Here is a 230,686-nt window from a genome sequence, read left to right as displayed (position 1 = left end):
CATTTCGAAGGGAGCCTGGACCGATTCAAGTGCAGTTGCTCCACCGTTGTTTCTTACCGTTTTATCGGCGCCTTCTTGAAGCAGTAATTCTACGGTTTCTGTGTTACAAAGAAATGCTGCTGTATGTAAAGCTGTGGAACCATCGTTATTTGTAAAATTAATATCAGCTCCTGCTTTCAATAAGGTAGCCGCTATTTCGGTGTGGCCAAACATGGCAGCAGTTAACAGAGGGCTCGAACCGCTGGCCGGTTCTTTTTCGTTAATATCGACACCCGAAGCGATAATTTCTTTTACTGAAGCAAGATCGTTACTTATTACTGCAGCGTGTAAGCTTTTTTGGCATTGAGGCTGTTGTTTTGTTGTTTCTGTTTTCGTTTCATTTCCTGAAGTACCGGGATACCCGCGAAAGGCAGCTCCGAGAATAAAAATTACCATCAAAGTCGTTGCAATTGTTTTCATGTTAAATTGTTTTTGTGTAGCCATTCGCCACGAGTAAATCATCATGTTCGAAAGGACAAAAGTTAATATGGATAAAATAGCAAATTTCAAAAAGGCAGGTGCCGGGAAATCAAGCAGTGTAACGGCGATTACGCCCATTACTATCACATGTATAATATAAACTGCGTAGGAGTTTTTGCTGAGTTCGTTTAACAGTGCATTGGTTTTGTTCAGACTTTTTCTGAATGCATAGGTTAGCACATGAAGTAGTGCAAGCATCGATATCAGACCTGAAGTATAGTAAACGACCCGGTCGGCGAATTCAGAAATAAAATAATACTGCCGCTGCGGATCGATAATATTAAAAAAGGTGTTTAATGCTGCGGCGGTAAATATTCCGAGCGAAAAAGTAACCACAATATTGGATACAATGTACATTTTACGATTCATTTTTTCGCCTGTAAAAACTTTGAGTTTGTAACACAATGTTCCGAGTAAGAACGAGAGGAAATAAACCAGTAAACGTTCGCGCTGAAAATGTAGCAAAGCTGAGTGGTACCATCCATTTAGTCCTACCGATGAAATGAAGACACCATAAGCCGAACCTAGAATTAAAGTGGCAATCACGGCAGTTTTTAGCGAAATATTGAAATTCAGCAATTTCGCTTTGTACAAGCCAAGATAAATCGCCTGGAAAATAAACAGCACAGGCAGGAACCACAACCAGTTTTGTATTGGATTATTGGCATAAAACGACAGGTCGGTACCTGCTCTTTCGAACCAATGGAAATACGTGAACCATTCTTCCTGAGGCAACCCGCGCGAGTATAAAAAGATGAATTTGTATGCCGGGATCAGAGTAAGTACGGCAATAACCCAGGGGATCATGATTCTTTTAAATTTCGATTTCAGGTAACTAAAGCTATTTTGCTTTTTTGCCGAAGACGGCACAAAATAACCCGAGATAAAAAAGATACTGAACATGACAAACAGGTCGAGGTACATGCGAATGAGTCCAATATTATTGTTTTTAACCGGATCGACTACAATCCATGAATTTTGCAGAACGGCTTCGTAAACCAGTCCGGAGTGAAGAACCACAACCAGTAAAATAAGGAAGGTTCTTAGATTGTCGAGAAAATAGATTCTTGTTTTCATGATGTTACTATTTTGATGTTTTGCTTTTTCCAGCATTTGCATTCGTTTTGGCTAAAAAATTTGCTTCGATTTTGATAATGTAAAGTTCCGATAAAGCTCGATGCAGCTACAATCAACTATGCTGCTGTTTGCATAAGCTTTGCACCGGGTGATAAAACAAATGATGCACGGATATAAATTATGACGCAAACGTGAATTTAGCCCTTGAAACAAGGGTTTTAATCCGGGTTCGCATATGTCTGAAAAAAAACTTAATTTCGATCACAATTAAAGTTGTTATGCCAGCATCCAATTTCCGCGATACCGAATTTTTAGCCCGGCTTCGGCAAATTGTCGAGGAGCAGCTTTCGAATGAACAGTTTGGAGTCAGCGAATTGGCTGATAAAATTGGGATGAGTCGCTCAAACCTTTTGCGGAAAGTTTCAAAAGCAAGTGGGCTTTCGGTTAGTCAGTTTATCAGGAACATTCGTTTGGAGCATGCCGCTGAGATGCTAAAAACCGAAACTTATACGGTTTCTGAGATTTCGTATAAAGTTGGCTTTGGAAGCGTATCCTATTTTATTAAATGTTTTCGCGAGCACTTTGGCTATCCCCCCGGTAGTATGCCGGAAAGTTCAACTCCGGAAGAAATTGAAGAAGAAAGTGATCCGAAACCGGTTAAAAGGAAAAAGCTCCCGGTGCTTCCTGTTACTCTGTTTTTCCTTGCACTCATTATTGTGGCTGTGATTTTTGTCTTTCAACGAAACACTAAAAACAAGTTGCCACCCAAATCAATAGCTGTCCTTCCGTTTATAAACGATAGTAACGATTCAACCAACATCTATATCATTAACGGAATAATGGAGTCGACGCTCAATAAATTGCAGGCTGTTGAAGATTTGCGTGTGATTAGCCGTACTTCGGTTGAAAAATACCGGATGCAACCTAAAACGATTCCGGAGATTGCTAAAGAATTAAATGTTGGTTATTTAGTAGAAGGCAGTGGACAAAAGATAGGCGACCGGATTTTGCTGAATATTCAGTTGATAGAAGCTACAAGCGACAGTCATATCTGGAGCCGGCAATACGAACGCGAGATCAGCGATATTTTTGCGCTGCAGAGCGAAATTGCAAAGAATATTACCGATGAGATTGAAGTGATCCTTACTCCTGAAGAACAGGAAAGAATGGAGAAAGCTCCTACCGGGAATGTAGCCGCCTACGACGAATTTCTAAAAGGACTCGATTTACTTCGCATTCTTCAGCCGGAAAATCTATGGGCGGCAATTGGGCATTTTCACAAAGCGTTCGAACTCGACGAGAATTTTGCCCGTGCTTATGCCGGAACAGCTATGGCCTTTTATTTTCTGGAAGCCAATAAGACGATGCGTGAATATACCGACTCGATAAATTATTATGCCGATCAGGCTTTATTTCACGATTCGAAATTGCCGCAGAGTTTAATTGCAAAGGCACTGTTTTACATGGCACATAACGAATACGAACTGGCAGTTCCGTATTTTGAAAAGGCGCTTGATTACAATCCGAACTACGATCTGGTGTTGTATTTTATGGTTGATTTGTATGCCAAGTATATTCCCGATACCGAGAAATACCTGGAATATGCCTTGCGTGGACTACAGGTCGATCCGGCGGCTTTCGATTCGATAACAAATGGTGTAAATTACCTACACATCAGTAATGCTTTAGTTCAGGCGGGATTTAAAGAGCAGGCCTTAAAATACGTCAATAAATCGATGGTGTATTGGTCGGGTAACTTATACTCGGAATACCTGAAGGCCTATATTATTTTTGCGGAAAACGGGGACCTGAATCAACTCAGAAAATCGCTAACTGCAGCACTTGAAAAGGACACAAACCGTTTGGACATTGCCCAGGAGCTGGCTAAAATCTGTTATTTTCAGCGCGACTACCAGGCGGCTTACGATTATTATCAGCATTATCTGTCCATAAAAAAGGCTGCTGGTTTGGACATTTACCCGCAGGAGGATATCAAAATCGCTTACACCTGTTTGCAACTCGGGAAAAAAGAAGAGGCAGAAAAGTTTCTGGAAGCCTTTAAAAACTACACTGTTAACGATGATTCGATCTATAAAAATCTTAATCTGTGTATGTATTATGCAGCTACCGGCGATCCGAAAAAAGCCTATTCTTATCTGGAGTTGTTCTCACACGAAGAGCAGTTTTACTACTGGACCATTCCTTTTATCCAGCTGGACCCGGCATTAGATGATGTGCGTAAAGAACGCGGTTACCGCCGAACATTCTCACGGCTGGAAACCAATTTCAACAACTTTCACAATCGATTGAAAGCTACTTTAAAAGAAATGTATTTGATCTAGAAACTTCTAATTTCCGTCTTTAATATCAATAAACCAGGTTATTGAAGTCAATCCTGACGGAACAATAGCACCAGTGTGATCCAATCCCGGAAGTTCGATAAGAGTGACTAAATCAGTACTGACGCCGTTTGTTACGGTGAAATCAGTGTAAAGGTTTTCACTCAAAAACGAAGGAACATAGGTATCGCTCATTCCATGAATTAACAAAGTGGGCGTAGTAGTTGAATAGCCTGAATTGGTATTGTCTTCGAGCATGGTATAAAGCGATTCGTAAATTCCTCCTTTATTCCAGTTTTCAATAAATCCTGGGTGTAATAATTCGCTGATGGTTGTTGTAAGCTGCGCGTTAATTGCACCGCCATCTTTACTTCCGTCAAACAAATTTGGAATTCTGCCGGCATATGGTTCCTGAAAAATCGAATCCATTGGTGTTGTCATGCCCAGGTTTGCGTAGCTGTTAATTAAATAGGCAAGGAAATAAGGCATAGGATATGTTTCCTGGCTAACCAGAAAATCTGTAAATGCAACAAGATCGTGCGGCCCGCCACCACAGGCACTGGCCTTCAGGTTGAATTTAGAACCATATTGTGTTTCAATAGTACGCTGAAGCGCCATGGTTGCCCAGCCACCTTGCGAATAACCGTTGAGGTACAAATCGTTATTTAAGTCGACGGATTCAATTTTGGCAACCAGTTCCTCAACTGCATGTAACATGTCAACAATACTTTGTACGGTAGAGGTTTTATCCAGGTAAGGATGAAACATGTCATCGGCAGCTCCAAAACCCAAATAATCGGGTATAACAACTACAAAACCTGTTGAAGCCATTACTTCAAGCATTTGAAAAAGTTCATTTCCCGGATCCACTGAGGGGGCCGCACTGTGAAGCGTGTTGGTCCCATTTTGGTAGCTCATAATCGGGTAGGTTCCACTTTCAGTTGGTAAACAAACCAATCCGGAGGCCGAACGTTCACCATCATCAAAAGTTGTTTTGTAGGTAATTTTATAAACATCAACTCCAGAGGTAAACTTGTCTTTTATCGCAGCCAGTTCGGGATATTGCAGCGATGCCAGAGTGATAAAGAATTGAATTTGATCCAGCGATCTTGAGCTGCTGGCTATTTTTGAATAGTTGCTTAAATATTCATCGTTATTTTGCGGTGGTACATCCTCAAAATCGTCGCAAGATGCAAATACAATTATAAAGGCGAAAAAATAAATTAAGCGTCGTAAAAAATTTTCCATGGCAATGTATTTTCAATAAGTTAAAACCAAATTTATGGTATTTTATTGTGAGTTTTTCTATGCGTCAACAATATGTTTCAAAAATATGAACAGGTGATGTTGAAAGGACCATAACGTTTTTGATAAACATATTGTTTTAAAAACATAACTTTAGCAACGTACTTTAAAGAAACTAAAATAGCCTTATGCAAAAACTTCTACTTCTTATAGCGCTCTGTGTTTTCAGTCTATCTGTAAAAGCAGAAACAATTAAAGTGATGTTGGTAACAGGAGGTCACTCGTTCGATACGCTGCAGTTTTTTCAACTATTCGATGAGTTTGATGGAATAGAATACGAGCATTTTGCACAGCCGGAGGCTAACCGACAGATTGCCCTCGGTAAAGCCGACGAATTTGATGTTTTGGTTTTTTACGACATGTGGCAAAACATTAGTCTCGAAGAGCGCACGGCATATCTTCGTTTGGCGCAGGAAGGAAAACCATTTTTGTTTTTACATCATGCCTTGGTATCGTATCAGGCCTGGCCCGAATTTGAATCAATTATTGGTGGAAAATATGTGCAGGAAGGCAAAAATGTGGAAGAAGATCTGCTTTCGACCTATGAACACGATGTTTGGGTGTATTGCCGGATAGAAAACTATACGCCTGTTACAAATGGATTCAGGGAACTTCGCTTTTTTGATGAAGTTTACGGGAATGTTCAGATTTCCGACAAGGTAAAACCATTGCTAAGCACAACTCACCCGAATAGCATGCCTTACGTAGCCTGGGAAAATCATTTCCGAAATTCAACTGTTTTATACATTCAACCCGGGCATGATAAGCGCACCTACGTTGAGAAAGACTACAGGAAGTTGTTATTCCAGGCCATTCATTATTTGGCAAAAAAGTAACCCCGGTGAGCAGTTCTGTTTCAAATTGTTAAATGCCCTCTTTATCAACATAATTTGTTACTGAGGTTTAATCCCAAAGCGATTTGTAACCAAATTGCACGGCGACACGATTATTCTGTTAGCAAAATGCCATGATTTTCAGTAATTCGCTGCTATAAAACATCAATTATAACATAATTTAACATTTAGAAATATTGATATATGTGTTGTTTTAACTTTTTTGTTTAATTTAGTAGGCATTACAAACCAATATAACTTGTTCAATATGAATGTTATTGCCAAGTTAATCCACCAATCAAGTATGACGTACATCCCAACGGGACTTCCGGTTCGTTTCTACGGTATGCCTGATGGGAAGGTGTATATGGTTTACGCCCGTTTTTTTAAGCAGAAGTCTGATAAAACGGATCTGGAATTTGTACTGGCTGAACACGAAGAGTTTTCCTTTGATTATCCGAACGGGAAATTGATTCCAAAAATTATGACGCGTTATCCCGTTTATTGTGAAATGGTGGATAAACCCAATCCTGTGTTTCACATCTTGAAAATCAACAGAGAGGTAAAATCTTACGACGAAGCGGTTGATCATTTGCTTCACGGAGCCAATGAACGGATTCTTGAACCGGCACTTTGCTAAAAAATGGAAGGAGCCAACGTACACTTGAGATGATCTGACCATCAATTTGAAGGTAGCAGCTTTTTATAACATCAAAGGACAGTTTTTAGGAGCTGTCCTTTCTGTTTTGTGTCGAAACTATAAGGCTCGGCTTAAATTCAATATAAATTAGCAATTCTTTGATATTCAATAGGAATTAAAAGTGAAAAAAATTTGTGTCGATTAATTTTTTATTTAGATTTGTGTCATAGGTCGTTCAGACCTATTGTGTGTTTGGGGGTTAACATTTAAGGGGGCAGTTGTTGAACTGCCCTTCTTCTTTTCTGACACCTGATCTTCTTCAACCTCCATAAATAACTTTACAATCGGTTTGACATTGATGTAGACGCCAGTTTTGCGAACAACTTTTCAACTTATCTTTGTACCTTTCCAGCTTAAGTGAAACTGTAAAAATTACAATTAACAAAGAACGACACAATAACCTCTTATTAAGCCAAAAAATAATCATGAATAGCAACATCGATTTTGAGTATTTGCAAGAAGAATTACTGGACGAATTGAATAATATTCTTGAGTTTTGGAGCAGTCAGGCTGTTGATGGACAATTTGGTGGATTTGTTGGACGAATCGATCATTTTGGCGAAGTGAAACCTCGGGAATCGAAGGGGGCTGTTTTAAATACGCGTTTGCTGTGGACTTTTTCGGCTGCCTATAATCTGATTGGTTCAGAGAAACTTTCGAGACTGGCCGACAGAGCATTCGATTATTTAATAACTTACTTTTGGGATAAGGAGAATGGTGGACTCATTTGGGAAGTCAATCATCTCGGACAAGGGTTAAATACCCGGAAGCAGGCCTATGCACAGGGCTTTGGGATTTATGCGTTTTCTGAATATTATCGTGCTACAGGAAATGCGGAAAGCCTGGAATACGCAAAAAAACTATATCAACTTCTCGAAAATAATTATTTGGATAAAAAGGACGGAGGATATATCGAAGCTCTGGATGTAAACTGGAATCCGCTGAAGGATATGCGCCTCAGTGAGAAAGATGCCAATTATCCAAAGTCGATGAATACGCACCTACACATTTTAGAGCCCTATACCAATCTTTATCGTGTTTGGCCCAATGAGCGATTAAAGTCTTCAATACTTCATCTGATCGATGTCTTTCAGCAGCATATTATTGATCAGGAAACAGGTCATTTCAACCTGTTCTTCGAAATGGACTGGACCTGTAAAAGTACACTTGTTTCGTACGGACACGATATTGAAGGAGCGTGGTTAATTCACGAAGCGGCCATTGAAACAGGAGATGAGCAGGTGATCGCCGGTGCTCAAAAATCGGCTCTTTTGCTGGTAGATTCAACGTTAAAAGACGGTAGAGATGCTGATGGTTCTCTTTTTTATGAAACTGAAGAAAACCTTACGGATACTGACAAACATTGGTGGCCACAGGCCGAAGCAATGGTTGGTGCGATGGACGCCTGGCAAATAAGTGGAGCTGAAAAGTATTTAGCAGAAGTTAAACAGGTTTGGACATTCATTAAGGAAAATATGATCGATTACGAAAACGGTGAATGGTTTGGACGTGTAAATAAAAACGGAGAACCCTACGAAACCGAAGATAAGGCCGGATTTTGGAAATGTCCGTATCACAACACACGGGCAATGATCGAGATGATGAACCGAATAAATGCTGTTGTAAATTAGTTGAAGTTTATTCCGGCAAAAGATCCTCTTTTTTATCCTGATTTTTGGATATAATATCGATGGCAACTATCATGGCTGTAAATCCCCAAAATGGCACAGACAGCTTATCGGTGTCAAGGAAATTATTTAAGAACCCATGGATATAGTAGGTGATTAAACCTAAGAGGGCAGCCAATACAAGTTGCTTCAGCCGTTGGTCACGAATGCGGGTGTAAGCATTAACTCCAGTGTAAATTACCACAGTTATTATTAATAAGAATGTAAGCAATCCCAACACTCCCGACTCCGACAAGGGGCCCAGGTATTCGCTGTGCGCATTTCCTCCGTCACCGGCGTTGGTGCTGATAATGGTTCTGTCCTTTGTAAGTTGGTAAGGAGCATACTGAAACATGTAGGTACCCGGACCATAGCCAAAAACAGGTTTATCGGCAAACATCCTGATGGCGCAACTCCACCGGTTAATTCGTTCGAGGTTCGATGCATCAGTTGTAATGTTCGACATTGACGAAATATGTGTCATCATATTAGCCGACGACTGTTTTGAATTGTTCTCCAACTTCATGAAAATTTGCGTTTGAAAGGTGAAGAACAAGGCAAGAAGTGCAAGGAAAGTAATAAAAAGTGGTTTAAAGCGAATCTTCAACAAAAGAATTACCCAAACTACCAGAGTAACTACAATGCTTAACCAGGCAGCACGGCTATATGATAGTATAAATCCGAGCAGTACTATGGAGAATCCAAACGCCGAGATGATTTTGAAACGCTTTGAAAAATTCGGATGAAACATAAACACTACCATAAAAGGCAGGAATAAAGCAGAAGCTGCCCCATATGAAGTATGGTCGGTATAAAACGGCGACACTACAAAATGCGCTGCCTGTTTGTCCCAGAGCCCGTATCCAAGGTGTCGGAAGGTGGCATAAAAAACCACGATCATGAATGCAGCCACATAAAGCCACACATATTTTTCCATATTTTTACCTTCGGAAAATAACTTGGCAGTTAAAAAGTATAGTGCCACCACAAACCAAATGCGTGCCACCACAAACTTAAATGAAACCAAAGGCATCGAACTTGTGAAGCTGGTAATAAGTAGCCAGAACAAGTTGATGTAAATGGCTATGGAAACAGGATGGAGTAGTATTTTTTTATCAAATCTGCGCTCGTGAATTACTTTCAAAATAAATAATATAAGCACCCCAAACAGAAGTGGTTCTGTAGGGAGATACATATCGAATCCCAAACCCGGCAATACTTCGTGCAGCTGTATTGACAGTGGTGCGAAAAAAGCTACCAGGTAAATAATCTTGTCAAACGAGTAAATAGCGACCAGAAGAATGGCCAATAATACGGGAAGTGCATTTAACACCATCATATCCTTTTGCACAACGAACCAAAGATTCAGAGCAATAAATCCTACCGACAAAAGGTAGAATAACGAAAGGCGTATGTAAATGTTTTGAAGCACCGGGTGTTCTACGCTTTTTTGTAGTCGAGAACAAGAAATACAAGTAATCCAACAAATACTGCTGAAACAGTTGAAAGCATTACGATCAGCCAACGTACCGGGTAAGATTTCTTATCGGTCGCGAAAGGATATTCCACAATGTGACTGTAAGTAATGTCTTTCTCGTATTCCACGAGGTAGCGTTCGTAAACGTCAGTTAACGAGTCGATTGTGCTAGCTGTGCGATTGAATTTATTTTCCAGGATCATTGCCTGGCTTCCGGTTTCACTAAAGTTGTCATAGAGTTTTTCGATCTTTTTCGTATCTGCCGAATTTCCTCTTCCGTTGGCCAGTGCTGTAACGTATCCACGAGTTAGCTCGGGTACTTGCCGGCTAAAACTGATTATCCCGGTTGCTTCTCTTAAGCTATCCAGACTCGATTCAAGTCCTTTCAATTCTTCCTTTTTCTTGGTAAGCGATTTCATCGATAGGTCAACCATTTCCTTGTCCTTTGCCTTATGGATTTCTCGAACTTTCTGGTTGTAAAAATGGATGATGGAATCGCACATGTTAGCAGCCCGGTTCGGTTCGTAATCCATTACTTTTATCTCTGCTGTTTCGTATTCCGTTTTGTTAACGCTTACATTGGTATTGTAGGCATCGAGCATGTAGGTAATGTAGTTCGGGTCTTCCTTGTTAATTTTATAAACCTGGTCAAGGTCGAACGCTTCAAACATTCGAAATTTAATATCATTGGAATTCAGTACTTCCAGCATTTGCTCAGTTTCCGATTCATTACTCATTGTCCAGATATTTGACGGATAGATGCGCGCCGTTGACTTATATTTCGGTGTAATAAAAGCGGGACCCGAAAAAATAGCCGATAAAACTATTGCAATAAGCCCGATAATTACAAAGTGAAATTTGCGTTTCCAGATCATTTCCAGAATACGCCTGTTGTCAAAAAAGTTTTCCATAGAATGTGGTTTCAATTCGATCGTGTTACTTCAACGAAAACGATTGATTTTTAGTATTGCTATTATTGATAAAAAGCCTATTCTGCAATGATAAGAAAGTAGTTTTTCTTTCCTTTCTGAGCCAGGATGTATTTGTCGCCAATCAGGTGATCTTTTCCGATTGTAAGATCCGGATCGGATATCTTTTCCTTGTTGATGCTTAATCCATTTCCCTGAATTGTTCTGCGGAGTTCACCTTTCGAAGGAAAAACACCGGTTTTATCGGCCAGAAAATCGATCACATTAATGCCTTCTTCCAACTCAGCTTTGCTAATCTGAAACTGGGGAACACCTTCAAAAACAGCCAGAAAGGTGCTTTCATTCAGTTTCCGGAGTTGCTCGGCAGTTCCTCTTCCGAAAAGAATTTGAGAAGCTTCAACAGCCATTTCATATTCTTCACGCGAATGAACCATAGTTGTAACTTCTTCGGCAAGTTTTTTCTGAAGCACGCGAGCATGCGGTGCTTCCTTGTGTTCTGCAATCAGATTTTCAGTTTCTTCCTTGCTCAGGAAAGTAAAAATTTTGACGTAGTTTTCAGCATCTTCGTCGGTGGTATTCAGCCAGAACTGGTAGAATTTGTATGGCGAAGTCAGGTTTGGATCGAGCCAAACATTACCCGATTCGGTTTTGCCGAATTTTGTTCCGTCAGCTTTTTTAATCAGTGGAATGGTCAATGCAAAAGCTTCACCATTCGATTTGCGTCGGATCAGTTCGGTTCCGGTTGTGATATTTCCCCACTGGTCGGAGCCACCCATTTGCAGTTTGCAATCGAGGTTCTGATTTAACCAGTAGAAATCGTATCCCTGAACCAGCTGGTAGGTAAACTCGGTGAACGACATACCGGCTTTTGCATCCGGATTCAATCGTTTCTTAACCGATTCTTTTGCCATCATGTAATTTACGGTGATGTGTTTGCCAATATCACGAATGAATTCCAGGAAAGTAAGGTCCTTCATCCAGTCGTAATTGTTTACCATCAGGGCCTTGTTCTCACTGTCACTTTCAAAATCAATAAATTTCGAAAGCTGCTTTTTTATGCCATTCAGGTTACGTTCCAGTGTTTCTTCGTTCAATAAATTACGTTCCTGCGATTTGCCTGAAGGATCTCCAATCATACCGGTTGCTCCGCCAACAAGCGCTACCGGTTTGTGGCCGGCAAGCTGGAAGCGCTTTAGCAAAATAATCGGAGCTAAACTTCCAATATGCAACGACTCGGCAGTTGGATCGAAACCAACATAGGCTGTTGTCATTTCTTTTTGCAATTGTTCTTCAGTTCCGGGCATGATATCGTGTAACATCCCCCTCCATTTCAGCTCTTCTACAAAATTCATCGGAAAAAATCGTTTGTTAAAATTTGCGCAAATATATAAAATGCAGCCGTAAACTGAGTTAAAACCGGAGAAAACAAGTGGACGCCACCAATTAAATTGGTTTACAAACCAATTGTTTAGGGAGGAATAAAATAAGAACTGCTATCTTTTCTTTTTTTGAAGGCTAATTATTTGCCCGGGAACCGGTTGCTGCCCTGGATCCATGTTATTTTTTCGATAAAGCGAACTCAGTTTAATCCCGTACATCTGCGATATAAAATGCATCGATTCGCCCTCCTGAACCCGGTGAGTTGCCCGCGCTTTCGATTTATTCTTTTTTGGTTGAATGTAAATTACCTCGTTTGCCACGGGTTTGTACCCCGGACCACGGTCGTTGTAGTTATAAAGTTCCCAGTCATTAAGTCCCAGTTCCTGCGCAATCATTTCGAAGGTGTCGCCTTTTTTCGCCACAACGGCTTTTATGCGGTTCATTTTAACTACCTCGTGCGATTTGTACGGATTAATAGTTAACGAGGAAGAAACATTTCGCCCCATGCTTTTTTGCTCGAACGAACTCATTTCATTAACGGTCATTCGCAGGTCGAGGCGGTGAAGTTTGTTCTCTTCAATTATTTTTATCAATCGTTTATCGTAGTCGTGAGCTGTGGCATATCCCGCCTTTTTTAAGCCTTTTGCCCAGCCTTTGTAATCCGTATGCTCGAGTTTGAACAACTCGGCATAACGCGGATTGTCCATCAGGAAGTTGGTGTGGTCGATGTACGATTCTTCAACCGAAGTATAACTCCGGAAACATTCATTTTTGTGATCGTCGTCGTAATATACTTTTTTGCCTTTCCAGCCTTTTTTACATTTTATTCCAAAGTGATTATTCGATTTTCGCGACAATTCACTGTTCCCGTTTCCCGATTCCAGACACCCCTGCGCCATGGTAATACTTGCCGGAATCCCGCTGCGGTTCATTTCATCGATAGCCAGCAACTGGTAGCGTTTGATGTACTCCTGCCTGGAAATTTGTGCCTTGCTAATTGTGCTTAGAAATAAAAGGAAAGTCGTTATAATTAGTAGTCTCATGTTTAACTGCTTCAATACGATCTCAAAAATAGATGCTTCACCTGTTTTTGAATACGTCCAGATTCTTTTTTTATAAACAAAACAACGTGAGTAAGCCCATATTATTTGAATATATGTGCTGTGAAACGCATTTTCCCTTTAAAATTGTACATTTGAACAAAACGGAACAAATGCGTACCCGCGAAATAATAATAGCCTTTCAGGAATTCGATAAGCTTGAAGAGCTATCAGCAACAGATAAAAAGCTGGTAGAAGCAGCACGCGTTGCTTCAAATAATGCATATGCACCTTATTCACACTTTCATGTTGGAGCGGCCCTGCTTTTGGAGAATGGCGAAATAGTTGAAGGAAATAATCAGGAAAATGCCGATTTTACCGATGGTCTTTGTGCTGAACGTGTGGCACTGTTTTATGCACATGCCAAATTCCCAAAAGTTTCGGTTGTCGCCATTGCGGTTAGTGCAAAAAATCATAACGGTCTGTTAAAAGAACCGGCTCAGCCTTGTGGATCATGCCGCCAGGTGATGGTGGAAACCGAAGTTCGTTTTCAAAAACCAATTCGAATAATCCTTGACGGAAGTGACAGTATTCACATTCTTGATGGAGCAGAAAGTTTGCTGCCACTGGCATTTAAACCCAAAGCACTGCGGTAGTTCAGCGTTCAAAATTCAGGGTTCAAAGTTCAAAGTTGATTTTGAAAGGTGCTGTGGAAGATGTTTCCTAAAGCTCAAAGCTCATAATTAAACCTCCACCGGGCTGAATTTACCGGTATGGAACAGTTTCATGAATTCATCCCAAACAGGATCTTTGGGTGGATCGGCAACAATGGTAAGCAGTTCTTTTTTCACTGGATGCATCAGTTCAATTTTTCTCGCGTGAAGATGAATGCCTTTATCCTTATTTGAACGCGGGAACCCATATTTCAGATCACCTTTAATATGCAATTTTATTTGGCGCAGTTGCACCCTTATCTGGTGATGACGGCCGGTATGCAATTCAATCTCAAGCAGGTGATAGCGATCGATGCTGGCCACATGACGATAGGTAAGACTGGCAAATTTTCCATCTTCTACAGGCTCGGTATAAGCGTAGCTGCGGTTGCGTTCTTCGTTTTTCTTCAGGTAGTGATTCAGGGTGTCGGAGTATTTCGGTGGACGGTGATCAACCACTGCCCAGTAAGTTTTATGCACTTCACCCTTGGTTTGAAACAGCTTGTTAAGCCGCGGCAATACCTTGCTGGTTTTGGCCAGGATAAGAATCCCACTTGTGGGGCGGTCGAGCCGGTGGGGAAGACCAAGGTAAACATTACCCGGTTTGTTGTATTTCTCCTTCAGGTAATGTTTAACCATGTCCATAACAGTTTCATCGCCGGTTTTATCGCTTTGAACGACTTCACCGCACGCCTTGTTTATGGCAATAATATGGTTGTCTTCGTATATAACTTTCATCTCAAATAGCTGCAAGTTGTTAGCCGCAAGCCGCAAGTAAGAACATTTAATTCAAACATTAATCTTCGTACTTTTGCCTTTCAACCTTTACCTTTTGCCTTGAATTTTAATACTGCTCTTTTTCGTTCGGAAAATCCTGTGCTTTTACATCGTTTATGTAATTGCCTACCGAACCTTTTATCTCAGCTGCCAGGTTGTGGTAGCGACGTAAAAATCGTGGTGAAAACTGTTGGGTGATTCCGAGCATGTCGTGAATTACAAGTACCTGTCCGTCGACACCACCACCGGCCCCAATACCAATTACCGGAATTTTTACTTCGTCGGCAACGCGTTTGCCAAGCTCGGCAGGAATTTTCTCCAGAACGAGAGCGAAACATCCGGCTTCTTCCAGCAACCTGGCATCACTGATCAGTTTTTCTGCTTCGGCGTCTTCTTTTGCTCTTACCGAGTACGTACCAAATTTATGTATCGATTGCGGCATCAGGCCAAGGTGACCCATAATTGGGATCCCTGCTGAAAGGATGCGTTTTACCGATTCCAGGACTTCTTCACCTCCTTCCAGCTTCACCGCGTCGGCAGCCGTTTCTTTCATTATCCGGATAGCTGAACTTAATGCTTCTCTTGAGTTCCCCTGGTAAGTTCCGAAAGGAAGATCGACCACTACCAGGGCACGGTTTACTGCCCGAACCACCGAGGCTCCGTGGTAGATCATTTCATTCAGCGTAATTGGCAGTGTCGTGGTGTGGCCGGCCATAACATTCGATGCCGAATCGCCAACCAATATCACATCAATTCCTGCTTCATCTACTAACTGCGCCATGCTGTAATCGTATGCGGTGAGCATGGCAATTTTTTCGCCGCGCAGTTTCATTTCCGATAAACGGTGCGTGGTTACTTTACGTACTTCGTTATGAACTGACATATTTTTTCGTTCTAAATGATACAGCAAAATTAGATAAAGCTTTTGTGATGCCCAAAAACATAAGTCTTTTAGCTGAGCCGGATACATCCGTTAACGAATATTAACCGCTGCAACGCAATATATTTCATCAGGTTTACTTTCTTTGCGGTTTATTAAGTCGCACAGAAAATGAGAAATCGGAGCCATAGAATCAGGATAATATTTCTAAGTCAAATCCTGTTTTTTTTAACTATTGTCAGTTTTGCCCAGGCACCTAAAATTAATAACGAAGTTGTATCGTTCAGAAAAAATGAAATAACAAAAGGTTTGTTGTTCGATCTTGGTAGAGAACGCGAAGAATTGCGTACCGATGCCAGTCGTTATTTCGAAGAAAAAACATCGTTAACCGGAGCTTTTAACTGGAGCAACAAACTTTGGAATCTCCAGGATTACATGCAGGAGGAATTACTGTTCTCTTTTGATGTTGGTCCTTTTGGTGGCTTTGGTAACTGGATCGATAGTACGGGAATTGCCAATAACAATGCCGATGAAAACTTTTATGGAATACGCACTGCATTAAGCGCTTCATATTTGAACCGTTACTATTACGATCCCAAAAGCTATACGCTTGTTAAAATCGATGGCTGGGGCCGTTACGATCTGTATCAGCGGAACCTTGATGGCACTTCAGTCGATTCGCTGGGTGTTGAAACGCCAATTGATGAAGGAGATTTGAAAAGTAAATTTCGTTTTGGTTTTAATGCAAAGGCAGGCTGGGGATACGGTCGTTTAAGTCCGATGAACCACCTGATGACTGCCCATTATTTATTGGAAAAATATTATCCGGGTCGGATTTTTTCGGATTCCGAGATTGCACAGTTCGCGCAGGTAATAGCCACCTTAAAACACGATCGCGAACTTGACATCATTCATTTGCCCGAAAAAGAAATGGAGTCGATTGCAGGTTTTGTGAGTAAAACCTTCCTGCTCGAATCGCCTGAGTTAATGGCTGAAGACTGGCAATATGGCGAGTTCGATCCACGTTACGAAGGCAAGCGTTTTGAACTTGGGCCATTCTTTAATTATTACAACCAGGAACCTGATTTTGTGTACGGTGGTTTTATGCAATTCGACTGGCACAAATACCAAAGCGTAAAATGGAACCGGAACATAAGCGCAAGTATTACCTACAGCCGCTATAAAAAGCCGGATGATTCGACTTCAGATTCAGAAACTGAAGACGATGATTTATCGCTTGGCATGAGTCTTTCGCACCGCGACTGGGTGTTGGGAGAATTCGATCTCGGCTGGAGTTATTATTCCGATTTACGAAGCAGGTTCGACTTTGGGTTAAAGTACCTTCCGGGATTGGAGCTTAACAGCTTTGAAGAAATTGGTTCATTGAGCCATAATTTCATTCCTTATTTTGGCTATTTCACGCAATTAAACTCAAAGGCCAGGGTGCGACTGGATTTTGCCTGGCGCTTTGCCGATAACGAACAATTTGTTGTACCAGGCCCGAAATTTTCGGTGGCGGTTTACCGAAGCAGGTATTAAACCCGCAGGAAAATCTTTTTCTTGTACATATAGTAAAGCAACAGCCATATTAGTGCCAGACTGCAGATGATCAAAAACAAACTGCCTGCATCGCCAAGGGGTTTGGCGAGCCAGCCAAAAAAGAATTCTGTAACACTTTGCATATCAACAATCCGTACAAACAGATACACAAAGATCGAGTTCATTCCGATCACCCTGAAATAAAAGGCCCAGCCCTGTATTTTCCAGTGGTCGATGATGAGGTAGAAAAGTGCCATTAAAAGAAAACCGATTCCTCCGGCAAACAAGTTGAAAGTAGAAGTCCAGCATTTTTTTATGATCGGGTAAAAGGTAGCTAACAGCAGTGCCAATAGTATAAATCCAACTCCTGTGGCCGCCATGTAACCGATTTTTTGCCAGTCGGTAGTTTGGCGTTTACGCAGAATGCTGCCTGCAAAAGTTCCCATAAGTGTTATTCCTGTTGCCGACAAACTGCACATAATTCCTTCGGGATCGAAGGTGCCGCCATGCAATCTGCCCGGAAGAAACAGTCGGTCGATATATCCGTTTATACAGCCTTCGGGTGTTAAAACTCCGGCACCAAAACCGGGCACCGGAACAAGCAGTTGCAGAATTCCGAAACCAGTGAGTATCCCGGCCAGCCAGAAAATCCGGCTTTTTAAGCCTGGAAAATAAATAGTGATAAGCGAAGCAAGAAAGTAGCCAATGCCGATTTGACCTAGCACACTGGCAATTCGTCCGTCGGCAAAACCGTTTTTGAATGTACCGTTGTACAGAATTCCGAGAACGATCAGAATCAGCATGCGTTTAAAGGCTTTGCCCACTAATTTTTTAGCCGGAACATTTTTCTCTAATTTGCTGCCTATGGCAAAAGGGATGGCCACACCGGCAATAAACATAAACAGTGGAAAGATAAGGTCTTCGAAATGAAATCCTGCCCATTCAGCGTGTTCCATTTGCCCGGCCAACCACTCGGCCCCGGTAAGTTTTGAAAGTACCACGGTCAGGTAACCTCCGCCGGTTATCCAGAACATGTCGAATCCGCGCAATACGTCTAATGATTGAAGTCTTTTTTGTGGTTCAGTTCGTAAAGATTTAGTCGTCATAAGTTGATTAAGTTTCGTCTTCTAAAAGTAGCAAACATTCTGATTGATAAAACAGCTGGGAGGTTTATTTGAGTGGTTCAAATGATAGGATATTTTCTATTTTGTTAAATGGTACGGTTGTTGTAAAAGTCGGCTTATTACTAATAAAAACCAAAAGCCATGAAACGAATTTACCCTTTTATCGCATTTCTGTTTATCAGTTATTTTTCTTTTGCACAGTACGAAAACTTCGACCTTTCGAAGTATAAGTTACCGGAAATTAAGCGGCACCAGTTAGATTTTAACTTTAGTTACAATAGCAACAATCGGAAGAATTATTATGATGAAACACCGGATCGTTCAAATTTTGAACTGGATAATGATTTGGGATTTGATTACACTTATTACCGGAATACCTCAAGAATTCAATCGAATGGTTGGGGAAGCATATCTTCGACGATGACTTTGGATCGCGAAAAATATGAAGAGAGGGATAGAGTTAAAAATGACTATTACAATTTTGGAATTGACGCTGGTTTTCTGAAGCGTAGCTATACCAAAAATGACGACAGGTGGTTCTTGTTATGGTCAACAAAACTTAACGTCAGCAACTCTTTGAATCGAAATCAGGATTTTTGGGATTACGACAATAGTTTAATTGAAAAGAATAAGACTCGTTATCTTAATGTTCGACCAGGGTTAAGTGTGGGAGGTGGATTTGGACGAATCGAGCAGACCAGTGATGCAATGAGAGCCATTTACATCGTTGAAGATTTGTATAAAAAGGATAAGTTGAACCGACTGCCGCATGAAGACGAACTAATCGTTATCGCCAACAGGGTGGCAGAACTTCGTAATCAACGATTTTTCGATGCACGATTACGGCATATTTATGAAATGGAAAGTTTGGATTCGTTGTTGAATGCAATGGATCTGGTTTCGGATAATGATATTGGCTATTTTACCTCATTAAACGATATGTGGTCGTATGGTCACGAATCAAGGTATTCCGGAACGCGATTACAAGCGGAAATTGGAGGTCAGTTGGATTACCGTTTTGTTAAAGAAAAGACCGAAACCGAAGATTACGACCACTCGACAATTACCGTCGAAGATGATAATAATGATTATAACGAAAATCTTCAGTTCACTTTGGCACTTGATTCATACAAACCGATCGGACTGAAATGGCAACGTTATTTGTTTGTTCAGGCTAACGGCAGTAAATATTTTAATGATGCCAATGTTTATGAATGGGCCGCGGATTTAAACACCTTTTCTGGAAGTATTAGTTATGGTTACGACTGGTTCTTAAATACTCGTACATATGCCTCGTTTGGGGTGAATGGGCATTATGCGAGGTTTGACTATGATGAAGAAGAAACGAATCACTATGATGCCAATAGTTTTAATACAGGTATTTCGGGAAGTTTGAATTATTATTTTTCACCCAGACTAAGGGCTGGTATACGGGTACGTTCCGATTACACCTGGAATCAGAATGAGGATTCATCGTATAACAAGCTGTTTCGATTTATTAGTAGCGCCAGTCTTAACTACGCCATCTTCTAAAAACATAAACCGTCATTCAATCATCAAAATTGGTTCATATTCTGTCGTTTTGTCACCGGATTTGACAGAATCTCTAACGGCTTCCGGTAATTATGTGTCAGTTTTTCGCTCATTTTTCCGCATTTCTCAATGGCACAGTCATTGATTAGTTGTCAGCGTAAATTTTTAGAAACAATAAAAAATTAAAACATATAACAATGGGAAAAATTATCGGAATTGACTTAGGAACCACAAACTCGTGCGTTTCTGTAATGGAAGGTAACGAACCTGTAGTTATCCCTAACAGCGAGGGAAAACGTACAACACCTTCTATCGTAGCATTTGTTGAAAACGGCGAACGCAAAATTGGTGATCCTGCAAAACGTCAGGCCATTACCAACCCAACAAAAACGATCTTCTCGATCAAGCGTTTTATGGGTGAAACATTCGATCAGGTTAACAAAGAAGTAAACCGCGTACCTTATAAAGTAGTAAAAGGCGACAACAATACTCCACGTGTTGAAATCGACGACCGTAAATATTCGCCACAGGAAATTTCGGCTATGGTACTTCAAAAAATGAAGAAAACAGCTGAAGATTACCTGGGACAGGAAGTAACAGAAGCGGTAATTACCGTTCCTGCATACTTCAGCGATTCACAACGTCAGGCTACCAAAGAAGCCGGCGAAATTGCAGGTTTAAGTGTTCGTCGTATCATTAACGAACCAACAGCTGCTTCGTTGGCTTACGGTTTGGACAAAATGGACAAAGACATGAAAATCGCAGTATTCGACCTTGGTGGCGGTACTTTCGATATTTCAATTCTTGAACTGGGTGACGGTGTTTTCGAAGTAAAATCGACCGACGGTGACACTCACCTTGGTGGCGACGACTTCGATCAAGTGATCATCGACTGGTTGGCTGATGAGTTCAAAAGTGAAGAAGGCATCAACCTGCGTAAAGATCCAATGGCGCTGCAACGTTTGAAAGAAGCTGCTGAAAAAGCTAAAATCGAATTGTCGAGCTCAAGCCAGACCGAGATCAACCTGCCATACATTATGCCGGTTAACGGAATTCCAAAACACCTTGTAAAAACACTGACACGCGCGAAATTCGAGCAGTTGGCTGATAAATTAATTTCTGCTGTTGTCGATCCGTGTAACAAGGCGTTAAAAAATGCCGGAATGTCAGCAAGCGATGTTGATGAGGTGATCCTGGTTGGTGGTTCAACCCGTATTCCTGCAATCCAGGCAAAAGTGAAAGAACTGTTCGGAAAAGAGCCTTCAAAAGGAGTTAACCCGGATGAGGTTGTAGCAGTTGGTGCTGCTATTCAGGGTGGTGTTTTAACCGGTGAGGTTAAAGACGTATTGCTGCTCGATGTTACTCCGCTTTCACTGGGTATTGAAACCATGGGTGGTGTAATGACCAAGTTGATTGAGTCGAACACAACTATTCCGACCAAAAAATCGGAAACATTTACAACTGCTGCTGATAACCAGCCTTCGGTTGAAATTCACGTACTACAGGGCGAACGTCCGATCGCATCAGGAAACAAAACCATTGGTCGTTTCCACCTCGACGGTATTCCGCCGTCACCACGTGGTATTCCACAAATCGAAGTAACTTTCGATATCGATGCCAACGGTATTCTGCATGTACATGCAAAAGATAAAGCAACAGGAAAATCGCAGTCGATCCGTATTGAAGCTTCTTCAGGTTTGAGTGATGATGAAATCCAAAAAATGAAAGCTGAAGCCGAAGCTAATGCTGAAGCTGACAAAAAAGCCAAAGAAACTGCCGATAAGATCAACCAGGCTGACAGTTTGATTTTCCAGACTGAAAAGCAGTTGAAAGAATACGGCGACAAGATTCCGGCCGACAAAAAGCAACCAATTGAGGATGCATTGAAAAAACTGAAAGAAGCACACGCCAGCAAAGATTTGGCAGCAATCGATGCCGCAATGAACGAACTGAACACAGTGTTCCAGGCAGCTTCGCAGGAAATGTACAATGCTTCGCAGGCACAGGGTGGCCAGCCGGGACCGGATGGAAACCAGCAGCCGGGACCTGATGCAGGTGCTCAAGGGCAGGCAAAAGACGACGGCGAAGTAACCGACGTAGACTTTGAAGAAGTCAAATAATCTCTGACAGAGATACAATATATACGAGCCTCTCCATTAAGGAGGGGCTTTTTTTGTTTTAGCTTAAACTTTATCTGCCAAACTGTGTTTGTGAAAAGTGGAATAAAACGCATTGCAATGAATGAATACGAAGAATCAAGAAGAAGCTTTTTGACCAAACTGGGGATGACAATTGGAGCAGGTGTGGTAGCCGGAGAAAAACTTTCGGCTAAGGTGCTGAACAGCAAAGCTGAATTTCCGTTGACCAGCGATCAGCAAAAACTAATGGACCGATACGAAAACTGGATGGACGAATTTATTCCGGTTATTAAAGACTTCCGGGCCAATCCAAACGATTCGGTAGCACAAAAACGCATCGCCGAACTGTCGGAAGAAGCTGAAAGCTGGCAGAAAGAACTGACAGGTTTTATGGAAGACGAAAACTTTGCGCGTTATTACATGACAGCCACCGAACGAATGACCAAGGAAATTTATTAGCAGCAGCAATACTTTAAAAATATTTAAGTGAGCCTCTCTGTTCTGAAATAATGGATGGAGGGGCTTTTTTATAATTGTGTATCAACGATCCAGGCATCCGGTTTTTCAAGCATTCGTTTTGGGATGCTTGCTGAGATTGCAGACTTTAATGCCTCAATCTGGCGCTCTTTTGTATGTTTCTTCAGGGTAATAATGCTGATCTCACGCACCGGCTGAACGCATTTAAAATCCTTGATCATATCCTCCTGTTCTGCCGGAATGTTAATGGTAGCCAGTTCGGGTATAAAAGTGATACCTCTTTCGTTTTCTACGATCCTTCTTAGCGAATCAATCGAACTGCAGCGGTAAAGCAGGCTTCTTTCGTTTTGTTTTTTAGGTACGATGTTACAAATTGAATTCACCTGGTTCTGAAAACAGTTTCCTTCTTCGAGGTACCAAATGTCGTTTTCATCGAGCTCATTAATGTCGATCGAAGTGTCTTTATACCATTCGTGTTTTTCCGAAACATAGGCAAAAAACAATTCATAAAACAGCGGCTCAATTTTCAGATTTGTTTCTGAGACGGGTGTGGAGATAATGCCTGCATCAAGCTGTCCCATTTTTAATTCGCTAATAATATCCTCGGTTTTTAATTCAAAAACCTCATTCTGCAATTTCGGGAATTCCTTTTTCAGCAGGCCGGCATAAAGCGGAACCAGGTAAGGCGCCAGCGTTGGAATGATGCCGATTCTCAACGTTCCTTTCACTTCCTCCACCAAATCGAGCGCCACATCTTTCAGTTGTTCGATCTGCTGCAATATCTCCACCGATTTTTGGTAAAAAGCTTCACCTTCCTGTGTAAGTTTCAAAGGCCGGAAGTTACGGTCGAGCAATTTGAAATCGAGTTCATCTTCCAGTTTCTGAATCTGAAGACTTAAGGCCGGTTGTGTAATTCCAAGTTTTTTGGCAGCAGCCGAGAAGCTGCCGGTGATGTAAATTTCCCTGAAATATTCGAGTTGCGAGAAGTTCATAGTATAATCAATAGTAATGTCGATATAAAAGTAATAAATATTGGTTATGGTACCTTTGAACTATCAAAATAAGCTATAAGAACAACAAAAGTAAAAACATAAAAAATTGAATAGTATGAAGACTACAAATCAAAACACCATTGAGAAATTAAACAAGTTACTGGCAGATTACCAGATCTTTTATCAGAACCTGAGAGGCCTGCACTGGAATATTAAAGGCACCATGTTTTTTGCCTTGCACGAAAAATTCGAAGAATTCTACAACGGGGCAGCCGAAGTAGTTGACGAAATAGCCGAGCGCATTTTAATGCTGGGCGGACAACCCTTGCACTCGTTTGGCGAATACCTTGATGTAGCAACGCTCGAAGAAGTAAAAAATGTTTCGGAAGGCAGAAAAGCAGTAGAAGCAGTATTAAAAGCAGACCTCTTTTTCCTGGAGAGCTTTAAAGAATTGCTTGAAATTGCCGGCGAAAATAACGATGAGGTCACTGCTGCCATGATGAGCGACTGGATCGGTCATACCGAAAAACGCATCTGGATGCTGGAATCCTATCTGGCATAAGCATTATATTCTAAAAATCAATTCACCTGAAGCCCTGCCATTTGGCGGGGTTTTCTTTTATAAACAGTTCAAATAATGATTTTATTATTACCGTCACTTTCACCTCGCGGCTACGTATTATTTTCTTCTTTTCTGAAACTTTCCGACAGCGAAAGCTGTACAATTTAATCCGGAAGAGAACTAAAACGTTTAATCAATTAAAACAACATCACCATGCCAGCCAAAAAATTAAAAGCTGTACTCGACGAGTATAAAGTCAGGTACATCACCATCAGGCATTCCAGTGCTTATACCGCACAGGAAATCGCATCGAAAGCACACATTTCGGGCAAAGAACTGGCTAAAACCATCATTATTAAAATTGAAGGTAAATTAGCTATGGCCGTACTGCCGGCTTCGTATCAGATTGATTTTAAACAATTGGAACAGGCTTTTGGCACACGTAAAATTTCACTGGCCACAGAGGAAGAATTCAAGTACTTTTTCCCCGATTGCGAAGTAGGAGCGATGCCGCCATTTGGAAATCTTTATGATATGGAAGTTTATGTTGCGCAGACACTTGCCGAAGACGAAACAATCGCTTTTAACGCAGGTACGCACACCGAACTCATTCAGATGCAATACGCCGATTTCCACCGAATGGTACAGCCGCAGGTATTAAAATTTGCGTGGAAAACGGTGAGCATGCCCAACGACCCCAGCGAACGGTGGGGAATGGATTATTAATACTTTATATGACTTTTGATCTGATATCTACAGATGAACATTAATTAAAATTCTTGATTCTTTGCACCGTACTTTAGTGCGGTGAATGGAGAGTATATGATTTGAAGAGATTTTTGAAAATTTTTGTACAATCGATGATACAAAAATTTTCAAAAATCATTGTGTGTACACCTGGTTTCAAACACCGCACTGAAGTAAGGTGCAAAACTCAGTAAACGTTTGAAATTGTAATATGCTGATCTATAGCACCAGCACTTTTGCCCCTTTAATATTCCGGTTTTTTATGTCCAGAATAGCGCGGTTGGCTTCGCTAAAAGGATAGGTCTGTACTTCCGGTTTGAACTGCATTTCAGCAGCCAGACGTATAAATTCCTGCACATCGTGGCGGGTAACGTTGGCAACACTCTTTATTTCTTTTTCCATCCACAGGTGAGTGGGATAGTCCAGTTTTGCGAGGTAATCCGTATCGTGCGCTTCTTTCCGTATGGCGTTGATCACCAGCCGGCCACCCGGTTTCAGGCATTCGAGGGCGTAAATAACAGGTTTCCAAACCGGTGTGGTATCGATAATGGAATGCAGCAAAACCGGAGGACGATCAGTGGTATCGCCCGACCAGGCGGCACCAAGTTCAAGGGCAAACCGGCGTTCATGCTCACTGCGCGCAAAAACATATACTTTACTTTCGGGGTAGAGGAAGCGGATCAGTTTTAACACCAAATGAGCTGAAGCTCCAAATCCGGTCAAACCGATGTTTTGCCCGTTTTCAGGCTGGCACAACTCCAGCGAACGGTAACCAATAGCACCTGCACAAAGCAGTGGTGCTGCTTCGGCATCGCTGAAATAATCGGGGATGGGATAAACAAATTTTTCGGGAACTGCAACATATTCGACATAACCACCATTGCGATCGCGGCCGGTGGCAAGAAACTCAGGACATAAATTCTCCTGTCCTGAGAGACAGAATTCGCACTTACCGCACGCTGAAAATATCCACGCAACACCCACGCGGTTGCCAACTTTAATTGCTCCGGTGGCTTTGGTTGCTTCTACAATTCCAACTACCTGGTGTCCGGGGACCATCGGAAATGTAGGTGGGGGAGTGCGGCCTTCAATTTCATCGATCTCGGTATGGCACACGCCACACGCCTTTACTTTCAGCAGTACTTCACCGGCTTTGGCTTCGGGCCTTGGAAGATCGACAAGTGATAATGGTTCGCTAACCTTATTTAATTCGCTTATTTTTTCTATTACCCACGCTTTCATAAGCTATGAATTGATGCTGAGTATTAAAGTTAGGGCTTCGAAAGAAGGATTGCAAGGAGACACTTACCGGCCTTATGTATTTATTTTATTTTCAAATTCTTTTATAAACATCGAAAGTTCCATGCCATAAACCAGTTGGGCATTTTCATAAGTCTGATTCGCAAAGAATTCCAGAAACTTTTCCTTTCCAAACTGCGCTATAAGCTCTTGCACAAATAGTCCGGATAAAGGATATACTATTTCTTCAGCATATTCTCCTCCATTAATCCAAATGTCTTTAATCTCAATTTGAGTGTCATTTTTTCTGATCCAGTCTTTTACCTTGTTTAATTTATAATGATTGGATTGCTCAAGGTCGAAACAAACAGCCGCACCTTCATTTATAAACCTGGTTTTTTCAGAAATAGCCGAGGTGTAATGTGATAATACATGGGTTAGCTCGTGGCCTTTAGTTTGTTGAAAATAAGAGTGTATAATACAATACGAAGGTCTTGAAAAACCCAGATCAGCATGAAGAATTCGTTTTGCATCGTCTCTTGAATCCCATACAAAAAAGTCGATCTTTTTGGGTAATGAACTTTCAAAAAAGGTATTGATTTCTTCGAAAGCACTTTCTCTTGATTCAACATAAAGCTTCATTTGCTGCTCATTCATGTTTTGAAAATGAAAACGAATATTTTCCGATTCTATAATTGTCCAGTTGCTGTAGAAGCTGTCGTATCCAAAAATCCCAATTCTGGCAGCAGCGAAGTTCGTCGCATTTTTTGTGGCATTTAAATTAATGCACGACTGTAATGCCGACTCCGATTTTTCAAAGTCGGAAAGCATATAATTGCAAATACCCAAATAGGAAAGTCCCCACGCTTTTCTCCAGGAGTTGTCTCTGTCAACAGCAAATTGGAGGTGTGGCATTGCTTCTTTGTACTTACCGATATCTGTCAGTGCCCGCCCCAGAATCAACTTATAATCCAGGTTTTCAGGGTCACTTTTTAAATATTCATTTGCCTTTTTAATGGCCTGGTCATATTCTCCCGACATGTAAAGTTTACCCAGCTCCTGTACCTGTGGGCTCTGTGCATTTACAATGAAGCAAAGTAGTAAGAAGAAGAATGTTAGTTTGGTTTTCATTTTATTGGTTTTTACAGTAACAAAGAAAAAATAATACGATGTTAAGTCGACTTAATATGTCATAACTTTTGTTAAGCTTTTCGTGATAAACTGTTTTTTGTTTTCCACGATTTAATCGCCACTATTAAAATCTTTTAAAAGTTCTTTTTGTGTTTAAATCAACCAACTGGCGGGCATTGTCAGCTGAAAACACAAACAGCTCAGGCCGGTTTTTATCCTCAATATCAGTCTCGAATACATAATTCTCGAATTTCAGTGAATCGTTGATGATTTTATATGCTCCAACAAAGTCGTGAATTAGTTTACCTCCTTCTGCAAATTCCTTGTATTTGAAGATTCCGTTAATCAGCCGCAATTCGATATAACCATTTTCTTTGGCCGAATAATATTTCTTCCCGACAGAATTGTCATAGCTCGAAGAAAGTTGCGCAACTTTATTCTTTTCCGGATTCTTAATCGAATAAATAAGTTTTAAATCGTTCCCTATTTCCTGCCTGTCGTCTTCTGTTCCGAGCTTTGCAAAGTCAACATAATAGTTGTTACCTACCGAGTAAACATATTTAATTCGTCGGCTGTAATTTTGTACCTTTTTATTTGGGAATACCTCTATTACTTTTCCCGAAACCGCGCCGGTTTTTCCCATTAAAAACGTTTGTGTTCCAAATCCGGTCCAACCAGTATAGGCCAGTATCGAACCAAATAGAACTCCCAAAGTCCAAAGATTAATTTTTTGTTTTCGCACTATTTTAAAATTGTTGTAAGGTAAGTGTATGTTGTTGCAACTTATAGCTTATTCGCACTGCTGACGGATCGGGAGGCGCGAGCGGGGGCTTAAGAAGCCATAAGTTGAGTTAAGTTATTCATGCTAAAAACAATAGATTCTTATAAAAGGTTACTTTCGTCGCTAACCTTAAGTACAGAGACTTGCCTGTCAACAAGTTGTTTGTACTTACTATCATTGTTTTGCGGATCGATAATTCTGTATCCATCAACAACAAACTCATAAGTATAATTTCCAGGTTTTAAACCTAAACTTCCAATCCATTCTCCATTTAACCGATACATCATTACATTCCAATTATCATCCGGTTTGTCCTCAGAATAAACCGTAACAGTAATAAAATCAGCATCTTCATATTCTTTAAGTGTAAATGTTGTATTACCGTTTAACACAAATTGTTTTAGGTAGTCGGTGGGATAAAGAAATTGCCTTAGCTTATGGATTAGTGGCTCGCCTCTTAAATTTTTGTCTATAATTTTACCATCGGGGTCAATCAGAAATGTTGTTGGATAACTCGTTACATGATACAAATTGAGAATCGAGTCATCTTCTGTTTGATGTTGTGGAATCTGAATCCATGGAAGTGGATTAGTTGCAAGATACTGAGAAAGCGTTTGCTTTGAATCTTTGGCGATTCCAACAATAACCAGATTATAATCCTTAAACAAATCGGAAGCTTCTTTTAGTGTTGTTAGTTCTTTCCTGCACGGAGCACACCATGTTCCCCAGAAATCCAGCAATACATATTTTCCTCTATGATCACTTAATTTAAAATGTTCACCTTCTAAGGTTTGAGAATTAAAATCAATTGCCTTCATACCGAGTTGTGTACCTCCTGTTTTCTCGGCATTTTTATCTCTTCGCAAATAAATTGAATCGCCGGAGTAAGTAATTTTTTCAATTTTAAAATAGGTTTTGTCTAATATGAGGTAGTCACCGATCTTTAAAAGGTTTTTACTTTTTAAAGATTGTTTGACGAATTCTCCCATTTTGGTTATTCCAAGAGTTGTGCTTTTAGAGCTGTAATCTCTGTTCGTTACATTACATTTTAATTCAATCTCGTAATCAATATTATTAAAAGTAAAATTCGCCACCCGATATTCAAAATTGGTATAATCGGTTCCGTATGAAAAATAATCGAATAAATACACCCAGGAAGAATCCCTCAGTACCTTCTTCCCATCAAAATATTCATATTCAAAACTTACTGGTTGTCTTGGTATTGTGCGGCTATTCAATTTTAAATCGCCAGTTTCTTTTTTTAGTCTGTATAATTTATCATCGCTAAAATCAAGGTTGTTGTTTTTATCAATAACATAAACCCATTCATTATGTGAATTTTGTCCTATGGCGACCGAAAAAAAAGATTTTAATTCCTGATCATAAAAAGAGCATGTATCCAATCCCCAGGAATTAAAAGTGTTTACAAGGAATGAACGATCAACTTTCCCCGCTTTATATGATTGAAATACATACTGCCCGATATCTACAGGATTCAACGAAACTTTTAAATTCTTCAAACTATCAGGAATTCCTTTATATGTTGGCATCATTTTATTCCAGGGGGAATTTTGATCCGATTTAGACTCACTTAGGAATGTTGATTTATTTCCAAATGATCCATAACCTTTGTGCTTTTTGGTAGTAAGTATTAAAGTGTCAGATGGAGATAAATTGTCATGTTGATTATTAGCTTCATGTTTGCATCCCAGAATAATCAGCAATAAGAATAGTAATAAAGGAAATTTCATAATGTTTGATTTATTTCAACTTGACATAACCGATTTGTAAGAGCGTTGTACAGTTCTATCTTGTTGGTATTGGTTCTTTTAATTGTTTCCGATAGTCTCAGGCAAGCAAGCAGATGGTACGTGCCGGCCGGTTCTTTTTATTGAATTTATTGCGAAACAAGATGTTTTGCAGAAGGTTAGCATAAGTTCATGTTTTTGTGGTTTATAAGTAAAACTACAAACAATATAAATTATTGTGTTAAATGAAAATAGGTGTTCGGTAACATGCACTGGCAGAGTGGGGAAGCCCTGGATTCAGCCTTTGAAAACTGAAGGATTCTACAGAACTGTGCTTATGGGATTTAAATTTGATTCTGCTTCTACCATCTAAATATGAATGCTAAATGGCCCGTTTGCCCTTGTAGTGATAATAAGTAACAATGGTTTCGAGTGCAATTTTAATGGCATCGCCGATGGGGTAAAACTTTTGGGCTTCGCTAAAGTCGATAAACTGTAAGCGCGAATAATAGTTACTCGCCTTGGGGCCTATCACTTTTTTCTGAAGTATCTGGTTTGTTTTTTCGAGTTCATGCGGCTGTGCCAGGCGAATGGGTTTGCACGCACTAATGCGGCACCGGCCATATTTATCGGTGGTATGGTTGTACGAAAACAAGCGGCAAATCAATCCGCGGTGCTGGTATTGTGTGCAACCGCGCCGGCTTCCTTCAACAGAAAGCGCATTTAGCAGCGGGCAAATGCTTGGATTGTCGATTTGTCCGATGACATTCAAAATAGTTTCGGCCTGGCCTGTTTTAAACAAATGGTAAGCCAGTGGAAAAAACTCGAGCGATGTAGCCTGAATGCGGGGAGTGGTACAACAGTTAATACAGTTTTCGATGCAATGAATGCCGGTTGCATCCTGTAGTTTCTGAACATCTTTATCGAGCATCTTATAGAGTTTCTCTACCGCCCGAACTTTTTGCTGTATATTCATTCTCGTCACTAAAATAGCACCCAAATTTATTGCAAAGAATGATTGCTGATTCTGCTTCCGAAAAAAATATTTTTAACCTGTTTTTTTAGTTTGAAACAGAAATGAAGAATGTTGTAAAGGGCAGTATGTGAGTGTGTTGAGATGATATTGTCCAACTAGCCCTGGCTGGCAAATACCGATGTCATGGTAAGCGAACCGGCTACCGCCTGGTCGTTGAAAAGCGAAACAGCGTCGTTGCCTTCAATCAAAGCCAGAATATAAAGCAGTGGCAGAAAATGATCGGGTGTAGGTACGGCCAGTTCGAAGGCACGGCCTTGTTTTTTGTAGTCGATAAGCGCCTTGTAATTCCCATCCATAATCCACTGGTTCATTTTGGTCCGGGCTTCCTGTGCCCAGTCGAAGGCATAACCGGCTGTATCGATTTTGTTCCAGGCCACCAGACGCAGGTTGTGCACCAGGTTTCCGCTGCCAACAATCAGCACGCCTTTACGGCGAAGTGCTGCCAGTTCCTGCCCCAATTCGAAATGGTATTGCGGACTTTCGAGGTAGTTCAAACTCATCTGGAAAACCGGGATATCGGCATCGGGGTACATATGCCGGATCACACTCCAGGCGCCGTGGTCGAGGCCCCATTTATCGGTGAGCCCCACCTCTGTTTTTGTAATCAGTTGTTGTGTCGCCTCAGCAACGTCGGGTGCTCCGGGTGCCGGGTACTGCACATCGTAAAGTGCCTGCGGAAAACCGCCAAAATCGTGAATGGTGGGCGGGTGTTCGTTGGCCGTTAAAAAGGTGCCGCGTGTTTCCCAGTGCGCCGAAACACACAGGATAGCACGTGGCTTTTCGAAGCGGGAACTGATGTCCTTAAATCCGCGCGTGAACTCGTTGTCTACGATGGCGTTCATCGGGCTGCCATGCCCCAGAAAAAGCACGGGCAGCGCATCGGTGGCGGGCAAATCGGAGCTAAACTTATTCAAGGCATTTAATTTCATGGCAGTTCCTGTAAAGGGTAATAAAGATACGGTTTTCAAAAACTGATTCCGTTTCATTATACCTGCTTTATGCTGTTTGCTTTACAAACTGTACTTCGGCCTGAATTTTTACGTCTTCGCTAACCAGTACACCTCCCGATTCGAGGGCCGCGTTCCAGTTTAATCCCCATTCTTTGCGGTTAATTTTTCCATCGAGCGAAAAACCGGCTTTTTCATTTCCCCACGGATCTTTGTTGGTTCCGCCAAATTCAACATCGAAAGTCACTTCTTTGCTCACACCTTTTATGGTCAGAATTCCTGTGAGTTTGTATTCGTCGTCATCTACCTTTTTGAACGAAGTGCTTTCAAAAGCCAGTTCTTTGTGATTTTCAGCATCAAAAAAATCGGCGCTTTTCAGGTGGTTGTCGCGGTCTTCGTTATTCGTAAAAACTGAAGAAGAATCGATCGAAGCTTTAATTTTGGCTTTTTCAAGATCTTCGCCTTCAACGGTGGCGCTAAAGTTTTTGAATTCGCCTTTTACGTTCGAAATCATCAGGTGTTTTACTTTGAAAGTAATTTCGCTGTGTGTCGGATCAAGTGTCCAAACTGTTTTTGTTGTTGCTTCCATGTTCTTAACTTTTTGTTGTTTAATGTTATTTTCAATTCAAGGGCACAACTTCTTTTTTTATGCCTTTTGTTTCCCCAAAAGGGAAAATAAGATGAAAAGATCTTATAGGACAAAAATATAGAATACGATAGCGGCAAAAAATAAACTAGTTTAAGAAACGCATAGTTTTCAGGAGATTGCATCGCAGAGTAGGGGGTTTAGGGGTGAATATAATATGGAACCGATCTAAAATTTTATGAAACAAAAAGGCCGATCCCATAAGAACCGGCCATATCTAATTATTATTTTCTGGCTTTACAAAACAGTACATTCTCGCCGTTCCACCGGTCGCCTCTGGGAAGTACATCTTTTTCGATCCGCACGTTTGAGAATCCATAAGGCGATAACATATCTTTAACATCGGTTTCGGAAAAGAAATGCGTCCAGAAACGATAGATTTTTAGCTCGTCGGCATCGTTGCTTACCAGGTGTTGGTACAGAATCACCTTTTGTTCTTGATATAAATGCGATTCGCTGAGTGCCAGGTAAGGTCTGCTTTCCCAAAATCCACCATTTGCTGCCTCCCAGTTTTTGGGTGCCGTTTTTTCCGCCAAATCATTGTCATTCAAAACATCGAAAATGAATAATCCTCCGGGTTTAAGGGCCCTGTGAATTTTACCTAACAATTGCTCCCTTTCTGCGGGAAGTAAGACTCCAAGGTCGGTAAAAATCAAAACAATCAGATCGAACTGTTCTTTTGGAAGTTCAATATCAAGATAACTTTCATTAATGTATTCAATTTTCAGTCCTTTTTCTTTTGCTGAATTCACGGCGTATTCAATTGATGTCTTCGAAATATCGATGCCGGTAACTATGTGCCCTTTTTCGGCGAACAGCTCGGTATAAAGCCCGGGACCGCAACCCAGGTCCAGAATATGGAGCGGATGCTCAGAGGGAGCAGAATCCAGGAGCCAGTTGGCTGTCTTTTTGATCGTTGAAAACTTTCTGCTCCCAAGATCGATATCAGGATTTAAATGAATTTTTAACAGTTGTTTCGAAATGTATTCGTCGGTCCACATAAACGAAGTTCCTTTTTCGTAAAGACCGGGTTTTGCAGCAGTTGTAATTATATTTGTGATATTCATTGTAAAGTATGTTTTGTTTGCTGAACTCCAGCATTTCTAAATTATAAAAGTGTGTGATAATAAAATGTAATAGCACGATACAACAGTAGATTACGGTTGTCGCGTTTTACTTATTCCCGGAATCGGGTGTTTAATATGTACTATACTTTTTTGAAAGTTCGGTAAAGGTAAATAATGAGCACATTAGTTGCAAAATAAAACCCTAAATTCGCGTTTTAATAAAAAAAACATCATGCGAATTCTGATACTGCTATTAATACTACTCCCCGGCATTGCTTTTTCACAGATCAACCAAACCGATGCAAACGGGCTGCGGCAGGGACACTGGGAAAAGCGCCAGGATAACGGACGTTTGATTTACGAAGGCGAATTTAAAGATGACAAACCGGTCGGCGAGTGGAAACGCTATCATCCGGGCGGGCAATTAAAGGCTTTGATCGTTTACCGTGGCGACACGGCGCACACCGAACTTTATGACGTGTGGCGAAAGAAACTCACCGAGGGCGACTACGTGAATCAGAAGAAACAGGGAGTTTGGAAGATCTTTAAAGAGAATTTTGTTACTGCCGACGAGGAATATGTCGACGGTGTGAAAAACGGTGTGGCCCACCAGTATTTCGATACCGGCGAAGTGATGGAAAAAAGTCACTGGCTTAACGGTAAAAAGGATGGTGATTACGAGATGTTTTACAAAAACGGGAAACCTTACCTGCAATGTAAAATGAAGGACGATCAGCGTCACGGGCTTTTCCTGGTTTATTACGAAAACGGACAACTGGAGCGCGAAGCAGCCTATAAAAACGGTTTGCGCGATGGCGAGTGGAAATTCTACGATTCGGAGGGGAACCACCAGTATTCACTTTTCTACAACGAGGGGAAAATACTGAATCCACTGGTGCGCGACAGCATTGATAACTTGAAGATGCAGGAGCTCGAAAAAAATAAGGATTTGCTTACCGATCCCGAAAAATTCATGGATGATCCATCGGAATACATGAGAAAAAGCAAAATGTTCCGGTGAACATTCCCCCGATTTAGTTAAATTGGCGGGTATAAACGAACACAGAATTATGAAGGGTTTTGTTCTCTTGATTTTTGCTTTGGTTTTAATGTTTTCGTCGAAGGCACAAAATTATTACTGGATTGGATTTGCCGATAAAAACCACAGCGCCTACTCGCTCGATGCTCCCGACGACTACCTTTCCGAAAGAGCCATTCAACGGCGCGAAAAACAAAATATTCCCATCGATTCACTAGATCTTCCGGTTAACAGCATTTACATCGATTCTATTCTGAAAGTGGCGGATGTTGAACTCGTTCACGCATCCAAATGGCTGAACGGAATTACGGTAAAAAGTCGCGTCGATTCGGTGGAGATCCAGTTTCCTGAACTGGCTTTTGTAAGAGAAGTGCAGCGTACAAAACCGAACCGCACACTAAAAAGTGTCTCGAACAAATTTGGCGGGGAAAGCGAATTTGAACTCACTAATATTGATACTTCCTATTACGGAGAATCGGTTCACCAGGTGGGAATGATGGAAGGTGAATTCTTACACAATAGTGGCTACAAAGGCGAAGGGTTGCACATTGCGGTGCTTGATGCCGGTTTTTACAAAGCCGACGAATTGCCGGCTTTTGACAGTTTATGGGCCAACGGGCAAATTCTGGGTACCCGCGATTTTGTAAACCCGAATTCCGACATTTTTGCTGAAAATTACCACGGCATGAGTGTTCTGTCGACAATGGGCGGAAATATGCCCGGACAGTTGATTGGTACCGCTCCACATGCAAAATACTGGTTGTTGCGTTCGGAAGATGCACCAACCGAATACATTATTGAAGAAGACAATTGGGTGGTAGCTGCCGAATTTGCCGACAGTGTCGGGGCCGACATCATCAATTCGTCGCTTGGCTATTACGAGTTTGACGATCCATCTGCAAACCATACTTATGCCGATATGGACGGCCACACCACCCGGGTAACAAGGGGAGCTAACATTGCTGCTTCAAAAGGAATGCTGGTGTTTACCAGCGCCGGAAACGAGCGCCGTGATCCCTGGTTCCGGATTATTGCACCTTCCGACGGTGACAAGGTCATTGGGGTGGGAGCGGTAGATAAGGACCTTCAACCTGCTTCTTTTACTTCAGCAGGCCCTGCTTCCGATGGTGATGTGAAGCCGAATCTGGCAGCAATGGGAGTACGGTCGATTGCCCAACTTTCTTCCGGATCAATCGGACAAATAAACGGTACTTCCTTTTCATCACCGATACTGGCCGGAATGGCAGCCTGTTTGTGGCAACGCTATCCCAACAAAACGGCTGTTGAAATTAAAGTCGCTCTTCAAAAATCGGGTGACCGGTATTTTTCTCCGGATTCGCTTCTTGGGTATGGTATTCCGAACATGCGCACGGCTTCTGTCATACTCGATCCACTGTCGGTAACCACCGTTGACAGCAATTCGAACTGGCAGGTTTATCCAAATCCGTTCAGCGACCGTATAAACGTAATTACAAGAGAGCCGGTAATTGGTGATATTGTTTTGGAATGGTTAACCATGGACGGTGCTCTGGTTAAAAGGTGGAACAAAAGTTATTCACCTAAAATAGAGCTCAACGATATTCCTGATTTGAGTCGGGGAATGTATTTTTTGAGAATCAGCAGTGGTGAACTCAGTGAAACTATAAAGCTTAGTAAACAGTAACGAATGGTTCAGCAACTCACACTTTCCGAACTGAATGAGCAGATAAAAGGCGCCTTACTCGACGCCTTTCCGGGAGCAGTGTGGGTAGTGGCCGAGGTGAGCGAACTCAAGGAAAACCGAAGCGGGCATTGCTACCTCGAACTGGTCGAAAAGCAAGGCAGTGATATTGTGGCACGGTCACGGGCAACGATCTGGTCGTACAGCTACCGCATGCTAAAACCTTATTTCGAAACCACCACCGGACAGCTTTTTACGCAGGGAATAAAAGTGTTGGTGCAGGCCACCGTGGAATTTCATCCTGCTTACGGAATGAGCCTGAATATAAAGGATATCGATCCAACCTACACCGTGGGCGATATGGCTTTGCAGCGCAAGGAAATTATCGAACGGCTTCAAAAGGAAGGCGTTTTCGAAATGAACAAGGAATTGGACCTGCCTCTGGTGCCGCAAAAAATTGCCGTTATATCGTCGGCAACAGCAGCGGGTTACCAGGATTTTATGAATCAGCTGGAAAGCAACGAATACGGTTTTGTGTTCTACACCAAACTTTTCGAAGCCTACATGCAGGGTGCAGAAGCGGTGCCTTCCATCATTCACGCGCTGGAGCGTATTTTTCAATACGAAGATTTCTTCGATGCGGTGGTGATCATTCGCGGCGGGGGAGCTACAGCCGATCTCAGCAGTTTCGATTCTTACGATCTGGCTATAAATATTACACAGTTTCCCTTGCCTGTAATTACCGGTATTGGCCACGAAAAAGATGATACCATTATTGACCTGGTGGCACATACCCGGCTGAAAACGCCAACAGCCGTAGCCGAATTTCTGCTCAACGGAATGGAACGTTTTTATTCGCATTTGCTTGAGATTGAAAATGGAGTGGTGAATTATACCCGCGATGTTCTGGATACTCAAAAAAGCCGGCTCGAACGTATGGTTGAAAACCTGTCGTATTCGGTTTCCGCTTTTATTCAGCAAAAACAACGTGGAATTACAAAAGCCGGAAACCAGCTGCAACGTAACGTTAGTACTTATTCTTATAAAAAGCAGGATGAACTCGGCAAGGTAAAACACCGGATCGATTCAGAGCTTTCGGTGTGGTTTGTGGAAACAAAAAACCACATTAACCGGCAGCGACGTGTTTTGAAGCGTGTGGCGGGCGAAGCCATTCTGAAAAAGAAAGGCGAGCTGCAACATGTTCAGGATTTGTTGATTTCGGAAACACAAAAACAACTGTTTAAGGAGCGCGAACGCATCAAACTGAACGAGAACACAGTCAGATTATTGAATCCGGAGAATGTGCTGAAACGCGGATTTACATTAACTTTGAAAGAAGGAAAAATTATAAAATCGGTGAATGACCTGCAGGCAGGCGAGGAACTCACAACCCGATTTGCCGATGGACAGGTAGAAAGTAAAATCACTAAAAAGTCAAAAAATGGCAACTAAAAAAATATCGTACAGCGAGGCCATGGCCGAAATAGAAGAAATACTTGAAAAAATTGAAAGCGACGAACTGGATGTGGATGAGCTGGCCGAGAAGGTAAAACGGGTTTCGGTATTGCTAAAAACCTGTAAGGATAAACTCACCAAAACCAACGAGCAGGTGGAGGAGATCTTAAAAGAAATGGAAGATTAATCGAAATATTATGTCGGACAATATTCTAAATATTTATACCGGTGGCGAAGTGATCATCAACCGGATAAAACAGGAACTGGAGCAGGAAGGAATCTACTGCCTTGTTAAAGATGGATTTAAGCAGGGATTGATCGCCGGTTTTGGCGAAAGTGTTCCGTCGGCCATCGATTTGTTTGTAAAAGAAAGTGATTTGGAAAGGGCGCTGGAAATTGTTCAGGCCATAACACAGGAATAAAATGTATATAAAGGAGCAAGTTGCAAAAACCATCGATCATGCGGTACTAAAGCCCGATCAAACTTTGGACGATTTGAAGGCCAATGCTGAAATGTGCATCAAATACGGGGTATTTAGTATGTGTGTAAAACCCTGCGATATACAGCTTGCAAAAGAACTGCTGGCCGGCAGCGATGTAAAAGTATCTTGTGTGCTGAGCTTTCCGCATGGCGCCGATGCCACTCCGGCAAAAGCTTTCCAGGCGAAACAGGCTATTGAAGATGGTACCGATGAAATCGACATGGTAATGAACATTGGCCGTTTTCTGTCGGGTGATTACGAATATGTGCTAAACGATATTAAAGCAGTTGTGGAAGTTGCACATCAGCATGGGAAATTGGTAAAAGTGATTCAGGAAAGTGGTTTCCTGACACCGGAGCAAATTGCAAAAGCGTGCGAACTTTCTTTGGAAGCCGGAGCCGATTTTGTAAAAACATCTACCGGATTCGGGCCCGGAGGAGCTAAACCTGAATACATCAATATCATGCTGAAAACCGTTGCTGGCAAAGCACAGGTAAAACCTTCCGGTGGTATTCGCGACTGGGAAACTGCAGTGGCTTTCCTCGAGCAGGGAGCACATCGTTTGGGAATTGGTTCAACGGAAGCGGTATTAAACGGTGCAAAAGCCGCTGGCGACTATTAAATCCATGTGATTAGGCGATTGGTTGTCCGGTGATCGGCCTTTTGAAAAGTGGCTTTCATTTCGAAGATTAACCTTAGTAAGACCAGGAAGCTGAGAACTTGTTCGAAGATCGCCTGGCCGCACTTAGGTTAAGCAAGAAAAGGTAGTTAGTTTTCAAGCAGCCTTGATTTTTTGTTTCGTTTTGCATTAAGGCAAAATGAAAAGCCCAGCGGCTTGAGCGGCAATAAAGTCAAAATTTCTTATTCGGTTTGAATGTTCCGGAATAGGACTATTTGTATCGAAGGAAAATTGAATTTCTTCCAATACATCAGAATTTACTAATGTCATTTTTTTTCACCCTAAAAAACAAGCATATTTGTGCTTCTGATTTTATGAATTAGCGAAGGAATGTATTTTTTAAACGGAGACCGGATATATATAAAACCTGAGCATGGTTGTGGTACCCTCGAAGAACAGATCGAAAGTTGTTTGCTAAAATTGCTGGAGATCAATTCGGGGAAGCAGATTTTCAAGCTGAATTATTTTGTAGATACAACTTCGCAAAGCGATTATCTGGAACTTCAGGAAAAGGTGACGAAGCGGGTGTCTGAACTGTTCCCTGACAAAATCATCCAGACTTTCATCGCACAACCTCCCTTAACCTGCAAAATAGTAGTTGAAGCTTTTTATTACGATCCTTCCGTTTGGGAGAAAAAGCCTGTTGGAAATGGTGATTGTGCTGCCGTCTTCAAAAATGGCGAAGAGCAGATCTTAATCGGAAACGTACAATCAAAATCAGGAGCTTCGTGTAAAACAGATTCTGAACTGGCCTTTGCCGATTTGAATTCCATTTTTTCTGAAAGCGGATTTGAAATCAGGCACATCATCCGGCAATGGAATTACCTCGAAAATATACTGGGATTTGATGGTGAAGAGCAGCGCTACCAGGAATTTAATAATGTGCGTTCCGAAGTGTATAGCACCTCTTTTAACGGAACGGGATACCCGGCAGCAACGGGTATCGGCATGAATCGCGGCGGTGTTATTATTGAATTTGTGGCCGTTAAAGGCCGTGGTTTTGTAAGCGAAGCAGTAGATAATCCGGAACAGATATCGGCCCACAATTACAGCGAAAAAGTATTGATTGGCGATGAGTGTATTTTGAAAACTACACCGAAGTTTGAACGGGCACGTTATTTTGCTTACAAGGATATGAAGCAGATATTTATTTCAGGCACGGCATCCATTAGAGGTGAAAATACAATTGGTGTAGACGATCCCGCTTTGCAAACCGAAGTGACCATCGAGAACATTAAGAACCTTTATTCTGAAGAGGTGCTAAAAAAATTATCCGACGAAAACCTGAAACCCAAATACGGTCATGCACGTGTTTATGTGAAAAACCGAAAAGATTTCAGTGTGATCCGCAAAACATTTAAGGCACATTTTGCCAACCTTCCGGTAGTTTATATCATTGCCGACATTTGCCGCAAAGATCTGCTGGTGGAGATAGAAGGGAAAGTGGTGTTGGAATAGAATCGAAATAAATTCACCGGGTGACTATGAGTTGTAACAAAAAGTCACCCGGTGAATATTTTGGTAAACCACAAAAAAAACGGTTGTACTTTCAAGTACAACCGTTTTTTGCTCAAAGCTCAAAGCTCGTGGCTCACAGCTAGAACTTAAAATCTATCCCGAACATAAAATGTGTTCCGGCTTGTGGGAAGTAACCATCCATTTCATAGCGTTCGCCACCCAGTAGGTAAGAATACACCCAGGCGTTCGATTCGTATTCCTCGTTAAACAGGTTATTTACCATTAAATGCAGCGTAATCTCTTCGAATAATCCGGTTTTGAAACTATAATCGGCTTTCAGATTATTTACAAAGTACGCATCGAGTTTACGTGCGTCGCTGCTGGTATTGTCGATGTATTGTTTACTCACATAATTCGAAATAAACGACAGGCTAAGGTTTTTAACCGGAGAATATACAAACTGACTGTTACCTACAACATTTGGAGAGAAAGCAAGGTCGACAGTTCCCAGGTTAAACTCATCCTGTCCCCAGGTATCCCAGTTGTCAACGTATTCCGTAAAATCTTTAATTTTATTTGTGCTGAATGTCGCATTACCATTCCAGTTAAAACCTTTCGCGATTTGAACTCCGGCCTGCAACTCAATTCCTGCACGGTAACTATTATCCACATTCACCATAATGGCCGCACCCACATCGTTGATCTGGCCGGTTAGCACCAACTGATCTTTGTAATTCATATAATACAGGTTGGCACCAAACGAGAAAGGCGATGAAGCGAAATTATAACCCATTTCCCAGTCGTGCAGTGTTTCGTGCGTGGGCGAATCGTAACCGGCCGGGTAGTCCACAAAAGCCGAACGGTTAGGTTCGCGGTTGGCCACGGCATACGAAAGGTACAACTCATGGTTGTCTGCTATCTGGTAAAATAATCCCAGTTTCGGATTGAAAAAGTTAAACTGATGATCCTGTGTAATGTTCCTCAAATCATCATCAATGCCATCGATTTCGTAATTGATGTGACGAAACTGCAGGTCGGCATAAAGATTGAGTTTATCAGCAACTTGAAGGTTGTATTTTGCATACACATTGAAATCCTTTTTCAGCCCTGTACTTCGGTACCATTCATGGTTTGGTTCGGCATTTCCTAAATATTGTGCCCAGATCACATTTCCAAAGTGATTACCATCGTACACACTGTAAGCTCCGCCAAAGGTAAAATCGTGCATGTTTTGCGCATGATTTAAGGAAAAAGTCAATCCGTAAAAATCATTATCCAGCCATTTGCGGTTCACCAGGTCAGTGGTCTCAATGGTTTCGCCACCCAGCGTTATCGGATCAAGCAAGTAATCTGCCAGATCTTCATCCGCCTTATAATTCTCGTAATAACCGCGTCCGTAAGTGTAATGTGCCGACGCATTCAGGTTGAGGTAACGACTGAATTTGTGCGAGAAATGCAACTGATAATGATCCTGTTGGTAGTTATCAACCTGGTTATCGTAGGTGTAATAATTATATGTGCGACTGTCGGAATTGATCATGTGCTGTGTTTCTTCAGGCGTGTACAACCAGTGGTCTTCGTAGCGCTGCATTCCTGCCTGATCGTTTTCGAGGCGGACTTTTGGAACGCCCCACCAGGCCTGGTAAGTTTCTTCAAAGCCTGAGAATACATTGAGTTTTAGCACCATATTTTCAGAATAGTAACCGCCCGAAATAAAAAACGATTTCAGGTCGGAAAAAGCGCGATCGACAAAGCCGTCGGAAGTAACTTTCGACAGGCGAACATCTACCGAAAAATGATCGTTGATCAATCCCGTTCCGGCTTCCAAGGTGTTTTTAAAGGTGTTAAAAGAACCCGCAGCGGTTTTAAATTCGCCATAAGCATCTTTTTTCAGGGTGTTGGTTTGCAGGTTGATGCTGGCACCAAAAGCTGCGGCTCCGTTGGTTGATGTTCCCACACCACGCTGAATCTGCACATTGGCGAGCGATGAGGCCAGGTCAGGCTGATCTACAAACCAGGTTCCATGCGATTCAGGGTCATTCAGCGGAATGCCGTTAATGCTGACATTGATGCGGTTGAGGTCGGTTCCCCGAATCCGGAAATTGGTGTAGCCCACGCCGGCACCGGCATCGGAGGTAGTCACAAAACTTGGAGTCAGCTGCAGCAGGTATGGGATATCCTGTCCCATGTTTCTGCCGGCAATCTCTTCGGCCGAAATGTTGGAGTAGGCCATTGGAGTCTTGTTTTTTGCGCGGGTGGCCGAAATAAGAATTTCGTCGGTCATAATTACATCAGCCTGCAAGTCCACTTCAATGTTTTTATCCGAAGTCAGCTTGAGTTGAATTTCTTTGGATTCGTAACCGATGTACGACACTTTCAGGGTATAATCGCCTTCGCCGAGGTTGTTCATGTGAAAAATACCTTCGGGTGAAGTTGAAACACCATAATAGCTGTTTTCAATAACTACACTCGCTCCGGGCAGTGGTTCACCGTCTCCTGTTACGATTCCACTTAACTTGATTTGCCCAAACGACACTACTGCCAACAATTGAAGCAGCATCCAAAAACTAAATTTTTTCATTTTTTGATTGAATTGGTTAAAAATAACCAATGAGGCAGGAAATGTTCCTTTCGCTCTCCCTACGCCGGTACTAACCGGATCAGGTTCTTTGAGTATAATCTCAGTCCCGAGTACTCGGGACACCCCATTGCGTAAATATCGGCGCTAAGTTAGGACGGTTTTTGTGAACAACAAAATTACTGCTGAAGAAAAGGTGAATTTAGTATTTTGTTAATCCGGTAACCAGCATGGTAGATTCGACGGATAAATTGAAAAATCAGATTCGATCGAGTGGAAACGATTTTGATGATTTCGCTCAGTACTTCAGCCGAAATAATTAAATTTAGCTGATTAAATATTTTCTTGTAAACCTAAGCTATAAACCTGATCGATTATGAAAATTCCATTATTACGATTACGGCGAACTTCTCTGTTAGCATTCACTTTTTATGTGTTGCTCATTCAATCTTGTACGAGTACAAAAGATCAATCTGCTCAACCACTTAATAACGACGGAAAACCAAAGATCGTTAACATTATCAATTTTATTCGATTGCTTGAGCCAAGGGATGAGAAGATAACAGAGGACGTACTTTTTGAAACCACTGCCAAACAAGTTCAGATTATGACGCAGTACAAACTTGGCGGTACGTTTCTGTTACAATACGATGCGTTGATGGATTCCCGCTACCAGGAATTGTTAAAAGGATTGCCTGCCGATTCCTTTGAAATTGGTGCCTGGTGGGAAATACCGCAACCGCTGGTTGAAAACGCAGGGATGAAATGGAGAGGCCGTTTCCCATGGGACTGGCATGCCGATGTAGGTTTTTCAACCGGTTACACACCGGAAGAGCGCGAAAAGCTTGTTGATGTTTATATGAAGGATTTCAGGGAAATTTATGGCTACTATCCAAAATCAGTTGGTTCGTGGTTTATCGATGCCCACACCCTTAATTACATGTATCAGAATTACGGAATTGTAGCTTCCTGTAACTGCAAGGATCAGATCGGGACCGACGGATACAACCTTTGGGGCGGCTACTGGAATCAGGCCTATTATCCAAGCACCGAAAATGCTTACATGCCAGCTCAAAATGAGGAAAAGCAGATTCCTGTTCCGATTTTCAGGATGCTGGGAAGCGATCCGGTACGTCAGTACGATACCGGGATCGGGCATACGCACCAGGGAGTTATTTCGCTTGAGCCTGTTTATCCTGAATCCGGCGGCGATTCAACCTGGGTAAACTGGTATTTTCAGGAATTTGTTACTGGCGAATGCATGGAGTACGCTTACGTGCAGGCCGGTCAGGAAAATTCATTTATCTGGAAATCCGTGGAAATGGGGTTTACAATACAAATGCCACTAATTGCCAAACTGCGCGATGAAAACAAAGTGAAAGTTGAAACGCTTGCCGAATCGGGGCTTTGGTTCAAAGAACATTATAAAGTAACGCCGGCAACATCTCTTACCATCAATACTGATTTGGTGCGGGAGGATGTGAAAACGGTTTGGTTTAACAGTCGGTTTTACCGCGCCAACCTGTTTTGGGAGAATGGATCACTGCGGTTTCGCGATATTCATTTGTTTAATGAAAACCTTCCGTCGAAATACCTGAACGAGCGGGTTTATTCCAACGAGTGTTTCTTTAATACCTTGCCGCTGGTTGATGGCCATGTGTGGAGTTCGCCCGATGAAAGAGCCGGTTTGAGCTTAAAAGCTACAATAGATGGTAAAGAGATCGCAATAAAAGGAGGCATCCCTGAAATAACAAATCCACAACCCGGAGTTTTGCACGTTTCGTGGCCCCTGGAAACGATGAAAGGAACTTTAATTGCTGAGCTGGACGAACGGCAAATTAAATTGAAAATAGAAGGGAGCGATTCAGTAGACTGGTATTGGGAACTTACTGCAAAAAGCGATGTTGAGTTGCCATTTTTATCAATCAGTTCTTCACGGTTGGAATGTGAGTTTGAAGGCATGAACTACTCTGTAAAAGCTGAACAGGGATCATTTCTTAAACCTTCGGATCAGGTTGTTTTTCGAATTCAACCGGAGGATAATACAATTATTTTAAACCTTGACAATCAACAAAACAATGAGAAATAAATTTGCATTCATACTGATACTACTCATAATAAGTTACGCTGTACAAGCTCAATCCGGAAGTACGTCGGTTACCAATCTCCGCTGCGAATATTTGGAGAATCCGCTTGGTGTGGATGTTTCTAATCCGCGTTTTTCATGGATGCTCATTGACAATACCTTAGGAGCAAAACAGGAAGCTTATCAACTACTTGTTTCTACCGATTCATTGAAAGTTGCAAAGGGAATTGGCGATTCATGGAACTCCGGAAAAGTGAATTCTGACCGGATTTTGACATCGTATTCCGGAGAAAAACTACAGCCGTTCACCAAATATTTCTGGTCGGTTTCGGTTTGGAATAACAGCAACGAAAAAGCAGTGTCGTCGGTAGCTTCTTTTGAAACCGGCATGATGGGAATGGAGAACTGGACAGGCTCGTGGATAAGCGACGATAAGGATATTCATGAAAAAGCAGCGCCATACTTCAGAAAGGAATTCACGACGGATAAAACAATCAAATCGGCCCGGGTTTATGTCGCAGCCGCCGGTTTGCACGAGTTGTATTTGAATGGAGAAAGGGTCGGCGACCATGTGCTTGATCCGGTTTATACACGCTTCGATCGACGAAATTTATACGTCACTTTTGACGTAACGCACCAATTGGAAAATGGTAATAATGCGATAGGAATTTTACTTGGTAATGGCTGGTACAATCATCAGTCGACTGCTGTTTGGTATTTTCACAAAGCTCCATGGCGCAACCGCCCGGCGTTTTGTCTGGATTTGCGTATTAACTACGAGGACGGTACAACTGAGGTTATCAACTCTGGCAAGGATTGGAAGACTTCGCTTAGCCCCGTAATTTTTAACAGCATTTACACGGCCGAGCATTACGATGCCCGCCTGGAACAACCCGGATGGTGTGAACCTGATTTCGACGATTCAAAATGGAATAATGTGATTTACCGCTCGGCGCCTTCACAAAATATTGTTTCGCAAATGCTGCATCCGATTCGGCATGTACAGAAAATTGAAGCAAAAAGCATTACAAAGTTGAATGATACAACCTACGTTTTTGATATCGGAAGAAACATAGCCGGAGTTTCTCAAATTACAGTAGCCGGTGGAGAAGGAACAATTTTGCGATTGAAACACGGCGAACGTTTGTACGATGATGGTCACGTTGATATTTCCAACATCGATGTGCATTACCGACCTACCGGTGATTCTGATCCGTTTCAGACTGATATTTACATTTTGAACGGCTCAGGCACTGAAACCTTTATGCCACGGTTCAATTACAAGGGATTTCAATATGTTGAAGTCACTTCGAATAAAGCACTTCAACTTAGCAAAGAAAGTTTGACAGCTTATTTTATGCACAGCGATGTTCCTGTGGCAGGTAAACTGGAGACAACAAACCCAACAATCAATAGAATATGGGCGGCAACAAACAATTCCTATTTGTCGAATCTGTTTGGTTATCCTACCGACTGTCCTCAGCGCGAGAAAAACGGCTGGACGGGTGATGCGCACATCGCAATAGAAACGGGTTTGTATAGCTTCGACGGGATTACGATTTACGAAAAATGGCTGGCTGACCACCGCGACGAACAGCAGCCTAACGGAGTTTTGCCATCGATCATTCCAACTGATGGTTGGGGCTATGAATGGGGAAATGGCCCGGACTGGACGAGTACAATCGCTTTGATCCCCTGGAATATCTATCTGTTTTACGGTGATGCTTCGTTGTTGGAAGTCTGTTACGAAAACATCAAACGATATGTTGACCATATTACCGAAATTAGTCCTTCGGGAACAACAACCTGGGGGCTGGGCGACTGGGTGCCCGTCAAATCGAAGTCACCGGTTGAGTTGACTTCAACCTGTTATTATTATGCCGATGCCCTTATTCTGGCCAAAGCCGCAAAGTTATTTAACAAAGCTGCAGACGCCGAAAAATATGTCACTTTAGCCCAAACAATAAAAAAGGCGTTTAACGACAAGTTCTTTCATGCTGAAACCGGAATTTATGCCAGCGGCACTCAAACGGAATTGAGTGCTCCCTTGTATTGGGGACTTGTTCCGGAGCAGGATAAGGGACGAGTTGCTGCCAAGCTGGCCGAAAGAGTTGAAGCTGACAACTTCCACCTGGATGTGGGATTGTTGGGGCAGAAAGCGATACTAAACGCCCTGAGCGAAAATGGCTATGCCGAGGTGGCGTACAAAGTTGCTGCACAGGAAACGTATCCATCCTGGGGCTGGTGGATGGTAAACGGAGCAACTACTTTATTTGAGAACTGGGACATTGACGCACAAAACGATATTTCGATGAACCACATTATGTTTGGCGAAATTGGTGCCTGGCTGTACAAAGGTTTGGGCGGAATTTATCCCGATCAAAACCAACCGGGATTTAAAAATGTACTGCTCAAACCTTCTTTTATTTCAACACTTGATGGGGTAGAAGTTTCACATCAATCGCCATACGGTGAAATAAAGTCAGCATGGAAACATGATCGTAAATCAGTGCTCTACTCGATAACAATTCCTGCCAATTCAACCGCAGACTTTTACATACCGGCGGGTTATAAAATTAAAAAGGCAAACGACACAATTTCAGGCAACAAAATTGAACTTGTTGCTGATGAAAATGGAAAGTGTAAGCTTCAGGCAGGAAGTTATGTACTTGAATTATTGTAGCTTATTCGGTAATCAGAAATTTCTCAAAATCATTGCGGTATTTCGCAATTTTCCGCGATGGTTTTTGTGTGGCGTTGTCAATAAACAATACTTTTTGCTGAGCGGTGGAACAGACATCGCCTTTGCCGTTTAAAAAGCGGAATTTAAAATTGGCTGAAACGTTAAACATTTCGGAAACCCAAACCTCAACCTGAACCGTGTCGTTCAGAAAAAATGGTTTTTTATACTGAATGATCGTTTCGGTAATTATTGGCAAAATCTGATCTTCCTGTGCAAGGTTCTGGATATTCAGATCCATGGCTTCAATCAGTTTTACACGGGCATTTTCGAGCCATTGCACGTAAATAATGTTGTTTACATGACCCACAAAATCAATATGGTAAGTATAAATAGGTTCGTTAAAAATAAGTTTCTGCATACTAATTCACTTTAAAATCGAGATCTGAGAATTTGGTTTTTTTCTGAACAAAAAATTTCCACATAATACTTTTTGAGTACACTTCGGCATGTTCGCTTTTTACAACCAGTGGTTTTAAGGTTTTTCGTTTTTTTCGTAAACCTGAAAGATTTCGGTAAAAGTAAGAATGCGCTTTAGCTACAGCAACAAAAGCCTTCCATTCAAAACCTACCAGGAATTTTGCCGCTGCCACACCATCCAGAATCATACGAATAAACATCGTACGTTTGAATTTGTCTTTCGGCAGGTTCTTGTACAACATGTACAGGTTATTCCTGAAATTTAGAAATACTTTGCGCGGATTACCGTATTCCAAGCTTCCGCCACCGAGGTGGTAGATTACGCTTTGTGGTTCGTAAACGATTTTGAATCCCTGGTTTTTTAGCCGCCAGCACAAATCAATTTCCTCCATGTGTGCCCAAAAATCGGCATCCAGTCCACCACTGTTTTTAAAGCTTTCGGCGCGCACAAACATACAGGCCCCTGTTGCCCAGAAAATTTCTCCAGCGTCGTCGTATTGATGTTCATCCCTCTCTACACGGTCGAGAATTCTTCCGCGACAGAAAGGGTAACCATAGGTATCGATAAAACCACCTGCGGCACCTGCATATTCAAACAACTCAGGTTCGTTGTAGCTTAGTACTTTAGGCTGAACAGCAGCCACTTTCCGATCGTTCTCCATTTGCTGAATACAGGGTTCAATCCAGCCTTCGGTCACTTTTACGTCCGAATTCACAAACACAAAATAGTCGGCTTCAATTTGTTCGAGAGCCACATTGTAGCCTTTGGCAAAACCGTAGTTGGTTTTCAGATCGAGCAGCGTAACTTCAGGGTAATCTTTTTTCAGGACCTCCAGTGAATTATCGGTAGAGCCGTTATCCGCAACGATAACTTCGGTATTTTCAGTTTGAGAGTGCTTGATGATGGAGGGTAAAAAATCGGGGAACAACTTTTCCCCGTTCCAGTTTAATAGTACAATGGCAATCTTTGGCGATGTCGTCATTCGATTTAGTTCAGTAAAAGTTTCGCGATTATGGAAGCCAGGTTTTCGCTGCCAAGGCTTTCCAGCTTCTCGCTAATTTTTTGTTCTTTCTCCTTGTCGTCCGATTTCAGAATAGCATCAATTTCTTTTACCTGTTTGCCGGTAAGCTCGTCCTGCAAGAGTTCCCATATTTTCTGTGAATCGGGGGCATTAGAAGGCAGCCCAAGATGTTCCAGTTCGGTAATGGTAGCCTCCAGTATTTCGCGCGCCTGCATTTTAACCGGGTCTTTGTCCTTTGTTTTGCCGGCAGCGGCGGTGTCGCGCAGGTTCCAGCTCGAATAGTCGTAACGCAGTTCCCTGATCAGTTTAAGCTTGGAATTGTCTTTCCCGAAAATGCGTTCCAAAAAAATCAGGGTGTGATTTTTCCAGGCTTCCAAATCGAATTTTGATTCATCGAGGCGTGCAAGTTGTTCTTTGAGCAGTGCAATTTCTTTCTCGGCCATGGCAGTAGTTTTAATACAGCAAAATACAATTTTTTTACTGCTTTTCTCCCAAATAGCCGTTAATTATGCTGTAGAACTCATTGAAGTAACTGCCGCTTGCCGAGATCAGTTGGCCCCCAAAAAGCCAGTTATCGCCACCATTGAAATCGGTAATTTTTCCACCTGCCTGTTGAAGTATGAAAACTCCGGCCGCCACGTCCCAGGCGTGCAGGGCATGCTCGTAAAAGGCATCGAAACGTCCACAGGCAACATAGCAAAGATCAACGGCAGCCGAGCCGAATCTGCGCAGACCGAGCGTGTTTTTCATCAGGTAGCGCATGGCTTCGATATAATCATCAACACGGTCGAAATCGTAATATGGGAAACCGGTGCCGATCAGTGTTTCTTCCGATTTTGAGCGGGTGGCTGTTTTTATTTCTTTCCCGTTGCAATAGGCCGCACTGCCTTTCCACGCATAAAAGAGTTCGTCGGCGCCAATTTCATAAACCACCCCAAGAACCATTCTGTTGTCTTCGGCCAGGGCAATACTTACCGAGTGTGGCGAAACACCGAAAAGGTAATTTGTGGTTCCGTCGAGTGGATCTACAAACCAGGTGTATTTCTCATTTTTTGAATCGGCGGTACCTTCTTCTGCCACAAATCCTGAATCCGGAATAAGTTCACGTAGCGCTGTAATAATGCGTTGTTCGGCAGTTTTGTCAACGTAAGTTACCAGGCTGGCAACACTTTTTACCTCGATATTTTCGGCCGACAATTTTTTTTGTTCATCGCGGATAAATCCACCCACTTCGCGGGCAATATCCTGAACCTGGAAACAAAGTTTTTTGTAATCCATTTGTATTTCATTTAATCTTTTATTCTCTAAGAAATCGATGATTTAATGGCTCCCACTTTGGATTAAAATTCTCAATCAATGCATTCTTCTTTTCTCTCCTCCACGATTTTATTTCTTTTTCTCTCAGAATAGCATTGTTGATGTATTCAAACTCTTCGTAATAGACTAAAATGTTACAATTATATTTTTTTGTAAAACCTGAAAATTTGCCTGTTAAATGTTCAGTTAATCTTCGTGAAAGATTGTTTGTAACACCAACATAAAGTACATTTTTATTCCAATTGGTCAGAAAATATATGAAATAGGTGTTTTGATTCATGATTATATCTGACTTGAGAGAGTAAATGTACAATAATGGTAAAAAGATTGTATAGATTACTTCGGGTAAGGAAATGTAATTAACTAAAAAATTATAAGATTCCTCAGTCGCTGGACTCCTTCGGAATGACAAGCATAGTGAGAGAGAAGCAAAGAGGCTGGCGGCATTACCGCCAGCCTCTTTGCCCATTAATTAGCATATGCTTGTCATTCCGACCCCAAAGTCTCGGGGGAGGAATCTTTCCCATTAAATAGTAGAAAAGGAATATCAAGCAATTTCTACGGCAACATGTCCGTTGGGCAGAATTGACTTTAATTTTACCGAACCCAGTTGATTAACCAGCCCTTCCTCGTAAGGAACTTCAACTTTGATGTAGTTTTCGGTAAAACCTAACATCTTATCTTTTTTCTGCTGCTCTTCAAAAAGAACGGTCTGTTCGCTCCCGAGATGTTGTTCGTAAAAGGCGCGAAGCTTTTTCTCCGATAAGTTGATGTACATCTGGGTCCGGCGTTTGCGGTCTTCCACATCTACTTTCCACGGTATTTTCAAGGCCTGAGTTCCGCTTCTTTCAGAATAAGTGAAAGCATGCAGTTGCGAAATCTCCAAATCGTTGAGGAAATCATACGATTCCTGGAAATATTGCTCGGTTTCGCCATTTGTTCCGGCAATCACATCAACACCGATAAAAGCATGTGGCACAATCTCACGAATGCGTTCAACACGCTTACGATACAGATCGGTTGAATATTTTCGCTTCATCAACGACAGAATTTCATCGGAGCCTGACTGCAGCGGCATATGAAAATGCGGCATAATCACTTTCGATCCGGCTACCAGTTCGATGACCTCGTCTTTTAACAGGTTTGGTTCGATGGACCCCAGTCGAAGCCTTTCCAGTCCGTCTACTTTTTCGAGTCCTTTTAGCAGATCGAGGAAATTCTCACCGGTCGATTTTCCAAAGTCGCCAATGTTGACACCAGTCATAATGATTTCTTTAAAACCTTTATCCACGGCTTTTTGCGCCTCGGCAACGGTGTTGGCAATGCTGTCGTTCCGGCTTTTCCCCCTTGCATACGGAATGGTGCAAAACGAACAGTAATAGTCGCATCCGTCCTGAATTTTCAGGAAACTGCGGGTACGGTCGCCCCACGAAAATGCTTTGTGGTAGCTTTTTATATTGGCTAAGCGGGTAGTCTGGATCTGGGTAGTGCTGTTTTTGTGCAAGTCGCCAAGGTATGCCGGGATGTGGAATTTCTCCTGGGTTCCAAGCACCAGGTCAACGCCTTCGATGTGCCCCACTTCCTCGGGTTTTAGCTGTGAGTAGCATCCAACAACAATAACCATTGCATTCGGATTCTGGCGCACTGCCTTACGGATAATGTTGCGGCTGGCTTTGTCGCCCTGGTTGGTCACCGAGCAGGTGTTGATCACATACACATCGGCATTTTCTTCAAAATCAACACGATCGAATCCTACCTCTTTAAAAGAGGCAGCAATGGTTGATGTTTCCGAAAAATTGAGTTTGCAACCCAACGTATAAAAAGCAGCTTTCTTCCCTTTGTAATCCATCTCTAATCTGTAATCTTTCTAAATAGGCTGCAAAGGTAGAAAAAAGCTGCTTAATGCAAATAGTTCTTTTTGAACTGATTATTCTTTTTATTTGTCTTTCTTTCCCGATTGCTATCAGGATTTTTATCGGTAATTTTCGCTTATAACAAGTTGCTGGCCAGTTCTGCCAGGTAACTACGTTCACCTTTTACAAGGTTGATATGTGCAAACAGATCCTGGTTCCGCATGCGGTCGGTCATGTACGCCAGACCGTTAGATTTCATATCTAAATAAGGTGAATCGATTTGTTGCAGGTCGCCGGTAAATACCATTTTTGTTCCTTCGCCTGCACGTGTAATAATCGTTTTTATTTCGTGCGGTGTCAGGTTTTGTGCTTCGTCGATGATGAAAAACGCATTCGACAAACTCCGTCCGCGAATGTAGGCGAGGGGAGTAATGTTCAGCCGTTCTTCTTTCACCATTTCCTCGATAAGTTGGTATTCGTTACTTCTCGGGTTGAAAGTATGTTTGATCACCGACAGGTTGTCAAACAAAGGCTGCATGTAAGGACTGATCTTTTCAGAAGCGTCGCCCGGCAGGTAACCAAGGTCGCGGTTACTGAGTGCAACGATTGGGCGCGCCAGTAAGATCTGTTCATACAAACGGTGCTGTTCAATGGCAGCTGCCAGTGCCAGCAGGGTTTTTCCGGTTCCGGCTTTACCTGTGAGCGCAATCAGTCGAACCTCCGGATCCATCAGCATATTCAAACTAAATGTTTGTTCGGCATTTCGTGGTTTTATTCCGTAGGCCGATTTCTTTTCAACCCGGTAAATACGTTCCGATTTGGAATCGTAGCGTGCCAGTGCACTGGAAGTGGTGCCTTTAAAAATGTAACATTCGTTGGCTTCCGGGGCGAACGTAGAACCAACATCTTTGATGGTGATCGATCCCTGGTTATAGAGACTGTCGATCAGGCCATCGTTAAAATTGTCAAAAGTAGTAACGGTTTTATCCAGAATGTTTTCATCGGTTACCTGGTCGGTTTTGTAGTCTTCCGATTGAATGCCCAGCGACTTGGCTTTCATCCGGAGGTTGATGTCTTTACTGATAAGAACCGTTTTGCGTTTGGGGTACGATTTTGCAATGTAATCCGCTATAGAAAGTATACGGTGGTCGGGAATATCTTCCTTAAAAGAAGCTTTCAGTTCGTCAGAAAAAGGTTTGCCCGTTTCAATGCGCAAGTTGCCTTTTCCTTGACCCAAAGATTTGCCACCGTTAAAAAGCTCGTCACCAACAATTTCATCGAGCAGGCGGGTAAATTCGCGTGCCTGAAAGTTGATCAGATCGTTTCCTCGTTTAAATTTGTCCAGCTCCTCGAGTACTGTAATCGGAAGGATAACATCGTTATCCTGGAACTGGTAAATACACGTGTAATCGTGTAAAATTACGTTGGTGTCAAGAACGAAAATTTTACTCTTTTTAGTCTTACTTAGCATATAAAAATTGATTTTTTTAAATATAGATTAATCGGTGAGATAATGGGATTGATCGCTCAAAAATTAATAAACTTGTAGCCGTTAATAAATATTTATTTTACGTGGACTATAGGGATACTTTGGATTATTTGTTTACGCGTTTGCCCATGTTTCAGCGCAGTGGACCGGCAGCGTATAAAAACAACCTCGATAATACTTTGAGGCTGGATGAGTTATACGATCATCCGCATCGGAGGTATAAAACAATTCACGTAGCCGGCACCAATGGTAAGGGATCGGTTTCGCACATGCTGGCAGCCATTCTTCAGAGCGCCGGTTATAAAACGGGATTGTACACCTCGCCGCATTTAAAAGATTTCAGAGAGCGTATCAAAATCGATGGCGAAATGATCGCAGAACAAGATGTGGTTGAGTGGGTTGAACACTATCGTACTAACAATGAAGTGTGGAAAATTGAACCTTCTTTTTTCGAACTAACCGTGGCTTTGACATTTGATTATTTTGCCCGGCAGAACGTGGATGTTGCCATTATGGAAGTTGGTTTGGGCGGACGGCTCGATTCAACCAATATTATTACTCCCGAACTGAGCGTAATTACAAACATCGGGCTCGATCATGTTAATTTACTGGGTGATACTTTGGAGAAGATCGCTGCGGAAAAAGCCGGCATTATTAAACCTGAGGTTCCGGCAGTAATCGGTACCAGTCAGAAAGAAACTGCCCCGGTTTTTATACGGAAAGCTGAAGAGGAAAAGGCACCCCTTTATTTCGCCGATAAAGCATACAAGGTGACGTATGCAACATTAGCACTTGATGGCAAACAAAATGTGCATGTAGAAAAAGATGGAGAGGTTGTTTTGCCCGAATTAAAACTGGATTTATTGGGAGTGTATCAGCACCGGAATCTTCCGGCCGTTTTAAAAGCAGTAGATCTGCTTCGCGAAAAGGGATTTGAAATACCGGAAACGGCACTTCGAAACGGTTTGGCGAATGTGGTCGGCTCAACCGGTTTACTGGGACGATGGCAAATAATAGGAAATAATCCGTTGATTGTTTGCGACACCGGGCATAATGAAGACGGAATTCGTGCCGTGGTTGCACAGATTGAAAATACTGCTCATCAGAAATTGCATTTCGTTTTCGGTGCCGTTGGCGATAAAAGCGCCGACAAAGTTTTGGCTTTGCTACCTAAAAATGCCGAATATTATTTTGTTCGGGCAAATATTGAAAGGGCCATGGATGAGACCGAACTTCAGTGTCAGGCTCACGCTTTCGGGTTGAAAGGGGAGTGCTACAATTCTGTGAATGAGGGCTTCCGGAAAGCCAGGGAAAACGCGGGAAAACACGACCTGGTATTTGTTGGAGGAAGCACTTTTGTGGTAGCTGAAATTTTATGATGATTTTTTTGAAATATTTTTTGCAGAACTAAAAATAGCTTATATATTTGCAGCGCCTTTCTGAAAAAGGGGGCACGTTCAGAGAAAAAAGGAAACATTTCGGGCGATTAGCTCAGTTGGTTCAGAGCATCTGGTTTACACCCAGAGGGTCGGCGGTTCGAATCCGTCATCGCCCACTTAAAAGGTCGATTCGTCGTATGACGAACGGCCTTTTTTGTTTTCGGTACAATCCCAAAATATATATTTTCTTTTGGTAGTATTTCAGTCGAAGTAAGTCAGTGTCCTGATAATTTTATAATTGATTGATATAAAAACATATAAATACCCGTAAATATTTAAATATTTTGACGTAACTTGAATAAGAGAAAAACATTAAGTTATGGAAGCACTGTACTTCACAGAATACCTTGAATGGTTAAGTGATCACTTGATATTTGCAGATTTGTATTTTATCGGTTTGATCTTAGCTGCATTTCTAATCACAGCCTTATTGAATTTTCTTGGATACGCATCGAGAGAAATTCTGTAGACTTTTTTTCGAAATGAGATCATTTTAGTTACTTTTTAATAATCAGTTGTTTTCCGAATAAGTCATTCGGACGCGGTTTTCTATTCACTGATTTTCCAATTTAAGAATTGACCGTTTCATATACTCACTCCTGAAAATTTTAAAACGTATCAGAATCTGAATAATAAGTATTCATTTTTGCTGATTGACCTTTTAAGAATTCATGAAATATTTTTGTGGAGTGAAGCTGCTTGGGTTAAAGGCAAAGAAAAAAGGGTAGAACCAATGGACGCTTTTTGAAGATGATTGATAATTTACAAACCCCTAAACACAAAACCAATCAAGATACAGAGTTCTACCCCTTAAGATTTATCATTTTTGTTATAGTCACTCAATTTACAACAAAGAAATTAAAAAAAGAACTAATTGTCCGATTATTTTTCGTAATCCTGTTTCATGATCTGTTCAATTTCGTCCGTCTCGTATTTTGGAGTGGCGCCTGCTTTCGATGCAACAAAAGCTCCGGTGGCACAGGCCAGTTCCAACGCGTTTGACGGTTCAAGCTCCTTCAGGAGGGCAGCAATCAAGCCGGAAAGAAATGCATCGCCGGCACCAACCGTATCAACGGTTTTGATTTTATAACCCGAATGATTGTAAAAAGTATTGTTGGAATACAACAAAGCACCATTAGCTCCCCGCGTTACACACAGCAATTTTAAATCATAGTGCTTCGTCAGCCATTCAACCAGTTCTGCTTCGCTTCCTTTTACTTTATTCCATGAAGCTATTCTTTTAAGTTCATCGTCATTCAGTTTTACAATGTCCGATTTACGGAGTAAGAGCTCAACAACTTCTGGCATGTCATAAGGAGGTCGGAGATTTACATCCATTAATTTTACTATGTCGGTATCCAAAAGGTTTAACAATGTTTTACGTGTGCTGGAATTTCGCGATGCCAACGAACCATAAACCAGTAATCCCGAATGCTCAACTTTGTTGCGAAGAGCTTTACTTAGTATTATATTATCCCAGGCAACCGGTTCGCAAATTTCGTAGGTAGCATTATTTTTAGCATCTAAATGCACCAACACTTCGCTTGTTGGCAGGTTTTTATCAATTTGAATCAGATCTGTTTGCAATCCTGATTTTTGTAAAAAGGAAAGTAGTTGATTGCCTGCTTCATCATTGCCAACACAACTTGCTATTGAGGCATTCATACCTGCTGCATGTAAGTGTAATGCCACGTTCATTGGTGCTCCTCCGGGTTTAGCTCCCGATGGCAAGCGATCCCAAAGCACTTCGCCAAAACAAAGGATGTGGTTGTTTTTGATTTTCATAGCATCAAATATACAATGGTTCGACCTCAGTTAAAAATACTTTTTTTGAAGGTGTAGAGAATCATTTTGAGTGTATGGAATGAATTCAAAATAGAAAGAATTTCATTTCTAATTGTACATTTTACAAAGTAAGTTTTATTTTTGGGGAGTAATTCCGGATGAGGGGCAGCTTTTGTGTTGTAATTGAATGCTTTAATGTAGCCTTGAAAGGAAATTGATTGAACAAATAAAAATAAAATATCGACTATGAATTACAGGATCTTAAGTGCATTCGCACTTTTTATTTTAATTTTTGGGTGCACTACCAGAAGCCCTGAAGAAACTCCCTTTAAATCCTCATTGTTTCAGTACGATGCTGAAATTGATGGCATTATAGAGCAAATGACTTTGGAGGAAAAGGTAGATATGTTACACGGTAAAACTATGTTTACATCAGCAGGTGTCGAACGACTGGGTATTGCCGACCTGAAGTACGCTGATGGTCCGTTTGGCATTCGCGAAGAACTTCAGCCTCATGGTTGGATGCCCCTTGGATGGGAATTGGATAAAGCAACTTTTTTTCCAACAGGGTCGGCTCTGGCAGCTACGTGGAGCAAGGAAATTGCTTACAAATACGGAACAGGTATGGCACGTGAAGCCAGGCTTCGTGGAAAAGACATGATCCTGGGGCCGGCGATTAATATTCAGCGTATTCCAACGGGAGGCCGTACATACGAATACCTGAGTGAAGATCCGTTCTTGAGTTCACAGCTCTCGGTTGGTTATACCAAAGGCGTTCAGGACAACGGAGCTGCTGTTTGTTTAAAACATTATGCCCTGAATAACCAGGAAAATAATAGAGGGACCGTGGATGTAATTGTTGATGAACGTACCATGCGCGAGATTTACCTGCCTCCTTTTAAAGCTGCGGTTCAGGAAGCAGATGCGTATGGAGTAATGTCGGCCTACAATAAAGTAAACGGCTGGTGGTGTGCCGAGAACGATGTGCTGCTCAACCAGATTTTACGCGATGAATGGGGCTTTGGCGGTATGGTAATTTCCGACTGGGGCGGAACACACTCTACCGTAGAATCGGTAACCCACGGGCTTAACGTGGAAATGCCCGATGATAAATTTATGGGGCCGGCTTTGCTGGATTCTGTAAATTCAGGAGCAGTTTCCGAAGAAGTCATCAATAAAAGAGTTAGAGAAATATTACGGGTGCGCAAAGCAATCGCCCCGGTTCCTGAAGAAGAGGCCAACCAGGTTATGACATCTCAACCCGAACAACAGCAAATTGCTTATGAAGTGGCATGTAAATCAATCGTGTTGCTAAAAAATGAAGGTGTACTTCCACTCGATCTTTCCGGGAAACCTACAATCGCAGTTATTGGTGACAATGCAACTCGTATTATGGGATCGGGAGGAATTGGTGCCGGTGTGAAAACCCTCTACGAAATTACTCCCCTTGAAGGGCTTAAAAGTAAAATTGGCGACAAAGCTGAGCTTGTTTATTCTCAAGGATATGTACCGGTTGAATTGGATTATGCCCGGATTTTTGGAAACAAGCCCAAAGAACAGATCGAAAAGGAAGATCGCGAAAAGGCCATTCTGAACAAGAAGCTGAACGCGGAAGCTGTAGAACTGGCTAAAAAGGCCAATGTTGTGTTGTTTTTTGGTGGCAATAACCGAGCGGTGGAAACCGAGGCCAACGACCGCGAAAATATATTTCTTCCTTCCGGTCAGGATGAACTGATAAGGGAAATCGCTGCCGTGAATCCGAATGTTATTACCGTTCTTGTAAGTGGTGCTCCAAACGATCTTAATACAGTGAAGCCCGCTTCAAAAGCATTATTATTATCGTGGTTTAATGGAACCGAAGGAGGAAATGCACTGGCCGATGTACTGCTTGGAAATATCTCGCCCAGCGGAAGATTGCCTTTCACTTTACCTATTAAACTGGAAGATTCGCCTGCTTATGCACTTGGAAATTATCCGCAGGGACAGAAAAAGGGTGATGTATTCGTAGGATTGGTGGAAGAAACCGATAAAGACATAACGGGAGAGAATACCGGAGATAATAAAAACGATCCGAATAAAGCTTATTACAGCGAAGGTTCTTTGGTAGGTTATCGCTGGTTCGATACAAAAGAATTACCCGTGATGTATCCTTTCGGCTACGGATTGACTTATACCAAATTTGAATACGATGGACTCGCAAGCGATAAGGAAGAATACGGTGCAGATGATGTGATCACGCTTTCGTTTACGCTGAAAAACAGTGGATCGGTTGTTGCCGATGAGGTGCCGCAGGTATACGTTCACCGCATCAATCCATCGGTGGAATGGCCTTATAAAGAACTAAAAGGTTTTTCTAGAACGACACTTGAAGCCGGCGAACAAAAAACGGTTTCGCTCGAAATTCCGGTGAAAAACCTGCGTTACTGGAATGAAGAAACGCACAGCTGGGAAAACGACCTTTGTGACATAGAATTGCTGGTTGGAGCTTCAGCCGGCGATATCAAACTGAACAAGAAAGTTTCACTCAAATAGTAAGTGTAAAGTTTATTTAGTTGAACCGGTATCATCTTTTGGGTGGTACCGGTTTGTTGTTATATTGAGCAGTAACCGAAAATAACCTGATACTTGCATCGGAAGAATTTGCGACACCAACTTTCATTTGCATTGTCGCCGAAACTTTGCAATAATTTCTGTGGTCAACAAAGAAAAAATGAGAACCTGGTTTTCCTTAGCGGTGGGAAAATCAGGTTTTTATTTTTAATTTAGTGAGACTGTAATTTCAGAATCCGTCAACTAACGGAGAATTGAAATTGCTTAATCGAACTAATCCCGATGCAACGCAATCGGGATCTGTTGGTGGCTATATCTCCAAATTCGATGCGTGAACTAATTTAATACTGAAAAAAACTAATCATGCAAAAAACAGTCGCATTTACTTTAAACGGAAAGAAGGTTTCGGTTGAAATGGAGCAATCGAAAACCTTGCTTTGGGTACTCCGGACACACTTCGAACTTACCGGTACAAAATACGGATGTGGTGAAGGTTACTGCGGAGCCTGCACCGTGCTGATTGATAATTCGGCAGTGCGTTCGTGTGCCACTACAATTGGTGAGGTAGCCGGCAAAAGTGTGGTAACCATCGAAGGATTAGCCGATGGCGATAAACTGCATCCGGTGCAACAGGCTTTTGTCGATCACGATGCGTTGCAATGTGGTTATTGTACGCCCGGTATGATCATGAATGCGGTTGGTTTGCTGAATGACATTTCCGATCCTTCGCGTGAAGATATTATTTCGGGTATGGAAGATAACCTCTGCAGGTGCGGAGCCCATAACCGCATACTCGATGCCATTGAAGATGCCGCTTCAGCGATGAAAAATTCCGGCAATTAAATGCTTACTGCAACTGTAAAAACGTAAATCATGGATGAATTAAAAGAATATCAGGAATTTATTAACGGCAGCGATTTTCGATCGGGACTTAAGCGACGTGATTTTATGCGCCTTATGGGTGGTGGATTATTTGTTTTCTTCCACGCGGGGGCCGTTATTGAAGCACTGGCATCGGAAGGCGATCAACGCCGACAGTTACCCGACGATTTTAATGCATTTCTGAGGATACACGAAGATGGAAAAGTGTCGTGCTACACCGGAAAGATTGAAATGGGGCAGGGAGTGGTCACCGGTCTGGCGATGATGCTGGCCGATGAACTGGATGTTGCTTTTGAAAGTGTTCTGATGGTAATGGGCGACACCGATCTGTGTCCCTGGGATATGGGAACTTTTGGTTCGCTTTCCACCCGCATGTTCGGGCCATCGATGCTGGCTGCCGCAGCCAAAGCACGAACGGTTCTTCTTGAAATGGCTTCGGAGGAACTCGATGTTGAACTCGATTACCTTGAAGTGAATGAAGGAGTGGTGTTCAACCGCAGGAACAAGTCGGAAAATATTTCTTATCAGCAGTTAACTGAAGGCAAAAAGATTGTCAGGGTGCTGGATAAGGAAGCCAAGGTGAAAGACTATTCGAAGTACAAAATAATGGGTACGCCCAAAATGCGTGTCGACAGTGTTGAGAAAGTTACCGGAAAAGCAAAATATTCAGGCGATCTGCGTATGCCTGGGATGTTGTATGCCCGAATATTGAGGCCACCGTCTCATGCTGCCAAATTGGTTTCGGTAGATACTTCGGAAGCTGAAAAAGTGGAAGGTGTACAAATTGTAAAAGATAATGACCTGGTAGCGGCACTGCACAAAGATCCGGAAATGGCTGAGAAAGCACGCCAACTTTTTAAAGCGAATTTCGAAGTGGAAGAAGAAAAGGACGTTAATAATTCAAACGTATTCTCATACCTGCTCGATCGTGCTCCCAATGGGAATGTAAATATCGATGAAGGCAATCTGGATTCCGGAAGAAATGAGTCGGCAATCATTTTTGAAAACGAATTTCACGATGGTTATGTGGCGCATTCGCCTATGGAACCACACACCGCCATGGCACATTTCGACGGTGATAAAATGACGGTTTATGCGGGTACACAAACGCCTTTCCCTGCACAAAGCAATATCGCCAGAACTCTTGGGATGGATGAGGAGAAGGTGCGTGTTATACCACCTTATCTTGGTGGTGGCTTTGGTGGTAAATCGGCACATCAGCAGGCGGTGGAAGCAGCCCGCCTGGCCAAACTTACAGGCAAACCTGTAATGGTTGACTGGAACCGCGAGGAAGAATTCTTTTACGATACCTTCCGACCGGCTGCGGTAGTTAAGATCAATTCCGGAATTGATGACGATGGCAAAATAAAATTCTGGGATTATCATGTGTATTATGCCGGCGATCGCGGAGGGGAAACCATGTACAATGTACCTCACCAGAAACGTACGGTTTACGGGCGTGGCTGGACAGCTCCTGGTGTTCATCCTTTCCCGACTGGAGCATGGCGTGGCCCGGGAAACAGTACCAACACTTTTGCTCGCGAGGTCCAGGTGGATATCATGGCGGCTAAAGCCGGAATGGATCCGGTGGAGTTTCGCTTGAAAAACCTCACGGATCAACGTGCAATCGATGTGTTGGAAGCCGTTGCTGAAATGGCTGACTGGAAACCTGCAAAATCGCACAGCGGAAGAGGATACGGAGTTGCCATTGGTGCTGATGCCGGGACATACGTGGCGCACATTGCCAAGGTGGATGTGGATAGCAAAACCGGTGAAGTAAAAGTGTTAAAAGTATGGGTGGCCCAGGAAATGGGTTTTTGTGTGAATCCGCAGGGTGCAACTATACAAATGGAAGGCTGCATTAATATGGGAATGGGGTATGCCTTAAAGGAAGTGGTTGATTTTGAAGGAGGACAGGTGAACACCAAAAATTTCGATACTTACCAGATTCCCCGCTTCTCCTGGATCCCGGAAATGGAAACTAAAATTCTGGATCGGCACACACCGCCACAGGGTGGAGGCGAACCTGCTATTGTTTGCATGGGAGCGGTTATCGCCAATGCCATATACGACCAAACAGGAGCACGGCTTTTGGAAATGGCTATGACTCCCAAACGGGTGCTTGAAGCCCTCAAAAAAGTCTAGTCTAATTGAAACTTAACTAATTAAGTTTAGAATTTATGTGAATTATCCTGACACTTATATCATACATTTATTCAGATGATTGACTTCTTTTATTAATAGACAGTCAACTCATCTTTTCCGGGCAGTTCAGGAAATGCTGAATGTGGCTCTGCCTGGTACCAGAACACAACCGACGAAAGGTCTTCTCCCTGCAATGGTAAATATCTGCCATCTTCGCGCCATCCCAGAGCCTGAATGGTCACTCTCAGGTTCTTTTCAAAACGAATCGGATCAGTAACATGCCAGCGGTAGAGCCCGAAACGCATTTGCGAATTCCAAAGCTTGTCGGGCGTTAGTGCATAAAACCCGGTGTAGGGTGTCGAGAAATCCTTGTACTCGTTGTCTTCCACAAAGCAGTAAGCGCCACAAAAATAGTCTTCGGTGCCGGTGCCACAGATGGTCGGGAATTGCGCATCGTCGTCGATAAAGAATTTAATTTCACCTTCGCCCCACCAGCCGCTGTTGTTGGTGCCCCAACTCATGTAAGCTCCAACATACTGACCACGACCGTTAATGTTATCGATCATTAAAAAATCTTCCTTGTAAGGATGCGGATTACTCCGGCGGAACTGAGCATGAAAATACGCAGCATCGTCTTCCACTTCTGTCAGGCAGTAATCAATTTGGAAAAACAATGTCACATCTTTGAGGCTGAGGTTTTCAACGGTCACTTTATAGCCTTTTCTGAAGGGCATTGTCCAATACGAATTAAAGCCGTTGTGCGGATTCACACACACCGCCAGCGAAGAGATCTGTTTCGATTTTCCCCAGCCTGAACAGAAGAAATCGCCCAGTGGCACTTCCACTGAAGGCTCGTCTTCACCGTCCCAGTACATACGTACAATCAGGTTGCGCCAGTTTCCGGTTGGTGTCATCCAAATGTGCTGAATGGCTCCCTGTCCCTCAACGTCAGCCAAAACAAAGGTAGATTCAGCTTGAATGCTTATTGCCGGACTCACTTTCCAGCCCTGTCCCAGGTCGCGTGCTGCCGACTGGTGCGTTCCATTGATGGCCATGCCGCCTTTCCCTTTTTCCCCGGTAAAATTTTCTGCACTGATCGATCGTGTTTTTGCCTTCGACATGCGGTAAAGGTTGTTCATATTGTTTCCGATGCCGTCGTGTGTTTGAGCCTGGATTAAGCCGGAAAAGCAAGACAGAAAAATGACTGCAAAAACAGTGGTAAGATTCTTTTTCATTGTTAGTTATTTAAAGTAGTTATACTCATTTCTTATAGTTTAGCCAGGTGCGTTTTTATCAATTTATGAAATAAATCTCCATCCATATTTTTGCATAAATTCTTCTACTTCTTCATTGAATGATCTCTTCCTGTGGTGTCCTTCTTGATTTTCAATGTATTTTTTAACTGCTTCAACATGACTTTCACTAACACCAACTGCCCAAAAATCATCCTGCCACATAAATTTTTGAGTGGTTAGTCTTTGTTTGTTCATCCAAAAGGAAGATTCTCCTTTTATCAGTTGTGTTATTTTACTTATCGATTGTTCTTTACCGAGAGAAATTAAACAATGGATATGGTCCTGGTACCCGTTAACAGCATCAAGCCATATTCCTTTTTCTTTTGCATTTTCAGAGATATGTGTAAATACCTTCTGTCTGACTGCTAATGAAGTTAAATATGGAACACTGTTTTTCGTTGAAAAAACTAAATGTACCCAAATTCTTACCCAGCTCATAATTGCTTCAATTTTAATATTTGGCATGTGGCTGAAGCCATATTGAATCTTGATCTTTTTATCCGTCGGTTAAAACCGACGGCAATTTTTATTCCCGTTCACTTCAGTGAACGGAATCGATATTTGCTTTGAAGATAAGGCTTTAGCCACATTTATCTTGTTAATTCTTTTACATCTCTTACACAGCGGAAACCAACAGTGGCATTGCGTTCAAAACCCTGTGAAACTCGCAATAACTTTTGTCGGTAAGTCAAAGGTTGCGGACCTCCCTGCACATACCACCAACTGTCTTTGGCTTTAAAATAACTTCCGCCTTTTATCATGATGAAATTGTAACTGCCGTTATCATAAACATCGTTGGTAAGTTGCCAAACTGAACCCACAAGATCTTCCAATCCCCATGGATTGGTTCCTTTGGGGTACTGGCCAACAGCTTCGTATTTTCCGTCTCCCGGATTACAAAGTGTGCTGTCAACTCCCTGCAGGTTTTCCACGGTGAGCGTGTTGGTTACAAATACCGATTCTTTCTGAATGTTGTTATCCTTCCCCCAGGGCCACTCACGATCCGGCTCACCGGCCTGTGCAGCATACTGCCATTCTGTTTCTGTTGGGAGCCGTTTCCCTGCCCAACGGGCATAGGCCTGTGCATCTTCGTAACTTACATTTATCACCGGCTTGTTTTCGTCACCTGATTTTATTTTTCCATCCTTCCAGTGTTTCAGGAACTGTTCAGAGTCGGCAGGTTTGTACCTAGTTTCATCTAAAAAGGTTTTGAATTGAGCGTTAGTCACCGGATGAATGTCCATCAGAAACGCATTTACCTGAATCGAATCGGAATATAATTTTTCTGGATATGGAATAAACGAATCACCCAGTTTCTCTTTTAACAGTAATGTACCGGCCGGTATTTTTACCATGCCTTCAGGAACCGATTTCGACTTTTCGGTTGCATGAACAGTACTGATCAGCCGCGCAGAAGCCGCCGGAAAGTTGATTACATTTTCATCAATTAATTGGTTTTCATTATCGAAAAGCTGAACAACAAATTTTCCTTCCGAGCGACCAAATTCACTTAATAAGTGAAGGATTTGCTGGTGTGTTGAATAATCTTTGAAAGTTCCCTGATAAGACGGTATCCCCGCCCAAACACGAATGTATTTACCGGAGTTGGCACTAAAACGGAGTTCATCGGCGGGCAGATTAAATGAAGTATTCAATTGCTTTTTAAACCGTGCAACCACACCTACTGAGCCCTCGTTGTTACTTCCCAGCCATTTTTTAGAAAAGGCATCCACATCAGCTTTGACAAAGTGTTTGCCATCTATCTTCGCCAAATCGGCTTCTTCATGACTCCAAAGATCTACAAAATGAAAATCATCGTCCGGACTGACTTCAAAAAGTGGATCGAATACTCCTTCAGGTCGAAGGTTGTAAATCGTATAAATGGTTTTATCCTTGTACGGCCACTTATTTACATAAACATTGTCGAGCAAGGTTGGTATTAGCGGAGTGAAATCAAAATCTGTAAAATTGAAGGCATTTTCGCGTTGGATCATCAGGATTTGCGCAAGATTCTCCCATTGTTCATCGAGCCAGTAAGGACGGCCGGGAGAATAGAGGTTATTTTCGGTTCCGTAACCGTTAAACAGCGAAAGGTTGTATTCCCTTTTTATGCGTTCTTTGCCAACTTCAACTACTCGAAAAATCGCAAAATCGGGTTTGATCAGTTTATTCAGGTTGAGCATGGGGCAATAGTAAAGTGCATTGTGCACACGTCCGCTTACAATTCCCTGCATATCTTTCGGAACGGCCATTCCTTCGCTGTACATAACCACTCCTTTTTTGCCTTTGTCGGCAGCATTTCGCAGTTGCTCACTTGACGCTCCCGAACAATCCAAAACAACACCATCAGCATCAATTTCCTTCACCATTTTGCTCATTCCGTCATAAGGATCTTCGCTACGTGTAGAGGTATCCCAGGGATTAAATGCGATAAATAAATGCGAGTTATTTTGGTGAGTTAGCGTGGCCAGGCTGTTGAGTTTATTTATTCCACCGGGCATGGTACGAAACAGGTCCCACTGATTGCGTTGATCAAGTCCTAAAGTTGGCCAGGTGGGCCATAAGCCATAAATTTCTGCTCCGCCCAATACTTTGTTGTTCATCTCAATAAAATTAGGGAGCGTGTATTTCCCGGCTTCGGCATCGTAAAAATTATGATCCCAGGCCATCATCGCCTGATTTAGGTAGGAATGCCTGATCCAGGCCAGGTCATCGCGTTCAAAAAGTGTGTTGTTAAAAGTTCCCGGTTCAACATCGTACAGCATCCTGTTCTGAAACGTCAGCCGCAGACCTTCCTGCCAGTCTCCTTCAAACAAATCAGCATAAAAAGTATAAGCGACACTGCCCCCCGGGTACAGAACTGTTTCAAACCGTCGCCTGCTGCCGTTTGTAATGCTTTCCCGGTCCCTGCGCGTCAGAGCACAAATCTTTCTGCCATCTTTCAGTTCTCGTTCGTTGTAACCAAGTTCCCAGGCATTGTCGGGTACGATCACATTCACCGCTTCATAACCGGGACGGAATAAATAGGTCCGGGAAAGACCGTGATCGCCTTTTCCTGTGATGTATACCGATTTTTCATCCGGGCCAAAAGGCAACACATTGGTCAGCCACAAGGTGTCGGAACTCTTGTTCTTAAAATTGATCGTTCCTTTGGCCCCGAATTCGTATTCCTGAAACTTTATTTGCGTAGAAAAAGGAGAGTTGCCATTATCAGTGCCTGCACGAAACATCTGTTTCTGGCCGGGTTGGCCCGGTGAACAGACTTCGTACGAAAATAGTGGAGTAACTTCGTTTAAATCGATTGTGTTCCCATTTGAATCTGTTAGCTGAACAAACCGTTCATTTTTATCCGAATCAAAATTCAGTTTTTGCAGGTGCTGAGCATGGGTGAAAAGGGGACTAAAACAAATGAAAAATGCAAGATATGCAGAAATGAATTTGCCCACGTTGTTTAGTTTAAGTCAGTTTATTACAAAATCCGGATTGGATCGCTTTAGCGATTTTTTAAGCGGTTTCCGGATATAAGTTCTTAAAGCTAATTTTTCCTCCTTGCATTTAAAAGTAATTCCCGGAAATTATTTCAGGCAGTTTCAAATAGAGAAAAGGCTCTTTTTTATGGTTTTTGATATTCTGATTATAAATGTTTTGGTTTAAGAATAACTTCCTCTAATTTTATTGAATTCTAATAGTTTAAACAAAACACCAGCCTGACAACCTATGAAACCAAAAATCTGTTTTCTGCTCGTATTTATTTTTTGTGGCTTTGCTTTGCAGGCCAAAGATTATAAAGCTTCATTTTTCGGAATCGAATCCAATGGCACAACATTGAACACGCGTTCCATTCAAAAAGCAATTGATTACATTCATGAGAATGGTGGTGGCCGGCTTGTTTTTTATGTGGGCAGGTACCTCACCGGAACGGTTTATCTGAAGTCGGATGTGACAATCCAGTTGGAAGAAGGTGCAATTCTTGTTGGATCAACCAATCCTTTTGATTATGATCGGCACGGCTACTGGACTTCGTTGATCTTCGCTTTTGATCAGCAAAACATCGGGATTACCGGCAAAGGGGTTATCGACGGGCAGGGTTATAAAGTGGCCAACAATGTTTTGTCGATGATTCACCGTGGAGTAATTAAAGATCCCAACGATTTGTTGTATGATCGTCCGAGGGAAGGAATACGCCCGCAGAATATCTATTTTAAAGGTTGCCGGAACGTAACGATCAGTGGGATTTTTTTAAAGGATCCGGCTAGTTGGAATCAGCAATACGATCAGTGTACAAATGTGTTGATCGAAAATATTACAGTCGACAGTAAATCGTATTGGAACAACGACGGTGTTGATATTGTGGATTGCGACAGTGTTATTGTCCGGGATTCATATTTTGATGCAGCCGACGACGGAATATGCCTGAAATCGCACAGTGCCGATCATATTTGCCAAAATGTTTTTATTCACAATAATACCGTCAGAACAAGTGCCAACGGTATTAAATTCGGAACCGCGTCAAACGGAGGATTCAAAAATATCCGCATCATCAACAACACGGTTTTCGACACCTACCGTTCGGCAATCACTTTTGCGGCTGTCGATGGTGGTTTTGTAGAAAATATTGAAGTTGATAGTTTGAAATCGCTGCATACCGGAAATGTGATCTTTCTGCGCATTGGCGAACGCAAACCGGGGAAAAAGGGGAGGATGGAAAACATCAGCATTAAGAATGTTTATGCTGAAGTTCCGGCCACCAAACCCGATGCAGGTTACAATTACGAAGGGCCGGTTGAAGATCTGCCCAGAAATATCTCGCCGGCTGCGATTGTTGGCATGCCAGATGTCGCGATTAAAAATGTTCGGCTCGAAAATGTAGAAATTCATTATCCGGGAGGTGGTAATCCGCTGTATGCCAAAGTTGGGCTCGATGAGTTGGATAAGGTTCCCGAACTGGCTGAAAAATACCCCGAGTTTTCGATGTTTAAGGAACTACCGGCCTGGGGCTTTTACATTCGGCATGCTCAGAATATTGAATTCGACAATGTTCAACTGATCTGCGAAAAAGAAGATTACAGAACTGCAATTGTACTGGATGATGTAAAGGGCGCTTCTTTTAAATCGCTCGAAGTTGAAGAGCCGGGAATCGCTAAAGAGCCGGTTTTCTCACATCGGTCATCCGACGTAAAAACCGAATAAAGCGGAAATTCCATGAAGTTCCGTGGGGAAAGAATATTTTGGAGCCCCAAAAAATGAAACGGAGGCCACGTTGAAGAAGATCCGACGGTCATTCTGCTCGAAATGCTGGCACCGAACCTTAACCGACACTACTGCTTTCAGTCCGATCATCGCTGAGATATCGATTTGAATATTGATTCATTGTGCTGCACGCTCCGGAAGAAATACCACTTCGTAACGAATAAGAGTCTTAAGGAGAGGCCGCATTCTCTGACCGGTCACCGAATTTTTATCCGTCTCATTTTTGAATACCACTGAATCTATTTAAAAAGTCTGAAACAGGAAGTTCTGTTTCGTTACTAAGGATTAGTCATATTCTCTGTGATTGCTGTAGGCAGGCTATTGCGAAGCCGTGTTCTCAGTGTAAACGGATTAAAACAACCATTCGAAAATTATCGTCAAAAAATTAATCGATCTATGCAAAATCCGGGTTATTGATTATTAAAATGATAGTTTTAGTAAAGATTCAGGGGTTATTACTCCTGAATCTTTATTTTTATACGCATTAGTTAGCTAAAAACCTTTAACTATGAAAACGAACTACCTTATTCTATGCTGCCTTATTGTTACAATGGCCTGGAATAGAGGCTTTGCACAAAAAGTAAATGATGTAACAACTCCGCTGCATCTCATGCAGCCCGATTATCCGCATGCTTACGGAGCACCTCAAACCAAGGACATTGAACAGGTAATATCCAGGATTTACGCTTATCTCGACGAAGTTACTCCGGCGCAACTGGTTGATCGAACATCAGGCGAAGTGATTTCGGATTTCTCGAAAGCTGATCAGAATAGTATTATGAAGCAGGGCGATTTTCGCCTGAACAGTTATGAGTGGGGTGTAACTTATGCGGGAATGCTTTTAGCTGCCCAACAAACCGGTGATGAAAAGTATTCGGAATATGTAAGCGAGCGACTGGAGTTTTTATCGAAAGCACTGGCAGCCTTTTCCAAATTCGAAAAGGAAAATCCGGATGTCAAATTCCAGCTTGAACGTTCGCTTCACCCGCATGCTTTGGACGATTGCGGGGCCATTTGTGCAGCTATAATAAAGGCAACGCGAGCCGGAAAAGTTGAAGGAACAGACTGGCTGATCAACAATTACATCGATTACATCAGCAATAAGGAATTTCGTTTGAAAGATGGAACGTTGGCACGTAACCGGCCACAGCCCAATTCAATTTGGCTCGATGACCTCTTTATGAGTGTTCCGGCCCTGGCTCAAATGGGAAGCTACAGCGATGATCCCAAGTATTTCGACGATGCGGTGAAACAGGTGCTGCAATTCGGGAAACGCATGTTTAACTACGATAAAGGCCTGTTTATGCATGGTTGGATTCAGGAAATGGAGGAGCACCCGCAGTTTCACTGGGCACGGGCTAACGGCTGGGCAGTAATGACGATGGTGGAATTACTGGAAGTATTGCCGGCTGATCATCCGGGACGCGATCAAGTATTGGATTTGTTGAAGAGGCACATTCGAGGACTTGCCAATTACCAGGATGGAACCGGTTTCTGGCACCAGCTGATCGACAGAAACGACAGCTACCTCGAAACTTCGGCAACTGCCATTTATACCTATTCCATAGCCCGGGCGATTAATCGTGGCTATGTTGATGCTAAGGTTTACGGACCAATGGTGTGCCTTGCCTGGAATGCCGTGGCCAGTAAAGTGAACGAAAAAGGACAGGTGGAAGGAACCTGCGTAGGTACCGGAATGGGTTTCGATCCGGCGTTCTATTACTACCGTCCGGTAAACGTGTTTGCTGCTCATGGTTACGGTCCCGTTCTACTGGCCGGAGCCGAAATGATGGAACTGGTAAATTCGAACGACATTCGTATAAACGACAGCGCTACCATGCTGTATAAGGAAACCAAGTCTCAATCCTGGAACTTCGATTTTGGAAAAGGAAAAGTTAAACAAGGATTCACACAGGTTACTACTGAGACGATCTACTCGGATAAAACAGGTTTTGGAATCGTTTCTTTTGGAGAAATCAATTCCTTCGAACAAAAAAACATTGACGATGAACTTTTGAGTGACGGATTAAGTTCGGAAGCACCCTTTTATTTTCAGCTCGACCTTCCCGAGGGGCGATACAAAATTACCCTTGCACTTGGTAGCTCCGACGATGAATCGGCAATCACCGTAAAAGCTGAATCACGTCGTTTGATGCTTGAAAATATTGAAATTGATAAAGGTGAAACGCTTACAAAAACAATGGTTGTGGATGTGCGTTCGCCCCAAATAAATGCAACTGAAAGTATTCGGCTAAAATCGCGGGAGTTGCCTTATAAGAATTGGGATAAAAGTTTGAGTTTGGAATTTAATGGCAAAAATCCTTCCGTTCGATCTATTCAAATTGAAAAAGCCGATGACTTGCCGGTAATTTTTCTGGCGGGTAACTCAACGGTAACCGATCAGGAAAACGAGCCCTGGGCTTCGTGGGGACAAATGTTTCCGCGTTTTCTGAAACCTGAAATTGTTGTTGCTAATTATGCTGAATCAGGTGAAACACTAAAAGCATTCAGAAGAGAAAATCGCCTGAAGAAAATTCTGAGCGTGATGAAGCCGGGCGATTACCTGTTTATGGAATTTGCGCATAACGATCAGAAACCGGGGGGAAATCATGTTGATCCTTTTTCGACTTACCAGGAAGAATTAATGTACTTTATTAACGAAGCGAGAAAGAGGGGTGGTAAACCTGTTTTGGTGACCTCAACAAACCGGCGAAAATTTGATGCTGAAGGAAAAATAGAGAATACACTTGAAGCGTATCCTGATGCCATGCGACAACTGGCAAAAGAAGAAAATGTTCCGTTAATCGACTTAAATGCAATGAGTAAGGATTTTTACGAAGCGTTAGGTGTTGAGGGCTCGAAAAAGGCTTTTGTGCATTATCCTGCCAACACATTTCCAAACCAAACAGAACCTTTGGCCGACAATACGCACTTCAATCCATACGGAGCTTATGAACTTGCGAAATGTGTGGTGCAGGGAATTTTAAGCCAGAATCCGGATATGGAAAAATATGTTTTAGATGATTTTGGTAAATTTGATCCCTCAGAACCCGATCCGTTTGAAAGTTTCTTGTGGCCCGATAGTCCGTCACTTGAGTTGCTAAAACCGGACGGTAACTAATTTTGTAAAAACTTAACTTATGAAACAAGCATGTAAAATAGTTATGCCCCAAAGGATAATAAAATACATGCGAGTTCCATACTATACCTTTGAGAACAAACAATTTTAATAGTATGAATAAACACAAACTATTTCTTTCAATTATGCTGGTCGGCTTGTTGTTTTCATGTTCTACCGAAAAGAAAAGTGAACTGGTACAACGACTTGAAGCAATATTTTACAGCGATTCTTTTGCGAAAACTCCTGATGCCGTTTTCAATGTGGCAGATTTTGGTGCGGTTGCCGACGGGAAAACATTGACAACCGAAGCCATTCAAAAGACAATTGATGCCGCTGCAGACGCAGGCGGAGGTAAAGTTATTTTTCCGGCAGGAACTTATTTGTCGGGGGCCCTTTTCGTCAAATCGAATGTAGAATTGAACATCGGTGAAGGTGTGGTAATTCAGGCTGTCCAGGATAACAACGAATATCCGAGATTATGGACCCGCATTGCAGGAATTGAAATGAAATGGCCGGCAGCGCTTATCAATGTTTACGACGAAAGCAATGTACGTATTACCGGTAAAGGCGTGATCGATGGCAATGGAAAATACTGGTGGGATAAATTTTGGGGCGATCCGAAATATACCGGCGGAATGTGGGGCGAATACAAAGACAAAGGCATTCGCTGGGCCGTGGATTACGATTGCGAACGCGTGCGCCCGGTGGTTATTTGGGAATCGGAAGATGTGTTGCTAAAAGATTTTACAGTTAAACGCGCTGGGTTCTGGACCGTTTCACTGACATATAGTACAAGGGTTCATGTTGACGGCGTGATTGTACGCAACAATATTGGAGGCCACGGACCAAGTTCCGACGGGATCGATACCGACTCGTCGAAAGATATTTTGGTGGAAAACTGCGACATTGATTGCAACGATGATAACCTGTGTATAAAAGCAGGGAAAGATGCCGATGGACTACGCGTTAACCGCCCGGCAGAAAACATAGTTTACCGCAACTGTATTACACGCTCAGGCCACGGCTTAATCACGCTTGGTAGCGAAACATCAGGAGGAATGCGAAACATCGAGGTTTATGGATTGAAAGCCATTGGAACCAATATTGGCATCCGTTTTAAATCGGCAAAAGTACGCGGCGGATTGATCGAGAACATCTATTTCCACGACATTGAAATGAAAGATGTGGCGAATCCTTTTCATTTCGAACTGAATTGGTACCCTGAATACAGTTATTGCACCATTCCCGATAATATTCCTGAAGAAGAAATTAAAGACCGGTGGCGGGTACTGAGCCAGCGCGTAGAACCTGAAGAGAAAGGCATTCCTGAATTCAGAAATATTACGCTGAGCGACATAAAAGTGGAGAATGCCGAACGGGCTTTTTATGCCAATGCCTATCCCGAAAAACCGATTCATGATATCCATTGGAAAAACGTTTCTGTTGAAGCCAAAGAAAGCGGAAAGTTGACCTATGCCAGTAACTGGACCATGGAGAATGTTCTGTTGAAAAGCGGAACCGGAAAGCCTGTTGAATTAAAGAATTGTGAAAATATTGAGCAACCTGAAATCGTGAAAACTGAAAAGCCACAACCGGAAGAAAAAAGGGAGTTGACTTTGGATGAACAGATTGGTAGTATCAATAAAAATGCCGATGTGGTTATTATCCCCGTTAATCCAAGCGCAAATCAGGCACTGGCTAATGGCGATACCACGGAGTTTTCAGAAAATATACAGGTGTATGTATTAAAAAATGAGGATGCAGCCCTGAGCTATTATGAGCCCCTTGGTGATGGATTCTACTACACTCCGGTGGAAGTTGCTGTTACAAACAGCGGCAGAACGATCGAAATAAAAGGGCAGAAGGAACACCGCTACACTTTTAGTGTTAACTACGACAAGAAACCCGAAAACATTGAAGGAGCCGATTCGTGGAAATACGACAACGACCGGCAGCAGATTACGATTGATAAAAAAGGAAAATCCTTTATTTTACAGCTTAACTAAATTTTAAAAACCATCTTGACTATGACTAGGATTCGATTAATACTGGCAGTACTTTTTTTTAGTTTGATTGCTTTTCACGGAGAAGCACAACCCGAGACAAAGCAGATACAGTACCTGTCGGGGACCGATAATGAGAACACCGTAACCTGGGATTTCTTTTGCACCGCAGGCAGAAACAGTGGATTCTGGTCCTCAATTGAAGTGCCCTCGCATTGGGAACAACAGGGATTTGGTGAATACGATTACGGTCGCGATTACCGAACCTATGGTAAAAAATTCAGGTTTTCAGAAGAGAGCGGAAAGTATAAACACAATTTCGAGGTGCCGGGGGACTGGAAAAACAAGGCGGTTTTTATCGTTTTTGAAGGCTCAATGACCGATACCGAGGTGAAAATCAACGGTCAACTGGCTGGTCCGCTTCACCAGGGATCTTTTTACCGTTTCCGCTACGATATTTCCGATAAACTGAATTTCGGGGAAAAGAATGTTCTTGAAGTAACAGTGAATAAGTGGTCGGCCAATCAATCAGTAAATCGTGCCGAACGCTATGCCGACTACTGGATTTTTGGAGGGATTTTCAGACCGGTTTACCTCGAGGCGATTCCGCAACAAAGCATCGATCGTGTAGCCATCAACGCCCAAGCCGACGGAACCTTCGAAATGGATGTCTTCGCGTTTGGAATAAATAAGAAGCAAACCATAAAGGCTCAAATTCTGGATGCTGCAGGAAATGTAGTTGAGACCTGTGAAGCAGTTGTAAACAAGGGCGATTCGCTGGTGCGCATGTCGTGCAAAGTGGACGATCCTAAACAATGGACGGCCGAAACTCCAAATTTGTACAGCGCAAAAGTTCAACTAGAAAACGGGAGAAATTCGGTGTTTGAACTTTCGCAGAAATTTGGTTTCCGAACCATCGAAATACGTCAGGGCGACGGAGTTTATCTGAATGGTGTAAAAATCAAAATGAAGGGCATCAACCGGCACGTTTTCTGGCCCGAAACCGGCAGATGTGTTAATCCTTCGCTCGATCTTCAGGATGTAAAACTAATCAAGGAAATGAACATGAATGCCGTTCGTTGTTCGCATTATCCACCCGATCAGTCGTTCCTTGATCTGTGCGATTCACTGGGCCTGTATGTGCTGGATGAACTGGCCGGCTGGCAAAATTCTTACGATACTGAGTCGGGAGAAAAGCTGGTGCGCGAAATGGTGATCCGCGATGTAAATCATCCGTCCATTATTTTCTGGAGCAACGGAAACGAAGGAGGTACCAACAAAGAACTCGACGACGATTATGGTATTTACGATCCGTCGAAACGCCCGGTTATTCATGCACATCACCGCCCGGGAAATGATTTTAACGGCATCGATTGCAACCACTACGAGAACTATTACAGCTCAGAAAAAATACTCAATGGAGGTTTGATCTACATGCCCACCGAATTCCTGCATTCCCAGGACGATGGTGGTGGGGCAGCCGGATTGAGCGATATCTGGGAGTTATTCTGGAAATCGGAGCGATCAGCAGGTGGATTTACCTGGGTATTTTCCGATGAAGGAATCGTACGAACCGATTTGAACAATATCATCGATGTGAACCGTGTGAATGCTCCCGATGGAGTTTTGGGGCCACACCGCGAAAAGGAAGGCAGCTTTTATGCCATGCGAGAGATTTACTCGCCGGTTAAAATTTTCATGGAAAAGCTTCCGGATGATTTTGATGGTACCATCGAACTTGAAAACCGTTATCATTTTACCAACCTTAACAAAATTAGATTTACCTGGGAACTGGTTTCGTTTATGTGGCCGCAACAGCGCGGTGCCGGACATAAGGTGATGAAATCAGAAACGATCCAAAGCCCCGATGTTGCACCGGGACAAAAAGGGGAATTAAAGGTTGAACTTCCTTCAAACTATAAAAATTACGATGCACTTTATCTACGTGCAGTTGATCCGGCCGGCGACGAAATTTTTTGCTGGAGCTGGAAAACAAACGAAAACACCAATCAGGTCCTTGGTTTGGTTGAGAAAAGCCTTTCAGATGAGGAGCAGGAGCAACTGAAAAAGCTAAAAGCACAGGGTATTGAAGAAGACAATATTCTACCCATTAGCGCTAAAAAAGGCGACACTTCGATCAGTTCTGAAGTTGAAGAGAAAGAAAATGACGAAAGTATTTCATTAAAAGCTTCCGGAATAACTGTTGTTTTCAGCAAAGAAAACGGAACGATCTTAAAAATCTTTAACGATTTTGGATTACCGATTCCGCTGAATAACGGACCGGTATTGGTGAGTGGCGAATCAAAACTGACTGATGTTTCAAAAACCGGTAAAGACGATGGTTACGAACTTCTTTTCACATACGATGGCGATTTGAAATTTGTAAAATGGACCATGTACAACAGCGGCTGGCTGCAGCTGGATTATGAATACCAGGTGGAAGGCGAACAGTATTTTACCGGAATCAGTTTCGATTTCCCGGAGTCCGATGTGATCGGCGCGAAATGGCTGGGTGATGGACCGTCGCACGTATGGAAAAACCGCTCGAAAGGTGGTACGCTTGATGTGTTCGAACGCTTGTATAACAATGTTTTGCCGGGCACAAATACCTGGGATTATCCGCAGTTTAAAGGTTATTTTGCCGATGTGTCGTGGATGGAATTCAATACAGTGGATGGAAAATTCACCATGGTGGCGCAGGAAGATGATCTTTTTGTACGACTTTTTGATTTCTGGGGAATCTCAGGTCCAAAAAATTACCCGGAACTGCCTGCCGGAAACATTTCCTTCCTGGACGGAATTCCGCCGGTTGGAACCAAACTGGCAATGGGCATCAGCAACGATACCTGGAACCTTGGTCCCGAAGGAAAGCTGAATGTGATGGAAGAACCGGTAAAACGTACTTTGTATTTTTATTTTGGATTACTTCAGTAATTCGTTAACGAATAAATAATTAAGTGGAATGAGATTAAGGAAAATAGCCGCCGTTATAATTGTTATAGCTCTGTTTTTTGCTTGTCAGAGTAAGAGGGAGGACAATAAAAAGATAACCATTTATACCATTGGCGATTCAACTGTTAAAAACGGACAAGGCGACGGTGCCGGTGGTTTGTGGGGCTGGGGCGATCCACTGGTTCAGTATTTCGATACTGCCACAATCAATCTCGAAAATCACGCACTTGGCGGAACCAGCAGCCGGACCTACCGCGACAAGGGTTTGTGGCAGCCAGTTCTCGATAAACTCAAACCCGGTGATTATGTTCTGATGCAGTTCGGCCACAACGATGCAGGTCCTGTAAACGATACTATCCGTGCTCGTGGCACGATACAGGGAACAGGCGATGAAACCGAGGAGATTGATAACCTGCTCATCGGTAAACATGAAATCGTTCATACCTATGGTTGGTACATGCGGCAATTTATAAGGGAGGCGAAAGAAAAAGGAGCGATTCCGGTTGTTATGTCACCCATTCCGCGAAACAACTGGAAAGATGGAAAAGTACCGCGCAACAAGGATTCCTATGGCGGATGGGCTAAAACAGTTGCCGAAGAAGAAGGTGCTTTTTTTATCGATCTGAATGAAAAAATGGCCTCGAGAATGGAACAGCGTGGCGAGGAGAACGTTACCGAAGTCCTGTTTTTTAGCCGCGACCATACACATACCTCTGCAAAAGGAGCTGTTCTGGCAGCCTCACTAATTGTTGAAGGATTGAAAGAATTGGACAAATGCAAGTTGAAAAATTATTTGTTGGAGAATCCAAAAATCTCTTTCCCGGTAAAAAAGAAAGTATTCATCATTGGCGACTCAACGGTTGCCAATGGAAAAGACAACATTATTGGCTGGGGACGCGAGTTGGGGGCATTTTTGGATACCAGCCGCATTGAAGTGATCAACAAAGCCCGTGGAGGCAGAAGTAGCCGCACCTATATGTACGAAGGACTTTGGGACGAAGTACTTGCGCAATTGAATGAAGGCGATTTCCTGCTGATTCAGTTTGGACACAACGATGGCGGAAATATCGATAAAGCCAAATACCGTGGCTCGCTAAAAGGAATGGGAGACGAGACGCAGGAGATACTCAGAAACGACTCCATTCCTGAAACTGTTCATACCTACGGCTGGTACATGACAACGTATATAACGCAGGCAAAAGAAAAAGGCGTTTCGGTGATTGTGGTCTCGATGATCCCAAGAAACATCTGGCACGATGGAAAAGTGGAACGTGTGGACGATAGTTACGGTGGCTGGGCCAAGGAAGCGGCTGAGAAAAACGAAGCATTTTTTATCGACCTGAACAATGTGGTTGCAGATAAATACGAGCAAATGGGACCGGAGAAAGTGAAGGCTTTTTTCCCGGGCGATCATACGCATACCAATGCCGATGGGGCAAAATTCAATGCAAAAACACTTGCTGAAGAAGTTCGTAAGCTTCGAACATGTTCGCTAAGAAGATATTTGAAATAAGAAATTAGATGGCATTGTCCATCTTCAAAACCCAGGAGAATATGAAAGCGCTTGAAATGAATAAAAGATTCCGGTTGATGATGCTGATAGTAGTAGTTACGTTGACCGTTTCGTATAATTCGAAAGCCCAGGATGCGCGCGAGCGGTTGTATAATTATGCCGTATTGCAACCCAATCATGTTCCAAAACCCAAAGTTAAAGGCTGGGCCGAAACCAGGATCTCTGAAAAAATAGACCGGGGACTGGTAGCATTTAAAGTCAACGATGGCATTTATTTAAGCTGGCGTTTGTTGAATACTGATGCCGAAAATGTTGCTTTCGATATTTATGAGAAAAAGGATGGACAACAAGCCCGCAAAATAAATTCGGAACCACTTATTTCGACCACTGATTTTTTTGTTGACAACGCTGACACTACTTCTCAGTTTTATGTTACGGCAGTAGGAACAGATGAACCTTCGAAAGTCGCAAAAGTCAGTAATTTGTCCTACAAAACTATACCTTTTCAGGGAGAATATATGCCCGACCGGGTGGCTGTTGGAGACCTGAATGGAGACGGAGAATATGATTTTGTGATTAAACAGCCGGGTGGGAGAGTCGATCCCGGGGTTTGGCGAAAAAGCCCCGACACATTTAAACTGGAAGCGTATTTAAGCGACGGAACATTTTTATGGCGCAAAGACCTGGGGTGGAATATTGAGCAAGGAATCTGGTATTCGCCCTTTGTTGTATATGATTTCAATGGTGACGGAAAAGCGGAAGTAGCACTAAAAAGCGCACCAACCGATGCGGATTACAGAGACGAAGACGGACGTGTTTTCGATGGTCCCGAGTATTGTTCGGTACTTGATGGAATGACAGGTGAAGAGATCGACCGTGTTGACTGGCCGGCCCGCAATCCCCGTTTTGGCCGTTACAACCGCAATAACCGTAACCAGATGGGAATGGCTTACCTCGATGGAAAAACTCCGGCTTTACTTGTTGCCCGCGGAACCTACCGTTTAATGATGGTAGATGCATACCAATTGAAAGGTAACAAGTTGGAGAAATTATGGCGTTGGGATGGCGATGAGGAAAATCCGGTGATTCGTTCGCAGGGTGCACACAGCTTGCATACTGTTGATGTGGATAAAGATGGCAGGGATGAAATTGTGTTGGGTTCTGCTGTAATCGACGACGATGGAACACTTCTGTTCTCTGCCGGCGTTGGTCATTCCGACAAATGTTTTGTTACCGATATCGATCCGAATCGACCGGGAATGGAAATATTCTTTGCCAATGAAGTATGGCACGATACGGCGGGAGTTTCCATGGTTGACGCCGCTACCGGTGAACAGATCTGGAACATCAATCACTACACCCGTCATGTTGGCAACGGAATGGTTGCAGACATTATGCCCGAAATTCCGGGATTGGAATGTTTTGCCTCTGAAGATTCAAAAGCCGGGCTTCGCGATAAGTATATGTTATCGGCATCGGGCGAATATTTGGCCCGTAACCTGGGTGTACCGCAATGCACGAACTGGATTTTCTGGGATGCCGACAAGCTTCGTGAATCCATCGAAGGATCGGGTTTTGGAAGGAGGAGCTCTCGTGGCCTTTCTATTGTAAAATATCCAACAGATACTTTAACAACCCAAATTCAGGGAGCGATCATGATGATGGCGGATATATATGGCGACTGGCGTGAAGAGCTAGTTACTGTTTTGCCGGGAGAACTCAGGGTTTACTCAACAACTATTGCGGCTTCCGATCGGCGCACTTGCCTGATGCAGGATCCGCTCTATCGTTCCGATGTTGTACACCGGTCGATGGGCTATTTTCAGCCACCTGTAACCAGCTACTATTTAGGAGAATAATTAAAAACTATAAACGAATGAAAATCAAACTTAATTTTCTGATATGCTGTATGCTTGCATTGTCATTCTTGTCAGTGGCACAACAACTGCCTTCAAAACAGGAAGTTATTGATAAGATGGTGCTGACTAACGCCTACCTGATGAAGAAATGGCCGGACCCGGGAGTGAATGTAATTACAAACAGGGAACGACCGAGTAACCTTTGGACGCGTGGGGTTTATTACGAAGGATTAATTGCTTTGTATTCGATTAAGCCGGATAAAGCGTACCTCCAATATGCAATGGACTGGGGGCAGGCGCACAAGTGGGGCCTGCGAAATGGAAATCAAACACGACATGCCGATAACCAGTGTGCAGGGCAAACGTATCTTGCTATTTATCAAATCGATCCGAAACCGGAAATAATTAAAGATATTCAGACATCGGTTGACGGGATGCTGGCGACCGATAAAATCGACGACTGGAACTGGATTGATGCCCTGCAAATGGCAATGCCTGTTTTTGCTAAACTGGCAGTAATTACAGGTGATAAAAAATATTCGGAAAGAATGTACGAAATGTACATGGATACTAAGGTAACACAGGGCCTTTACAATAAAAAAGACGGTTTATGGTGGCGCGATGCCGACTTTCTGCCGCCTTACAAAGAGCCCAATGGCGAGGATTGTTACTGGAGCCGTGGAAATGGTTGGGTGGTAGCTGCACTTGTCCGTGTAATGGATATTTTACCCGAAGATGATCCGCACCAAAAAGAATACCTGAAAACCTACAAAGAAATGATGAAAGCTTTGTTGCCGCTTCAACGCGAAGACGGATTCTGGAACGTGAGTTTACACGATCCCGGTCACTTTGGAGGAAAGGAAACTACCGGAACTGCTTTATTTATTTATGGCATGGCCTGGGGTGTGAATAGAGGTATTCTTAAATCAAAAACATATCTTCCTGCGATTACTAAAGGCTGGAATGCTTTGGCGAATGAAGCAGTTCATGATAACGGATATTTAGGCTATGTGCAGGGAACCGGAAAAGAACCCAAAGACGGCCAGCCTGTGACTTACACCAGCAAACCAGATTTTGAAGATTACGGTTTGGGATGTTTTTTACTCGCAGGTTCCGAAGTTTATAAATTGCAATAATCATGAACAGAATTCATCTACTTATACTACTCGCATTTCTATTTATTGGTCAGTCATGTACTGATTCGAAACAAAAGACAGCATCAGCTGACTGGCCCGAAATAACAAACCAAACCAAACCATGGACACGTTGGTGGTGGCACGATAGTGCTGTTAATTCAAAAGATCTGACAGCAAATATGGAAGCCCTGGAAGAAGCCGGTTTTGGCGGTTTGGAAATAACACCCATTTACGGGGTAAAAGGCCACGAAAACGAAGCGCTGAAATTTCAGTCGGCAGATTGGATGAAAGCGTTTGAGTTTACACTGCAGGAAGGGAAGCGGCTCGATCTTGGGATTGACCTGGCCAATGCATCAGGCTGGCCGTTTGGTGGTCCGTGGATAGGTGCCGATGAGGCTTGTAAAAATGTTCAATACAAAACGTATTCATTAAAAGGTGGCGAACGACTAAATGAAAAAATTGAATTTATTCAACGACCACTGGTTAGGGCAGTTGGTCACCGGGTGGATATTTCGGAGGTGAAATTCCCGATCAGCAGCAATACCAACCTGCGCGAGTTGGCGCTCGATCAGGTACGTTTTGAAAAACCGCTGCCACTGCAGACTTTAATGGCCTACAACGAAAATGGAGAAAGTCTGGAATTGACTGACAAGGTAGATGAAAACGGAATACTTAACTGGGAAGCTCCTGAAGGGAACTGGCAGTTGTATGCACTGTTTGAAGGTTGGCACGGGAAAATGGTGGAACGTGCCGGCGACGGGGGAGAAGGAAATGTGATTGACCATTTTTCGGAAGAAGCGACAAGAAGCTTTCTAAAAGACTTTGACGATAACGCCGGAAATATTGACCTGTCGGGGTTAAGAGCGTTTTTTAACGATTCATATGAAGTAGACGATGCATCAGGTCAGGCCGACTGGACACCACTGTTTTTTGAAGAATTTGAAACGCGCCGGGGCTACGACCTGAAAAAGTACCTGCCTGCTTTGTTTGGTGAAACCGACCAGGAAACAAATAACCGTGTGTTGTGCGATTACCGTGAGACGATCTCAGACTTGCTGTTGGAGAAATTCACCAGGGTTTGGGCTGAATGGTCAGAATCGCACTGTGCAATAATACGTAACCAGGCGCACGGTTCGCCGGCAAATATTCTCGATTTGTACAGTGCCAGCCATATCCCTGAAACCGAAGGTACCGACCCTATGCGGATAAAAATGGCCACTTCGGCGGGTCATGTAAGTGGCAAGCCGCTGATCGCCTGCGAAGCTGCTACCTGGCTGAACGAGCATTTCAGGGCTAACCTGGCTGACGCAAAACAAAATTTCGATCGATACCTTGCAAACGGTGTCAATCATATCGTTTATCATGGAACACCTTATTCACCGCAGGATGCTGAGTGGCCGGGTTGGATGTTTTACGCGGCAGTTCATTTTGCACCCACCAACAGTTTGTGGCCCGATATGAAAGCATTAAACGATTACGTGGCGAACTGCCAGTCGTTTATGCAGCATTCAACCCCCGATAATGACGTTTTACTTTACTTCCCGATCTATGATGCCTGGTCGGAACGGGGAAGAGAAATGTTGCGCCATTTTGGAGGGCACACCGAAAGCCTGACCAAAGAAATCAGCGAACAACTTTTGAGCAAAGGATACACTTACGACTATATTTCCGACAGGCAAATTCAGCAGCTTGAAAACAAAGGAGAAGCGATAATTGCACCCGGAGGAAATTACAAAACAATCTTAGTTCCGGCTTGTACCTTTATTCCTTTGGAAACAATGGAAAAGCTGGTGCACCTGTCAGAAAAAGGAGCGACAGTAATTTTCGAGGATCAACTACCGGAAAGCGTTCCGGGAATGTTTGATATGGAAGAACGTCAGCAGAAATTTCAGAACTTGCTTGCAGCCATTCAAACCAAAAATGAAAAAATACTGGTAGGTGAGAATGTTGAAGAGATGCTGGTAAAAGTGAATGTTTTTCCTGAAGCTCTGGCAGAATCAGGCCTTTGGTTTAATAGAGTAAATCGCGCAGAGGGAACCTGTTATTTTATCAGCAACTGGAGCGATGCACCTGTCGATCAATGGATAAGCCTGCAAAGCACCGGGAAAAGTGCAGCCTGGTTTAATCCGATGAACCGTGAAAAAGGAAAGGCAAAAATGACAGCTGAAAATAAAAATCAGACGGAAGTTTACCTGCAATTACAGCCGGGGCAAAGCATGATTTTGCAATTCTACGACGGTGTAATTAATCTTGAGGATTATCCTGTCCGGAATTCGACTGGTGAAAAATCTGCCTTGAATGGCGAGTGGACAGTCGCTTTTGAAAAAGGCGGACCAACACTGCCGGCATCTTTTAAAACTTCAGAATTAAAATCCTGGACAGAACAATCGGAAGAGTTGGCGAAATTTTCAGGAACGGCCAGCTATAAAACAACTTTTGAAATGCCGAACGGAGAAGCAACAGCCTATCTTTTGGATTTGGGCGAGGTGCATGAATCGGCTTCTGTATACCTGAACGGTGAAAAATTAGGGACTTTAATCGGCCCGGTTTATGGCATCGAAATCAAGGCAGAAAGTCTAAAACAGACGAATGAACTGGAAGTAAAAGTGTCGAACCTGATGGCCAACCGGATTATCGAAATGGATAAAAACGGGGAGGTTTACAAAAAATTCTACAACATAAACTTTGCGGCTAACAAGCGCGAGAATGTAGGTCCGGATGGACTGTTTACGGCTGCAAAATGGTCTCCGCTTCCATCAGGATTACTGGGGCCGGTTAGTTTAAATCCTCTTAAGTGATTTAGGTTTTTCGTAAAGGGATGTGATTCAAAATTGTATTTTTGCAGTTCAAAATCAAAAACCAATGGATTTCAACCAAAAAGATTTAGACCAAATAGCAGCACTTGGAATTTCGCCTGAAGAAGTAGAACAGCAAATAAGCCGCTTTAAAAACGGCTTCCCCGATTTGAATTTATTTGCTCCGGTTGAACCGGGAAATGGCCTGAAAAAGCTAAGTCCGGAAGAATTAGGCGCATTTATCGACCTATTCGAAAAACAAGGCATTAAAAATGAACTGGTGAAATTTGTGCCGGCTTCCGGTGCAGCCAGCCGGATGTTCAAGATGTTGTACAATTTTCTGGATGGAGCAATTTCGGCTGAAGATTCTGACGTGCAGCAATTTTTTAACGGACTAAAGAATTTTGCGTTTTACGACGAGTTGGTTGAAGTTTTAGGTGTGGATGCAAACTTTGCAATTGAAGCGAGAGATAAAAAAGTTGTTGAAGCTTTGCTGACCGAGAATGGTTTGAACTATGGTTTTTTGCCTAAAGCGCTTTTAGCCTTTCATAGATACGAAGCCGGGAAAGTAACCAAAGCAATTGACGAGCATTTGGTTGAAGGGGCTGCTTATGCAGCGGATGAAAATGGAGTAGTGAAGCTTCATTTTACGGTTTCAGCCGAACATATGGATTTGATTAAGGCACACATTGCCAGGGTAAAACCGGTTTATGAGTCAGAATTCGATAAAACCTATGATATATCTTATTCGGTTCAGGATAAAGCTACAGATACACTGGCAGTGGACTTGAATAACGTTCCGTTTCGCAAAGAAAATGGTGAACTACTTTTTCGTCCGGGAGGTCATGGAGCTTTGCTGAAGAACCTCGATGCTATTGAAGGCGACATTGTTTTCATCAAGAATGTTGATAATGTGGCGGCACAATGGCTCATAAAAGACACCGTCGATTATAAAAAAGCGCTGGGCGGAATTTTGGTTGACCTTCAAAACAAGGTTTTTGAATACTGTAATCAACTCGAAAATTTTACCGAACCTGAAGAGGAGCTTGAATACGAGATTAGTGTGTTTCTTTCAGAAAAATTAGGTTATAAACTGCCGGATTCATTTACGAAAAAAACATCGGAGGAGAAGCTTGAATTATTGTTTAAGATACTGAACCGGCCGATTCGTATTTGCGGCGTTGTTGAGAGCTCGGGTACAGGTGGCGGCCCGTTTTGGGTAAGCCACAATGATGGAACGCAAACCCTGCAACTGGTGGAAACAGCACAGGTAAATCTTGAAAAGGCAGATCAGGTTGCTATTTTGAATGCCTCGTGTTATGCCAATATTACTGACCTTGTTTGTGGCGTAAAAAACTACAAGGGAGAGCCGTTTGATTTGCTGCAGTTTCGTGATCCCGATACCGGATTTATTGCCGAAAAATCAGCAGGCGGAAAAGTCTTAAAAGCGATGGAACTACCCGGTTTATGGAACGGCGCCATGAGCGACTGGAATACCGTATTTGTAGAAGTACCGATAACTACCTTTAATCCAGTAAAAACCGTTCTCGATCTTTTAAAGAAAGAACATCAGGGATAATTGGCGGCACCGGTTCGTAACATTTGATTTTGGGTTAATAAGGTAATAATCGTATTTACAGCATGTAACCGGATTCTACGTGTATAAATTGAATCGACTTAGGTTAGTTGTATAATTGTAAGGAAGGATGTGACGAGACAGTAAGAATGGTGTAATCACAACATTCGTTTTTACTTATAAAAGTACACCAAAAACAGTTCTTGATTTTCCTGTTTTACCCAGTGGTCAAATCCCAGACTACTGGCTTTGTCGATCAATGGAGCCGGCACAAAAGGAGCTATTAGTTTATAGATTTTGTTGTCGGGCAAACGCCTCAGGTCGGCGATAACCTGGTTAACCGGATGTTCTCCTGCTGCCAGCATTTCCCGAACATCCAACTCCTGAACGACTTTTTCTTCAATAAACCACCCCGGAACAATAGTATTATAGTTGCTACCGCTTTCCTGCGAAAGAATATCCTGTCCCACTTCTTTACGCAGAACGTTGATTAAATCTTCAACTTTTACGCCACCAACCGCAGCTGCTTGTTGCAGTGTAGCGATTTTGGCGACCGTTTTTCGCAGAACCGGATTCTTCAGTTTTTTGAATGCCGGAACATAATCGATTAACACATCCTCCAGTTGTGGATAGGCCTCAATCAATTGCAGCACCTTTGTTTTTGGTGTGATGATAAGTATCTCTTTAGCTTCCATTTTTTATTTGTATGATAATATTCGTTGTTCTCCTTCCAGTGAGCGATCATGTGTTAAGTCGCGAGAAACCTCCAAAGTTCCCAAATATTCGCCGGCGTCGTTATGCAAAGCAAAGTATTCGATATGGATAAAACGGCCACCCATATTTATCCAAAACGGAGCACGGTTTTGTTTGCCGCTTTTAAAATTTTCCAGAATTTTATCGACGATATGAGCGCTTGCCGGAGGATGACAGTGGCGTACATCGCGGTTCAAAATGGCCCGGTTGCGTTGAAAAATACGATCTTTACTCTGGGTAAAATATTTTACTTTATCGTTGCGGTCAACAAATGTCATGTCAACCGGGATGGTGTTTAAAATGGATAAAAGCTCTTCGGCGGTAAAGTTTCCTGACGGAAGTTGAATGTTCTTGCCCTCCTTTTGCGCAGCATTAATGCTTTCGGGCTCTACTCCTTCAGGTTTCCATTCAATCTGTGGATCGTAAAGGCAGTAGCCAATTTCAAGCGATTGTTTTTGTATTTCGTACCAATCAGCATCCGAAAGTGTATCCATCATCATCGGGAAAAGAATTTCTTCTTCTTTAATGGTCATTTCGTAAACACCTTTCAATGCCGGTAATAATATGATCTCAGCAGATGCAGTCAAATCTTCGCTTTCAATTTCGTCAAGCTGAAGAATTTCGGTACTTCCTTTTAATTGTTCACGAATTTCATCGTGTTTGCCCCACATTACTTTTGGTGGCCCAGTTATGCCGGCCTTTTCAAGATAGGGGAATAGTAAATATTCTTTTCGCTGATAATGTTTGTCGACATCCATTAACTGGTTGAAAGCACCTCGGATTTTCAATACGGCCTGTTTAAAGTCTTCTCCTTTACGGTATTTGATTGCCAGCAATTCCTCGGTTGTATTGTCGGATAAACGTTTCAGCATTTTGTTTTCCTGCAGCATGACGTCAACCGGATGGCCCTCGGGAATTGATTTAGAAGCCGACAGATCGACGGCACCATGCAGAACGGCTGAATGGGCATCACAAAGCTTAAGCACCTCTTCTTCCGGCAAGCCTTCTGCAATCAGTTCCTGTTCCACTTCCACAACTTCGCCGTAGGGTATGTTGCTTAGGTTTTCCAATAATTCCTGCCTGACATCATCGGTAGAATCTCCGGCATGCAGCCTCAAAATTGATTCTTTAAGTCTGGCTTTTCTGTGCTTCGAGTTGTCGATGAATTCGCTCATTCTAATTTATGTTGATTATCATTCTGCGTAACGAGTCTACGGAAATAAAAGTTTTCAAAACATGAAAAAGGAGGGATATACTGCGCCCAAAATCCGGACACAGTACATCCGCATACCTCTCACCCAGACTCCCCCGTTTAATTCTTATTCCTGATTCTTCAGGCTCCATCCGAATTTCAGCCCGAAAATGAACCAGGCCAGCGCTACAGTTCCCAGTGCAAAAATGGTATCGCCAATTACACGCAACCATTTAAAAGTGATCAGGTAAGGCTGTTGCATAAATTCTGCTGAACGTGCCCACCATAATCCTTCTTTTACACTGGCAACGGTTTGTGCCAGACCAATTGGGAGCACACTGATCAAAACCATTGCGGCTAAACCAATATTGATGCTCCAAAAGGCAAATTTTATCCAGCGGTCTTTCCAAACCACATCTTTGTTCATATCGCGTAATACAAACAGCATAAGACCTATTCCCAGCATTCCATACACCCCAAATAAGGCAGTGTGTCCGTGCACAGGAGTCGTATTCAATCCCTGCATATAATACAAGGCTGTGGGTGGATTAATGAGGAATCCAAAAATACCTGCACCAACCAGGTTCCAGAAAGCCACGGCGATAAAGCTGTAAATAGGCCATTTATAGGCTTTAATCCATTCCGAACTTCGGCTTACTTTCAAATTATCGAAGGCTTCGAAACCCATTAATACAAGTGGCACTACCTCAAGCGCACTGAAAGTTGCTCCGAGCGCCATTACTGCGGTTGGCGTACCCGTAAAATACAAATGGTGAAATGTGCCGAGTATTCCTCCCGACAAAAAGATTATGGTAGAAAACAATACCGCCAAAGTAGCCGTACCCGCTTTAATAATTTCCAACCGAACAAAAAGAAAAGCCACAACCACAGCAGCAAATACCTCGAAAAATCCTTCTACCCAAAGGTGCACAACCCACCATCTCCAGTATTCAGCTATGGCCAGGTTAGTTTGTCTTCCCCACATTAATCCGGCGCCGTAAAAAGCTGCGATGGCTATGGTTGAGATCAAAAATAAGATCAGCAGGTTTCTGTTTTCTGATTTTTGTTTGAGTGCCGGATAGATGGCCCGCCCCATTAACAGTAACCAGATAATTAAACCGACAAAAAGGAATATTTGCCAGAAACGCCCCAAATCAACGTATTCGTAGCCCTGGTGACCAAACCAAAAATTAGTTACCAAACCTAGTTTTTGCATTACGCCCATCCACTGACCTGCCAATGATCCTACAACGATGACAAGCAAAGCCAGGAACAGAAAGTTAACACCGAGTTTCTGAAATTTTGGTTCTATACCCGATATGGCCGGGGCATAATATAATCCGGTGGCCAACCACGAGGTGGCGATCCAGAAAATGGCAATCTGAACGTGCCAGGTTCTTGAAACAGAGTAGGGAAGCCAATCGGATAAAGGAATACCGTACAAGGCTTGCCCTTCAACGCCGTAGTGAGCAGTGATTACGCCCATTATAACCTGTACCAAAAGGAGTGCAGAAACCACCCAGAAATACTTGACGGTTGCTTTTTGAGATGGCGTTTGTTTTTCACCTTTCAACGGAAATATTTTTGGTGCCACTTCCTCTTCATTGCGACGGCGGGCATAATAAATTGACATTAATCCAATTCCGGCCAAAAGAATTATCACACTGAAACCGGTCCATAAGTGCAATTCTCCCGTAGGTCTGTTTCCTACCAGCTCTTCTGCAGGCCAGTTATTTGTATAGGTTATATCCTTATTCGGCCGTTCTGTAACACAGGCCCATGAGATCCAAAAGAAAAAACTGTTGAGTAATCGAACTCGCTCTTCCGTTTTTAAAGTGTTCTCCGGAATGCTGTAGGCATCACGAAGATCAGCCATGTCAGGATTATCGGTGAACAGCCCTGCATAGAACTCACTGTTGCTTTGAATGGCTTTTGCCCGCAAGTCGGAAATAGTCAAAACCTTTGATTCAGGATCATAGGTATTTTTGCGCAGGTCTTTTTGCAGGATAATTTTTAAAGAAGCCTGTTTCTCTTCACTTAACTGATCGTAAGGAATTCCTTCGCTTTCATTCGCGAGTTCGTTCAGCATAAAAACCGCTTCTTTGTGCAGCCAGTCGGCACTCCAGTCGGGAGCCTGGTAGGCACCATGTCCCCACACTGTGCCTAACTCTTGTCCGCCCATTGATTGCCAAACATTTTGTCCATCCTTTATATCCTGCCCCAAAAACAGAACTTCGCCGGATGTTGTCATTACTTTCTCAGGAATGGGTGGTGCTTTACGGTAAATTTCATTTCCGTAAAATAACAATACACTAAAGGAAATAACCATCACGGCAATAAAGCCCAACCATAATTTTTTTGCTTTCATAATTAGCTGATTAGAATTTGATTTAGTTTTATAGTTTTAGTGCCTTTGGGAATAAAATATTGTTTTCGAGATGCACATGAACATGCAAGTCGTCCTCAAATTGTTTCATGGTTTTGAATGCAACCTCATAAGTACTGCAAGCGTCTACAGGAGTTTTGTAACCTTCTGTTGTTTTGTTGATTTTGTCAAAAACTCCGCCGGCAAAATCATGTTCTCCCAACATCCGTGTTATTTCTGAAACAATAGTCGATTTAGTATCATTACCAGGGTTTGCCAGATAGGAAAGAATGGCAGGAAACAAAACGTTCTCTTCCATTTCTAAATGCAAGGTCAACTCTTCACTTACATTCTTGACATCGTGCGCTATTTGAATCAGCTCAGGATGTCTTTCGCCATGTACATTTGCTATTTTCCCGGTATAAAACAGCAACTCGGGCAAGGTGTTTTTTACATAGGTATGATGGACGTTTTGAATATAGTCGATCAAAAAATTCAAGCTCCAGTCCTTGAAATTCATATTCGCATTAAACTCTTCCTGCTTTATTTCTTCAACCTTAATTTCTAAGGTCGAAACGTCAATTCCCAATTCTTCACATGCTTGTCCCACCGTTTGTTTTCCACCACAACAGAAATCAATACCAACCTCTGTAAATACTCGGGATGTTCTGAAGTCGTCAGCTACAATTTCGCCGATCTGCCGTTGCTTAAATTCTATCTGATTCATTGTATTTTAACTTTAATCTTTGCCAAATATAAATATATTTTTTTAATATGGACCAAAAGGTCCATTAGTCGATTGAAAAAATGTTTATTTTTACAAGCAAAAGAATTAAAGTGTTTAAGAAAGAAACAGAATATGCTTTAAGAGGACTGGTTTATATCAGCCGGCAAAACCAGGAGGGAAGAAGTCCTGGAATTTCAGAGATCTCAACTGAAGTTGAAACACCGTTGCATTACATGGCAAAAATTTTACAACGTCTTGTGCGATTGGGGTTCATTCAATCATCAAAAGGTAAAAACGGAGGCTATTCTTTCAATCCCGATAAGCCCGATCTCACATTGAAAGAAGTCATTGTAAGTATTGAAGGTGACGGCTTGTTTAACGGATGTGGATTTGGCTTAAAGCAATGTGACGAACAAAATCCTTGTCCACTTCATACATCATATGCACCTATACGTAATGCCCTGAACCAATTGGTGAATGAAGAAACCATTCAGAATTTAGCCGATAACAACAGTTCTGCGTTTGACATTATATTAAACCGAAAATAGAAACATGTCGGAATTAAGCAATCATCGAAGTCAGCGCCTTGAAAAACTAAAGGAATTGTTTTCAGCTATTTTGAGGAGTGATAACGTAAAAGAGCTTTACGAAAAATATAAGGGAATTATCGGTTTGTGCGTGCCAACTGATATTGTGTATCTGGTGGATGAACTGGTGAAGATGGAAATTCCAATGCCCGAGCTTAAGAAGGGAATCAATAAACTATTGAATTTACTTTATAAAACCATAGCCGAATATCCTTATTTTCCACCTCGCGAAAAAAGCTTTTTATGGGTATGTGTGGAAAATAACCGCCTGATGTTGCAAAAATTGACTGAGCTGAAACCTGTCATAAAAGAATTAAACAGGAAGAATAATTCAGACGGTTTAAGTAAATCGGCAGTTGAAAAACTGGTTGAATTAGAGAGCTTCTCAAAGTACTACCTGATTAAAGAAAATCTGCTTTTTCCGGTCATCGAGAAACATGTACCCGAATTTCGCTGTTTGTCGGTAATGTGGTCTTTTCATGACGACATCAAACGGAATTTAAAAAGGTGCATTGAAATAGCGGAAAAAGGTATTTCCGACCAAACGGAGTTTAACCGATTGATTGGAGAGATCTATTTTAATATGAATGCAGTTAAATTCAGAGAGGAACGGATATTATTTCCACTGGTTGAAGAAAAAGTTCCTGAAAAAGAATTGGACACTCTTTTAGTCGAAGCTCTGGAAATTGGTTTTCCGTTTTATGAACCTGACCTGCTTGCAAACGAGTCGCAAATTGATTCAACCCCGGATCAAAACATGAATCTCGGGACAGGAAATCTAACAGTTGAACAGGTGAGATTACTATTTAATCATTTGCCGGTTGATCTGACATTTGTCGACGAGAATGATACGGTTCAATATTTTTCAGCACCAAAAAAACGAATTTTCCCCCGCACCAAAGCGATCATCGGTCGTGATGTTCACAATTGTCACCCAAAAGAAAGTGTGCATGTAGTGGAAAAAATTATCCGGTCATTTAAAGCAGGAGAAAAGGATGATGCCAGTTTTTGGATAACGATGAACGGAGAAATGCTCTTGATTCAATATTTTGCCATTCGCGATGATTCCGGGACTTATAAAGGTGTTGTGGAAGTATCTCAGGAGATTACCGGAATCCAACAACTCACAGGCGAAAAGAAGCTTTTGGATTGGTAGGCATTATAGGTGAAAGTTGAAGGATAACCGCGTGTAATGTCTTTTCGGAATGTGCCACCATTCGTTGAATTTTAAAATCCTTTTATTACCTGTGTTATCAGGTAGGATCATCAAAAAAAATGCAGTTAATCCCCTCTGTCGTTTTCCTTTTCCGGAATAACAAAACATTCTTTTGGCTATATCAATGTTGCCATTAACGATGTAAATTCGAAAATATCACAAAAAAAAAATACAAAATGCTTGTTTGCTAAAACGAATTAGCATATATTTGTAGCTAAATCGAATTAGCAGATAAGCTGTTGAATGTTAAACCAAAATGTCAAACGAAAAAAGAACTTCAATAAAAGATCTGGCGGCCTCATTGGGCGTGTCTACTGCATTGGTTTCTTTTGTGTTAAATGGTAAAGCTAAGCAACACAGGATAAGTGAGGAAATGGCACAGCGTGTCATAAAAAAAGCGAAGGAGATGAATTATTCTCCCAACCTGGTTGCAAAGAACCTACGTGGAGGAAAGTCACAGCTTATTGGTGTTTTGGTTACCGATATATCCAATCCTTTTTACTCAACGATATCCAGAATTATTGAAGACCGGGCGAGCGAACTCGACTATACGGTTTTGTTCAGTAGTTCGGACGAGGACCTGGAAAGTACCAAAAGACTCATAAGAGTTTTGGTTAACAAAGGTGTGGAGGGCTTAATTGTTGTGCCTTGTGATGGTTCCAAAGAAGTCATTGAAGAACTTTGCCATGACGAGGTGCCACTTGTACTTGTCGACAGGCATTTCCCGGATGTAAAAGTGGGTTACTCTGTTTTGGACAATTTCAAAGCAACGGAACTCATTACCCGACATTTAATTGAAAATGGTTACAGCAGGATATCAGTTATTTCTTATGAAACTGAAATGAACCACATTAAAGAACGTGTTGCCGGCTATGAAGAAACCATGCGTAAAGCCGGTTTTACAGAATATTTGAACGTCAACCGAATAAATTTATCCAATCCGCGATCGGAAATGCACGATACCTTAAAACGATTGTTGAAAGCGAAAACCGATGCTGTGGTCTGTTTAACCAATATGCTATCCGTAAATGGGATCTATTGTTTGAAGGAAATGAAAGTGAGAATTCCGGAAGACCTCGCTTTTGTTGGGTTTAACCGAAGTGATGTTTTTAATTTACTTGAAAATCCCATCACTTATATTAAACAACCTCTTGAAAGAATTGCCATTGAAGCGGTTAATATTTTAGTAGATAAGATAAATAATGACAATACCCGCGGAAAAGGGTTTATTGCTGAGCCAGAACTCGTAATTCAAAGTTCGACTCCTAAAAAGAAGGTGCTTAGCAGACTTGATTAATATTTTTACAATAAATAGCTAAAACGATTAAGCTAAACTGATACTATATATCAATGAAAAACTTTAAATTTTTGAACCTGCTTATTTTTATTGTTTTCGCGTTTTGCAGCACCGCACAAACGGCAGATGATATTCGGGTAAAGTATAATAATCCGGACCTTGTGGTGAATTTAGGTACAGGACTCTGGGGAACACCCATTCCGCTTGATTATAACAATGACGGGCTTATCGATATCATCATGTCGTGCCCCGATACTCCTTACAAAGGCTTATATTATTATCAGAACATTGGCACAGCGGAAAAGCCACTTTTCGACGTCTCAAAAAAGCTTTCGGACAGGGCTTTTAAGAATATTCAGGCATCGTATGCAAACGGCGAGTTACATGTGTTCCGTCAGGAAATCGAATTCAAAAATTTCAAAGAAAATATTTATTCTCAGCCGGATACAGTAAGAGTTGATGTTCTGCCGGCAAGCGACTTTAAAAAAGTGAGAAGCAACATGTGGAGCTATGTTGATTTTGACAACGACGGCGATTTGGACCTCATTAACGGAATTGACGATTGGTTTGAGTACGGCTGGGACAATGCTTACGATGAAAACGGCATTTGGAAAAACGGACCGCTTCGTGGTTTTGTATATTTCATCGAAAACAAGAACGGTAAATATGTAAGCAAAGGGAAAATTGTGGCAGCCAATCAGCCCATTGAAACCTATGGTGCGCCCGGTGCCAACATGGCCGACTTTGATAACGATGGAAAAGCCGATCTGATTTGCGGAGAGTTCGTTGATAAACTCACCTGGTATAAAAACATTGGATCGCCCTCAAATCCTGAATTCCGGAAGGGACAGATCTTAATAGATAAAAAGGGAGATACCATCCGTCTGCACGTTCAAATGATTACACCAACTTCAATAGACTTTAATAATGATGGTTTTGTCGATTTATTGGTGGGTGACGAAGACGGCAGTGTTGCTTACCTGAAAAACACAGGAAAGACAAAAAACAACGCACCGGTTTTCGAGCCGCTGGTTTATCTGAAACAAAAGGCGGACAATTTAAAGTTTGGAGCGCTTTCAACACCTTATTCAGTTGATTGGGACAACGATGGCGATGAAGATATAATTTGCGGGAACTCAGCCGGGAACATCTGTTTTATTGAAAACCTGGGCGGAGGTAAAAATCCCAAATGGAATGCCCCGGTCTTGCTCAAAACAAATGGTAAAGACATTCGGATTTTAGCCGGTAAAAATGGTTCCATTCAGGGGCCGGCCGAAGAAAAATGGGGATACATGACGTTAAGTGTTGCCGATTGGGACAATGATGGAAAGAAGGACATAATTGCCAATTCGATTTTCGGGAAAGTTATCTGGTATAAAAACACCGGTGATCTTTTAAATCTTGAAGGTCCGTATTCGGTAAAAGTAAATTGGGAGGGAGAACCTTTAAAACCGGCCTGGAACTGGTGGGATCCTGAACCAACCGAACTGGTAACGCAATGGAGAACTACGCCTTACGCCATCGACTGGAACGGTGATGGTTTGAATGATCTGGTCATGCTCGACCATGAAGGATATTTGAGTTTTTACGAGCGTTTTAAAAAGGACGGACAGTTGTGGTTAAAACCGGGCAAACGAATCTTCTACCTGGTGAATGAAAAAGAAGATTCCGGCAATAAGGAAGAACTGCTGCGATTAACTGACGGAATCGGTGGACGATCGGGGCGCAGAAAGCTGTGTTTTGTGGACTGGAACAATGATGGCAGAATGGATTTAATAGTGAACACCAACAACGGAAATGCCGGATACTACGAAAACACAAGGCAAAAAGGCAACAGCGCATATTTTGAAAACAAAGGAAACATTAGTGACATCATTTTATCAGGCCATACCACAAGTCCGACTCCAATAGATTGGAACAATGACGGAAAGTATGACATCCTCCTGGGAGCTGAAGATGGACATTTCTATTTCTTAAAAAATAAAACCTTTAAATAAGAACATTAATGAAACAAAAATTACGGGGAATAGTACCTCCCTTGATCACGCCTTTATTGGATAACGATACCCTTGACATTGAAGGTCTGGAAAGACTGATTGAGCATGTTATTGAAGGAGGTGTACACGGTATATTCATTCTCGGAACTACTGGAGAAGGCCCCAGTCTGAGTTTCAACCTTCAAACCAAGATGATACAGGAATCGAGCCGGATTTTAAACGGGCGTGTACCTCTTTTGGTAGGCATTTCGCATACATCCATAGTTGAAAGTATTCGGCTTTCGCAGGTGGCTTACGAAGCAGGCGCCGATGCGGTGGTTTCTGCGCCGCCTTATTATTTCCCGTTGGAACAAACTGAGCTGGCCATGTTTTACGAAAACCTGGTGCGTTCGCTGGAATTGCCGCTTTACCTCTACAATATGCCGGGTATGACGAAAGTTTCTTTTGCACCATCAACCATCCGAAGAATTGCCGAGAATCCCAAAGTGATTGGTTTTAAAGACAGTTCGGGAAACGGTACCTATTTTCAGTCGGTAATGCATGCCATGCGCGATCGCAGCGATTTTTCATTTTTTATAGGACCCGAAGAGATGATGGCCGAGGTGGTGATGATGGGAGCCGATGGCGGTGTGAACGGTGGTGCAAATATCTTTCCAAAATTATATGTGGATTTGTACAATTCAGCATTTGAAGGAAACATAACAGAAGTCAGGAGATTGCAGGAAAAAGTAATGCAGGTGTCTTCAACAATATACAACGTGGGAAAATATGGATCCAGCTTTTTGATGAGTGTAAAATGTGCGCTATCGGTATTAGGTATTTGCAACAACATTCTGGAGCAACCTTTAATGAATTTTAGTTCGAAAGAACAGGCAGAAGTGATTCAAGCAATAGAGGATTTACAACTCATTAAAACAAAAGTTCAAAGAAGCTCATAAATAAATCATTTGCCACATAGCTAAAACGATTAAGCAAATATGTGTAAAAATATGAAGAGAAAAAGAGTTTTATCAATAACAGTGGTTGCGGTGTACTTCCTGTTTTCTGTGGGATGCTCCTCAACTGGAAAACGTACACAAATGAAGTCGGTTCATATTACAGCAAATACAATTCGAAGTGATTTTATGGCTAAGCCGGACACATCGATAAATATTAAACAACTAAAGAAACATTTTGATAAATATCCTGAAAGATGGAACAGTGTTTTTAAGTTGCTGGTTGAGACTGATCTGAAAAGCCTTGAACCCGGGCGAATAGATATAAATGAAAATGTTTACGCAGTTGTGAGTGAATACGAGACTAAAAACCCTTTGGATGCAAAGTATGAGTCGCATAGGAAATTTATTGATTTACAATATATTATTTCCGGCGAAGAATACATCGGATTAACCCATCGTAAAGATCTTGATGTAATTTCTCCTTATGATGAAGAGAAAGATATAGCATTTTTTGAATTTGACGGTGGGGACATGCTTTTAGCCTCGCCATCTACATACTTTATTTTTTTTCCAGAAGATATTCACAGGCCTTGTATTCAGGTTAACGAAGCGAGTATTGTCCGAAAGATTGTCTTTAAAATACAAGTCAACTGATATTTAGTAACACTTAAAATAAATATGTATGAAAAAGAGCAAACAATTCAAAAGCGAATTAAAACATCCTGCCGGTCCGGTTATTTTGCCGGACATTAAGAAGATATGTATGAACTATTAAACTATTACTTAATCAAACAAGTATGAATAAAACTAAAATTTTAATGTTGATTTTTTTGATGTTCATGACGAGCCTCTCGGTAATGGCGCAAAGAAATTTTACGGTAACAGGAAAAGTAGTTTCCGCTGCTGACGGCATGGGCTTGCCCGGAGTTAGTATTATTATTAAGGGAACCACAATCGGAACTGTCACGAACGGTGATGGATCTTTTAAGATTGACATTGATAAGGGCTCAGACGTTCTGGTTTTTTCAATGATTGGATTTGCAAAACAGGAGATTGCGAACATCAATTCAGAAAACCTAACAGTAGAACTGACAGAACAAATGCAAGAACTGCAAGATGTACTTGTAGTGGGATATGGTACTCAAAAGAAGGCATCCAGTGTGGGCTCCATTGCCCAAACAAAAGGAGAAGAATTGATTAAGGTAGGAGCAGTTACTAATATCAGTTCGGCTTTGGCCGGAATGCTTCCAGGGGTAACTGCCTTAAACAAAACAGGAGAACCCGGGCTCGACCAGGCTGATTTACTCATCAGGGGACGGTCTACATGGAATGGTTCCAACGCCCCATTGATTCTGGTAGATGGAATTGAAAGAACAATGGTTGGTGTTGATCCCAACGAAGTAGAATCGGTTTCGGTGCTAAAAGATGCATCGGCAACCGCCGTTTTTGGTGTGAAAGGTGCAAATGGCGTAATTCTTATTACCACCAAAAGGGGCTCGGTAAAAGCACCCACAGTTTCAATTAATACAAACTTTGGTGTTAAACAGCAAACAAACGATTACGATCATTTGGATGTGGGAACCATTTTCATGCTAAACAACGAGACTCAATACAGAGAGAGAAACTGGGGATCTGTGTTATCTCAGGAGGAGATAGATATATATGTTAATGGCACCGACCCCATTTATCATCCAAATTACGAGTGGAAAGATCTGGTTTTGAAAGATTTTGGATTCACACAGAATTATAATGTTAACGTTGATGGTGGAACCGAACGTGCCAAGTATTTTGTGTCGGTAGGCTATTTGAATGATGGCGACATTTATAAAACCGAAAAACAAGCGGAATACGATCCGAGGTTTAAATACGAGCGCTACAATTACCGAAGCAACATTGATTATAAATTAACAAAAACCACTGACCTCGGTATCAATCTGGCCGGTGAAATTGGTGTTCGACAACGACCATTATCATGGCTGGGGCGCGATCCTTTAAACGGTGCCAACGTTACCATGTTTAACGAGTTGTTTTACCAGGCGCCAAACACAGTGTTTCCCGTATACTATCCCAATGGTTATCTGGGAACAGATGCTGTGCAGCGCGGAGCAAATATCATTTACAATTTAAACTATCAGGGAGCCGGAATGGAAAAATCAACACGGCTTTTTACCGATATAAACCTGAAACAGGATTTGGGCTTTTTGTTGAAAGGACTTTCTGCCAAAGGAAAAATTTCATACAACTCGTATTTAGAAACGCAACAAGTAACCTACAAAGATATTATCGGGATGTATCAAATGTCGGAGGATTCGGATCCGATCCTGCATTCTACCTATCAACCTGCTCAGGAATGGGTAGAAAAACCGGCAGAGTACGACGACATTAGCACATCTGATTACCAACGCGATTTGTATTACGAATTGTCTGCAAATTATGCCAATTCCTGGGGAAATCACGATGTAACAGGATTAATTTTATTTAACCGGAGGAAAAATAATTACAGGTCGAACTTCCCAAGCTACGAAGAATCGTGGGCAAGCAGGGCAACTTACGCTTATGCAAGTAAATACCTCGCCGAATTTACGGGAGGTTATACCGGTTCGGAGAAATTTGCACGTGGACAACGCTTTGGATTTTTTCCTGCATTTGGTCTTGGATGGGTCCTCTCAGAAGAGAGTTTTTATAAGGAAAGCAATTTTTCAAATATCCTGAATTATGCCAAAATAAAGTACACTTATGGTGAAGTTGGTAGCGACAGGGGAGCGTCTCCTTTTACCTATATTTCTGATTATACTACCAAAGAAAGTGTAACTTTTGGTCATACACAGGCTTACACCTATGGTCCACTATATTATGAAGGGAAGGCCGCCAATGTTAACGCAACCTGGGAAACGGCTACCAAAGAAAACCTGGCTTTTGAGTTTAAAGTTATTAATAAGTTGAACATCGAAATTGACTTATTTAAGGAGCGCCGTACTGGCATCCTGATGACCCGCGGAAACACAACTCCAAAGTGGTTCGGACAACAGGCACCAGATGCAAATATTGGTGAAACCAAAAGCCACGGTTACGAAATATTGCTGAAATGGAGGGATAATGTTGGCCCTGACTTTAGCTATTTTGTAAGCACTTTCGTCACCTTCAACGAAAACAGAGTGGTCTTCCGTGACGACCCACCCAACCGTGTGGATTATCAAAGAGCTGAAGGAAAACCAATCAGTACAAATTATTATCTGCTGAATCCCGACCTGCAACGGTCGTGGGACGATGTTTACGCGTACACGGCATCGTCGTGGGAAAACACTTCACGCATGCCGGGAGATTTGGCCTATATCGATTTTAATGCCGACGGCTTGATCGATGAGATCGATTATGCACCTGTCCGGCTGGATGAAATTCCTGCATACAGTGCAACCACCAACCTTGGTGTTACTTACAAGAATTTTAGTCTGGCGGCCAATTTTAATGGAGTTTGGGGGACCCGAAAAAGATTGAATGGAGCTATATTGTGGGGAACCGACTGGCCTGAATCGCTTGACAGATGGACGCCGGAAACTGCCGAAATAGCTGATCGGCCGCGAAATGACGGAACCATTCAGAAACACAACCGTCAAAATTCAACCTATGGAATTCAGAACGCAGCATTTTTAAGGTTAAAATCCGCCGAGTTCTCATACAATGTGCACAAAGCCTTTCTCGAAAGGTTTGGGGCATCTGCATGTACCATATTTGTGAACGGGAACAATCTGTTTACGTTTACCAATTTTGATAGCAGGGTTGATCCGGAAGCGGCCAATACACAAGCTTATCCCTTGTTAAAAAGATACAATATTGGCTTTCGCTTATCTTTTTAGTGATTCATCATGAAAAAATTTGAAACTATGAAATATATAAAATATACAATACTTGCAGTCGCTGTGTTTTTTACATCAGCTTGCGAAGATTATCTGGATAAATCTCCTGAAATGGGAGTTACCGATGCCCAGGTTTATTCACGATACCAATCTTTTAAGGGAGCATTTGATAAGGTTTATTATCAGGATCAGGAATTCTTTATTGATGGTTGGAACGGATACATTTTTTCATTGGGCGATGAAGGAGTGACCACAGCTTCGGGAGATCCAGCCAAATCTATTAATACCGGTAACTATATGGATGGAACTTCAGTGGAAACCGATTGGGGTTTAAAAGCATCCGATTATACAGATATCAGAAGGTTGGGGATTCCCGACATGTGTTTTAGAAATTTGAGAACAATCAATATTTGCCTGGAGCGCCTTGGGGATATTGAAGATGCAACACCACAACAACTGCAAGAGCTTGAGGGGCAGGCCTATTTTAAAAGGGCATGGAATTACTTCCAGTTGATTCGTCGTTTCGGGGGCTTCTTCAAATTTGATAAAGCATTTGCTTCCGACGATGATATGGATCTTCCACGATTGAGCTACCAGGAATCTACAGACTGGTTGGTTAGTGATTTGGACAAAGCTTTCGAATTGCTACCTGATAAATGGCCGGATGCCGAAAAAGGACGTGCTACAAAAACAGCTTGTCTGGCACTGAAATCGATGGCACTGCTTTATGCAGCAAGCCCAAACATGAACGATAACAAGCAATACAACATCGAATATTGCAAATTAGCAGCTCAGGCAGCAGCTGAGGCAATCGCTTATGTAAATTCAAAAAATCTTTATCGCTTAATGCCTGGCAGCACTGCCGAAGAATATGCAAAGATTTTTTACAGTAAAACACAATTGGCAAGCGATGAAGCTATTCTTTACACTGTTACCCAGGATTACACTGATGGACCTGGAAAACCCAGGAGTCGACAATGGTTAGCCTCTTTTGTACCAAGGACTCGTGGTGCAACCAATTTGCACATGGCTTCTCCTACGCAGAATTTTGTTGATTTATTTGAAATGGCAAATGGTTTACCAATTCATGCCTCGGGTAGCGGGTACAACGACCAGGATCCTTACAGCAACCGTGATCCCCGTTTCTATTATGATATTCTTACCAATGGAACTCCCTGGAATTTCGAAACTCCCGGAAACCGAAAACCAATGGAATTCTGGCGTTACGATACTTATTTGAACCAGAAATCACACGATGGTACAGCCATCAGGGATAATTATCCGGGAACGCCATATGCAATCCGCAAATGGTGGCCTGAATCTGCTAACATCTGGGAAAATGATTTTAATTACTACATGCAATCCATTCATATCAGGGTAGCCCAGTTGTATCTTGATTTTGCCGAAGCAGCAAATGAAGCTTACGGGCCAAACGGAACGGTACCTGGTACCAGTCTAACCGCCGTGGAAGCTATAAATATTATTCGCAATAGGGTGGGTGCTGTTGATGTATTGCCACAATTTACCGGCTCCAAAGAAACATTCCGGGAAAGAATATGGAACGAACGTAGCGTAGAGCTTTGTTTCGAGAATCAACGTTGGCACGACATACGCAGATGGCGCATTGCCCATGTGGTAATGAACGATTTGTGGACTGCAGTGATTACACGGGTGGGCCCCGACCAATATACCTATGCATACGAACCTATTTCAACGTTTTATGCAAAGAACTTTGAAGAGAAGCATTATTGGTATCCAATCCCTATCGATCAGATGGACATTTTGTCCAATTTCACTCAAAATCCTGGGTGGTAATCATTATTACTCATTAATAAAACAATGAAATACCAATGAAAAAAAGAATATATATATTACTCGGAATAATAACATTTGTCTTTACGGCGAATGTTTATGCCCAGGAAAAATTAATTCAGGCGAAAATAGTTGGCGAAAAAGATAAGCCACTTGAAAATGTGATCGTAAAGTCGGGCGATAAAGCCACCACAAGCGATGCAAATGGCAACTTTTCCATCGAAGCTTCTACCACCGATGTGCTTTTGTTCGAGTTGAACGGATATGACACTAAATTCATTCAGGTAATGGATCTTAACGAAAGCACTGTTGAATTGGTGAAAATTCCGCCTGGCGGAAGTTCTAATATAAATTTACCGTATAGAAATATAGCAAGAGAACAATTTACCGGGGCTGCTTCTGTAATAACTGCCGAACAGATAAACAGCAGCTTAGATGTAAATGTAGCCGCTGCTTTAAAAGGTAAAGCTGCCGGCCTTTATATAAAAGAAAGGCCCGAAGACCATGGAGGAACCTACGAAATTAATATCAGGGGAATTAGCGGTCTGCAAAACGATCCGCTCATTTTAGTCGATGGAGTGGAAAGGAACATTGATTATGTGCAGTCTTCCGACATAGCATCGGTTACTGTGCTTAAAGATGCAGTCTCAAAATCATTTTATAAAGGAAAAGCTGCCAATGGCATACTGTTGATTACTACCAAGAGGGGAATTCCTTATAAAAATGAGGGAAAAGTTTCTGTTGAAACCGGAATATCAACACCAGGTTTATTGCCCGATCCGCTAAGTTCATCAGAATACGTTGAATACTATAACCTGGCGCGGAGAAATTCAGGTTTAGGAAACCTCTACAGCCAGGCGGAAATCGATGGGTATAAAAACCCGAATATTCAGTTTCCGTCGAATAATTATTACGACGACTTGCTTAATGATTCAAAAAATTATACAAGGGTTCTCACCAGTTTTAGCGGAGGGAATAAGAGCGTACAATACAGCATTAATGCTAACTATTTACACGATGGAGGTTTAGAGGGTGTCGGCGATGCCAACTCCAGCAACCGCTTCAGCATTAGGTCTAATTTAGATTTTGATTTGAATCAGTACATAAGCTTTTTTGTTGACGTTAATGCTTATCTCGAGCAAAACAATACCAATTATTTATATGGCAATGATTTGTTTGACAGAATGAACACTCAACGCCCCAACGAGTATACGCATATCCTCCGGAACAGCAGTTATCAGGATTCGGTATTGTTCGGAGCAGGTCGTTTCTCCAATTCTGCCGATTACCAAAACCTTTATGCAGAAATGTTACTGGGCGGTATCCGTGAAAATGTAAACCGGGTAGGACAGGTTAACCTGGGCACTAAGTTTAATTTATCAAATGTTGTAAACGGACTGAGTGGAAAGTTCTCTGTTCATTTCGACAGTGAAAATTTTATCGCCCTCGGAAAGAACGATGATTTTTACTCCTATCTGCCTGCTTTCGAAAATGGCGAAATTGCAAGTTTGCACACAATGACTCGGGGAAAAAAGAACTCCGGCCTTAGCAGATTGGCAACCCGCGAAACAAAACGGTTTACGGCAATGGGGCAGTTAGATTATCACAAGGAGTTTGCCGCCAGTGAATTAAATATGCACCTGGCCATTTTTAAAGATAAAAGCCAAACCATTTATTCATTTTCGCCGAGAAGTACCCAGTCGAATACCTTGCTTACCAATTACATTGTAAATGACAAGTATGTATTCGATCTGAACCTATCTTATATTGGAAGTTCAAGGTTACCCAATGACAATAACTACGGCTTTTTCCCCGCAGTTGGTGCAGGTTGGGTATTATCGAAAGAGAATTTTCTCGCTAACAGCGAAAAAATCAATTTCCTGAAACTTAAAGCAAGTTATGGCTTGTCGGGAACCGACGAGTCGCTTAACTTCTTTGGATATACAACCCGCTGGAATTATGCCGAAGGTTCGAACAGTACAAGATTTGGGATTGAGGCAAGTAACAGCATCCGTACCGCTGATCGCATCACGGTTGCAAACGAACAAATCGATTGGGAGAAATCAGCAGAGTTGAACATTGGATTTGAGGCCATATTCTTTAATAACTTGTCGCTAAATGTTGATTATTACAACATGAACCGCACAAATATTCCGATTTATGAGCACTGGCTTACCAACCAGGTATCGGGTTTGTACAACCGGCAAATAAATTTTGTCTCCATTAAAAATAATGGTATCGACGGAACCCTGACCTACGAAAAAAACTTCAGAAACTGGCGCATCCTTGCCAGTGTTAATGCCAATTATTCGAAGGCCATGTACGATGAATCTCAGTCGGTAGATTTGCCAACGGCCCGAAACATGGACGGCAAAGCGGTTGATGCCTTTATGGGATACGAGTCGAAAGGGATTATAAAAAACGAATCGGAACTGAGCAGCCTTAACCAACGTTTTGGCGAAGTACGAGTGGGGGATTTGGCTTATAACGATAAAAACGGAGATGGAAGAGTTGATGAGAAAGACCAGGTTGAACTAGGGAATTTGTTTCCAAGTCTGCAATTTGGCGCCAACCTTCGAATCGCCTATAAAAAGGTTGACCTAAAGGTAAGCGGTTATGGAGCAGCAATGTACGATTTGTACTTGAACAACTCGTATTACCGGCCACAACCCGAAATGGCATACTCTCAAATTGTTAAAGAAACCTATAATCCGGAAACGGGCAAAGGCCAATATCCTGCTTTAACGGTAAACAATGCAGACAATAATTATCAACCTTCTGATTTCTGGCTCGAAAACGGCAACTACTTCAAAATAAAAGAACTGGAATTAGGAGTGTCGCTCCCCGATACCTGGATCAAACCGATTGGTTTAGAAACTTTGAGGTTTTATGTACGAGGAAATAACCTGGTGACTATGTCGGGAATAGATGATGTTGATCCCGAATACATCAACGCTGGTTATACCACATATCCCTATATGAGAACATTTACAATAGGAATGAACTTAAACTTTTAATGATGAAGACGATTAAAATATATTATTTCATTGCAATCTTAGGCTTATTCATCTATGGTTGCGATAATCTGGAGCCGGAATTCGACAGGTCGCTTACCGATGAACAACTGTGGTCTGACAAGGATTTTACACTGGCGGCAATCACCGAAGCCTACGATCAATTACCGGCATTTTACACCGATGAGTTTGGCGGATTCCTGGATTGTGCCACTGACAATGCTGTAACAAACGATTTTAACTCCAACTTGATTCCTGCAGGAATAGCAGGTATTTCGCAAATGAATAATCCACTGAACAGTTGGGAAAATGCTTACCGGCAAATCCGAACCTTAAACCAATTCCTCGAAATTTTGCCAAACATCGATCTGGCCATTGATCCGGCATTGAATGAACAGGTGACAAAACGGTCAACCGGCGAGGCTTATTTTCTCAGGGCCTGGTATCAGTTCGAATTGCTTAGCCGTTTTGCAGGCGTTGATGAGAGCGGGGAATTAATGGGTTACCCCATTGTGTTGAAGCCGCTTTCAGAAGACGAACTTGCCGGCATAACGAGAAACTCTTTTGACGAATGTATGGATCAAATCGTAGCAGATATCGATGAATCGTTAAAATACCTACCCGATGATCAGTATTCATCAAACGATGTGGTTTTTGGCGAACAGCAGGTAGGCCGGGCCTATAAACTTGCAGCACTGAGCCTGAAATCAAGAGTGTTGTTATACGCCGCCAGTCCGGCGTATACGTTAGAGAAAACCGATTCGGAAATTAAGGACCTTTGGGTTAAGGCAGCCATGGCAGCTAATGAAGCCATTCAGAATATTGGCAACCTGCCATCAATCAATACAAACGGAAGTTTATACAAAGATCCTAATCATTCCGAAATTATCTGGAGGAGTTTTCAGGGGGACAGCAACACTCCCGAGCGCGAAAATTTTATGCCTTCCTTATGGGGAAATGGACGTACAAATCCATCGCAACAACTGGTAGATGCATTTCCTATGCAGGACGGGTACCCAATTACAGAATCTCCCTTGTATGATCCGGCTGATCCGTATAAGTCAAGGGACAAGCGCTTTGCACTAAGTGTAATATACAATACTGCCAGCTTTGGTGGAAAAGTAGCCGAGATTTATGAGGGAGGTAACGACTACGCATCGAGCGCACAACCACGGGCTACACGCACCGGGTATTATCTTCGGAAGTTTATAAACGACAATGTGAACGTTGTTCCGGGTGAAGATTATTCATCCGAAAAACACTATTATGCCTTTTTCCGCTGTGCCGAAATCTGGCTGAATTATGCCGAGGCAGCCAACGAAGCCTGGGGACCAACCGAGGACATTTTAGGTTTGGGAAGATCTGCCGAAACAACTTTGGCCGAATTACGGTCACGCGCTGGAATTTCGGGCGATACGTACCTGACCGAACAGGCTGATGCCGGTAAGGAAAGCTTCAGGACTTTGGTACAGAACGAACGCAGAATTGAACTGTGTTTTGAAAACCACAGGTTTTTTGATGTGAGAAGGTGGATGCTTCCGCTGGATGTTCTGAATGAAGGTGTTAAAGGTGTGAAGATTACGAAAAACGGCGATAATAATTTCTCATTCGAATACGGGATAAACGTAGAAAGCCGAAAATTTGAAAGCTACATGTATTATAATCCATTACCCGAGCAGGTGATTTATGCATCAAAAAGTGCAATCACTCAAAACAAGGGATGGTAACAGGCATCATTTAATATTTAAAATGAGAATGAAATGAAAATAAAAATTTATACAATCGCATTGATAGCTTTGGTTTTTGCAGCATGCGAGAAATACGAGGATTTTACGAACGATTACGAATATTCAAACGTCTATTTTGCCTATCAAAATCCGGTGAGGACTGTTTTAACCGATGATCTCAGTTTTAAAGTCGGGGTAGTGATGGGTGGAAAAAGGACGAATAATGTGGATGAGCAGGTTACTTTTGAGCTAGCACCGGAGTTATTAAACGACCCGGATATTGTTGGCGACAACAATTTCACCATGCTTCCGTCAAACTATTATACATTAAGCAGTGCCAACAATATAACTATTGAAAGAGGCGAGATTGTTGGTTTTGTCACTGTTGACCTGAACAGGGAGCTGTTTTTGGCCGACTCCTTGTGCCTGGACAAGAACTACGCCCTGCCTTTTTTAATTAAGGAAACTACGCTCGATTCAATACTAGTTGGCTCAGAGGAGTTAAGTATCCCCCGAAAAGATTATTCGATTGTTGTAGTGAAGTACCACCATAAAACACATGGCGTGTATTATCACCGGGGAAACAGGACACAATACAAAGCCGATGGTTCTACCATCGATACAGTAATAAGCTATATCCCGGCAGGTCATAATATTTATGAACCGGATATAGCCTGGAAGATACAAACTAATGATGCAAACTCATTGCATACAAACGGAATCGCCGAGTTTCCGAAAAATGGTGATGATAACGACTATTCATTGAAAATCAATCATCCGGAAAATGATCAAATATCAATTGAAGCAGGTATGAATTCGGTAATAACCGGAGTAACAGATTTGGGATCGAGTTACGATAGTGAAAACAAGGTATATTATCTGAATTACCAATATACCATTGATAATATTAAAAATGTAATGAACGACACGCTATCCTTTAGGGATGATATGTTAAGTCTGGAACTATGGTAATCAGAATATTAAAGGCAATGAAAAGACATTTCGCATAGATTTGATTTGGTTAATTAGTTATTGATTGCCCGGGCAAATGTGGTGCCCGGGTAATCGCACAAAAAGGTTACTCGAACAATATCGGTGCAAGAGATGGTCTAAACCAAATAAAACAATCATTTATTATGAAAAAAATTTTTACATTCTTAGCATTTATCCTGACGTTTAGTTTATATGCGCAGGATTATGTGGAGTTAACCAATACACAACTGGAATATGCTCAGGATTTTAACAGCCTGGATGGGACACTCGACAAGGGAGGTATCCCCTGGGAAAATGGTACCAATCCCTTACAAGGCTGGTTTTCCTTTAGTAATTTGGAAACATCACCGGCTGCTGCTACTTCATACTCTACAGGAGGAGAAGGAGGCGACGTGCCCTCTAATGGAACTGCTTCTCTTGGTGTCGGCAGCGATAGAGCGCTGGGATTCAGAATTTCAAATGCCGTAGGCGATGCCGCGAACGGTATTAAAATAATGAACAATACCTCAAAAGATATTGGCTCTATCACAATAACTTATACAGGAGAACAATGGTCTTATGCAAGCAATCAAACACAATCGCTTGAAGTATCCTATAAACTAAATGCTTCGTCGCTTACCGATCCGGGTTTTGTAGCAATTCCCGAACTAACTTTTACCTCTCCAATAACCGCGGACGTTTCGGGTACCAACATGATAGACGGGACTGAACCCGCAAACCGTGTTGAAGGAATTACGCACGTATTGGAGGTTGATATTCCAATAGGAAGTTTTATTGTTATTAAGTGGCTGGACATTAATGATGACGGTGTTGACCATATTCTCGCGATTGATGACCTTACCATTTCTGCGGGGCTTTCAGGACCAAAAGCTTTTGTACAATTTTTTGATACGCGCAAGACCTATCATCAGGATTTTAATACTTTAGACGGAACTTACAACGCCAGGGGAATTCCCTGGGACAATGGAATTGATCCTTTGGAAGGCTGGTATGCATTTAGTAATATGGACGCTACTCCCGAGTTTGCAACTTCATATTCCACCGGCGGACAAGATGGCGATTTCCCCCTTACCAAACTGGTTTCCTACGGAACAGATACACTCGATAGGGCTCTGGGATACAGGGTTTCCGACTTTGTGGGCGATGCAGCTTTCGGCATACAGTTAAAGAACAGTACGTCAAACGATATAAAGTCGCTAACCATAACTTATACCGGGGAACAATGGTCCTATGCCAGTATAAATCCCCAGTCTCTTAAAGTATCGTATAAAAAAAATGCAACAGCTTTAACCGATACCGGATTTGTTGAAATCCCGGATTTAACTTTTACTTCGCCAGTAACAAGTGCAGTTACCGAAACGAATATGATCGACGGGAACCAAGCTTCAAACAGGGTAACTGGAATTACGTTTAAGCTTAAATTAAAAATTAAGGTGGGAGAGACCATTTACTTGAAATGGTCGGATGTTAACGATTCTGATGTAGACCATATGTTGGCAATCGATGATTTGACGATTACAGCTTATGCGCCTGATCCACATATGCCGTATGCACAGTTTTCGGATGGATCTTTAATTTACCAGCAGGATTTTAATTTGTTGGCGGAAGACCCGGAATGGAAAAACGGAACAGATCCACTTGAAGGCTGGTATGCTTTTCAGAATATGGAAACAACTCCGGTTGGGGCAGATGCATTTACCGAAGGTGGAATAGACGGTGAAGTACCGTCACCAGGTGTGGTCTCGTTTGGATCAACAACCGACGATAAGGCACTTGGTTATTATGTAAACGATGAAACGGGTGATGCAGCTTATGGATTGAAGATTATGAATAACAGCTCTACGCTTATCACTTCGTTAACAATAACTTATACTGGTGAACAATGGGCTTATGCCGATGCGGCTCAGCAGGCACTGGAAGTGTTTTATAAATTAAATGCCGAAGCGCTTACCGACTCGGATTTTGTTGCCGTGCCGAAATTAACTTTTACATCTCCGCGTACCGAGAGTGTCACCGACATTAATATGATTGATGGAAATGATGATGCAAACAAGGTTGCCGGAATTTCATTCTATTTTAAAGTACAAATACCGGTTGGTGAGCATATCTTTATAAAGTGGCAGGATAAAAATGATGCGGCAATGGATCATTTGCTGGCCATCGACGATCTGACTATTGAAGCAGGTGTTGTTCCTCCAAACGACCCTTTTGCAGAATTTACTGATTCGACTTTAATTTACGAGCAGAATTTTGATGAGCTAAGCAATGAGTACAATTCTTATCAACCCTGGACCAATGGTACCGATCCGCTTGAAGGATGGTATGCTTACAAAAAATTGAATGAGGTACCGGAAGCGCCAACAAAATATGGCGTTGGATGTGATAACAAGGGTGATGGTTCGCAGGATTTTCCTGGAGCAGGTTATCCAAATTCACTGGGTTATGCTGAAGGTACTGCCGAGGGGCCAATCGTTGCAACCGAAAGGGCTTTAGGCTACAGAATAAATAGTTCGGCAGGCGATGTTGGTTTGTTCTTTGATATAAAAAATAACACATCCCGGGAAATAAAGTCTATCGAAGTGACTTATACCGGCGAACAGTGGGCTGCCGTTGGGCTTGATCCGCAAACAATTGACTTTTATTACAAAGTAAATGCCGATACTCATTTCGATTCCACCTTTACAAAAGTTGATGAATTAACTTTTACAAGCCTTCAAATTGGAACCAACGGAACAAGTTCTACGATGCTAAACGGTAATCTCGATTCGAATAAAGTGGTGGGGATTACTGCCGTTATCGACGTTGAACTACCGGTTGGGGCTACCATCACTTTAAAATGGTTTCAGGCAAATGTTGCCGATGGCGAACATATTTTGGCCATCGATGATTTAACGGTTAAGGCACAATTAGCTCCCGACAATAAACCGTATGCCGAATTTACTGACGAAGAACTAATCTATGATCAGGATTTCAACGGACTGAGTAATGAATACAATTCATATCAGCCCTGGACAAATGGAATAGAACCTTTGGAAGGATGGTATGCGTATCGAAAATTAGACGGAACACCCGAAGAAGCAACAAAATACGGAGTTGGGTGCGATAACAAGGGAGACGGCTCACAGGATTTTCCAGGTGCAGGTTATCCAAACTCATTGGGTTATGCTGAAGGAACAGCCGAAGGACCTATTGTAGCTACCGAAAGGGCTTTGGGATACCGGATAAACAGCTCGTCAGGAGATATCGGAATGTTCCTGGATATTATGAATAATACATCAAAACCGATTAAATCGATCGAAGTAACTTATACTGGTGAACAATGGGCAGCAGTAGGTTTAGAGCCTCAAACACTGGATTTCTATTACAAGGTAAGTGCAGATAATCATTTTGATTCTACATTCACGAAAGTAGAAGATCTGACATTTACCAGTCTTCAAATAGGAACCAATGGAACCAGTTCAACCATGTTAAATGGTAACCTCGATTCGAACAAAGTAGTTGGTATTACAGCAATTTTTGATGTTGATATTCCGGTTGGAGCGATTATTACACTCAAATGGTTTCAGGCAAATGCACCTGATGGCGAACATATTTTAGCTATTGACGATTTAACGGTAAAAGCCAATCTTGAAGCTAATAAGCCTTACGCGGAGTTTACCGACGATAAGCTACTTTATGAACAGAATTTTAATGGTTTAAGTAATGAATACAATTCTTATCAGCCCTGGACAAATGGAACAGAACCATTAGAGGGGTGGTATGCTTACAAAAAACTGAATGATGTGCCTGAAGCACCTACAAAATATGGTGTTGGATGTGATAATAAAGGTGACGGCTCACAGGACTTCCCGGGTGCAGGTTATCCAAATTCCTTGGGTTATACCGAAGGTACAGCCGAAGGGCCTATTGTAGCTACCGAAAGGGCATTGGGGTACAGAATTAATAGTTCTGCAGGCGATATAGGTATGTTTTTGGATATTATGAATAATACTTCAAGACCAATTACATCTATTGAAGTAACATTTACCGGCGAGCAATGGGCAGCCGTGGGATTAGAGCCACAATCACTTGATTTTTATTATAAAGTGGATGCTGAAAACCATTTCGACAGCACTTTTACAAAAGTAGATGAGTTAACTTTCACAAGTCTTCAGATTGGTACAAACGGTACAAGTTCAACCATGTTAAATGGTAATCTCGATTCGAACAAAGTAGTTGGTATAACAGCAGTTATTGCTGTTGATATTCCTGTTGGAGCAATTATCACTTTGAAATGGTTTCAGGCGAATGTCGCGGATGGCGAACACATTTTAGCCATCGACGATTTAACTGTGAAAGCTGAGTTGGGTGCAAACACAATACCTTATGCCGAATTCACTGATAACAAAAGAACTTATTATCAGAATTTTGATGGTTTGAGTAGTGAATACAATTCATCTCAACCCTGGAGTAATGGATTAGATCCTTTGCAAGGTTGGTTTGCTTATAAAACTTTGGATGGCACACCTGCTGAGGCAACCTCCTACGGAGTTGGTTGTGATAATAAAGGCGATGGTACGCAGGATTTTCCAAGTGCAGGAAATCCAAATTCTCTGGGATATGCTGAAGGTACTGCTGCCGAACCAATCGTTGCAACCGAAAGGGCACTGGGTTACAGAATTAATAATTCCGCCGGCGATGTTGGTTTATTTCTGGATATTATGAATAATTCATCGCAAACAATCAAGGCAATTGAAGTAACGTATACCGGAGAACAATGGGCTGCCGTAGGTTTGGAAGCCCAGAGCCTGGATTTCTATTATAAAGTGGGTGCATCAAGCCATTTTGATACCGACTTTATTAAAGTTGATGAATTGTCGTTTACCAGTTTGCAGATAGGGACTAACGGAACCAGTTCAACAATGCTGAATGGAAATTTGGCTGAGAACAAAACCGTGGGAATAACAATGGTAATAAATGTGGATATTCCGGTTGGCGAAATGATTACTTTAAAATGGTTCCAGCCGAACGACCCAAGTGGCGACCATATTCTGGCCATTGATGATCTATCGGTATCTGCCACCTTTGGCACAGCAGTTTCGGAGATAGAAAGGAATGAGTTTATTATGTACCGCTCGTATGATTATCTGAAATTTTCATCAGACGATGTAATTAATAGTGTACGTATTTATTCAATCACCGGAGCAATAATGAAAGAGCAAGTTGTTCGTGCATATTCCGGCGAAATCTCTGTTCAGGAACTTAGGGGTGGTATTTATATTGCACGGTTCAGTACTGAAAACGGCAAGTTTATTGCCCGAAAATTTGTGAAATAATATGATTAGCTAAAACAACAATTTATTTCGAAACTTCATCCTGCCTTACCTGATAAGGCAGGATGATTTTTCGAATCACGATAACCGAATAGCTAAATTCGTAAACAAAAAAATATCGAAAACGATTGAAACTTGTTCACTTACATGAGATTTGTAGTATTCTGTTTAATTGTATTTCTGTCGGGAAATGTATTATATGCCCAACCAAGTCAAATTGGAAGTTCAGTATATGATATTATAGGAAGGACAAAATTCTTTAAAACCGGTTCAACAAAAGTATTTCCACAAATGGCTGGCAACCGGGAATATATCTTGTAAAGGTTTATTCTGAAGGAAAATTATACATTGAAAAAGTATTTGTTCAGCACTAAAAAACTAAAAATGAAAAAACTATTATTTGCCCTGTTTTTTATTCCATCTATCGTTTTTGCGCAGCATTCACTTCGCTTACCAGCTATACTGAGCGACCACATGCTTCTACAACAAAATTCAGAAGTAAAGTTTTGGGGCTGGGCTGACCCGCGCACGACAATCAAAATCATTCCTGAATGGAGTAAAGACACAACGCTTGTAACCGCCAGCGAAAAAGCAAAATGGGAAACCACAATACAAACACCGGAAAGTGGCGGCCCTTATACCATTCAGGTGTTGTCTGACGACAAAAATATTACCATCAATGATGTATTAATTGGTGAACTGTGGCTTTGTTCCGGGCAGTCGAATATGGAATACAATGTTAATAAAGGTGTTGCCGATGCCAAAGAGGCTCTGGCTGATTGCGAGAATAATCAGGTACGTTTCTTTTTTGTAAAAAAGGCAACTGCTGAATATCCGCAGGATGATTGCACGGGTTACTGGAAAGTTTGTAATGCTGAAAGTATGCAATGGTTTAGTTCAGTGGGCTACTTTTTTGGGCAGAAATTATATGAGAACCTCGGCATTCCGATTGGACTGATCAATTCGAATTGGGGAGGAACACCGGTTGAAACCTGGACTCCTATCGACAAAATTGAAAATCCTGAAAAGGTGATGAAGGAAACCAGTGTTTTGAAAAAAAGTACGGGTTGGGATAACACCGTAAGTTCTACCTACAACGCCATGATCCATCCTTTGATTAATATGAAGATGGCCGGTGCAATTTGGTACCAGGGTGAAGCCAATTGTCCGAATGCCTATTCATACTCCGGCTTGCTGGCAAATATGATAGAAGCGTGGAGGGATAAATTTCAAACAGAATTGCCATTTTACTATGTACAAATCGCCCCTTTTCAACGATATCCGATTCCATTCAGCGCAGCGCTTATTCGCGAACAACAGGAAAAGGTGCAGGATCTCGTGGAAAAAACCGGGATGGTTGTTATTTCCGACCAGGTGGATGATTTGAATAACATTCACCCAAAATATAAAAAGCAGGTAGGTTACCGCCTGGCAAATTATGCACTAGGCGAAACTTATGGCCGTGATGTGCCAAAATACAAATTTGCGACACTTGATAAACAAGAGATTGAGAAGGATCGTATCAGAGTAATTTTTAACGATGCAGCCAATGGTATTGTGGCTAAAGATAAAAATATTGAAGGTCTTGAGATTGCTGCGGCCGATAAAGTGTTTCATCCGGCGGAGGGGAAAATCGATGCAAAAACGAATACGCTGATCGTAAAATCAAACGAAGTGAAAAAACCGCTTTACGTTCGGTATGCCTTTGGGAATGGGGTTATCGGGAACTTGTTCGATGCCTCGGGATTGCCCGTAGCTCCTTTCAGAACCGATGATGTAATGTTTGATTTGAAACAGAATTAGTAATTGATACAGGATGATTGTTCTGAGTGACATAAGGTCGTGTTTTACAGGTTTACTTACAGTATTGCTGGTATCGTTTTTTTTCGATGGATTTTCTCAGGAGATTGTTGGTCAGCAAAAATCGAAAAATCAAGAATTGGCAAAGCGAGCTTACTTAACAGCAAAAAACAGCAAAGCACAACAGTTGTACGAACCTTTAAAATTGGCAACACCAAATAGCGTAGGCCCGATGACATTGCCGTATTTAAGAAATAAAATGGTGGGCAGCGCGTCCGTTTTCGGATCTCAACAGCCCGATTTATTTGTAAGTGGAAATACCAGATCCAGCGATTTGTTCTTGTTCCCTTGGTTGAGAAATAATCAGGAAGGAGTGCCCGTATTTGATGAGCCGGTTCAAATAGAAAGTTATTTTACTTCAAATGGAACTGTTTTTCAGGCAAACGATGGAGTGATACATGGACTTTGGCTGAACGGGGATAGTGTTATCCATACTATTTTTGACCTTCCTTCCTTGTCTTTTTTCGTAAAAAACAAAGTAAAACTTCCGGATTTGCCGGGATCGCCAAGAAGCATTTCAGCATTCCTGAATTCCAACGGGAGCGTTGATCTTGTTTTGGAAATCAGCGGATTCAGAAAGCCTGGAAAATATAGCAATCAAAATGCATCTTCCGAAAACTGGAGGCCCTACGATGAGGCAGGAATCTCTTCATCAGGAATAAGTTACTCTTGTCTTTATGTGGTTAATTACCCCAAATTGCTGGAAGGTGAAGGTCGGGCGACAACCCAGGCAACACCTACGAATAAAGAGGTTCTTTACAGGATGGAGAATTCTACTCCGGTTGATTTTGGAAATAGACAATCAAAAGATTTGGTTTGCGGATCGAAATTGGGAACCTTTACATTTTACCAACAAAACAATGGGACACCACTGACTTTTGGTCATCGTAATTATATGGTTGGCGAAGATGGAAACATACTCCGTCATCCAAGTGTGTCGGCATCTGTTTGTGCTTATCCTCAGTTGAATGGGAAATTATCCAATATAATTGCAGGAGGCGAGGGAGCGGTTTATTTTTATCAGTTCACCGGCGAATTTACATTGAAAGGTGATCCCATTTTTAAGAAACCGGTACCTGTATTGCAACAAAATGCAGATTTTTATGCCGGAACGCTGCCTTCGCCAACAACCATCGATTGGGATGGTGACAACGTTTTGGATATTATTGCCGGTAACTCAGAAGGATTTGTTCTGTTTTTCAAAAATGTGGGAAGCAACAAACAACCAGAATTTCTTCCGGGGGAACGAATTAAAGCCGGAGGAAAAGAAATTCGAATTCAAGCGGGCTATTCCGGAAGTGTACAGGGTACCGGTGAGGCCCGATGGGGATATGTTTCTCCAAATGTTGTGGATTGGACGGAAGACGGTTTGCCCGATATTATTATGGGCGATATTACGGGAAATTACACCATATATATTAACAAGGGAACCCGCACCACTCCTGTTTTGGATGTTGCTCAATCAATGTTTTGCGATGGTTTGGAATTACATGGGATGTGGCGTTCGCGTGCAGCTGTCGGAAAATTTGGTGATCGGATGGCTATGGCGATTATTGATGGTGACGACCATTTTCATTTGTACTGGAAAATTGATGATTTCAATGTTGAAGATGGAGGTAAAATATTACTTGATGATGGCTCGAAGATAATAACAAGTGCACAGCCGGCTGGTGGCACAGGTCGTTGTAAGTTGGATTTTTTCGATTACGATAGTGACGGGAAGCTAGATTTGATTATTGGTAATGGAAGGCGATCTGCAATTCCTAATATGAATACAGGTTATCCTCTTCCAATACTTGGAGATAAGACTCTGGGTACGCCTTTGTTTATGAAAAATGTGGGAACTGAAAATAATCCGATGTTCGAGCATCCTTTTCCATTTGATCTTGAAGGAGTAGGACTTCTTCAACCAGGTGGTTCGCACGAAAGCGGTGCTGTGGGAACATTATTAGGAGGTGGTAATCAGCCAAATTTGTTGGTTGGAAACGAGGTGGGAAGGCTTTATCTTTTACCAGGTGATGAGTTAAGACTAATGGGCATTGACGAAGCAAGGAAATACAGGGACAAACCGAATCCAATTAGCGAAGTCAAAGCGTCCAGGAATAAGCCAGGTTCCGGAATCTTGCCCACTAAAGCAAATGTACATTATGGATCGCATGAGCGGCAGGTTTTAGATTTTTACAAAGCCGATTCCGATAAACCAACACCCCTTGTAATTTGGATTCACGGTGGTGGCTGGGTGAGTGGCGATAAAAAAAATGTTCACGGCCTCGAAAGCTACTTGGAAGCCGGTATTTCGGTTGTTTCAATCAATTATCGTTATTCCTGGCAGGCTCAGCTCGCTGGAATTGAACCACCCGTAAAATGGCCCATCGACGATGCTGTTCGCGCCCTGCAGTTTGTTCGGAGTATGGCAACTGAATGGAACATCGATAAGAAAAAGATTGCGGCAAGCGGCAGTTCGGCCGGGGCGACTTCGAGTTTGTATCTGGCTTTTCACGATGATATGGCTGATCCGGATAATGCCGATCCGGTAGCCCGTGAATCTACCCGGCTTTGGTGTGCCGGGGTTCGGCATCCGCAAACTTCGCTCGATCCGCAGCAGATGATTGAGTGGACTCCCAACAGCAAATATGGCGGTCATGCTTTTGGTTTTATGGACCCCAATGATCTAAAATCGCGCGATAAAAGTTTTACTGAATTTTTGGAAAAACGTGATGCTGTATTAAAGTGGATCAAAATGTATTCGCCTTATGAACATGTGAGTAAGGACGATCCGCCAATTTATATGCTTTATCGGTCGGCACCTGCCATCGGGAAGGAGCAAAAAGACCCGACGCATACGGCCAATTTTGGGGTGAAACTCCAGGAACATTGTGAGGAATTAGGAGTTGAGTGTGAGCTTGCTTACCCCGAAAAACCAAATATTATCCACCAGGATTTTCCTGAGTTTATAATTGAAAAACTAACAGAAACAACAGGTTCATCAGGTAATTGAATCTTAAAATAAACTTTTCACAAAGAAATAGATATGAATAGGAGACAACATACAACAACCATTTTGCAAAGAAATCTCAATCGAATACTCTTGTTTATCCTTCTGGTTTCAGGGCTGACAGCAGCGCATGAAACCACTGCCCAAATGAATCTCCGGGTCCGGGGAAACGGAATTGATATCGACAATGTAGGTTCTTCAGGATACAAACAAATGTATTCGCCCGGTACAAAAATAGATTGGGAAGACAATTTCTGGATACCGGGTCAATACCATTTATTTAACGGTACCCGCCCCGCTGCTATTGTAAACAAAGATTTTGCAACAACTGCCGGAGGCGATCCCTCTGATAAACGGAAAGATTATTCAATCGACAGTTTCTCAGCTGATGCTGCCGGTGTAGTGACTATTGCAGTGCCATCTGATACCCTTAGTACAAGCGGCTGGACAAAAACATCCACTTCATTTAGCTCAACAGTATCAACATTTACCTTATATACCTATAATTATACCACTCCCGGTACGTGGATTGATATTCCCGGAGTAAGTACTGCCCGCACTGTTTTGTTTGCCGACCGGGGACATGTTGTGTTCGATAATCCGATCCCCTTGTCGAGCCTTGCCGAAGGTGTACTTATTGACAAAAGTACGAATGAATACTACCGCGGCGATTATACTTACGACCCGGATTTATACATTACCTCGAATGGAGATTATATAGCCGGAGAAAAAAACCGCAGGTACATTTCAACAGATAAAGGACAAACCTGGGATCTACTAAGCAGTTCATACAACATAGAGCATGCCTCTACTTTCGAACACAACGGAGCATTGTATATTATTGGAGATGAAGTGGGTAATTCTGCGGGAAGGGGAGCAATTAATAAATCAACGGATGGAGGAAAAACATGGGGGGAACCAACAATTTTGCTTGATGATTTTCGTAATTCTCCTTCTCACGTGGAAGTCACCCAGGGAAGAATATGGATTGCGTTTGAAAATCTGCCAAATCCGCACATCGTGAATTTTTTATCAGCATCGGTGAACAGTGATTTAATGCAAGCAAGCAGTTGGATCAAAACAACAAGGACGGATAATGTTGGCACTGGTAATGAGACCGATATGGTATTGGGCAGGGATGGCTGGCCAATTGCAATGCCAAAATCCGGAGGTCCGCCAGTAAAGGCTACAAGTGCAACAAGTGCCACTGCTCGTGCCTCAGACAAATTTACACTTCCAGGAAGCAACTCGAAATATACTGCCAAATACGATTCAATATCTGATAAATATTATGCGCTAACCAGCAATTCTGAAATTTATCCGTACGAGGATCGCAGGTTAGGAATAACCCTCTGGAGTTCTGTTGATTTGAAGACGTGGACAAAAGTAAAAGTGGCTTTTCAGGGAAAATCGCAGCATTGTCATGGCTTTAATTATCCGTCGATGCAAATAGACGGCGATGATATAATTTTCGTATTGCGAACAGCATGGGAGTACGAAAAGGGGCAGGCTCAGCGCTGGCACGATGCCAATTCATTAACCTTTCACCGCATCCGGAATTTCAGGGATATAAAATCTCCTGAAGCACATTTTGAAAAACCGGCAGAAGATACCAGAATTCCGACAGGAGGTAATCTGGAAGTGCTTGTTAATGCCGTGGATTCAAATGCGACAATTGTAAAAGTAGATTTGTATCTGAATGAAGTGTTAGTACGTTCCGATTCTGCGTCTCCTTATCAGTGGGGGATTGCCGGGCAAAACGATACACTTCTGGAAAATATGAGTGCCGGTTATTACACCCTAAAAGCAATAGCCTACAGCACCGATAATGAGAATGTTACCATCACACGGAACTTTCAGGTTGGCGATGGGGCCAGCGCAATTAGTATCAGTGTTCAGGGCGAAGGGTTTACAAAAAGAATATTTGATAACGGCGCGGAGATTTTTACCAACCGGACATATACTATTTTAAATGCTCCGCAGGATTTTATTGGCTTCGAGTTTTTAGCCAGCGATGGTAAAGTAGCCAATTCAGGTACGATTACTGCGGAAGAAGATGGTTTCATTTATATTATTGCGCCTGCGAGCGGAATTTCCGGCTGGGATCTTGTGCCTAATTCGCAATGCAATTACAGCGATGGCGGGCAAACATCACTTGCAATCTATCAAAAAGCTGTTGTAGAAGATGAAACGGTCGATATCCCAAACATAACTGCCTTTCCGGGAGCATCGCCACTCGCAAAAAGTATTACTTTAAATACGCCTACCTCCTTAAGCAACGATATTGCACTCAATGACCAATTTAGTGTGTTGGTGTACCCAAATCCGGCCACTGGTCTGTTTAATATCGAGTTTGTTGGTGCTGAAATGGCTGAAGTTATGATCTACAATTTGAACGGTAGTGAAGTTTTTAGTAAGAAAAATCTGAAAAGTAAACTTGTAATTTCAAATCAGGAATGGATGATACCTGGATTTTATTTTATAAGAACTTTTAACGGTGTTTCTTCCCACATTTCAAAACTATTAATTAACTAATGTCATAATAATGAAAACAAAGGAAACTCTTAAAGCAAAATCACTAATAGTCAGAATACTTTTTATGGTGGTCCTAATTTTAGGAGTAATGCTTATTAAGTCTCAGGCCCAATCTATCCAGGTTCAGGACAGGGCAATGATACGTCCCTCCATAATTCATTTGGAACCAGGTGAAAAACAAAGATTCAAAATTGTATTGAAAGCAACCCGCCTAAATCCAACAAGGAATCCGGAAGGGATCATATGGTCTGTTAATGATATTGAAGGTGGAAATCAGGAATATGGAGTAATAAGCAAGGAGGGGGTCTATTATGTACCTGATAAAATGCCTCATCCACGTGAAATCCATATTGGAGGCTATACGGAAGAAGCCCAAAACAAACAGCTATATGCAACAGTGATCATCGGGAAAGCTCCCCTTCAGTATAAGTCGGTGAAGATATGGAGCAAGCCATTAAATGATGAGGTGCTCAAAATAAAATCACCACATGGATTTGGTTTGGACAAAGATGGTAATATTTTAATGGCTGATGAGAGTGCTGACCGTGTGTATCGCTTTTCACCGGATGGAAAATATTTAAATGATATAGGTAAAGGTCAGGGTGAAAGCCCCGGTGAATTTAAGTGGCCCCGTGAGGTAAGATGCAGCCCGGAAGGGGAGATTTATGTGTCAGATAGCAAGGGTGATGATCCACGTATCCAGGTTTTTAGCCATGGGGGGGAATTACTCCACACTTTTGCCGACAAGGGCAGGGGACCTAGTCAAATACTTAGGGCACATGGTTTTGGTTTCGGACCGGACCAAACGGTATCAATTGTCGATGTTGACAATATGCGGGTAAAAACTTACAAAAGGCCAATAGGAGAATTCCTTTATGATTTTGGATCCTGGAATGCGTATAAAGGGATGAACCCCGGAGAAATGAATGCCTGTCACGGGATATTTGTTGATCAAAACGGCGATGTATTTGTGAACAGTTATTATGGACCAACACATAAATTTACTCCCAGAGGGGAAAGCCTAGCTGAGTTTTGCCATGGTAATCCCCCCGAAGGTTCAGTCTATTTCCATAATTTAACCGGAGATAAGTGGGGGAATGTGTATGTGATGGCCAGGCCAGAAGGAGGCGCAGAACAAGCTAGACTTGATGGTGGACCTGAACATCCAATTAGCGTTATAAAGTTTAACAACAATGGGGATTTTGTTACCGAATGGAGTTATTCCGATTCAAAGCATCGTGAAACAACCGCAGCAGTGGATGACAATGGTGTATATTATGGTATGTATGTGACAGAAAATGAAATGGTGATTGAAATATTTAACGAAGAATAGAAAAAATTTAGGATAGACAGATATATAGAATTTGAAATAAAAGGGATTACTCGAATTTTTGTGAATTAATATAGAATAATATAAAAAACTAAACATGAGCTTTATCGATATCGCAATTTTTGTAGCTTATTTACTGGGAGTAGTTGTATTTGGCAGCTCTTTTTACCGCAAAAATAAATCATCCAAATCGTTTACAGTTGGAAATAACAACATCCCTACCTGGGTAATTTCCATGTCTATTTTTGCAACTTTTGTAAGCAGCATCAGTTATCTCGCGTTGCCGGGGCAGGCCTACCTTACCAACTGGAATGTCTTTGTTTTTAGTCTGTCCATTCCGTTTGCAACACTTTTGGCTGTTCGTTTTTTTGTTCCGCTTTACCGATCAGTAAACAGCCCGTCAGCCTATACTTATCTCGAAAAAAGATTCGGTCCCTGGGCTAAAACATATGTTTCGGTGATGTACCTGCTAACCCAGCTTATGCGAGCCGGAACCATTCTTTTCCTGCTAGCCTTAACCGTAAACGTAATAACAGGTTGGAGCATCGTTGCAATTATCATTGTTACCGGATTAAGTGTCATGATTTATTCCTTGCTTGGGGGAATCCAGGCCGTTGTTTGGACAGATGCCATTCAGGGAATAATATTGGTTTTGGGTGCTGTTGTTTGTGCTGGTTTGCTTTTGTTTTCTATGCCCGAGGGACCCGGACAGTTTTTCTCAATTGCCATGGAGCATGACAAATTTAGTTTGGGAAGTTTTAAACTCGAACTCACCAGTTCAACATTTTGGGTGGTGCTGATTTATGGCCTGTTTATTAATGTGCAGAATTACGGTATCGATCAGAACTATATACAACGTTATATGACCGCCAGTTCGGAGAAGGAGGCTAAAAAGTCGGCACTTTACGGAGGGCTGCTTTATGTGCCCGTTTCATTGTTGTTTCTATTTATCGGAACGGCACTGTTTACTTATTACACAGCTAATCCGGGGCTTTTGCCTGCCGATACTCCTGCCGATAAGGTATTCCCCTATTTTATTGTGAATGGACTGCCGACAGGTCTGACCGGGTTATTAATTGCATCGGTATTTGCCGCCGGAATGAGTACCATATCAACAAGCGTGAACAGTTCGGCTACCGTAATTCTAAACGACTATTTTAAGCTTTCATCAGATGATAAAGACAGCGATAAAAAGTCGATGAAGATTCTGTACAGTTCATCGTTTTTATTCGGTGTTTTGAGCATCGGCATTGCCATTGCCATGATTAATGTACAAAGCGCACTGGAAGCCTGGTGGAAACTGGCATCTATTTTCAGCGGTGGAATGTTGGGACTGTTCCTTTTGGGGTATTTCTCAAAAAAAGTGAAAAGCAAAGCAGCTGTTATTGGTGTTCTGGCCGGTGTTCTGATTATCGGGTGGATGAGTTTATCACCTTTGTTTTTTACCAGCGATGCATTACAACCATACGCCAGTCCTTTCCACAGTTACCTGTCCATTGTATTCGGAACAACCGCCATTTTTATTGTAGGGTTTTTGGGAGGAGTATTTATCAATCGTTCAAGATTAAATTCAGCAAATCAATAATTTATGAAACGCAGACAATTTCTAAAAACTTCAGCAGCAGCCGGATTGGTAACAATGATTACACCCTCCGGTTTGCTTTATTCGTGTAAAAAAAACGTTAGTGACACTATCGAAGGATCATTTCTGAATCCTCCATCATCAGCAAAACCTTTTACCTGGTGGCACTGGATTAATGGTTTTGTGACCAAAGACGGCATTACCCGCGATTTGGAAGCGATGGCCGAAGTTGGAATTGGTGGCGTGCAGGCTTTTTCGGCCTACATGGACATGCCACATGGCGATGCCGATTATTTAAGCCCTCTGTGGATTGATTTGATGCAACATGCAGCCAGTGAATGCCTGCGGCTCGGTCTTGAGTTTGACATGCATAACTGCATGGGCTGGAGCTCAAGTGGTGGTAGTTGGATTCCACCAGAACTTTCGATGCAACAATTGGTTTGGAGCGAGGCTTCTGTTGAAGGTGGTAAAACTGTAAAACTTCAATTGGAACAGCCTTTTAAACGACTGGATTATTACCGTGATGCTATTGTTGTTGCATTCCCTTCTGTTTCAGCTACCAAAACGATTAATAATTGGGAACAGAAAGCAAATTATCCCAATTCAGGTTTTCATCCGCAAATTGAGTTGGATACGCTGATTAGTAATGACGAAATTTCAGAGTCGGCGATAATACCTGACTCTGTAATTGATATATCTTCCTTTATGGATGAAAGCGGAATGCTAAATTGGGAAGCTCCGGTAGGTAACTGGACCATCATACGTTTTGGACATACCACCACAGGAATAAAAAACAGGCCTTCGTCGGGTAACGGACAAGGGTTGGAGTGCGATAAATTTAGCAGCGAAGCGCTCGATTTCCATTTTAATTACATGATGGAGAAGCTTTTGCCCGCGTTGAAACCCATTGCTGAAAACGGTACGTTTGGCATGTTAATCGACAGCTATGAAGTTAACCTTCAGAACTGGACCATAAATATGCCACAGGAATTTGAAAACAGAAGCGGTTACAAGATCTATAAATTTATGCCGGTACTCGCGGGAAGAATAGTTGGTGACATCAATACTTCGGAACGTTTCCTATGGGATTTCAGAAAAGCCTGTGCTGATTTAATGGCCGAGAATTATCAGGACCGTTTTGTGGAGCTTTGCAGGCAAAATAACATCATTTCCTCTACAGAACCATACAATAAAGGACCTTTCGATGAAATGCGTGCCGGTGAAAACATGGATGTAAACCTCGGTGAATTCTGGATGAAAACAGGTCATTTTTCGCATTCGGTAAAAGTGGCTGCTTCCATACAAAGCATGAACGGCAAAAAAATAGTGGGTGCCGAGGCGTTTACCGGAAGGCCCTTTTATTCCAAGTGGCAGGAATATCCTTTCTCGATGAAAACGCAGGGCGATTTTATGTACACCATGGGGTTGAATCGATTTATTTTTCATCGTTATGCACATCAGCCTCATCCTACAGCCGTTCCCGGAATGACAATGGGGCAATGGGGTTTTCATTTTGAACGAACAAACACCTGGTTCTATCAGGGAAAGAAATGGCTGGAATACGCCACCCGTTGCCAGTATATGTTGCAACAGGGAACTTTTGTGGGAGATGTAATATATTTTACAGGAGAGGAAGCTCCGGGAGACGATATTACAATGGGCGCCTTGTATCCCGATTTACCGACGGGTTACGATTTTCAATTTGCCAACAGGGATATTCTGCTTCATAAAGTAACTGTTAAGGACGGGCGCATAACCTTGCCCGATGGTTTGAGTTTTACCATGTTGCTGTTACCTGAAAAAGACTTTCTGACTGTAGAACTGGCTCGTAAACTAAAGGAACTGGTCCAGCAGGGAATGATATTGTCGGGGCCGCGACCACAAACCATACCATCTCTCAGCAATTTCTCAACTGCTGAAACCGAATTTAAATCGATTGTTGAAGAATTATGGGGTGCTGAAACAAAATCACCTGTTGACAGAAAAGTAGGGGCTGGGCGTGTTTTTAGTAACTTGCCGGTGAAGCAGGTATTCCAAAAACTAAGCCTGAAACCTGATTTTGAATTTACTTCCCAATCGGGTGATGCACCCGTAAACTATATTCACCGTAAACTGTCTGATGGGCATCTTTACTTTGTTGCCAACCGCCGGAGATTTAGTGAAGAGCTGGTTTGCAGTTTCAGGCTCGAAGGGTATCAACCTGAGTTGTGGGATGCCAACACCGGAGAGCGGAAGTCTGTGGCTGTCTATTCATCCGAAAAAGGTATTACTACACTTCCCCTGCAACTTGACCCCGGTGGTTCTGTGTTCGTGGTTTTCAAAAAAACTGATTCTGTAAAAAGACTGCTGGCAATTGCTAAAAATGGCGAAACTCTCTTAAGTACGAAGCATTTTAGTCAAAACGGTAAAAACGACTATAAACAAATAAGCAATAATTTTTCGGTGAGCCTGTGGGTAAAACCTGAAACTGATGAGGTAATACCTGACGATTTAGGCAGGTATGTGGAAACAACCCGCTACACTTCGAGTTACCCGGTTTTCGCACCTTCAGGAAAGCAACTCTTTGGTGATGGGCATGCTACCTTTGTATTACTGGCGGCCCGTAATGGTGTGGCAGTATTTGAAAAGGCCGACGAGAATTTAAAGGCAGTTTTAATTGCCAATATGCCCATTTCGTCGTGGACACATTTTACGGTTGTGTATGCGGATGGTCAACCTGCTTTATATGTAAACGGGGCGTTTATTAAAGAGGGGGAGAAATCGGAACTAATTGTGCACCCGGTAATTGTTGATTACCAAAATAACGATAAATTATTTTATTACGATGGAGACTTAACTCCTCCTAAAGTATTCGACTATCCGATATCAAAATCAGAAATAGAAGAACTTTTTGAAAAAGGCGTTCCCTTTGAAAAAAGCGATAAAGTGCTTGAACCCGATTTTGGCGAAGAACCCGGCTTCTTGTTTTGGGAGAATGGCGAATATGTGTTGCAGCCTGCATCCGGTGGAACATCAAAAATAGTAGTTGATGAAATAAACAAACCACTTGAGCTGAGTGGCGATTGGACAGTAAGTTTCCAGAAGGACAGGGGAGCGCCGAATCAAATCGTTTTACCAGAGCTCATGTCGCTGCACACTCATCCCGAGGAAGGAGTAAAATATTTTTCGGGTACGGCAACTTATCACAAAACTTTTGTAGCCGACCCGTCATTAATTGCCGGTGAAAAGCTCGTCTACCTTGATTTGGGAAGGATTGCTGTTATTGCCGAAGTGGTGCTGAACGGTAAAGAACTGGGTATTGTCTGGAAACCTCCGTACCGCTACGATATCACAGAAATTGTAAAAGAAGGCGAAAACGAACTTCAGGTAAAAGTAACCAATCAATGGCCAAATAGGCTAATTGGCGATGAACAGTTGCCGGTAGAAAATGAATTCAAAAAATATGGTCCTAAGGGTTCGGGAATTGTTGATTTCCCCGATTGGTTCAGGCAGGGAAAACCAAAACCGGCAGGTGGAAGGGTAACTTTTACTACCTGGCGGCATTTCGATAAAGATTCACCACTGTTGGAATCGGGGTTGATTGGACCGGTGGAAATACGTAATGCTGTAACGAAGGAAATATAACATAAGCGAACCGCTAAATCTATCTTCTTAAAAATGAAAATAATTCTTAATCCTGTTTTGATCCTGCTTTTATTTCTTACGTCATGTAGCGAGCCTAAAAGTGAATTTTCGGAAGGACAACTTCCCGACTCAACATTAATTACCATCCGCGATGGATTTGACACGCGGGTAGCTGATTTATTCAATGACCAGAAAGGAAAAACGCTTGATGAAACATTCAGGGTTAACTGGAATGAAAGCCTGGCACATTCCTATCCTCGTACAACATATGCCGCCGTGCAATTTTGGTTGAATGAAAATATCGACTCAGCGAATATCGCTCTTCAGGAATATGGCCAGTATTTTATCGATAAACCCGACGAGAACCGCATGAATGTTGGCTGGCATACCGAGATGGCTCTTCGTTTAATTGAAATGTATGGGTCAAAGGGGAGAAAGTCTCCAGGTCTTTTAAAGCCGGAAGCCGAAAAGAAAATAATGGAAGGGATATGGACCAATGTGAAAGGAGGGATGGGACAAGACCCCGAACAAATTAATACCATGACCGTAAATTATACGAAGGAATCTGAAACCTGGTATATTAATTCATCAGAAAACCTGCATGCACAAAGCTTTACTACAAAATGGAATTTCGCATTGCTGGCCAAAGACATGCCTGATTTTAAAGACCGCAAATACAACGACGGACACAATGCTTCGTGGCATTATGAGAAATGGACCGAGTACCTGAAAATGTACTTTACAGAACGTGCCAAAAAAGGTTTGTTCATTGAAATGATGAGCAGGGATTACAACCATAAAACGTTAAAGGGAATGTTCAATATTTATGATTTCTCTCACGACCCTGAACTGAAACGAAAGGCAGGCAATTATCTTGACCTCTATTTTGCGTATTGGGGCGAAGAGCAGCTCAAAGGGGTCTCCGGCGGAGGAAAATCAAGGTTGTACCAGGATCAGTCTCCCGGCACTTCGGAATATGGTTACCTGTTTTTTGGTATGGGTGAAAAACCCCGGTTTGAAACCACGATCATATCAGCAATGACAACAAGTTATCGGCCGCCGTTGGTTGTTTACGATATCGTTTGTGACCTGAAGGGCCGGGGGATTTACGAAGTCAGGCAACGTGCAATGGGTTTGGCTGAACCGGGGCATAACTCCCCTCCTGTATATCATTTGCGAACCGATTATGGGGGTATTGTCAGGTATTCGTATTGTACCCCTGATTTTATTATCGGCACGTCAATGTTTGAGGCACGCCCTGATACCGACTGGGTTATGATCAGTTCACAAAATCAGTCACGCGGGGTAATCTTTGCCGACAATACGGAAGCAGGGATCCTCCCGCAATGTGAGAAAATCAAAAATAACAGGTTGTACAACTCCATGTGGTCGGTTCAGGAAAAAGGAACACAAATTAGCCAGAAGTTGCATACCAGCAGGGGCGCCGGGCGCACAATGGTGTGGTTCTCGGCGGAAGGACTTCATAATCCAATTGAAGATGGTGGTTGGATTTTTACCGAAACGAAGGGTGCATTTGCTGCTCTTAAAGTTGTCGATGGAGCATATAGTTGGGAAGAGGAAACCGGGCAAACCAAAGGGAAATGGTTGGTTTGTGAAAATGAATATTCCCCGTTAATTCTTGAAGTGGATCAAAAGTCAAACTACAAATCATTTGAAGCATTCCGGGAAAAAGTGCTTGGGAATCAATTGTCTTTTCAGAACAATATCCTGAAATATACCGGTATTTATGGAGACAAATTTGCCTTTTATGCCAACTATTCAAAATCGCCTGAAATTAATGGCGAAACTGTTAATTATGCCCCGGAGAAAGTATACGACAGCCCATTTCTTCAGTCGGATTGGAATACTGGAATAGTGAACATTCGGAAAGGGACGAGAAACAAAGTGCTGGATTTTAATTAAATCTTATTGCGATTTGTGACACTGAAAAAAAGTAAACATCAACGATGAGAATGAAAAAAAATATACTGATAGCAATATTACTACTTGCCGTAATGGGGCTGAACATTTGTGTTTCGTGTAAAAAGCAATCCGCATTTAGCCAGATTGAGTCAGGTTTCAAAACCATTCCCGATTCCATTCAAACTTCAGTTTATTGGTATTGGTTGTCCGATAACATCTCCAAGGAGGGTGTAGTTAAAGATCTCGAAGCCATGAAAAAAGTCGGGATTAACAGGGCTTTTATTGGTAATATCGGTTACTATAACATACCCTATGGCGATGTTAAATTTTTAAGCGATGAGTGGTATGAAGTGACACATGCGGCCTTAAAAAGAGCTTCTGAACTGGATATTGAAATCGGGATATTTAATTCTGCCGGATGGAGCCAGTCTGGTGGGCCCTGGGTGAAGCCGGAAATCGCAATGCGTTATTTAGCCAATTCTGAAACTAAAGTTAAAGGGCCGGGTAAAATCTCTCAATTATTAGATAAACCCGAAGGTGATTTTCAGGACGTAAAAGTGATTGCTTACCCTGCACCAAAGTATAATCAATTGATCCTGGACAAGCAAAACTGCACCGTTTCTTCTTCAGATAATATTTCAGGTCTTTCAAAATTAATAGATGGAGATGTTGCCACCGGATTTACTTTTCCTGAAGGAGATCAATTTACCTTGGATTTTAATGCAAAAAAAGAATTTACAGCCCGAAGCCTTACCATTCAAACTACCCAAAATATCATGTTTGCTTTGGTAACCATTCAGGCCAAAAGGGCAAACGGAGAATATACAACCATAAAAGAATTTGAACTCAACAGAACCAATGCTTCTACTCAGGTTGGGTTTATTCCGTATGCTCCGGTTGTTGCCTCGTTTCCGGCCACCACTTCAAGTAATTTCCGTTTGATTTTTAATAGTACTCAACCCTCCTACAGAAAATTTAGCGGGCTAAACGAAAAAGACGGCCTGACAGAAGTAATTTTCTCAACTGCGCCAAGGGTGGAGAATTATGCAGAAAAAACGCTGGCGAAAATGTTCTCGGCACCGCTTCCGTATTGGAATGAGTATCAATGGGAAGATCAGGCAGAAGTGGATGATACAGAAACGGTTATTGATCCTACAAAAGTAATCGACATTTCAGCGTTTATGGATAGCGATGGAAAACTTACATGGGATGCACCTGAAGGCGATTGGATTATTTTAAGAACCGGGATGAAGCCAACAGGTGTTGAAAACGGACCGGCCTCACGCGAAGGTGTTGGACTCGAAATAGATAAGATGAGTAAAGAGCATATCCGGTTTCATTTTGACTCTTTTCTTGGGAAGATATTGGAACGCATTCCGGCCGAGGATAGAAAAACATTTAAAGTGGCAGTGCAGGACAGTTGGGAAAAAGGAAGCCAAAACTTTACCGATGGCTTTTTAGATGATTTTCAACAAACCTATGGATATGACCCGCTTCCTTTTTTACCGGTTTACCAGGGGATGGTTGTGGAAAGCCAAAAAGCTTCGGACAGATTTTTATGGGACGTTCGCCGATTGGTGGCTGATAAAGTTGCCTATGATTACGTGGCTGGATTGAGAGTAGTATGCCATGAAAACGGACTTACCACCTGGCTAGAGAATTACGGTCACTGGGGATTTCCCGGCGAGTTTTTACAGTATGGTGGTCAATCGGATGAAATCGCTGGGGAGTTTTGGAGTACCGGTAGTCTTGGAGATATTGAAAACAGGGCTGCCACTTCTTGTGGCCACATATATGGAAAAACAAAAATCTCTGCAGAATCTAACACTTCGGGTGGACCGCATTACGCAAGGTATCCGGGAGTTATTAAACAACGAGGGGATAGGTTTTCTGCCGAAGGAATCAATAATACCTTGTTACATGTCTACATCCAGCAACCTTACGAAGATAAAAATCCGGGAATGAATGCCTGGTTTGGCAATGAGTTTCACCGTAAAAACACCTGGTTCTCGCAAATTGATGTTTACATTGAATACCTGAAGCGTTGTAATTTTATGCTCCAGCAAGGTTTAAATGTAGCCGATGTGGCTTATTTTATTGGTGAAGACGCCCCAAAAATGACTGGCATTACTGATCCTGCGCTTCCTGTGGGCTATCAGTTTGACTACATGAATGCGGAAGTGATTTTAAATAACATGACCGTTGAGGATGGCTTGATCACTTTACCGCATGGAACACAGTACCGCATTTTAGTGCTACCCAAATTGGAAACCATTCGGCCGGAGCTCCTTGCCAAAATCAAACAACTGGTGGAGGACGGAGCTGTTGTAATGGGGCCTGCACCAACTCACTCACCAAGTTTGCAAAACCAACCTGAGGCTGATAAACAGGTTCAACAGTTGGCCTCTGATTTATGGGGCGATGTGGATGGCGTGAATGTAAAATACAGAAAGTTCGGAAAGGGTACGATCATGAATGGACTGGAAATGGCTGAAGCTTTTGAGATCATCAATTGTGTTCCTGATTGCAAATTACCCGAGGATAACACGATTCATTACGGGCACCGAACATTGGAAGATGGTGATATTTATTTTGTGACAAACCAAACAGATGAAACCAAAATTATTACTCCCGAATTCAGAGTGACAGGTTTGCAACCCGAACTTTGGGAAGCAACAACCGGTTCTATTCGAAATCTTCCGGCATACGAACAGAATGAAAATACAACGGCTATACCTTTGAAACTGGAAGCCTACGAAAGTGTGTTTATTGTTTTTCGTAACAAAGCAGGAAAAGCTTCGCTTACAAAACTTGAGGCTAATTATCCGAATCCGACATTACTGACAAATATTACAAATCCCTGGACTGTCAATTTTGATTCAACCATGAGAGGACCAAATGAGCCTGTCGTGTTTGATACCCTGCAGGATTGGACAATTTCAAACGACAATAGAATTAAATACTTTTCAGGAACGGCGTTTTACAATACCAGTTTCAACCTCGATAAATTACCCGAAAACGAAAAGGTTGTAATCGATCTTGGAAGCTTTACTGCCATGGCCAAAGTATATGTGAACGACAAATATGCAGGAGGTCTTTGGACTGCACCTTATCAACTTGATATAACCGATTTAATAGTGCAGGGTGAAAACCAACTAAAGATTGAAATAGTGAACACCTGGATGAATCGGATTATTGGTGATTTAAATCTTCCAGAGGAAGAGCGCAAAATATGGATGTCTTATAATACATTAAAAGTAGACAACCCCTTGCAACCATCCGGTTTATTTGGACCGGTGAAAATTTTAGAACTATCAAATCAAAATTAAAATGGGAACAAACTCTAAAAATAATTGTCTGTCACTATCAACTGCTACCGGTATTTCGGGAAACCGATTTTCGCAGCAGGGCTTGTCCGAACAGCAGATTCAAAAAGTTTACACGAAAAAAAGAAACCCTTGGAGTGGAGCACTCAAAACTTTCGTTATTCTGTTTTCTCTGGGTTTATTTTCGTTGCAGGCTTCTGCTCAGTTGATTGGAGGAAGTGCTATTTCCGCCGGTGGAGAAGGTAATTACGGCGTTATTGACGGAGCCGCCAGCGGAACAGCCGATGTTTATGGAAATGGACCATATGACCTGTTCGTGGGCTTACGTACACTTTACCCGTTCGAACGTTTTGATGATTATGGCACGCCTGTTTACGGAGAAAAGGTAACGATCAGCTCTCCCAATTCGGGAGGCTATGTCTTTCGGCACACCAACGGGGAAATTTATGCACTGTCGTATTCGAATGGTCAAGTTCAGCTGCTATCCTTTGACCGGAATTTGTTGGAATTCAAAACATTTGCCAGTCATAAAGTTAACAAAATGAGTGGCAGCCTAGCCGGTTTTATCGACAAACAAGGCAAGCTCCATGTGTTTCACGTGAGCAATGACGATACAGAAATAACCGATGCAGGTGACCGGTCTCCTTTTCCCAGTTCGCGCAGTTCCCGGAATAAAGATGATGTTCCCTATCACCATCAGAAAGAATACAACGCTTATGATGGGGCCGGACTTGCCAAAAATCCATCCTGGTATTCCCGCGGGCCACGGCTTTTTCATGCTCAATTCTCCGATATAAAAATGACTACGCTGGAGAAAAATGAACCTGTTGATGTGAATAGCCGAAATTGTTATTTCAAGTTTGGAAGCAGAGGTCTTACAATGGCCATTTACAACAGCGAAACAAAAATTCCACAGGTAGTAGGAGCGAATCAAACAGGGCTCACACGGGTATTCCAAAATATTTCAGCTGATGGGGTAGACATTAACGAAGTACGATATGCCGTTGACACTCCCGATCATGTTATTTTGCGTCACCCGGTTATTCATCCCAATGTAAAGACCATTACAAATCCAAAAAACGGACTTTCCGATTTATTGATTGGCGACACCGGGCGTTTGTGGTTTTACCCTCTAAAGGGGATGCTGAAAGACAACACGCCCATTTATGGCGAACCAAAACTTGTTTTGTGCAAATCCGCCGATATTGTATGTGGAAGGCTGCCCGTGGTTTCTCCCGGAGATGTTGATAATGATGGTTTGGTAGATCTTCTGGTGGGAAACGATGCCGGCGAATTGCTTTTTGTGAAAAATATTGGCTCGAAGAAAGCACCTGAATTTGCCAACCCGGTTCCAATTCTCGTGGACGGAAAAACCTTTCAAATCCGCGCCGGTTACCAGGGATCAATTCAGGGGCCTCCCGAAGCCAACTGGGGATATACCTGCCCAACACTTTACGACTGGAATAATGACGGGAAGCTGGATATTGTTATGAACAGTATTTTGGGCGATATCGTAACTTTTATTCAAATAGAAAGTGAAGGAGACCGCCCCGCTTTTTCCGAAATGAAAAAAATATTCTGTGAAGGCCTGGATTTGCATTTATCGTGGCGCACACAACCCGGCATAACAACCTGGGGGGGCGAAACAGAGCCCTGCATTATTGCTAACGACGAGAACAACGAATTCCGGTGTTTTTACCAAATCGACATCCAGAACGTAGTTCGGGGCGAAGTATTAAGGCTGGAAACCGGCGAAGCAATACGGGCGCACGATAAACGCTTTGTTGGCCAGTGGGGACGTTCTAAAATTGTTCCGGTTGACTGGGATTTAGATGGAAAGATAGACCTGATGGTAGGCACAAGCAGAGCGCAGTCGATACCCGGTCCGGGTGGCATGCCAGACAATCTGGACGGAGATGAACGACAAGCCAGTGTTTTGTTTATGCGAAATGTTGGCACAAACGCCAAACCTGTATTCGAATATCCTGCAAGAATAAAATACAAAGATGAAGCCATTAAACTCGGGACACATAGTTGTTCACCTGCCCCTGTTGATTTAGGTCGTGGAGTAATGGATCTGGTTGTTGCCCGGGAAAAAGGAACCTTAATGTATTATAACAGGGAGGATATAAATCCAATTAAGTAATTTGATGATGAAACTCGTGAAGATGTTAAAACAAAGTGTTTTGAGGTATAAGCTAAAAATAAATTTTAAAAAAGAATGGATTGCTATTGCGCTGTTACTTTTGGCATCGGCAATGGCGAATGCCCAACCAAATATTCGTTTACGTGGTGTGGGGATTGACATAGGAAACGTGGGTTCTTCAGGATATCATTTAATGTATCCTAAAGGTGTTCGAACTACTTGGGAAGAACGTTATTACAAACCCGGTGAGTTTCATCTCTGGAATGAGCGACCTTCGCAAGTTATAAATAAGGATTTTGCATCGACACCTTTGGATACCGAGGATGAGCGCAATTGCTCCATAGATAGTGTAACTGCGGATGCTGCCTGTATAATTACTATTGCTGTGCCTATAAACAATATGGTTGCCGATGGTTGGACAAATACGGGCGTAACTTTTAGTTCTTCCATTTCAACTTTTACCTTGTATGTCTATAACTATACTGAACCAAACACGTGGGTAAAGATTCCATATTTTGATCCGCATATTCCCACTATGGTTTTTGGTGATGCCGAACATCTTAAGTTTGATAACCCTCTTCCAATTTCTGATTTGGCTGAGGGAGTGGTTATAGTGGATTCATGGGATTATTACAACAGGGGGAGTTATATCGTTGATCCTCATATAATGATTACACCCGAAGGGGATTATATTGCAGGACGGAACGGATACCGGTTTATTTCTAAAGATAAAGGCTTAACCTGGGAATATTGGGCTACGGATTACAAAATCGAACATTCATCAACCTTTTATCACGACGGGGCATACTATATTATTGGTGACGCAAATATGTTATCAAATGAAGTAGGGGCTATTACCAGATCAACTAACGGTGGCCAAACATGGGAAACACCGGTTAATCTTAATTTTGATTTGCGAAATGCCCCGGCACATGTCGAAATAAGTCAAGGTAGAATATGGATGGCATATGAACTGGCCGGAAGTTCTCACCGGGTGAATATTGCATCCGCGTCAACCTCCAGTAATTTAATGAGTGCTGCCAGCTGGGTTACTACTGAAAGGGAAGATTACGACCCAACAGGTAACGAAACTGATATGGTTATGGGGCCGGATGGATGGCCAATTGCATTGCCCAAAGGCGGGCCTCCAATTGTAGCAAGTAGCGAGTCAGAGGCTCATCAAATGTTTTCGCAAGATTTATTTAATCTTCCGGGTAGTGGTTCAAAATATACTGCAAAGTACGATTCTGTTACCAACAAATACTGGGCATTAACCAGCTACTCTCATTTTAATTATAACAGAGCCGGTATTGCTTTATGGAGTTCATCTAATTTAAAAAGCTGGACAAAAGAAAGGCAAGTATTTGAAGGAAAATCAGGTGCTTTTCATGGATTCAACTATCCTTTTATGGAAATTGACGGCGACGATGTTGTTTTTGTGCTTAGAACTGCCTGGGAGAATGATCGAGGACAAGCCCAGCGTTGGCACGATGCCAATATGCTAACCTTTCACAGAATTCGAAATTTCAGAGAAAACTGCCATATTATTCCCAAATATCAAATTAATACAAATCCTTTAGATAGTGGAAGAATTGTGCCTGCAGCCATTGGAGATCAAGTGCGTTTAACGCCTGCGACAAATTTGTATGATTCAGCAGATGGTGAATGGGCATGGACAGGACCTGATAAATTTACTTCAACGGAAAGAGAAATAGTACTTACAAGCTTTGAAAACACTCAGGCAGGAGTTTATACAGCAACATTTACTGCTCCGGATGGTGCGCTTGTTACCTTGGAGTATACCCTGGCCATAAATGGAGATTGCGAAATATTACCTTACATCAAGATAGCGGACGATGACTGGATGATTAAATCAGACGTTGAACTGGCTTTAGCTGACCGGGTTAATTTTGGCCCGCAATCAAGGGATTATGGCGGTGATTGGGGCAATGGCTGGTATGTGTCCGGGCCTGATGGTGTGGAATTAAATAAAAGAGATGTCCTGATCTCAAGTATTAATGAAGAAGAGATGGGGACGTATACCTTTACGAATATTGATGAGAATTGGTGTGCTGCGTCAATTGATTTCTCATTAACTCGTAGCAATAAAGTTAGATGCGAGATTCTGCCTAAGTTTAAAATTAATGATGATGCGGTGCAAGGGGGCACAATTGCAGCAGTACCCTTAGGAGGCAAAGTTCGTCTTACTCCCGAATCCGATTTATATGGGACCGCCAATGTTGGCAACTGGAGTTGGACGGGGCCTAATGGTTTTAGCGCCTCAACCCGCGAAATTAACTTAACAAACTTTCAAAATAGTCAGGTTGGAGAATATGTTGTCACATTTAGTTCAGAATCTACATTTCCGATATCACAAAAGATTTTAGTTGGCATAAAAGGAGAGTGTTCAATTATTCCATGGTACAAGATAAACGAAAGGGACTGGGTACCTAAGGCTTCAATAGTGGTGGTTGAAGGTGATGATATCTCATTTGGACCGTGGTCGGAAGAATTTAAATGGAAAGGTGGAACATGGAGTTGGTCGGGGCCAAATAATTATTTCGCCGAAGGTCGAGAGCCAGTAATAAGAGACATCCAATATACTCAGGCAGGTGTTTACACGGTTACTAATTTTGATCAAAATTTGTGCGCATCCTCACTTGATTTTACGATTGAAGTGAACGAGTGTGGGATTATTCCTTACCTAAATATTAATAATGAGGGATGGAATAGTGTATCTGGTGCCGAGGTAAATATTGGGGATGAAGTTTGGTTTGGCCCGCAGTCAACAATTTCGGGAGGTGCCGATGTGCTGGGCTGGTCTTGGGAAGGACCAAATGGCATGGTTGAAACCAATAGAGGACTTCTGATTAGTAATTTCAAATCGAATCAATACGGCACATATACGGTATCATTTACTGATCCTTCCGGTTGTTATTCAAGCTTTCAATATGAACTAAATGATCCTCTGGCTACGGCTATTGAAATGGTTGATATTGGATATGAAAGTGATAATTACGCGATAAGAATATATCCCGATCCGGTTGTACATGAAAAATTCAATCTGGAATTAAATAATATACAAGCCAGTGAAGTAATGATTTTTAATCTCACTGGAGTAAAAATATCGCATAAAATGATTCACAATAGCGAAAGAATTCTGAAAATGGAGTTAAATAAACCCGATATACCCGGAATTTATTTTGCCAAGGTGATGGAGAAAAGCGGAAAATCTTACACAACAAAATTTGTTGTGCTGTAAGAATAACAACGAAATGAAATAAAAAATGTCGAATGTAAAACAGGCAAAACAAATATGAATAAACAATTATCCAAATCAATGCGTAATTCAAGACATACCTGTCCCCTTTTTATTATCCTTGGCTTTATATGTTTACTGTCCTTTTCCTGCAATTTCACTGCGGAAAATGAAAACGAAGCACAACTTCCCGACTCAACATTAATTACCATTCGTGACGGATTTGATACCCGGGTAGCCGAATATTTTGAAGAACAAAAGGATATTCCACTTTCAAAGTGGAAAAGTTCGGGTTGGAATGAGCCTCAACGCCATTCGTATCCACTCATTGAATATGCCACCGTAAATTTAATGTTTCATCAGAATATCGATTCTGCGAATACAGCACTGGTGGAATATGCCGATTATTTTATAAACGACCCCGAAAAGATTTTGCACAGAGACCATTTTCACTGGCATTCGGAAATGGCACTTCGTTTAATTGAATTTTTTGGTACAAGTGGAATCAAAACAGTAGGTTTGATAAAACCTGAAACTGAAAACAAAATATTTGAAGCTGTGTGGCTTTATGCAAAACGCCGGCAGGAAGATCAGGTGGGAGCCAATACCAAAGCTGAGGCCGATCATAAAATCTCAAATACCTGGTATATTTACGAGTCGGAAAACCACCATGCACAAAGCTTTACCACGCTATGGCACTTTTCGAAATTAGTAAAAGACCGCCCTGGTTTTAAAGACCGCAAGTACGACGATGGAAGAACGGCCCGGGAGCATTTTGAAAGTTGGAACGAGTACCTCAAAATCTATTTTGCCGAACGCGCTAAAAAGGGCATTTACGTGGAAATCATGAGCCGCGACTACAACCACAAATCGGTAAAGGGAATGTTTAATGTTTACGATTTTACAACCGATCCGGAACTGAAAAGAAAAGCAGAATATTACATCAATTTGTATTTTACCTATTGGGGGCAGGAACAAATTGACGGCATTGCCGGAGGGGCAAAATCAAGATTGTATCAGGACATCAATCAGGGAACTTCGGAATACGGATATTTGTTTTTTGGAATTGGCGAAAAGCCACATTTCCAAAGTGTTTTGCTAAGTGCGATGACAACTACCTATCGTCCTCCGTTGGTTGTGGTCGATATTGTATGCGACCGAAAAGGACGTGGCGTTTATGAAGTGAAACAACATCCGCTGGGACTGGCAAAAGACGGGGAATACGGGCCGCCCGTTTACCACATGCGGACGGATTATGGTGGCATTTTGCGTTATTCGTACTGTACTCCCGATTTTGTGATCGGAACCTGCATGTATGAAGTCCGGCCGCGTGAAGACTGGACTTTGATCAGTTCGCAAAACCGTTCGCATGGGGTGATTTTTGCCGGACATGAAAATGCTGCTATACTTCCGCAGTGTGAAAAAACAGCCAGCAACAGGGCGTACAATTCGCAATGGTCGGTTCAACAAAAAGGAACGCTTATATGCCAGAAACTGGAAACCAATCAGCGGGCAGGACGATCCGTGGTTTGGTTTTCGGGAGAGGGACTTGGAAACCCGATTGAAGAGGGAAATTGGATTTTTACAGAATCGGAGGGAGCTTATGCTGCTGTATGCGTTGTGGACGGTGGATTTACCTGGGAAGAGGAAACCGGGCGAACCAAAGGGAAATGGTTGGTTTGTGAGAAGGAATATTCTCCGGTTATCCTTGAAGTGGATCAGAAGTCAAACTACAAATCATTTGAAGAGTTTCGTGAAAAGGTGGCAAATAATCACCTCACTTTTAAAAATGGAGTATTGAAATACAAAGGGCTTTACAAAGATGAATTTACCTTTTATACGGATTACTCAAAATCTCCTGAGATAAATGGCGAAACTGTAAATTATGCTCCGGAAAAAGCTTATGACAGCCCTTTCTTAAAAGCCGAATGGAACAGTGGTGTAGTGCATATCCAAAAAGGGACAAGGTCGGTGGTACTGGATTTTAATTAAACAGGTTATTTCAGAAAATGACATTGGATAAAATAGTGATCCAACACAAAAATCAACAGCTCAAAATCGTGTAAAAATGAATAATAAAAAAAACTTTAGAATCCTGGCTCTGCTACTATTGATTGTTTCGGCATGTGGCGTTGAGCAATCCGAAAAGAACACGAAAACAACCATTACCAGTTTGGCGCCTACCCCGCCATTGGGATATAATAGCTATCAGAGTTATCAAACATATATGCACGAAACCGAAGCCATCAAAACCATTGATGTGATGGCAGAAAAATACCTGCCTTTCGGGTATAACTATTTTGTAATTGACGATGGCTGGCAGGTGGAAGCCGAGTTATTCGAAGGCACCACATATCCAAAAAAAGAAATTGGAGTAGCGTTGGACGAATTTGGTTTGCTGGAGCCAAGTAAAACGTATTTTCCGAACGGAATGGCAGCTATTGCCGACTATGCACATCAAAAAGGATTGAAGTTCGGACTTTGGATCATCAGGGGCATACCCCGGATTGCAGTGGAACAAAACCTCCCAATTAAAGGTACAAATTATCATGCCCGCGATATTGCCGACACAACCAGTGTGTGTTCATGGAAAGAGCAGAATTTTGGAATTGATATGAGCAAACCCGGAGCTCAGGAATATTACAACGCATTGATCGACAAACTGGCTTCATGGGGTGTTGATTTTATTAAAGCTGATGATATTGCTCCTTATCCTAAAGAAATTATGGCTGTTGTACATGCAATTGAGAACGGTGGGCATAAAATCGCATTAAGCCTTTCGCCGGGAAATAACCGCAATCAATACGAAAGCTTTTTACCCTATTTTAAAAAGACCACAATGCATCGGATATCCGGTGATTTTTGGGACAACCAGCCAAGCATCGATGTGGGATTCAGAGTTTGGAAAGTATGCACCGGTTTTGAAGGGAAAGGTACATGGATGGATTTGGATATGGTTCCTTTTGGAAGGTTAAGGATCAATTCTCCTGACAGCACCATTGTACCCGACATGCCTGAAAAGTACCGAAGCAGGGTCAGCTTGCTTTCAAACGACCAAATGAAAACATACATAACACAAAGAGCGCTGGCTGCTTCACCAATTTTCATAGGTGGCGACCTTCTGACTATGGATGATTATTCGTATTCACTGCTCACCAACAAGGATATGCTGGCCTGTAACCAAAATGGAGTGATGGGCCTAAATACGTTCAGCACCGACACCCTCGATATCTTTCTTTCATTTGATAATGAATCACCAACCAAAGGATGGTTTGGTGTTTTTAACAGAAAAAAGTTCGATGTGAAAGTTACACTTACAAAAAAAGACATCGGTTTGATAGAGTATGACAAAAACTATGGTGCGATTGAGAATCATAATGATTTCAAGTTAAAAGATATTTGGGAAGGAAAAGAATACAAAATGGGTGGCGCGCATGAATTTACGATACCAGCCAATGGTGTTGTATTTATGCAGTTTTCAGAAATCACAGACTGATAACTTGGAGGGTGATAATGAAACTTAGGTCTGTATTTTGTCTGTTTATCTGTTTCCATTTCATCGGAAAGAGAGAGTAAAAAAGAATAAGATTTTGGTCCATTAGAATAACAATAACTTAAAATGAATAAATATGAAAACATTTAATTTGCCGGTATTATTCGCCATTTTTCTAAGCGTAATGCTTGTTTCATGTGGAGGGAACTCCGGTTCAAAATACTTTAGCGATTGGCCCGAAGGGGCATCACCTGAAGAAGTGGGCAAAAAGCTATCTGAAAACTTCCTGACCCGTAAATTTCGTTTTCAGGAAGGACAGTTTGGCCGTTTAATTTACCCCGAAGTTTGCGCCTGGTACGGGGCACTGGAAGTGGTACACTTAACAAATGACGCTGCACTTCGTGAAAAGCTGATTCGCCATTACGATCTTTTTTTAACACCCGAAGGAAGTAAATATATTGTTGAAAGAGCGCATGTGGATTATCGGGTCACCGGTGTTGTGCCTCTTGAAATTTATATTCAAACGAAGGATGAGAAATACCTCAATGATGGCATCCGCTGGGCCGATGCGCAGTGGGACGAACCAACAGAGGACGGTATTACAAAAGAAGCGCGTTATTGGGTAGATGACATTTACATGATATCATCGTTGCAGGTTGAAGCTTACAGGGCAACAGGAGAATTAAAATACCTCGACCGTGCCGCACTTACAACCGCAACTTATTTGGATAAATTACAAGAACCAAACGGACTGTTTCATCACGCCGAAGATTCTCCTTTCTTTTGGGGACGAGGCAATGGTTGGTACGCAGCCGGAATGGCCGAATTGTTAAGCGAATTGCCGGAAGACAATAAATATTACGACCGGATAATGAGTGGCTACCTAACCATGATGGAGTCGCTTTTAAAATACCAGAGTGAAGAAGGTTTGTGGCGGCAGCTGGTTGATAAACCGGAGTCGTGGCTCGAGACCTCGGGAACCGGCATGTTTGCTTTTGCGATGGTAACCGGAGTAAAAAATGGCTGGTTGGAAGCCGATGTATATGGACCTGCAGCACGCAAAGCATGGCTTGCCCTTGTCAGCCGAATTGATGAAGAAGGAAACGTTCAGGATGTGTGTGTGGGAACCAACAAAGCCTTTAAAGAAGTTGGTCCTGATCTGGATAAACAACTGGAATTTTACATTGGCCGAGACCGCGATACCGGCGATCTGCACGGACAGGCACCTGTATTGTGGACGGCAATGGCTTTTTTGAAATAGAAAGGCTGAATTGTTGTAATAACTAAAACCAAAATAACATGAACCGTAACCGAATTAGAATTCAGATCTCAAACGCAGCATTGTTGCTGGTTTTCATAATCAGTATCATATCCTGTTCTCAGGGAAGTAAAAAATCCGGTAAAACCGGGGAAACAGAAAAAGCTGGAATTACTGATAGCATTGCATTGAGGGATCTGTCGAGGCATGATTTTTTATATGCCGGCGAAGCAAAAGTACAGGATATGTACATCCTTAAAAACGGAAAGATAGCCTGGGAATACAAAGGGCCAAGAGACCAGGGATACATGGGTGAGATAAGCGATGCAGTATTAATGAACAACGGTAACATTCTGTTTGCACATCAACGCGGCATTACACTTATAACGCCTGAAAGAGAGGTGCTATGGCATTACGATACGCCTGAAGGATATGAAACACACACAGCTCAGCCCATTGGAGAAAATTATGTGGTGTTTGTGCAGAATGGTAATCCGGCACAGGTTTTTGTAGTGAATATAAAGAATGGGGAAACAGTAAAAAGTTTTGAGGTCCCTGTAAAAAATCCGAAGAATTCCCACGGCCATTTCAGACATGCCCGGCTTACAAAAGATGGAACTTACCTGATAGCACATATGGATTTGGGAAAAGTTATTGAGTATGATATTGACGGAAATCAGTTGTGGTCAATGGATACACCAAAGATATGGTCGGCAGAACCCCTTGAAAATGGAAATATTTTACTTTGCGGCAACGATCGTTGGATTCGGGAAGTAAACAAGGAGGGTGATGTTGTATGGGATTTCAAGTTAGACGACTACCCGCAGTATAACATGACAAAACCACAGATTGCTACACGCCTTGAAAACGGAAATACCATTATTAACGATTGGTTTAGCGATTGGGGCGACACATTGGATATAAAAAAACCACCCATTCAGGCCATAGAAGTTACACCCGACAAAGAAGTAGTTTGGATTGTACAATCGTGGGAAAAGCCAAATTTAGGGCCATCAACTACCATTCAGGTGCTAAACGAAAATCGCATTCCGGAAAACAAACATTTTGGTCCATTCAAATAAAGGTATTTAAACGAGAAAAATGCTGGTGTTCTATTTTAAGGAACTGGATTATAAAACTAGAAGAAATTAATAAGAAGTATTCAGATGAAAAGAAGATTATTGTTTGGTGTGGTGTTGTTCGTCTTATCATTAAGTGCCAATTCGCAAAACCCTGATACTCTATGTTTGCAAATACTGGAAGCTGAATATTGGTGGGGTGGTTTAAGTTCACAAGGCTACAAAATGCCCTATGATGCAAATTCAAAGGTAAGCCATGATTTGTGGGGAGATAATGCCGGAAACCAGGCGCAACCCTTACTTCTTTCAAGTAAAGGAAGATATATCTGGAGTGAGAATCCGATAAAATACGTATTCGAAAGTGGTAACTTAACGGTAACAACCCGTGACGGCAAAATTCAGTTGGGGGTGGCAGGCAATAATCTTAAGGATGCATACCATTATTGTGTTACAAATTTCTTCCCTCCAAATGGTGTGATCCCCGATGAACAGCTGTTTACAAAACCACAGTTTAACACCTGGATAGAGTTACAGTATGATCAAAATCAGGAGGATATTTTAAAGTATGCGCATGCCATAATTGATAATGGATTTCCTCCGGGAATAATAATGATTGACGACACCTGGCAACAAGACTATGGTGTATGGGATTTCGATCCTCGTCAGTTTAATGATCCCAAAGCCATGATGGACACGCTCCATGCAATGGGTTTTAAGGTGATGCTTTGGATATGTCCTTTTATAAGTGCTGATTCAAGGGAATTCAGGTATTTGCAGAAAGAAAAAATGCTTTTGCTTGAAAAAGAGCAGGAACAGGATATTTTATGGGCTGACTCGAGAAATAAGGCGGCTATTATTCGGTGGTGGAATGGTGCCAGTGCTTGTTTAGACTTAAGCAATCCGAAGACACAGGCATGGTTTAAAGAAAGGTTAGACTATTTGCAGGAAGAATATGGGGTTGATGGTTATAAATTTGATGCAGGTGATGCGGGTTTTTATACTCAGGCGATGGTTTCATACAAACCTTCAACACCCAACGACCACACAACTTATTTTGCTGAGTTTGGATTAAACTATTCGTTGAACGAATACCGTGCTTCATGGAAAATGGCAGGTCTGCCTCTGGCGCAACGTCTGCGCGATAAAAGCCACAACTGGACTGATTTGCAAAAGCTTATTCCCGATATGATGTCACTCAGTTTGATGGGATATTCTTATACCTGCCCCGATATGATTGGTGGCGGACAATACCTGTCTTTTCTTCCGGGTGCCAAAATTGATGAAGAATTGGTCGTTCGTTCGGCACAAGTACATGCTTTAATGCCCATGATGCAATTTTCGGTGGCTCCCTGGCGCATATTGTCGGAGAAGAATTCAAAACTATGCGTTGAAGCGGCAAATCTGCATTTAAAAATGGCTGATAAAATTCTTGAACTGGCGAATAATGCCTCAAAAACAGGCGAGCCCATTGCAAAGCCAATGGCTTTAGCATTTCCCGATGCAGGATACGAAACCATAAAAGATCAGTTTATGTTGGGCGATGATATTTTGGTGGCTCCTGTTGTAAAGAAAGGTGAGTACGCGCGGAATGTGGTGTTGCCAAAAGGGAAATGGAAAGCGGACGATGGTACGGTTGTTAAAGGAGGAAAAACAATAAAAGTAGATGCTCCGATTGAGAGGTTACCATATTTTACTAAGATCAAATAATTTGATTTGATATCTTGTTTGCACGCACGGTGTATTAAAAGATAATCTGCGAATGAGAAAATAATCTGAGATCATATCCATGAAAATGTGCTCAATTTTAACTTATGATTGTTGCTGACCATTAAAAAGAAATCCATGAGACTAACATTTGTACTATTATTAGCTTGTATTCTGGGGCCTTTTCATATTAAAGGACAGGTTCCTGACGAAATTCAGGATCCAATGGTTATAGGAATTAATAAACTACCGGCCAGAACGGCTTTTTGGCCGGCCGAAAGTATTGAAGATGCCCGGCGAACAACCTATGAGAATTCCACCTGGGTAAAATCCTTAAATGGCGATTGGAAATTTCATTGGTCACCTGATCCGTATGTTAGGCCCTTGGATTTTTACAGATTGGACTTCAATAGCACAGAATGGGCAACAATTCCGGTGCCGTCTATTGTTGAAAGGCAGGGCTATGGAGTGCCTTTGTACGTAAATGTTCGATACCCGTTCAAAGTAAATCCTCCAAGGGTAATGGATGATCCGGATTCCCGGTTTACCAGTTACAGTCAACGAAATCCTGTTAGCTCTTATCTCAAAACATTCTCTGTGCCTGATGATTGGTCGGACAAACAAATAATTATACATTTTGCAGGAATAAGTTCGGCAGCTTTTGTATGGGTAAACGGACAAAAGGTGGGATATACGCAAGGTTCTAGGCTGCCTTCAGAGTTCGATATCACCTCTTATCTTGTTGAAGGAGAAAATGTGATTGCTGCTGAAGTGTACAAGTATTGCGATGGCTCTTACCTCGAAGACCAGGATTTTTGGCGCTTAAGTGGTATTTTTCGCGATGTGTTTTTAAGAGCCGTTCCCAAATCTACACTATGGGATGTTTATGCAGAACCCGAAGTGGATATAAAATCCAAACAAGGCAAAATTACGGTTCACTATGAAGCCGCAAATTTCACCAAAAGCAAGAGTAATTCGCATAGCATCGATGTTTCTGTATGGTCTCCGGCTAATGAGCTATTGACAAAAAAGGAATATAGAATACAGGATATAGAAAAAGGATATAACAAAGCTGTATCGTTGCCGGAAATCACATTAGGCAATGTTGAATTGTGGTGGCCTGACAGGCCCGAACAATATACTGTTCAGGTAGTATTAAAGAACAGGGAAAAAGTGATTGAAGCCTATCGTCTTCCTGTTGGATTCAGAAAGTCTGAGGTGGTTGGAGAGCTATTGCTTTTTAACGGAAAACCTTTAAAAATACGGGGAGTCAATCGTCATGAATTTTCACCGGATCAAGGCTATGTGGTTTCTGAACAACAGATGATAAAGGAATTGGAATTAATGAAAAAGGCCAATATAAATTTTGTACGTACATCTCATTATCCCAACGATCCCCGATGGTATAAGCTGTGTGATAAATACGGAATGATGGTAATGGATGAGGCCAATGTGGAGACTCATGGCCTGAGTTACCATAAAAGAATATTACCCGGCGATAAGCCCGAGTGGACTTATGGTTGTACTGAGCGTATGAAACGTATGGTCAGGCGTGATCGTCAGCATCCAAGCGTGATCATGTGGTCTTTTGGAAACGAGGCAGGCTTTGGTAGTGCCTTTGAAGAAATGCGTAAGATAACTCATGAAAATGATCCCGAGCATCGATTGATTCAATATGCCGATATGAACCTGGTGGCTGATTTTGATAGTCAGACCTATCCAACCATCGAATGGATAGACGAACATTTGCAGGGAAAAGCAATACGGAAAGGAGAACATGGCGAAACCTCTTTTGAACATCAACATGGGAAATACCCGTCGGGAAGACCATTTGTGATGAATGAGTATAGTCATGCAATGGGTAATAGTTTGGGAAATTTCAGCGATTACTGGGAACAGATTTATGCCAACGATATGCTTGCCGGCGGTTTTGTTTGGGACTGGATTGATCAGGCGTTGTATAAAAATCCTTTGAAACCACAGGATGGGTGGGCTTACGGAGGTGATTTTGGAGATTTTCCGAATAACTCAAACTTCAATATTACTGGTCTCATAGGAGCTGATTTGATTCCTCATCCTCATTACTATGAATTGCAAAAAGTATATCAACCTGTCTATATAAAACTTGTAAAATCGGAACCGCTAACGATCGAAGTGATCAATCACAACCTGAGAGCCAATACCAATGAATATACCTTTGGTTATAAGGTGATTGAAAATGGCAAACTTACCAGGCAAAGTAAATTAGCTGAGGTGAATTGTGATGCAGGTAAAAGTGTACAAATTGTAATTGATGATCTGAATATTGATGATGCCAATGAAACCTTTGCTACTTTTTATTTCACTTTGAAAGAGGATTGTATTTGGGCTAAAAAAGGTGATGTGGTAGCATGGGAACAGTTTAAACTTGCCGACGGAATGAAGACTCAACAAGAGGCATTCGAAGGCCGTGTAATGGTAACTGAAAATAATGATGAGTACTTAATCTTGGATCAGGCTTTCAAAGCTAATCTTAGTAAATCAACCGGTATGATTTCAGGTGCTCAGTATCATGGCGAAGAAGTGATTTTGAATGGTGTGCAGTTTAATTTTTGGAGAGCGCTGACCGACAATGATGAAGGGTGGAAAGTAGATGAAAAGATGGGGATTTGGGAAACGGAAGGCCAAAACTATTCACTTCAATCAATAAAAATAGATTCGCTGGAGAATCAGGTTTCCATTGAAAGCCAACTGATTTTTAATGGAACTCAAACTCAGGCTACCGTAAAACATACTTTTTATCCGGGTGGACAAATATCTTTTGATGTAGAAATTAATATTCCAGAGGAGGCTCCAAATATACCAAGGGTTGGATTACAGTTTCAATTAAATAAAAACCTGACTGAAATTGAGTGGTATGGCAGAGGGCCACATGAGAATTATATTGATCGTAAAACCTCTGCGCCGGTTGGAATATATAAGTCCAATATAAATAATTGGATTACTCCTTATGTGCGGCCACAGGAAAATGCCAATCGTTGCGATGTGAGGTGGGTGAACTTTGCCAGTGAAGGTATTGGAGTTTTTGAGTTTTCTGCGAATACTGAAAATTTACTTTCTGTTAGCGCTTGGCCTTACAAACAGGAAGCCCTGGAGAAGGCTCAACACAATCATGAAATCGTTAAAGGACAAAATATGATTGTTAATGTTGATTGTAAGCAAATGGGCGTGGGAGGAGACAACGCGTGGGGATTACCGGTTCTGGACCAGTATCAAATTCATCCGGGCAGTTACAGTTATAGTTTTACTTTTAAGCCGGCAGAAAATTGAAATACGGTGAATTCAACAGGCATTATAGGATGATAAAAATGTTCGGGAACGGGAAAGGAGAATTGACATAGATTCTCGAAAACCTGGTATGAAGAATGCTAAAATGATAGAATAGCTGGTTTTCCATTTGTGATAAGAGAATAGTCCATCATTTGATTTGATAGTCAATTTCCTTATCGGTTTTTTTTCTGGATATTAGGCGAATTGACACTTTGAACTATTAATATGCCTATAGAAAAAAGGAAGAATTAGAATGAGCACCAGGAAAAGCGAAATTGACTGTCATATTTGGTGCTCTGGAATTCATTCATCAAAAATATATTCGGTAGAAAGAAAATCAATTACCCAAAAATAAATCTATTACAGAACCGAAAACTTTAATACAATGACCCGAAAACTTTATTTGTACAGCATCATTTTTTCCACCCTTTTGAGCTTAAAACTTTCTGCTCAGGTAAAAATGAGCGAGGAAGCCTGGGTGCTTCCAACCTACAAAGTATTGTCACCCGAAAAGGCGCCGGTGTTTTTTACCGATGAAAATTATCAGGGGGCAGCCCGCCATACCTATCCCTATGCACTCAACGACGTGATTTCGAATGATAAGGAAATGCACAGCTGGAAAGCGCTTAAACTCGAAAACGAATACATTGAATTGTGTATTACTCCTGAAATTGGTGGCAAATTGTATCATGCAACCGATAAATCAAACCAATACAATTTTGTATATAAAAACAACGAAGTAAAACCCGGAAACCTTGGAATGACCGGTGCCTGGGTGTCGGGTGGTATCGAGTGGTGCGTGTTGCACCATCACCGGGCTTCCACTTTTTTGCCCATGGATTATACTTTAAGGGAGAATGCAGATAACAGCAAAACCATTTTTATTGGCGAAACAGAACCGAGGCATGGCATGCGATGGACGGTTGGTGTGACTATGTTTCTCGAACGCTCGTATTTTGAAGCGGAGGTGTCCATATACAATCCAACCCCTTTTACCCACACTTTTTTGTACTGGGCCAATGTTGCCGCACATACCAACGAGAACTACCAGGTCATTTTCCCGCCAAGTGTCGATTTCGCAACTTTCCATTCAAAAGTAGATTTTACGCACTGGCCAATTTCAACCGAAGAGTATATGGGGCAGGATTTTACTGAAGGGGTTGATATCAGCTGGTGGAAAAATGTAAAATCATCAGCCTCGTTTTTTTCATACGATTTGAAAGAAGATTTTATGGGTGGCTACGATCACGGATCAAACAGCGGAACAGTTCATATTGGCGATCATAATATTGTAAAAGGGGCAAAATTATGGGAATGGGGTTCCGGTGTGCGTGGTCAGGCTACAGAAGGACGACTAACCGAAACAAGCGGCCCTTATGTTGAAATCATGGTTGGTGCTTATTCCGATAATCAGCCCGACTATTCGTGGATAAAACCTTACGAAACCAAACGGTGGAAGCAATACTGGTATCCCGTAAAAGATATTGAAGGTTTTAAAAATGCAAATTTGGACGGAGCTGTAAACCTTGAACAGCGCGAAGATAGCAAAGTGTTTTTGGGCTATCACCTCACCAAACTGGTTGAGAATGCAAAAGTTATTCTGAAGAACGGGGAAGAAATAATCTTTGAAAAAGACATTGAAATTTCGCCTAAAAATGCATTTACCAAACTAATAGACATGGAAGGTGAATATAACTTTTATGAGTTGTATACAGAAATTGTTGATACAAATACCGGAGAAATTCTGGTTTCCTATCAACCCCTAAAAAAGGAATGGATAGAAGAGCTGCCTGAGGCTTTTGACACACCACCGATGCCTGAGGAAATTGAGACGGTTGAAGAACTTTTTGTTACCGGCAACCGGATGGAACAGTTCTATAAAAATGGGAAAGGCGGATCGATGGATTACTATCGGGAAGCCTTAAAACGTGATTCGAACGATATTCGAACGAATACAGCATTGGGAAACATCGCACTTAAAAATGGTGACTACCTTTCTGCAAGAAGTTATTTTAGTAAAGCAATCAAAAGAATTACCCACGATTATACCCGCCCGTCGAATTGTGAAGCGCTTTATTTACAGGGATTAACCTTAAAGGCACTGGGCTTGTACGACGAGGCCATAGATACCCTGTACCGTGCCACCTGGGATTATGCCTGGCATTCGGCGGCTTATTTCGAACTGGCTCAAATTTCATGTATAAAAGGTGATTTCGAAAAGGCGCTCCATCAAATCAATGAATCCTTATCGACTAACACAAAAAACACCCGGGCGATTGGTTTAAAAGCTGCCATTCAAAGAAAACTGGGCGATTATTCCGCCGCCATTTCAATGCTTGAAAATGCTGCTGTATTCGATCCTCTGAATTTTAGGATTGGCCATGAACTTTATCTGGCAGCCAAAGAATCAGGCAACAATCAAAAAGCCGAAAGTGAGCTTAGTGCTTTAAAAACCAAAATGAGGGATTTTGATAACAATTACCTTGAGTTGGCAGTGGGTTATGTGAACGAAGGAATGTTTTCGGAAGCTGATGACGTTTTGCGAAGAATAGAAACAACCAACCCAATAATTCATTATTACCTCGGGTTTATTCAGCACAAAAAAGGAAATACAGCTGAAGCTGGTGAGTTATTCGCAGAAGCGCAGCAGTTACCGGAAGATTATTGTTTCCCTTACCGGCTGGAGACGATTAATGTGCTGAAAACCGCCCTCAAATACAACGAAAATGATGGCAAAGCCTATTATTATCTTGGTAATATTTTGTTCGGGAAACAAGCTGATCTGGCTATGGAATACTGGAAAAAAGCAGTTGATGCAGAACCCGGTTTGGCAATGGCATACCGGAATTTGGGATGGGGGAATTACCGTTATTTGAAAGATTTGGATCAGGCAATTTTCTATTATGAAAAGGCAGTTGAATTGAATGATCAGGATGCCATTTTCTATGCAGAGCTGGATAATTTGTATGAATTGAATAATAGTCCGATTGCCAAAAGACTGGCCTTGTTTGATGGTAAAAACGAAGTGGTCCGAAATCGAGATGATGCTTTTGTACGCCAAACAAAAGTGCTGACACTTGCCGGCCAGCCCGAAAAATCGCTCGAATACATGGAGGGCAAAAAGTTTAGCTACCGCGAAGGAAATTCAATGGTTAGGGAGATGATTATCGATGCACAGCTTTCATTAGGGTTAAAGTATTTTTCCGAAGGTGATTACAAAAATGCACTAGCTCATTTTCAATTGGCACAGATTCCTGATGAAGAGGCAGGCAGTGCCCGGTCCGGAAACCGCGATATTCAGGTGAATTATTTTATAGGACTAGCCTTTGACGCATTGAAGAATAACAAGGATGCAAAAACACATTACACTTTGGCAGCTGAAGCGGAATCGTCGGACAAATCAGGAATAATGAACTATTATAAAGGATTAAGTTACAGGAGTCTGAAAGAAGATAAAAAGGCAAATGAAATTTTTAAGTCTCTTGTAGCCGAAGGAGAAAGCCAAATTGATCCTGAAAATGAAAACACAGGAAATTTGTTCGCCATATTTGGAGAGCGTGATGCCGAAAATACAAGAAAATCGAGAGCTTATACTTTAAGGGGATTGGGCTACAAAGGTCTTGGGAAAATGAATCAGGCTGAAGAAGATCTTAGGAAAGCTGTTGAATTGTCAGTGTCAAATCTCTGGGCGAAAACTGAAATTGAACGACAGTAATGCTGGACTGAAAATAGACAGGACGAACGTTTAAATAGCCCTGAAACCAAAATAGTTGCGTTTCAGCAGGAGATTGACTTGAATACAAATTATTGTACTGTTCAGGAGGCGCCTGGTAACCAATTGTGATAGCATAAGATTACAAAAGGCTAAGCAAAACAAATTATCAAACGAAATTGACCGAATAGTTTTGAAAAATAGACTTATCAGGAAAATGGGGCTTCAGAATCGACATTGCGAATGTTGGGGTTCAGGAGCATTGCTATACACAGGCCTTCGGCGAATCTGTCGTTTTACCGGGTACCACCGATGAAAATCAAAAAGGGCAGAAAAGCGATAAAATTGAATGGTATACCCTAACCAGAAAATACATGTTCGAGGGGAAAGCGTGGTATCAGAGAGAGGTTGATATTCCTGAAAATTGGAAAACGAAAAGAATTCACCTGTTTTTAGAGCGAACAAAAGCAACAGAGGTCTGGATGATGAAGAGTCTTTCCCGCTTTATTGGATAATTTTGAGCGTTGTTCAAAATTAGGATTAATGTTTGAATTTGCAGTGGGCGAGGTGAAACTCTTTGTATGCTCGTCCGACTTAGACGACGGAAATGACATCGTAGCTCAAACCTTAAAAAGTCAATTCTCGATTACATGGAGTCAGACAAATTTAATCTGAAAGAGAACAGCTCAAAAGAGGGGATATTAAAGGTAATATATGGTACCTCAGGGGTGAAATTATAAGTATGTTTATCCCATAAGTTTGTAATAATTCAAGAATAAAATTATCATTAGAAACAAAAAATTAAACCTTTCTGAATGAAACTCTTTCTTTATCAACGACTTATCGTGGTGGCTTTTATTCCATTTGTATTGCTGGTAAGCTGTTCCGATGCCCGGAAGATACCGGGTGTAACTTCGAAAGACGGCTTAAACGAGATAGTGTTGTCATTAAACAAACAGGGCGAATTGTTTTACGATGTGAAACATGATAATGAAATCGTAATCGAGCATTCGCCGTTGGGACTGATATGCGATGATGAGGATTTTTCGCGGGGATTAACGATAACTGAAATTACTCCGGTTGCAGGACAGCGGGAGAAGTATGAACTGATTGTCGGGCATCAGAAAAACGTTGACCATGTTTTTAATAGGAGAAGCGTTATTCTTAAAAATGGCACCGGTGCATTTCTTACAATCGATTTAATTGCCGGCGATGAGGGAGTAGCTTTTCGTTACAGATTTTCGGAAGAAAGAAAAGAAATGCGTGTAGTTGAGAAGGAACTCACCGGCTTCAGGATAGAGAAAAGTGCAAAAGCATGGCTGCAACCCTACAATAGCGCAGGCAACTACACTCCGGCTTACGAAGATTTTTACTTCAATGTAAGCATTGGAGATACAATTGAAAATCCCCGAAATAAATCGGTGGGTTGGTGTATGCCGGCACTGTTTAATGTAAACAATAAAAGCAACTGGTTACTAATAGCCGAATCGGGTACAGATGGCTCTTTTTGTGGTTGTCACTTAAATCCAAACTCCGAAGATGGTATTTACAAAGTAGAGTTTGCCAACGACAACGAAGTTGTAACCCTTAAAGCAGAAATAAAAAACAATGCAAAGCCACGTTATACATTACCGTGGACAATGCCATGGAGAACGATAATTATAGGGGACGATGCAGGGGAGATTCTGCTTTCTACAATGATCACCGATCTGGCACCAGCTTCAAAAATTGAAGATACATCATGGATATCTTCAGGTAAAGCTTCATGGGCATGGTGGTCGCACGATTGCGACGGGCTGGCTTCGACATACAATAAGTTTACCGATTTAGCGGCTGATTTTAACTGGGAATATACACTTTTTGATGCCAAATGGGAAGCCTCGAACAGAGACAGTGCTACACTGGATTATGCTAACGCAAGGGGAATAAAGCCATTTGTGTGGGGTTATTCGGGCGACTACTATAAGCCTGAGAACAGAAGAAATACTTTAAAAACTTTTAAAGAGATGGGTGTTGCCGGTGTGAAAATTGATTTTTGGTGTTCCGACAGACAGGAAGCCATAAAAACAATTCACGCACTTTTTAAGGATGCGGCAGAACAAAAATTACTTGTAAATATTCATGGTTGTACGGTGCCCAGAGGATGGCACAGGACGTGGCCAAATTTTGTAACCGCCGAAGCCGTATTAGGCACCGAATCATACTTGTATGAACCCCGTTTTCCGGCCACAGCTGCTGAACAAAATACGGTTCTGCCGTTTACCAGAAACGTTGCCGGACCAACAGATTATACCCCGGTTGCGCTTACAATCAGAAAATTCCCGCGATTAAACACTGCGGTTCATGAACTGGCTACAGCTCTGGTATATACTTCCGGTGTTATTCATTTTGCCGACTCCAAAAAGTCATTCGAATCGCTGCCTGACGAAATCAAAACCCTTTTAAAGGAAATTCCGGCCACATGGGACCACACCGAAAGTCTGATGGCAGAACCCGGAAAAGTAATTGTTCTTGCCCGACAAAAAAATGCACGATCATATGTCGTAGGTATTAACGGAACAGATAAAGAATTGCCGGTAAAGTTAAATTTTGAAAAGTACAGTAGCTTTTCTAATTGTACGCTGATTTCGGAAGGGGATGATCCGCTAATGGATTTCTCAGTTAAGACTATACCGGTAACCTCTCGATGGTCGTACACTTTTGCACCTCGCGGAGCGTTTATCATTCGATTTAACAAATAGTGGTTTCGATTACATATTTGCCTATAAATTGAAACTGAAAAATCCCGGGAAAACATATTCAACTAGTTAATCATATTAAATGTTGGAATATCAGGATTCGAACCATTTTTCATCCCAATAATAATTGAATTACTGAGTTGCCGCTGATAGCGAATTGTGCCAGTATTTTCATTTCATCCAAAAATGAAACTGTGTCCAACAGGTATTATTCATTCATATCTAAGCCCGTAACTTTTACCACAACGGGATTATTCCATTTTCGGTCGTTATAGATTCTTTGAGATCGCATTACCGATATCTCCATCCCATTATTAGTTTGTTTGATAGTTGGCGCAGGATTGGCTTTCGCATCGTATTCCAAGACTAATCCATTTTGTCCGAGAACAGATATTTGGCTTGCGTTGGTGATCTTAAATGCGCTAATACTGTATTCCTTGCGTTCACCAAGTCGCCAGTTTTCTTCATTTATAAATATGTAAGCAGTTCTTTTGTCATTCGATGTTAAATACCACAAGTTATTTTCCTTAATAATATTGTGAGGGATCGTTTTATTGAATGCCTCCTGATTAATGAACATCCACAAAGAAATCTCACTCAACACTCCTGCCTGTTCAGGAGGAAAGCTCCCTAAGGCGTCGGGGCCAAAATTCAATAAAAAATTGCCTCCTTTTGCTTTTATGTCAATGAGTTCAAGAATGGCATCTTTGGCCGTTTTGTAATGTTCGTTTGTTGGACGGTATTGCCACTGGTCTCCAAAAGTATAACATGCCTCCCATGGTGAAGGAATTGGGGTTTCGGGTGTTTTCTGCTCGGGTGTTTCAATTGCTCCTCTGGTAACTACCACATCAGGATTTATTTCCCAGCATACCTTTGCCAGCTCTGTTTTGGCAAATTGTTCCATCCCGTCTAAAAACACAATATCGATTTTGCCGTAATTGGTCATAAGCTCCCTCATTTGCATCTTTACATACTCGTTTAACTCCGGATTCTCACTGGCCAGGGCTTCCTTTCGTGTCCGCGATATGATAATACCCTGGTGGTGCAGAAAATAGAAATCATCAGGTGAAAAATACAGGCCTACAGCCAATCCTTCCTCGCGACAAGCGTCTACGATCATTCTTGTGACATCTTTGCCATAGGGGCTTTTCATTATGCTAAAATCGGTTGATTCTGTTTCAAACATGCAATAGCCGTTATGATGTTTTGTGGTGAAAACAAGGTATTTCATACCTGCCAGTTTGGCGGCTTTTGCCCACTGTTTTGCATCAAAATTAACGGGATTAAATGTTTTCGGAAGTTCATGAATATATCGGTCAAGATAGTCTTCCGATGCACCCACCATACTATGACTTATTACCATGCCCAACTGGACATCCATGCTCCAGTGGATGAACATTCCAAATCCCAGGTCCGTAAACCATTGTTCTCGTTCAGGCTTATTAAGGTTCAATGGTTTAGCTTCCTGCGCATGAACGAATGTAAATGATAATACACTTAATAGGATAGCTATCAGTGTTTTATGTGATTTAGTATTGAAGGTCATATTTGTATTTCGATTTAAATGATTGAGAAATTGTTTTATTGAAATATGTTGGCTTGTCAAGGTAAAACTATTGGTTAAAAGCAAAATACAACAGTGCAAATATAGTTGCAAAAAAGAAAGGCTCACAACTTAATTTGGACGTAAAACCTTTCCTTACAGTCGCCACATGCCGATACTGGAACCAAAGAACAATATTTTGGGCCTTTGTAATGTGTTAGTATTGCTAATGCAGATATGCCTAATCCTGAAAAGTATCAGGTTGAAAGCCTGTGAGTATTTTACAAAGCATCTAATGAGAACTTAAGAAGTTCTATTTTTTGCGAAAATCTTTGGGAAACAAATCCACTATTTCCTAAAACAGAATGTTTCCGTGATGAAACTGGTAATTCATAAGATATGAAGCACATCCTGATTTTGTCGAATTATACAATCTTAAAGAGGATGTGAATAAAGTCAACAACCTGGCTTTTCAGCCAAAATATTCTGAGCTGGTGAAAAGTTTACGTCAGAAAAGTGATTTGGTCGTAATGAGCTTATTGCCGGACAGAATAAGTTTTAATTAAATTTACTTGCTTTACAGGACTTTAAATGGCCGAAATGAAATCATACACAATTCTTTTTTTTCTGTTTATTCTAATATCCTGCTCCCAAACTTCAGAACAAACTGATATTCTAATATTTGATGAAAATGTCAAAGCAAACTGGATTACAGATACCAGGGAACTACCGCAACACGATTCACTTTTCTACTCTGACCGGCCGGCTCCACTGTTTCGAAAAGAATTTGTCCTGGATAATGAGATAAAAAGTGCAACACTTTATATTACGGCTGCCGGATATTACAAGGCAACTCTAAACGGTCAAACCATTGGGAAAAATGTTCTTGATCCCGCATGGACCGATTACAGCAAACGGATTTATTATTCTGAATACGATGTTACTTCTTCATTGATTAACGGAACCAATTGTTTGGGAGTATCTCTGGGCAACGGATTTTATAATCCACTCCCGTTGCAAAAGTGGGGGCGGAGAAATTTAAGAAAAGACCTAAATAAAGTTGGGAAGCCTGCTTTTATTTCAAAACTTATAATAGCATATAAAAATGGAAAAACACAGGAAATTGTATCAGATAGCACCTGGAAATTTGCATTAGGTGCACTTTTGCAAAACGATGTTTATATTGGTGATGTTTATGATGCCCGAAAAAAAATAGTGGGTTGGAATACACCCGTTTATGATGATACTTCATGGAATTTTGCACAAAAAGCTGAAAGCCCTGGCAGAGAAATGCAAAAAGCATTTTTCCCACCTGTGCAGATTGTAAAAGAATTTACACCAGTTAAAATTTATTCACCTGTAAATAAAACTTTCATTGTTGATATGGGAGCGAATTTTACCGGCACCTACAAAATAAAATTATCAGGGAATGTGGGTGATACCATTACTTTCAGGTTTGGTGAACGTGTATATGAAGATGGGACACTGAATCCGATGACCACAGTTGCGGGACAAATTAAACGTAAAGGTGTAGGTGGCCCCGGTGCCCCGGATATTGCCTGGCAAACCGATAGTTATATTGTTGGAGATACTGCAAAAACCTGGTTTACTCCGGAATTTACCTATCACGTTTACCGGTATATGGAAATAACGGGACTTGATGAGATACCTCAGAATTCTGATATTAAAGGACTGTTTATACATTCAAATGTTATGAATCAAAACAGTTTTTCCTGCTCTTCCAATCTGCTTAATTCAATTCAGGAAGCCACTGAAAGAACATTCCTGGCCAACATTATAAGTGTTCAGTCTGATTGCCCGGCAAGGGAAAAATTTGGTTATGGTGGCGATTTGAATGCAACAAGTGAGTCGTTTATTTACAATTTTGATATGCAGGCTTTTTACCGCAAAACAATTTACGATTGGATAGATGCGATGAATGATTCTATTTTTGTTGACACCGCGCCGTACACAGGAATAAAATATTGCGGAATCAGCTGGGAGTCAGCGTTTCTTATTACACAGTATTATCTCTATTTATATTATGCTGATACAGAATTAATTAAAGAGCTGTATGAATTGGATAATAAATGGATGGACAAAGTAGCACGTATTCATCCGAATGGCATTGTTGATAATGGGCTCAGCGATCATGAATCGATGGAACCTGTACCTGTACAATTAACGGGGACTGCTCATTACCTGCAATGTGCGCGGATTATGCAAGTATTTGCGCGTATAATGGATGACAAAGAGAAGGAACAGAAATATGAAAGGCTGGCTGAAAAGCTGAAAAATCAAATAAGGACAGAATTCTGGGATAAACCGGTTGAGGGAAAAATTAACCGACAGACATTGTTTTCTACCTTACTTTATCACGGCATTATTCCTGAAAAGGAATTGGATGCTGCATCGGATTCGTTGCTAATGGCTGTTCATAATGGCCCTTCCGGCCACTTTAATACTGGAATATTCGGAACAAAATATGTTTTAGAAGCGCTTTCACAATACCTAACCCCCGAAAAAGTATTTGAAATTGTAAACAGCACAGAATTCCCGGGGTGGGGATTTATGATCGATAACGGGGCAACTACACTCTGGGAAACATGGAAAGAGAGCGATAATACTTATTCCAATTGCCATCCCATGTTTGGGACAGTAACCGAATGGTATTACCGTTGGCTTGGTGGAATTCGGCCTCAAGCTCAAAATCCCGGATTTAGAAAGTTTACTTTGGCTCCTTCAACTCCTGAAGGACTCGACTTTGTTAAATGCGTCTATCATTCTCCTCATGGAGAAATTGTATCGAATTGGGAAAAGACAGACGAGAATTCATATTTATACGAAATGAAAATACCGTCCGGAAGCACGGCTGACGTAAAACTTAAGGTTGCTGATTCTCAATCCATCTCTATTAAGAAAGACGATATGAATTTTGATAATGAGGAGATTGAAGGTCTTCAGACCGGAAACTTTAAATTAAGCGAGGGGAGTTATATCATTACAGTTTCAACAGGAAATTAAATTGCAAAAATTGTACAGGTAATAGAAAATGCAGCGAAATACTACATGCATTGAAAAGAGTACTTTCTATTTGTATGATTTAACAATTGGATGTGATTTACTTTTGTGCGAGTTTCAGTTTTAGTTTAACAGCTTCTTCGGTAATTGCAAGACCTCCTTTCCCAGTGCATTTTACGCAGTTTGGCATTGTTTTACTCACCCTTGAAACCGTTTTTATTACCTGATCTAGCGGAATAACAAAATCGTACCCTGACACGGCCATAATGGCGGAAGCGTACGCATTTACAGCAGCACTTATGTTTTTCCCCAGGCACGGTACTTCAACCCTGTCAGCTACCGGATCACATACCAGACCAATCATATTCTGAATGGCCATCGATGCCGCACCTATTGCCTGTTTTGCTGTTCCTCCCATCAACTGAGCAATTCCTGCAGCCGCCATTCCCGAGGCAGCTCCGCATTCCACCTGACAACCATGTTCTTCGGCGGAAAATCCCGGTCCCTGGGCAAAATGAGCGCCTACAATTCCGGCAGCGAAATAGGCTTTAATCAGTTCATCTTTGGAAGATCCCAGATTTTCAGAAATTGTCTTCAGGGAACCACCAACCGTTCCACAGGAACCTGCCGTGGGCACTGCCACAACTACTTCCATGGAACTTTTAGACTCCATTATCGCCGACACATTGGCGATTATCCGATTTATTACCGAGTCTTTTATTTTGCCTTCTTTCTCTGCTTTTTCAATCAAATGCGACTGTTGCTGTAGTATCCGGTCCTCGTATGATGTTCCTGTCAATCCGGTAACTATACTTTTATGAATGATTTGAATGATTTCCTCCATTTTCTGAATCAACTCCTGTTCGGGTAATCCACTTATACATTTTTCATAAATTAATCCCATGTCTCCCAAATCAGCGCTGTTTTCTTCGGCATAATCGATTAAGGATTGCACTGATTTAAATGGCATCTCCGATTCTCTGCCTCCGATAACCGGCATTATTGGATCGATAAGCGCGATCTCATCGACAACCGGATGTTCTTGAAGCTGCGTTACCAATTCAGACGGAAAGGAATGCGAAGATTTTAATTCATATTTTATTGTTTCTTCTTTATTTTCAGAAGAAAGCTCAATACCTGAAAGTAGAACAGATTTTAATTCTTCCGACTGGTCAGGGTTATTTTTGGTGAAAATTAGCATAGAATACAAATCACCGTTTAGTTGCACCGGGAAACCGTCAACAGACCTGATTTCAAAACTACCACCTCCAAGTGAAACAGCGATTATTTGTACTTTCTTTTGTGACTTTCCCCACAGGGTAAGCCGCACTGTATTGGCATGGTTGGTCTCGAAGGAACTTATTTTGTATTCGATGGTAATTCCTTTTTTCTGTGCATAGCTTTCGGTATCTTTCATGCGTTCATCGGTAATATCAAGCCCCAAAAGACCGCCGTTCATCCCCATTGTTGTTCCTTGCTCGCGATAATTCGGCGCCCAGGCACCTTCCCGATCAAATTCGACAAGTGCCTTTTGCAGGGGGGCATTCAAAATATCAAGTCCGATTCTGGCAATTCGCCAGGAAGCCGCCGTATGCGAACTGGATGGTCCTCTCATTACAGGGCCGATCACATCGTTAAATATACCGGGTAATTTTTTCATGATTCAAAAAGCTTAATTTCCTGTCCAAAGTTTTCTGTAAGCGAAGCATTGTAAATATCGGTTGCCACGGCGTAATCCTGAATGGCGACCCCAACGCTTTTGAATAGCGTAATCTCATCATCAGATTCCCTTCCTTTTATTTTGTTTAAACAGAAATCTCCGATTTCCCCGACAATATGTTTTTCAGAAATTACTCCTTCGAATATAGGTTTTATCAGATCTCCGCTTTCTTTGAGGCAAGGCTCTGCCTGATCGACGTAAACCTTTGCATCCCTGATTAAAAAGGGATCGATTTCCTGCATATGAGGCTGAAAAGATCCTATGGCATTTATGTGGACGCCCATTTTAACATCTTCTCTTTTGAATAAGGGTTTTGTGGAATTAGTAGCTGTACAAATAATATCGGCTTCAGATAATACGGAAGTGTCCCTGGTAAATATCATTTCAGTTTTTATTTGTTTACCCATCTCTTCGATAAGTCTGCTTGCCCGGTTTTTGTTCTTATCAAACAGAAAAACTTTTTTGATGTTCCGCTCACAAAGCACGGCTTCAAGTTGGGTTCGACCCTGTGAACCGCAGCCGAAAAGAGCCAAAGTTTGGGCGTCCTTTCGCGAAAAATAGCGGGTTGCCAGTCCGCTGGCAGCACCGGTTCGCAGTGCGGTGATGTACTCACCATCCATTATCGAAAGGATTTCACCGGTCACCGAATCAATCACCAGAATAATTCCCTGAATGGTTGGAATTCCCTGTATGCAACTTTTTTCGCGCTGGGTAATGATTTTAACGGATACACGATTATCTTTTTCAACGTGAGCAGGTTTAAACAACATTAAAAGTTGTTTTGAGGGAAGACTTGATACATAGCGTGCAGGAACAAAACTTTCGCCGGAAGATAAAGAAGAAAATGCCTGTTCCATAGCATCAATTGCTTTCTTCATGGAATAATTTTGTTTTATTTCAGCAGCCTTAATTATCCGAACAGGTTTTCTCATGATCTTATTTTTGGGTCAATTGGTAAACTTCTCCCCTTATTGTTTGAAATTCAACAGAACCGTCCTTATGGGTTGTTACAGCAACTTTTTTCCTGTCTTTGGTGATACGAAAATTGGCACCGTCATCAATACGGCAAATTTTTCCTGCTTTTGATTTGATTTCAACTTTGGTAATAATTTTATCTTCCCAACTCATATCCAGTTCGAATCCTCCCCGGACACAAACACCATCAAAATGTCCTTCGGTCCATTCATCCGGCAATGCTGGTAGCAGATCAATAGCACCTTCATGCGATTGAACCAGCATTTCTGTAATGCCAGCGGCAACTCCCATTGTTCCGTCAATTTGAAGCGGTTTCCCACATTTGGCAAACAATTGAGGATAGCACTGTTCCTGTATATAGCCCTTAAAAATGGTATTTGCCCTGTTTCCGTCAAAAAGTCGCGCCCAAAGTGCCATTTTCCATCCTCTCGAAAATCCTGTTCCGCCATCTCCCCGTTGCTCCAGTAACGCCTTGCATGCCTCGATGTACTGAGGGGTTCGTTTTGCTGAAATTACATTCCCCGGATATAACCCATACATGTGAGAGAAATGCCTGTGCTTATCCTCCAGTTGTTCATAATCTTCAGCCCACTCCTGCAAAGTACCATCTTTCCCGACTTTTGGTGGCGACAGTTTTTGGCGAGCTTTGGCTACTTTTTCAGCAAACTCGGCATCCAGACCTAATATTTTTGATGATTCAATATAATATCCGAACAGGTCGGTCAGGATTTGAATATCAATAGAAGAACCATAACAAATGGTGGTAAAATAGTACATTCCGGTTACCTCGTCGTAAAAATATTCATAACCAGGTCCTTTGGGCGGATTTTCAGGCGAAGTGGAAGGGTTGGTTACCAGGTATTTTCCTTGCGGATCTTCAATCAGAAAATCCATAAAAAATTGAACAGCACCTTTCATCACCGGATAAAGTTCTTGAAGGTAGTCTTTATCCTGAGTATAAAGGTAGTGATCGTACAATTGGTTAGTCAGCCAGGCGCCTCCAACAGTAAATGTACCCCAGCAAGGTCCATCCATCGGGGCGGCGACCCGCCACAAATCGGTATTTTGATGAAATACCCAACCGCCGGCGCCATAATGCTCTTTTGCCACCTGTGAACCCTGGTCGGTTAACTCCTTCACCATTTTGGTTAGTGGTTCCACAAACTCAGAAAGATTGCCCGATTCTGCCGGCCAGTAATTCATTTCAGTGTTAATGTTGGTGGTATATTTCGAATCCCATGGCGGATTCATGTATTCATTCCAGATTCCCTGCAGATTGGCAGGTTGTGTGCCAGGTCGTGATGAACTGATCAGCACATAACGGGCAAAATTGTAACAAAGAGACGCAAGACTGGCATCAACATCCGAATTTAATGCAGCCATTCTTTTATCTGTTGGCAGGTAGGAGTTACTCGACACCGGAAGTTCCAGAGAAACCCGGTTGAAATATTTCTGATAATCAGCCACCGAAGCAATTGCTATTTCATTATAAGTTTTGCCTTTCATCCCTTCCAGAAAATTAGCAACCCGTTTATTCTGATCGGCACTTACATCTTTATAATTTACAAAATTGGTTGCCGCCGCAATGCACAAAGTAACAGCATTGGCATTTTTTATAATTAAATAGTCGTCTTCAGTTCTTATGGTACCACCTTCAGAAAAGGCTTTGAGCTGAACTTTGTACTTTAACTTGCCTTCAATTCCCAGGTAATCTGCCGATTTCCCGTTCAACATCAAACCATCTTCGTCAACCTCGTCCATGGTAAAATAATCTGTAGCATAATTGGAGTGGGCGGCGTTGCGAACTCCGCGCAACTGAGCCTTAAATGAAAGGCTGCCTGGCTTGCTGGTTGTTAAGCGCACAAGTATTACCTGGTCGGGAACTGAAGAAAGAACCTCTCTGCGATAAGTAACTCCATCTGTAGTATATTCTACGCCGGTAATTCCTGTGTTGAGGTCCAGCCATCGTTTGTATCCGCTTACTTCTGTCAGGTCTTCAAAAAAAAGGATGAGGTTAGCCAGCGATTGATATTTCTGTTGTTCGACCGGATAACCCATTAAATGCCTTCCAAATAATTTATGTGCTTTTATCGGCTCACCATCAAAAACATATTTCTGAATTTGAGGTAAAAACTCTGCACCTCCCTCTACCACTGTTGAATAAGGCCCGCCGGTCCAGTAGGTATCTTCATTTAGCTGTATGCGTTCTTCATTATATTTTCCAAAAACCATTGCACCCAACCTTCCATTTCCTACAGGAAGAGCTTCTTCCCATGCTATTGCAGGTGAGTTATACCATAACAGGGTTGCCGGATCAAATTCCTTGTTATCAATGTTTACTGAGAAGTCCTTATTCTGAGCAGATGTAAAAAAGGTTATTCCCCAACCAATAAAAAAAACAAAGAATAAAGGTTTGTTCATGAATTTGATTTGATTCGGTTGTAAGTTCCCGTAAATTTCAATAAATATATCATTAAAAGACAGTTTAATTTTTAAAATCCCGGGGATTTTCAGGAGATAATCTTAAAAGTATAATGCCGACACAAATTACAAGGAAAAGTCGCTTGTTTAACGCATCAATAATAGTGGCATTTCGTAATTCGGTTGCGAACTCCTTTGTTTATTGGTTGCAAGAGGCTTGCTTGAACCGCCGACATCATGATAATGAAATCTGAGTATCCAGATTGAAATGGAGGGATTATTTATATTTAAAGGGAAAATAAAAAAGCAACGATCTGAAAATAAGATCGTTGCTTTTTTGATTGGTGCCCAGAACAAGACTCGAACTTGCACGGGAAAATTCTCCCACAAGGCCCTCAACCTTGCGTGTCTACCAATTCCACCACCTGGGCTTATTTTTTAGAACGTTTTCAGGTGACCCCGAAAATTTGTGAGTGCAAAACTATAAATTTTTTTTAACCTGCATACTTTTCATTAAAATATCATTAGCGTTCGTATTCGGTTTCCTGCTTCACCTTTGTCACCACGTCATTTTTAACAGTAACGTAATACTTATCTGTTTTGGTTACTGTTGGTGTCATCATGGGGTCGAGCGTAAGTTTTGCCTGACCAATTTCGGTGCTTTTCAACACTTCGGTCTTTTCAAAAACATACACTTTCCCTTCCGACCGATCCAACAAGGCAACTGGCTTGCCATATGCTTTTTCAAAGGCCGACAACGGTTTGCCAACAAAAGTTCGCTGAAGTTTCTTTTGCGAACTGCATCCGAAAACAAGTATTAAAAGCAGGAGTAAAATTAAACGATGCATCTATGGTATTTTTTGCCAAAGTAAATCAGAATATTTGAAATCGTTCATGAATTTGGTCTCTTTAACTTTTTTCATGTTGAAAACTCCGTATCTATGGTGAAAACTAATACCTAGCTCCACATATTATTTTTTATCTTTGTGGCGTGTTTTAAAACATGCTCGTTAAAATAATTTCACTGCAAAATGATTCAATTCTTTAAAACTCAAAGTAAAAGTATTATCGCAGTTTATTCTGCAAAACCGCTTGGTGACGAAAACATCGAGAAATTGGTATGGTTGTTTTCCGAAGCCGAATATCTGAAAGCTCAAACTCTCGACGGTTGGTTTGTAGGCCCCCGCAAGGAAATGCTTACTCCCTGGAGTACAAATGCCGTTGAAATAACCCAGAATATGGGTATTGAAGGCATACGCCGGATGGAAGAGTTTTTTGAGGTAGACGACGAAAATGCAAAATACGATCCGATGCTTCAGGCCATTTACGAAGGTTTGAATCAACAGGTTTTTGCTATCGATAAAGAGCCGGAACCGATAAAGAATATTGAAGATGTTGCAGCCTATAACGAGCAGGAAGGACTGGCTTTGAGTGAAGATGAAATCGGATACCTGAACTGGGTGGCCAAAGAAATGGGTCGACCGTTGACCGACAGTGAAGTGTATGGTTTTGCCCAGGTGAATTCGGAACACTGCCGTCATAAGATTTTCAACGGTAGCTTTGTAATCGACGGAAAAGAAATGGAATCGTCACTTTTCCAGATGATCAAAAAAACATCGCAGCAAAATCCTAACAAAATTGTATCGGCTTATAAAGATAACTGCTCGTTTGTTCAGGGGCCGGTTGTTGAACAGTTCGCGCCAAAAACACAGGATAAACCCGATTATTTCGAAGTAAAAGATATTGAAACTGTGCTTTCGCTTAAAGCCGAAACGCACAACTTCCCTACAACCGTTGAGCCTTTTAACGGTGCATCAACTGGTACCGGTGGCGAAATTCGCGACAGGATTGCCGGAGGAAAAGGTGCGTTGCCAATTGCCGGAACAGCAGTTTACATGACTTCTTATCCGCGTACCGAAGCGCAACGTTCGTGGGAACAAGCCACCGAAGAACGTGACTGGTTGTACCAGACTCCCGAAGAAATTCTGATAAAAGCTTCTAACGGGGCCAGCGACTTTGGTAACAAATTCGGACAACCGTTGATTACCGGTTCGGTGCTGACTTTCGAGCACTTCGAGAATTTCATGAAATACGGTTACGACAAAGTAATCATGTTGGCCGGAGGTATCGGTTTTGGTAACAAAAAACACAGTCTGAAAGACGACCCGGGAATAGGAGACAAAGTTGTGTTGCTGGGTGGAGATAATTACCGCATCGGAATGGGTGGTGGAGCTGTTTCATCGGTGGCAACCGGCGAATTCGAAAATGCCATTGAATTAAACGCTGTACAACGTGCCAATCCTGAAATGCAAAAAAGGGTATACAATGCCATTCGTGCCTTGAGCGAGGTGGATGATAATCCGATTATATCTATTCACGACCATGGTGCAGGCGGTCACCTGAATTGTCTGTCGGAGCTGGTTGAGACAACCGGTGGAAAAATAGATACCTCGAAATTACCCGTTGGCGATCCAACACTTTCGCAAAAAGAAATAATTGGTAACGAGTCGCAGGAAAGAATGGGACTCGTAATGAAACAGGAACATGTTGAGCTGCTTCGGAAAATTGCCGAACGCGAACGTGCACCAATATACGAGATCGGTGAAACCACCGGCGATATGCAGTTTACTTTCCAAAACTCGGAAACCGGGGAAAAAACGATCGACTGGCAGTTAGGCTACATGTTCGGAAATCCACCAAAAACAGTTTTGGAAGATGAAACTGTTGAGCCTGATTTTGACGAACTGGAATACAACTGGGAAGAAATTTACGACCTGGTTGAACAAACCATACAATTGGAGTCGGTAGCCAGTAAAGACTGGTTAACCAACAAGGTTGACCGTTCAGTAACCGGACGTATTGCCAAACAACAAACTGCAGGACCTTTGCAGTTACCATTAAATAATGTTGGGGTGATCACCCTCGATTACCAGGGAAAAGCCGGTATAGCAACATCGATTGGTCATGCACCAATTGCGTCGCTTATCGATGCTGAAAGAGGTTCTGTACTTTCAATTGCCGAATCGCTGACCAATATTATCTGGGCTCCTTTAGCCGATCATATCCGAAGTGTTTCGTTAAGTGCCAACTGGATGTGGCCGGCCAAAAATGCCGGAGAGAACGCCCGCATTTACAACGCGGTGAAAGCTGCAAGCGATTTTGCCTGCGCATTGGGAATCAACATTCCTACCGGAAAAGATTCCATGTCGATGACACAGAAATACAAGGATGATGTGGTGTTTGCTCCGGGTACCGTAATCATTTCCGCTTCAGGCGAAGTTTCGGATGTGAAAAAGGTAGTTGAGCCGGTTCTGGTAAACGACGAAAGCAAAGAGATTCTTTTTATCGACATGTCGTTTATGGAGCGTGCTCTTGGTGGTAGTGCTTTTGCACAATCCATCAACAAAATTGGCAGAACATCGCCAACAGTTGCCGATCCTGAGAAATTCATTACTGCATTTAATACCGTTCAGAAGCTGATTGAACAGGATCTGATTCTGGCCGGACACGATATAGGTTCAGGAGGTTTGATTACCAGCCTGCTGGAAATGTGTTTCAGCAATACCAAAGGTGGAATGAAAGTCGATGTTACTGCTTTCGGTGAGGAAGACCTCGCAAAAATCCTGTTGGCAGAGAATCCGGGTATTGTAATCCAGTGTGCCGACAGTGCCGAAGTTAAAAAGCAATTGGAGGCAGCCGGTGTTGATTATATCGCACTTGGATTCCCTGTTCCGTACCGAAAAGTGAGAGTCGTGAACAACACAGTTGAAGCCGATTTCGACATCAACTCGTTGCGCGATATGTGGTTCAAAACGTCGTACTTGCTCGACAGGAAACAGAGTGGCGAAAAGAAAGCGCTGGAACGTTATCAGAATTATAAAAACTACGATCTGAAGTTTGATTTCAAAGACTTCTCCGGTAAAGCAGAAGATTTGGGAATCGACCTGAAACGTCGTACTTCATCTGGAATCAAAGCTGCCATTATCCGCGAAAAAGGAGTAAATGGCGACCGCGAAATGGCTTATGCCATGTACCTTGCCGGAATGGATGTTAAGGACGTTCATATGACCGACCTGATCGCCGGACGTGAAACGCTGGAAGATGTGAATATGATCGTATTTGTTGGAGGTTTCTCCAATTCCGATGTGCTTGGTTCGGCAAAAGGATGGGCCGGTGCGTTTAAATTCAACGACAAAGCCCGCATTGCACTCGAAAAGTTCTATCGCCGGGAAGATACACTGAGTCTGGGGGTTTGTAACGGTTGCCAGGTAATGGTTGAACTTGGGGTAGTTTATCCCGAACATAGTATTCAGCCCAAAATGTTGCACAACGAATCGCATAAATTCGAGTCTTCGTTCCTGAATGTAGATATTCTTGAGAACGATTCAGTGATGCTTGGAAATATGGGAGGTATGCGTCTGGGCATCTGGGTGGCACACGGTGAAGGTAAATTCTATTTGCCATTTAACGAAAACCAGTATAATATCCCTATGAAATATTCCTACGAAGGATATCCGGGGAATCCGAATGGTTCGCACTTTGGGGCAGCTTCGCTTTGTTCTGATGATGGCCGTCACCTGGTGATGATGCCTCACCTCGAACGTGCGTTTAAACCATGGCATTGGGGTGTTTATCCGGCCGAGCGGAAAGCCGATGAACTGGCACCGTGGATACAGGCCTTTGTGAATGCACGGAACTGGATTGCTGAGAAAACGAAATAGAGATACTATTTATAAAGCAGAAAGCCGCCTTTCAATATTGAAAGGCGGCTTTTTATTGCGTTCAATTTGCTACTTAGTTTGCGATCATTTTTTCTGCGAGGAGTTTTGCTTGGACCTTGCCTTTATATGTTTCAACAATTTTTAAAGCAAATTCAATAGCTACACCTGCTCCTTTTCCGGTAATAATGTTATCCACTGCTTCCACATTATTCCCGGTTATGATTGCGCCGTGCAATTCATCTTCGAATCCCGGGTAGCAGGTTGCATTTTTATCTTTTAACAGGCCAAGATTTCCAAGTACCATTGGCGCCGCACAAATTGCTCCCAGTGGTTTATTACTGTCGTTGAAGTTTAAGATCTGTTCACGCAAACCACTGTGTGCTTTCAGGTTTTCTGCCCCTGGCATTCCGCCGGGCAACACGATCATATCCACCGTTGCATAATCCACTTCATCGAAAAGGTAGTCGGCCGTTGTTTTAATTTGATGCGAACCGGTAACAACCAATTCATCACTAACAGAGACAACAAGTACCTCAAAACCTGCACGACGCAATACATCGATAATGCTGATTGCTTCTATTTCTTCAAATCCTTCCGCAAGGTGTACAGCTATGTTTTTCATATGATTAAGATTATTTGTTTTCAGCGGTATCACATGGAATTCGTCCCGACAATAGTCGGGTCTCATTTCATGATTTACTTTTGACTAAAAATAAAAAAAGGTCTTCAAAAAATGAAAACCTTTTTAATACCTAATCTTTTTTTATCATTAATTCTCGGCGTACTCATGTAACGCTTTTTCGAGTTTTTTACGTGTGAAGAAGATTCTGCTTTTCACTGTTCCTAAAGGAAGATCAAGCTCTTCGGCAATCTCCTTGTATTTGTATCCTTCCAAAAACATGGTGAAGGGAACTTTGTATTCGTCTTCCAGTGCATCGATGCTTTTGTTGATCTCTTTTGAACTGTAAAATGAATCGGGTGCCGGATAAACTTTGTCCTTGGTGAACATCAGGTGAAAATCGTTGTTTGAACCTTCGAATGTATTTTTTGTTTTAACCTTCCTGCGATAATCGTTAATGAACGTGTTTTTCATGATGGTGTAGATCCACGCTTTGAAATTGGTATTCTGCGTAAATTTTTCACGATAAGTTAACGCTTTCAGAAAAGTCTCCTGAAGTAGGTCATCTGCACGTTCAGAATCGGATGTCAAACTCAGTGCATAATAATGCAATTTGTCACTCAGACCGAGTAAGGCGTTGGTAAATTGGACTTGAGTCATGGCGCTTATTTTTAATTTGTCTAAACAAATGTAAGCTAAACCTTGCCCCAAAAGCAAATAAATCATGACAATTGTCAGTTGATTTTATCTATGCACTATAAAAATTCTTTATAGGCGTATGGCGTTGATTTTACACTTGTTAGGCCATTTTTTTTGGAGCCCTTGCTACCACTCGTTTGTATGAGACAGGGGCTCAAATTGAGTAGTAATGTTATCTTTGTCTCCAGTTATTTTTATTATGAAATCAGTAAAGTTTAAACACGATGCACAATCTGTTTTAACTTTCAGAAAGTGGGGCAGGAAAAATTATTCCTTGTTTCTTGCCTTACGAAAAACTGTAATAATTGGCGTGCTGAGCGTGGTGTATTTTCTTTCAACACCCGTAATTTCACTCGCAATTGAACAGGATACTTCTGAAGTTAAAATGGAGTACGACCTTGATGAGATCGAGGTTAGTGCACAACGATCACCTGTAATTTATTCGCAGGTGGCACGGATTTTATCCGTGATCGAGAGAAAAGAAATTGAGGCGGTTGCGGCTCAGAGTGTACAAGACCTTTTGGAATACATCGCCGGAGTTGATGTACGACAAAGAGGCGACGAAGGTGTTCAGGCCGATGTTAGTATTCGCGGCGGAACCTTCGATCAAACCCTGATCCTGTTAAACGGAATCAACATCACCGATCCTCAAACCGGTCATCACAATTTAAATCTTCCTGTTAGTTTAGCCCAGATCGAACGAATCGAGGTGCTTGAAGGACCTGCAGCGCGCGTTTATGGTCCGAATGCATTTTCGGGGGCCATCAACATTGTAACCAGGCAGGTTCAGAAAAATTCGCTGAGTGTTGCTGCTTCAGATGGTAGTTTTGGCTATTTCGACGGAAACCTGGCAGGTACAATGAAAACCGGTAAAGTGAATCATTTACTGGCCTTTAACGGAAAACGCTCGGATGGGTACACTACCAACACCGACTTCAAGGAAATTAATGGCTATTATTCCAACGAACTTGAAACAGAAAGTGGGAAATTAAAGTTTCAGTTGGGAGCTTCGGAAAAAGGATTTGGCGCCAATAGTTTTTACACGCCTAAGTATCCGAACCAGTACGAGGCAACAAAAACACTGTTTACCTCTGTTAAATGGGAAGAGAACGGAACGATGCACATCACTCCGGTGGTGTATTACCGCCGTCATCAGGACCGTTTTGAGTTATTTCGGAGTGATCCTGCTTCGTGGTATTCCGGACATAATTATCATTTAACCAATGTGTACGGTGCCAGTGTAAATTCATGGTTTAAATGGGGCTGGGGGAGAACAGCTTTTGGTGTTGAATACCGCTCGGAAAATATTCTAAGCAACGTACTTGGTGTGCCAATGGCTGAGCCCAAGGATGTTCCGGGAGAGGATGCCCAGTTCACAAAATCCGACAACAGGAATATTTTTTCGGGTTTTCTTGAACATGCTGTCTACTTAAACGACTGGACGGTAACTGCAGGGCTGATGGCGAACTCCATTTCAAACAGCAATTTAGGACTTAATGTCTTTCCGGGAGTTGAAGTGAGTTACCAGCTGCTTGACCATGCAAAACTATTTACCAGCTACAACACTTCGCTTCGCATGCCCAGTTTTACCGACCTGTATTACCAGGGGCCAACCAATATCGGAAATCCTGACCTCAAACCTGAGAAATCAGCAACACTGGAAGGTGGCGTGAAATTCAACGGTTCTGTGTTTCGAGGTCATCTGGTAACTTTTTACCGTCACGGAACGGATATTATCGACTGGGTAAAAACAGATGAGAATGATGAAGTGTGGCAACCTCAAAACCTTACAGAAATAAACAGCGTTGGTTTCGAAGGACAGGCGCAGCTTCTGCTTCGTAGTAATTATGGGAAGTATTATCCAAACCTGCAAGCGAGTTATCTTTATAATAATGTGGAGAAAGGTGCATCCGATTTTATTTCGAATTATGTGCTCGATAATTTAAAGCATAAACTCGTAATTTCGGCCAATCAACAAATTATTCGTCGCCTGTTTTTCGATTTGAAATTTGTATTTCAGGATCGCGAAGGAAGCTATACGGAATTTGAAGATACGGCTCCGGTTGGAGAAGTTCCTTATGATCCGTTTTGGCTGGTCGATGGAAAGCTTTCTTATAAAAGTAAGGGAATGAGCCTTTTTGCATCGGTAAATAATATTTTTAATGTTCGTTACAACGATATCGGGAATGTTATTCAACCCGGCAGATGGCTAAAAGCCGGAATCTCGTGGGAACTGGCATTTGATAATTAGCTTGATATTTTCAGAATAATTTTATTAACAGCATAAGCAGCCGGAGGGAAAGACTTAAACCAAAGCGAGAGGATAGTGTTTTTACCTCCGGCTTTTTAGTATCTGCAAAAGTTGTATCTTCGCGTTTAGAAACCCACCTTGATGGGATTTCGAGTATAAAGTGAGTACAGATATTTTAAGATTTATCACACATTCGAATTAAGTCATGTTAAAAGGAATATTATCAATTTCAGGTCAGTCGGGCCTTTTTAAATTAGTTGCAGAAAGCAAAAACAACATCATTGTAGAATCAATTGAAACAAAGAAAAGAATACCGGTATATTCTACAGCAAAAGTTTCAGCTCTGGAAGACATTGCCATTTATACTTATGAAGGCGATACGCCGCTGAAAGACATTTTTAAAGCCATTTCAGAAGTAGAAAACGGTGGTCCGGCTCTTTCGCCTAAAGCATCGGGTAGTGAATTAAAAACCTACTTCGAAAAAGTGGTGCCTGATTTCGATCAGGAAAGGGTGTATGTTTCTGATATCAAAAAAGTGTTGTTGTGGTACAATACGCTTCAGGAAAACGCTATGCTTGATTTCTCGGAAGAGGAAGAGGCATCGGAAGAATCAACAGAAGAGACTGAAAAATAGACTAAAATAATTTGAGGTTATCCCTGTTCTGTGGATGACCGATTATTTCATTTTTTTTCAAAAGAATTTCAAAGAGTTTTACAGTGGCCAGTGCATCGCCGGCAGCGCGGTGCCTGCCATTTATTGTAATTCCAAGGTCGGTGCAAAGCCGGCCCAGCGAATACGATCGGTGACCGGGCAACAGTTTTCTGGAAAGTTGAACGGTACACACGGTTTTCCGGTTAAAATCGTAACCCAAACGCTCAAATTCTTCACGAATGAATTTATAGTCGAACTGCACATTATGCGCTACAAAAGTACGGCCCATGGTCATTTCTACAATTGTTTTCGCAACTTCATAAAACTTTGGGGCGTCTTTTACCATTTCATTGTTAATCCCGGTAAGCTCGGTAATGAAATATGGGATATCCATCTCAGGGTTGATTAGCGTGGAATAGGAACCGGTAATTCGTTGCCCATTGTGCTGGTATATCGCTATTTCAGTGATTTTTCCGAATTTGTAACGATTACCCGTCGTTTCTATGTCAATTATTGAAAACAAATATTTTAGTAAATTGATTTTATATATTATAATTGTTTAATTTTGTTAAAAAAAGATTTAATAAAATTACGTTTTCCGCTGATAAAGCAGTTTTGAAAGATGGAAATTAATTTTTAAATTGCCTGAAGAATCTAAAAAAACAATAATAAACTTTACATTATGAGAAAATTTACTCTTTTCTTTTTCGCCTTGGTGTTAGCAGTAGGAACTGCAATGGCGCAAAATTCAGATAAAAAGTGGGCAATAGGTCTCGGACCTGGTATTGACTACAATCTGGAAAGTGAAAATACCGGTATTCTCGGTGATTTCTATATTAGCCGCTATTTAAGCCCCAGATTCGATTTGATGTTAGACAACAGAATGTCATTCGATGAGCCTGGAATTGACGTTTTCAATACATTACTGAACCTTCGTTTGAAATTGTTCAATGAGGACATGGCAATTCAGCCTTACCTGTTTGGTGGTGTTGGATACATGTGGGACAATCAGTCAACCGGAGTAAACTTCGATGGAGGTGTAGGTCTTAAATTCCCGGTTAGCCCGAGCACTTCTTTATTCGTTTCAGGATCATACGTGACGGGAATTGAAGGAGAGAGAGCAGGTGAACCAAAAGTTACCGATGACCATATTATGGTTACCAGTATTCTTGAGTTTGCTTTGGGAGCAGCTAAAGATTCAGATGGTGACGGTGTAAAAGATAAAAAAGACGAGTGTCCTGATACACCTCCAGGAGTTCAGGTAGATGAAAAAGGTTGTCCGCTTGATCGTGACGGTGACGGAGTTCCTGATTACAAAGACGAATGTCCTGATGAAGCAGGTCCTGCTTCACTTGCAGGATGTCCTGACAGAGACGGTGACGGAATTGCCGATAAAGATGATGCTTGTCCTGATGTAGCAGGTTTGGCTAAATTCAACGGTTGTCCTGATTCTGACGAAGATGGCGTGCCGGATCCAAAAGACAAATGTCCTGACACTCCAAAAGGATGTCCTGTTGATGCCGATGGTTGTCCGCTTGATTCAGATGGCGACGGCGTAATCGACTGCCAGGATAATTGTCCACAGGAAGTTGGTCCTGCTTCAAACAATGGTTGTCCTGACTGGGTAGAGCTTAGTCTCCCAACTATTTACTTCGATTTCGATAAAGCAACATTGAAACCTGAAGCTAAAGCTGAACTGGATAAACTGGCAGAACAACTTACTGCAGCTAAAGAATTCGATATCGTTATCGGTGGTCACACTTGTAATATCGGTACAGAATCTTACAACATGGGTCTTTCTGAAAGACGTGCCCAGGCAGTTGTTAAATACCTGTTGCAAAAAGGTGTTAACAATGCATATGTAGGTTCTAATAACTACGGTGAAACAAAACCTGCAGTTCCTAACGATTCTATGACACATAGAAAAGAAAACAGGAGAGCAGAATTTGAAGTAGCTAAGATCAGAAAATAAAAGATCGCATTAAATAAGAAAAAGCTCTGTCGTTTGGCAGGGCTTTTTTTGTGTCTTAATGTATCGGCTTGTTTAGGCGTAAAGTATTATCTTTGCGCTCCTAAAATCGATTAGAGATGAGAATTGAAAATAATATACAGGATGCAGTATTGCAGGCCATTAAATCGTTGTACGAATCAGAGGTGAACGCGGCGCAGGTACAGCTGCAAAATACCCGCAAGGACTTTGAAGGTGATATTACACTCGTTGTATTTCCATTTTTACGTCTTTCGAAGAAATCGCCTGAAATCACAGCCGAAGAAATCGGGACGTTTTTGCAGGAAAATGTCGACCTGGTTGAATCGTTTAATGTTATAAAAGGATTTCTAAACCTGGTTATCGATAAAAATTACTGGCTGAATATTCTGAGTGAAGTTTATTCTGATGAAAACTTTGGTTTGAAGGCTGCTGATGAAAATTCAGAACTGCTTATGGTGGAATACTCTTCTCCAAACACAAATAAACCATTGCATCTTGGCCATATAAGAAATAACCTGCTTGGTTTTTCCATTGCCGAAATTGCAAAAGCCAATGGCAAACAAGTGGTAAAAACCAACATTGTAAACGACCGTGGTATCCACATTTGTAAATCGATGTATGCCTGGCAACAATGGGGAAATGGTAAAACACCCGAAAATTCCGGCATGAAAGGCGACCACCTGGTCGGTGAGTTTTACGTGGAATTCGACAAACATTACAAAGCAGAAATAGCCGAACTGGTTGAAAAAGGTTTGTCGAAGGAAGAAGCGGAAAACCAGGCGCCATCGATTTTAGCCGCCCGCGAATTACTTCGGAAATGGGAAGCAAAAGACCACGAAACCGTGGAGCTTTGGAAAACCATGAATAATTGGGTTTATGAAGGTTTCGACGTTACCTATAAAAGCCTGGGTGTTGATTTCGATAAGATCTACTACGAGTCGGATACTTATCTGGTAGGAAAAGAAGAGGTACTTCGCGGATTACGAGAAGGCATTTTTTATCAAAAAGACGATAATTCGGTTTGGGCCGATTTGAGTGCCGACGGACTGGATCAGAAGATCCTGTTACGCAGCGACGGTACTTCGGTTTACATGACTCAGGATATCGGTACCGCCAAAATGCGTTTTAACGATTATACCATCGATAAAATGGTTTACGTGGTGGGTAATGAGCAAAATTACCACTTCCAGGTGCTGGCTCAGTTACTGGATAAACTCGGATTTAGCTGGGGAAAAGACCTCTATCATTTCTCGTATGGAATGGTTGAACTGCCATCGGGAAAAATGAAATCGAGGGAAGGTACCGTTGTTGATGCCGACGATTTGATGGACCAGATGACTGAAGTGGCCCGCAAAATGTCGGAAGAACTTGGGAAACTGGAAACACTGTCGGGCGATGAAGCCGAAAAGACATTCAGAATGATTGCTTTGGGTGCACTGAAGTACTTTATATTGAAGGTGGATCCACGTAAAAACATGATGTTCAATCCTGAAGACTCTATTGATTTTAACGGAAATACGGGACCATTCATTCAATATACTTATGCTCGTATTCAGTCGGTGCTGCGCAAAGCGGCCGATAAACAAATAGCTATCAGCAGTAATTTGAAAATCGACAGCATTTCAGAAAAAGAAAAAGAGCTGTTAAAACGTTTGTCGTTGTTTCCATCGGTGGTGCAGGAAGCAGGCGATAATTACAGTCCGGCAATTATTGCCAACTACTGTTATGAACTGGTAAAAGAGTTTAACCAGTTTTACCACGATCATTCTATTTTAGGAGTCGACGACGCTGCTGTTATGAATTTCCGCCTGGTAATTGCTACTGCAGTTGGTAAGGTAGTAAAAAGCGGAATGAATTTACTCGGAATCGAAATGCCCGAACGGATGTAAACAAGAAAGGGAGGTAATACCTCCCTGTAATTTCTTTCTTGATGCTGTTTATGATTTAATGGTCGAAGGGGTTTGCGACGTCCTTCCTTCATAATAATATTCGGTTTTTCGAGCAAAGGTAATCCCGATAATGCTAATTTATTTTCGTTTGGTTCTAAGTTGCTGGACTGTAATTGGTCATTGCAATATTTCCCGAATAAATATTACTTTACCGTCACAAAATCTGATAGCATAAACTAGAGTGTGGTTCTTAAGTCTATACGTTTCCGGCAAAGAAGGAGGACTCAGCGTTGAGGAATTCCGAAAGATCTTTTTGGAAATGTATCCATCCCTGTGTGTTTATGCTTCAGGTTATTTAAACGATAAAGAAGCGTCAAAAGACGTCGTACAGGAGGTGCTTACTACTTTCTGGGCTGAAAATGAAAAGCTTAAAAACAAGGATCTGGTAAAACCTTACCTTTTTAAGGCAGTAAAACATAAGGCACTTAATTATAAAAAAAGAGAAGCACGCAAATCGCCACTCGATACCTTTTTTGAGGAATTTAATGCGGAGCTTTCAACCAGAGATGATGAAAGCGTTGAGAATTTTATGGCGCTGGATTCGTTGATGGATGACCTGGAAGCTGCAATCGATGAACTACCCGAACAACGTCGAAAAATCTTCAGAATGAGTCGTTTCGAGCAAATGAAACACAAAGATATTGCGGAAGCACTCGGAATATCTCCCAGAACAGTGGAAACCCAGATTTTCAGAGCTCTACAGTTTTTACGCGAGCGGCTAAAACATTACCTCTAACTGCCATTTCTCCCAATTTTATTCGAATTTATTGCTTTGTGTTGTACAGCATGAAAAATTCCCGAGTTTGCTGTACGTGATTTTTCTTTCCCGTTTTCCTTGTAATAAAGAACCGAAGAAAATGGGTAAAAAAATTGAAACCTTGTTTCTGGCCTACCTCGAAGGAAGGATCTCGCCGGAAGATGAGCAATTTCTACTGGATTGGTTAAAAAGGAATCCGGAATCGATACGCAATTTTAACGAATTCCGCAGGTTGTGGAACATGTCGATGATGGCAGGAAAACTCGATAACCGCGAATTGGAACTGGAGTGGAAAGAATTGTGCCGTAAAATTGAATCGGCACCGCTTGTAAAACAACGAACAATTCGAAGTCCTTATTACTGGATCAGCAGAATTGCAGCTGTATTCCTTTTGGGAGCTGTGATGTCGTTCTTTGTTTCCTATCTTTTGCTGATCCGGCCCAATCAGCAAATCACTTACCAGGAAATTACCACTCCGGCCGGGGCAAAATCGCAAATCACCTTACCCGATGGGACCAACGTTTGGCTGAATGCAAAAAGTCACATAAAATATTCGAGCGAATACGGCGCTAAAAACCGTATTGTTGAATTGGAAGGTGAAGCTTTTTTTGATGTGGAAACCAATCCGTCGAAGGTTTTTATTGTACGAACATCCGAAATTGATGTAAAGGCATACGGTACCGTTTTTAATGTAAAATCGTATCCCGAAGAAAATACCATTGAAACCACCTTGCTCGAAGGAAAGATCGGGGTAACCCGAAAAGAACTGGAAAACAGGAAGAGCGACGAAGTGGTGATGGAGCCCAACCAACGGGTAGTTTACTATCGTAAAATGCCGGAAATTCCTGAAGTTACTTCCGAAAACGACGAAACAGAAAATCCGGTTGAGGCAATTGAACGCCCCGAACAAAAGCTAACCTATTTGATTTCAAAAGGAATAGATCCTCACAATTTTACTTCATGGAAAGACGGAACGCTTTTCATTTCCAGCGAAACACTCGAACGACTTGCAGTGAAGCTGGAACGGAAATACGACGTGAAGATCCACTTCCGGGATGAAGCGCTCAAGAACCTGAAATTTACCGGATCGCTCGAAAACGAAACCGTGGAGCAGGTTATGGAGGCTATACGCATCGCCGCACAAATCGACTACGAAATCGAGGATCGCGACATCTGGCTAAAACAAGCTAACAATTGAATACTAAACTTTTAAAATTTATGAATTTTAAACTCTTTCTGATTGCCATATTTTTTTCGGCAACGCTATCTGTCTTTGCTCAAGACAACATTTCACTTAAGGTTGAAAATAAACCCCTGAAGAGTGTTTTTAACACCATTCAGGAAGAAAGCGGGTACCGCTTTTTTTATAACGACGACCTGGTGGATCTGGATAATCTTATTTCTATTGACGTGCGAGATGCCGATATACAGGACATCATCGATAAGTTGCAGGAACAAACGAATCTTAAATTCCGGGTGATGGAAGAAAAGTTGATTGTGGTGGTTCCCGATTCTGAAACGCAACAGCAATCGATCATTCGCGGTAAAGTTACTTCGGTAAACGAGCCCGATGGTTTACCCGGCGTAAACGTCGTTATAAAGGGCACAACCCAAGGTGTGATTACCGATTTTGATGGGAATTATACCATTGAAGTCCCTGACAATTATGCCATACTAACGTTTTCATTTATTGGTTTTCAAAGTCAGGATGTAGCGCTGAATGGCAAAACAAACCTGGATGTTGTACTTAATGAAGATGTGCAATCGATCGATGAGGTTGTGGTTACTGCCTTAAGTATCGAACGAAATAAGAACTCGCTGGGATATTCCATAACCCAGGTTGGCAGCGACGACATTAACCAGGCCAAGGAAAACAATCCGATCAACTCGCTGGCCGGAAAAGTTTCAGGCTTACAGATTACTAAAGCACCAACCGGTGTTGATGGATCATCGCGGGTGGTTTTGCGGGGCGTTGCATCGATGCTGGGTAACAACCGACCGTTATTTGTAATCGATGGTATTCCGATGGATGCCGGTTACGGCGGCGGAGGTCGCTGGGGAGGAAGCGACAGTGGCGATGCTTTGGCCGATTTGAATCCCGAAGACATCGAATCGATGAGTGTTTTGAAAGGTGCAGGTGCAGCAGCAGCTTATGGTTCGCGAGGAGCCAACGGCGTAATACTCATCACAACAAAGCGAGGAAAGAACAAAAAAGGAATCGGAATCTCCATTTCTTCAGGTTATACGATGGAAAATCCAATGGTGACTCCCGATTTTCAGTACGATTATACGCAGGGAGCTTTCGGACAATATCCGCAACTAACCGGAAACCCGGCACGACCGATTCCTGACTATCCCTGGATATGGAGTTATGGCGAAAAAATTGAAGGACAAACACGGGTGAACTGGATTGGTCAGGAAGAAGTGATGAGTACGCAGAAAAATCCTTACGATGAATTTTTCAGAACCGGAAGTTCGTTTTCGAATACCATTGCGTTAGACGGTGGGAACGAAACAACCACTTTCCATGCATCGCTCACGAACCAGGATTCGAAAGGCATTATGCCGAATAACAACCTGTTGCGGCAAACAGTAAATTTGCGTGGTTTCTCAAAACTGGGCGAGAACATTGAATTCGATTCTAAGATGACTTACGTCCATTCGAAAGTTGAGAACCGTCCGTATTTAGCTGAAGATGGTGCAAATGTCGTTCAATCCATCGGTCTTTTACCCCGAAATATATCGCTTCAGTCGTTAAAAGACAATACTGCTGATGCCGCTGGGAATATGCTGAAATGGAACACTGACAATACTTTCCCAAACCCGTACTGGATTCTGAACAACAAATACAACGAAGACGAAAAGAACCGTTTACAGGCGATGTTTTCAACGAAATGGAACATGAGTAAGAGTTTTAATGTTATGGTTCGTTCGGGAATGGATTTGACCAATTCACATTCAAGATCTCATGAAAATCCCGGAAAGCCTTCAGTTGCAACCGGGCAGGGTAATGTTGGAAACGGAATGAGTAACAGTTTGGAATGGAACTCCGATTTCCTGGCTAATTACAACAAATCGTTCGATCAGGTGAGCCTGAATTTTAGTCTTGGCGGAAATTACCGTTACAACAAATACAGCTCTATTTCGCAGTCGGGAAGTGTGATGCGGGTTCCTGGTTTGTACCATATTTCGAATTACCAGAATTACAGTACCGGCGAATGGTTTTCCGAAAAATCGGTTTATTCACTGTATTTACTCGGTTCGTTCTCGTATCAGAACTTCCTATATCTCGATGTAACTGCGCGTAACGACTGGTCGTCGACACTTCCACTGCAAAATAATTCTTACTTCTATCATTCCGAAAACCTTAGCTTTTTGTTTACCGAGGCTTTCAAATTGAATTGGGATTGGCTGAACATTGGAAAACTTCGTGCTTCGTACGCCAAGGTTGGTAACGATACCGGAGCCTACGAAATAGCACAGTATTACAGCATTTCTCAAACCCAGACTGATTATCCGCTGGCATCGATAGGAGGGCAGTTGCCACATTTCGACCTGCAACCCGAACAAACAGCATCGTGGGAAGTGGGAACCAATCTCGGTTTTCTCGAAAACCGCCTGGTGCTTGATCTTACCTACTACAACAGTATGTCAGATAATCAGATCATGAGCGTCGATCTGACTCCTTCAACGGGTTATGAGACGAAGAAAATGAATGCCGGAAAAATTCAGAACACCGGTTTTGAGGTACAGTTAAATGCCAATCCGGTTTCAACGCCGGATGGTTTTAGCTGGGATGTAATTCTTACCTGGTCGAAAAACCAGTCGGAAGTTAAAGAATTGTATGGCGACATGGAATACCTGCCACTGGCTGAGGAATTTCATATGAGTATCCAGGCACATGCCGGCCGTCCTTATGGCGAGATTTATACCACCGATTACAAATACGATGCTTTTGGTAATAAACTGATCGATAAAAACGGCTTTGCAATTGCAGGCGACTGGAAAGCCATGGGCAATATCAATCCCGACTGGATTGGTGGTATTACCAACCAGTTGAAGTATAAAAATCTTAGTCTGAGTTTCCTGATCGACGTTCAGATGGGAGGGGATATTTATTCCTGGGGAAAGGCTTATATGGCTTTGTTCGGAACAAGTAAGGAAACCCTTGAAGGGCGCGCCGAATGGATTGCAGGAACAGGAGGTTTTGTTGAAAAAGGCGTGAGTGAAGTAAATGGTCAGCCTAATGCCATTGCTGTTGATCCGACGTTACGCTGGTACAATATTTACAACAAGCAAATTGGCGCCGAATGGGTACAGGACGCTACTAATGTAAGAATGCGCGAATTGGTACTTGGCTACAAACTGCCTTCTAAATTACTCACCAAATTGCCTTTCGAAAATGTGAATGTTTCGTTGGTTGGAAGGAACTTGTTCTTCCTGTACCGTGCGATGGATCATTTCGATCCTGAATCGGGGTACAGCAGCGGAAACACCGGAAACGGAATTGAGCACTTTTCGTTGCCTTCGACTTCGAGCTATGGTGCAAACCTGAAAATCAACTTTTAACCGCTACAAAAATGAAAACGATGAAATTAAATAAAGCATGGGTTCTTCTTATTCTTTTGATAGGATTTACCTTTGGTTGTGATGATAAATTTGAAGAAATAAATACGAACCCGAACGCGGTAACCGAAATTAATGACGAATACTTATTTGCCAACGCAGTATTACTGACACTACGCGGCGATAACAATAAACAGGTACAGTTCCCTTTTGCATCGCAGTATGCACATGTTTATTGCGGTCAAAGCACAACGATTTACATCGATCGCTATTACGATAATTTTACCAATCACGAATACGATTACCTGTTTAAAACCTTCTATTACGGCCCGATTCGTCACATACAGGAAGTGTTGCGTATGACGGAGCCTGGAGGAGAAAACGAAAACGAGGTGCGCCATGCAATGGCCGAGGTGGTGTCAGTCATGAATTTTGTTCAGCTAGCCGATGCCTTTGGCAGTATTCCTTATTCCGATGGAGGTGTGGGACAGGAAGGTTATCTCTATCCCAAATTCGATTCAGTGGAGGATATTTATAAAGATGCACTTCAAAAATTAGGAAACGTTGTTCCGATTCTAAGTTCAGCAGATGCAGCTATGGGCTATCCCGGTGCCGATCCGTTTTACAATAACGATTTGGATAAATGGGCCCGATTTGCCAATTCGCTGCGTTTACGTTTGGCCATGCGCATTCGTTTTGCCGATGAAAATACCGCGAACGGAATTATCAAAGAATGTATGGCTTTGCCGCTGATTGAAGAGAACGATCAGAACGTGGAAAATAAAAACCAGGATTCGGATATCGACGAATTCAGAAACCCGATTTTCATACACTACGGATACTGGAAATGGAAAATGAGTGAATTCCTGGTTGATTTGCTGGATGCAAACGGCGATCCGCGTTTGTTCGAATTTGCCAAGCCCAACGAGCAGGGAAATTATGTGGGTTTACCCAACGGGTTGAGCGATACCGAACTTTCGAAATGGAAAATGTCTGAAGTTTCTGATCCAGGGGAGAAACTGGTTGGGAAAGCTGCTTCAATTTATTACATGTCGGCTGCCGAAGTCTGGCTGTTACGCGCCGAAGCTGCCTTGTTTGGAATAACCGATGGCGATGCCAACACTATGTACCAAACCGCTATTCAAAAATCGATGACACAGTGGGGAGTAGTCGACAGCGTTGCTCAGGATTACGTGGCAAGTAACCCGGTAGCAACATTGAGTGGAAGCCGCGAAGAGCAATTCAGGCAGATCAGCACGCAACTGTGGATCTCGGTGTTGCCGAATACCATGGAAGGCTGGACGAATATTCGCCGGACTGGTTATCCGATCTTGCCAAGACGTACTGCACCTGCTTTCGATCTTGGTGTTACTGAAGGTAAACTGCCAACACGCTGCCGTTACCCGGCCTCGGAAGTAAACATCAATAATAAAAATTATTTGGATGCCCTTAACGAACAAGGACCGGATGAAATAACAACACCACTTTGGTGGGATGTGAGAAATTAACGACTTCATTAATCAATTAATTAAATACTAAAAGTTAGAATTATGAAAAGATCATTTTATTCTGTACTGACAATGTTAGCCGTTGTGGCTTTGCTTTTTTCATCATGTAGTAAAGACGATCCTGAACCTCCGGTTGTAGAAATGTTTGCCGAAGTTGACGGAAGCAATTCGTACATGGTGAACTGCACCACCAATTCAACCAATGCCACCTCTTTTACCTGGGATTTTGGCGATGGCGAAACCGGAACAGGAGCTTCAGCCAGTCATACCTATGAACTTTCTGGAGAATACACCATAACTGTTACAGCAACCGGCGACGGCGGTACAGCCACTTCTTCAAAATCGGTTACAATTGTTGCCAGTATGGCAGAATTGCTGAGTGGCGGAACCGCCAGCGGTAAAACATGGGTGCTTAGCCGGACTGCTACTCCGGGTGTTGATGGTGCAGGCTCAGTTGATCCTTCTTTCCCAACAGGAATTATGCCCGGTACCGACAATTTACTCGACGCAATTGGTTTGGGAGCTGAATACGACAACGAATTTACCTTCTATGCCGACGGTAGTTATTCGATAAACAATAAAGACGGAAATAACATGGCCGGCTGGATTTACAGTTACTCGCAAATCGGAGAAGAAAATATTGTAATTCCAACAGCGGTTGGTATTTTCTCGGTTACAAACACACCTTCAACAAATGCAACCTGGAGCCTGACCGAAAACACTGATCTGGTTGTTGATGCAGTGGACGAAGGTGCTGAGGGAGCTTTCACACCCAAAACCGTGACCTTCACAGGTGCCGATTACCTGACTTTTGGAAACGGTGGTTTCATCGGAATTCAGGATTTCTCGGCTAACGCACTTATTCGTGATATTAGCTCAGATCGAATGGTGGTTGCCATTTTCTTAAATAGTGTTTACGGTGCTCCTGATAAACCATCGGCATTGATTACTGTTTCGTTCGACGCCAAATAAAATATAAAAATGATAAGCCAAAAACTACCGGGAATTGTTTCCCGGTAATTTTCAATTCTGTTTCGGGAAAAGCTTAAAAAGCCTACTCCGAATCGCAGAAAGAAAATGGCTAACCAGATAAAATGTAACATCAAATGATAGTACGATACTCAGTTTTTCTGATCATCCTGTTTTTCGTTTATTCCTGCAATCCCGGAAATCCAAAGGATTCATCCAATGAGTTTCTGAAGGTTGAAGGGCAAAATTTTGTTGATGCTGAAGGGCGCGAAGTGATTCTCAGCGGAATTAATTTTATCAGCAAGGAACCGTCAGAAAAATACATGCCGGCACAAGGTGAGGAAACCTTTAAACAATTTAAAGCCTGGGGATTCAATTGTATTCGTCTGGGAATTATCTGGGACGGATTGGAACCGGAACCCGGCAAATACAACGAGGCTTATCTGCAGGAAATTGATAAGCGAATAAAATGGGCCGAGAAAAACGATCTGTATGTTTTTCTCGATATGCACCAGGATTTGTATGGCGCCCAATTTTCGGACGGTGCACCCGATTGGGCCACCATCACCAACGATCAGCCGCATTACAAGGGCGAAGTCTGGAGTGATTCTTACCTGATCAGTCCGGCCGTTCAAACTGCTTTCGATAATTTCTGGAACAATGCTCCGGCTCCCGATGGAATTGGCTTGCAGGACCATTACGCTAATTTGTGGAAGCTGATTGCTGAACGTTATTCCAAAAATGCAACCGTAATTGGTTACGATGTAATGAACGAGCCATTTATGGGTAGCGAGGCGCAAAATGTACTGCCTATGATGCTCGGTGCCTATGCACAGGTTTACGTTGAAGTAACCGGCCAAGCGCCTCCTTCGGTAGAAGAACTGGCTGCCATGTGGGGAAGTGAAGCTTCCCGGATGGAGGCTTTGAATATGATTTCAACCCGCGACAGGTATTCGAAAGTAGTGGATGCCGTTTACGAAGTGAGCGCAGCTTTCGAAAAGAATAAACTTCAGCCTTTTTATCAAAAAGTAGCTGATGCGATCCGCGAAGTGGATATGCACCACATCCTGATCTATAATCACAATTACTTTGTGAATACCGGTGTTTCAACAGCGCTTGAAGCCACAAAATTACCCGATGGAAGTCGCGACCCGCAGGTGGCTTACGGCGCTCATGGTTACGATTTGGTGGTAGATACCAAAGAGAATGAGAACCAAAGCCGCGAGCGTGTAGAATTTATTTTCGACCGGGTGGCTGAAAGCGGCAAAAGAATGAATATGCCCGTTTTGCTGGGCGAGTGGGGAGCACTTCACAGCAAGTCGGATAAAATGGTGGAAACCGCCCAACACCTGGTTGGCATTATTGAAGCTCACAAGTTCAGTAATACTTTCTGGGCGTATTACGGTAATATCGACGAATATCCGTTTTTTCAGCAGGCGATAGTTCGACCTTATCCGCAACGCATTTCGGGCAAGCTCGACTTTTACGATTATAACTTCGAAACAGGGGAGTTTACCTTTGTTTGGGAAGAAAGCGGTAAGGAGCAGGAGCCGAGTGTTATCTATGTTCCGGTGTTGTCGAATTTAACCGAAGAGGACATTGCAACCAGCCCTGCAGCCGACCAGATCGTGTTTGAACATTGCGAAGATTCGGGCGGAGGCAGATTATTGGTATCGCCTTTGGGAAAGCCAATGAAACGCACTTTGCGCTTTAAAATACATTTAACCTCGGGGAAAGAATTTACTATTAACAAAAGCTGATCGGCTACTTAGTTCTATCAGGTAGTAAATTCAAAAAAGCAGGTCATGAAAATGACCTGCTTTTTCGTTTTTCGTTATGCGGTTAGAATGTGTGAGAAAAATTCACTTTTTCTTTTTGGCTATTTTCGAATACTTCTTCAGGTAAACCTGGTGCATAGCCCAGGCCTCAAATTTACTGATGTGTTTTGCACCGCCCAGAAACTGTGCTTCAATAAATGCTTTGCACCCTTTTTCGAGTACCTGGCACACTGCAAAAGCTTCGTCGAGGTCGCGACCGGCACAAACCGCTCCGTGATTCGCCATTAAAGCTGCGTTTCTACCACGCATGGCCTTTACTGTTTCGCGAACAATTTTTTTAGTTGATGGCAGTGCATAGTCGGCGCAACGCACCGATGGACCCACTATTTGAGCAAGGTCGTCCAAAACTGCAGGAACCTCAACGCGGGCTGCAGCGCAGGTTGAAGCATTCATTTGGTGGGTGTGAATAATGGCACTGAATTCTTTCCTGTCGTTATAAATTCCCGAATGCAGTTTAAACTCCGACGACGGTTTTATTCCTGTTTTATCGTAATCATTCGTTTTGAATTTGATAATTACCATATCAGCGGGAGTGAGGTCTTCGTAAAATTTACCGCTTGGAGTTATCAGCATTTCTTCCTCATTTAACTTCACACTGATATTGCCCCAGGTGCGAGCAACCAGCCCCTGTTCCACCAGTTTCAATCCTGCCTGTACCAGTGCTTCCCGTTCTTGTTGATAGTGTAATTGCATTTTTTGTATTGAATTTGTTTTATTGATTTCGAAAATAATCGGGTGTTTACCGATGTGCTAATGTTCAGTTTGCAGTATTAAACCGATCGTAATTTGCTTTGTGGTACGTAGCTTTCAGACTTCGGTATACATTTTTGTAATTCACGAACAGCTTGTCGTACGTAGCTTTGTTTTCAGCATTTGGCAGAAAGGTTTCTTTTGTTATGACGATTCGGTCGATTTCCGAGAAATCGGCATAGATTCCGGCACCAACAAATGCACACATCGCCGCTCCAAGCGCACCCGCCATGGTGGGATAATTGGTGGTAATGATCTTTCTTCCTGTGATGTCGGCAACTGCCTGCATCCAGGTTTTGTTCTGCGAACCGCCGCCAATAAAGCGAAATTCGGGAATGTTCAGCCTGAAATCTTTTTCATAGTTCTCAATTATCCAGCGCAGGTTGTAGCCGATTCCTTCGAACAAAGCCCGGGCAATGTGTCCGCGGGTGTGTTCCATTCCAAGGTTGAACATTGTTCCGCGGGTGGTGGTGGTGCTTACCGGGCAACGTTCTCCAAGAAACCAGGGCGTAAAGATCAGTTCATCTGCACCTGCCTGAACAACTTTCACCTCTTCTGTGAGTAGTTCGTACATCTTTTCTTTCCCGAATTCCTCGAGTTCCTTTTTGTAGAAATTCTGAATGAGCCATTCCACATTATTACCGGCCGTTTCGGTTACGCCTATCAGCAGGTTCATTTTCGGATCGGCCCCCTGAATACAAGCTGCACCATTTTTGAATTTTACTGCTTTTGCTGTGGTTACGCCCAGTTGAGCCGCAGTGCCGAGGTAGGCAAAAACCGATCCTTCAGCAACACAACCGGCTCCAACAGCGGCACTTTGCGAATCGTCGCAGCCACCAAATACCGGAATTCCTTGGTTCAATCCCATTTCTTTTGCTGCTTCTTTTGTGAGTGCACCGGCAATGTCGGTTGAGCGGATCAGTTCCGGCAATTTTTGACGGTCGAAACCGGCAGCCATAAAAAACAGGTGTTCCCAGTCTTTCTTTTTTACATTGAATCCCCACGAACTTGCGCCCGACCATTCAGCAGCCATATTTCCGGTGGCTTTAAATCTGAGGTAGCCGTTCACATCGAGGACTTTGTACGTTTTGCTATAAATGTCCGGCTCGTTTTGTTTTAGCCAGCGCAACTTTGGAATCACATCTTTTCCGGTAATCTCGATACCCAAAAAGGATTTGAATGCCGTCCGGCCACCAAAAAGGTTCATCAGCCAGCGGGCCTGTTCTTCGGCACGGCCGTCAACCCAGGTAATATTTCGGCGCAGAACTGTGCCAATTTCATCAACCGGAATAATTCCCATCGACTGGGTGGTAAAAACCAAACCGGCAATTTCATCGGGATTAGTAGCTTTTAATAAGATTTTGGTATTGGCAACAATCGCATTCCAGTAATCTAGCGGATCCTGCTCCACCCAACCGGGTTGTGGCGTAAACATGGGGTAGGGATGTGTTGCGTGGCAAATTATCTCGCCCTTGCTGTTTACAAGCGCCGATTTCACTCCGCTGGTTCCTACATCATGTGCGATTACAATTTCTGTTGCCATTCGTTGTTATTCTATATCGTGATTTGAAAATTACTCCGATCTTTCAATGTGTTGAAACACCCTTTCAAATCGCTGCAGTGCTTCGTCAATGATCTCATCGGTGTCGGCCATACTTGTGTACATCCGGCTTCCGGCCAGTGTTACCAACCCTTCTGCCATATACGCCGCGCCCATTTCTTCCATGTTCTTTTTCCTGACCTTAATTTGTTTCAGCGACTTTGGTATGGTCCACGGTCGCTTAATGTTTACATCTACAAACATGGTCCCCGCCGTTTCCAAATGACAGATCGATCCCTGGTTGTAGGCTACATAAGGCAGCTCGTATTTTTCAATCAAAGCCTGAAGACCTTTAGTCAACCGATCGCCGGCTTTCCCGGCAAATGCACAGGCATTTTGTTTTTCAATTTCAACCAAAGTATAATAACCGGCGGCCGAACTCAAGGGATTGGCCGCTAAAGTTCCGCCAACCATGGCTTTCTTTTTCGTGCCACCCAAACCGGCGGTTAAGTAATCCATGTGTTTATCGAGTCCGCCCAAGCCTCCGGCAGAAGGATAACCTCCGGCAACTACTTTACCAAAAACCGTTAAATCGGGAACCACGCCAAAATAGCCCTGGGCACCGTTCAGTCCAATTCTGAAAGCCGTTACCACTTCATCAAAAATAAGCAAGGCTCCGTATTTATCGCAAAGCTCCCGTATTTTTTTGTTGTAATCTTGATCAATCGGACGTGTTCCGCTTTCAGGACCCACCGGTTCCACAATTACAGCAGCCGTTCCACCAACTAAGCGATTTCTTTTGAGTAGTTTTTCAATGGCTTTAATTTTATTTGGAAAAGCTTCCTGGGTGTGTTTCGAGCAAGACGCCGGAATTCCATGGGCTTCAAAGCGCCCGGTTCCGGGAATACGCATGCCGTAAACCATTTGATCGCTCCAGCCGTGATATGCGCCACCAAGTTTTATGATCTTTTTCTTTCCGGTAGATAAACGAGCAACACGAATGGCCGCCATTACTCCCTCGGTTCCACTGCCAAGCATCCTGAATTTATCGACACCGGGATAACGTTTACAAATAAACTCGGCAATTTTCATTTCATATTCATGAAACAAGCCGGTAACCGGACCGCAGGTATCCAGCAGGTTTTTCACTTTTTCTTTGATGGCAGGAGGATTGCTACCAAGTACAGTCGGTCCGCCGGCCTGCAAAAAATCGATGTAACGGTTGCCATCCAGATCATAGAGCCAGGCATCCTCCGCTTTGGTAAATACCAGCGGGAATGGATAGTTGAACGCGAGGTTGTGCTGAACTCCACCCGGAATATATTGTTTGGCTTCGTCGATCATTGCTTTCGACTTGGCACAATTGCTGTCGAAACGATCGAGGTATTCCTGCATTTTATCTCGTTTTACCCGGTAAACGGGCAGCGCCAGGAGCTTCTCAACCCGGGTATAAATTTCCTGAACATCGTGGTATTCTGAAATGGCAAAATTGTTTCCCATATTTGTTGGTATTCGTTTTACGACGAATTTAAATCATATAAATTGATTTTCAAATAAATTGAATTAAATTTGTTTTTTGAGAAAAATGTTATTTTGTAACATATTGAAAAAGAGATTTTAAAGTATTTGTGAATTTAGTTTGTAAAATGACCGTAAGTCATAAAAATGGGAATTAAAGAACGAAAACTTAGGGAAAAAGAGAATCGGAGAAAAGACATACTCGATGCAGCCGGAAAATTATTTTCGGGTAAAAAAGGTATGGATGCCACAATGGACGATTTGGCTGAACTTACCGAACTGGGGAAGGGAACTTTGTATTTGTATTTTCCGAATAAGGAAAGCATTTTGCTGGCCCTTGCCGGAAAAGGTGTTGGCCTGCTTCGGAAGCGGTTGAACCGTTCACTGGATGATGCAAAAACCGGAATTGAGCAGATATCTGATAGTGGCGATATTTTTGTCGAATTTCTGAGAGACAAACCGTTCTATTCGCAATTGCTGTTGAAATACGAACAAACTGTAATTACAGATGAGGAAACAGGAGAACGCAGTCTGCTTGTTGAGCCTGTTCTGGAGATTTTAAAAGATATTTTGAAAAAAGGCAAAAGTGACGGCACTTTGCGCGACGACATCGATACCTACGAATTGGTAACTATTTTATGGTCGCAGTTATTGGGTATTCTGAACACGCTTTCGGTTCGAAAGGACATTCTGCATATTTACAATATTGATGAAGAATGGATTGTAAAGGGGCATTACCGGGTAATTTTGCGCGGACTGATGCCGGCGTAGTCCTGATTACCGGCAAACCGAAGATTCCCGAACGATCAGTTCGATCGGCATTTTTATCGTTTCAAATTTTAGATTCTTATCCTTGTGCAGGATCTGCTGAATAATCAACTCGGCAGCCTTTTGTCCCATTTCAAATCCGGGTTGCTGCAAAGTAGTGATCGAAGGCGTAACCACTTCCGAAAAGGGCTCGTTACTAAAGCCAACAATGGCAATATCCTCCGGAACTTTTATATTCAGCTCTCTTAAAAACAGCACAGCGCTCAGTGCGGTGGTGTCGTTGGCACAAAAAATGGCGTCGGGTAGTGTTGGATTCTGAAGTAGTTTTTTTACCGCCAATTTTCCTTCGGCGCGCGATAAACTGTTGTGAATGATCATGGATTCATCAAACGGAATTTGCCCATCATTCAGCGCTTTCATATAGCCTTTCTGCCGGTTCTGATAGATTCTCAAATTCTGCGGTCCGCCAATCATTGCAATCTTTTTCCGTCCCTGATCGATGAGGTGTTTGGCGGCAATATAACCACCTTCAAAATCATCGACTACAATTTTATGCGCTTTGATTCCTTCCACAACCCGGTCGAAAAATACCAGCGGAATGTTCCGGTCAGAAAAAAGTTTTAAATGATCGTAAGTTGTGGTATTCATCCCGATTGAAAGAATCAACCCGTCAACACGGTTGGTAAACAGGGTCTGTGCTATTTTACTTTCCTTTTCAAAATCGTCGTTCGACTGCGAAATGGTCACCGTAAATCCCTGCTGGTAGGCTATATCTTCAATTCCACTGATCACCGAAGAAAAAAAGTGACGGTTGATCAGCGGAACGATGACGCCAATCGTATTTGTTCTTTTGGTTCTGAAATTCGCAGCTAAAGTATTGGGGCGATATCCCATTTCCTGCGCGGCTTTCTTGATCTTGGCTCGCGTGGCCTCGCTAATCAGCGGATTATCTTTTAAGGCACGCGAAACGGTGGATGCAGAAATGTTGAGCGCCCTGGCAATATCGTGAATTGTTGTCTCAGGTTTTTGGGTCATCGCCTTTTAATTTGACGGTAAAGTTAAGAATATTTCGCAAGTTATGCAATCGATTGCATTTTTGTGATTTTCTTCCTATTTTTGTTGGAACACTTTTATAAAACCGAAAGCGGTTGTCTGATCCTGAATAGGTCAGTTAAATCAAAAACAATTAAAGACAGTATAATATGGCTACAATTTATGAGGAAAGATTTGCTTATCATCCCGAGGATTTTAAATCGTACGGAACTGAGCGAATAAGAAAAGAATTTTTGGTAGAAAAATTAATGGATCCCGGAAATATCCGTTTGGTCTATTCATCGATCGAGCGCTACATTGTTGGTGGTGCTGTTCCGGTTGAAGAGGCTTTGCCGCTGGAAGCAATCGATCCGTTAAAAGCTGAATTTTTCTGTCAGCGTCGCGAGGTGGGAGTGATCAATGTTGCCGGACCTGGTTCAATCGTGGTTGACGGAACCGAATTTAAAATGGATTTTAAAGATGCCATTTATATCGGACAGGGAAGTAAAGAAGTGTTGTTCAAATCGGATGATGCATCAAATCCTGCGCATTTCTACATCAATTCGGCACCTGCTCACAAAGCATATCCAACAAAACACGTAACCATGGGCGATGCCAATGTGCTGCACCTCGGAGCGCTTGAGACTTCAAACGAGCGTAACATCAACCAGTTGCTGATTAACGGTGTGGTTGAAACCTGCCAGCTGCAAATGGGAATGACGGAGTTGAAAACTGGTAGCGTTTGGAATACCATGCCACCTCACCAGCACAGTCGCCGTAACGAAGTATATTTCTACTTCAACGTACCCGAAGGGCAAGCTATTTGTCATTTTATGGGCCAGCCAAACGAAACACGTCACATCTGGATGGCCAACGAACAGGCTGTAATTTCGCCTGAGTGGTCGATCCACTCTGCTGCCGGAACTTCAAACTATATTTTTATCTGGGGAATGGCAGGTGAAAATCTCGATTACACGGATATGGATGTGATCGCTCCAACTGATTTACGCTAATAAAAAATCAAAATTATGATACAGGAATTATTTAACCTTACCGGAAAAGTTGCCCTGATTACAGGGGGAACTCACGGAATTGGAATGGCCATTGGAAAAGTGCTTGGCCAGGCTGGCGCTAAAATATGTGTGAACGATATTTCGGAAGAAAAACTCGAGAGCTGCAAAGCTGAATATGCTGAATTTGGTATTGATGTTTATACGCTGAAATTCGACGTTACAAACGAAGCAGATGTTGATGCCGGAATCTCGAAAATTGAGGCAGAAGTTGGTGATATTGATATTCTGGTGAACAATGCCGGAATCATCAAACGCATTCCGATTCTCGATATGCCGGTAGCCGATTTCAAACAGGTAATCGATATTGACCTGGTGGCACCGCTCATTGTTTCAAAACGTGTTGCTCCAAAAATGATTGCAAAACGTTCAGGAAAGATCATCAACATGTGTTCGATGATGAGTGTTTACGGACGTAATTCGGTTTCTGCTTATGCGGCTGCAAAAGGAGGTTTAAAACTGCTTACGGCTAACATGACTTGCGAATGGGCGAAATACAATGTACAAATCAACGGAATTGGACCGGGTTACATTGCAACCTCGCAAACGGCACCAATCCGCGAAGGTGGTCACCCGTTCAACGACCTGGTTATGACTCGTACACCGGCAGGAAGATGGGGAGAACCTGAAGATGTTGGTAATGCGGCACTTTTCCTTGCATCGAAAGCCAGCGACTTTGTAAACGGACACGTGTTGTATGTTGACGGAGGTATCTTGGCCAACTTTGGTTATGTAAAAGGCGAAAACGATCTGCCGGAATAAGCGGTAAATCAACAAAATACAAAGAACCGTTCTGTGAATTTCCAAGTTTACGGAACGGTTTTTTTGCGTCATATTTTTCACCGCCATTTATAGGCTGGGTAGCTAACTGTTTTTCACCGTGGCTTTAACCCGGTGTAATTGATATCCCATTAACTAAAAAGGACTGCACTATTTAATTAAGAGGGAGTCACTTTTAGTTTTTGTCTTAGCGATTTTTGCGGGTTATTTTGCGGCTATTGCGAGGAATAAAATTAAGATTAAACCCGCAATATTTAAAAAAGTATTTGGATGAGCTGAGCTTAGAGCTTTAGCTTTTTTTTTCTATTTTTGCACCTCATTTCAAAAGAATTAAACGCATGTTCGAGAATTTAAGTGACAGGCTGGAACGGTCCTTTAAACTGTTAAAAGGCCAGGGGACGATTACTGAGATCAACGTTGCTGAAACTTTAAAAGATATCCGTCGTGCATTGCTTGATGCTGACGTTAACTATAAAATTGCCAAGAAATTTACCGACGATGTAAAAGATAAAGCGCTGGGACAGCAGGTACTTACCGCTGTTAAACCCGGGCAGTTGATGGTAAAGATCGTTAAAGACGAACTGGCTGAACTGATGGGCGGAAAAGCCGCCGAAATCGAGCTAAAAAGCAAACCAGCAGTGATTCTGATGGCAGGTCTGCAGGGTTCGGGTAAAACCACTTTCTCGGGCAAACTGGCCAACCTCCTGAAAAAGAAACAAGGCCGTCATCCTTTATTGGTTGCAGGCGACGTTTACCGTCCCGCTGCGATCGATCAGCTGAAAGTTTTGGGTGAACAGATCGGTGTTCCGGTTTATACCGAAGAAGGAAACATGGATCCGGTTAAGATTGCCAAAGCCGCTATCCAGGAAGCCAAAGCAAAAGGACACGATGTAGTAATTGTGGATACCGCAGGTCGTTTGGCTGTTGACGAGCAGATGATGAACGAGATCTCAGCTATCAAAGCCGCCATCAATCCCGATGAAATTCTCTTTGTTGTGGACTCGATGACCGGTCAGGATGCTGTGAACACAGCCAAGGAATTTAACGACCGACTCGACTTCGACGGTGTTATTCTTACCAAACTCGATGGTGATACCCGTGGTGGTGCCGCACTTTCAATCCGTTCGGTAGTTGAAAAACCGATCAAGTTTGTGGGTACCGGCGAAAAAGTGGATGCGCTTGACATTTTCCACCCCGACCGTATGGCCGACCGTATTCTCGGTATGGGTGACATTGTTTCGCTGGTTGAAAAAGCACAGGAACAGTTTGATGAGGAAGAAGCCAAGCGACTTCAGAAAAAACTGGCAAAAAATACTTTCGATTTTAACGACTTCCTGAAGCAGATCAACCAGATCAAAAAAATGGGTAACCTGAAGGATGTGGTTGGAATGATCCCGGGAATGGGAAAAGCCATGAAGAACATGGATATCGATGATGATGCCTTTAAACACATTGAAGCCATTATTTATTCGATGACTCCTATGGAGCGTGAGGATCCTTCCATTATCAGCGGATCGCGCAGAAAACGTATTGCAGATGGATCGGGAACCGATGTTCAGGAAGTAAACCGACTGTTGAAACAATTTGCTGAAACCCGCAAAATGATGCGCATGGTTTCGCAGGGCAAAAACGTTCAGCGGATGATGTCGGGCATGCAACAGCGTGGAAGAAGATAAAGTACAATACACGAGAATAAACTTCTAAGAAGAAAAATATGAACCTTATTGACGGGAACAAAGTAGCTGCCGAAATCAAGCAGGAAATTGCGGAAGAAGTAAAAAAGATTGTTGAAAGCGGAGGTAAACAACCGCACCTGGCTGCTGTTTTGGTTGGTCACGATGGTGGAAGTGAAACATACGTAGCATACAAGATTAAAGACTGTGAAGCCGTTGGTTTTAAGTCGTCGTTAATCCGTTACGAAGACGATGTTACAGAAGAAGAATTGCTGGCAAAAGTTGATGAGCTAAACAAGGATGAAGACCTGGATGGTTTTATCGTTCAGTTGCCTTTGCCAAAGCATATTTCGGAACAAAAAATTATTGAAGCCATCGATCCGAAAAAGGATGTTGATGGTTTTCACCCGATCAATGTAGGCCGGATGGTAATTGGTTTGCCATCGTTTGTTTCGGCCACACCATACGGAATTGTTGAGTTACTGAAACGATACAACATTGAAACCAGCGGTAAAAACTGCGTGGTGCTGGGACGAAGCAACATTGTTGGCCGCCCGATGAGCGTGCTGATGTCGCAAAAGGAAATGAACGCCACCGTAACAGTTGCTCACAGTCGTACCGCTAACCTGAAAGAGGTTTGCAGGAATGCTGATATTCTGATCGTCGCGATGGGAGTGCCGGAGTTTGTAAAAGGCGACATGGTGAAAGAAGGCGCCGTGGTTATTGATGTTGGAACTACGCGCGTAAAATCCGATCAAACCAAATCGGGCTGGAAATTGAAAGGTGATGTACTTTTCGATGAGGTAGCACCGAAATGTTCATACATCACTCCGGTTCCGGGTGGAGTAGGGCCAATGACCCGAACCTCACTTTTGCTGAATACGTTGCTTTCGGCTAAAAAAGAGATTTACAAATAAGTTTTATTACACAATTTTATATTTAGAAAGGGAGTCTCTATGATTCCCTTTTTTTGTGTTTGCAGCTTCTGATTAAAATCTTTCAAAATGTCAGCTTTATGGCCATTTGCTTACATTTCTAAAATATTTTTCTATTTTTGAGTTGAACTAAATCAAAAATCAAAAGAATTAGGAATGGAAAGTGTTGACAATAAGGAGGGAGCAAAGAAGCCGGATAGTAAATTCAAACAGGAAATTCATTCAAAAGTAATTCGAGCAGGAAAACGTACTTATTTCTTCGATGTAAAAAGTACCAGGAACGACGAGTATTATTTAACCATTACCGAAAGTAAAAAGCGTTTTGGCGACAATGGTAAGTTTACTTACGAAAAGCACAAAATCTTTTTATACCAGGAAGATTTCGAAAAGTTTATGGACAGCCTGAATGAGGTTGTTGGTTACATTCACAATAATCAGCCGGAAGGTGTTGTTGACCAGAACGACGAGACTAAGGAAGAGGTGGTATATGAAGAAAAAGAGCCGGCCAAAGATTACACCAACGTTGAATTCGACGATATTTAGAATCGATTTGGTCGCTTAATTCAATTCGCTTAATTCCAACCACCGAAACTCTTTCTCATCGAGAAGAGTTTTTATTTTGTCCAGTTCCAGCGATTTTTCATAGAGTTCATCGTGAGGCAGTTCGCCTGAATTCATCAGATCTTCAAGTTCAGTTTTTTGCTGTTCCAGCTCCGGGATTTCTTTCTCAAGCTGCTCGAACTCACGTTTTTCGTTAAACGAAAGTTTGCGTTTACTTTGTCCCTTTTCTTCTGACTTTCCCTTCGCCTGATCCTGAGCCTTTGCCTGATTCTGCGCCCTGTTATTCGCCTGTTCCTTTGCCTTTTCTTTCTCCTGATCTTCTTCAACTTTGTTGCGATAGATGGTGTAGTTCCCGGGGAAATCGATGACAGTGCCTTCTCCTTCGAATACAAAAAGATGATCGACGATCTTGTCCATAAAAAAGCGATCGTGCGAAACAATAACAACGCAACCGGCAAAAGCCTGAAGGTAATCTTCGAGCACATTCAGGGTCATGATGTCGAGGTCGTTAGTGGGCTCATCGAGGATCAGGAAATTCGGATTCTGCATCAACACCGTGCACAGGTACAAACGCCGTTGCTCGCCACCACTTAGTTTTTCGATATAGTTGTATTGTGTTTCGGGCGGAAACAGAAAGCGTGTCAGCATTTGAGTAGCACTCATTTTCGAACCATCTTCGAAATGGATGAATTCGGCAATCTTCTGGACGGCTTCAATTACCTTTTCTTTTGGATCGAATGAAATTCCTTCCTGGCGATAGTAACCAAATTTTATGGTACTTCCTATTTCAAGTGTTCCCGAATCCGGAGTTATGGTTTGTGTAACCAGGTTCAGAAATGTGGATTTCCCGGTTCCGTTCTTCCCGATGATGCCCACTTTTTCGAAACGCTGGAATTTATACGAAAAATCTTCTATTAGTTTGACACCGGGGTATGATTTCGAAATGTGATGCAGTTCCACGATCTTTTTCCCCAGCCGTGACGATTTTACGTTTAGTTCCACCTTGTCATCCCTCATTCTTTGCGAGGCGGTTTCCTTCAGATCGTAGAAAGCATTTATACGGTATTTGGCTTTGTGGCTGCGGGCCTGTGGCATCCGACGCATCCATTCGATTTCAGTGCGCAACAGGTTTTTCGCTTTAGCTACCGTGGCCTGCTGGATTTGGATCCTTTCTTCGCGCTTTTCAAGAAAATAGGAGTAGTTTCCCTGGTAGCGGTAAATCTGGTTGTCTTCCATTTCGATGATCTCGTTACACACGCGATCGAGAAAATAACGGTCGTGTGTCACCATCAATAGTGTCGACTTAGTTTTTTCGAGGTAACCTTCCAGCCATTCAATCATTTCCAGATCGAGGTGGTTGGTGGGCTCGTCGAGGATCAGCAGATCAGGTTGGTCTATCAACACTTTGGCCAGCGCAAGCCTTTTTTGTTGCCCGCCTGAAAGTTGCGAAACCAACTGATCAAGGAAATTAATTTTGAGTTGGCTGAGAATCTGTTTGATCTCCACTTCAATTGCCCAGGCATTTAGTTCATCCATTTTAGCCGAAATACTGGCAATTTCATCCTGGTTGTTTTTGGTTACTGCCAGCTCAAATGCTTTAACCGTTTTTATTTTCTCGTTGTCGCTGGTAAAAATTTCTTCAATAACGGTGTGCGAAGGATTCAAATCGGGGATCTGTTCAAAATACCCCACTTTTACATCGTTCGTGAGTGTTACATCGCCGGCATCAGCTGTATCTTTTTCCGCCAGAATATTCAATAATGAAGATTTCCCGGTTCCGTTTTTGGCAATCAGAGCCACTTTTTGGCCTTCGAAAATTGTGAATGAAATATTCTCGAAAAGCATGAGCTCACCCCAACGCTTCGAGAGGTTTTCGGCTTGCAGATATGGTTTCATATGTATTTTTAAGATTTGTCGGCAGCCGATTCTGCTGCTTTATTTTCTGCCAGCCTGTCTTGTTCTTCAAACAAGATATTGAGGAATGCAGGAATATTTTTAGCGGTTTCGCTGGCCGGAGAGTTGCATAAAAATGCTATACCGATTTCATCGTCTTCGCAATAGGCAATTTCGGCTTTATAGCCCGATACAAAACCACCATGGTAGGCTACGCGTCGGCCTTTGTAATCAACAATGCGCCAGCCTATGGAATATTGTTTCGACTGAATGCCACGTCCCCAGCTCCTGAAATAATTTCTGCTTAATGGCGATTTTACCTGCGGGGTAAAAATGGTCTCACGCGCATGTTTCGATAAGGCTTTCGATTCCGGATCGGTAAGCTGCGCAAGCAAATTTCCAAGATCAGAAATACTGGCATTTACGCCGGCAGCCGGTGCAGTGTTGTAATAGCGGTCATTCAGTCGCATCGGACTAAATCGATTATGCCCCTTGTTGAAATGTGGCCAGGCTTTATTATCATCGTTCTCAAAAGCGTCAAAACCTACGGATGCGTCATGCATCCCAAAAGGTCCAAAAACTTTTTCCTGCATCAAGGCATCGTAGTTTTTTTTGGTTTTTGCTTTCGTGATTGGATCGTAAATGCTGTACACCACATTTTGATAACCATAAAGTTGTCCGGGTGCTGCAGTGACGTCAACTTCATCAAGCCTTTCTATTATTTTATCAAGCGGAACATGATCTTCAACCATCAGGTCGTAAGCATGCGGGATCAATCCTGAAGTGTGGCTCAGTATATGACGAATCCGCAGTTCGTTGGTGCTTTTTTGAGTTTTAAGCGAAAAATCGGGAATGTAATCAATGACTCTGTCATCGAGATCAACAATATCCTCATCATCGAGAATGCCGGCCAAAACACCGGTAATTGATTTTGAGACGGAAGCTAATCTGAAGATGGTGTTTTTATCGATTGGTTCGTTGCTTCCGGCTTTGCGAACGCCATAACATTTCATAAGGGCAATTTTGCCTTTATAGGTAACCACTGCTGCAGCTCCAACCACTCCCGATGCTTTTACATTAGCATCAAGTATGCTGTCGAAACGGGCCAGGGGATTTTGAATTTCTATAACAGGATTGTAGGGTGGTGGAGTAGGTTCTTCAACCTGTGCTACTTCAACAGGTTGACTTTTGAAGGATTGCATCTTAAAAGCAATCAGCAGTAGTACTGCCAGAATAACAACAAAGTAGTATCTTTTCTTCCTCATCTAACTATAATTCCTTCCGCATTTCTCACAAAAATAAAACTTTATCGACTAAATGAAAGTGATGCGGGTAATGAAGATTAAATAATTATAAACCATTTAGTATTAATATCAAAGACAGCTAATAAAAAAGCCGGTCAACACCGGCTTTTTATACGTCTGTTTAATTATTAACTTAAAACCATTTCTATAAAGGGGAGAAATGGTGCTTAAGCGTTACACTTATATAGACACCAATAATGGAAAATTGTTACAAGAGGAGTAAAAAAAAATCAATTATTTTTGAGCAAAACTGAATAATTATGCAAAAACGGGAATTATTCGAATATGTCATTCAATATTTCGAGGAGGCGATGCCAATTGCGGAGACCGAACTGGATTATGAAGATCCTTTTCAATTAATTGTTGCGGTAATACTATCTGCTCAATGCACTGACAAGCGAGTAAATCAAATTACCCCGGATTTGTTAAAACGTTTTCCGACACCCGAAAAAATGGCTGAGGCCGAACCGATGGAGGTGTTTGACTACATTAGAAGTTGTTCGTATCCGAATAATAAAGCCAGGCATTTGGTGGGAATGGCGCAGAAACTTATCGAATTGTACGACGGTGTGGTTCCCAGTGATGTGGATGATTTGCAGAAATTACCGGGAGTAGGAAGAAAGACGGCTAACGTTATTGCTTCGGTTGTGTATAATAAACCGGCATTGGCAGTTGATACGCATGTTTTTAGGGTAGCTGCACGTATTGGGTTAAGCACCAATGCAAAAACGCCGCTGGCCACCGAAATGCAACTGATGAAATACATACCGGAAGAATTGGTGCCCAAAGCGCATCACTGGCTGATTTTGCATGGCCGCTACACTTGCCTGGCCCGCAAACCAAAATGCGAAAAATGTGGTTTGACCCAAGTTTGCAAATTCTACAAGAAAGAGATGAAAAGGACGTGAATTAAAGTTCAATCCGGAACAGACCACCACTGTCAATGCAAACCGCCAACATGCATTGAAGTAATCTCTTATTTAACCAGAATCCAGTGATTCTTCTTCAATACGAAAAGGATTACAGTAGTAAAAAAAAAACACCCGACAGAACATATTCCACCAGGTGTTTTTACTACTATTATCAATACTAATCTATAATCCTTTTGCCAGCATGTAATACACTTCGTTCCATTTTAATTCTTTTTTGAATTCAGGAACCTTGGTGTCTTTACCAATAATCACAAATTCAATATCGGCATATTCTGCAAATGTTTCAATAAAATCAGGCGTCAATGCAAGCGTAAATACAGAGTGGTGTGTTCCACCAGCGTAAATCCAGGCTGCAGCGCCGTCGGCAAGGTTCGGATGCGTTTTCCAGAATGCCGATGCTACCGGTAATTTTGGCATGGTATCAAGTGGTTCGATCACATCCAAAGTATTCACAATTATACGGAAACGGTTACCCATATCGATCATGGTAACATTCATGGCGTCGCCGGTTTCGCTTTCGAAAATCAAACGGGCAGGAGCATCTTTTCCACCGATTCCAAGTGGCTGAACTTCGAGACGTGGTTTTTTAGCGGCAATCGAAGGACAAATTTCCAACATATGAGCTCCCAAAACAGCTTCGTTCGCCGGATCAAGGTGATAAGTGTAATCTTCCATAAACGAGCTACCACCTTTCATGCCTTCCGACATGGTTTTAACAATGCGAAGCAATGCAGCCTGTTTCCAGTCACCTTCGGCACCAAAACCATAACCGGCAGCCATCAAACGTTGCGAAGCCAATCCAGGCAACTGACTTAAACCGGTAAGGTTCTCGAAGTTTGTAGTGAAGGCTTTAAAATTACCATCTACCATGAAGCGTTTCAAAGCGATTTCGTAACGTGCCTGAACACGTACATTTTCGTGATATTCGCCACCTGGTTTGCAGTTTTCAGCAACTGCATATTCTTGTTCGTATTCTTTGTAAAGTTCATCAACTTCGGCATCGGTGACTTTATCAATGTATTTTACCAAATCGCCAAGACCATAAGCATTAATCTGCCAGCCAAATTTAATTTGAGCTTCAACTTTATCTCCTTCCGTAACGGCCACTTCGCGCATGTTGTCACCAAAACGTGCAACTTTCAGTCCTTGAGAATCGGCCCATCCAATTGCAGTTCGTACCCAGTTTCCAACCTGAGTCTGAACATTTTCGTCCTGCCAGTGACCAACAACTACTTTACGGTTTTTACGCATGCGGGCGTTAATGAAACCGTATTCGCGGCCACCGTGTGCACTCTGGTGAAGGTTCATGTAATCCATGTCGATTTCGCTCCATGGAAGATCGCGGTTAAATTGAGTATGCAGGTGCATGTATGGTTTGCTCAGTGCTTTCAGACCACCAATCCACATTTTAGCGGGAGAGAAAGTGTGCATCCAGGTGATAATACCGATACAGTTTTTATCAGCACTTGCCTCAACACAAATATTCAGAATTTCGTCGGGAGTTTTTACAACCGGTTTAAAAACAACTTCAACCGGAAGTTTACCTGAAGCGTTTAATCCGTCAACAATTTTTGAAGAATCTACGTCAACCTGTTGTAAGGTTTTAGGTCCGTATAAGTGCTGGCTACCAGTCACGAACCAAACTTTCATATCTTTAATGTCTGTCATCTGTTATTGATTTATTTTGTCGCTAAAGTAATAAAAAATCCAATAAACGTAAAAATTACACTTTTAAAAATAGTTAATTATTCCGGAAGTATAAAACTGCCCGTTCTGAAACGTTCAAAAGTATTTTACGATAGTAATGAAGCTGTATTGCTGATCATTTCCCATGCAGCTTTTACATGTTCTTCTTCCGTATTAGTTTGCCCAATGCTCATTCGCAATACAACCTGATCGTTTAATTTAGTATGAGTGAAGAATAGTTTACCTGTTTCGTTAATGGCATTCATTAATTTCATATTGAAATCGTCGCCCTTTTTGTGCCTGAAACACACCAGGTTTAAAGGTGGCTCCACTACCAATTCAAAATCATCTGATTCGTTAATCCAGTTGGTAAATGTGCGAGTGAGTTCAACGTGTTTCCTGATGTGGAATTGCAGTCCTTCAACTCCGTAGTGGCGGATAACAAACCAAAGTTTGAGCGAACGGAAGCGCCGTCCAAGTTGTACGTGCCAGTCGCGGTAATCAAATACAGCACCCGATTCGGTGGCTTTGTTCTTCAGGTATTCAGGAAGAATGGAGAAGGTATTAATGAGTTCGTTGCGGTTGGCTACCCAAAAAACATCGCAATCGAAATTGGTAAACATCCATTTATGTGGATTAAAGCAATAGCTGTCGGCCAGTTCAACACCGTCCATAAAATGACGGAACTCGGGACAAAGCATTGCGGTTCCCGACATAGCCGCATCGATATGAAACCAGCAATTTTCCTTATTGGCAATTTCCCCAATTTCTCGCAGCGGATCCATGGCATTTGAAGAAGTTGTTCCTAGTGCTCCGCAGATAAAGAAAGGTTGTAATCCGGCGTCCTTATCTTTCTGAATTTGAGATTCGAGCACTTCCGGACGCATCGCAAATGTTTCATCCACAGCAATCAGTCGAAGGTTGTCTTTGCCAATCCCCGCCATTTTTATGGCTTTTTCGAGCGATGAGTGGGTTTGAGTTGAAATGTAAGCGACCAGTTTTTGGCGAACGCCCGTTTTATTCGATTCATATTGAGTGGCTCTTTCGCGTGCTGCAATAACAGCTGTAAGTGCCGATGTTGAAGCTGTATCCTGAATCACTCCGCCGCCACTTGAAGTGGATTTGAATTTCTCTGGCATGCCCATCATTTCGGCCAGCCAATCCAGAACGCGGGTCTCCACCTCGGTAGCTGCCGGGCCGGTTGCCCAGATCATTCCCTGAACTCCCAGTCCCGAAGAAACCAAATCGCCTAAAATGGACGGGAATGAAGTATTTGAAGGGAAATAAGCAAAAAAGTTGGGTGACTGCCAGTGGGTGATCCCGGGCATGATTTTCTCATCGATATCCTGCATCATCTGCTCCATCGATTCACCTTTTTGTGGCGGATGGTTGGGCAGTGATGAAATGATTTCACCAGGTTTTACCTGCGACAGTACAGGGTATTTTTCAATGTTCTCGTAATAATCGGCAATCCAGTCGATAATTTTTTTGCCCTCTGTTCTGAACTGCTCGGGGCTCATGTGGTAGTTTTGGTTTTCCAACGTTATTCGGTTTTATTTAACCGTAAATATACCAATTATGTGGAATGCTGAATCTCAAATTGGCTACTTATAAGTACAGAAAAGAAAACAGGATTTCTTCATTAAGAAAGAAATGAAGTTTCAGTATTTCACACGAAAATCCGAAAAGTTCTCTGTGATTTTCATTTCAACAACCGAAACGGTAGTTACGCGGGAAAGGGGAGGGCCGATACGAAGGTAATCGACAAAAGTATCCAGGACCGCTTTTTCGCCCTGAACCATAACTACAACTCCACCGCTTGGTGTGTTTCTTACCCAACCGGTTAAATCGAAAATGGTGGCTTGTTTCTGCGTGAAATATCTGAATCCAACGCCTTGAACCCGACCACTTATCTTAATTTCGTATTGAAGCATTTTAAACCGTATAAAGTGCCAAACAATTCTATTACTTTTTTACAATGGTAAGATTCCTGAAACTGCCATCGGAGCCGTTACCTACCCAGAAACCAACTTTTCCTGTTTGAAACGCACTTTTCATTTTAACCGCTAAAGATGGTTCTTCTGCATCATCAACATAAACTTTCACATTTGGCCAGCTAACTTCTATTTTAGCATGAAACCAGTCATTCGGATCAGGGATCGGCGTGACCGGATTTTCGAATTGTTCAGGAAAATCGGACCGAAGTTTATGCCATGCGAATTCGGGATGACTGATGTATTGAACCGAGTGACCGGCCCGCTCCGGCTTTTTAAAGTTAAAGGGGCGGAAGTATACGGCATTATAACTGTTTTCATCCTGGATATGAAAGGCAATGCCAAGAAAACTGCGCTGCAACACATCTTTCCCTTTTAAATCCACTTCGATCGTTCCATTTTCAAATTCAAGATTCTGATAAACCACCAATCCGTCTCCTTCGTTTGAATTCAACAAAATACTCTCGATCTTGCCAAGTTCCGCCATAATACAAGCAATCTCTCTATTGTAGACCACCCATTCTTGTTTATCTGACGCACCGGGAAGTTCTGGTTTTACAAGCTGAGCAAACAGGTTAGTTGTAAACAGTACCAGCACTATGGGTATGATTAAATGTATCCTAGTCATCTTGTTTGTTTTTAAAAAACTCAACGGTTTCGTTTTGCGACAGCGCCCAAATGGAATAAACTCCAACAGCTGTTCCGATCGGAAAGTTAATCAGTTCAAGTACTGAAATTATAAGTGTTAAAATGCGGGCCCATTCTTTACGTTTAAACAATCCGATTCCGGCCAGGATGGATGGTAAACTGAGGATGGTACAAACTACGATCATTACATTCGCAATGATTGAGAGAACCATTTGTGCATCGTGATCGCCACTGAAATCGCCTACAAAATGGAGAATAGCGAAGACAATTCCGATAATGATTAATCTTAAGATACTTAGCCCGATTTGAAGTGCTGCAACAATGTTAATGTGTTTTTCCATGACGTATTGTTTTTTGTTTGTGTTTTGAATTTACAAAAACTCCTGCGTATTCTGTAAAGTTTTAGATGAACCACAACAAATCGTCGTTAAATTAGTTATTCTGGTAGGGATTAATCAATTGAAAAATATAATTTTGCAACGATAATTTTGAGAGGAGGAGTAAAATGGAAATTTTAAAAGTGATTTTGTTTGCCTTTGCAGTGTTAGCAGTTGGGATCTTTGGAATAGCAGTTCGAATTGTATTTCTGAAAGGTGGAAAATTTGTGAATACCCATGTTGGAGGTAACAAATACTTGAAACGCCAGAAAATACATTGTGCGCAGACCCAGGATAAAATGGAGCAGCGTGATGCCTGGCGCAAAGTCAAATTTAATAACGCAACTATTGCATCAGATATAAAAGTCGGTAAGTAACCGGCTTTTTTTATGCTCAAAATTGAGGAATTGTCAAATTGTAAAACTGCTAAACTGTTAACTTCGACTTTGCTTATTGCCAATTGAAGGATTGAAGGACTGAGGGACTGAAGGATTGAACGCATGGAAGCTACAATCCTCTGAATACTGAGAATGCCAACTACTACTGCCAACTGCAACTTTGCCTATTGCCAATTGAAGGACTGAAGGATTGAAGGATTGAACGCATGGAAGTTACATTCCTCGGAATACTGAGACTGTCAACTGTACTGCCAACTGTAACTTTGCCTATTGCCTATTGCCTATTGCCAATTGAAGGATTGAGGGACTGAAGGATTGAATGTAAGGAAGCTACAATCCTCGGAATACTGAGACTGCCAACTGTACTGCCAACTGTAACTTTGCCTATTGCCAATTGAAGGATTGAGGGACTGAAGGATTGAATGTAAGGAAGCTACAATCCTCGGAATACTGAGACTGCCAACTGCTACTGCCAACTGAACACTTTCCTACTTTCTGAGGTACTTTTTAAATCCATCTGACATGTAAACCTGGTTATCCCCGTTTTCATCAGCATAAATAAAGTAGATCTCCATATCGGGTATTTGTTCAGCAATTTTAATTCCTTCGTCTTTTCCAAGCACCATAAATGAGGTGGCAAATGCATCAGCAGTCATACAGTCGCTGGCCAGAACGGTGGCGCTAAGCAGGCTGTGTTGCACCGGATAACCTGAACCAGGGTCGATTGTATGCGCGTATTTTTTTCCGTTTTCTTCATAAAAATTAAGGTAATTCCCTGAAGTTGCCAGCGCATGATCGGGCAGCATAATGGCCGCATTTAAACTGGTGTTGAACGGATCTTCGTTCGGTTCGCGAATACCGATTGTCCACACTTTTCCTTTTTCGTTTTTACCTTTGGCAACCACTTCTCCGCCAATATCAATCATGTAATTTTCGCATCCCTTCGCCGCAAGCAATTCACCTATCAGATCGCAGGTATAACCTTTTGCGATGGCGCTCATATTGAGTTGCATGGCCGGGTTGCCTTTTACGATCTTTCCATCGATTAAGTTAACCTTGTGGTAGCCGGTAAAAGCTTTTAGCGAATCTACAATTTCGGGTGTCATTCGTTTACGGTCATCCGGCCCAAAGCCCCAGGCGTTTATCAGCGGTCCGGCAGTAATGTCAAAAGCACCACCGGTGATTTCCGAAATTTCTTCAGCACGATTAAAGCAGTTTATGAATTCCGGTTCAGGCGTAACGTCAATGTTGCGATTTATTTTTGTGATGGTAGCCTCCTTTTCGTAATGCGAAAAAATAAGTGTTAATCGATGAAACTCCTCGTCAATCTGCTTTTGAAAGTCGGAGCCGTCGGGGCTTTCGTATTTAATGTTGTAATAGGTGCCGTAAACCGAACCGTTGTTGGCAACATATTTTGGGCTGCCTGGATTACAGGCACCGAGTGCAATAAGCAGCGCTAAAACAATGAATTGTACAGAAGGAATCTTCATCACTTACATATTTCCAGCGAAATTATAAAATTCGTGATAGAACAAGGTTTTATTTTCGCTTTTAATGCTTGATTACCGTCCTCGTTCAATAAATCTACAAATCAATAATCGAGGATATTGTATTTTGTACATAAAAGAAATGTTTTGTTGTTTCTGTAAGTAGTTTTCTGTAATATTACGACCATAAAGTACGGGCAAAAGACAAGTCCGGGAAAATTGCTAAATCAAAACACAAATCAACACTCAATGAAACTGAATTTTATTGATATTCTCATCATTTTTACCTATCTGATTGCCACGGTTGTAATTGGCCTGGTTCTTAAAAAAGTTGCGCAGAAAAGTAAGTCGAACTATTTGCTGGGAGGGAACAAATTGCCCTGGTACATGCTTGGCTTGTCGAATGCATCCGGGATGTTTGATATTTCGGGAACCATGTGGCTGGTAACGTTGCTTTTTGTTTACGGACTAAAAAGTATCTGGATCCCCTGGCTGTGGCCGGTTTTCAACCAGGTTTTTTTGATGGTGTTTCTGAGTATCTGGTTGCGGCGCTCAAAAGTAACAACCGGAGCCGAATGGATCAACACCCGTTTTGGTCGCTCGCGCGACAGTAACCTTTCGCATGGTGTTGTTGTTGTGTTTGCACTCATTATGTGTTTAGGCTACCTGGCCTATGGTTTTATAGGGCTCGGAAAATTTGTAATGATATTTATCCCCTGGGACATTGTTGCGCCTTATATACCTTTTAATGTTCCAATAGAATACGTTCCGCACATTTACGGAATCATGTTTACCATGTTTGCTGTGTTTTATGCCGTTTTGGGCGGTATGACCAGTATTGTTTGGGCCGATGTGCTTCAATACATCATCATGACTATTTCGGCTATTCTGATTGGTGTTCTGGCAATGAAAGCGCTTGCCGTTGAAACGTTGAATGTGCCGGAGGGCTGGGCTTCTCCGTTTTTTGGCTGGAAGCTTAATGATTTGAACTGGACCGGAATTATCGACGAAGTGAATGCAAAAATTGCCAGCGACGGTTATTCACTATTCTCTATCTTCTTTATGATGATGGTGTTTAAAGGTGTGCTGGTTTCAATTGCCGGGCCGGCACCAACTTACGATATGCAGAAGATCCTGTCGACCAAATCGCCAAAGGAAGCTGCGAAAATGAGTGGTTTCGTGTCGGTGGTGTTGATGCCGATCCGTTACTTTATGATCGCCGGTTTTGCTGTTTTGGCCATTTTATATTACGACAAGTTGAACCTTTTAGTAGCCGGGCAAATCGACTTCGAACAAATTCTTCCTTCTGCCATTGCCGAGTTCGTGCCGGTTGGTTTTATGGGGCTGCTGCTGGCCGGATTGCTTGCAGCTTTTAACTCAACCTTTGCCGGAACACTGAACGCTGCCCAGGCTTACATTGTAAACGATATTTACTTGCGCTATGTACGCCCCGATGCCGATAACCGCCAACTTAAAAATATGAACTACCTCACCGGTATTCTGGTAGTGATCGTAAGTATCATTTTTGGAGTTTTTGCGCAGGATGTTAACAGCGTGCTGCAGTGGATTGTTTCGGCGCTTTACGGAAGCTACGTGGTGTCGAATGTGTTGAAATGGTACTGGTGGCGTTTCAACGGCTATGGCTATTTCTGGGGAATGGTGTTTGGCCTGATTCCTGCACTAATCTTCCCGTATGTTTTCTCCGAAACACTTGATTTATATTATTTCCCCTGGTTGTTGCTCATTTCAACCGCAGGTGCAATTCTGGGGACTTTCCTTACCAAACCTACCGATGAGGCTACATTAAAGGATTTCTATAAAACAGTAAATCCCTGGGGATTCTGGGGGCCGATCCGCGAAAAAGTGATGGCCGAAGATCCTGATTTTGTTCCGAATAAAACATTTAAACGCGACATGTTTAACGTGGTAATTGGTACCATCGCACAAACGGCATTGGTGGCTCTCCCGATTTATGTGGTATTGCAGGATGCCATCCCGATTTGGATAACGATAGCGATTACTGTGGTGTGCTTATTTATTCTGAAAAAGACATGGTGGGATAAACTTCCTGAAAACTAATAACATTTATGAAACCGACATACGAACAATTTGAAGATCGCCTGGCTCAGCTTAAAAAAGAGCACGAAAAATTATTGACCAAGGCGAATAAAAAAGATATAAAAAACTACAACGGTATTTACTACCGCTATAAGCGCCCGATTGTAACGGCGGCGCATACGCCACTGCACTGGCGCTACGATCTGAATTTCGACAGTAATCCGTACCTGATGCAGCGCATTGGTATGAATGCTACGTTTAACAGCGGTGCAATTTATCTCGACGGCAAATACCTGCTGATGGTTCGTACCGAAGGCTGGGACCGCAAATCGTTTTTTGCTGTTGCCGAAAGTCCGAACGGGATCGATAACTGGCGGTTCTGGGACCGCCCGGTAACGATGCCCGAAACCGAAGATCCGGAAACCAACGTGTACGATATGCGCCTCACGAAACACGAAGACGGTTGGATCTACGGCGTGTTTTGTTCCGAACGAAAAGATAAAACGGCACCTGCCGGCGATACTTCGCAGGCAACAGCAAGCGGTGGAATAGCGCGCACAAAAGACCTGGTAAGCTGGGAACGTTTGCCCGATTTTATTTCGCACCACGGACAACAACGCAACCTGGTTTTGCATCCCGAATTTGTGGATGGAAAATACGCTTTTTACACCCGCCCGCAGGATGGCTTTATTGAAGTTGGCGGCGGTGGCGGCATCGGCTGGGCACTGGTTGATGACATTACAAAAGCTGAAGCGCCCGAAGAAATCATTATCGACGAGAAGATCTACCACACCATAAAAGAATTAAAAAACGGTCAGGGGCCGGCACCCATTAAAACAGAAAAAGGTTGGTTACATCTGGCTCACGGCGTTAGAAATTGCGCAGTCGGTTTGCGCTACACCCTGTTTATGTTTATGACAGCTCTGGAAGATCCATCGAAAGTGATTGCCCGGCCCGGTGGCTATTTTATGGCGCCCGAAGGTGAGGAGAGGATAGGCGATGTATCGAATGTACTGTTTGCCAATGGCTGGATTCGTAACGAAAACGATGAGGTGTTTATTTACTACGGATCGTCGGATACACGCATGCACGTGGCAAGCACTACGGTTGATCAGTTGATCGACTACTGCCTGAACACGCCTGAAGATGGCTTGCGCTCGGCAACAAGCGTACAAACCATCAATCAGCTTATCGATAAAAACGAGGGCTGGTATTAGTCCTGCAATCATTGTCGAGACTCATCGGATAACTCGTTGTTGTATCAAATAGTCATCCGATGAATACATGTACGTGCGAAGCTGACTAACACGGGCATTTATGCCCGTGAACTGGATTCCACTTTACTTTGGACTTTAGTCCTTTATTCTTCAATTTTAGGGCTAAAGCCCATTCGCTTAAGTCGTGTTTTTCCCCGGCATGAATGCCGGGGTTAGTCAATAAATTCTTTTACCTTCACAGAAAAAAAACATTAAATAGGATATCTCATATGAAAAAATACAACTGGGCCGTTCTGGGCTGTGGGAAAATTGCCCACAAATTCATCAGCGATCTGAAGTTACTTCCAAATGCCAATTTATATGCTGCGGCATCGCGCGATCTCGACCGGGCACAAAGTTTCGCCAGCGAGTGGGGTTTCGAAAAAGCTTATGGCAGTTACGAGGAGATGGTAAACGATCCCGGGGTGGACGTAGTTTATATTGCCACGCCGCATTCGCACCACCACGAACATACCCTGCTTTGCCTCAAGCATAAAAAAGCGGTTTTGTGCGAAAAGGCTTTCTCGCTGAATGGGAAAGAGGTGAAGGAAATGATCGATACCGCAAAAGCCACCAATACTTTTCTGATGGAAGCTTTCTGGACCATGTTTCAACCCAGTTTTCAGCAGGCGATGGAGATCCTGCAATCAGGCGAATTGGGAAAACTAAAAATCGTTCGTTCCGATTTTGCCTTTAATGCTCCCTTCATCGAAGACAAACGTTTGTACAATGTTGAGCTCGGTGGCGGTTCGCTGCTCGATATTGGTATTTACCCGGTATTTGCGGCACTCACTTCGCTGGGTGTTCCAAAAACCGTAAAAACCTTTGCCGACTTCAGCCCAACCGGATCGGAAGAAAGCATCAACATGATTTTTAAATATACCGATGGCGCTATGGCCAGCCTTACTTCGAGTTTTGCGGCACATTCGCCCACACAAACCGAATATTTGTGCGAAAAAGGGTACCTGGTACTGAATCCGCGCTGGTTTACGCCAACCAACATAACCATAATGAAGGAAGGCGAGGAGCCCAAAACACTTCCGAAGCAACACCGCGAAGGCTGGGGCTACCAGTACGAAGCCGAACACGTGATGGAATGTCTTGACAAGGGATTGATCGAAAGCCCGAAGATGACCTGGAAACTGAGCCAGGATCTGATCGATCTGCTCGACCGGATTCGGATTGATGCCGGCATTTTCTTTGGCAACCGCGATAAGAATATGTTTTTCTAGCGGAAAAATATTGATCTGCAAACTAATGAATAACCCCGGCATTTATGCCGGGGATCGTGGAGAACATAGATGGATGGCGGGCTTTAGCCCATGGTGTATGATGAATGGGCTAAAGCCCCTGTGTACGATCGGGGATTGCAGCAGCCCCAGCCTGAAGGCTGGGGTTAGTAAGCCCACTTCACTAATCTGTCTGAAAATAAATTGAAGTTGAACTTACAATTTGTAAACTAACTTATTCCTGACCCCCTAACCCCCCGCAGGGGGAAGGTTTCTCTTCTTCGGGGAGGCTAATAGGAGGCAGCTACTTAAAAATTGAAAGAGGAAAATTCATTTGCTCCACTTTTGAGGCCGTTTCTTGAATAAGAAGCAACCGAAACCAAATTACTGACGAGGCATACCCGGTCCGCCTTGACCGCCCTGGCCTCTTCTCGCTCTCATTTCTTCCTGGTAAACCTGGTATTTTTCCCACTGTTCCTCCGAAAGCACTTCTTTCATTTTTTCGTTCTGTTCTTCACGCATCTTCTGCCACTGTTCGCGCATAGCTTCAAAGTCGCCTTCGCCGCCTTGCCTGCCTTCCTCGCGCATTTTACCCATTTTCTCGAAGTTATCCATCAGAATTTGACGCACCTGCTTCTCCTGGTCGCTGCTCAGATCGAGCGTTTCGTTCATGCGTTCAATCTGGCGATCGACCATGGCTTCCGGATCAAAATTGCCGGGTCCCATTCCGTTCCCGGAGCCAAAGTTTTGCTGCGATGAGTTACGATTGCTGATTCGGTCGCAGCCTGTCGACAGGGTGATTACAAACACCAGTAATAAAAAAACGATTCTGCTCATTTGAATTATTTTTAAAGTTTGATTTATTGAATAGTACGAGCACCAATTGATGCTCCGTCAAGTTTAGAAAACTTGGATGTTCTGCAGGACAAAAGGTTTAATCCGATCACATTTTATTTTGATATTTCAACCTTCAGCGAGACTCCTGAATTGACTAGCCCCGGTCTTCCTGCCGGATTGTGAAGAGATAAGCCTTCGCCTGATCTTGGGTGTTGAATAACCCCGGTCTTCCTACCGGATTGTGAAGAGATAAGTCTGCAGCCTAATCTTGGGTGTTGAATAACCCCGGTCTTCAGACCGGGGGCGCTGATCCGCCGATCAGAAATGGGCTTTAGCCCGAAGTCGTAGTAAAGGATGTCATCTTTCGAAAAGATGACATCCTTTATTGGAAATTGAGGCCATTGACCCCGGCATTTAAACGAAAAATCATTTTTCCGTGCTTTTGCCCGCGGCAACGGGGCGAAAAAGTGTTTGGGCAGGCCATTGCCCGTGGCAATAACATGAAAAAGTATTTTTACAGGCAATTTCCTGCGGCAACAAGGCAGAAAACCATTTTCGCGGCTTTTTGCAATGTACTGCGCCCCAAACGACTACCCGCCTGTAAAATCTTTTAATGAAATAAAAACAAGGATTAGAAATTATGTTTATTTTAGAAAACAAAAATCGAATTGGAACCCAATACATTGAAAACCGCTCTTGCAAATATTAAAAGTCCCTCGGGCCTAATTCCTGACTTTTAAAAAATAAAAAACGTAAACATAACACATTGCATATCATCATAGCCGTAAAAAGCCAACGCCAAAACCAAAGCTACGAGACATGCAATTACCGTTAGCGGCCAGTTTGACGCATATAAATTACTGAAATAGGTTGACCAAAAATTAGTCATCTTATTTAAAAGAAATATGAAACAATAAACAATCTAAAAAACCAATGCATAAAGAATAAATGAAATGATAAAAAACATTCTACTTATTAGTATTTTAATATTCTTCTCTTATTCTATGGGAGATGCATCCGAACTACTGCATTATGACGTGGAAAAGGAACATACTCTAAATGAATTGACTCAAGCCAAAGTTGAGAAAATAGAAAACTTGGATGTGAGGTCATTTATAAAAATAATGACAGAAAATTATCATGCAAATTCAAAATTAAATTTTGTGACATTTAAAGGAGAATTTCCTCTCAATTGGATAAAGAAAGAAGATATAGAATATTTAATTTCCATTATACATTCGAAAAAAAAATGTTGTTCGTATAAACATTATTACTCATCTTACATTTCTTCTGATTATGCAGAGGTTGGAGGGTTTGCAATTATTTTTTTAAACTCATTCATCAATAATAAAAAAATAAATTTGGGACTAAATAGTAATCCAAGGACAGACGAAAAATCGATAAAAAAGATTAATAACTGGTATTTAAACGAGTTTAAAAAGGAATAAAAACCGAACCGCTAACAAAGAAAATGTAAACTTAGGAAGTACATATTGCAGGGCGGGGTTCGGTGGTACGCCAACTGCGGAATGACCTGGTCGATTTCCCTTTGGTCAATTCTCGTTTCGCAGTTCTCCCGATTGCTATCAGGACGCACCGGCGAGCTTGCTCCAAATCAAAAGGACATTTTGTAATTATTTTCCGAAAAATGTTACTACCGATCCCGGAAGCATTTCAATATCAACAGCACCGTCGCTTACATTAAACGTGCCAATAGCCTTGTAGCGGTCCGCGTCATATCCTTCTGCATCAACCGTACGAAAAGCTTCAAACTGCTTGTACTTTGAGCCATGTATTTCAACAGTAACTTTCTTTACTTTTTCGCCTGATGTATTTACAACGATAAAGGAATCAGTATTTTTTGTCCGATCCTGCGCAAATCCAATTACAGCAATTTCAGAATTCATGGCAAAAGTTCGCACCACTTTCATACCCGGTTGTCCGGCACACGAAGCCTGTTTATAAAAATAGTATCCTTTTCTAACCTGGTAATTTCCGTCTTCATTTACCTGAATGGCATTGCCTGGATTTGGATCGCCACCTACCCAGTGGGCCGGTCGCTGGATTCCTGCCCAGGGAATAATGGCGTTCACCTTCGAAGTGTAAATGTTTCCATGAATTTGCTTTACAAAACTTGCATCCATATTGGCCCAACTTGTTGAAGTGACCCATGTGTGCAGTTCCGGGCGCTGTTTACGTAAAATATCATTTGGATAACTGTTGTGTTCACCAAACCAGGTTCCGTAAATTCCGTTATAAAATCCGTGCGTAGTAATCAGCCCCAGGTTTTTAACGGCTTCCTTATCATTAGCAAGAAAATCAGCGTACCCCCAGCCTACAAAGCGATACCAATTTGATGGTTCGCCATTTGTAATTCCAACATCTTCCAATCCATATTTCTTCATCATTTTTGGCATGTATTTTACAAATTCATTGACTTGAGCCGGTGGCCAGTAAAGGTTGAAATCATGGCCAAACCAATCGGTGTGGCCTTCCTGGTTCCAACGTGTCCAGTCTTCGCCTTCGTTATGTAACGACAAATATCTCACCGGTAACCCATCCTTTTCTTTGAGGAACCTCACCCAATCGATCATATACAATGCCAGGTCTTCTTTCATTGCAGGATCCAGATCGCGGCCCCGGTCAACTTTTTGTTTGGTCATAAACCCCGGAGGGCCGTACAACGTAGTTATAATCTGAAAATCGGCACCCCGGTCGCGGGTAACTTTCAGTCCTCTTTTTACAAACTCGCGCATGTAGCTTGTTGAAGTTTCATGATCAAACGGGCCACCCGGTTCTTTTTGATGATGTGCATCGAGAAACATTTTCACAACTCCCGGCTTTAGTCCGTCTTCGCCAAATACCAACTCTATAACTTCATCTTTCTCTTTCTCGTCGAGCAGGCTGAATCCGCCATATTCCTGAATAAAAAAATCCTTCCCGGGATGCTGCTCATTCCACCAGCGCTTCGCCCTTTCCGCTTCTTTACTTATGTTTTTATCGACAAAGTGAGCGCTTTCCACATAATTAAAACCAAAACCATCCCATTCACGAATCGGTTGATCAAAATAAACACCTGCCCGGATGGCAGTGAAATTTCTGGATTGAGCCAGACTGTTTTTATTCTGAAATGAAAATCCTATCAGAATAAAGAAAATTAAGGTTAGTTGTTGTTTCATGAATATTTAGTTTATGAATCTGCTTTTTTATCACCTTTATATAACGTTCGAATCTGAAATCCTTCTGGTGCAGGATTTACATCCCCATCCTCATAAGTTTTATTGGGTAATTCCCCTCGCGCTTATCTATTTATCGGGCTGCAATCGGCATACAATCTACAACGATTGAAAATAAAAGTATCAGCCTATGGCCGAAGAGCGATTACAACTCCGTACCAGCGTGGGAATAAGTTATAGATTTTTTGATGCCTGGCAGTATGATTTTCAGAAAAACAGGATTGATCTTAACGAATCTATATATACAGCCGTTCAAACAAAGTTTTTTCTACCTTTGTTGGCGATTGGTGATGCACAAGCATTCAGAGGGAATCCCGTTAAAGTCGGGAGCTGTACCCGCAGCTGTACGTTCTAGTTTTTCTTATAATTTGTGATTTTAAGAACAAATTCTTAGAAATACAGAATCCCGGCAAAAATTGATTTAAAAGAAATTTTTCGTCGGGATCTGTTCCGAATAAACTGACTTTTCTTACGCCATTATCCGAAAAATAAAGGATGAGAAGGTATAAGTCAGAGAACAAGCCAGAAAACCTGCCAGTCGGAATTTTTAGATGAACGAACTCCGGGATTTGAGTTTCGGGAATCACACTGCTGATTCTGCACTTTCCGGGTTAATTTTAAACGAAATGAGTTTTAAAAGCTTTGTAGTTGCTGTCGCACTTTTGTTTTTTGTGCTGAGCGGACAAGCCCGTGAAAGTAAACGTGTGGTTTCGCTGGCGCCTTCGGTTTCCGAAATCATTTACCTGGTGGGTGCACAGGACCAGCTGGTGGGATGCACCTCGTACTGCACCATAGCCGCCAACGACTCGGTGCCCGTTGTAGGAAATGCCATCGATGTAAATATGGAAGCTTTGTTTGCCTTGCAGCCCGACCTGGTTCTGGCCATGGAACTCACCAAACAGCAGGATATTTCAGCCATGAAAAAACTGGGTATAAAAGTGGAGCTGATGAAATCGCCCCGAAATTTTGAGGAAATCTGTGAACAGACCCTGCATATTGCCGGCTTGCTTGGGAAAGCGGCTGAAGCTGAAAAGTTGGTAGCTTCTACCAGACAGCGTGTTGCCGAAATCAGCCGGCTGGCTAAAAATCAGAAGCACCGGAAGATCTTTTTTCAATTGGGGGCCAATCCTATTTTCTCGGTCCTCGACAACACTTTTATGAACGATTACATTACCATTTGCAACGGAGAGAATATTGCCGCCGGCCTTACGAAAGGAACCGTTACCCGCGAAAGTGTTCTGATAAAGAATCCTGATGTGATAATCGTGGCTACAATGGGTGGTTTTGGCGAAGAGGAAATGAAGGTTTGGAAGACTTATCCAGAAATTGAAGCTGTAAAAAACAACAAGGTATTTCTGATCAGTTCCGAAACCTCGTGTAATCCAACGCCCACCAGTTTTGTGAGTGCGCTGGAGGATGTGTATAAATTCGTAAGCCAGTAAATTTTGCGAACCTGAATTATGAGAATCAGAAACATAAAATGGCTGCTCTTCCTGCTGGCACTACTGCTCCTGCTGTTGGTGTCGGTTGCGGTGGCTTTGTTAAGCGGCGAAATCGATTTAAAACTTGTCGACCTGCCAACAATCCTGGAACAGAAATCGGGTGTTGAATATGCCGTGCTCACAAAAATACGACTGCCACGCATTTTACTTGCCGTTGCCGTTGGAGGCGGACTGAGTTTGTCGGGTGCCATTCTTCAGGGCATTTACCGCAATCCGCTGGTTGAGCCTTACACCCTTGGAATTTCGGGAGGTGCTGCGCTTGGCGTGTCAATTGCCATTGTTTTTGGCCTGAATGCACTCTCGTTTCTGGTCCTTCCGCTGTTTGGATTTGCCGGTGCAATTGTCACCTTGTTTCTGGTGTATTTCCTGAGCATTAAACGCGACGGGCTGAACATTAACAGCATGTTGCTGATTGGGGTGATGATCAGTTTTGTGTCGTCGTCGGCCATGATGTTTTTAATGTCGACCACTACTACCGATAATGTTCAGAATATTGTTTTTTGGGTGATGGGATCGCTGGATGAACCGAACGAAATGCTCATAAAAATTGCTTTGTTTTCTTCGCTCTTCGGATTGATTCTGACCTATTTTTTTGCTCAGCCACTGAATGCTTTGCGTTTAGGACAGACAAAAGCCAAACACCTGGGAATAAACACCGCACTGACGGTGCGCATCCTGTTTTTTCTGGCTTCCTTGCTAACTGGTATTGCCGTTGCAATTGCAGGTGTAATTGGTTTCGTGGGCCTGGTAATTCCACACCTTATCCGCTTAATTATAGGAAATGATTATAGAGTTTTGCTTGGCGGGTCGTTCCTGGGAGGAGCAGTTTTCCTGGTACTGAGCGACACGATCGCCCGCACGATAATTGCACCCAACGAACTACCAATCGGAGTAATAACCGGATTGATAGGAGGTATAGTGTTTATTGTAATTTTAAGTCGGTCGCGTTCAAAATTCAGGTTGAATTAGAACAGGCGTAAATGAGAATTGAATGGAATCGTTTTTAAAAATAGATAAGTTTTCTTGCGGGTATCCCGGTAAATTTGTAGTGCAGGATATTGACCTGGAAATTCCGAAAGGCGATTTTGTGGGGATTATCGGGCCAAACGGCTCAGGAAAGACCACGCTTTTTAAAGGGATTACTGCTGAACTGCCTGCTTTAAGCGGTAAAACTATTTTGAAGGGCGAACCGGTTCATAAAATGAGCATCAAAAAACGGGCGCAAAACCTGGCCATTGTTACACAGGTAATCGAAGCCGGTGCGATGACGGTGGAAGATTATGTTTTGATGGGGCGAATGCCCTACCGTGGCCAGTTCCAGTTTTTCGAGAATGAGGAAGATGTGGAGATCGCTGAAAAATACATGAAACTCACCGGTGTCGATCGCTTACGAAACAAATACATGAATGCGCTGAGTGGGGGAGAGCAGCAACTGGCCGGAATTGCCCGTGCACTTACCCAGGAACCGCAACTTCTTTTGTTAGACGAGCCTACCTCACATCTCGATATATCGCACCAGGTACAAATTCTGAACCTCATCCGCAGGCTTAGTTACGATCTGAAACTAACCGTTCTGATGATCATCCACGACTTAAACCTTGCCGGAGAATATTGCGATTCTCTGATTATGATGGACAATGGTACATTGCGAAAAAAAGGTGAGCCGGCCGAGGTGTTAAACTACCAGGATATTGAAGAGGTGTACAAAACAGTTGTCATCACACGAACAAATCCGGTGTCGGGAAAGCCGGTCGTATTTTTGGTTTCTGAAGATGTGATGCGGCAGAAAAAGGAAGCTTCGCATTAAAAACTGATTTTCGTTCATAAGATCATTTTGCGATAAATTATTTCATTCATTCACAAAAGTATAAACGCAAAATCGGTGAATTCTTTTTTATTATTCGATAAGTACATACTGATTGTTTTTTTAGTGAAAAGTAGCGTGTATAGCCATATTTGCTACCTTTAGGGCAAACAACAAAATCTAATAAATATGAAGAAACTTGTAGTGATAGCGCTTGCGCTGTTCACACTTACCGTCAGCCAGGCACAGGAACAAAAAAGGCCCGATCCGCAACCTGCTCCTGAAAACAGCGAATCCTTCCGACTGGGAATGGCCGGTTACACGTTCGTTAAATTCGATCTGGAAACTACACTTAAAACACTACAGCGTTGCGATGTGCATTATTTGTGTATCAAAGATTTTCATTTGCCAGTAGCGAGCACCGATGAAGAGATTGCAGCTTTTCACAAAAAATGCGCCGACTATGGTGTAAAAGGCTATGCAGTTGGTCCGCTATATATGAAATCGAAGGAAGATGTCGATAAATATTTCGACTATGCCAAACGAGTGGGAGTGAAACTAATTGTTGGTGTTCCTGATTACGAGTTGTTGCCATATGTTGATCAGAAGGTAAAAGAATACGATTTTAATTATGCCATTCACCTGCATGGACCGGACATTAAAATTTATCCGGATGCCGAAGACGTGTGGGAACATACAAAAGATTTAGATCCAAGAATCGGAATGTGTCTGGACATTGGTCATGATACCCGAAACGGAAAAGACCCGGTGGCTGATTTGAAGAAGTATCACACCCGGGTATTCGACATGCATTTAAAGGATGTAACAGGTCCGACCAAACTCGGATATTCAGTGGAAGTAGGACGCGGTATTATCGATTTCCCTGCATTGGTGAAAATGATGCGTAAAGTAAATTATACAGGGGTTATCAGCCTGGAGCACGAGCGTAATATGGATGATCCTTTTATGGGTATTGCCGAATCGATCGGTTATTTCCGTGCGATGCTTGTTGCAACAAAATAGAAATCAAATTTCAGTGAAATATGAAAGTGCCGGAAGTCTAATCCGGCACTTTTTTTATGCCCGAATACTTAGTTTAGTTAAAGTCAATTATTTAGATACAATACTGTGGGCGGGTAGTTGAAACAACGGTTTTAAGCGTTAATTTTTTACTTTTGTGAGGTGCGAAACTGGTACAAAATATACAAGCGGAACATTTATGGTGTGATGGGCACCCTGGTATTTCATATTCTGCTGTTTCTGGCATTTCTCTTAGCTGATGTTGATATGAAGGGGAATGTGAAGGAAGAGCCGATTGTAATTGAATTTCCTGATTTAATACCCGAGCCTGAGCTGCCGGAAGAGGAAAACACGGAGGAAAGCCAGCCGGAAGAATCTGTGCCGGTGCAACCCAACACGCAAAGCAATATGGCTTCCAATCAGCGGGCCACCGAAAATACGACCACTTCAACCGATGAATTTTTCGATAGTGAATACATGAAAGAGCTTGAAGCTGCCAAACAGTTACGTTCGAGTGTTTCCAATAATTTATCAAAAGAGGTTACCGACCTGAAGGATATTGAAATGCCGGTTGAAACAACGGAAGGTATGGATCGCGACTCGATAAAAAATGTAATTTATGCAGGGGAGAGTAATATTAAATATTACCTCGATAACCGGTATCATGTTCGCCTTCCCATTCCGGTGTATCTTGCTCAGGGAGGCGGAACTGTTATTGTTGATATTGAAGTCGATCGAAGTGGCAGGGTTGTCACGGCCAAAGCACGAGATAACAGATCCATTCGTGATAAACAGATTTTTTTGTATGCCCAGGAAGCAGCTTCACGCACACTGTTTAACAGCGATAGTAACGCACCTGCTCTTCAACAAGGAACCATCCATTATACTTTCGTAGCTCAGTAAAGTTCATGTTAAATTAATTTCCGCTTTAACATGATTTAACAACATTTGCTTGCCACATTTCAATCGCGCCCTTATATTTGCAGCACGTTTATTTTCATAAGTTTAGGTTTAGTTAGGTTAGTTAGTTTAATGAGAAAAGGATGGATTGTTGAATCCGTCCTTTTTGTTTTTCATCCAGTCCCCAAATATTTTTCAGATTTTTTCTTCTTTTTAATATAATTTCTATCTTTAGCAATTAATGTAAAGCATTAATAATTAGCGTTGTTACTGTTTTTTAACAGCCTGTTAATAAAGTTGTGGATAGAATAATTTTAAATAAAGGGTTACCTTTTGCCAATTAATCGAATAATATAGTAGAACATGATAAGTTATACGGATGCGCAAATCCTGAAAGGAATCTTAAGACATGATAATTTAATTTTACAGTACATATATAAACAGTACTACTATAAAGTAAATTATTTCATTAAGAAAAACCAAGGAAGTGAAGATGATGCCAGTGATGTATTTCAGGAAGCTATTATCGTAATTTATAGAAAGTTAAAGGAAAACGATTTAATTTTCGAAAAGAGTTCTTTTCAAGGTTATTTATTTTCGGTTTGCAGATTTTTATGGTTAAAGCAACTCGAGAAACGGCGAATAGAAAGAGAAAGACTGAACGATTCGTTACCTTACCAGGAAGATTTATATGACGATAACCTGGTAGAGATAGTAGATAAAAACGAAAAATACGGATTGTATCAGAAACATTTTAAAACCCTTAGTTCTGATTGCCAGAAGTTATTGCAACTGTTTTTCGAGAAGGTACCATTAAAAGATATAGCCAAAATTATGGGCTACAAAACAGAAAAATACGCAAAAACCCGGAAATATAAGTGTAAAGAACTGCTTATCAAGCGTATAAAACAAGATACAGAATTTAAAAAGATACTTGAAGATGACACCTAAAGCAGAATTTTTTGGACGCATTGATGACTACTGTCTCAATTTACTGGACGCAAAAGAAAAACAAGAATTTGAACGAGAGTTAACCACAAACGAAGAGTTAAGAGAAGAAGTACAGCTTCATAAAGACATTCAGGCCGCCGTGCTGGAAATGGATGTTCAAACCCTTAAAGGAGCCCTCGACGAAATCTACCAGGAAAACGTAGTACCTCAATCAAAGAATGGCTCATTCGAATTACTCGAAGAGCTGGACGAAATTGAAGCATTAAAAGAAGAGTTGACTTTCGAGGAACTCATCAACAGCTTCGATTCTCTACCCAAAGTTCATGTATATCAGCATGAAAAGACTTCAAACGAAAATGTACACCGTTTCTACGAGGAACAAATTGATGGTACCGAAGCAAACGGTATTGAGGAAGAAGAATTAAACGGATTCGATATGGAAGGCCTCGATGGTCTGGAAGAAGCCATAATGGAAGCCGATATTCTAAATCTTCGCGATACCTTGAAGCAGGTTGCCAAATCTGTTGAACCTCAGTATTCGGTTGAAGAGATTGATGCCTACCTGAATGGAGAAATGGGCGACGATATTCTTGCCGAATTTGAAACCGAACTGAAGCAAAATGGTGCTTTACTTGAAGAAGTGAGCATGCACAAAGATATTGAGAGTGCCATAGAAGAATCGGATATTATGAAGTTACGCGATGAAATGCGTAATATCATGGAAGCGGAAACTTCATGGAACGTTAGTGAGCAAAGCATCGAAGACTTTATAGACGGCATGTTGGAAGAAGACTTACTCGAAGAATTCAGTGCCGAATTAAAAGAGAATACCGACCTGATGGCAGAAGTTTCGCTTCGCGAGCAAATAAACAATGCCATCGGCGAAAAAGACATTCAATCGCTGCGAGCCAGTTTAGGCGATGCACGCAAATCTGCAGAGAAGAAAGAAGTGAAATCGATAGTGATGCCACAATTCAACCTGAATTCAACCCGTTTTTGGAGAAACAGCGTGGCTATGATCATCGTTCTTCTGGGCTTGTCGGGCGTTTTGTTCAACAATATGCAATCGGTTGACCGAACATACGATAATTACTTCGAAACGTCTACATGGGCGTCTGAACGTTCCGCAGAAAGCAATATCGATGTCTTTCAGCAAGCCAAATTAGCTTATCAGAACGATAATTACCAGTCGACAATAGAAGTACTGAATAAAGTTCCTGATAGTTCGGATGAAGCATTTGTAGCACAGTTTTACAAAGGGATGAGTTATCAGAACTTAAATCAAATTGATAAGGCCATTCAGGAATATTCAAAAGTGATAGATCAGGGAAATAACCTGTTCGTGGAAGAAGCTGAATGGTACAAAGCATTGTGTTACCTTAAAATGAATCGCAAGCTGGAAGCAAAACAAGAACTGCTGGCTGTGATAGATAGAAAAGGACACTACGAAAATGATGCTAAAGCGATCATACGGAAGTTAAGGTATAACATTAAATAAGCAAATTCGATATAGATTGATTCGGTTTATAAATACACATTCACCTTTTTCAATAGACTGATTCAACTAAAAAAGATACACATTCAAAAGAAAAATAGATTGATTTGCATACACATTCACGAAGCCCGTTGTTTACGACGGGCTTTTTTCATTCTCAATCCCTGGTCGATGGCAAACGCAACAATCAAAATAATTAAAAGGCCAAAGAAGTAAATGTCGTTGCTGGTATAGATAGGCGAAGGATCGCCGATAGCCTTAAAACTCATCCAGTAATGCGGATGTGCCAAACGTGAATTGGATTTATCGAGGTAATCGATTTTAGCCAGACGGAGTGCTTCGTCCTTTGTTTTTCCGTTTTTCAGGTACTTGTAGAACGAGGTCATAATTTGTGTGCCGGCGTTGTCTTCAACTTCCCATAACGACATGATAATTGAAGGACAGCCTGCATAAAGAAATCCACGTGCCAAACTCATTAAACCTTCACCTTTTTGCATTTTACCAACCCCCGTATTACAGGCACTGAGAACGGTAAGACGGGCATTTCGAAGATTGAGGTTGTAGATATCCGCCGTGTTTAACCATCCGTCTTTTTGCAGATCATTTTCATTCTGTACGGGAGAAAACGCCAGCCTCGAAAATGCTGGTAGCGAATCGTTTATATACGCGTGCATAGCCAAATGTAGAATTTCGTAGTTCTGACACAAAGCTCTGAATTCTTCTTCTGTTGCATCAGTTCCACGGAAAATATCGGTTTTAACCGTATTGGAAATGGCATCGACTTCGCTTTGAACTCCAGGTAATGGTAAAAGTGTGTAGTTTGCATTCGAAAGCACAACCTTTTCGTTATTGTATACAGGAGCAAAAGCCAGAATCTGGTTCTTCAGATTCCGTTTCTTGGCACGATGTTTCATTAAAATATTCATCGAATTGGCATAGTTCACATTAAAGTGGCGAACCAGGTAATCCAGCCGCGAAAAGTCGATGAAAGCACTTGTATCAGGCATAGTTTTAATTAATCCATCGAAAGCGATATAGTTTAGTTTCCCATCAGGAATAATGGTCAGGTTTTTATTGATTAAATCTTCGGAAATGGGCTGCACCAGGAGCTTGTACATGTTATGGGCTGATACACAAAATTGCTTGATATCATCGTTTTGTGTAAATAAATAATCAGGAGTCGTCATGAAATTATACATGTACTCCATAGATACTGCAGTTTCCTTGTCGATAGCTTGTCGCAGAAACTTTTTGCTGTCTGCAGTGATCAGAAAAGTAAAAAGTTCACTAATTGAATCGTTTTCGGTAAGTACATATTCCAGGATGGCATCCTTTTTATCCATCATATTTTGAGCATCCTCGATGGACAACATTGATTTGGAATACTTCAGGTCATAATAGTCAGGATATTGCTGTTCCAGAAAACGGTTAAGCTCGTCCCGCTGACGGCTGGCCTCAAAAATTTTGGTATTATAATCAGCAAGTAATGCGGTATCCGGCTCATCCTCACTGTTTTCTGTAAAAAGCCTCTCATTGTATATGGAGATTGTATTATTCAGATTGCTTTCCAGTTCGAGCAGGCTATCGGGAATCAAGCTGTTTTCCTGGGCAATATCGTTGGATATTTTATCAAATACGGCACTGCTTTTTAGTTGTTCCGAATTGTTAAATGCCAACTCCAGGTAGTCATCATTATTATTTGCTTCGTAGGCCAGATAGGCGGTTTCAATGGTTTTGGTGAAGGTTTCATATTCCAGTTGAGCGAGTTGGATCTTACTTTCATCGCCCGAGATTTCCATTCGAGCTCTTGAAATCAAATTTCCGATCACTTTATAGTAGCGTAAAGCTTCATCCAGTGATTCGGTATAAAACGCACTTTTTTCCTCCTTGTCAAGCAAAGCCATCTCATTGTGGGTGTCGGCAATGGTTTTTAGCAGAATCATACAGTCGGTAAACGACAAGCAATTATCGATTGTTAATTCTTCAATCTTAGCCTCACCCTCTCCTACAAAAAGTGCATTTAAACTTTTTTTATACCAACTTATTGCCTCTTCGAGGTTTTTTATCTTTTGAGATTTAAAAGAGTATATATCAGAGCTCTCAACAGGTTTTGATTTTAGTAAATTACCTTTGAATTCATAATAATTAGACAGTTTGAGGCCTTTGTGTGGTTGAATTATACGTATGATATTATAAGCTTTCTCAAGTGCTCTCGTTCCTTCTGTATAATTGTTAGTAGAAGATTCAAAAACAGCGAAATTCAAATATGCGATTGCTGTTTCAATATCATTCTCCCCATAATATTGTCGAGCCAGGTCTATAGTGTGCTGATGATAAATCCTCGCTTTATCCAAGTTGTCAAGTTCTTGTTCTATATTGGCAAGAAGAGTATACCAGTATATTTTAGAAATAGTATCACTGGTATTTTTAAATTGTTCAGCTATAGACATTGCCTTTTCATAGTTTTCAATAAGGAAATTTAATTCTGCGATGGAATAATATGCAATGTCTATTCTATCTGGATTGGGAGTTTCCTGTTTTAGTAAGATATTTAAACCTCGTTCGTAGTAATTGAGAGCATTTACGTAATCCAGTTTTGAACGGTATACAGCTCCAATATTCGTATATAATCCAGCGAGAACGGATGGTCTTAACTCCGGATTCAACTTGTAGTTACTCTCGGTGAGTTTGTAATATTGAATTGCTTTGTCGTTTCTATTTAAATTTCTGTTAACTATACCCAAAGCATTATACACTTTTCCAAGCTCATAATCTTCTTGTCCGTAAATCTGTATTTTATATTTTAAACAGAGCAGAAAGGTGTCTAATGCCTCATTTTCATCACCGTTTCTAAATAATTGAATTCCCTGTAGATACAGCTGCTCCGACTTATCTGCATACCATGTTGAATCCTTCTCTTGAGAAAAAAGATTGTGAGGAAAAAAAAGAAAAAGAAAAAGCGAAATAAAAATCCCTGATTTAGACATCGTAATGAGTGAATTTTACGCCAAAATAGAAGTTTTTTAATTTTTTTCAAAAACAGGGGGTTACCTTTTTGCCCTTTTCAGAATATATAAGTGAATGTGTATTTATAAAGTTTAACAAATCAATCTATATTACGATGAAAAGGGTACAGGGACAATCAACAGAAAATACTTTTAAAAGTCTAGGTTTTGACGTTTTAACAACTGCAGAAATGAACACCATCAAAGGTGGAGCAGATACAAGACCAACAACCCGTCCCAGAGAAATTTTTGACTTGGAAGAAGAGTAGCCTATATACAGAACCAATTAAGTTGTTAGTACAGGGGGTTAAGACGGGACGCGTTTTAATTCCCTTTTGGTTAATTTTTAAGCTGTTCATTCTTTAATTATTTCGCTTTCCGCTAAATAATTTATAATTATCAAATTTACAAGGTAGAGCACCGTTCATTAATTCCAGCTTTTTGTCTGGTCTTAATCCAATTTGTTTCATGCTTTCTACCGATGAACTCAAAATCCAGGCTTCGCTGCCGGCATAGTCTTGTTTTAGTTTATCGCCGATCATACGATACAAACCATTAAGATCCTCTGGTATTAATCGCTCGCCATACGGTGGATTGGTCACAATCGTACCATTTTTAAACTCACACTTAAGATCCTTAAAATCGGATTTCTGAAATTGTATTTTATTAAATACTAATGCTCTTCGTGCATTGGTTTGCGCGTTTAATAAATTACTTCCCGAAATATCAGAAGCGTATATGGTGTGCCGGAACTCTCTTTTAGGAGCCGGTTCTGTAATTTTATCCCACAGTAACTGGTCGAAGTCATTCCAAAGCTGAAAGGCAAATTCTTTTCTAAATTTTGCCGGTGGAATATTTTGAGCGATCATAGCAGCTTCAATTGCCAGCGTGCCCGAACCACACATCGGATCCATAAAATCGGAATTGCCATACCAACCTGCCAGTAAAATCATGCCGGCAGCCAAAACCTCACTAAGGGGAGCTTCACCCTGTTTTACACGATAGCCGCGTTTATGCAGCGATTCGCCTGAACTATCAATCGAAAGCGTGCAGCTATTATTAAAAATGTGAACATTAATAATAACATCCGGTTTGTCAGTATCAACGTTAGGACGTTTTCCTGTTTTTTCGCGAAAGTAATCGGCAATGGCATCTTTTACTTTTAAGGATGCAAACATGGAATTCCTAAAATCACGCGAATTCACCACTACACTGTCAATCCTGAAGTTTTGTTCCAGTGAAAAATATTTTGTCCAATCAATTTTTTTGCATTTCAAATAAAACTGGTCGACATCTTTAAATGAAAAATATTCAATCTCTTTTAAAACGCGAAGTGCGGTTCGTAAATGATAATTCGATTTGTAAATGAGTTCGAGATTGCCTTCATAAAAGACAGCTCGGTTTCCTCGTCGAACGTTTTTTCCGCCCAAATTTTTAACCTCCTTGGCCAACACATCTTCAAGCCCGGCCAGGGTTTTTGCAATAAGTTTAAAATCTTTCAATTTAAATAGAATTAGAATTAAATACCTGCACCATCGGTGAAAGGGATATCTTTTGCTCGTTTCTGAATAACGCGCGAATTGGCCGGAAGGTCATTTGTCACCCAAACGTTTCCACCAATCACTGAGTCTTTTCCAATTGTGACGCGACCTAAAATAGTAGCGCCTGCGTATATCACCACATTATCTTCTACAATCGGATGTCGCGGAATTCCTTTGATTGGATTGCCCTTTTCATCAATCGGGAAACTTTTCGCACCAAGTGTTACGCCCTGATATATTTTTACATTGTTTCCCAAAATACAGGTTGAACCGATCACTACTCCGGTTCCATGGTCGATGGTAAAACTTTCGCCGATTTGAGCGCGAGGATGAATATCAATTCCTGTTTCGCTGTGTGCCATTTCCGAAATAATTCGCGGAATTAGCGGTACCTGTAACTGAAGTAGTTTATGCGCCAAACGATAATTTGTAATGGCCCGAATTCCGGGATAACTGAAAATCACTTCGCCAAAATTTTTGGCTGCAGGGTCGTTCAAAAAAGTTGCCTCAACATCTTTTACCAATAAACGTCGGAGCTCGGGCAGAAACTCAATCAATTCAATAGTATTGGCTTCGGCGCGTTCGGTATGTTTTAACACTTTATTTGCTGTGTCATCTTCACATTCAAAACACATTCCGGCCAATATCTCTCCACTTAGAAGTGTACAGAGTTCGTCAACATAAACTCCCATGTAATGTATCGTTGTTCCTTCACGCAAGGTTGTGCT

154 protein-coding genes, 2 tRNA genes and 2 riboswitches (2 of these 158 only partly in view) are annotated in these 230,686 nt (G+C 42.1%); of the genes, 96 read left to right on the top strand and 60 right to left on the bottom strand.

Going from position 1 to position 230,686, the window contains the following annotated elements; genetic code table 11:
• On the bottom strand, positions 1 to 1,596 hold the 5' portion of the coding sequence (locus HFD85_RS20125; protein ID WP_167613871.1) for an acyltransferase family protein. 114 nt of this gene lie to the left of the window's left edge; 1,596 of the gene's 1,710 nt are visible here — the first part of the coding sequence; it begins with the start codon at positions 1,594 to 1,596; the stop codon falls past the left edge of the window.
• A 278-nt stretch (positions 1,597 to 1,874) separates the two neighbouring features.
• Between HFD85_RS20125 and HFD85_RS20120 the strand changes: the two genes are divergently transcribed.
• Positions 1,875 to 3,938 (top strand): helix-turn-helix domain-containing protein, encoded by a 2,064-nt coding sequence (locus HFD85_RS20120; protein WP_167613869.1) that lies wholly within the window; start codon positions 1,875 to 1,877, stop codon positions 3,936 to 3,938.
• A 6-nt stretch (positions 3,939 to 3,944) separates the two neighbouring features.
• Here HFD85_RS20120 and HFD85_RS20115 read toward each other — a convergent pair whose 3' ends face one another.
• Positions 3,945 to 5,183: an alpha/beta hydrolase family protein gene (locus tag HFD85_RS20115; RefSeq protein ID WP_167613867.1), complete on the bottom strand. Its 1,239-nt coding sequence runs from the start codon at positions 5,181 to 5,183 to the stop codon at positions 3,945 to 3,947.
• 185 nt (positions 5,184 to 5,368) lie between these two features.
• Between HFD85_RS20115 and HFD85_RS20110 the strand changes: the two genes are divergently transcribed.
• The 3 genes from HFD85_RS20110 (at position 5,369) to HFD85_RS20100 (ending at position 8,404) form a co-directional block, all read left to right on the top strand.
• Entirely contained in the window at positions 5,369 to 6,076 is a 708-nt protein-coding gene (locus tag HFD85_RS20110; protein ID WP_167613865.1) for a ThuA domain-containing protein, read from the top strand.
• A gap of 265 nt (positions 6,077 to 6,341) precedes the next feature.
• Positions 6,342 to 6,713 carry a hypothetical protein gene (locus tag HFD85_RS20105; protein WP_167613863.1) on the top strand — a complete coding sequence of 124 codons (372 nt, stop codon included), beginning with the start codon at positions 6,342 to 6,344 and terminating at the stop codon, positions 6,711 to 6,713.
• A 485-nt stretch (positions 6,714 to 7,198) separates the two neighbouring features.
• The gene (locus HFD85_RS20100; protein ID WP_167613861.1) at positions 7,199 to 8,404 is read left to right on the top strand and encodes an AGE family epimerase/isomerase; all 1,206 of its coding nucleotides are present in this window, start codon (positions 7,199 to 7,201) and stop codon (positions 8,402 to 8,404) included.
• 7 nt (positions 8,405 to 8,411) lie between these two features.
• Here the strand turns inward: HFD85_RS20100 and HFD85_RS20095 are convergent, their stop codons facing one another.
• The 4 genes from HFD85_RS20095 to HFD85_RS20080 form a co-directional block, all read right to left on the bottom strand.
• Positions 8,412 to 9,872, bottom strand: coding sequence for an O-antigen ligase family protein (locus HFD85_RS20095; protein WP_167613859.1), 1,461 nt, complete (start codon positions 9,870 to 9,872; stop codon positions 8,412 to 8,414).
• Between the two features lie 8 nt (positions 9,873 to 9,880).
• Entirely contained in the window at positions 9,881 to 10,828 is a 948-nt protein-coding gene (locus HFD85_RS20090) for a Wzz/FepE/Etk N-terminal domain-containing protein (RefSeq protein WP_167613857.1), read from the bottom strand.
• A 77-nt stretch (positions 10,829 to 10,905) separates the two neighbouring features.
• On the bottom strand, positions 10,906 to 12,198 hold the full coding sequence (gene tyrS, locus HFD85_RS20085; protein WP_167613855.1) for a tyrosine--tRNA ligase: 1,293 nt from the start codon (positions 12,196 to 12,198) through the stop codon (positions 10,906 to 10,908).
• A gap of 141 nt (positions 12,199 to 12,339) precedes the next feature.
• On the bottom strand, positions 12,340 to 13,269 hold the full coding sequence (locus HFD85_RS20080) for a glucosaminidase domain-containing protein (protein WP_167613853.1): 930 nt from the start codon (positions 13,267 to 13,269) through the stop codon (positions 12,340 to 12,342).
• Positions 13,270 to 13,421: 152 nt separating this feature from the next.
• Here HFD85_RS20080 and HFD85_RS20075 point away from each other — a divergent pair, with 152 nt between their 5' ends.
• Positions 13,422 to 13,922: a cytidine deaminase gene (locus tag HFD85_RS20075; protein ID WP_240925084.1), complete on the top strand. Its 501-nt coding sequence runs from the start codon at positions 13,422 to 13,424 to the stop codon at positions 13,920 to 13,922.
• An 87-nt stretch (positions 13,923 to 14,009) separates the two neighbouring features.
• Here the strand turns inward: HFD85_RS20075 and HFD85_RS20070 are convergent, their stop codons facing one another.
• Both HFD85_RS20070 and panB read right to left on the bottom strand, forming a co-directional pair.
• Complete coding sequence (locus tag HFD85_RS20070; RefSeq protein ID WP_167613851.1) at positions 14,010 to 14,717, bottom strand: RluA family pseudouridine synthase; 708 nt, start codon at positions 14,715 to 14,717, stop codon at positions 14,010 to 14,012.
• 106 nt (positions 14,718 to 14,823) lie between these two features.
• Positions 14,824 to 15,639, bottom strand: coding sequence for a 3-methyl-2-oxobutanoate hydroxymethyltransferase (gene panB / locus HFD85_RS20065; protein ID WP_167613849.1), 816 nt, complete (start codon positions 15,637 to 15,639; stop codon positions 14,824 to 14,826).
• A gap of 168 nt (positions 15,640 to 15,807) precedes the next feature.
• On the opposite strand from panB, the gene HFD85_RS20060 reads away from it, so the two are divergent.
• Positions 15,808 to 17,175 (top strand): hypothetical protein, encoded by a 1,368-nt coding sequence (locus HFD85_RS20060; RefSeq protein WP_167613847.1) that lies wholly within the window; start codon positions 15,808 to 15,810, stop codon positions 17,173 to 17,175.
• Here HFD85_RS20060 and HFD85_RS20055 read toward each other — a convergent pair.
• Complete coding sequence (locus HFD85_RS20055; protein ID WP_167613845.1) at positions 17,172 to 18,281, bottom strand: acyltransferase family protein; 1,110 nt, start codon at positions 18,279 to 18,281, stop codon at positions 17,172 to 17,174. The genes HFD85_RS20060 and HFD85_RS20055 overlap by 4 nt on opposite strands.
• Positions 18,282 to 18,440: 159 nt before the next feature.
• Between HFD85_RS20055 and HFD85_RS20050 the strand changes: the two genes are divergently transcribed.
• From HFD85_RS20050 to HFD85_RS20040, 3 genes are all read left to right on the top strand, one after another.
• A complete protein-coding gene (locus HFD85_RS20050; RefSeq protein ID WP_167613843.1) occupies positions 18,441 to 19,832 on the top strand; it encodes a hypothetical protein in 1,392 nt (463 codons plus the stop codon).
• Positions 19,833 to 20,029: 197 nt separating this feature from the next.
• Positions 20,030 to 21,952, top strand: coding sequence for a molecular chaperone DnaK (gene dnaK / locus HFD85_RS20045; protein ID WP_167613841.1), 1,923 nt, complete (start codon positions 20,030 to 20,032; stop codon positions 21,950 to 21,952).
• Positions 21,953 to 22,069: 117 nt separating this feature from the next.
• The gene (locus HFD85_RS20040; protein WP_167613839.1) at positions 22,070 to 22,429 is read left to right on the top strand and encodes a twin-arginine translocation signal domain-containing protein; all 360 of its coding nucleotides are present in this window, start codon (positions 22,070 to 22,072) and stop codon (positions 22,427 to 22,429) included.
• Between the two features lie 68 nt (positions 22,430 to 22,497).
• Here the strand turns inward: HFD85_RS20040 and HFD85_RS20035 are convergent, their stop codons facing one another.
• Entirely contained in the window at positions 22,498 to 23,439 is a 942-nt protein-coding gene (locus HFD85_RS20035) for a hydrogen peroxide-inducible genes activator (RefSeq protein WP_167613837.1), read from the bottom strand.
• A gap of 115 nt (positions 23,440 to 23,554) precedes the next feature.
• Between HFD85_RS20035 and HFD85_RS20030 the strand changes: the two genes are divergently transcribed.
• Both HFD85_RS20030 and HFD85_RS20025 read left to right on the top strand, forming a co-directional pair.
• On the top strand, positions 23,555 to 24,001 hold the full coding sequence (locus HFD85_RS20030; RefSeq protein WP_167613835.1) for a Dps family protein: 447 nt from the start codon (positions 23,555 to 23,557) through the stop codon (positions 23,999 to 24,001).
• 213 nt (positions 24,002 to 24,214) lie between these two features.
• A complete protein-coding gene (locus tag HFD85_RS20025) occupies positions 24,215 to 24,727 on the top strand; it encodes an aminoacyl-tRNA deacylase (RefSeq protein WP_167613833.1) in 513 nt (170 codons plus the stop codon).
• A 240-nt stretch (positions 24,728 to 24,967) separates the two neighbouring features.
• Here HFD85_RS20025 and HFD85_RS20020 read toward each other — a convergent pair whose 3' ends face one another.
• The 8 genes from HFD85_RS20020 to HFD85_RS19985 all read right to left on the bottom strand — a co-directional run bounded on the left by HFD85_RS20020 (position 24,968) and on the right by HFD85_RS19985 (position 33,343).
• Entirely contained in the window at positions 24,968 to 25,990 is a 1,023-nt protein-coding gene (locus tag HFD85_RS20020) for a zinc-dependent alcohol dehydrogenase family protein (RefSeq protein WP_167613831.1), read from the bottom strand.
• Between the two features lie 72 nt (positions 25,991 to 26,062).
• Positions 26,063 to 27,118, bottom strand: a complete 1,056-nt coding sequence (locus HFD85_RS20015; RefSeq protein WP_167613829.1) for a tetratricopeptide repeat protein — start codon at positions 27,116 to 27,118, stop codon at positions 26,063 to 26,065.
• A 124-nt stretch (positions 27,119 to 27,242) separates the two neighbouring features.
• Complete coding sequence (locus HFD85_RS20010) at positions 27,243 to 27,830, bottom strand: hypothetical protein (RefSeq protein WP_167613827.1); 588 nt, start codon at positions 27,828 to 27,830, stop codon at positions 27,243 to 27,245.
• 170 nt (positions 27,831 to 28,000) lie between these two features.
• Positions 28,001 to 29,650 carry a redoxin domain-containing protein gene (locus tag HFD85_RS20005; RefSeq protein WP_167613825.1) on the bottom strand — a complete coding sequence of 550 codons (1,650 nt, stop codon included), beginning with the start codon at positions 29,648 to 29,650 and terminating at the stop codon, positions 28,001 to 28,003.
• A gap of 379 nt (positions 29,651 to 30,029) precedes the next feature.
• On the bottom strand, positions 30,030 to 30,578 hold the full coding sequence (locus tag HFD85_RS20000) for a YkgJ family cysteine cluster protein (RefSeq protein WP_167613823.1): 549 nt from the start codon (positions 30,576 to 30,578) through the stop codon (positions 30,030 to 30,032).
• A 200-nt stretch (positions 30,579 to 30,778) separates the two neighbouring features.
• Complete coding sequence (gene ygiD / locus HFD85_RS19995) at positions 30,779 to 31,669, bottom strand: 4,5-DOPA-extradiol-dioxygenase (protein WP_167613821.1); 891 nt, start codon at positions 31,667 to 31,669, stop codon at positions 30,779 to 30,781.
• Between the two features lie 10 nt (positions 31,670 to 31,679).
• Positions 31,680 to 32,219, bottom strand: a complete 540-nt coding sequence (locus HFD85_RS19990; protein ID WP_167613819.1) for a YceI family protein — start codon at positions 32,217 to 32,219, stop codon at positions 31,680 to 31,682.
• 281 nt (positions 32,220 to 32,500) lie between these two features.
• Positions 32,501 to 33,343, bottom strand: coding sequence for a class I SAM-dependent methyltransferase (locus tag HFD85_RS19985; RefSeq protein ID WP_167613817.1), 843 nt, complete (start codon positions 33,341 to 33,343; stop codon positions 32,501 to 32,503).
• A 232-nt stretch (positions 33,344 to 33,575) separates the two neighbouring features.
• On the opposite strand from HFD85_RS19985, the gene HFD85_RS19980 reads away from it, so the two are divergent.
• From HFD85_RS19980 to HFD85_RS19950, 7 genes are all read left to right on the top strand, one after another.
• Entirely contained in the window at positions 33,576 to 34,364 is a 789-nt protein-coding gene (locus HFD85_RS19980) for a toxin-antitoxin system YwqK family antitoxin (protein ID WP_167613815.1), read from the top strand.
• A gap of 49 nt (positions 34,365 to 34,413) precedes the next feature.
• A complete protein-coding gene (locus HFD85_RS19975; RefSeq protein ID WP_167613813.1) occupies positions 34,414 to 36,045 on the top strand; it encodes a S8 family serine peptidase in 1,632 nt (543 codons plus the stop codon).
• Between the two features lie 3 nt (positions 36,046 to 36,048).
• A complete protein-coding gene (xseA, locus tag HFD85_RS19970) occupies positions 36,049 to 37,494 on the top strand; it encodes an exodeoxyribonuclease VII large subunit (protein WP_167613811.1) in 1,446 nt (481 codons plus the stop codon).
• The gene (gene xseB / locus HFD85_RS19965) at positions 37,484 to 37,684 is read left to right on the top strand and encodes an exodeoxyribonuclease VII small subunit (protein WP_167613809.1); all 201 of its coding nucleotides are present in this window, start codon (positions 37,484 to 37,486) and stop codon (positions 37,682 to 37,684) included. Before xseA ends, xseB begins: the two co-directional genes overlap by 11 nt.
• Before the next feature lie 10 nt (positions 37,685 to 37,694).
• Positions 37,695 to 37,919 (top strand): putative signal transducing protein, encoded by a 225-nt coding sequence (locus HFD85_RS19960; protein ID WP_167613807.1) that lies wholly within the window; start codon positions 37,695 to 37,697, stop codon positions 37,917 to 37,919.
• A gap of 1 nt (position 37,920) precedes the next feature.
• Positions 37,921 to 38,601, top strand: coding sequence for a deoxyribose-phosphate aldolase (gene deoC / locus HFD85_RS19955; protein ID WP_167613805.1), 681 nt, complete (start codon positions 37,921 to 37,923; stop codon positions 38,599 to 38,601).
• Between the two features lie 387 nt (positions 38,602 to 38,988).
• Positions 38,989 to 40,116 carry a chorismate transformation FkbO/Hyg5 family protein gene (locus HFD85_RS19950; RefSeq protein WP_167613803.1) on the top strand — a complete coding sequence of 376 codons (1,128 nt, stop codon included), beginning with the start codon at positions 38,989 to 38,991 and terminating at the stop codon, positions 40,114 to 40,116.
• A 139-nt stretch (positions 40,117 to 40,255) separates the two neighbouring features.
• Here the strand turns inward: HFD85_RS19950 and HFD85_RS19945 are convergent, their stop codons facing one another.
• Positions 40,256 to 42,697 carry a TonB-dependent receptor gene (locus HFD85_RS19945; protein WP_167613801.1) on the bottom strand — a complete coding sequence of 814 codons (2,442 nt, stop codon included), beginning with the start codon at positions 42,695 to 42,697 and terminating at the stop codon, positions 40,256 to 40,258.
• Positions 42,698 to 42,736: 39 nt separating this feature from the next.
• Positions 42,737 to 42,834: riboswitch (TPP riboswitch) on the bottom strand.
• A gap of 236 nt (positions 42,835 to 43,070) precedes the next feature.
• On the opposite strand from HFD85_RS19945, the gene HFD85_RS19940 reads away from it, so the two are divergent.
• Both HFD85_RS19940 and HFD85_RS19935 read left to right on the top strand, forming a co-directional pair.
• Complete coding sequence (locus tag HFD85_RS19940; protein ID WP_167613799.1) at positions 43,071 to 44,783, top strand: hypothetical protein; 1,713 nt, start codon at positions 43,071 to 43,073, stop codon at positions 44,781 to 44,783.
• Positions 44,773 to 47,463 (top strand): alpha-L-rhamnosidase, encoded by a 2,691-nt coding sequence (locus tag HFD85_RS19935; protein ID WP_167613797.1) that lies wholly within the window; start codon positions 44,773 to 44,775, stop codon positions 47,461 to 47,463. Before HFD85_RS19940 ends, HFD85_RS19935 begins: the two co-directional genes overlap by 11 nt.
• Position 47,464: 1 nt before the next feature.
• On the opposite strand, the gene HFD85_RS19930 is transcribed toward HFD85_RS19935, so the two are convergent.
• The 7 genes from HFD85_RS19930 to HFD85_RS19900 form a co-directional block, all read right to left on the bottom strand.
• Positions 47,465 to 47,881: an acyl-CoA thioesterase gene (locus HFD85_RS19930; protein ID WP_167613795.1), complete on the bottom strand. Its 417-nt coding sequence runs from the start codon at positions 47,879 to 47,881 to the stop codon at positions 47,465 to 47,467.
• A 1-nt stretch (position 47,882) separates the two neighbouring features.
• A complete protein-coding gene (locus HFD85_RS19925) occupies positions 47,883 to 48,923 on the bottom strand; it encodes a glycosyltransferase family 2 protein (protein ID WP_167613793.1) in 1,041 nt (346 codons plus the stop codon).
• 5 nt (positions 48,924 to 48,928) lie between these two features.
• Positions 48,929 to 49,405 carry a hypothetical protein gene (locus HFD85_RS19920; protein WP_167613791.1) on the bottom strand — a complete coding sequence of 159 codons (477 nt, stop codon included), beginning with the start codon at positions 49,403 to 49,405 and terminating at the stop codon, positions 48,929 to 48,931.
• A 34-nt stretch (positions 49,406 to 49,439) separates the two neighbouring features.
• Positions 49,440 to 50,240, bottom strand: coding sequence for an inositol monophosphatase family protein (locus HFD85_RS19915; protein WP_167613789.1), 801 nt, complete (start codon positions 50,238 to 50,240; stop codon positions 49,440 to 49,442).
• A gap of 19 nt (positions 50,241 to 50,259) precedes the next feature.
• Positions 50,260 to 50,748 (bottom strand): GIY-YIG nuclease family protein, encoded by a 489-nt coding sequence (locus HFD85_RS21780; RefSeq protein WP_240925083.1) that lies wholly within the window; start codon positions 50,746 to 50,748, stop codon positions 50,260 to 50,262.
• A 78-nt stretch (positions 50,749 to 50,826) separates the two neighbouring features.
• Positions 50,827 to 52,128, bottom strand: a complete 1,302-nt coding sequence (gene mtaB, locus HFD85_RS19905; RefSeq protein WP_167613787.1) for a tRNA (N(6)-L-threonylcarbamoyladenosine(37)-C(2))-methylthiotransferase MtaB — start codon at positions 52,126 to 52,128, stop codon at positions 50,827 to 50,829.
• Between the two features lie 140 nt (positions 52,129 to 52,268).
• Entirely contained in the window at positions 52,269 to 53,603 is a 1,335-nt protein-coding gene (locus tag HFD85_RS19900) for a PhoH family protein (protein ID WP_167613785.1), read from the bottom strand.
• Between the two features lie 101 nt (positions 53,604 to 53,704).
• Between HFD85_RS19900 and HFD85_RS19895 the strand changes: the two genes are divergently transcribed.
• Both HFD85_RS19895 and HFD85_RS19890 read left to right on the top strand, forming a co-directional pair.
• Positions 53,705 to 55,000, top strand: coding sequence for a bifunctional folylpolyglutamate synthase/dihydrofolate synthase (locus HFD85_RS19895; RefSeq protein ID WP_167613783.1), 1,296 nt, complete (start codon positions 53,705 to 53,707; stop codon positions 54,998 to 55,000).
• 101 nt (positions 55,001 to 55,101) lie between these two features.
• Positions 55,102 to 55,176: transfer RNA gene (locus HFD85_RS19890), tRNA-Val, on the top strand.
• 766 nt (positions 55,177 to 55,942) lie between these two features.
• Here HFD85_RS19890 and HFD85_RS19885 read toward each other — a convergent pair.
• Complete coding sequence (locus HFD85_RS19885; RefSeq protein WP_167613781.1) at positions 55,943 to 56,845, bottom strand: carbohydrate kinase family protein; 903 nt, start codon at positions 56,843 to 56,845, stop codon at positions 55,943 to 55,945.
• A 246-nt stretch (positions 56,846 to 57,091) separates the two neighbouring features.
• Here HFD85_RS19885 and HFD85_RS19880 point away from each other — a divergent pair, with 246 nt between their 5' ends.
• From HFD85_RS19880 to HFD85_RS19870, 3 genes are all read left to right on the top strand, one after another.
• Positions 57,092 to 59,377 carry a glycoside hydrolase family 3 C-terminal domain-containing protein gene (locus tag HFD85_RS19880; protein ID WP_167613779.1) on the top strand — a complete coding sequence of 762 codons (2,286 nt, stop codon included), beginning with the start codon at positions 57,092 to 57,094 and terminating at the stop codon, positions 59,375 to 59,377.
• Between the two features lie 381 nt (positions 59,378 to 59,758).
• Complete coding sequence (locus tag HFD85_RS19875; protein WP_167613777.1) at positions 59,759 to 60,238, top strand: (2Fe-2S)-binding protein; 480 nt, start codon at positions 59,759 to 59,761, stop codon at positions 60,236 to 60,238.
• Positions 60,239 to 60,268: 30 nt separating this feature from the next.
• Positions 60,269 to 62,422, top strand: coding sequence for a xanthine dehydrogenase family protein molybdopterin-binding subunit (locus HFD85_RS19870; protein ID WP_167613775.1), 2,154 nt, complete (start codon positions 60,269 to 60,271; stop codon positions 62,420 to 62,422).
• A gap of 92 nt (positions 62,423 to 62,514) precedes the next feature.
• On the opposite strand, the gene HFD85_RS19865 is transcribed toward HFD85_RS19870, so the two are convergent.
• From HFD85_RS19865 to HFD85_RS19855, 3 genes are all read right to left on the bottom strand, one after another.
• Complete coding sequence (locus tag HFD85_RS19865) at positions 62,515 to 63,657, bottom strand: glycoside hydrolase family 172 protein (protein ID WP_167613773.1); 1,143 nt, start codon at positions 63,655 to 63,657, stop codon at positions 62,515 to 62,517.
• A gap of 63 nt (positions 63,658 to 63,720) precedes the next feature.
• Positions 63,721 to 64,182: an IS200/IS605 family transposase gene (gene tnpA / locus HFD85_RS19860; RefSeq protein ID WP_206082040.1), complete on the bottom strand. Its 462-nt coding sequence runs from the start codon at positions 64,180 to 64,182 to the stop codon at positions 63,721 to 63,723.
• A 125-nt stretch (positions 64,183 to 64,307) separates the two neighbouring features.
• Complete coding sequence (locus HFD85_RS19855; protein WP_167613771.1) at positions 64,308 to 67,163, bottom strand: formylglycine-generating enzyme family protein; 2,856 nt, start codon at positions 67,161 to 67,163, stop codon at positions 64,308 to 64,310.
• A gap of 271 nt (positions 67,164 to 67,434) precedes the next feature.
• On the opposite strand from HFD85_RS19855, the gene HFD85_RS19850 reads away from it, so the two are divergent.
• The 9 genes from HFD85_RS19850 to HFD85_RS19810 all read left to right on the top strand — a co-directional run bounded on the left by HFD85_RS19850 (position 67,435) and on the right by HFD85_RS19810 (position 85,925).
• The gene (locus HFD85_RS19850; RefSeq protein ID WP_167613769.1) at positions 67,435 to 68,907 is read left to right on the top strand and encodes a glycoside hydrolase family 28 protein; all 1,473 of its coding nucleotides are present in this window, start codon (positions 67,435 to 67,437) and stop codon (positions 68,905 to 68,907) included.
• A 568-nt stretch (positions 68,908 to 69,475) separates the two neighbouring features.
• A complete protein-coding gene (locus HFD85_RS19845; protein ID WP_206082039.1) occupies positions 69,476 to 72,088 on the top strand; it encodes a glycoside hydrolase family 88 protein in 2,613 nt (870 codons plus the stop codon).
• A 113-nt stretch (positions 72,089 to 72,201) separates the two neighbouring features.
• On the top strand, positions 72,202 to 74,094 hold the full coding sequence (locus HFD85_RS19840) for a glycoside hydrolase family 28 protein (RefSeq protein ID WP_206082038.1): 1,893 nt from the start codon (positions 72,202 to 72,204) through the stop codon (positions 74,092 to 74,094).
• Positions 74,095 to 74,115: 21 nt separating this feature from the next.
• Positions 74,116 to 77,025 carry a glycoside hydrolase family 2 protein gene (locus HFD85_RS19835; protein ID WP_167613767.1) on the top strand — a complete coding sequence of 970 codons (2,910 nt, stop codon included), beginning with the start codon at positions 74,116 to 74,118 and terminating at the stop codon, positions 77,023 to 77,025.
• A 28-nt stretch (positions 77,026 to 77,053) separates the two neighbouring features.
• Positions 77,054 to 78,556 (top strand): rhamnogalacturonan acetylesterase, encoded by a 1,503-nt coding sequence (locus tag HFD85_RS19830; protein ID WP_167613765.1) that lies wholly within the window; start codon positions 77,054 to 77,056, stop codon positions 78,554 to 78,556.
• A 56-nt stretch (positions 78,557 to 78,612) separates the two neighbouring features.
• Positions 78,613 to 80,415 carry a rhamnogalacturonan lyase family protein gene (locus HFD85_RS19825; protein WP_167613763.1) on the top strand — a complete coding sequence of 601 codons (1,803 nt, stop codon included), beginning with the start codon at positions 78,613 to 78,615 and terminating at the stop codon, positions 80,413 to 80,415.
• Positions 80,416 to 80,432: 17 nt separating this feature from the next.
• Positions 80,433 to 81,551 carry a glycoside hydrolase family 88/105 protein gene (locus HFD85_RS19820; protein ID WP_240925082.1) on the top strand — a complete coding sequence of 373 codons (1,119 nt, stop codon included), beginning with the start codon at positions 80,433 to 80,435 and terminating at the stop codon, positions 81,549 to 81,551.
• A 2-nt stretch (positions 81,552 to 81,553) separates the two neighbouring features.
• Positions 81,554 to 84,349, top strand: a complete 2,796-nt coding sequence (locus HFD85_RS19815) for a glycosyl hydrolase (RefSeq protein ID WP_167613761.1) — start codon at positions 81,554 to 81,556, stop codon at positions 84,347 to 84,349.
• A 64-nt stretch (positions 84,350 to 84,413) separates the two neighbouring features.
• Positions 84,414 to 85,925, top strand: coding sequence for a DUF4301 family protein (locus HFD85_RS19810; RefSeq protein ID WP_167613759.1), 1,512 nt, complete (start codon positions 84,414 to 84,416; stop codon positions 85,923 to 85,925).
• Positions 85,926 to 86,095: 170 nt separating this feature from the next.
• On the opposite strand, the gene HFD85_RS19805 is transcribed toward HFD85_RS19810, so the two are convergent.
• The 4 genes from HFD85_RS19805 to ric form a co-directional block, all read right to left on the bottom strand.
• Positions 86,096 to 86,617 carry a DUF1858 domain-containing protein gene (locus HFD85_RS19805; protein WP_167613757.1) on the bottom strand — a complete coding sequence of 174 codons (522 nt, stop codon included), beginning with the start codon at positions 86,615 to 86,617 and terminating at the stop codon, positions 86,096 to 86,098.
• Between the two features lie 3 nt (positions 86,618 to 86,620).
• Complete coding sequence (locus HFD85_RS19800) at positions 86,621 to 87,850, bottom strand: DUF438 domain-containing protein (protein ID WP_167613755.1); 1,230 nt, start codon at positions 87,848 to 87,850, stop codon at positions 86,621 to 86,623.
• Between the two features lie 144 nt (positions 87,851 to 87,994).
• A complete protein-coding gene (locus tag HFD85_RS19795; protein ID WP_167613753.1) occupies positions 87,995 to 90,235 on the bottom strand; it encodes a nitric-oxide reductase large subunit in 2,241 nt (746 codons plus the stop codon).
• Positions 90,236 to 90,263: 28 nt separating this feature from the next.
• On the bottom strand, positions 90,264 to 90,959 hold the full coding sequence (ric, locus tag HFD85_RS19790) for an iron-sulfur cluster repair di-iron protein (RefSeq protein WP_167613751.1): 696 nt from the start codon (positions 90,957 to 90,959) through the stop codon (positions 90,264 to 90,266).
• Between the two features lie 110 nt (positions 90,960 to 91,069).
• Here ric and HFD85_RS19785 point away from each other — a divergent pair, with 110 nt between their 5' ends.
• The 30 genes from HFD85_RS19785 (at position 91,070) to HFD85_RS19635 (ending at position 155,582) form a co-directional block, all read left to right on the top strand.
• On the top strand, positions 91,070 to 91,507 hold the full coding sequence (locus HFD85_RS19785; protein WP_167613749.1) for an RrF2 family transcriptional regulator: 438 nt from the start codon (positions 91,070 to 91,072) through the stop codon (positions 91,505 to 91,507).
• 4 nt (positions 91,508 to 91,511) lie between these two features.
• Positions 91,512 to 92,702 (top strand): PAS domain-containing protein, encoded by a 1,191-nt coding sequence (locus HFD85_RS19780; protein ID WP_167613747.1) that lies wholly within the window; start codon positions 91,512 to 91,514, stop codon positions 92,700 to 92,702.
• 316 nt (positions 92,703 to 93,018) lie between these two features.
• Positions 93,019 to 94,059 carry a LacI family DNA-binding transcriptional regulator gene (locus tag HFD85_RS19775; RefSeq protein ID WP_167613745.1) on the top strand — a complete coding sequence of 347 codons (1,041 nt, stop codon included), beginning with the start codon at positions 93,019 to 93,021 and terminating at the stop codon, positions 94,057 to 94,059.
• A gap of 53 nt (positions 94,060 to 94,112) precedes the next feature.
• Entirely contained in the window at positions 94,113 to 96,056 is a 1,944-nt protein-coding gene (locus tag HFD85_RS19770; RefSeq protein WP_167613743.1) for an FG-GAP repeat domain-containing protein, read from the top strand.
• Between the two features lie 8 nt (positions 96,057 to 96,064).
• On the top strand, positions 96,065 to 96,994 hold the full coding sequence (locus HFD85_RS19765; RefSeq protein ID WP_206082037.1) for a dihydrodipicolinate synthase family protein: 930 nt from the start codon (positions 96,065 to 96,067) through the stop codon (positions 96,992 to 96,994).
• A gap of 51 nt (positions 96,995 to 97,045) precedes the next feature.
• Positions 97,046 to 97,648: a NanQ anomerase/TabA/YiaL family protein gene (locus HFD85_RS19760; protein WP_167613741.1), complete on the top strand. Its 603-nt coding sequence runs from the start codon at positions 97,046 to 97,048 to the stop codon at positions 97,646 to 97,648.
• Between the two features lie 143 nt (positions 97,649 to 97,791).
• Entirely contained in the window at positions 97,792 to 100,848 is a 3,057-nt protein-coding gene (locus HFD85_RS19755) for a SusC/RagA family TonB-linked outer membrane protein (protein ID WP_167613739.1), read from the top strand.
• A gap of 27 nt (positions 100,849 to 100,875) precedes the next feature.
• Complete coding sequence (locus HFD85_RS19750) at positions 100,876 to 102,663, top strand: RagB/SusD family nutrient uptake outer membrane protein (RefSeq protein ID WP_167613737.1); 1,788 nt, start codon at positions 100,876 to 100,878, stop codon at positions 102,661 to 102,663.
• Between the two features lie 35 nt (positions 102,664 to 102,698).
• Positions 102,699 to 105,677: a SusC/RagA family TonB-linked outer membrane protein gene (locus HFD85_RS19745; RefSeq protein ID WP_167613735.1), complete on the top strand. Its 2,979-nt coding sequence runs from the start codon at positions 102,699 to 102,701 to the stop codon at positions 105,675 to 105,677.
• Positions 105,678 to 105,679: 2 nt separating this feature from the next.
• Positions 105,680 to 107,401, top strand: a complete 1,722-nt coding sequence (locus tag HFD85_RS19740) for a RagB/SusD family nutrient uptake outer membrane protein (RefSeq protein WP_206082036.1) — start codon at positions 105,680 to 105,682, stop codon at positions 107,399 to 107,401.
• 33 nt (positions 107,402 to 107,434) lie between these two features.
• Positions 107,435 to 108,373 carry a DUF1735 domain-containing protein gene (locus tag HFD85_RS19735; protein WP_167613731.1) on the top strand — a complete coding sequence of 313 codons (939 nt, stop codon included), beginning with the start codon at positions 107,435 to 107,437 and terminating at the stop codon, positions 108,371 to 108,373.
• A gap of 164 nt (positions 108,374 to 108,537) precedes the next feature.
• Positions 108,538 to 113,709 (top strand): T9SS type A sorting domain-containing protein, encoded by a 5,172-nt coding sequence (locus tag HFD85_RS19730; protein WP_167613729.1) that lies wholly within the window; start codon positions 108,538 to 108,540, stop codon positions 113,707 to 113,709.
• 381 nt (positions 113,710 to 114,090) lie between these two features.
• Positions 114,091 to 115,509, top strand: coding sequence for a sialate O-acetylesterase (locus HFD85_RS19725; RefSeq protein ID WP_206082035.1), 1,419 nt, complete (start codon positions 114,091 to 114,093; stop codon positions 115,507 to 115,509).
• A gap of 13 nt (positions 115,510 to 115,522) precedes the next feature.
• On the top strand, positions 115,523 to 118,564 hold the full coding sequence (locus tag HFD85_RS21710) for an alpha/beta hydrolase (protein ID WP_206082034.1): 3,042 nt from the start codon (positions 115,523 to 115,525) through the stop codon (positions 118,562 to 118,564).
• A gap of 33 nt (positions 118,565 to 118,597) precedes the next feature.
• Positions 118,598 to 121,096 carry an Ig-like domain-containing protein gene (locus HFD85_RS19715; RefSeq protein WP_167613727.1) on the top strand — a complete coding sequence of 833 codons (2,499 nt, stop codon included), beginning with the start codon at positions 118,598 to 118,600 and terminating at the stop codon, positions 121,094 to 121,096.
• Between the two features lie 10 nt (positions 121,097 to 121,106).
• Complete coding sequence (locus tag HFD85_RS19710) at positions 121,107 to 122,429, top strand: NHL repeat-containing protein (RefSeq protein ID WP_167613725.1); 1,323 nt, start codon at positions 121,107 to 121,109, stop codon at positions 122,427 to 122,429.
• 94 nt (positions 122,430 to 122,523) lie between these two features.
• Positions 122,524 to 124,011, top strand: coding sequence for a sodium:solute symporter family protein (locus HFD85_RS19705; RefSeq protein WP_167613723.1), 1,488 nt, complete (start codon positions 122,524 to 122,526; stop codon positions 124,009 to 124,011).
• A gap of 3 nt (positions 124,012 to 124,014) precedes the next feature.
• Positions 124,015 to 127,632 (top strand): glycosyl hydrolase, encoded by a 3,618-nt coding sequence (locus HFD85_RS19700; protein ID WP_167613721.1) that lies wholly within the window; start codon positions 124,015 to 124,017, stop codon positions 127,630 to 127,632.
• A 33-nt stretch (positions 127,633 to 127,665) separates the two neighbouring features.
• Positions 127,666 to 129,555: a hypothetical protein gene (locus HFD85_RS19695; protein WP_167613719.1), complete on the top strand. Its 1,890-nt coding sequence runs from the start codon at positions 127,666 to 127,668 to the stop codon at positions 129,553 to 129,555.
• A 50-nt stretch (positions 129,556 to 129,605) separates the two neighbouring features.
• Positions 129,606 to 132,884 carry a glycosyl hydrolase gene (locus HFD85_RS19690; RefSeq protein ID WP_167613718.1) on the top strand — a complete coding sequence of 1,093 codons (3,279 nt, stop codon included), beginning with the start codon at positions 129,606 to 129,608 and terminating at the stop codon, positions 132,882 to 132,884.
• A gap of 1 nt (position 132,885) precedes the next feature.
• Positions 132,886 to 135,027, top strand: coding sequence for an FG-GAP repeat domain-containing protein (locus HFD85_RS19685; protein ID WP_167613716.1), 2,142 nt, complete (start codon positions 132,886 to 132,888; stop codon positions 135,025 to 135,027).
• Positions 135,028 to 135,049: 22 nt separating this feature from the next.
• Complete coding sequence (locus HFD85_RS19680) at positions 135,050 to 138,289, top strand: T9SS type A sorting domain-containing protein (protein WP_167613715.1); 3,240 nt, start codon at positions 135,050 to 135,052, stop codon at positions 138,287 to 138,289.
• Between the two features lie 78 nt (positions 138,290 to 138,367).
• Entirely contained in the window at positions 138,368 to 140,278 is a 1,911-nt protein-coding gene (locus HFD85_RS19675) for a hypothetical protein (protein ID WP_167613713.1), read from the top strand.
• A gap of 76 nt (positions 140,279 to 140,354) precedes the next feature.
• Positions 140,355 to 141,782 carry a glycoside hydrolase family 27 protein gene (locus tag HFD85_RS19670; protein WP_167613711.1) on the top strand — a complete coding sequence of 476 codons (1,428 nt, stop codon included), beginning with the start codon at positions 140,355 to 140,357 and terminating at the stop codon, positions 141,780 to 141,782.
• 133 nt (positions 141,783 to 141,915) lie between these two features.
• Positions 141,916 to 143,040, top strand: a complete 1,125-nt coding sequence (locus tag HFD85_RS19665; protein WP_167613709.1) for a glycoside hydrolase family 88/105 protein — start codon at positions 141,916 to 141,918, stop codon at positions 143,038 to 143,040.
• 38 nt (positions 143,041 to 143,078) lie between these two features.
• Complete coding sequence (locus tag HFD85_RS19660; RefSeq protein ID WP_167613707.1) at positions 143,079 to 144,119, top strand: PQQ-binding-like beta-propeller repeat protein; 1,041 nt, start codon at positions 143,079 to 143,081, stop codon at positions 144,117 to 144,119.
• A gap of 84 nt (positions 144,120 to 144,203) precedes the next feature.
• Positions 144,204 to 145,823, top strand: a complete 1,620-nt coding sequence (locus HFD85_RS19655) for a glycoside hydrolase family 31 protein (RefSeq protein ID WP_167613705.1) — start codon at positions 144,204 to 144,206, stop codon at positions 145,821 to 145,823.
• 135 nt (positions 145,824 to 145,958) lie between these two features.
• The gene (locus HFD85_RS19650; protein WP_167613703.1) at positions 145,959 to 149,129 is read left to right on the top strand and encodes a glycoside hydrolase family 2 TIM barrel-domain containing protein; all 3,171 of its coding nucleotides are present in this window, start codon (positions 145,959 to 145,961) and stop codon (positions 149,127 to 149,129) included.
• A 385-nt stretch (positions 149,130 to 149,514) separates the two neighbouring features.
• Positions 149,515 to 152,844, top strand: a complete 3,330-nt coding sequence (locus HFD85_RS19645; RefSeq protein WP_167613701.1) for a DUF5107 domain-containing protein — start codon at positions 149,515 to 149,517, stop codon at positions 152,842 to 152,844.
• Positions 152,845 to 153,656: 812 nt separating this feature from the next.
• Positions 153,657 to 155,582, top strand: a complete 1,926-nt coding sequence (locus tag HFD85_RS19635; protein WP_167613699.1) for a glycoside hydrolase family 97 protein — start codon at positions 153,657 to 153,659, stop codon at positions 155,580 to 155,582.
• A 205-nt stretch (positions 155,583 to 155,787) separates the two neighbouring features.
• On the opposite strand, the gene HFD85_RS19630 is transcribed toward HFD85_RS19635, so the two are convergent.
• Entirely contained in the window at positions 155,788 to 157,125 is a 1,338-nt protein-coding gene (locus HFD85_RS19630; RefSeq protein WP_167613698.1) for an alpha-L-fucosidase, read from the bottom strand.
• A 597-nt stretch (positions 157,126 to 157,722) separates the two neighbouring features.
• Here HFD85_RS19630 and HFD85_RS19625 point away from each other — a divergent pair.
• Positions 157,723 to 160,146: a family 78 glycoside hydrolase catalytic domain gene (locus tag HFD85_RS19625; protein ID WP_167613696.1), complete on the top strand. Its 2,424-nt coding sequence runs from the start codon at positions 157,723 to 157,725 to the stop codon at positions 160,144 to 160,146.
• 97 nt (positions 160,147 to 160,243) lie between these two features.
• Here HFD85_RS19625 and HFD85_RS19620 read toward each other — a convergent pair whose 3' ends face one another.
• The 5 genes from HFD85_RS19620 to HFD85_RS19600 all read right to left on the bottom strand — a co-directional run bounded on the left by HFD85_RS19620 (position 160,244) and on the right by HFD85_RS19600 (position 166,107).
• Entirely contained in the window at positions 160,244 to 161,803 is a 1,560-nt protein-coding gene (locus tag HFD85_RS19620; RefSeq protein ID WP_167613694.1) for an L-serine ammonia-lyase, iron-sulfur-dependent, subunit alpha, read from the bottom strand.
• The gene (locus HFD85_RS19615) at positions 161,800 to 162,795 is read right to left on the bottom strand and encodes an ornithine cyclodeaminase family protein (protein WP_167613692.1); all 996 of its coding nucleotides are present in this window, start codon (positions 162,793 to 162,795) and stop codon (positions 161,800 to 161,802) included. The genes HFD85_RS19620 and HFD85_RS19615 overlap by 4 nt, the downstream gene beginning before the upstream one ends.
• Before the next feature lie 4 nt (positions 162,796 to 162,799).
• Positions 162,800 to 165,259 (bottom strand): glycoside hydrolase family 95 protein, encoded by a 2,460-nt coding sequence (locus HFD85_RS19610; protein WP_167613690.1) that lies wholly within the window; start codon positions 165,257 to 165,259, stop codon positions 162,800 to 162,802.
• Between the two features lie 342 nt (positions 165,260 to 165,601).
• Positions 165,602 to 165,690 (bottom strand) — tRNA-Leu (locus tag HFD85_RS19605).
• 93 nt (positions 165,691 to 165,783) lie between these two features.
• Positions 165,784 to 166,107, bottom strand: coding sequence for a hypothetical protein (locus HFD85_RS19600; protein WP_167613688.1), 324 nt, complete (start codon positions 166,105 to 166,107; stop codon positions 165,784 to 165,786).
• 183 nt (positions 166,108 to 166,290) lie between these two features.
• Between HFD85_RS19600 and purL the strand changes: the two genes are divergently transcribed.
• A complete protein-coding gene (gene purL, locus HFD85_RS19595; protein WP_167613686.1) occupies positions 166,291 to 169,980 on the top strand; it encodes a phosphoribosylformylglycinamidine synthase in 3,690 nt (1,229 codons plus the stop codon).
• 73 nt (positions 169,981 to 170,053) lie between these two features.
• Here purL and HFD85_RS19590 read toward each other — a convergent pair whose 3' ends face one another.
• Positions 170,054 to 170,602 (bottom strand): DJ-1 family glyoxalase III, encoded by a 549-nt coding sequence (locus HFD85_RS19590; protein WP_167613685.1) that lies wholly within the window; start codon positions 170,600 to 170,602, stop codon positions 170,054 to 170,056.
• A 147-nt stretch (positions 170,603 to 170,749) separates the two neighbouring features.
• A complete protein-coding gene (locus HFD85_RS19585; protein ID WP_167613683.1) occupies positions 170,750 to 171,259 on the bottom strand; it encodes an RNA polymerase sigma factor in 510 nt (169 codons plus the stop codon).
• Positions 171,260 to 171,497: 238 nt separating this feature from the next.
• Here HFD85_RS19585 and HFD85_RS19580 point away from each other — a divergent pair, with 238 nt between their 5' ends.
• Entirely contained in the window at positions 171,498 to 173,549 is a 2,052-nt protein-coding gene (locus HFD85_RS19580; RefSeq protein ID WP_167613681.1) for a TonB-dependent receptor plug domain-containing protein, read from the top strand.
• A 205-nt stretch (positions 173,550 to 173,754) separates the two neighbouring features.
• The gene (locus HFD85_RS19575) at positions 173,755 to 174,183 is read left to right on the top strand and encodes a DUF5606 family protein (RefSeq protein ID WP_167613679.1); all 429 of its coding nucleotides are present in this window, start codon (positions 173,755 to 173,757) and stop codon (positions 174,181 to 174,183) included.
• A gap of 1 nt (position 174,184) precedes the next feature.
• Here HFD85_RS19575 and HFD85_RS19570 read toward each other — a convergent pair whose 3' ends face one another.
• A complete protein-coding gene (locus tag HFD85_RS19570; RefSeq protein ID WP_167613677.1) occupies positions 174,185 to 174,724 on the bottom strand; it encodes a 3'-5' exonuclease in 540 nt (179 codons plus the stop codon).
• Between the two features lie 159 nt (positions 174,725 to 174,883).
• On the opposite strand from HFD85_RS19570, the gene HFD85_RS19565 reads away from it, so the two are divergent.
• The 8 genes from HFD85_RS19565 (at position 174,884) to HFD85_RS19530 (ending at position 187,700) form a co-directional block, all read left to right on the top strand.
• Positions 174,884 to 176,173 carry an OmpA family protein gene (locus HFD85_RS19565; RefSeq protein WP_167613675.1) on the top strand — a complete coding sequence of 430 codons (1,290 nt, stop codon included), beginning with the start codon at positions 174,884 to 174,886 and terminating at the stop codon, positions 176,171 to 176,173.
• A gap of 116 nt (positions 176,174 to 176,289) precedes the next feature.
• Entirely contained in the window at positions 176,290 to 178,080 is a 1,791-nt protein-coding gene (argS, locus tag HFD85_RS19560) for an arginine--tRNA ligase (RefSeq protein ID WP_167613673.1), read from the top strand.
• A 241-nt stretch (positions 178,081 to 178,321) separates the two neighbouring features.
• Positions 178,322 to 178,876: an RNA polymerase sigma-70 factor gene (locus HFD85_RS19555; protein WP_167613671.1), complete on the top strand. Its 555-nt coding sequence runs from the start codon at positions 178,322 to 178,324 to the stop codon at positions 178,874 to 178,876.
• A 121-nt stretch (positions 178,877 to 178,997) separates the two neighbouring features.
• A complete protein-coding gene (locus HFD85_RS19550) occupies positions 178,998 to 180,095 on the top strand; it encodes a FecR family protein (protein WP_167613669.1) in 1,098 nt (365 codons plus the stop codon).
• A gap of 20 nt (positions 180,096 to 180,115) precedes the next feature.
• Complete coding sequence (locus HFD85_RS19545; protein ID WP_167613667.1) at positions 180,116 to 183,466, top strand: SusC/RagA family TonB-linked outer membrane protein; 3,351 nt, start codon at positions 180,116 to 180,118, stop codon at positions 183,464 to 183,466.
• Positions 183,467 to 183,486: 20 nt separating this feature from the next.
• Positions 183,487 to 184,971 (top strand): SusD/RagB family nutrient-binding outer membrane lipoprotein, encoded by a 1,485-nt coding sequence (locus HFD85_RS19540; protein ID WP_167613665.1) that lies wholly within the window; start codon positions 183,487 to 183,489, stop codon positions 184,969 to 184,971.
• A 42-nt stretch (positions 184,972 to 185,013) separates the two neighbouring features.
• Complete coding sequence (locus tag HFD85_RS19535) at positions 185,014 to 185,943, top strand: PKD domain-containing protein (protein ID WP_167613663.1); 930 nt, start codon at positions 185,014 to 185,016, stop codon at positions 185,941 to 185,943.
• A gap of 134 nt (positions 185,944 to 186,077) precedes the next feature.
• Complete coding sequence (locus HFD85_RS19530; protein WP_167613661.1) at positions 186,078 to 187,700, top strand: cellulase family glycosylhydrolase; 1,623 nt, start codon at positions 186,078 to 186,080, stop codon at positions 187,698 to 187,700.
• A 102-nt stretch (positions 187,701 to 187,802) separates the two neighbouring features.
• Here HFD85_RS19530 and HFD85_RS19525 read toward each other — a convergent pair whose 3' ends face one another.
• From HFD85_RS19525 to HFD85_RS19515, 3 genes are all read right to left on the bottom strand, one after another.
• Positions 187,803 to 188,471: a class II aldolase/adducin family protein gene (locus tag HFD85_RS19525; RefSeq protein ID WP_167613659.1), complete on the bottom strand. Its 669-nt coding sequence runs from the start codon at positions 188,469 to 188,471 to the stop codon at positions 187,803 to 187,805.
• 64 nt (positions 188,472 to 188,535) lie between these two features.
• Complete coding sequence (locus tag HFD85_RS19520) at positions 188,536 to 190,071, bottom strand: xylulokinase (RefSeq protein ID WP_167613657.1); 1,536 nt, start codon at positions 190,069 to 190,071, stop codon at positions 188,536 to 188,538.
• A 30-nt stretch (positions 190,072 to 190,101) separates the two neighbouring features.
• Entirely contained in the window at positions 190,102 to 191,568 is a 1,467-nt protein-coding gene (locus HFD85_RS19515; protein ID WP_167613655.1) for an aspartate aminotransferase family protein, read from the bottom strand.
• 165 nt (positions 191,569 to 191,733) lie between these two features.
• Between HFD85_RS19515 and HFD85_RS19510 the strand changes: the two genes are divergently transcribed.
• Positions 191,734 to 192,357: a TetR/AcrR family transcriptional regulator gene (locus HFD85_RS19510; protein WP_167613653.1), complete on the top strand. Its 624-nt coding sequence runs from the start codon at positions 191,734 to 191,736 to the stop codon at positions 192,355 to 192,357.
• Between the two features lie 6 nt (positions 192,358 to 192,363).
• Here the strand turns inward: HFD85_RS19510 and HFD85_RS19505 are convergent, their stop codons facing one another.
• On the bottom strand, positions 192,364 to 193,389 hold the full coding sequence (locus HFD85_RS19505) for a LacI family DNA-binding transcriptional regulator (protein WP_167613651.1): 1,026 nt from the start codon (positions 193,387 to 193,389) through the stop codon (positions 192,364 to 192,366).
• A gap of 167 nt (positions 193,390 to 193,556) precedes the next feature.
• On the opposite strand from HFD85_RS19505, the gene kduI reads away from it, so the two are divergent.
• From kduI to HFD85_RS19480, 5 genes are all read left to right on the top strand, one after another.
• Positions 193,557 to 194,399: a 5-dehydro-4-deoxy-D-glucuronate isomerase gene (gene kduI / locus HFD85_RS19500; protein ID WP_167613649.1), complete on the top strand. Its 843-nt coding sequence runs from the start codon at positions 193,557 to 193,559 to the stop codon at positions 194,397 to 194,399.
• 15 nt (positions 194,400 to 194,414) lie between these two features.
• Positions 194,415 to 195,218 carry a gluconate 5-dehydrogenase gene (locus tag HFD85_RS19495; RefSeq protein ID WP_167613647.1) on the top strand — a complete coding sequence of 268 codons (804 nt, stop codon included), beginning with the start codon at positions 194,415 to 194,417 and terminating at the stop codon, positions 195,216 to 195,218.
• Between the two features lie 356 nt (positions 195,219 to 195,574).
• Positions 195,575 to 196,912: a signal recognition particle protein gene (ffh, locus tag HFD85_RS19490; protein WP_167613645.1), complete on the top strand. Its 1,338-nt coding sequence runs from the start codon at positions 195,575 to 195,577 to the stop codon at positions 196,910 to 196,912.
• A 38-nt stretch (positions 196,913 to 196,950) separates the two neighbouring features.
• On the top strand, positions 196,951 to 197,826 hold the full coding sequence (gene folD, locus HFD85_RS19485) for a bifunctional methylenetetrahydrofolate dehydrogenase/methenyltetrahydrofolate cyclohydrolase FolD (protein WP_167613643.1): 876 nt from the start codon (positions 196,951 to 196,953) through the stop codon (positions 197,824 to 197,826).
• A 174-nt stretch (positions 197,827 to 198,000) separates the two neighbouring features.
• Positions 198,001 to 198,387, top strand: coding sequence for a DUF3276 family protein (locus tag HFD85_RS19480; RefSeq protein WP_167613641.1), 387 nt, complete (start codon positions 198,001 to 198,003; stop codon positions 198,385 to 198,387).
• A gap of 15 nt (positions 198,388 to 198,402) precedes the next feature.
• Here the strand turns inward: HFD85_RS19480 and HFD85_RS19475 are convergent, their stop codons facing one another.
• Positions 198,403 to 200,301, bottom strand: a complete 1,899-nt coding sequence (locus HFD85_RS19475) for an ABC-F family ATP-binding cassette domain-containing protein (protein ID WP_167613639.1) — start codon at positions 200,299 to 200,301, stop codon at positions 198,403 to 198,405.
• A gap of 8 nt (positions 200,302 to 200,309) precedes the next feature.
• Positions 200,310 to 201,563 carry a serine hydrolase domain-containing protein gene (locus tag HFD85_RS19470; protein WP_167613637.1) on the bottom strand — a complete coding sequence of 418 codons (1,254 nt, stop codon included), beginning with the start codon at positions 201,561 to 201,563 and terminating at the stop codon, positions 200,310 to 200,312.
• 299 nt (positions 201,564 to 201,862) lie between these two features.
• On the opposite strand from HFD85_RS19470, the gene nth reads away from it, so the two are divergent.
• Positions 201,863 to 202,510, top strand: coding sequence for an endonuclease III (gene nth / locus HFD85_RS19465; RefSeq protein ID WP_167613635.1), 648 nt, complete (start codon positions 201,863 to 201,865; stop codon positions 202,508 to 202,510).
• Between the two features lie 186 nt (positions 202,511 to 202,696).
• On the opposite strand, the gene araA is transcribed toward nth, so the two are convergent.
• The 5 genes from araA to HFD85_RS19440 all read right to left on the bottom strand — a co-directional run bounded on the left by araA (position 202,697) and on the right by HFD85_RS19440 (position 207,203).
• A complete protein-coding gene (gene araA, locus HFD85_RS19460) occupies positions 202,697 to 204,202 on the bottom strand; it encodes an L-arabinose isomerase (RefSeq protein WP_167613633.1) in 1,506 nt (501 codons plus the stop codon).
• Between the two features lie 125 nt (positions 204,203 to 204,327).
• Entirely contained in the window at positions 204,328 to 205,761 is a 1,434-nt protein-coding gene (locus HFD85_RS19455) for a pyridoxal-dependent decarboxylase (protein ID WP_206082033.1), read from the bottom strand.
• Positions 205,762 to 205,881: 120 nt separating this feature from the next.
• Positions 205,882 to 206,154 (bottom strand): acylphosphatase, encoded by a 273-nt coding sequence (locus HFD85_RS19450; protein ID WP_167613631.1) that lies wholly within the window; start codon positions 206,152 to 206,154, stop codon positions 205,882 to 205,884.
• Positions 206,155 to 206,185: 31 nt separating this feature from the next.
• Positions 206,186 to 206,842 (bottom strand): 3-keto-alpha-glucoside-1,2-lyase-like domain-containing protein, encoded by a 657-nt coding sequence (locus HFD85_RS19445; RefSeq protein WP_167613629.1) that lies wholly within the window; start codon positions 206,840 to 206,842, stop codon positions 206,186 to 206,188.
• Entirely contained in the window at positions 206,835 to 207,203 is a 369-nt protein-coding gene (locus HFD85_RS19440; RefSeq protein WP_167613627.1) for a hypothetical protein, read from the bottom strand. The genes HFD85_RS19445 and HFD85_RS19440 overlap by 8 nt, the downstream gene beginning before the upstream one ends.
• Positions 207,204 to 207,367: 164 nt before the next feature.
• On the opposite strand from HFD85_RS19440, the gene HFD85_RS19435 reads away from it, so the two are divergent.
• Positions 207,368 to 207,616, top strand: coding sequence for a hypothetical protein (locus HFD85_RS19435; RefSeq protein ID WP_167613625.1), 249 nt, complete (start codon positions 207,368 to 207,370; stop codon positions 207,614 to 207,616).
• 509 nt (positions 207,617 to 208,125) lie between these two features.
• Here HFD85_RS19435 and HFD85_RS19430 read toward each other — a convergent pair.
• Complete coding sequence (locus tag HFD85_RS19430; RefSeq protein ID WP_167613623.1) at positions 208,126 to 209,127, bottom strand: FAD:protein FMN transferase; 1,002 nt, start codon at positions 209,125 to 209,127, stop codon at positions 208,126 to 208,128.
• Between the two features lie 246 nt (positions 209,128 to 209,373).
• Here HFD85_RS19430 and HFD85_RS19425 point away from each other — a divergent pair, with 246 nt between their 5' ends.
• The 3 genes from HFD85_RS19425 to HFD85_RS19415 all read left to right on the top strand — a co-directional run bounded on the left by HFD85_RS19425 (position 209,374) and on the right by HFD85_RS19415 (position 213,670).
• Entirely contained in the window at positions 209,374 to 211,203 is a 1,830-nt protein-coding gene (locus tag HFD85_RS19425) for a sodium:solute symporter family protein (protein ID WP_167613622.1), read from the top strand.
• Positions 211,204 to 211,211: 8 nt separating this feature from the next.
• Positions 211,212 to 212,399 carry a glycoside hydrolase family 130 protein gene (locus HFD85_RS19420; RefSeq protein WP_167613620.1) on the top strand — a complete coding sequence of 396 codons (1,188 nt, stop codon included), beginning with the start codon at positions 211,212 to 211,214 and terminating at the stop codon, positions 212,397 to 212,399.
• A 269-nt stretch (positions 212,400 to 212,668) separates the two neighbouring features.
• Complete coding sequence (locus HFD85_RS19415) at positions 212,669 to 213,670, top strand: Gfo/Idh/MocA family protein (protein WP_167613618.1); 1,002 nt, start codon at positions 212,669 to 212,671, stop codon at positions 213,668 to 213,670.
• A 381-nt stretch (positions 213,671 to 214,051) separates the two neighbouring features.
• Here the strand turns inward: HFD85_RS19415 and HFD85_RS19410 are convergent, their stop codons facing one another.
• Entirely contained in the window at positions 214,052 to 214,504 is a 453-nt protein-coding gene (locus HFD85_RS19410) for a hypothetical protein (protein ID WP_167613616.1), read from the bottom strand.
• Between the two features lie 953 nt (positions 214,505 to 215,457).
• On the opposite strand from HFD85_RS19410, the gene HFD85_RS19405 reads away from it, so the two are divergent.
• Positions 215,458 to 215,952, top strand: a complete 495-nt coding sequence (locus HFD85_RS19405) for a hypothetical protein (RefSeq protein ID WP_167613614.1) — start codon at positions 215,458 to 215,460, stop codon at positions 215,950 to 215,952.
• Between the two features lie 186 nt (positions 215,953 to 216,138).
• Here HFD85_RS19405 and HFD85_RS19400 read toward each other — a convergent pair whose 3' ends face one another.
• Entirely contained in the window at positions 216,139 to 217,683 is a 1,545-nt protein-coding gene (locus HFD85_RS19400; protein ID WP_167613612.1) for a glycoside hydrolase, read from the bottom strand.
• A gap of 325 nt (positions 217,684 to 218,008) precedes the next feature.
• Positions 218,009 to 218,293: riboswitch (cobalamin riboswitch) on the top strand.
• 73 nt (positions 218,294 to 218,366) lie between these two features.
• On the opposite strand from HFD85_RS19400, the gene HFD85_RS19395 reads away from it, so the two are divergent.
• From HFD85_RS19395 to HFD85_RS19365, 7 genes are all read left to right on the top strand, one after another.
• Complete coding sequence (locus HFD85_RS19395) at positions 218,367 to 219,182, top strand: ABC transporter substrate-binding protein (RefSeq protein ID WP_167613610.1); 816 nt, start codon at positions 218,367 to 218,369, stop codon at positions 219,180 to 219,182.
• Positions 219,183 to 219,200: 18 nt separating this feature from the next.
• Positions 219,201 to 220,211, top strand: coding sequence for a FecCD family ABC transporter permease (locus HFD85_RS19390; RefSeq protein WP_167613608.1), 1,011 nt, complete (start codon positions 219,201 to 219,203; stop codon positions 220,209 to 220,211).
• Between the two features lie 22 nt (positions 220,212 to 220,233).
• Positions 220,234 to 221,049, top strand: a complete 816-nt coding sequence (locus tag HFD85_RS19385) for an ABC transporter ATP-binding protein (RefSeq protein ID WP_167613606.1) — start codon at positions 220,234 to 220,236, stop codon at positions 221,047 to 221,049.
• 186 nt (positions 221,050 to 221,235) lie between these two features.
• A complete protein-coding gene (locus HFD85_RS19380) occupies positions 221,236 to 222,069 on the top strand; it encodes a sugar phosphate isomerase/epimerase family protein (RefSeq protein WP_167613604.1) in 834 nt (277 codons plus the stop codon).
• Positions 222,070 to 222,228: 159 nt separating this feature from the next.
• Complete coding sequence (locus HFD85_RS19375; RefSeq protein WP_167613602.1) at positions 222,229 to 222,969, top strand: hypothetical protein; 741 nt, start codon at positions 222,229 to 222,231, stop codon at positions 222,967 to 222,969.
• A gap of 360 nt (positions 222,970 to 223,329) precedes the next feature.
• Positions 223,330 to 223,917 carry an RNA polymerase sigma factor gene (locus tag HFD85_RS19370; protein ID WP_167613600.1) on the top strand — a complete coding sequence of 196 codons (588 nt, stop codon included), beginning with the start codon at positions 223,330 to 223,332 and terminating at the stop codon, positions 223,915 to 223,917.
• Positions 223,907 to 225,415 carry a tetratricopeptide repeat protein gene (locus HFD85_RS19365; protein ID WP_167613598.1) on the top strand — a complete coding sequence of 503 codons (1,509 nt, stop codon included), beginning with the start codon at positions 223,907 to 223,909 and terminating at the stop codon, positions 225,413 to 225,415. Before HFD85_RS19370 ends, HFD85_RS19365 begins: the two co-directional genes overlap by 11 nt.
• Positions 225,416 to 225,531: 116 nt before the next feature.
• Here HFD85_RS19365 and HFD85_RS19360 read toward each other — a convergent pair whose 3' ends face one another.
• A complete protein-coding gene (locus HFD85_RS19360; RefSeq protein WP_167613596.1) occupies positions 225,532 to 228,399 on the bottom strand; it encodes a CHAT domain-containing protein in 2,868 nt (955 codons plus the stop codon).
• Between the two features lie 134 nt (positions 228,400 to 228,533).
• Here HFD85_RS19360 and HFD85_RS19355 point away from each other — a divergent pair, with 134 nt between their 5' ends.
• Positions 228,534 to 228,686, top strand: coding sequence for a hypothetical protein (locus tag HFD85_RS19355; RefSeq protein ID WP_167613594.1), 153 nt, complete (start codon positions 228,534 to 228,536; stop codon positions 228,684 to 228,686).
• 93 nt (positions 228,687 to 228,779) lie between these two features.
• Here the strand turns inward: HFD85_RS19355 and HFD85_RS19350 are convergent, their stop codons facing one another.
• A complete protein-coding gene (locus HFD85_RS19350) occupies positions 228,780 to 229,919 on the bottom strand; it encodes a THUMP domain-containing class I SAM-dependent RNA methyltransferase (protein WP_206082032.1) in 1,140 nt (379 codons plus the stop codon).
• Positions 229,920 to 229,936: 17 nt separating this feature from the next.
• A protein-coding gene (epsC, locus tag HFD85_RS19345) for a serine O-acetyltransferase EpsC (RefSeq protein ID WP_167613592.1) crosses the window boundary here: on the bottom strand, positions 229,937 to 230,686 show its 3' portion. The gene runs 177 nt beyond the window's last position; the window shows 750 of its 927 coding nt (coding positions 178-927); its start codon lies beyond the right edge, outside the window — the gene reads right to left on this strand; it ends in the stop codon at positions 229,937 to 229,939.

The sequence above is a fragment of the Maribellus sediminis genome (genome assembly GCF_011799805.1).
Lineage (GTDB): Bacteria > Bacteroidota > Bacteroidia > Bacteroidales > Prolixibacteraceae > Draconibacterium > Draconibacterium sediminis_A.
Note: the sequence above shows the minus strand (reverse complement) of the source record. Positions and strands in the feature narration are given on the sequence as shown.

Excerpts from the sequence above, each read along its gene's own strand:
- HFD85_RS20120 (WP_167613869.1), top strand. The coding sequence starts at position 1,875 with ATGCCAGCATCCAATTTCCGCGATACCGAATTTTTAGCCCGGCTTCGG.
- HFD85_RS20115 (WP_167613867.1), bottom strand. The coding sequence starts at position 5,183 with ATGGAAAATTTTTTACGACGCTTAATTTATTTTTTCGCCTTTATAATT.
- HFD85_RS20110 (WP_167613865.1), top strand. The coding sequence starts at position 5,369 with ATGCAAAAACTTCTACTTCTTATAGCGCTCTGTGTTTTCAGTCTATCT.
- HFD85_RS20105 (WP_167613863.1), top strand. The coding sequence starts at position 6,342 with ATGAATGTTATTGCCAAGTTAATCCACCAATCAAGTATGACGTACATC.
- HFD85_RS20100 (WP_167613861.1), top strand. The coding sequence starts at position 7,199 with ATGAATAGCAACATCGATTTTGAGTATTTGCAAGAAGAATTACTGGAC.
- HFD85_RS20090 (WP_167613857.1), bottom strand. The coding sequence starts at position 10,828 with ATGGAAAACTTTTTTGACAACAGGCGTATTCTGGAAATGATCTGGAAA.
- tyrS (WP_167613855.1), bottom strand. The coding sequence starts at position 12,198 with ATGAATTTTGTAGAAGAGCTGAAATGGAGGGGGATGTTACACGATATC.
- HFD85_RS20080 (WP_167613853.1), bottom strand. The coding sequence starts at position 13,269 with ATGAGACTACTAATTATAACGACTTTCCTTTTATTTCTAAGCACAATT.
- HFD85_RS20070 (WP_167613851.1), bottom strand. The coding sequence starts at position 14,717 with ATGAAAGTTATATACGAAGACAACCATATTATTGCCATAAACAAGGCG.
- panB (WP_167613849.1), bottom strand. The coding sequence starts at position 15,639 with ATGTCAGTTCATAACGAAGTACGTAAAGTAACCACGCACCGTTTATCG.
- HFD85_RS20060 (WP_167613847.1), top strand. The coding sequence starts at position 15,808 with ATGAGAAATCGGAGCCATAGAATCAGGATAATATTTCTAAGTCAAATC.
- HFD85_RS20055 (WP_167613845.1), bottom strand. The coding sequence starts at position 18,281 with ATGACGACTAAATCTTTACGAACTGAACCACAAAAAAGACTTCAATCA.
- HFD85_RS20050 (WP_167613843.1), top strand. The coding sequence starts at position 18,441 with ATGAAACGAATTTACCCTTTTATCGCATTTCTGTTTATCAGTTATTTT.
- dnaK (WP_167613841.1), top strand. The coding sequence starts at position 20,030 with ATGGGAAAAATTATCGGAATTGACTTAGGAACCACAAACTCGTGCGTT.
- HFD85_RS20040 (WP_167613839.1), top strand. The coding sequence starts at position 22,070 with ATGAATGAATACGAAGAATCAAGAAGAAGCTTTTTGACCAAACTGGGG.
- HFD85_RS20035 (WP_167613837.1), bottom strand. The coding sequence starts at position 23,439 with ATGAACTTCTCGCAACTCGAATATTTCAGGGAAATTTACATCACCGGC.
- HFD85_RS20030 (WP_167613835.1), top strand. The coding sequence starts at position 23,555 with ATGAAGACTACAAATCAAAACACCATTGAGAAATTAAACAAGTTACTG.
- HFD85_RS20025 (WP_167613833.1), top strand. The coding sequence starts at position 24,215 with ATGCCAGCCAAAAAATTAAAAGCTGTACTCGACGAGTATAAAGTCAGG.
- HFD85_RS20020 (WP_167613831.1), bottom strand. The coding sequence starts at position 25,990 with ATGAAAGCGTGGGTAATAGAAAAAATAAGCGAATTAAATAAGGTTAGC.
- HFD85_RS20015 (WP_167613829.1), bottom strand. The coding sequence starts at position 27,118 with ATGAAAACCAAACTAACATTCTTCTTCTTACTACTTTGCTTCATTGTA.
- HFD85_RS20005 (WP_167613825.1), bottom strand. The coding sequence starts at position 29,650 with ATGAAATTTCCTTTATTACTATTCTTATTGCTGATTATTCTGGGATGC.
- HFD85_RS20000 (WP_167613823.1), bottom strand. The coding sequence starts at position 30,578 with ATGCTCGATAAAGATGTTCAGAAACTACAGGATGCAACCGGCATTCAT.
- ygiD (WP_167613821.1), bottom strand. The coding sequence starts at position 31,669 with ATGAAACGGAATCAGTTTTTGAAAACCGTATCTTTATTACCCTTTACA.
- HFD85_RS19990 (WP_167613819.1), bottom strand. The coding sequence starts at position 32,219 with ATGGAAGCAACAACAAAAACAGTTTGGACACTTGATCCGACACACAGC.
- HFD85_RS19985 (WP_167613817.1), bottom strand. The coding sequence starts at position 33,343 with ATGAATATCACAAATATAATTACAACTGCTGCAAAACCCGGTCTTTAC.
- HFD85_RS19980 (WP_167613815.1), top strand. The coding sequence starts at position 33,576 with ATGCGAATTCTGATACTGCTATTAATACTACTCCCCGGCATTGCTTTT.
- HFD85_RS19975 (WP_167613813.1), top strand. The coding sequence starts at position 34,414 with ATGAAGGGTTTTGTTCTCTTGATTTTTGCTTTGGTTTTAATGTTTTCG.
- xseA (WP_167613811.1), top strand. The coding sequence starts at position 36,049 with ATGGTTCAGCAACTCACACTTTCCGAACTGAATGAGCAGATAAAAGGC.
- xseB (WP_167613809.1), top strand. The coding sequence starts at position 37,484 with ATGGCAACTAAAAAAATATCGTACAGCGAGGCCATGGCCGAAATAGAA.
- HFD85_RS19960 (WP_167613807.1), top strand. The coding sequence starts at position 37,695 with ATGTCGGACAATATTCTAAATATTTATACCGGTGGCGAAGTGATCATC.
- deoC (WP_167613805.1), top strand. The coding sequence starts at position 37,921 with ATGTATATAAAGGAGCAAGTTGCAAAAACCATCGATCATGCGGTACTA.
- HFD85_RS19950 (WP_167613803.1), top strand. The coding sequence starts at position 38,989 with ATGTATTTTTTAAACGGAGACCGGATATATATAAAACCTGAGCATGGT.
- HFD85_RS19945 (WP_167613801.1), bottom strand. The coding sequence starts at position 42,697 with ATGAAAAAATTTAGTTTTTGGATGCTGCTTCAATTGTTGGCAGTAGTG.
- HFD85_RS19940 (WP_167613799.1), top strand. The coding sequence starts at position 43,071 with ATGAAAATTCCATTATTACGATTACGGCGAACTTCTCTGTTAGCATTC.
- HFD85_RS19935 (WP_167613797.1), top strand. The coding sequence starts at position 44,773 with ATGAGAAATAAATTTGCATTCATACTGATACTACTCATAATAAGTTAC.
- HFD85_RS19930 (WP_167613795.1), bottom strand. The coding sequence starts at position 47,881 with ATGCAGAAACTTATTTTTAACGAACCTATTTATACTTACCATATTGAT.
- HFD85_RS19925 (WP_167613793.1), bottom strand. The coding sequence starts at position 48,923 with ATGACGACATCGCCAAAGATTGCCATTGTACTATTAAACTGGAACGGG.
- HFD85_RS19920 (WP_167613791.1), bottom strand. The coding sequence starts at position 49,405 with ATGGCCGAGAAAGAAATTGCACTGCTCAAAGAACAACTTGCACGCCTC.
- HFD85_RS19915 (WP_167613789.1), bottom strand. The coding sequence starts at position 50,240 with ATGGATTACAAAAAACTTTGTTTCCAGGTTCAGGATATTGCCCGCGAA.
- HFD85_RS21780 (WP_240925083.1), bottom strand. The coding sequence starts at position 50,748 with ATGGGCAAAGAGGCTGGCGGTAATGCCGCCAGCCTCTTTGCTTCTCTC.
- mtaB (WP_167613787.1), bottom strand. The coding sequence starts at position 52,128 with ATGGATTACAAAGGGAAGAAAGCTGCTTTTTATACGTTGGGTTGCAAA.
- HFD85_RS19900 (WP_167613785.1), bottom strand. The coding sequence starts at position 53,603 with ATGCTAAGTAAGACTAAAAAGAGTAAAATTTTCGTTCTTGACACCAAC.
- HFD85_RS19885 (WP_167613781.1), bottom strand. The coding sequence starts at position 56,845 with ATGAAAATCAAAAACAACCACATCCTTTGTTTTGGCGAAGTGCTTTGG.
- HFD85_RS19880 (WP_167613779.1), top strand. The coding sequence starts at position 57,092 with ATGAATTACAGGATCTTAAGTGCATTCGCACTTTTTATTTTAATTTTT.
- HFD85_RS19875 (WP_167613777.1), top strand. The coding sequence starts at position 59,759 with ATGCAAAAAACAGTCGCATTTACTTTAAACGGAAAGAAGGTTTCGGTT.
- HFD85_RS19870 (WP_167613775.1), top strand. The coding sequence starts at position 60,269 with ATGGATGAATTAAAAGAATATCAGGAATTTATTAACGGCAGCGATTTT.
- HFD85_RS19865 (WP_167613773.1), bottom strand. The coding sequence starts at position 63,657 with ATGAAAAAGAATCTTACCACTGTTTTTGCAGTCATTTTTCTGTCTTGC.
- tnpA (WP_206082040.1), bottom strand. The coding sequence starts at position 64,182 with ATGCCAAATATTAAAATTGAAGCAATTATGAGCTGGGTAAGAATTTGG.
- HFD85_RS19850 (WP_167613769.1), top strand. The coding sequence starts at position 67,435 with ATGAAACCAAAAATCTGTTTTCTGCTCGTATTTATTTTTTGTGGCTTT.
- HFD85_RS19845 (WP_206082039.1), top strand. The coding sequence starts at position 69,476 with ATGAAAACGAACTACCTTATTCTATGCTGCCTTATTGTTACAATGGCC.
- HFD85_RS19840 (WP_206082038.1), top strand. The coding sequence starts at position 72,202 with ATGAATAAACACAAACTATTTCTTTCAATTATGCTGGTCGGCTTGTTG.
- HFD85_RS19835 (WP_167613767.1), top strand. The coding sequence starts at position 74,116 with ATGACTAGGATTCGATTAATACTGGCAGTACTTTTTTTTAGTTTGATT.
- HFD85_RS19830 (WP_167613765.1), top strand. The coding sequence starts at position 77,054 with ATGAGATTAAGGAAAATAGCCGCCGTTATAATTGTTATAGCTCTGTTT.
- HFD85_RS19825 (WP_167613763.1), top strand. The coding sequence starts at position 78,613 with ATGAATAAAAGATTCCGGTTGATGATGCTGATAGTAGTAGTTACGTTG.
- HFD85_RS19820 (WP_240925082.1), top strand. The coding sequence starts at position 80,433 with ATGAAAATCAAACTTAATTTTCTGATATGCTGTATGCTTGCATTGTCA.
- HFD85_RS19815 (WP_167613761.1), top strand. The coding sequence starts at position 81,554 with ATGAACAGAATTCATCTACTTATACTACTCGCATTTCTATTTATTGGT.
- HFD85_RS19810 (WP_167613759.1), top strand. The coding sequence starts at position 84,414 with ATGGATTTCAACCAAAAAGATTTAGACCAAATAGCAGCACTTGGAATT.
- HFD85_RS19805 (WP_167613757.1), bottom strand. The coding sequence starts at position 86,617 with ATGGAAGCTAAAGAGATACTTATCATCACACCAAAAACAAAGGTGCTG.
- HFD85_RS19800 (WP_167613755.1), bottom strand. The coding sequence starts at position 87,850 with ATGAGCGAATTCATCGACAACTCGAAGCACAGAAAAGCCAGACTTAAA.
- HFD85_RS19795 (WP_167613753.1), bottom strand. The coding sequence starts at position 90,235 with ATGAAAGCAAAAAAATTATGGTTGGGCTTTATTGCCGTGATGGTTATT.
- ric (WP_167613751.1), bottom strand. The coding sequence starts at position 90,959 with ATGAATCAGATAGAATTTAAGCAACGGCAGATCGGCGAAATTGTAGCT.
- HFD85_RS19780 (WP_167613747.1), top strand. The coding sequence starts at position 91,512 with ATGTCGGAATTAAGCAATCATCGAAGTCAGCGCCTTGAAAAACTAAAG.
- HFD85_RS19775 (WP_167613745.1), top strand. The coding sequence starts at position 93,019 with ATGTCAAACGAAAAAAGAACTTCAATAAAAGATCTGGCGGCCTCATTG.
- HFD85_RS19770 (WP_167613743.1), top strand. The coding sequence starts at position 94,113 with ATGAAAAACTTTAAATTTTTGAACCTGCTTATTTTTATTGTTTTCGCG.
- HFD85_RS19765 (WP_206082037.1), top strand. The coding sequence starts at position 96,065 with ATGAAACAAAAATTACGGGGAATAGTACCTCCCTTGATCACGCCTTTA.
- HFD85_RS19760 (WP_167613741.1), top strand. The coding sequence starts at position 97,046 with ATGAAGAGAAAAAGAGTTTTATCAATAACAGTGGTTGCGGTGTACTTC.
- HFD85_RS19755 (WP_167613739.1), top strand. The coding sequence starts at position 97,792 with ATGAATAAAACTAAAATTTTAATGTTGATTTTTTTGATGTTCATGACG.
- HFD85_RS19750 (WP_167613737.1), top strand. The coding sequence starts at position 100,876 with ATGAAATATATAAAATATACAATACTTGCAGTCGCTGTGTTTTTTACA.
- HFD85_RS19745 (WP_167613735.1), top strand. The coding sequence starts at position 102,699 with ATGAAAAAAAGAATATATATATTACTCGGAATAATAACATTTGTCTTT.
- HFD85_RS19740 (WP_206082036.1), top strand. The coding sequence starts at position 105,680 with ATGAAGACGATTAAAATATATTATTTCATTGCAATCTTAGGCTTATTC.
- HFD85_RS19735 (WP_167613731.1), top strand. The coding sequence starts at position 107,435 with ATGAAAATAAAAATTTATACAATCGCATTGATAGCTTTGGTTTTTGCA.
- HFD85_RS19730 (WP_167613729.1), top strand. The coding sequence starts at position 108,538 with ATGAAAAAAATTTTTACATTCTTAGCATTTATCCTGACGTTTAGTTTA.
- HFD85_RS19725 (WP_206082035.1), top strand. The coding sequence starts at position 114,091 with ATGAAAAAACTATTATTTGCCCTGTTTTTTATTCCATCTATCGTTTTT.
- HFD85_RS21710 (WP_206082034.1), top strand. The coding sequence starts at position 115,523 with ATGATTGTTCTGAGTGACATAAGGTCGTGTTTTACAGGTTTACTTACA.
- HFD85_RS19715 (WP_167613727.1), top strand. The coding sequence starts at position 118,598 with ATGAATAGGAGACAACATACAACAACCATTTTGCAAAGAAATCTCAAT.
- HFD85_RS19710 (WP_167613725.1), top strand. The coding sequence starts at position 121,107 with ATGAAAACAAAGGAAACTCTTAAAGCAAAATCACTAATAGTCAGAATA.
- HFD85_RS19705 (WP_167613723.1), top strand. The coding sequence starts at position 122,524 with ATGAGCTTTATCGATATCGCAATTTTTGTAGCTTATTTACTGGGAGTA.
- HFD85_RS19700 (WP_167613721.1), top strand. The coding sequence starts at position 124,015 with ATGAAACGCAGACAATTTCTAAAAACTTCAGCAGCAGCCGGATTGGTA.
- HFD85_RS19695 (WP_167613719.1), top strand. The coding sequence starts at position 127,666 with ATGAAAATAATTCTTAATCCTGTTTTGATCCTGCTTTTATTTCTTACG.
- HFD85_RS19690 (WP_167613718.1), top strand. The coding sequence starts at position 129,606 with ATGAAAAAAAATATACTGATAGCAATATTACTACTTGCCGTAATGGGG.
- HFD85_RS19685 (WP_167613716.1), top strand. The coding sequence starts at position 132,886 with ATGGGAACAAACTCTAAAAATAATTGTCTGTCACTATCAACTGCTACC.
- HFD85_RS19680 (WP_167613715.1), top strand. The coding sequence starts at position 135,050 with ATGTTAAAACAAAGTGTTTTGAGGTATAAGCTAAAAATAAATTTTAAA.
- HFD85_RS19675 (WP_167613713.1), top strand. The coding sequence starts at position 138,368 with ATGCGTAATTCAAGACATACCTGTCCCCTTTTTATTATCCTTGGCTTT.
- HFD85_RS19670 (WP_167613711.1), top strand. The coding sequence starts at position 140,355 with ATGAATAATAAAAAAAACTTTAGAATCCTGGCTCTGCTACTATTGATT.
- HFD85_RS19665 (WP_167613709.1), top strand. The coding sequence starts at position 141,916 with ATGAAAACATTTAATTTGCCGGTATTATTCGCCATTTTTCTAAGCGTA.
- HFD85_RS19660 (WP_167613707.1), top strand. The coding sequence starts at position 143,079 with ATGAACCGTAACCGAATTAGAATTCAGATCTCAAACGCAGCATTGTTG.
- HFD85_RS19655 (WP_167613705.1), top strand. The coding sequence starts at position 144,204 with ATGAAAAGAAGATTATTGTTTGGTGTGGTGTTGTTCGTCTTATCATTA.
- HFD85_RS19650 (WP_167613703.1), top strand. The coding sequence starts at position 145,959 with ATGAGACTAACATTTGTACTATTATTAGCTTGTATTCTGGGGCCTTTT.
- HFD85_RS19645 (WP_167613701.1), top strand. The coding sequence starts at position 149,515 with ATGACCCGAAAACTTTATTTGTACAGCATCATTTTTTCCACCCTTTTG.
- HFD85_RS19635 (WP_167613699.1), top strand. The coding sequence starts at position 153,657 with ATGAAACTCTTTCTTTATCAACGACTTATCGTGGTGGCTTTTATTCCA.
- HFD85_RS19630 (WP_167613698.1), bottom strand. The coding sequence starts at position 157,125 with ATGACCTTCAATACTAAATCACATAAAACACTGATAGCTATCCTATTA.
- HFD85_RS19625 (WP_167613696.1), top strand. The coding sequence starts at position 157,723 with ATGAAATCATACACAATTCTTTTTTTTCTGTTTATTCTAATATCCTGC.
- HFD85_RS19620 (WP_167613694.1), bottom strand. The coding sequence starts at position 161,803 with ATGAAAAAATTACCCGGTATATTTAACGATGTGATCGGCCCTGTAATG.
- HFD85_RS19615 (WP_167613692.1), bottom strand. The coding sequence starts at position 162,795 with ATGAGAAAACCTGTTCGGATAATTAAGGCTGCTGAAATAAAACAAAAT.
- HFD85_RS19610 (WP_167613690.1), bottom strand. The coding sequence starts at position 165,259 with ATGAACAAACCTTTATTCTTTGTTTTTTTTATTGGTTGGGGAATAACC.
- HFD85_RS19600 (WP_167613688.1), bottom strand. The coding sequence starts at position 166,107 with ATGCATCGTTTAATTTTACTCCTGCTTTTAATACTTGTTTTCGGATGC.
- purL (WP_167613686.1), top strand. The coding sequence starts at position 166,291 with ATGATTCAATTCTTTAAAACTCAAAGTAAAAGTATTATCGCAGTTTAT.
- HFD85_RS19590 (WP_167613685.1), bottom strand. The coding sequence starts at position 170,602 with ATGAAAAACATAGCTGTACACCTTGCGGAAGGATTTGAAGAAATAGAA.
- HFD85_RS19585 (WP_167613683.1), bottom strand. The coding sequence starts at position 171,259 with ATGACTCAAGTCCAATTTACCAACGCCTTACTCGGTCTGAGTGACAAA.
- HFD85_RS19580 (WP_167613681.1), top strand. The coding sequence starts at position 171,498 with ATGAAATCAGTAAAGTTTAAACACGATGCACAATCTGTTTTAACTTTC.
- HFD85_RS19575 (WP_167613679.1), top strand. The coding sequence starts at position 173,755 with ATGTTAAAAGGAATATTATCAATTTCAGGTCAGTCGGGCCTTTTTAAA.
- HFD85_RS19565 (WP_167613675.1), top strand. The coding sequence starts at position 174,884 with ATGAGAAAATTTACTCTTTTCTTTTTCGCCTTGGTGTTAGCAGTAGGA.
- argS (WP_167613673.1), top strand. The coding sequence starts at position 176,290 with ATGAGAATTGAAAATAATATACAGGATGCAGTATTGCAGGCCATTAAA.
- HFD85_RS19550 (WP_167613669.1), top strand. The coding sequence starts at position 178,998 with ATGGGTAAAAAAATTGAAACCTTGTTTCTGGCCTACCTCGAAGGAAGG.
- HFD85_RS19545 (WP_167613667.1), top strand. The coding sequence starts at position 180,116 with ATGAATTTTAAACTCTTTCTGATTGCCATATTTTTTTCGGCAACGCTA.
- HFD85_RS19540 (WP_167613665.1), top strand. The coding sequence starts at position 183,487 with ATGAAATTAAATAAAGCATGGGTTCTTCTTATTCTTTTGATAGGATTT.
- HFD85_RS19535 (WP_167613663.1), top strand. The coding sequence starts at position 185,014 with ATGAAAAGATCATTTTATTCTGTACTGACAATGTTAGCCGTTGTGGCT.
- HFD85_RS19530 (WP_167613661.1), top strand. The coding sequence starts at position 186,078 with ATGATAGTACGATACTCAGTTTTTCTGATCATCCTGTTTTTCGTTTAT.
- HFD85_RS19525 (WP_167613659.1), bottom strand. The coding sequence starts at position 188,471 with ATGCAATTACACTATCAACAAGAACGGGAAGCACTGGTACAGGCAGGA.
- HFD85_RS19520 (WP_167613657.1), bottom strand. The coding sequence starts at position 190,071 with ATGGCAACAGAAATTGTAATCGCACATGATGTAGGAACCAGCGGAGTG.
- HFD85_RS19515 (WP_167613655.1), bottom strand. The coding sequence starts at position 191,568 with ATGGGAAACAATTTTGCCATTTCAGAATACCACGATGTTCAGGAAATT.
- HFD85_RS19510 (WP_167613653.1), top strand. The coding sequence starts at position 191,734 with ATGGGAATTAAAGAACGAAAACTTAGGGAAAAAGAGAATCGGAGAAAA.
- HFD85_RS19505 (WP_167613651.1), bottom strand. The coding sequence starts at position 193,389 with ATGACCCAAAAACCTGAGACAACAATTCACGATATTGCCAGGGCGCTC.
- kduI (WP_167613649.1), top strand. The coding sequence starts at position 193,557 with ATGGCTACAATTTATGAGGAAAGATTTGCTTATCATCCCGAGGATTTT.
- HFD85_RS19495 (WP_167613647.1), top strand. The coding sequence starts at position 194,415 with ATGATACAGGAATTATTTAACCTTACCGGAAAAGTTGCCCTGATTACA.
- ffh (WP_167613645.1), top strand. The coding sequence starts at position 195,575 with ATGTTCGAGAATTTAAGTGACAGGCTGGAACGGTCCTTTAAACTGTTA.
- folD (WP_167613643.1), top strand. The coding sequence starts at position 196,951 with ATGAACCTTATTGACGGGAACAAAGTAGCTGCCGAAATCAAGCAGGAA.
- HFD85_RS19480 (WP_167613641.1), top strand. The coding sequence starts at position 198,001 with ATGGAAAGTGTTGACAATAAGGAGGGAGCAAAGAAGCCGGATAGTAAA.
- HFD85_RS19475 (WP_167613639.1), bottom strand. The coding sequence starts at position 200,301 with ATGAAACCATATCTGCAAGCCGAAAACCTCTCGAAGCGTTGGGGTGAG.
- HFD85_RS19470 (WP_167613637.1), bottom strand. The coding sequence starts at position 201,563 with ATGAGGAAGAAAAGATACTACTTTGTTGTTATTCTGGCAGTACTACTG.
- nth (WP_167613635.1), top strand. The coding sequence starts at position 201,863 with ATGCAAAAACGGGAATTATTCGAATATGTCATTCAATATTTCGAGGAG.
- araA (WP_167613633.1), bottom strand. The coding sequence starts at position 204,202 with ATGACAGACATTAAAGATATGAAAGTTTGGTTCGTGACTGGTAGCCAG.
- HFD85_RS19450 (WP_167613631.1), bottom strand. The coding sequence starts at position 206,154 with ATGCTTCAATACGAAATTAAGATAAGTGGTCGGGTTCAAGGCGTTGGA.
- HFD85_RS19445 (WP_167613629.1), bottom strand. The coding sequence starts at position 206,842 with ATGACTAGGATACATTTAATCATACCCATAGTGCTGGTACTGTTTACA.
- HFD85_RS19440 (WP_167613627.1), bottom strand. The coding sequence starts at position 207,203 with ATGGAAAAACACATTAACATTGTTGCAGCACTTCAAATCGGGCTAAGT.
- HFD85_RS19435 (WP_167613625.1), top strand. The coding sequence starts at position 207,368 with ATGGAAATTTTAAAAGTGATTTTGTTTGCCTTTGCAGTGTTAGCAGTT.
- HFD85_RS19430 (WP_167613623.1), bottom strand. The coding sequence starts at position 209,127 with ATGAAGATTCCTTCTGTACAATTCATTGTTTTAGCGCTGCTTATTGCA.
- HFD85_RS19425 (WP_167613622.1), top strand. The coding sequence starts at position 209,374 with ATGAAACTGAATTTTATTGATATTCTCATCATTTTTACCTATCTGATT.
- HFD85_RS19420 (WP_167613620.1), top strand. The coding sequence starts at position 211,212 with ATGAAACCGACATACGAACAATTTGAAGATCGCCTGGCTCAGCTTAAA.
- HFD85_RS19415 (WP_167613618.1), top strand. The coding sequence starts at position 212,669 with ATGAAAAAATACAACTGGGCCGTTCTGGGCTGTGGGAAAATTGCCCAC.
- HFD85_RS19410 (WP_167613616.1), bottom strand. The coding sequence starts at position 214,504 with ATGAGCAGAATCGTTTTTTTATTACTGGTGTTTGTAATCACCCTGTCG.
- HFD85_RS19405 (WP_167613614.1), top strand. The coding sequence starts at position 215,458 with ATGATAAAAAACATTCTACTTATTAGTATTTTAATATTCTTCTCTTAT.
- HFD85_RS19400 (WP_167613612.1), bottom strand. The coding sequence starts at position 217,683 with ATGAAACAACAACTAACCTTAATTTTCTTTATTCTGATAGGATTTTCA.
- HFD85_RS19395 (WP_167613610.1), top strand. The coding sequence starts at position 218,367 with ATGAGTTTTAAAAGCTTTGTAGTTGCTGTCGCACTTTTGTTTTTTGTG.
- HFD85_RS19390 (WP_167613608.1), top strand. The coding sequence starts at position 219,201 with ATGAGAATCAGAAACATAAAATGGCTGCTCTTCCTGCTGGCACTACTG.
- HFD85_RS19385 (WP_167613606.1), top strand. The coding sequence starts at position 220,234 with ATGGAATCGTTTTTAAAAATAGATAAGTTTTCTTGCGGGTATCCCGGT.
- HFD85_RS19380 (WP_167613604.1), top strand. The coding sequence starts at position 221,236 with ATGAAGAAACTTGTAGTGATAGCGCTTGCGCTGTTCACACTTACCGTC.
- HFD85_RS19370 (WP_167613600.1), top strand. The coding sequence starts at position 223,330 with ATGATAAGTTATACGGATGCGCAAATCCTGAAAGGAATCTTAAGACAT.
- HFD85_RS19365 (WP_167613598.1), top strand. The coding sequence starts at position 223,907 with ATGACACCTAAAGCAGAATTTTTTGGACGCATTGATGACTACTGTCTC.
- HFD85_RS19360 (WP_167613596.1), bottom strand. The coding sequence starts at position 228,399 with ATGTCTAAATCAGGGATTTTTATTTCGCTTTTTCTTTTTCTTTTTTTT.
- HFD85_RS19355 (WP_167613594.1), top strand. The coding sequence starts at position 228,534 with ATGAAAAGGGTACAGGGACAATCAACAGAAAATACTTTTAAAAGTCTA.